Annotated in this window: 208 protein-coding genes, 12 pseudogenes and 1 riboswitch (1 of these 221 cut by a window edge); of the genes and pseudogenes, 106 read left to right on the top strand and 114 right to left on the bottom strand. The window is 68.9% G+C overall.

Translation table 11 applies throughout. The features are described from left to right. The first annotated feature begins 252 nt into the window (after nt 1-252). The 3 genes from M4V62_RS42650 to M4V62_RS42640 all read left to right on the top strand — a co-directional run bounded on the left by M4V62_RS42650 (nt 253) and on the right by M4V62_RS42640 (nt 1,971). Nucleotides 253-633: a hypothetical protein gene (locus M4V62_RS42650; RefSeq protein WP_249592572.1), complete on the top strand. Its 381-nt coding sequence runs from the start codon at nt 253-255 to the stop codon at nt 631-633. A gap of 64 nt (nt 634-697) precedes the next feature. Then, the gene (locus M4V62_RS42645) at nt 698-859 is read left to right on the top strand and encodes a hypothetical protein (protein WP_249592571.1); all 162 of its coding nucleotides are present in this window, start codon (nt 698-700) and stop codon (nt 857-859) included. A 578-nt stretch (nt 860-1,437) separates the two neighbouring features. Then, nucleotides 1,438-1,971: a hypothetical protein gene (locus tag M4V62_RS42640; RefSeq protein ID WP_249592570.1), complete on the top strand. Its 534-nt coding sequence runs from the start codon at nt 1,438-1,440 to the stop codon at nt 1,969-1,971. 251 nt (nt 1,972-2,222) lie between these two features. On the opposite strand, the gene M4V62_RS42630 is transcribed toward M4V62_RS42640, so the two are convergent. Both M4V62_RS42630 and M4V62_RS42625 read right to left on the bottom strand, forming a co-directional pair. Next, nucleotides 2,223-2,672, bottom strand: coding sequence for a DUF6228 family protein (locus M4V62_RS42630; protein ID WP_344646407.1), 450 nt, complete (start codon nt 2,670-2,672; stop codon nt 2,223-2,225). Between the two features lie 109 nt (nt 2,673-2,781). Continuing rightward, nucleotides 2,782-3,732: a LysR family transcriptional regulator gene (locus M4V62_RS42625; protein WP_249592568.1), complete on the bottom strand. Its 951-nt coding sequence runs from the start codon at nt 3,730-3,732 to the stop codon at nt 2,782-2,784. Between the two features lie 93 nt (nt 3,733-3,825). Here M4V62_RS42625 and M4V62_RS42620 point away from each other — a divergent pair, with 93 nt between their 5' ends. The 4 genes from M4V62_RS42620 (at nt 3,826) to uvrA (ending at nt 9,158) form a co-directional block, all read left to right on the top strand. Beyond that, nucleotides 3,826-4,671 carry an alpha/beta hydrolase gene (locus M4V62_RS42620; RefSeq protein ID WP_249592567.1) on the top strand — a complete coding sequence of 282 codons (846 nt, stop codon included), beginning with the start codon at nt 3,826-3,828 and terminating at the stop codon, nt 4,669-4,671. Continuing rightward, on the top strand, nt 4,668-6,116 hold the full coding sequence (locus M4V62_RS42615; protein ID WP_249592566.1) for an MFS transporter: 1,449 nt from the start codon (nt 4,668-4,670) through the stop codon (nt 6,114-6,116). Before M4V62_RS42620 ends, M4V62_RS42615 begins: the two co-directional genes overlap by 4 nt. A 211-nt stretch (nt 6,117-6,327) precedes the next feature. Further along, nucleotides 6,328-6,693: a hypothetical protein gene (locus M4V62_RS42610; protein WP_249592565.1), complete on the top strand. Its 366-nt coding sequence runs from the start codon at nt 6,328-6,330 to the stop codon at nt 6,691-6,693. Next, entirely contained in the window at nt 6,690-9,158 is a 2,469-nt protein-coding gene (gene uvrA / locus M4V62_RS42605) for an excinuclease ABC subunit UvrA (RefSeq protein ID WP_249592564.1), read from the top strand. Before M4V62_RS42610 ends, uvrA begins: the two co-directional genes overlap by 4 nt. Nucleotides 9,159-9,858: 700 nt before the next feature. Here the strand turns inward: uvrA and M4V62_RS42600 are convergent. After that, nucleotides 9,859-9,954: pseudogene (locus M4V62_RS42600) on the bottom strand (SseB family protein); the annotation flags it as partial. A gap of 235 nt (nt 9,955-10,189) precedes the next feature. On the opposite strand from M4V62_RS42600, the gene M4V62_RS42595 reads away from it, so the two are divergent. From M4V62_RS42595 to M4V62_RS42580, 4 genes are all read left to right on the top strand, one after another. Next, entirely contained in the window at nt 10,190-11,524 is a 1,335-nt protein-coding gene (locus M4V62_RS42595) for a uracil-xanthine permease family protein (protein WP_344646403.1), read from the top strand. Beyond that, nucleotides 11,521-12,846 carry an amidohydrolase family protein gene (locus M4V62_RS42590; RefSeq protein WP_249592562.1) on the top strand — a complete coding sequence of 442 codons (1,326 nt, stop codon included), beginning with the start codon at nt 11,521-11,523 and terminating at the stop codon, nt 12,844-12,846. The genes M4V62_RS42595 and M4V62_RS42590 overlap by 4 nt, the downstream gene beginning before the upstream one ends. 214 nt (nt 12,847-13,060) lie before the next feature. Then, entirely contained in the window at nt 13,061-14,047 is a 987-nt protein-coding gene (locus tag M4V62_RS42585) for an isopenicillin N synthase family dioxygenase (RefSeq protein ID WP_249592561.1), read from the top strand. A gap of 18 nt (nt 14,048-14,065) precedes the next feature. Continuing rightward, the gene (locus tag M4V62_RS42580; protein WP_249593229.1) at nt 14,066-15,385 is read left to right on the top strand and encodes a nucleobase:cation symporter-2 family protein; all 1,320 of its coding nucleotides are present in this window, start codon (nt 14,066-14,068) and stop codon (nt 15,383-15,385) included. Between the two features lie 231 nt (nt 15,386-15,616). Here the strand turns inward: M4V62_RS42580 and M4V62_RS42575 are convergent, their stop codons facing one another. The 10 genes and pseudogenes from M4V62_RS42575 to M4V62_RS42535 all read right to left on the bottom strand — a co-directional run bounded on the left by M4V62_RS42575 (nt 15,617) and on the right by M4V62_RS42535 (nt 26,751). Continuing rightward, nucleotides 15,617-16,915, bottom strand: a complete 1,299-nt coding sequence (locus M4V62_RS42575; protein ID WP_249592560.1) for an MDR family MFS transporter — start codon at nt 16,913-16,915, stop codon at nt 15,617-15,619. Next, entirely contained in the window at nt 16,912-18,021 is a 1,110-nt protein-coding gene (locus M4V62_RS42570) for a PLP-dependent cysteine synthase family protein (RefSeq protein WP_249592559.1), read from the bottom strand. The genes M4V62_RS42575 and M4V62_RS42570 overlap by 4 nt, the downstream gene beginning before the upstream one ends. Before the next feature lie 1,648 nt (nt 18,022-19,669). Then, nucleotides 19,670-19,828, bottom strand: coding sequence for a hypothetical protein (locus tag M4V62_RS42565; protein ID WP_249592558.1), 159 nt, complete (start codon nt 19,826-19,828; stop codon nt 19,670-19,672). Nucleotides 19,829-19,831: 3 nt separating this feature from the next. Then, a pseudogene (locus tag M4V62_RS44050) lies at nt 19,832-20,495 on the bottom strand (molybdopterin cofactor-binding domain-containing protein); the annotation flags it as partial. Between the two features lie 22 nt (nt 20,496-20,517). Then, a complete protein-coding gene (locus M4V62_RS42560) occupies nt 20,518-21,717 on the bottom strand; it encodes an RICIN domain-containing protein (protein ID WP_249592557.1) in 1,200 nt (399 codons plus the stop codon). A gap of 309 nt (nt 21,718-22,026) precedes the next feature. Further along, complete coding sequence (locus M4V62_RS42555; protein WP_249592556.1) at nt 22,027-22,431, bottom strand: alpha/beta fold hydrolase; 405 nt, start codon at nt 22,429-22,431, stop codon at nt 22,027-22,029. 267 nt (nt 22,432-22,698) lie between these two features. Further along, nucleotides 22,699-23,397 carry an alpha/beta hydrolase gene (locus M4V62_RS42550; RefSeq protein ID WP_249592555.1) on the bottom strand — a complete coding sequence of 233 codons (699 nt, stop codon included), beginning with the start codon at nt 23,395-23,397 and terminating at the stop codon, nt 22,699-22,701. A 124-nt stretch (nt 23,398-23,521) separates the two neighbouring features. Then, complete coding sequence (locus M4V62_RS42545; protein ID WP_283779144.1) at nt 23,522-25,789, bottom strand: XRE family transcriptional regulator; 2,268 nt, start codon at nt 25,787-25,789, stop codon at nt 23,522-23,524. A 255-nt stretch (nt 25,790-26,044) separates the two neighbouring features. Beyond that, a pseudogene (locus M4V62_RS42540) lies at nt 26,045-26,164 on the bottom strand (IS630 family transposase); the annotation flags it as partial. A 50-nt stretch (nt 26,165-26,214) separates the two neighbouring features. Next, complete coding sequence (locus tag M4V62_RS42535) at nt 26,215-26,751, bottom strand: GNAT family N-acetyltransferase (RefSeq protein WP_249592553.1); 537 nt, start codon at nt 26,749-26,751, stop codon at nt 26,215-26,217. A gap of 332 nt (nt 26,752-27,083) precedes the next feature. On the opposite strand from M4V62_RS42535, the gene M4V62_RS42530 reads away from it, so the two are divergent. Beyond that, nucleotides 27,084-27,338: a hypothetical protein gene (locus M4V62_RS42530; RefSeq protein WP_249592552.1), complete on the top strand. Its 255-nt coding sequence runs from the start codon at nt 27,084-27,086 to the stop codon at nt 27,336-27,338. Here M4V62_RS42530 and M4V62_RS42525 read toward each other — a convergent pair. The 3 genes from M4V62_RS42525 to M4V62_RS42515 are packed head-to-tail and all read right to left on the bottom strand — an operon-like array spanning nt 27,316 to nt 27,960. Then, complete coding sequence (locus M4V62_RS42525; RefSeq protein ID WP_249592551.1) at nt 27,316-27,603, bottom strand: hypothetical protein; 288 nt, start codon at nt 27,601-27,603, stop codon at nt 27,316-27,318. The two genes, M4V62_RS42530 and M4V62_RS42525, sit on opposite strands and share 23 nt — an antisense overlap. Further along, a complete protein-coding gene (locus M4V62_RS42520) occupies nt 27,578-27,736 on the bottom strand; it encodes a hypothetical protein (protein ID WP_249592550.1) in 159 nt (52 codons plus the stop codon). The genes M4V62_RS42525 and M4V62_RS42520 overlap by 26 nt, the downstream gene beginning before the upstream one ends. Before the next feature lie 20 nt (nt 27,737-27,756). Next, entirely contained in the window at nt 27,757-27,960 is a 204-nt protein-coding gene (locus M4V62_RS42515; RefSeq protein WP_249592549.1) for a hypothetical protein, read from the bottom strand. Nucleotides 27,961-28,244: 284 nt separating this feature from the next. On the opposite strand from M4V62_RS42515, the gene M4V62_RS42510 reads away from it, so the two are divergent. From M4V62_RS42510 to M4V62_RS42495, 4 genes are all read left to right on the top strand, one after another. Beyond that, nucleotides 28,245-28,568: a hypothetical protein gene (locus tag M4V62_RS42510; RefSeq protein ID WP_249592548.1), complete on the top strand. Its 324-nt coding sequence runs from the start codon at nt 28,245-28,247 to the stop codon at nt 28,566-28,568. 235 nt (nt 28,569-28,803) lie between these two features. Beyond that, complete coding sequence (locus tag M4V62_RS42505) at nt 28,804-29,019, top strand: hypothetical protein (RefSeq protein WP_249593228.1); 216 nt, start codon at nt 28,804-28,806, stop codon at nt 29,017-29,019. A 137-nt stretch (nt 29,020-29,156) separates the two neighbouring features. Continuing rightward, the gene (locus M4V62_RS42500) at nt 29,157-30,371 is read left to right on the top strand and encodes a hypothetical protein (RefSeq protein WP_249592547.1); all 1,215 of its coding nucleotides are present in this window, start codon (nt 29,157-29,159) and stop codon (nt 30,369-30,371) included. Nucleotides 30,372-30,493: 122 nt separating this feature from the next. After that, on the top strand, nt 30,494-30,892 hold the full coding sequence (locus M4V62_RS42495) for a hypothetical protein (RefSeq protein ID WP_249592546.1): 399 nt from the start codon (nt 30,494-30,496) through the stop codon (nt 30,890-30,892). Between the two features lie 159 nt (nt 30,893-31,051). Here M4V62_RS42495 and M4V62_RS42490 read toward each other — a convergent pair whose 3' ends face one another. After that, on the bottom strand, nt 31,052-32,101 hold the full coding sequence (locus M4V62_RS42490; RefSeq protein ID WP_249592545.1) for a zinc-binding dehydrogenase: 1,050 nt from the start codon (nt 32,099-32,101) through the stop codon (nt 31,052-31,054). Nucleotides 32,102-32,192: 91 nt separating this feature from the next. Here M4V62_RS42490 and M4V62_RS42485 point away from each other — a divergent pair, with 91 nt between their 5' ends. Then, the gene (locus tag M4V62_RS42485; RefSeq protein WP_249592544.1) at nt 32,193-32,750 is read left to right on the top strand and encodes a TetR/AcrR family transcriptional regulator; all 558 of its coding nucleotides are present in this window, start codon (nt 32,193-32,195) and stop codon (nt 32,748-32,750) included. A 238-nt stretch (nt 32,751-32,988) separates the two neighbouring features. Here M4V62_RS42485 and M4V62_RS44045 read toward each other — a convergent pair. Beyond that, nucleotides 32,989-33,120 (bottom strand): annotated as a pseudogene (locus M4V62_RS44045) (zinc finger domain-containing protein); the annotation flags it as partial. 126 nt (nt 33,121-33,246) lie between these two features. After that, on the bottom strand, nt 33,247-34,095 hold the full coding sequence (locus M4V62_RS42480; RefSeq protein WP_249592543.1) for a helix-turn-helix transcriptional regulator: 849 nt from the start codon (nt 34,093-34,095) through the stop codon (nt 33,247-33,249). A gap of 139 nt (nt 34,096-34,234) precedes the next feature. Between M4V62_RS42480 and M4V62_RS42475 the strand changes: the two genes are divergently transcribed. The 4 genes and pseudogenes from M4V62_RS42475 to M4V62_RS42460 all read left to right on the top strand — a co-directional run. Next, nucleotides 34,235-34,501: an Atu4866 domain-containing protein gene (locus tag M4V62_RS42475; RefSeq protein ID WP_249592542.1), complete on the top strand. Its 267-nt coding sequence runs from the start codon at nt 34,235-34,237 to the stop codon at nt 34,499-34,501. 115 nt (nt 34,502-34,616) lie between these two features. Beyond that, nucleotides 34,617-35,375, top strand: coding sequence for an SDR family NAD(P)-dependent oxidoreductase (locus tag M4V62_RS42470; RefSeq protein WP_249592541.1), 759 nt, complete (start codon nt 34,617-34,619; stop codon nt 35,373-35,375). 93 nt (nt 35,376-35,468) lie between these two features. Then, complete coding sequence (locus M4V62_RS42465; RefSeq protein WP_249592540.1) at nt 35,469-36,263, top strand: SDR family NAD(P)-dependent oxidoreductase; 795 nt, start codon at nt 35,469-35,471, stop codon at nt 36,261-36,263. Nucleotides 36,264-36,409: 146 nt separating this feature from the next. Next, nucleotides 36,410-36,622 (top strand): annotated as a pseudogene (locus tag M4V62_RS42460) (helix-turn-helix domain-containing protein); the annotation flags it as partial. 354 nt (nt 36,623-36,976) lie between these two features. Here the strand turns inward: M4V62_RS42460 and M4V62_RS42455 are convergent. Beyond that, nucleotides 36,977-37,180, bottom strand: coding sequence for a hypothetical protein (locus M4V62_RS42455; RefSeq protein ID WP_249592539.1), 204 nt, complete (start codon nt 37,178-37,180; stop codon nt 36,977-36,979). A gap of 338 nt (nt 37,181-37,518) precedes the next feature. Here M4V62_RS42455 and M4V62_RS42450 point away from each other — a divergent pair, with 338 nt between their 5' ends. Beyond that, a complete protein-coding gene (locus tag M4V62_RS42450) occupies nt 37,519-38,124 on the top strand; it encodes a PASTA domain-containing protein (protein WP_249592538.1) in 606 nt (201 codons plus the stop codon). Between the two features lie 138 nt (nt 38,125-38,262). Here M4V62_RS42450 and M4V62_RS42445 read toward each other — a convergent pair whose 3' ends face one another. After that, nucleotides 38,263-38,472 (bottom strand): DUF6243 family protein, encoded by a 210-nt coding sequence (locus tag M4V62_RS42445; RefSeq protein WP_249592537.1) that lies wholly within the window; start codon nt 38,470-38,472, stop codon nt 38,263-38,265. Between the two features lie 642 nt (nt 38,473-39,114). Here M4V62_RS42445 and M4V62_RS42440 point away from each other — a divergent pair. From M4V62_RS42440 to M4V62_RS42430, 3 genes are all read left to right on the top strand, one after another. After that, the gene (locus M4V62_RS42440) at nt 39,115-40,482 is read left to right on the top strand and encodes a cytochrome P450 (protein ID WP_249592536.1); all 1,368 of its coding nucleotides are present in this window, start codon (nt 39,115-39,117) and stop codon (nt 40,480-40,482) included. Between the two features lie 355 nt (nt 40,483-40,837). Further along, the gene (locus M4V62_RS42435; protein WP_249592535.1) at nt 40,838-41,362 is read left to right on the top strand and encodes a 2'-5' RNA ligase family protein; all 525 of its coding nucleotides are present in this window, start codon (nt 40,838-40,840) and stop codon (nt 41,360-41,362) included. A 382-nt stretch (nt 41,363-41,744) separates the two neighbouring features. Next, nucleotides 41,745-43,214: an FG-GAP repeat protein gene (locus M4V62_RS42430; RefSeq protein WP_249592534.1), complete on the top strand. Its 1,470-nt coding sequence runs from the start codon at nt 41,745-41,747 to the stop codon at nt 43,212-43,214. 162 nt (nt 43,215-43,376) lie between these two features. Here the strand turns inward: M4V62_RS42430 and M4V62_RS42425 are convergent, their stop codons facing one another. Further along, nucleotides 43,377-43,649, bottom strand: coding sequence for a hypothetical protein (locus M4V62_RS42425; protein ID WP_249592533.1), 273 nt, complete (start codon nt 43,647-43,649; stop codon nt 43,377-43,379). 41 nt (nt 43,650-43,690) lie between these two features. Then, entirely contained in the window at nt 43,691-44,647 is a 957-nt protein-coding gene (locus M4V62_RS42420) for a hypothetical protein (protein WP_249592532.1), read from the bottom strand. Nucleotides 44,648-45,487: 840 nt separating this feature from the next. On the opposite strand from M4V62_RS42420, the pseudogene M4V62_RS44105 reads away from it, so the two are divergent. Both M4V62_RS44105 and M4V62_RS42400 read left to right on the top strand, forming a co-directional pair. Then, a pseudogene (locus M4V62_RS44105) lies at nt 45,488-46,383 on the top strand (NAD(P)-dependent oxidoreductase). Then, nucleotides 46,376-46,684: an NAD(P)-binding domain-containing protein gene (locus M4V62_RS42400; RefSeq protein WP_249592529.1), complete on the top strand. Its 309-nt coding sequence runs from the start codon at nt 46,376-46,378 to the stop codon at nt 46,682-46,684. Before M4V62_RS44105 ends, M4V62_RS42400 begins: the two are co-directional and overlap by 8 nt. 173 nt (nt 46,685-46,857) lie before the next feature. On the opposite strand, the gene M4V62_RS42395 is transcribed toward M4V62_RS42400, so the two are convergent. Next, nucleotides 46,858-47,595 (bottom strand): winged helix-turn-helix transcriptional regulator, encoded by a 738-nt coding sequence (locus tag M4V62_RS42395; protein ID WP_249592528.1) that lies wholly within the window; start codon nt 47,593-47,595, stop codon nt 46,858-46,860. A 130-nt stretch (nt 47,596-47,725) separates the two neighbouring features. Here M4V62_RS42395 and M4V62_RS42390 point away from each other — a divergent pair, with 130 nt between their 5' ends. Continuing rightward, a complete protein-coding gene (locus tag M4V62_RS42390) occupies nt 47,726-48,298 on the top strand; it encodes a dihydrofolate reductase family protein (protein ID WP_249592527.1) in 573 nt (190 codons plus the stop codon). A gap of 292 nt (nt 48,299-48,590) precedes the next feature. Next, the gene (locus M4V62_RS42385; RefSeq protein WP_249592526.1) at nt 48,591-48,773 is read left to right on the top strand and encodes a hypothetical protein; all 183 of its coding nucleotides are present in this window, start codon (nt 48,591-48,593) and stop codon (nt 48,771-48,773) included. Nucleotides 48,774-48,951: 178 nt separating this feature from the next. Here the strand turns inward: M4V62_RS42385 and M4V62_RS42380 are convergent, their stop codons facing one another. From M4V62_RS42380 to M4V62_RS42370, 3 genes are all read right to left on the bottom strand, one after another. After that, nucleotides 48,952-49,710 carry a class I SAM-dependent methyltransferase gene (locus tag M4V62_RS42380; protein ID WP_249592525.1) on the bottom strand — a complete coding sequence of 253 codons (759 nt, stop codon included), beginning with the start codon at nt 49,708-49,710 and terminating at the stop codon, nt 48,952-48,954. A gap of 878 nt (nt 49,711-50,588) precedes the next feature. Next, nucleotides 50,589-51,017 carry a hypothetical protein gene (locus M4V62_RS42375; RefSeq protein WP_249592524.1) on the bottom strand — a complete coding sequence of 143 codons (429 nt, stop codon included), beginning with the start codon at nt 51,015-51,017 and terminating at the stop codon, nt 50,589-50,591. 165 nt (nt 51,018-51,182) lie between these two features. Continuing rightward, nucleotides 51,183-52,196, bottom strand: a complete 1,014-nt coding sequence (locus M4V62_RS42370) for a saccharopine dehydrogenase family protein (RefSeq protein WP_249592523.1) — start codon at nt 52,194-52,196, stop codon at nt 51,183-51,185. Nucleotides 52,197-52,286: 90 nt separating this feature from the next. On the opposite strand from M4V62_RS42370, the gene M4V62_RS42365 reads away from it, so the two are divergent. Then, nucleotides 52,287-52,877, top strand: a complete 591-nt coding sequence (locus M4V62_RS42365; RefSeq protein WP_249592522.1) for a TetR/AcrR family transcriptional regulator — start codon at nt 52,287-52,289, stop codon at nt 52,875-52,877. Between the two features lie 715 nt (nt 52,878-53,592). Beyond that, on the top strand, nt 53,593-54,465 hold the full coding sequence (locus tag M4V62_RS42360) for an immunity 49 family protein (protein ID WP_249592521.1): 873 nt from the start codon (nt 53,593-53,595) through the stop codon (nt 54,463-54,465). 173 nt (nt 54,466-54,638) lie between these two features. Here the strand turns inward: M4V62_RS42360 and M4V62_RS42355 are convergent, their stop codons facing one another. The 3 genes from M4V62_RS42355 to M4V62_RS42345 form a co-directional block, all read right to left on the bottom strand. Beyond that, complete coding sequence (locus M4V62_RS42355; protein ID WP_249592520.1) at nt 54,639-55,877, bottom strand: pentapeptide repeat-containing protein; 1,239 nt, start codon at nt 55,875-55,877, stop codon at nt 54,639-54,641. Between the two features lie 440 nt (nt 55,878-56,317). Further along, nucleotides 56,318-57,106 (bottom strand): tetratricopeptide repeat protein, encoded by a 789-nt coding sequence (locus M4V62_RS42350; RefSeq protein WP_249593227.1) that lies wholly within the window; start codon nt 57,104-57,106, stop codon nt 56,318-56,320. A 242-nt stretch (nt 57,107-57,348) separates the two neighbouring features. Continuing rightward, nucleotides 57,349-57,657 carry a hypothetical protein gene (locus M4V62_RS42345; RefSeq protein ID WP_249592519.1) on the bottom strand — a complete coding sequence of 103 codons (309 nt, stop codon included), beginning with the start codon at nt 57,655-57,657 and terminating at the stop codon, nt 57,349-57,351. Nucleotides 57,658-58,281: 624 nt separating this feature from the next. On the opposite strand from M4V62_RS42345, the gene M4V62_RS42340 reads away from it, so the two are divergent. Next, complete coding sequence (locus M4V62_RS42340) at nt 58,282-58,776, top strand: hypothetical protein (RefSeq protein ID WP_249592518.1); 495 nt, start codon at nt 58,282-58,284, stop codon at nt 58,774-58,776. Nucleotides 58,777-58,890: 114 nt separating this feature from the next. Here the strand turns inward: M4V62_RS42340 and M4V62_RS42335 are convergent, their stop codons facing one another. Next, nucleotides 58,891-59,688 (bottom strand): SDR family oxidoreductase, encoded by a 798-nt coding sequence (locus M4V62_RS42335; protein WP_249593226.1) that lies wholly within the window; start codon nt 59,686-59,688, stop codon nt 58,891-58,893. A 265-nt stretch (nt 59,689-59,953) separates the two neighbouring features. Here M4V62_RS42335 and M4V62_RS42330 point away from each other — a divergent pair, with 265 nt between their 5' ends. Continuing rightward, a complete protein-coding gene (locus M4V62_RS42330; RefSeq protein WP_249592517.1) occupies nt 59,954-60,994 on the top strand; it encodes a bile acid:sodium symporter family protein in 1,041 nt (346 codons plus the stop codon). A 38-nt stretch (nt 60,995-61,032) separates the two neighbouring features. Here M4V62_RS42330 and M4V62_RS42325 read toward each other — a convergent pair whose 3' ends face one another. Beyond that, on the bottom strand, nt 61,033-62,289 hold the full coding sequence (locus M4V62_RS42325) for an SLC13 family permease (RefSeq protein ID WP_249592516.1): 1,257 nt from the start codon (nt 62,287-62,289) through the stop codon (nt 61,033-61,035). Between the two features lie 84 nt (nt 62,290-62,373). Further along, the gene (locus tag M4V62_RS42320; protein ID WP_249592515.1) at nt 62,374-63,483 is read right to left on the bottom strand and encodes a PrpF domain-containing protein; all 1,110 of its coding nucleotides are present in this window, start codon (nt 63,481-63,483) and stop codon (nt 62,374-62,376) included. Nucleotides 63,484-63,610: 127 nt separating this feature from the next. On the opposite strand from M4V62_RS42320, the gene M4V62_RS42315 reads away from it, so the two are divergent. Together M4V62_RS42315 and M4V62_RS42310 are read left to right on the top strand one after the other, a co-directional pair. Next, nucleotides 63,611-64,576 carry a LysR family transcriptional regulator gene (locus M4V62_RS42315; RefSeq protein ID WP_249592514.1) on the top strand — a complete coding sequence of 322 codons (966 nt, stop codon included), beginning with the start codon at nt 63,611-63,613 and terminating at the stop codon, nt 64,574-64,576. An 89-nt stretch (nt 64,577-64,665) separates the two neighbouring features. Beyond that, entirely contained in the window at nt 64,666-65,454 is a 789-nt protein-coding gene (locus M4V62_RS42310) for a bestrophin-like domain (protein ID WP_249592513.1), read from the top strand. Here M4V62_RS42310 and M4V62_RS42305 read toward each other — a convergent pair. From M4V62_RS42305 to M4V62_RS42295, 3 genes are all read right to left on the bottom strand, one after another. Beyond that, nucleotides 65,439-66,932 (bottom strand): MFS transporter, encoded by a 1,494-nt coding sequence (locus tag M4V62_RS42305; protein ID WP_249592512.1) that lies wholly within the window; start codon nt 66,930-66,932, stop codon nt 65,439-65,441. The two genes, M4V62_RS42310 and M4V62_RS42305, sit on opposite strands and share 16 nt — an antisense overlap. 157 nt (nt 66,933-67,089) lie before the next feature. After that, the gene (locus M4V62_RS42300) at nt 67,090-68,808 is read right to left on the bottom strand and encodes an adenine deaminase C-terminal domain-containing protein (protein WP_249592511.1); all 1,719 of its coding nucleotides are present in this window, start codon (nt 68,806-68,808) and stop codon (nt 67,090-67,092) included. 90 nt (nt 68,809-68,898) lie between these two features. After that, the gene (locus M4V62_RS42295; RefSeq protein ID WP_249592510.1) at nt 68,899-70,263 is read right to left on the bottom strand and encodes an NCS2 family permease; all 1,365 of its coding nucleotides are present in this window, start codon (nt 70,261-70,263) and stop codon (nt 68,899-68,901) included. Between the two features lie 234 nt (nt 70,264-70,497). Between M4V62_RS42295 and M4V62_RS42290 the strand changes: the two genes are divergently transcribed. Further along, nucleotides 70,498-71,475, top strand: a complete 978-nt coding sequence (locus M4V62_RS42290) for a LacI family DNA-binding transcriptional regulator (protein ID WP_249592509.1) — start codon at nt 70,498-70,500, stop codon at nt 71,473-71,475. Between the two features lie 60 nt (nt 71,476-71,535). Here M4V62_RS42290 and map read toward each other — a convergent pair whose 3' ends face one another. Continuing rightward, nucleotides 71,536-72,318, bottom strand: a complete 783-nt coding sequence (map, locus tag M4V62_RS42285) for a type I methionyl aminopeptidase (protein WP_249592508.1) — start codon at nt 72,316-72,318, stop codon at nt 71,536-71,538. A gap of 239 nt (nt 72,319-72,557) precedes the next feature. On the opposite strand from map, the gene M4V62_RS42280 reads away from it, so the two are divergent. The 3 genes from M4V62_RS42280 (at nt 72,558) to M4V62_RS42270 (ending at nt 74,780) form a co-directional block, all read left to right on the top strand. After that, a complete protein-coding gene (locus tag M4V62_RS42280; protein WP_249592507.1) occupies nt 72,558-73,142 on the top strand; it encodes a dihydrofolate reductase family protein in 585 nt (194 codons plus the stop codon). After that, nucleotides 73,139-73,552, top strand: coding sequence for a VOC family protein (locus M4V62_RS42275; protein ID WP_249592506.1), 414 nt, complete (start codon nt 73,139-73,141; stop codon nt 73,550-73,552). Before M4V62_RS42280 ends, M4V62_RS42275 begins: the two co-directional genes overlap by 4 nt. Before the next feature lie 718 nt (nt 73,553-74,270). Beyond that, nucleotides 74,271-74,780, top strand: coding sequence for a mycothiol transferase (locus M4V62_RS42270; protein ID WP_249592505.1), 510 nt, complete (start codon nt 74,271-74,273; stop codon nt 74,778-74,780). Between the two features lie 80 nt (nt 74,781-74,860). On the opposite strand, the gene M4V62_RS44040 is transcribed toward M4V62_RS42270, so the two are convergent. From M4V62_RS44040 to M4V62_RS42250, 4 genes are all read right to left on the bottom strand, one after another. Beyond that, nucleotides 74,861-75,490, bottom strand: coding sequence for a transposase (locus M4V62_RS44040; RefSeq protein ID WP_425575243.1), 630 nt, complete (start codon nt 75,488-75,490; stop codon nt 74,861-74,863). A 132-nt stretch (nt 75,491-75,622) separates the two neighbouring features. Further along, on the bottom strand, nt 75,623-76,489 hold the full coding sequence (locus tag M4V62_RS42260) for a GNAT family N-acetyltransferase (protein WP_249592503.1): 867 nt from the start codon (nt 76,487-76,489) through the stop codon (nt 75,623-75,625). Between the two features lie 210 nt (nt 76,490-76,699). Next, on the bottom strand, nt 76,700-77,506 hold the full coding sequence (locus tag M4V62_RS42255) for a DUF899 family protein (protein ID WP_249592502.1): 807 nt from the start codon (nt 77,504-77,506) through the stop codon (nt 76,700-76,702). A gap of 242 nt (nt 77,507-77,748) precedes the next feature. Next, the gene (locus M4V62_RS42250; RefSeq protein ID WP_249592501.1) at nt 77,749-77,934 is read right to left on the bottom strand and encodes a YjzC family protein; all 186 of its coding nucleotides are present in this window, start codon (nt 77,932-77,934) and stop codon (nt 77,749-77,751) included. Between the two features lie 178 nt (nt 77,935-78,112). On the opposite strand from M4V62_RS42250, the gene M4V62_RS42245 reads away from it, so the two are divergent. Continuing rightward, the gene (locus M4V62_RS42245) at nt 78,113-78,745 is read left to right on the top strand and encodes a DUF2461 family protein (protein ID WP_249592500.1); all 633 of its coding nucleotides are present in this window, start codon (nt 78,113-78,115) and stop codon (nt 78,743-78,745) included. 57 nt (nt 78,746-78,802) lie between these two features. Here the strand turns inward: M4V62_RS42245 and M4V62_RS42240 are convergent, their stop codons facing one another. From M4V62_RS42240 to M4V62_RS42230, 3 genes and pseudogenes are all read right to left on the bottom strand, one after another. Then, nucleotides 78,803-79,177, bottom strand: a complete 375-nt coding sequence (locus tag M4V62_RS42240; RefSeq protein ID WP_249592499.1) for a VOC family protein — start codon at nt 79,175-79,177, stop codon at nt 78,803-78,805. A 150-nt stretch (nt 79,178-79,327) separates the two neighbouring features. After that, on the bottom strand, nt 79,328-79,549 hold the full coding sequence (locus M4V62_RS42235) for a helix-turn-helix domain-containing protein (protein ID WP_249592498.1): 222 nt from the start codon (nt 79,547-79,549) through the stop codon (nt 79,328-79,330). Next, nucleotides 79,549-79,725 (bottom strand): annotated as a pseudogene (locus M4V62_RS42230) (DUF2975 domain-containing protein); the annotation flags it as partial. The gene M4V62_RS42235 and the pseudogene M4V62_RS42230, both read right to left, overlap by 1 nt. 497 nt (nt 79,726-80,222) lie before the next feature. On the opposite strand from M4V62_RS42230, the gene M4V62_RS42225 reads away from it, so the two are divergent. Then, nucleotides 80,223-81,092: an IS5 family transposase gene (locus M4V62_RS42225; protein ID WP_249592497.1), complete on the top strand. Its 870-nt coding sequence runs from the start codon at nt 80,223-80,225 to the stop codon at nt 81,090-81,092. Between the two features lie 184 nt (nt 81,093-81,276). On the opposite strand, the gene M4V62_RS42220 is transcribed toward M4V62_RS42225, so the two are convergent. Next, nucleotides 81,277-84,057, bottom strand: a complete 2,781-nt coding sequence (locus M4V62_RS42220) for a reprolysin-like metallopeptidase (RefSeq protein ID WP_249592496.1) — start codon at nt 84,055-84,057, stop codon at nt 81,277-81,279. Nucleotides 84,058-84,653: 596 nt separating this feature from the next. Further along, nucleotides 84,654-84,973, bottom strand: a pseudogene (locus M4V62_RS42215) (DUF2975 domain-containing protein); the annotation flags it as partial. 202 nt (nt 84,974-85,175) lie between these two features. Here M4V62_RS42215 and M4V62_RS42210 point away from each other — a divergent pair. After that, nucleotides 85,176-85,829, top strand: a complete 654-nt coding sequence (locus M4V62_RS42210; protein ID WP_249592495.1) for a DUF4232 domain-containing protein — start codon at nt 85,176-85,178, stop codon at nt 85,827-85,829. 35 nt (nt 85,830-85,864) lie between these two features. On the opposite strand, the gene M4V62_RS42205 is transcribed toward M4V62_RS42210, so the two are convergent. Both M4V62_RS42205 and M4V62_RS42200 read right to left on the bottom strand, forming a co-directional pair. Then, complete coding sequence (locus tag M4V62_RS42205) at nt 85,865-86,908, bottom strand: sulfotransferase (RefSeq protein WP_249592494.1); 1,044 nt, start codon at nt 86,906-86,908, stop codon at nt 85,865-85,867. Nucleotides 86,909-87,094: 186 nt separating this feature from the next. After that, entirely contained in the window at nt 87,095-88,390 is a 1,296-nt protein-coding gene (locus M4V62_RS42200) for a lipase family protein (protein WP_249592493.1), read from the bottom strand. 193 nt (nt 88,391-88,583) lie between these two features. Here M4V62_RS42200 and M4V62_RS42195 point away from each other — a divergent pair, with 193 nt between their 5' ends. The 3 genes from M4V62_RS42195 (at nt 88,584) to M4V62_RS42185 (ending at nt 90,191) form a co-directional block, all read left to right on the top strand. Next, nucleotides 88,584-88,994, top strand: coding sequence for an SRPBCC family protein (locus tag M4V62_RS42195; RefSeq protein ID WP_249592492.1), 411 nt, complete (start codon nt 88,584-88,586; stop codon nt 88,992-88,994). A 108-nt stretch (nt 88,995-89,102) separates the two neighbouring features. Then, nucleotides 89,103-89,594, top strand: a complete 492-nt coding sequence (locus M4V62_RS42190; protein ID WP_249592491.1) for a nitroreductase family deazaflavin-dependent oxidoreductase — start codon at nt 89,103-89,105, stop codon at nt 89,592-89,594. Between the two features lie 9 nt (nt 89,595-89,603). Next, nucleotides 89,604-90,191, top strand: coding sequence for a hypothetical protein (locus M4V62_RS42185; RefSeq protein ID WP_249592490.1), 588 nt, complete (start codon nt 89,604-89,606; stop codon nt 90,189-90,191). Here M4V62_RS42185 and M4V62_RS42180 read toward each other — a convergent pair. From M4V62_RS42180 to M4V62_RS42170, 3 genes are all read right to left on the bottom strand, one after another. Then, nucleotides 90,110-90,715, bottom strand: a complete 606-nt coding sequence (locus M4V62_RS42180) for an FG-GAP repeat protein (protein WP_249592489.1) — start codon at nt 90,713-90,715, stop codon at nt 90,110-90,112. The genes M4V62_RS42185 and M4V62_RS42180 overlap by 82 nt on opposite strands. A gap of 92 nt (nt 90,716-90,807) precedes the next feature. Then, nucleotides 90,808-92,244, bottom strand: a complete 1,437-nt coding sequence (locus M4V62_RS42175) for an FG-GAP repeat protein (protein ID WP_249592488.1) — start codon at nt 92,242-92,244, stop codon at nt 90,808-90,810. A gap of 173 nt (nt 92,245-92,417) precedes the next feature. Next, nucleotides 92,418-93,620, bottom strand: coding sequence for a PAS domain S-box protein (locus tag M4V62_RS42170; RefSeq protein WP_249592487.1), 1,203 nt, complete (start codon nt 93,618-93,620; stop codon nt 92,418-92,420). A gap of 359 nt (nt 93,621-93,979) precedes the next feature. On the opposite strand from M4V62_RS42170, the gene M4V62_RS42165 reads away from it, so the two are divergent. Genes M4V62_RS42165 through M4V62_RS42155 form a run of 3 tightly spaced genes read left to right on the top strand, consistent with a single transcriptional unit; the run spans nt 93,980 to nt 98,825 of the window. Continuing rightward, nucleotides 93,980-95,353: an ATP-grasp domain-containing protein gene (locus M4V62_RS42165; protein ID WP_249592486.1), complete on the top strand. Its 1,374-nt coding sequence runs from the start codon at nt 93,980-93,982 to the stop codon at nt 95,351-95,353. Continuing rightward, complete coding sequence (locus M4V62_RS42160) at nt 95,350-97,374, top strand: PEP/pyruvate-binding domain-containing protein (RefSeq protein ID WP_249592485.1); 2,025 nt, start codon at nt 95,350-95,352, stop codon at nt 97,372-97,374. The genes M4V62_RS42165 and M4V62_RS42160 overlap by 4 nt, the downstream gene beginning before the upstream one ends. Then, nucleotides 97,371-98,825, top strand: coding sequence for an MFS transporter (locus M4V62_RS42155; RefSeq protein ID WP_425575305.1), 1,455 nt, complete (start codon nt 97,371-97,373; stop codon nt 98,823-98,825). The genes M4V62_RS42160 and M4V62_RS42155 overlap by 4 nt, the downstream gene beginning before the upstream one ends. A gap of 95 nt (nt 98,826-98,920) precedes the next feature. Here M4V62_RS42155 and M4V62_RS42150 read toward each other — a convergent pair whose 3' ends face one another. After that, a complete protein-coding gene (locus M4V62_RS42150) occupies nt 98,921-99,559 on the bottom strand; it encodes an HAD family hydrolase (protein WP_249592484.1) in 639 nt (212 codons plus the stop codon). A gap of 261 nt (nt 99,560-99,820) precedes the next feature. Between M4V62_RS42150 and M4V62_RS42145 the strand changes: the two genes are divergently transcribed. Next, a complete protein-coding gene (locus tag M4V62_RS42145; protein WP_249592483.1) occupies nt 99,821-100,795 on the top strand; it encodes an MBL fold metallo-hydrolase in 975 nt (324 codons plus the stop codon). A gap of 528 nt (nt 100,796-101,323) precedes the next feature. On the opposite strand, the pseudogene M4V62_RS42140 reads toward M4V62_RS42145, so the two are convergent. Next, a pseudogene (locus M4V62_RS42140) lies at nt 101,324-101,806 on the bottom strand (MmyB family transcriptional regulator); the annotation flags it as partial. A 438-nt stretch (nt 101,807-102,244) separates the two neighbouring features. Here M4V62_RS42140 and M4V62_RS44035 point away from each other — a divergent pair. Beyond that, nucleotides 102,245-102,328 (top strand): annotated as a pseudogene (locus M4V62_RS44035) (helix-turn-helix domain-containing protein); the annotation flags it as partial. A 350-nt stretch (nt 102,329-102,678) separates the two neighbouring features. Here the strand turns inward: M4V62_RS44035 and M4V62_RS42135 are convergent. Next, the gene (locus tag M4V62_RS42135; RefSeq protein ID WP_249592482.1) at nt 102,679-102,903 is read right to left on the bottom strand and encodes a hypothetical protein; all 225 of its coding nucleotides are present in this window, start codon (nt 102,901-102,903) and stop codon (nt 102,679-102,681) included. 106 nt (nt 102,904-103,009) lie between these two features. Here M4V62_RS42135 and M4V62_RS42130 point away from each other — a divergent pair. From M4V62_RS42130 to M4V62_RS42105, 6 genes and pseudogenes are all read left to right on the top strand, one after another. Next, nucleotides 103,010-103,087, top strand: a pseudogene (locus tag M4V62_RS42130) (beta-ketoacyl-ACP reductase); the annotation flags it as partial. A gap of 117 nt (nt 103,088-103,204) precedes the next feature. Beyond that, on the top strand, nt 103,205-104,743 hold the full coding sequence (locus tag M4V62_RS42125; RefSeq protein WP_249592481.1) for an alpha/beta fold hydrolase: 1,539 nt from the start codon (nt 103,205-103,207) through the stop codon (nt 104,741-104,743). Between the two features lie 340 nt (nt 104,744-105,083). Beyond that, nucleotides 105,084-106,499 (top strand): YVTN family beta-propeller repeat protein, encoded by a 1,416-nt coding sequence (locus M4V62_RS42120; RefSeq protein WP_249592480.1) that lies wholly within the window; start codon nt 105,084-105,086, stop codon nt 106,497-106,499. A gap of 169 nt (nt 106,500-106,668) precedes the next feature. Next, nucleotides 106,669-106,857 (top strand): hypothetical protein, encoded by a 189-nt coding sequence (locus M4V62_RS42115; protein ID WP_249592479.1) that lies wholly within the window; start codon nt 106,669-106,671, stop codon nt 106,855-106,857. 331 nt (nt 106,858-107,188) lie between these two features. Beyond that, nucleotides 107,189-107,545 (top strand): annotated as a pseudogene (locus M4V62_RS42110) (carbohydrate-binding protein); the annotation flags it as partial. A gap of 5 nt (nt 107,546-107,550) precedes the next feature. Further along, the gene (locus M4V62_RS42105; RefSeq protein ID WP_249593224.1) at nt 107,551-109,314 is read left to right on the top strand and encodes a ThuA domain-containing protein; all 1,764 of its coding nucleotides are present in this window, start codon (nt 107,551-107,553) and stop codon (nt 109,312-109,314) included. A gap of 72 nt (nt 109,315-109,386) precedes the next feature. Here M4V62_RS42105 and M4V62_RS42100 read toward each other — a convergent pair whose 3' ends face one another. The 4 genes from M4V62_RS42100 to M4V62_RS42085 all read right to left on the bottom strand — a co-directional run bounded on the left by M4V62_RS42100 (nt 109,387) and on the right by M4V62_RS42085 (nt 114,554). Then, nucleotides 109,387-110,679: an ATP-binding protein gene (locus M4V62_RS42100; RefSeq protein ID WP_249592478.1), complete on the bottom strand. Its 1,293-nt coding sequence runs from the start codon at nt 110,677-110,679 to the stop codon at nt 109,387-109,389. A 178-nt stretch (nt 110,680-110,857) separates the two neighbouring features. Beyond that, nucleotides 110,858-112,225, bottom strand: coding sequence for a M20/M25/M40 family metallo-hydrolase (locus tag M4V62_RS42095; RefSeq protein ID WP_249592477.1), 1,368 nt, complete (start codon nt 112,223-112,225; stop codon nt 110,858-110,860). Further along, nucleotides 112,222-113,601 carry a cytosine permease gene (locus M4V62_RS42090; protein WP_249592476.1) on the bottom strand — a complete coding sequence of 460 codons (1,380 nt, stop codon included), beginning with the start codon at nt 113,599-113,601 and terminating at the stop codon, nt 112,222-112,224. The genes M4V62_RS42095 and M4V62_RS42090 overlap by 4 nt, the downstream gene beginning before the upstream one ends. Next, nucleotides 113,601-114,554 (bottom strand): DUF1177 domain-containing protein, encoded by a 954-nt coding sequence (locus M4V62_RS42085; protein WP_249592475.1) that lies wholly within the window; start codon nt 114,552-114,554, stop codon nt 113,601-113,603. Before M4V62_RS42085 ends, M4V62_RS42090 begins: the two co-directional genes overlap by 1 nt. Before the next feature lie 198 nt (nt 114,555-114,752). On the opposite strand from M4V62_RS42085, the gene M4V62_RS42080 reads away from it, so the two are divergent. Beyond that, on the top strand, nt 114,753-115,577 hold the full coding sequence (locus tag M4V62_RS42080) for an IclR family transcriptional regulator (protein ID WP_249592474.1): 825 nt from the start codon (nt 114,753-114,755) through the stop codon (nt 115,575-115,577). A gap of 97 nt (nt 115,578-115,674) precedes the next feature. Beyond that, complete coding sequence (pepE, locus tag M4V62_RS42075; RefSeq protein WP_249592473.1) at nt 115,675-116,418, top strand: dipeptidase PepE; 744 nt, start codon at nt 115,675-115,677, stop codon at nt 116,416-116,418. 12 nt (nt 116,419-116,430) lie between these two features. Here pepE and M4V62_RS42070 read toward each other — a convergent pair whose 3' ends face one another. From M4V62_RS42070 to M4V62_RS42060, 3 genes are all read right to left on the bottom strand, one after another. Continuing rightward, nucleotides 116,431-117,324, bottom strand: a complete 894-nt coding sequence (locus tag M4V62_RS42070) for an NAD-dependent protein deacetylase (RefSeq protein WP_249592472.1) — start codon at nt 117,322-117,324, stop codon at nt 116,431-116,433. A gap of 74 nt (nt 117,325-117,398) precedes the next feature. After that, entirely contained in the window at nt 117,399-118,436 is a 1,038-nt protein-coding gene (locus tag M4V62_RS42065; protein WP_249592471.1) for an MASE1 domain-containing protein, read from the bottom strand. An 81-nt stretch (nt 118,437-118,517) separates the two neighbouring features. Further along, nucleotides 118,518-119,342, bottom strand: a complete 825-nt coding sequence (locus M4V62_RS42060; RefSeq protein WP_249592470.1) for a PP2C family protein-serine/threonine phosphatase — start codon at nt 119,340-119,342, stop codon at nt 118,518-118,520. Nucleotides 119,343-119,500: 158 nt separating this feature from the next. Here M4V62_RS42060 and M4V62_RS42055 point away from each other — a divergent pair, with 158 nt between their 5' ends. After that, nucleotides 119,501-119,929, top strand: coding sequence for a hypothetical protein (locus M4V62_RS42055; RefSeq protein ID WP_249592469.1), 429 nt, complete (start codon nt 119,501-119,503; stop codon nt 119,927-119,929). Next, on the top strand, nt 119,926-120,738 hold the full coding sequence (locus M4V62_RS42050; RefSeq protein WP_249592468.1) for an SAM-dependent methyltransferase: 813 nt from the start codon (nt 119,926-119,928) through the stop codon (nt 120,736-120,738). The genes M4V62_RS42055 and M4V62_RS42050 overlap by 4 nt, the downstream gene beginning before the upstream one ends. 21 nt (nt 120,739-120,759) lie before the next feature. Here M4V62_RS42050 and M4V62_RS42045 read toward each other — a convergent pair whose 3' ends face one another. The 3 genes from M4V62_RS42045 to M4V62_RS42035 form a co-directional block, all read right to left on the bottom strand. Then, entirely contained in the window at nt 120,760-121,251 is a 492-nt protein-coding gene (locus tag M4V62_RS42045) for a nucleotidyltransferase domain-containing protein (protein ID WP_249592467.1), read from the bottom strand. Further along, nucleotides 121,238-122,476 (bottom strand): MFS transporter, encoded by a 1,239-nt coding sequence (locus M4V62_RS42040; RefSeq protein WP_249592466.1) that lies wholly within the window; start codon nt 122,474-122,476, stop codon nt 121,238-121,240. The genes M4V62_RS42045 and M4V62_RS42040 overlap by 14 nt, the downstream gene beginning before the upstream one ends. Before the next feature lie 132 nt (nt 122,477-122,608). Further along, nucleotides 122,609-124,084 (bottom strand): FG-GAP and VCBS repeat-containing protein, encoded by a 1,476-nt coding sequence (locus tag M4V62_RS42035; RefSeq protein WP_249592465.1) that lies wholly within the window; start codon nt 124,082-124,084, stop codon nt 122,609-122,611. Nucleotides 124,085-124,317: 233 nt separating this feature from the next. On the opposite strand from M4V62_RS42035, the gene M4V62_RS42030 reads away from it, so the two are divergent. The 3 genes from M4V62_RS42030 to M4V62_RS42020 all read left to right on the top strand — a co-directional run bounded on the left by M4V62_RS42030 (nt 124,318) and on the right by M4V62_RS42020 (nt 126,197). Continuing rightward, nucleotides 124,318-124,827 (top strand): MarR family winged helix-turn-helix transcriptional regulator, encoded by a 510-nt coding sequence (locus tag M4V62_RS42030; RefSeq protein WP_249592464.1) that lies wholly within the window; start codon nt 124,318-124,320, stop codon nt 124,825-124,827. 225 nt (nt 124,828-125,052) lie between these two features. Then, a complete protein-coding gene (locus M4V62_RS42025; RefSeq protein ID WP_249592463.1) occupies nt 125,053-125,562 on the top strand; it encodes a hypothetical protein in 510 nt (169 codons plus the stop codon). 80 nt (nt 125,563-125,642) lie between these two features. Further along, nucleotides 125,643-126,197 carry a DoxX family protein gene (locus M4V62_RS42020; protein ID WP_283779143.1) on the top strand — a complete coding sequence of 185 codons (555 nt, stop codon included), beginning with the start codon at nt 125,643-125,645 and terminating at the stop codon, nt 126,195-126,197. Nucleotides 126,198-126,295: 98 nt separating this feature from the next. Here the strand turns inward: M4V62_RS42020 and M4V62_RS42015 are convergent, their stop codons facing one another. Together M4V62_RS42015 and M4V62_RS42010 are read right to left on the bottom strand one after the other, a co-directional pair. Further along, nucleotides 126,296-127,192, bottom strand: a complete 897-nt coding sequence (locus tag M4V62_RS42015; protein WP_249593223.1) for a ferredoxin family protein — start codon at nt 127,190-127,192, stop codon at nt 126,296-126,298. Between the two features lie 10 nt (nt 127,193-127,202). After that, entirely contained in the window at nt 127,203-128,408 is a 1,206-nt protein-coding gene (locus M4V62_RS42010) for a cupin domain-containing protein (protein ID WP_425575306.1), read from the bottom strand. Between the two features lie 44 nt (nt 128,409-128,452). Between M4V62_RS42010 and M4V62_RS42005 the strand changes: the two genes are divergently transcribed. After that, a complete protein-coding gene (locus tag M4V62_RS42005) occupies nt 128,453-128,680 on the top strand; it encodes a hypothetical protein (protein WP_249592461.1) in 228 nt (75 codons plus the stop codon). A 268-nt stretch (nt 128,681-128,948) separates the two neighbouring features. Here the strand turns inward: M4V62_RS42005 and M4V62_RS42000 are convergent, their stop codons facing one another. The 5 genes from M4V62_RS42000 to M4V62_RS41980 all read right to left on the bottom strand — a co-directional run bounded on the left by M4V62_RS42000 (nt 128,949) and on the right by M4V62_RS41980 (nt 137,656). After that, nucleotides 128,949-129,677: a VOC family protein gene (locus M4V62_RS42000; protein WP_249592460.1), complete on the bottom strand. Its 729-nt coding sequence runs from the start codon at nt 129,675-129,677 to the stop codon at nt 128,949-128,951. A 250-nt stretch (nt 129,678-129,927) separates the two neighbouring features. After that, complete coding sequence (gene glgB, locus M4V62_RS41995; protein ID WP_425575307.1) at nt 129,928-132,336, bottom strand: 1,4-alpha-glucan branching enzyme; 2,409 nt, start codon at nt 132,334-132,336, stop codon at nt 129,928-129,930. Further along, on the bottom strand, nt 132,230-133,570 hold the full coding sequence (locus M4V62_RS41990; protein WP_249592458.1) for a maltokinase N-terminal cap-like domain-containing protein: 1,341 nt from the start codon (nt 133,568-133,570) through the stop codon (nt 132,230-132,232). The genes glgB and M4V62_RS41990 overlap by 107 nt, the downstream gene beginning before the upstream one ends. 13 nt (nt 133,571-133,583) lie before the next feature. Continuing rightward, nucleotides 133,584-135,329: a maltose alpha-D-glucosyltransferase gene (gene treS, locus M4V62_RS41985; RefSeq protein WP_249592457.1), complete on the bottom strand. Its 1,746-nt coding sequence runs from the start codon at nt 135,327-135,329 to the stop codon at nt 133,584-133,586. Further along, complete coding sequence (locus tag M4V62_RS41980; RefSeq protein WP_249592456.1) at nt 135,326-137,656, bottom strand: maltotransferase domain-containing protein; 2,331 nt, start codon at nt 137,654-137,656, stop codon at nt 135,326-135,328. Before M4V62_RS41980 ends, treS begins: the two co-directional genes overlap by 4 nt. 298 nt (nt 137,657-137,954) lie before the next feature. Here M4V62_RS41980 and M4V62_RS41975 point away from each other — a divergent pair, with 298 nt between their 5' ends. Next, nucleotides 137,955-138,512 (top strand): pep a2, encoded by a 558-nt coding sequence (locus M4V62_RS41975; RefSeq protein WP_249592455.1) that lies wholly within the window; start codon nt 137,955-137,957, stop codon nt 138,510-138,512. Between the two features lie 133 nt (nt 138,513-138,645). Next, a complete protein-coding gene (gene glgX, locus M4V62_RS41970) occupies nt 138,646-140,751 on the top strand; it encodes a glycogen debranching protein GlgX (RefSeq protein ID WP_249592454.1) in 2,106 nt (701 codons plus the stop codon). Nucleotides 140,752-140,837: 86 nt separating this feature from the next. Here glgX and M4V62_RS41965 read toward each other — a convergent pair whose 3' ends face one another. Next, a complete protein-coding gene (locus tag M4V62_RS41965; RefSeq protein WP_249592453.1) occupies nt 140,838-141,158 on the bottom strand; it encodes an L-rhamnose mutarotase in 321 nt (106 codons plus the stop codon). Nucleotides 141,159-141,436: 278 nt separating this feature from the next. On the opposite strand from M4V62_RS41965, the gene M4V62_RS41960 reads away from it, so the two are divergent. From M4V62_RS41960 to M4V62_RS41950, 3 genes are all read left to right on the top strand, one after another. Further along, a complete protein-coding gene (locus M4V62_RS41960) occupies nt 141,437-141,946 on the top strand; it encodes a MarR family winged helix-turn-helix transcriptional regulator (RefSeq protein WP_249592452.1) in 510 nt (169 codons plus the stop codon). Nucleotides 141,947-142,145: 199 nt separating this feature from the next. After that, nucleotides 142,146-144,548: an MFS transporter gene (locus tag M4V62_RS41955; RefSeq protein ID WP_249592451.1), complete on the top strand. Its 2,403-nt coding sequence runs from the start codon at nt 142,146-142,148 to the stop codon at nt 144,546-144,548. A 113-nt stretch (nt 144,549-144,661) separates the two neighbouring features. Next, entirely contained in the window at nt 144,662-145,285 is a 624-nt protein-coding gene (locus M4V62_RS41950) for a hypothetical protein (RefSeq protein WP_249592450.1), read from the top strand. A 307-nt stretch (nt 145,286-145,592) separates the two neighbouring features. On the opposite strand, the gene M4V62_RS41945 is transcribed toward M4V62_RS41950, so the two are convergent. From M4V62_RS41945 to M4V62_RS41915, 7 genes are all read right to left on the bottom strand, one after another. Continuing rightward, nucleotides 145,593-146,501, bottom strand: coding sequence for an SGNH/GDSL hydrolase family protein (locus tag M4V62_RS41945; protein WP_249592449.1), 909 nt, complete (start codon nt 146,499-146,501; stop codon nt 145,593-145,595). Beyond that, the gene (locus M4V62_RS41940; RefSeq protein ID WP_249592448.1) at nt 146,498-147,409 is read right to left on the bottom strand and encodes an acyl-ACP desaturase; all 912 of its coding nucleotides are present in this window, start codon (nt 147,407-147,409) and stop codon (nt 146,498-146,500) included. Before M4V62_RS41940 ends, M4V62_RS41945 begins: the two co-directional genes overlap by 4 nt. Before the next feature lie 87 nt (nt 147,410-147,496). Beyond that, the gene (locus M4V62_RS41935) at nt 147,497-148,789 is read right to left on the bottom strand and encodes a beta-ketoacyl-[acyl-carrier-protein] synthase family protein (RefSeq protein ID WP_249592447.1); all 1,293 of its coding nucleotides are present in this window, start codon (nt 148,787-148,789) and stop codon (nt 147,497-147,499) included. Continuing rightward, a complete protein-coding gene (locus M4V62_RS41930; RefSeq protein ID WP_249592446.1) occupies nt 148,776-149,582 on the bottom strand; it encodes a GDSL-type esterase/lipase family protein in 807 nt (268 codons plus the stop codon). Before M4V62_RS41930 ends, M4V62_RS41935 begins: the two co-directional genes overlap by 14 nt. 153 nt (nt 149,583-149,735) lie before the next feature. Next, the gene (locus tag M4V62_RS41925; protein ID WP_249592445.1) at nt 149,736-150,884 is read right to left on the bottom strand and encodes an SDR family oxidoreductase; all 1,149 of its coding nucleotides are present in this window, start codon (nt 150,882-150,884) and stop codon (nt 149,736-149,738) included. 195 nt (nt 150,885-151,079) lie between these two features. Continuing rightward, nucleotides 151,080-152,681, bottom strand: a complete 1,602-nt coding sequence (gene mdlC, locus M4V62_RS41920; protein ID WP_249592444.1) for a benzoylformate decarboxylase — start codon at nt 152,679-152,681, stop codon at nt 151,080-151,082. Between the two features lie 39 nt (nt 152,682-152,720). Continuing rightward, nucleotides 152,721-153,872: a Glu/Leu/Phe/Val family dehydrogenase gene (locus M4V62_RS41915; RefSeq protein WP_249592443.1), complete on the bottom strand. Its 1,152-nt coding sequence runs from the start codon at nt 153,870-153,872 to the stop codon at nt 152,721-152,723. 835 nt (nt 153,873-154,707) lie between these two features. Between M4V62_RS41915 and M4V62_RS41910 the strand changes: the two genes are divergently transcribed. The 11 genes from M4V62_RS41910 (at nt 154,708) to M4V62_RS41860 (ending at nt 168,807) form a co-directional block, all read left to right on the top strand. Beyond that, entirely contained in the window at nt 154,708-155,331 is a 624-nt protein-coding gene (locus M4V62_RS41910) for a SagB family peptide dehydrogenase (RefSeq protein WP_249592442.1), read from the top strand. Nucleotides 155,332-155,365: 34 nt separating this feature from the next. Then, nucleotides 155,366-156,601, top strand: a complete 1,236-nt coding sequence (locus M4V62_RS41905; protein ID WP_249592441.1) for an aspartate aminotransferase family protein — start codon at nt 155,366-155,368, stop codon at nt 156,599-156,601. Continuing rightward, a complete protein-coding gene (locus M4V62_RS41900; protein WP_249592440.1) occupies nt 156,598-159,732 on the top strand; it encodes a non-ribosomal peptide synthetase in 3,135 nt (1,044 codons plus the stop codon). The genes M4V62_RS41905 and M4V62_RS41900 overlap by 4 nt, the downstream gene beginning before the upstream one ends. Continuing rightward, entirely contained in the window at nt 159,729-160,460 is a 732-nt protein-coding gene (locus tag M4V62_RS41895) for a thioesterase II family protein (RefSeq protein ID WP_249592439.1), read from the top strand. The genes M4V62_RS41900 and M4V62_RS41895 overlap by 4 nt, the downstream gene beginning before the upstream one ends. A gap of 441 nt (nt 160,461-160,901) precedes the next feature. After that, nucleotides 160,902-162,272 (top strand): NsdA family TPR-like regulatory protein, encoded by a 1,371-nt coding sequence (locus M4V62_RS41890; protein ID WP_249592438.1) that lies wholly within the window; start codon nt 160,902-160,904, stop codon nt 162,270-162,272. 134 nt (nt 162,273-162,406) lie between these two features. Then, on the top strand, nt 162,407-163,081 hold the full coding sequence (locus tag M4V62_RS41885; RefSeq protein WP_249592437.1) for a DapH/DapD/GlmU-related protein: 675 nt from the start codon (nt 162,407-162,409) through the stop codon (nt 163,079-163,081). Next, nucleotides 163,078-163,815: an SGNH/GDSL hydrolase family protein gene (locus M4V62_RS41880; protein WP_249592436.1), complete on the top strand. Its 738-nt coding sequence runs from the start codon at nt 163,078-163,080 to the stop codon at nt 163,813-163,815. Before M4V62_RS41885 ends, M4V62_RS41880 begins: the two co-directional genes overlap by 4 nt. A 266-nt stretch (nt 163,816-164,081) precedes the next feature. Beyond that, the gene (locus tag M4V62_RS41875; protein WP_249592435.1) at nt 164,082-165,035 is read left to right on the top strand and encodes an ion transporter; all 954 of its coding nucleotides are present in this window, start codon (nt 164,082-164,084) and stop codon (nt 165,033-165,035) included. A gap of 238 nt (nt 165,036-165,273) precedes the next feature. Further along, nucleotides 165,274-166,950, top strand: coding sequence for a glutaminase A (glsA, locus tag M4V62_RS41870; RefSeq protein WP_249592434.1), 1,677 nt, complete (start codon nt 165,274-165,276; stop codon nt 166,948-166,950). An 828-nt stretch (nt 166,951-167,778) separates the two neighbouring features. Next, on the top strand, nt 167,779-168,531 hold the full coding sequence (locus tag M4V62_RS41865; RefSeq protein WP_249592433.1) for a bestrophin-like domain: 753 nt from the start codon (nt 167,779-167,781) through the stop codon (nt 168,529-168,531). A 72-nt stretch (nt 168,532-168,603) separates the two neighbouring features. Then, nucleotides 168,604-168,807, top strand: coding sequence for a cold shock domain-containing protein (locus M4V62_RS41860; RefSeq protein WP_249592432.1), 204 nt, complete (start codon nt 168,604-168,606; stop codon nt 168,805-168,807). A 42-nt stretch (nt 168,808-168,849) separates the two neighbouring features. Here M4V62_RS41860 and M4V62_RS41855 read toward each other — a convergent pair whose 3' ends face one another. Then, complete coding sequence (locus M4V62_RS41855; protein WP_249592431.1) at nt 168,850-170,196, bottom strand: NsdA family TPR-like regulatory protein; 1,347 nt, start codon at nt 170,194-170,196, stop codon at nt 168,850-168,852. A 255-nt stretch (nt 170,197-170,451) separates the two neighbouring features. On the opposite strand from M4V62_RS41855, the gene M4V62_RS41850 reads away from it, so the two are divergent. The 5 genes from M4V62_RS41850 (at nt 170,452) to M4V62_RS41830 (ending at nt 175,080) form a co-directional block, all read left to right on the top strand. Next, the gene (locus M4V62_RS41850; RefSeq protein ID WP_283779180.1) at nt 170,452-171,153 is read left to right on the top strand and encodes an HAD family hydrolase; all 702 of its coding nucleotides are present in this window, start codon (nt 170,452-170,454) and stop codon (nt 171,151-171,153) included. Nucleotides 171,154-171,411: 258 nt separating this feature from the next. Further along, entirely contained in the window at nt 171,412-172,620 is a 1,209-nt protein-coding gene (locus M4V62_RS41845) for an acyl-CoA dehydrogenase family protein (RefSeq protein WP_249592429.1), read from the top strand. Next, entirely contained in the window at nt 172,617-172,886 is a 270-nt protein-coding gene (locus M4V62_RS41840) for a MoaD/ThiS family protein (protein ID WP_249592428.1), read from the top strand. The genes M4V62_RS41845 and M4V62_RS41840 overlap by 4 nt, the downstream gene beginning before the upstream one ends. Nucleotides 172,887-172,888: 2 nt before the next feature. Then, complete coding sequence (locus M4V62_RS41835) at nt 172,889-173,779, top strand: hypothetical protein (RefSeq protein WP_249592427.1); 891 nt, start codon at nt 172,889-172,891, stop codon at nt 173,777-173,779. A 77-nt stretch (nt 173,780-173,856) separates the two neighbouring features. After that, on the top strand, nt 173,857-175,080 hold the full coding sequence (locus M4V62_RS41830) for an FAD-dependent monooxygenase (RefSeq protein WP_344646442.1): 1,224 nt from the start codon (nt 173,857-173,859) through the stop codon (nt 175,078-175,080). Here M4V62_RS41830 and leuA read toward each other — a convergent pair. Next, nucleotides 175,062-176,837, bottom strand: coding sequence for a 2-isopropylmalate synthase (leuA, locus tag M4V62_RS41825; RefSeq protein WP_249592425.1), 1,776 nt, complete (start codon nt 176,835-176,837; stop codon nt 175,062-175,064). The genes M4V62_RS41830 and leuA overlap by 19 nt on opposite strands. A gap of 414 nt (nt 176,838-177,251) precedes the next feature. On the opposite strand from leuA, the gene M4V62_RS41820 reads away from it, so the two are divergent. The 4 genes from M4V62_RS41820 (at nt 177,252) to M4V62_RS41805 (ending at nt 179,977) form a co-directional block, all read left to right on the top strand. Continuing rightward, nucleotides 177,252-177,848, top strand: coding sequence for a polysaccharide deacetylase family protein (locus M4V62_RS41820; protein WP_249592424.1), 597 nt, complete (start codon nt 177,252-177,254; stop codon nt 177,846-177,848). After that, nucleotides 177,848-178,435, top strand: coding sequence for a hypothetical protein (locus tag M4V62_RS41815; protein WP_249592423.1), 588 nt, complete (start codon nt 177,848-177,850; stop codon nt 178,433-178,435). The genes M4V62_RS41820 and M4V62_RS41815 overlap by 1 nt, the downstream gene beginning before the upstream one ends. Continuing rightward, nucleotides 178,401-178,583 carry a hypothetical protein gene (locus tag M4V62_RS41810; protein ID WP_249592422.1) on the top strand — a complete coding sequence of 61 codons (183 nt, stop codon included), beginning with the start codon at nt 178,401-178,403 and terminating at the stop codon, nt 178,581-178,583. The genes M4V62_RS41815 and M4V62_RS41810 overlap by 35 nt, the downstream gene beginning before the upstream one ends. Nucleotides 178,584-178,954: 371 nt before the next feature. Next, nucleotides 178,955-179,977: an acyl-CoA desaturase gene (locus M4V62_RS41805; protein WP_249592421.1), complete on the top strand. Its 1,023-nt coding sequence runs from the start codon at nt 178,955-178,957 to the stop codon at nt 179,975-179,977. Nucleotides 179,978-180,288: 311 nt separating this feature from the next. On the opposite strand, the gene M4V62_RS41800 is transcribed toward M4V62_RS41805, so the two are convergent. Further along, entirely contained in the window at nt 180,289-180,867 is a 579-nt protein-coding gene (locus M4V62_RS41800; protein ID WP_249592420.1) for a DUF5994 family protein, read from the bottom strand. Nucleotides 180,868-181,237: 370 nt separating this feature from the next. Here M4V62_RS41800 and M4V62_RS41795 point away from each other — a divergent pair, with 370 nt between their 5' ends. The 3 genes from M4V62_RS41795 to M4V62_RS41785 all read left to right on the top strand — a co-directional run bounded on the left by M4V62_RS41795 (nt 181,238) and on the right by M4V62_RS41785 (nt 184,704). Next, nucleotides 181,238-181,582 (top strand): STAS domain-containing protein, encoded by a 345-nt coding sequence (locus tag M4V62_RS41795; RefSeq protein ID WP_249592419.1) that lies wholly within the window; start codon nt 181,238-181,240, stop codon nt 181,580-181,582. Between the two features lie 377 nt (nt 181,583-181,959). Beyond that, nucleotides 181,960-183,477 carry a helix-turn-helix domain-containing protein gene (locus M4V62_RS41790; protein WP_249592418.1) on the top strand — a complete coding sequence of 506 codons (1,518 nt, stop codon included), beginning with the start codon at nt 181,960-181,962 and terminating at the stop codon, nt 183,475-183,477. Between the two features lie 261 nt (nt 183,478-183,738). Next, nucleotides 183,739-184,704, top strand: coding sequence for an ArsR/SmtB family transcription factor (locus M4V62_RS41785; RefSeq protein WP_249592417.1), 966 nt, complete (start codon nt 183,739-183,741; stop codon nt 184,702-184,704). A 30-nt stretch (nt 184,705-184,734) separates the two neighbouring features. Here M4V62_RS41785 and M4V62_RS41780 read toward each other — a convergent pair whose 3' ends face one another. Beyond that, a complete protein-coding gene (locus tag M4V62_RS41780) occupies nt 184,735-185,835 on the bottom strand; it encodes a sensor histidine kinase (RefSeq protein ID WP_249592416.1) in 1,101 nt (366 codons plus the stop codon). Continuing rightward, nucleotides 185,828-186,523 carry a response regulator transcription factor gene (locus tag M4V62_RS41775; RefSeq protein WP_249592415.1) on the bottom strand — a complete coding sequence of 232 codons (696 nt, stop codon included), beginning with the start codon at nt 186,521-186,523 and terminating at the stop codon, nt 185,828-185,830. Before M4V62_RS41775 ends, M4V62_RS41780 begins: the two co-directional genes overlap by 8 nt. A 159-nt stretch (nt 186,524-186,682) precedes the next feature. Here M4V62_RS41775 and M4V62_RS41770 point away from each other — a divergent pair, with 159 nt between their 5' ends. The 3 genes from M4V62_RS41770 (at nt 186,683) to M4V62_RS41760 (ending at nt 189,670) form a co-directional block, all read left to right on the top strand. Continuing rightward, entirely contained in the window at nt 186,683-187,267 is a 585-nt protein-coding gene (locus M4V62_RS41770) for a M15 family metallopeptidase (protein ID WP_425575252.1), read from the top strand. Between the two features lie 23 nt (nt 187,268-187,290). Then, complete coding sequence (locus M4V62_RS41765) at nt 187,291-188,439, top strand: endonuclease/exonuclease/phosphatase family protein (protein ID WP_249592413.1); 1,149 nt, start codon at nt 187,291-187,293, stop codon at nt 188,437-188,439. A 208-nt stretch (nt 188,440-188,647) separates the two neighbouring features. Further along, nucleotides 188,648-189,670: a DNA-directed RNA polymerase subunit alpha gene (locus tag M4V62_RS41760; protein ID WP_249592412.1), complete on the top strand. Its 1,023-nt coding sequence runs from the start codon at nt 188,648-188,650 to the stop codon at nt 189,668-189,670. A gap of 65 nt (nt 189,671-189,735) precedes the next feature. On the opposite strand, the gene M4V62_RS41755 is transcribed toward M4V62_RS41760, so the two are convergent. The 3 genes from M4V62_RS41755 to M4V62_RS41745 all read right to left on the bottom strand — a co-directional run bounded on the left by M4V62_RS41755 (nt 189,736) and on the right by M4V62_RS41745 (nt 195,291). Beyond that, nucleotides 189,736-192,168 carry an RICIN domain-containing protein gene (locus M4V62_RS41755; RefSeq protein WP_249592411.1) on the bottom strand — a complete coding sequence of 811 codons (2,433 nt, stop codon included), beginning with the start codon at nt 192,166-192,168 and terminating at the stop codon, nt 189,736-189,738. A 214-nt stretch (nt 192,169-192,382) separates the two neighbouring features. Next, nucleotides 192,383-194,512 (bottom strand): FG-GAP-like repeat-containing protein, encoded by a 2,130-nt coding sequence (locus M4V62_RS41750; protein ID WP_249592410.1) that lies wholly within the window; start codon nt 194,510-194,512, stop codon nt 192,383-192,385. A 209-nt stretch (nt 194,513-194,721) separates the two neighbouring features. Next, on the bottom strand, nt 194,722-195,291 hold the full coding sequence (locus M4V62_RS41745) for a TetR/AcrR family transcriptional regulator (protein WP_249592409.1): 570 nt from the start codon (nt 195,289-195,291) through the stop codon (nt 194,722-194,724). Between the two features lie 207 nt (nt 195,292-195,498). Between M4V62_RS41745 and M4V62_RS41740 the strand changes: the two genes are divergently transcribed. Beyond that, nucleotides 195,499-196,098 carry a DUF4389 domain-containing protein gene (locus M4V62_RS41740; RefSeq protein ID WP_249592408.1) on the top strand — a complete coding sequence of 200 codons (600 nt, stop codon included), beginning with the start codon at nt 195,499-195,501 and terminating at the stop codon, nt 196,096-196,098. A gap of 48 nt (nt 196,099-196,146) precedes the next feature. On the opposite strand, the gene M4V62_RS41735 is transcribed toward M4V62_RS41740, so the two are convergent. The 6 genes from M4V62_RS41735 to M4V62_RS41710 all read right to left on the bottom strand — a co-directional run bounded on the left by M4V62_RS41735 (nt 196,147) and on the right by M4V62_RS41710 (nt 199,316). Beyond that, complete coding sequence (locus tag M4V62_RS41735) at nt 196,147-196,848, bottom strand: 2-phosphosulfolactate phosphatase (protein ID WP_249592407.1); 702 nt, start codon at nt 196,846-196,848, stop codon at nt 196,147-196,149. 144 nt (nt 196,849-196,992) lie between these two features. Then, nucleotides 196,993-197,475, bottom strand: coding sequence for an NUDIX hydrolase (locus M4V62_RS41730; protein ID WP_283779141.1), 483 nt, complete (start codon nt 197,473-197,475; stop codon nt 196,993-196,995). A gap of 89 nt (nt 197,476-197,564) precedes the next feature. Then, a complete protein-coding gene (locus M4V62_RS41725; RefSeq protein ID WP_249592406.1) occupies nt 197,565-197,993 on the bottom strand; it encodes a VOC family protein in 429 nt (142 codons plus the stop codon). Nucleotides 197,994-198,034: 41 nt separating this feature from the next. Further along, complete coding sequence (locus tag M4V62_RS41720; protein WP_249592405.1) at nt 198,035-198,634, bottom strand: HAAS signaling domain-containing protein; 600 nt, start codon at nt 198,632-198,634, stop codon at nt 198,035-198,037. Next, a complete protein-coding gene (locus M4V62_RS41715; RefSeq protein WP_249592404.1) occupies nt 198,631-199,005 on the bottom strand; it encodes a PadR family transcriptional regulator in 375 nt (124 codons plus the stop codon). Before M4V62_RS41715 ends, M4V62_RS41720 begins: the two co-directional genes overlap by 4 nt. Nucleotides 199,006-199,100: 95 nt before the next feature. Further along, complete coding sequence (locus M4V62_RS41710) at nt 199,101-199,316, bottom strand: class I SAM-dependent methyltransferase (protein ID WP_425575251.1); 216 nt, start codon at nt 199,314-199,316, stop codon at nt 199,101-199,103. A 264-nt stretch (nt 199,317-199,580) separates the two neighbouring features. Between M4V62_RS41710 and M4V62_RS41705 the strand changes: the two genes are divergently transcribed. Then, a complete protein-coding gene (locus M4V62_RS41705) occupies nt 199,581-200,270 on the top strand; it encodes a GntR family transcriptional regulator (RefSeq protein WP_249592403.1) in 690 nt (229 codons plus the stop codon). A gap of 10 nt (nt 200,271-200,280) precedes the next feature. Here the strand turns inward: M4V62_RS41705 and M4V62_RS41700 are convergent, their stop codons facing one another. The 5 genes from M4V62_RS41700 to M4V62_RS41680 form a co-directional block, all read right to left on the bottom strand. After that, nucleotides 200,281-200,952: a DUF4232 domain-containing protein gene (locus M4V62_RS41700; RefSeq protein WP_249592402.1), complete on the bottom strand. Its 672-nt coding sequence runs from the start codon at nt 200,950-200,952 to the stop codon at nt 200,281-200,283. Between the two features lie 134 nt (nt 200,953-201,086). Further along, nucleotides 201,087-202,649, bottom strand: coding sequence for a PTS ascorbate transporter subunit IIC (ulaA, locus tag M4V62_RS41695; RefSeq protein WP_249592401.1), 1,563 nt, complete (start codon nt 202,647-202,649; stop codon nt 201,087-201,089). 32 nt (nt 202,650-202,681) lie between these two features. Then, a complete protein-coding gene (locus M4V62_RS41690) occupies nt 202,682-203,464 on the bottom strand; it encodes a PTS sugar transporter subunit IIAB (RefSeq protein WP_249592400.1) in 783 nt (260 codons plus the stop codon). Between the two features lie 226 nt (nt 203,465-203,690). After that, on the bottom strand, nt 203,691-204,614 hold the full coding sequence (locus M4V62_RS41685) for an NADP-dependent oxidoreductase (RefSeq protein WP_344646343.1): 924 nt from the start codon (nt 204,612-204,614) through the stop codon (nt 203,691-203,693). Beyond that, nucleotides 204,604-205,563: a GlxA family transcriptional regulator gene (locus M4V62_RS41680; RefSeq protein ID WP_249592399.1), complete on the bottom strand. Its 960-nt coding sequence runs from the start codon at nt 205,561-205,563 to the stop codon at nt 204,604-204,606. Before M4V62_RS41680 ends, M4V62_RS41685 begins: the two co-directional genes overlap by 11 nt. A gap of 70 nt (nt 205,564-205,633) precedes the next feature. Between M4V62_RS41680 and M4V62_RS41675 the strand changes: the two genes are divergently transcribed. Further along, on the top strand, nt 205,634-206,503 hold the full coding sequence (locus M4V62_RS41675; protein ID WP_249592398.1) for an alpha/beta fold hydrolase: 870 nt from the start codon (nt 205,634-205,636) through the stop codon (nt 206,501-206,503). Here M4V62_RS41675 and M4V62_RS41670 read toward each other — a convergent pair. Then, nucleotides 206,464-207,261: an inositol monophosphatase family protein gene (locus M4V62_RS41670; RefSeq protein ID WP_249592397.1), complete on the bottom strand. Its 798-nt coding sequence runs from the start codon at nt 207,259-207,261 to the stop codon at nt 206,464-206,466. The genes M4V62_RS41675 and M4V62_RS41670 overlap by 40 nt on opposite strands. A 628-nt stretch (nt 207,262-207,889) precedes the next feature. Here M4V62_RS41670 and M4V62_RS41665 point away from each other — a divergent pair. Both M4V62_RS41665 and M4V62_RS41660 read left to right on the top strand, forming a co-directional pair. Next, nucleotides 207,890-208,492, top strand: coding sequence for a hypothetical protein (locus M4V62_RS41665; RefSeq protein WP_249592396.1), 603 nt, complete (start codon nt 207,890-207,892; stop codon nt 208,490-208,492). Between the two features lie 2 nt (nt 208,493-208,494). Further along, nucleotides 208,495-209,226, top strand: coding sequence for a hypothetical protein (locus tag M4V62_RS41660; RefSeq protein ID WP_249592395.1), 732 nt, complete (start codon nt 208,495-208,497; stop codon nt 209,224-209,226). A gap of 38 nt (nt 209,227-209,264) precedes the next feature. Here the strand turns inward: M4V62_RS41660 and manD are convergent, their stop codons facing one another. From manD to M4V62_RS41620, 8 genes are all read right to left on the bottom strand, one after another. Then, nucleotides 209,265-210,479, bottom strand: coding sequence for a D-mannonate dehydratase ManD (manD, locus tag M4V62_RS41655; protein WP_249592394.1), 1,215 nt, complete (start codon nt 210,477-210,479; stop codon nt 209,265-209,267). A gap of 50 nt (nt 210,480-210,529) precedes the next feature. After that, nucleotides 210,530-211,414 carry a carbohydrate ABC transporter permease gene (locus M4V62_RS41650; protein WP_249592393.1) on the bottom strand — a complete coding sequence of 295 codons (885 nt, stop codon included), beginning with the start codon at nt 211,412-211,414 and terminating at the stop codon, nt 210,530-210,532. Next, nucleotides 211,411-212,379: a carbohydrate ABC transporter permease gene (locus M4V62_RS41645; RefSeq protein WP_249592392.1), complete on the bottom strand. Its 969-nt coding sequence runs from the start codon at nt 212,377-212,379 to the stop codon at nt 211,411-211,413. The genes M4V62_RS41650 and M4V62_RS41645 overlap by 4 nt, the downstream gene beginning before the upstream one ends. After that, on the bottom strand, nt 212,379-213,704 hold the full coding sequence (locus M4V62_RS41640) for an ABC transporter substrate-binding protein (protein ID WP_249592391.1): 1,326 nt from the start codon (nt 213,702-213,704) through the stop codon (nt 212,379-212,381). The genes M4V62_RS41645 and M4V62_RS41640 overlap by 1 nt, the downstream gene beginning before the upstream one ends. A 261-nt stretch (nt 213,705-213,965) precedes the next feature. Further along, nucleotides 213,966-214,790 (bottom strand): FadR/GntR family transcriptional regulator, encoded by an 825-nt coding sequence (locus tag M4V62_RS41635; protein WP_249592390.1) that lies wholly within the window; start codon nt 214,788-214,790, stop codon nt 213,966-213,968. A gap of 102 nt (nt 214,791-214,892) precedes the next feature. Next, nucleotides 214,893-215,765, bottom strand: a complete 873-nt coding sequence (locus M4V62_RS41630) for a haloalkane dehalogenase (RefSeq protein WP_249592389.1) — start codon at nt 215,763-215,765, stop codon at nt 214,893-214,895. 127 nt (nt 215,766-215,892) lie between these two features. Continuing rightward, nucleotides 215,893-216,294, bottom strand: coding sequence for a pyridoxamine 5'-phosphate oxidase family protein (locus M4V62_RS41625; protein ID WP_249592388.1), 402 nt, complete (start codon nt 216,292-216,294; stop codon nt 215,893-215,895). Next, nucleotides 216,291-216,983: an NAD(P)-dependent oxidoreductase gene (locus M4V62_RS41620; RefSeq protein ID WP_249592387.1), complete on the bottom strand. Its 693-nt coding sequence runs from the start codon at nt 216,981-216,983 to the stop codon at nt 216,291-216,293. Before M4V62_RS41620 ends, M4V62_RS41625 begins: the two co-directional genes overlap by 4 nt. Before the next feature lie 75 nt (nt 216,984-217,058). Here M4V62_RS41620 and M4V62_RS41615 point away from each other — a divergent pair, with 75 nt between their 5' ends. After that, nucleotides 217,059-217,697, top strand: a complete 639-nt coding sequence (locus M4V62_RS41615) for a TetR/AcrR family transcriptional regulator (RefSeq protein ID WP_249592386.1) — start codon at nt 217,059-217,061, stop codon at nt 217,695-217,697. 181 nt (nt 217,698-217,878) lie between these two features. On the opposite strand, the gene M4V62_RS41610 is transcribed toward M4V62_RS41615, so the two are convergent. After that, nucleotides 217,879-218,049 (bottom strand): DUF5670 family protein, encoded by a 171-nt coding sequence (locus M4V62_RS41610; RefSeq protein WP_249592385.1) that lies wholly within the window; start codon nt 218,047-218,049, stop codon nt 217,879-217,881. Nucleotides 218,050-218,231: 182 nt separating this feature from the next. Here M4V62_RS41610 and M4V62_RS41605 point away from each other — a divergent pair, with 182 nt between their 5' ends. Together M4V62_RS41605 and M4V62_RS41600 are read left to right on the top strand one after the other, a co-directional pair. After that, nucleotides 218,232-218,405: a CsbD family protein gene (locus M4V62_RS41605; RefSeq protein WP_249592384.1), complete on the top strand. Its 174-nt coding sequence runs from the start codon at nt 218,232-218,234 to the stop codon at nt 218,403-218,405. A 492-nt stretch (nt 218,406-218,897) separates the two neighbouring features. Further along, a riboswitch (cyclic di-AMP (ydaO/yuaA leader) is annotated at nt 218,898-219,062 on the top strand. A gap of 3 nt (nt 219,063-219,065) precedes the next feature. Beyond that, nucleotides 219,066-219,806 (top strand): transglycosylase SLT domain-containing protein, encoded by a 741-nt coding sequence (locus M4V62_RS41600; RefSeq protein ID WP_249592383.1) that lies wholly within the window; start codon nt 219,066-219,068, stop codon nt 219,804-219,806. On the opposite strand, the gene M4V62_RS41595 is transcribed toward M4V62_RS41600, so the two are convergent. The 3 genes from M4V62_RS41595 to M4V62_RS41585 form a co-directional block, all read right to left on the bottom strand. Next, the gene (locus M4V62_RS41595) at nt 219,803-220,789 is read right to left on the bottom strand and encodes an ADP-ribosylation family protein (RefSeq protein WP_249592382.1); all 987 of its coding nucleotides are present in this window, start codon (nt 220,787-220,789) and stop codon (nt 219,803-219,805) included. The two genes, M4V62_RS41600 and M4V62_RS41595, sit on opposite strands and share 4 nt — an antisense overlap. A gap of 60 nt (nt 220,790-220,849) precedes the next feature. Further along, a complete protein-coding gene (locus M4V62_RS41590; RefSeq protein WP_249592381.1) occupies nt 220,850-222,535 on the bottom strand; it encodes a ribonuclease J in 1,686 nt (561 codons plus the stop codon). Between the two features lie 110 nt (nt 222,536-222,645). Beyond that, on the bottom strand, nt 222,646-223,674 hold the full coding sequence (locus M4V62_RS41585; protein WP_249592380.1) for a hypothetical protein: 1,029 nt from the start codon (nt 223,672-223,674) through the stop codon (nt 222,646-222,648). A 71-nt stretch (nt 223,675-223,745) separates the two neighbouring features. Between M4V62_RS41585 and M4V62_RS41580 the strand changes: the two genes are divergently transcribed. After that, complete coding sequence (locus M4V62_RS41580) at nt 223,746-224,351, top strand: TetR/AcrR family transcriptional regulator (protein ID WP_249592379.1); 606 nt, start codon at nt 223,746-223,748, stop codon at nt 224,349-224,351. A gap of 54 nt (nt 224,352-224,405) precedes the next feature. Here the strand turns inward: M4V62_RS41580 and M4V62_RS44030 are convergent, their stop codons facing one another. Further along, nucleotides 224,406-224,633, bottom strand: coding sequence for a hypothetical protein (locus M4V62_RS44030; RefSeq protein ID WP_430626893.1), 228 nt, complete (start codon nt 224,631-224,633; stop codon nt 224,406-224,408). Between M4V62_RS44030 and M4V62_RS44025 the strand changes: the two genes are divergently transcribed. Further along, a complete protein-coding gene (locus M4V62_RS44025) occupies nt 224,548-224,808 on the top strand; it encodes an FAD-dependent oxidoreductase (protein ID WP_430626892.1) in 261 nt (86 codons plus the stop codon). The genes M4V62_RS44030 and M4V62_RS44025 overlap by 86 nt on opposite strands. A 9-nt stretch (nt 224,809-224,817) precedes the next feature. Here the strand turns inward: M4V62_RS44025 and M4V62_RS41570 are convergent, their stop codons facing one another. Both M4V62_RS41570 and M4V62_RS41565 read right to left on the bottom strand, forming a co-directional pair. Further along, entirely contained in the window at nt 224,818-225,387 is a 570-nt protein-coding gene (locus M4V62_RS41570) for a hypothetical protein (RefSeq protein ID WP_249592378.1), read from the bottom strand. A gap of 94 nt (nt 225,388-225,481) precedes the next feature. Beyond that, nucleotides 225,482-226,267, bottom strand: a complete 786-nt coding sequence (locus tag M4V62_RS41565; protein WP_249592377.1) for an SAM-dependent methyltransferase — start codon at nt 226,265-226,267, stop codon at nt 225,482-225,484. A 380-nt stretch (nt 226,268-226,647) separates the two neighbouring features. Here M4V62_RS41565 and gdhA point away from each other — a divergent pair, with 380 nt between their 5' ends. Then, nucleotides 226,648-227,955 carry the 5' portion of an NADP-specific glutamate dehydrogenase gene (gdhA, locus tag M4V62_RS41560; RefSeq protein WP_249592376.1) on the top strand. It continues 51 nt past the right edge of the window, so 1,308 of the gene's 1,359 nt are visible here — the first part of the coding sequence; its start codon is at nt 226,648-226,650; its stop codon lies beyond the right edge, outside the window.

Below are 227,955 nucleotides of genomic sequence, written 5' to 3'. Positions count from 1 at the left end.
TCGCCGGGCGCACCTTCGCGCTCGTCGCGGTCGGCGGCAGCGAGTTCCGGTTCTCCGGCTGGAGCGAACAGCGCAGCCTCCAGCCGGACCGCCGACGGCGGCCTGATCCTGCGGGTCCGCCGGGGCCGCGCGCTCGCCGACCGGCACGTGACCGCAGCCCCCTTCTAAGCGCGGTGACCGGCTTCCGGTTGGACCAGCCCTCGGGAGAGCTGGACCGTCAAGGAGCGGTACGCGGAGGAGCTGCACGAGGACGTGGAGGGCCTTGCGGCCACGCTCGCCGGGCTCGGGGTCACCGTGTACCGGCCGTTGCCCCTTCCTCGGGTCGCGGCCCCGATCGCGGGCCTGGGCTGGGAAGACGCCCCGACCCCGGCGCTGAACATCCGCGACAACACCCTGGTCCTCGGCAACCAGATCATCGAGACGCCGCCCGCGATCCGCTCCCGCTATCTGGAGACCCGCCTGCTCGCCCCGGCCTTCACCGCCTACTGCCACACCGACGTCGTAGGGGCTGGGCCGCGGGTCCTCGACGGCCTCAGTCGGGCCGCCCAGGGTGGTCGCGGTGTCCCGCGCGCCGCGTACACCGGGTGCGGCGAATGGCCGACAACCACATCGACAGCACGGTGCTCGCCCTGAAGCCCGGAGTGTTCCTGGCCCGGCACGACGGCATCCGGAACCTGATGCCCGAGCCGCTTCGCTCGTGGCGCTACATCGTGCGTCGGAGCCGGGCGTGTTCCCGGTCTACGACGACTTCGACGTGGTCCCCGTGCGGCACCGGCACAGAAGGTTGTTCGGGGGCCGGTTCCACTGTTTCACCCTGGACACCCGGCGCACCGGCGGTTTCGAGGACTATGTGTCGTGACTCTCCCCGGCGTGTTGCTACTGGACGCGGCTGGTCCTGAGGCGGGTCTCCTCGCCGCGGCGACAGCCGCCCGCGGCCACCAGGTCCACGCCGCGACCACCGCCGCGGCGTATGCAGGCTACGGGCCAGAGCTGAAGGGCCTGCTGGCCGGGTACATCGCCACCGATTCACCCGGCCCGAGAAGGCCCTGGCCGAGACCGCCGCGTACGCCCACCGCACGGGTGTTGGCGCGGTGCTGACTGTCAACGAGTACCTGACCGAGCTCGCCGCGCATCTCTGCGCCGAGCTGGGGGCGCCCGGCAACGAGCCGAGACGAGCGCGAGCGGCCCGGCTGGTGCGGCCGAGGCCGCTGCCGTCGCTCGCGGCGTGGTCGGCGGCATGTACGCAAGCGGCGGCGCCCCGGGCGTCCTGATCCAGTCGTACGCAGCCGGGAAGGAGTACAGCGTCGAGTCCCTCACTCAGGGCGGCACTACAACGCACCTGGCCGTGACCCGGAAGCAGGTGACCGGCGGCGCGAGGAGGGTCGAGACGGGGCACAGCCTGCCCGTCGCCCTCCCCCGGGCCGTTTCAGGCGGCCTGTGTTCCGGGAAGTTGAGGCGGCCGTCATTGCGGCCGGTATCCAGCACGGCGCCTCGCACACCGAGGTCATCGTCAGCGAGGACGGGCAATGCACGGTCATCGAGATCGGCGCCCGCCTCGCCGCAGGACACATCGGGGTCCTGATCCAGCACGCCCTGGGCATCGACGTGTGGGCGGCTCTGCTCGATGTTGCCCTCGGCCGATCGGCCGCGCTCGCGCCAACCACCCGCGGGTACGCGACCGTGCGGTTCGTGACCAGCTCGTGCGACGGGCGGCTGATGTCTGCCTTCGGCTTCCCGAAGACGGGGCCGGGGGTGCCATTTGTCCGCTGGCGGGCCACGATCGGCGGCCTCGTCCACGGGCCGGGCGCCAACAGGCACCGGCTGGGGGCGTTCGTGGTCACCGGTGCAGAGGCCGAAGAGGCCGAGGAGCGGGCCGACACGCTCCTGCGGCGGGTACGTATCCACATCGACCGGACCCCGGAGAACACCAGTCAGGTCAGGCCGGCGAGCACTTCAGCCATCGCGCCATAGCTGTCGCGGACCGCGTCCGTCTTGGCCAGCCGGTACCGCTCGACACGGACCGCTCCCAGGTGCCGGGCCACGTATACCTGCGCCCGCCACACCGCTGGCCTTGCCTGGTCACACGGCTCCCGATGTCTGCGGATCCGTTGGGAACGTCGGGCCGACATTCACGAAGCGTTTCTCAAACTCGCCTGCTACTTGATCACCTACCGACAACTGGCGTGTTGGGCGGCCCGTAGACGGCTGAGAGCTGTCTCCGCCTACTTCAGCGGGTCCGACTTCAGGAAGGTACGCATCTCGATGGCAAGGCGGCGCATGTCTTCTCCAGGAGCATGGAAAGTCGCCATCTCGAAACGCCACTCGTCATCGGGGAGACGGTCATGCAGCCTCCACGTCAACCGGACGTGTGATCCTGCGTGCTCGGCAGCCAGCGTCAAGTCGTCCTCAGGGGAGCGCCAGGTCCTGGTGCCGTTCCAGCCACGAAACTCCTCTGCCAGTTCGGCAAGGAAGACGTCGAGGCCGTCACCGTCCCAGGTCCTCACCATGAACTCGATCCGCGCCGACTCACCTTGAGCTGTCACGAGGAAGTCGCGCATCACGTCGCCACGCTCTTCCGGGTACGAACGTGTCAGCTGGTGGAAGCGCAGGCTGATCGTTCGATACCGGTCACCTCCGACGCGGACAACCGGGTTGGTCTCGTCTTCCTCCATCACGTGTGCAGGCTACGGACACGAGGCTCCCAGTGAATCCCGGTAGCCGCGCAACGCGCGGTCCCGCAAGGACTGCAGGGCGCCCGCAGCCCTGCTTCCGCTGCCGTGATCAGGCGCCGTCGAAGCGGTCTTCCCGCGGGCCAAGCCAGCGATCGAGTGCGGCGCCGACGTCGGGGCAGTTCTTGCGGATGACGTCGAGGAAGGCGTTCAGCACTGGGGGACGATCCCGGGCAGAGAAGGACAGGACCAGGTCGGGCAGCGGCGTGCGCGGGGTCACCTCGCAAAACCACGTCCCACGCCGCGGGGCCGCGAGCATGCGGGACGGTCCGAGCCCCACACCCACATCGCAGGCGGCAAGGCCGACGATCGTGTGGATGTCCCGCGCGACGGTCGCACCGGAGAGCGCCGGGGACTCCTTGCCCAGCAGGGTGCTCAGCCCGGCAAGGACGGTGGGCTCGTCGGCGCCGGGCGCCACGATCAGCGACTGCTGCCGCAACTGGTCCACGCTCACCGACGGTTGGCCCGCGTAGGGGTGCGTGCTGCTCACGACTGCGACCAGGTGGTCGTGTCCGATGGGTACCGACACCAACTGCTCGGCCCCGGCGCCCCGCGGCCGGCCAAGGGTGATCGCCACCTCCAGTTCACCGGCGGCCAGGGCAGCCGTGCTGCGGCTGGTCGCCATTTCATGCAACTCCAGTCGCACGTCGGGCCGTTCACGGCCGAAGCGGCCCAGGACGTCTGGGAGGGGGTCGAGCAGCGCCGAGGCGACGAATCCCAGGCGCAGCCGTCCCGTTTCGCCGCGAGCTGCCCTGGCCGCGTCGACCGAGGCCGCCGTCATCTCCTTGAGCGCGCTGCGCGCCCGGGTGAGGAAGGCCGTGCCCGCCGCCGTCGGGAACACTCCGCGGCGGGTGCGGTCGAACAGCCGGGTGCCCACCTCGCGTTCGAGGTCGGCGATCTGTTTGGACAGCGGAGGCTGGGCGATGCCCAGGGCGTCGGCTGCCCGGCCGAAGTGTTCGTGCTCGGCCAGGGCCAGGGCGTATCGCAGGTGTCGCGCCTCCATGCGTACCTCCTGCGCCATATCTTGTGGGTATCACCGGCCAGCTTGCCAGATCTTTCCCTGGATGACCGGGGCAAGGCCACGTGAGATGCAGTCATGACCAACCTCTCCCCACCTCACACCGTCTTCGTCCTCGTGCACGGGGCCTGGCACAGCTCCGGCCAGTGGGCGCCGACGCAGCGTGCACTGGCCGGACTCGGCGCCGCGAGCGTGGCCGTCGACCTGCCGGGGCACGGCTTCGACGCACCCCTGCCCAGCGGTTACCTCCTGCCCGGCCAGCCGGGCCTGCTGACCGAGAAGTCCCCACTCGCCGACGTGACCATGGACGACTGCGCCCAGACCGTTCTCGACGCGCTGCGCCAGGTCCGCCGCCACCCCCGGATCGTCCTCGTCGCGCACAGCGCGGGCGGCGGGCCCGCGTCGCTCGCCGCAGAGCGGGCGCCCGAACTCGTCGACGCGATCGTCTATCTGTCGGCCTTCGTCCCCGCCGGACGGCCGCGCTTCTTCGACTACCTCGCCTCGCCCGAGAACGCCACGGCACGGGGTGGGAGCCTCAACCTCGGCGACGCCGAGCAGTTGGGCGCCGTGCGGATCAACCCGCTCTCGACGGACCCCGCCTACGTCGAGGAACTACGACAGGCCCACTACCATGACACCCCGCTGGACCGCTTCGACCGCTGGCGCTCGGTCCTGAGCCCCGATCTGCCGCTGGCGATACCCGCCACCCCGGTCGTCGTGACCCCCCAGCGGTGGGGACGGATCCCGCGGATCTTCCTGCGCTGCGCGGACGACAAGGGGCTGCCGGCGACCGTGCAGGATCTGATGATCTCGGAAGCCGACGGGGCCTTTGCGGACAACCCGTTCACCATCCGCACCCTGCCTGGCAGCCATAGCCCCTTCGCCGCCCGGCCCCGCGAGCTCGCCGCGGCGCTGCTCTCGTGAGCAGCGGGCGCCTCATGCTGCCGGTGGTGCTCAGCGCCACGTTCGTGCAGCTCCTCAACGTCACCGTCGCGCAGGTCGCGGCCCCGGCGATCCAGGCCGATCTGGGCGCCGGGGCGGGCACCGTGCAGCTGATCCTCGCCGGGTACACGTTGACGTATGCGTGTCTGCTCATCCCCGCCGCGCGGCTGGGCGACCGATACGGCTATCGGCGGCTGTTCTGGGTGGGCACTGTGGTGTTCACTGCGGGCTCGGTGGGCGCCGCGTGTGCTCCCGGCTCCACATGGCTGATAGTGGCCCGGCTGGTACAGGGCGCGGGCAGCGGTCTGGTCGCCCCGCAAGTCCTCTCGCTCATCCAAGCCGCCACACCCACGGCACGCCGGCCGCGCGCCCTTGGCCTGTACGGCGCGACCATGGCCGTCGCCTCACTGGCAGGGCCACTGCTCGGCGGGCTTGTCCTGCGCGCCGACCTCTTCGGTCTCGGCTGGCGGCCGGTGTTCCTCCTGACGGTGCCGGTGGCTCTCGCCTCGCTGGCCGGGGCGGCCGGGCTGCCCCGCACACGCGGTGCGGACGGGCTGCGTGTCGACAAGCCGGGCGCGGTGCTGGTCACCGTGGGCGCCGGGGCGCTGGTGCTGCCACTGGCGCTGGGACGGGAGGCGGGCTGGCCCTGGTGGACATGGTCCAGTTTCACCGTGGCCGCAGCTGCCCTCGGCTTCTTCGTCCGGGGCCTGCCCCGGCGGCCGGACCCTCTGATCCATCCCGCGGTGCTGCGGGACCGGGCGGCGCGCAGCGGCACCCTGCTGGTCTTCTTGTTCAACACCGGGGTGCCCTCCTTCACCTACCTGCTCTTCCTCCATCTTCAGTCCGCCATCGGCTACTCGGCCCTGGACGCCGCACTGACCTCGGCGCCGTTCGCCGCCGCCGCTGTCGTCGGCAGCAGAGCCGCGCCCGCCCTCACCCGCTGTCACGGCCCGCGCGTGCTCACCGCCGCCGCCCTGGCCTTGGCCGCCATGTCCCTGGCGCTGGCCCCGCTCGTCGGCTCGTCAGCCGGACGCCGAGCGGCTCTGCCCGTGCTGGCCGTCGGCGGCGCCGCGTTCGGTGCGTTCACCGCCGCGGTCTTCGCACTTGTCCTGGCTACACTGCGGGGCCCCGCCGCAGGATCGGTCTCCGGGCTGCTGCCCACGGCCCAGCAGCTCGGCGGCTCCGTCGGCGTGACACTGGCCGGCCTCGCTTACTACGGACCCGCCACCGGTACGGGCGCCGCCTTCAGCCACGCCATGGCCTACCAGGCCACCGTCTTCACCCTCACCGCCGTGGTCAGCCTCCGCCTCAGCGACCGGCAGGGAGCTAAATCTCCGGCCACAGCATCCACACCTCAGCGTCGGCCTTGGGAAGCTGCGCCCACACCTAGTACTGACGGCTGCAGACCACCGCCTCGCGGTCACTGATGTAGCTCGCCGGGGACTGAGCCTCACCCTACGAGACAGACCCAACTAGCAGACGCCAAAGGGCACTTAGTGACATCACACCTGGGATCGGGTAGCCGGAGCACGTCTCCACCCTCGGCCAAGGGCACAACCAACGAAGACGGGATCAGGCCGGCGCCGGCCGTGCAGTGGCGCATGCGCCGCAGGAAGATCCTGAACTGGCTTCGGGACCGTGCCGACTGTCCAGCCGGCGGGCGACATGGTCCTGCACGAACTCGCTGAGCAGTACGACAGCCTGGCCGTACGCGCATCCCTGGAAGCTGGGGCAGTCGACGCGGTGGTCGGCGTCCGGCTCCTGCCCGGAGAGGTAGGGCTCGGTCACCTACCCCTTAGGGGGCGTGGGCTCGCGGTCCCATGCCTGTGTGGCGTGTTGGAGGGGGAGTTCGCGTTCGATGTGGACGTGGAGGCGGTCGTTGTCCAGTGCGGTGGTGACGCGGCGCAGGAGTTCGGTGCTGGGCTTGAGCCAGGTATTGAGAGCGGGGCCAGGTGGGCGCCTGTCGCGCGGTTCCCGGCGCAATCAGGTAATCAGGAACCGTGAACAAGGACGCGAGCGACCCCTTCGTGCATGTCCGGGGCGCCAGTGAGAACAACCTGCGGAACATCGATGTCGACGTTCCGCGGGACGCGATGGTCGCCTTCACCGGCGTCTCCGGTTCGGGCAAGACCTCGCTCGCGTTCGGCACGCTCTACGCGGAGGCCCAGCGGCGCTACTTCGAGTCCGTAGCACCATACGCCCGAAGGCTGCTGCACCAGGTCGCAGCGCCGCACGTGCAGGACATCACCGGATTGCCACCCGCCGTGGCCCTGCAGCAGCGACGCGGGGCGCCCAGTTCGCGCTCGACGGTCGGCACCATCACCACGCTGTCCAATCTGCTGCGCATGCTGTACTCCCGCGCCGGCACCTATCCGCCCCGGGCCGCACGGCTGGAAGCCGAGTCGTTCTCACCCAACACCGCGGCCGGCGCCTGCCCGGAGTGCCACGGACTGGGCGTCGTGCACGACGTCGCCGAGGACCTGCTCGTCCCGGACCCCTCGCTGAGCATCCGCGAGGGGGCGATCGCCGCCTGGCCGGGCGCCTGGCAGGGCGCCAACCTGCGCAGCGTCGTGAGCGGCCTGGGGATCGACATCGACCGACCGTGGCGCAGGCTCAGGAAGAAGGACCGGGACTGGCTGCTGTACACGGACGAACAGCCCTCCGTGTACATCGAGCCGGAGGAGGGCCGCGTCGACTACGGCTACCAAGGCAAGTTCTGGAGCGCCCGCAAGCACGTCATGCACGTCCTCGCCGACTCAAAGAGCGAGAAGATGCGCGAACGGACACTCCGGTTCGTCAGGAGTGTGCCCTGCCCCGAGTGTCACGGCAGCGGACTGCGACCCGAGGGACTCGCCGTGACCTTCGCCGGACATTCCATCGCCGAGATCAACGCGATGCCGCTCACCGAAGTCGCGGCACTGCTGCGGCCCGTCGCGGGGCGGTCCAAGGCCGACGCCACCACGTCGACCGCCCGATCCGGGGAGACGACCGAGGTCGCGGTCCGGATCTGCGGTGACCTGGTCGCACGGGTCGACGTACTGCTCGACCTGGGCCTCGGGTATCTCGGCCTCGGGCGCCGCTCGACAACCCTGTCGCCCGGCGAGGCGCAGCGCCTGCGGATCGCCACCCAGCTGCGCTCGGGGCTGTTCGGCGTCGTCTACGTCCTCGACGAACCCTCCGCAGGCCTGCACCCGGCTGACGCGGAACCGCTGCTGGACGTGCTGGACCGCCTCAAGGCGGCGGGCAACTCGCTGTTCGTCGTGGAGCACGACATGGACGTCGTACGGCGGGCGGACTGGGTGGTCGACATCGGCCCCGGCGCGGGCGAGGGCGGTGGGCGCGTGCTGTACAGCGGCCCGGTCGCCGGTCTTGAGCAGGTGAGGGAGTCGGCCACGAGCCAGCACCTGTTCGGGCGCGCCAAGCCGCTCGATCACCGCCCACGCACACCGCACGGCTGGCTGCACCTGAGCGGCGTCTCCCGCCACAATCTGCACGACGTCTCCGTCGACGTACCGCTCTGCGTACTGACCGCGGTAACAGGCGTGTCCGGCTCCGGAAAATCGACACTGGTGACGCAGGTCCTCGCCGAGGTCGTCCGCAGCCACCTCGGACTCGTACCCGAGGAGCCCGACGAGGCGCAGCTGGAGGTCGACGTCCAGGACGCGTCGGGCATCGAGTCGTTCGACCGGCTGGTCCGGGTCGACCAACGGCCCATCGGCCGAACTCCCCGGTCCAACCTGGCCACGTACACGGGGATGTTCGACGCGGTGCGCAAGCTGTACGCGGCGACGGACGAGGCCAGGGCGCGCGGCTACTCGGCCGGACGGTTCTCCTTCAACGTGCCCCAAGGGCGGTGCGAGACCTGCCAGGGCGAAGGATTCGTCGCGGTGGAACTGCTGTTCCTGCCCGGCACCTACGCGCCGTGCCCGACCTGCCGGGGCGCCCGGTACAACGCCGAAACGCTGGAAGTCACCTACCGCGGCAAGAACATCGCGGAAGTGCTGGCGCTGTCCGTCGACGCCGCCGCCACGTTCCTGTCTGCCGTCCCGGCCGCCTCCCGCAGTCTGGAGACGTTGCGCGAGGTGGGACTGGGGTACCTGCGACTGGGCCAGCCCGCGACGGAACTCAGCGGTGGTGAGGGGCAACGCATCAAGCTGGCCACCGAACTGCAGCGAGCCCGCCGCGGCCACGCGCTCTACCTGCTCGACGAGCCGACGGCGGGGCTGCACCCCTCGGACATCGCGCTGCTGCTGCGACAGCTGCACCGGCTCGTCGACGCGGGCAACACGGTCGTCCTCGTCGAGCACGACCTGGACACGATCGTTACCGCCGACTGGGTCATCGACCTCGGGCCGGGCGGCGGCGACGCGGGCGGGCGGGTGATCGCGGCGGGCCCACCGGCCAAGGTGGCAAGGGCCCGCCGCAGCGCCACCGCGCCCCATCTCGCGGCCAGGCTCGCGGGCTCCTGACGACGGCGCGAGGGACTGAGCACCGGCCACAGGGAGCAGACCCCGTACTGGGAGAGCGAGGAGATCCAGCCGCGCCGCCTGCACCGGCCGACTGGAGCCAGCGTGTCATCGCAGCGCCGACGCCACTCCGGGGGCCATTCTGTGGGCACGAGCGGTCGCGGGGACAGACACCGAGAAGGATCCAGTCATGCAGGCGTCGTCGCAGGGCGGCCCTTCCTGCTCGGCTCGCCGACAAGTCAGGCCAGGGGCAACGGTTCGATGTCGAAGTGGTCAGTGAGCCCTTCACTGCAGGGGCCGAGGACCCGTCCACCTTGATGCCGTGGGTATCGGGGTACTCGTCTGCTACGTGGGCCTGATGGTCATCAACTTTGTGTAGGCGCTGTTCATCCTCAACGATCAAGCGTTCGCTTCCATGACACGAAACCCGTTGAACGCAACGGACTAATGGCGATGGAGTACGGCTCATCCCGCCCGTCTCCTGGCGGCGGTGATGAGACGAGCGTGATGGTGCGTTGGTGACCGGGCTGGCGGAGGGCAGATCGGTTGTTCAGCAGTACATCGGCTCGTTGGCGTTTGCCGGACCTACGGCCACAGGTGTCCGCAGTAGCAGCGTCCTGTCCCAGCACCTGCGGACGTCACCCCGTCCTTGGGCCGCGCGGGAAGCTCTCTCGCACGGCGGCCGGACCAAAATCCGGCCGACGCGAGCCGACAGCGCGCCCAACGGGACCAGGCGCCAGCAGGAGACGTACGGGATCAGCTCGGCCATCTCCAGTTCGGAGGTGAACACCGGCTCCACCCACCGAGCAGCACAAGACCACCCGCGGCCCCACGGGACACCCCGAGGACTTCGGTGCCGTAGGAGGTGAGCAGGGAACGCAGTCCTGCACCCGATCCCTGACGGCAACCTGTGGGAAACACTCCCTCCCTACGGTCTCCTCTACACCGGTCATGGCTGCAACGGCCGGTGTGCGCGGAGGTGCTCACCGGTCTCGGCGCTAACCAGCCGTCTTCCGCCGAGCTTTCAGGGAGGAATGATGGCTGTACCCACGCATGCCGTCGCACCCGAGACGGGACCACACCCCGTTGATGTCCGGCCGCCAATGCGCCGCCTGGTGCCTCTGAGCCTGCAGCATCTGCTCGTCGCCTACGCGGGCATGGCGACGATGCCGTTGCTGGTGGGCAACGCGCTGAACTTGCCCGAGGACCGGATACGGCTGCTCATCAGCGCCAATCTGCTGGTGAGCGGGCTCGCCACACTGCTGCAGTCGCTCGGCGTGAAGCAGGTCGGGGCCCGGTTGCCGATCGTGATGGGGTCGACGTTCACCGCGATCACGCCCGCTGTGCTGATCGGCAAGGAGCATGGGCTCGCCGCCGTGTTCGGGGCGACGATCGTCTCAGGTCTGGTGACCGTGGCCGTCGCACCGTGGTTCGGACGAGGGCTGCATCTGTTTCCGCCGTTGGTGACCGGGACCGTCATCGCTGTGATCGGTTTCTCGCTGGTGCCGTCGGCGGCCGGGCTCATCAGCGGTGGCCACGGTGCCGGCGGTGGGCGCGGGCTTGCTCTGGCCGGGGTAACGGTGTTGCTCGTGGTGCTGGTGGAGTGGCTCGCGCCGCCCTCTCTGGCCCGGTTCTCGGTGCTCGTCGCGATGGCTGCGGGGACCGTGCTCGCCTTGCCGCTCGGCCTGTTCGACGGTTCGGGCATGACGGACGCGCACGCGGTGACGGCGCCGGACCCGACCGCCTTCGGAGCACCCACGTTCGTTGTCCCGGCGATCGCGGCGATGCTCGTCGTGCAGCTCGTGAACATGGTCGAGTCCGTCGGGGACACGCTCGCCGTCGGGCAGATCGTCGAGCGCGGGGACGACGCGCCCACCGTCGTGCGGGCGCTGCGCGCGGACGGCGTGGCGACCGCGGCTTCGGGAGCTCTCGCCTCCTTCCCCATTGTGACGTTCGGGCAGTCGGTGGGCCTGGTCAGCGTGACGCGGGTGCGCAGTCGTCATGTCGTGGCGCTGTCCGGCCTGTTCATGGTGGTGCTGGCGTTCGTTCCGGTGTTCGGGGCGGCCGTCGCAGCCGTTCCGGGGCCGGTCCTCGGCGGAGTCTCACTCGTCATGTTCGGCATGGTCGGCGCCGTCGGCCTGCGCATCCTGGCCCGTGCCGACCTCACCGACTCCCGCAATCTGCTGACCGCGGCGCTCGCCTTCGGTCTCGGGATGATCCCGGTCGGCTCTCCGGACTTCTACGCGCCACTCCCCCCGTACGCACGCACGGTTCTGGACAGCGGCATCGCGGTCACCGGCATCATCGCCTTCGCCCTCAACCTGCTGTTCCACCACGCGCCCCGGCTCCGGAAGGACCACGCCCGATGACGACGCCCGACATCGACACGATCACCGACGTCACCGTCCTGAGCGAGGGCAACTGGCACGCCGGGATGGACGTCCACCTGTCCGACGGGCGGATCAGCGCTGTCGTACCAGCCGGTCAACTCCCCCATGGGCCGCGGGTTCTGGAGGGTCCCGGCGGCCATCTCACCCCCGGCTTGGTGAACACGCACACGCACCTCTTCCAGGCGGGCCTGCGAGGCATCGGCGAGGGCCTGCCGCTGCTCGCGTGGCTCAGTGCCGTCGGCGAGGAAGCCGCGCTGCTCACCCCCGAGCGGGCCTACGCGACCGCGGCCGCAGCCGCAGCCGAGGCGCTGCGCAGCGGCACCACCACACTCGTCGAGCACATGTGGCCGCACCCGTCCTCCGAGGTGCATGACGCGGTGCTGCGGGCGCTGCGCGACAGTGGAGTGCGGGCGTTGCTGTGCCGGGGCGTGGCCGACCGTGCGGACCGTGGCCGCAAGTGGGGCTTCGACCCGCGTCTGATGCAGCCCCTGAAGGAGGCGCTCGCGCACACCGACGAGCTGATCGCAGCGGCGCGCGGCAGCAGGGTCGGAATCGGGGTCGCCGTGCCCAATCCGCGGTGTCTGACCCCGGAGGGGATGGCCACTGTGCGCGACTACGCAGACGAGCGCGGGCTGTCCGTCTCGCTGCATCTCCTGGAGACGACAACGGACGACGCAATGTGCCGCGCACACGCGGGAGTCGGCGCCGTGGACTATCTGGAGCGAGCGGGGTTCCTGTGGGAGCGGCTGCTCGCCGTGCACTGCGTGGAGCTCGACGCCGCGGGCCGCGCGACGCTCGCCCGGACCGGGGTCGGCATCTCGTACAACCCGCTCAGCAACATGCGCCTGGGCAGCGGAATCGCTCCCGTGCCGGACATGCTGGCCGCCGGGCTGCGGGTCGGGCTCGGCGTCGACGGCGCGGCCAGCAACGACACCCAGGACATGCTGGAGGCGCTGCGCATCGGCGCGTACCTGCAGCGGGCCGCGCACCGCAAGGCCGATCTGCTCGGATTCCCCGAGATGTTCGAGCTCGCCACGAACGGCGCGAACCAGGTTCTCGGCCTGGAGGAACGCCCGGACGGCATACAGGTCGGCATGCAGGCAGACCTGGTCCTGCACCGCTTCGAGAAGGACTACGCCTGCCTTCCCGTACGCGATCCAGGGGCCACGCTCCTGACATGTGCGAGCAACCGGACCGTAGCCGTGGTCATGGTCGGCGGCGAGGTCCTGATGCGCGATGGAGAACATGTCCGTCTCCCCTCCGCGGAGTTGGCGGCCGGGCTCGGATTTACTGCCGCGTAACACCATGATCGCCGGTGGAAACACACGCCGGGCAGGCTGAACGCATCGCGTGCGGGGCCTGGGTCACCGGGCCCCGCGCCAGCTCACGGCGCCGGACCCACGAAGGGGTCCGCCACGACCGTGCCCGCGGGCCTCTGAGTGTCCGCGGTGGGGAGCGCAGGGGCGGTGACTGCATCCCGAGAAGCCACCATCGCTTCGAGGAGCGACAGCCGCGATGACTGAAACGACGTACAGCCTGGCCGAGTTGGCCAAGGAGACGCGCATGGGCGGGACCGGCACGGAGACCTCCGCCCGGGAGATCCGCCGGATCGACCTCAGCGACTTCGACGCCCGCAAGGCCGAGATCACCGAGGAGCTGTGGGCCGCCGCCACCGACATCGGCTTCTTCCAGCTCGTGCACCACGGCATCGACCAGGACGCCGTGGACACGGCGTTCGCCGACGCCGAGCGGTTCTTCGCCCTGCCGCAGGAGACCAAAGCGCGGCACGCCCTGAAGAAGGGACTCAACTCGGGCTGGGAGTCCATGACCCAGGTCCGTCCGTCGATCGGGACGCCCGACCAGAAGGAGTCGTACCAGCTGACCCGGCCGCACATGGACGGGCTGTGGCCGGACGACGCACTGCCCGGATTCCAAGTGCGCACGCTCGCGTTCGAGGCACGCTGCCGGGAGCTGGCCATGCGTGTGCTGTCCTGCTTCGCCGACAAGCTGGGTCTGCCCGACGGGTTCTTCGCGCGCGCCCACGACCCGGCCAGTGAGCAGTACCAGTCGACACTGAGGATGCTGCACTACTTCGCGGTACCCGAGGACGTCGAGATCCCGACCGACGTCTGGCGGGCGGGCGCGCACACGGACTTCGACTGTCTGACGCTGCTGTTCCAGCGCGACGGACAGGGCGGGCTCCAGGTGTGCCCGGGCAAGGAGGCCGAGGCGCAGGAGTGGACACCGGTCGAGCCGGCCGACAACGTGATCACCTGCAACATCGGGGACATGCTGATGCGCTGGAGCGACGACCGGCTGCCGTCGAACTTCCACCGGGTCAAGTCACCGGGCCCCGGTGACGACCGGTCGGCCCGCCACAGCATCGCATTCTTCGCGCAGGCCGACCGTGACGTGGTGATCGAGGGGCCGGCGGGCCGTTATCCGCCGATCACGGCCGCGGACTACATCCAGCAGCGCATCGCCGCCAACTTCGCACGCTAGAGGAGGAGTGACGTGACGATGCCCATGAGGAGCGCCGGTTTCGGGCGGCTCGCGGTGCTCGGTCTGCAACACGTGATCGTGATGTACACCGGGTGTGTGACGGTACCGCTGGTGTTCGGTGCGGCGGCCGGCCTCGACGCCGCGACGGTCGCCGTGCTCATCAACGCCGATCTGCTCGTGGCGGGCATCGTCACGATCATCCAGGGGGCCGGGGTCGGCCGGATCCTGGGTGTGCGGATGCCGGTGATGGCGGGGGCGGCGTTCACCGCGGTGACGCCCATGATCCTGATCGCCGGAGAGTACGGCCTGCAGGCGGTGTACGGGTCGATGCTGGCCGCAGGCGTCTTCGGCCTGCTGGTGGCTTACCCGTTCGCGAAAGCGGTGCGCTTCTTCCCGCCGCTGGTGAGCGGTGTGGTGATCACGGTGGTGGGGCTCGCGCTGATCGGGGTCGGGGTGAACCTGGTCGTCGGCAGCGACCCGAAGGCCCCCGACCATGCCGCGCCCTCACGGCTCGCCCTCGCCGCCTTCGTGGTGATCGTGATCCTCCTCGTCGCCCGCTTCGGCCGTGGCTTCCTCGCCCAAACCGGCGTCCTTCTGGGCGTGTTGGCGGGCACGGCGGTCGCGGTGCCGTTCGGTCTGGTCGACGTATCGACCGCGCGGGCGGCGGACTGGGTCGGGGTCAGCGCTCCCTTCCACTTCGGGGCACCGCAGTTCCCCGCGGTCGCGGTGCTTTCGATGTGCGTGGTGATGCTGGTGCTGTTCGCCGAGTCGACGGCGGACCTCCTCGCGGTCGCGGAACTCACCGGAAGGAAGCTGACGACCGCGGACATGGCACGTGGCCTGGCGGCGGACGGCCTCTCGGGTGTCCTCGGCGGCGTCATGAACGCCTTCCTGGACACCGTGTTCGCGCAGAACGTCGGCCTGGTGACCATGACGAAGGTCCGCAGCCGGCATGTCGCGACCGTCGCGGGCTGCATGCTCCTGGTACTCGGCCTGGTCCCCAAACTGGGCGCGCTGGTCGCCGGATTGCCACAGCCCGTGGTCGGTGCGGCAGGCCTGGTGATGTTCGCGACGGTCGCTGCCGTCGGCATCGGCACGCTGCGCACCGTGGACTTCGACGGCACGCACAACCTGCTGATCGTGGCCGTGGCGATCGGCGCCGGTATGGCCCCGGAGGTGGCCCCCGACCTGTACAGCAAGCTCCCGGAGGGGGTGGGGATCGTGCTGGGATCTCCGGTCACGAGTGCGACGTTGGTGGCCTTCGGGTTGAATCTGGCGTTCAACGGAAGGGGACCCAAGCTCGTTCGAGGCGCGGAACCAGTCGACGTACCAGCCTAGGGAGGTTCCGAAAGGGCCGTTGAGAGCCGTCAAGTCGGTGACCTTGCCCGAAGCCCGGCTCGTCCCGGTCCTTCCCACCGCGGTTGCCAACACCGGAGCGGCGAGCCCTCAACCGCCCGCCAGCCCAAGCGCGTCAGCCTGACCACGACCGGCGAACTCGCCGACGCGCCGCTGCGGTGGGGACGGGCGGGTTGGTAACCGCCCGTCCCCACCGGTTGAGTGCGGGGTCGGTCAGGCCGTCGCGGGCTGCGGTTCGGGCGTGGGGCGTGTCAGGCGTCCGGTCCGGTGCAGGCCGTAGAGGGACGCCGAGCAGGCCAGACCGAGCCCGAGCAACGCGAGCCAGGGCAGCGCGGACATTCCGGCGGCCCGGGCAGCGTCGAGGGCTGCGCCGGTGAGCAGGTTGCCGAGCGTGATGCCGATTCCGCAGATGGTGTTGTAGAGGCCGTAGTGGGTGGCGACGAGGCGGTTGCCCGCGAGCCGGACAATGGTGTCCATCTCGAAGGGGTACGCGATCATCGTGCCCAGCGCCAGCATGAGTGCGGCCAGCGTAGGCGGTACGGAGGCGAGCAGCCACAGTCCGATGCCGGTGTCCGGCACCGGGACGGCGGTCGCGGCCAGGAGCGGTATGAATGCGGCTCCCATGATCAGCAGGCCCCAGGCCAGGGCGCGGCCGGGTTCCAAGTGCTCCTTGCACCAAGCAGTCACCCGGGTCTGGCAGAGAATCGTGGTCAGGCCGGAGGCGGCGAACAGCAGTGCCACGGCAACGGTTCCGAACTCGCCGTCGCCACCCAGGCGCCGCACTTCGAGCGGCAGCGCGAGATAGACCTGGAAGGACAGGACGTACGAGCCGATCATCGCGGTTGAAAAGAGCAGGAACGCCCGGTTGGCGATCACGCCGCGCCACTGCGCCAGCACACTCTCCCGCTCACCGGTGCCGCCGCTTGCGCGATCGTCGCCCCTGCGGGCAGGCAGCGCGCGGATCTGCACCACGCTCAACAGAGCGAAAATCGCTGCAGAAACCAGGCAGGTGATACGGAAGTCGACTCCTGTGAGCAGCATCCCGACGAGCGGGCCGAGCAGGATGCCCGCCTGGTAGAAGACGTTGAACAGGGCGAATGCCTCGACCCTGCGCTCCCCCGCGTCCGCCGCGAGGTAGGCCCGCACGGCGGGGTTGAACAGAGCGCCCGCGAAGCCGGTGGCCGCCGAGGCCGCGATCAACGCCACGACCGAGTCGACCAGACCGAGCGTCGCGAAACCGGCTGTGCGCAGAACACATCCGGCGACGATCAGCGGCTTGTAGCCGAACCGGTCGGCGAGGGTGCCGCCGATGAGGAACATGCCCTGCTGGCTGAAGTTCCGCACCCCCAGCACGAGACCGACCAGCCACCCCGCGAGCCCGAGCGATCCCGACAGATGCTGTGCCAGGTAAGGCATCAGCATGTAGAAGCCGAGATTGATGGTGAACTGATTGGCGAACAGGAGCTGCACGCTCCGGTCATAGGAGCGAACCTGCGCGATCGTGGCCTTCACCGGCCCCCTCCTTCGAGCACGCCGGACTCGGTCGGCTGGGAGAGCGGATCTGCGACCTCGGTGCAGCGGGTCCAGCGGGTCACTTCCTTCTCGTCGGAGCGGCCCACCACATCCGGTTCGGGGGCCGGGACCACTCCCAACAGCCCCTTCGCGGCGCAGTACTCGTCGTCGTAGACGGTTTCCAGATAACGCTGAGGCCCGTCGGGGAAGATCGCGACGATGCGCGTGTCCCGAGGCTGCGTACGCGCCAGCCACCCGGCCACGAGCGCGACCGCGCCGACGCTCCAGCCACCCGTGGCGTAGTGCGAGGTCGCCAACTGCCTGCAGGACCAGACGGATTCGGCTGGTGCCACCCAGTGCACCTCGCTGATGTTCTTGTACGCGACGTTGCGCGGGTAGATGCTGGATCCGAGCCCGCGCATGAGCCTGGGCCGGGCGGGCTGCCCGAAGATGGTCGAGCCGACGGTGTCCACCCCCACCAGGCGCATGTCCGGGTAGAGCTGGCGAAGCGCCCTTGAGATGCCCGCGGAGTGGCCCCCGGTACCGACACTGCATACGAGTACGTCGATGTGGCCGATCTGGGAGGCGAGTTCGAGGCCCAGCGGAGTGTAGGCGGAGACGTTGTCGGGATTGCCGTATTGATCGGGGCACCAAGCTCCGGGCTCCCGCGCAAGCAGTTCGACGACCCGGTCCCGGCGGGCCTGCTGCCAGCCTCCGGAGGGGTGCGCTTCGGTCACCGTGTCGACCCTGGCACCGTACACAGCAAGGAGACGGGCCATGGACGGTTCCAGACCCGGGTCGGTGACAAGGGTGACGGGATGCCCGTAGACCATTCCGGCGAGGGCAAGGCCGAGCCCCAAGGTGCCACTGGTCGACTCGACGATCGGGCAGCCCGGCAGCAATTCGCCGCGGGCACGCGCCCGTTCGACCATGTGCAGTGCCGGGCGGTCCTTGATGCCACCCGGGTTGAAGCCCTCCAACTTGGCCCAGAAGCCACGGTCGGAGGGGGTGAACGGCTGGGCCACCCGAAGGACAGGTGTATTGCCGACCAGCCCTGGCAGGCTTGAGCCGGCAGGAGTGAAGTCACTCGTGGTCAGAGAGTGCATCTGATTCGCTCTCATTTCGCTGTAGAAGCTGCGCGGGTGCTCGTCTCGCACGGCACGCCCGTCAGGCGAGCAGCGCGGCGGTCGACCGCGGCCGACCGCGAAGGCGGCTCCTAGATCAGCCACCTGCACAGGACAGCCGGTGTGGCATGGCTGCCACCTGGTATCCGGCTGGGCACAGCTCGGAGGTGCTCAGCGATGAGCGGTGTGACAGGGGCCGTCGGGTTCGCGAGCGCACTCGCGTACGGCAGGCCGCGTACGGACGCAGGAGCGGTTCCGACGGAGCCGGGATCGGAGACGGAACAGCCTGATGGTGACTCAGGTCCGTCGAGCACCTCCGTCGTGGGCCCTCCCTCGGGCGGGGGCAGTGTTCGCGACACGGCACTGACGCGGGCCATCGACTGCTCACCGGCGTGCGCGGTCTGGGCGCCGCACTGCACCAGCGTGAGCAGGAGAACGGCCACCGCGGTCCATACGAGTCGGCGCTTCCACAACGCCTGGGCACACGAAAGGGACCAACGTCCCGAAGGCGAACTCGCCCATGCGGGAGAGGACATCAGTTCAGCAGAGCAGGGCGGCACAGATCCTCCGTGCGGCGGCTTTCCCTGCCGGATCGTCCACGGCAGGGCAGCAATGAGTGGGGGGGCGACGAGCCGTCGAAACCATCCCCGAGCCACCCGCAGGAGGGCACGCAAGGGAAGGTCAGACGCCGGGCACCGGCCGGGACGGGAGGAGGCGCGACGACGGCCTCGGGCCGCGTCGGTAGACCTCAGCGAGGTGTCGGCCGATGGAGAAGGGGGCGCTGACCTAGATGCGTAGAACTGGAGACTCCGCCGCGTGCGGTATCGGAACGACGAAGCCCCGCACGGCTGATGGGCGGACGTGCACGAGCGGCGGCACCAATGTGTCCGCTGACGAATTCATCGAAGTGAGGCATGGCAGCCCGAGCGCGGGGCTCTGTGACGGCTGGCCAAGACCGCATTCGTCGAGGGCGTGCTCCTGCCCGTGGCTGTCGCCGCCATGGTGATTGACCGGCGCCTCGGCCGGGTCGTGCGTGGCAGTGGCAGTGGCAGTGGCAGTGGCAGTGGCAGTGGCAGTGGCATCAGGCTGCTCCGGCCCGAGTTCAGCGTGGCCGGCGATCGCAGTCGAGGCCCCGCTGCCCGACGCGACGTGACCCGCTGTGCTCTCGGGGCTGGCCGCGTGCGTGTACAGAACGCCGAAGAGGAGCAGACCAAGGCCCAGCAGGCGCAGCGGAATCGCAGTTGCGCGAGTCCGCTGTGCACCGGAAGGAGACCAGGCCGTAATCACGTCGTGATCCTAGCCTCTGTCTGTCTGGCTGGCGTAAAGGGCTGTGCGAACAGCGAATGAACAAGCCACCTGGGCCCCTTGCCTACCGCATACGGCGCCCGAGGTCACCCTCAGGTCAGGGTATTCGCGATACGCAATCGACCGCTTGAGCACACGGCACAGGACCGACACCGGTGCACCCGGCTGAGTGGTTCCGCCGGGTGCACCGGTGTCTGGACCTTGTCCGGTTCCCGACGTCAGCTCTTTCCGAGAATCTTGTGCATCTTGTTCATCTGGTCGATCTCGGCGATCTGAGCCTTGATCACCTATCGAAGCCGTCGCACGCCACTTCGGCCTTAGCGCCTCAGGACGGATCGGCCTTCGGGTCCTCGGTGTTGATGAACGCGGCGTCGAGGTCGGGGACATCCGCGTTCACCGGCACAAGAGAGACGGCGAGGCTCGCGTTGACGATGCGGCCGATGGCCTGGCTGTGGGCGAGTTTGGGGCTGATCGCCCTCCCCACGTCGTACGCCGCGAAGCTCCGCCGTACGCGGACAAGGCCCAGGAGGGGGTCGACGGAAACTTCGGCGAAGACGGCTCCGTAGCCGTAGGTGGAGATCTCTGAATCGGCTTCGCCCGGACCCCAGTTGCCGGTGGTTTCGAGGCCGGGCAGACCGACGCGGCGTGTGCGCGGCCGAGCCCACGCTCGCCATGGTGCAGGCCGCCGCGTGCAGGGGCGCGGCGGGGTAGCTGGAGTCGCCCGGCCTGAAGGTGACCGCCGAGGCCGGCAGCCCCAGGGCGTCCGCGGCGACCTGCATAACCGAGGTGGTGGTGCCGGGGCCCATGTCCGCGGTGGCCGCGAAGACTTCGGCGGTGCCGTCGGCGCGGATCCGGGCCCGTGCGCTGGAGTCGCGTCGGTTGTTGTGGTAGCTGGCGGTGGCCATCCCCATGCCGATGGGCAGGTCGCCGTCCGTGCGCGACCTCGGCTTGGCGCGCCTGCGGGATGCGGTGTCCGAGGTACGAGGGGACTCGGTCAAGGCGCTAGGAGGGCAGGGGCGATCACGGGTTCGGCCCGGCTGCACGCACCAGGCCGACTCGTCGATGCGCCCAAGTAGGGAGCAGCTGGGCGGGCTCTGCCGGGAGCACGGGGCTGCTGCCTGCGCCCCCGGGCAGAGGCTGTCGGTGTCCATAGGGCCGGGCTGGGGAGGTGGGTCAGATGGTTGGGTGGAGGTAGAAGGTTTCGTTGGCGACGGGGTACTGGCCGATCTGGTCGGGCCATTGGATGACCCAGGTGCCGTTACCGGTGCGGCCGCCGTTGATGTTGGCGTACAGGCCGGTGGCGTTGTTGCGGAGCATCGTCATGTTGGGCAGCGCGGCGTTGGGGTGCTCCAGGGTGAAGTTCTGGGTGTCGCGCTGGGGGTCGGGAGTGCCGTTGACGTTGTGGCACTCCCAGATGTTGAGGTAGTTGCCGGGCCTGCTGGCCAGGCCGTTCTGGACGTCCAGGCACTTGTTGCTGTCCGAGCTGACGACGCGGTACATGGGCTTGCCGTTGCTGCCGGTACCGACGTGGAAGAGACGCCAGCGTTGGTTCGAGGCGCCGTTGGGGTCGTAGATGATGACGTGGCTGCCGTTGCGGTCCTGGCCCTCATATACGTCAAGCACGCGGGTGTCGGAGTTCTCCGGGTGGATGGTCAGCTCCCGTGGCTCGGCTCCGCCGCGCATCGAACCGAAGTGGACGGGCCAGTGGTCACTGCCCGCGTTCACGCCGACGGTGGCCTGCCAGTTGTCCGTGTCGACGTTCGAGACCAGGTAGTCCAGCTCGCCGCCGCTGCGCTGAGTGGCCTGGCCGGGGTTGTAGATGCGCGTGCCCTGCGGCAGGTACTGGTTGTGCAGCGCGTACGGGTTGCGGTTGAAGTCACCGAGGACGGCCCAGTTCTGGTACGTGGCGGTTGCCGCGTCCCGGGAGACCCGGCCCACCAGCGAGGCGGCGTCGCTGCCTCCGTTGGCGGAGGCGTGGATCGAGGCGAACAGGACGTTGTCGGCGCGGTTGCCGACCGCCAGAGCCGAGCGGTAGACACCCGCCACCTCACGCACATCATCGGGCCACCAGGACGTGACGATCCCGACGTTCTGGGACTGCTGATCGAGGATGTGCAGGTAGCGAACCGGGTGACGGCTGGACTCCCGCCACTCGTAGACGCGTGCGCCGCCGCGCATGCCGATGTACGTGGAGGCGGCGGGCTGGGTGTCGGGGACTTCCTGGAGCGCCACCACGGAGTTCGTCTGCGCCAGGGCGTAGGCGCCGGCCCACCGGTCGCGTCCGTTCTGCATGTTCCAGGTCGCCGTGCGGTGCGTGTCCGGGTTGGCCGCCTGTGCGGTGCCCGCGCCCGTCACCAGGAAGGTGCAGAGCATCAGCGTGGTGGCCAGGACGGCCCCCAGGCGACGTAACAGACCGCCGCGAGCCGTCCGTAGGGCGGCTCTTTGACTCTGCTTCAGAGATGCTGTGCTCGCACCATGGCCGGCTGACCTGGCGGCTGCGAGCATCACGGCTACGGCCAGCGTGATGGCCGTAGCTAGACCGGACAGCGCGCGAGTGTGTTCCTTGCGCCTGGGTTTCATTCGTCCTCCGATTCCTGCGGCGGTTGCCGGCGGGATGGGCCGTTCCCACCACGCCCGGCACAGTGGCCAGATGGTCAGTTGCCGTCGGCTTGCCTGATCAAGTCACCTGGTGGCTTCGGCGGCGTCCTCGATCAGCTTCGCGGTGGTCTTCGGGTGGCTGATCATCACGACGTGGGACGAGGTCGGCACATCGACGACCTTGCGGAATTTCGCACGGCGGTACATCCAGCGTTCGGCCGCGGGCGGGATCGTCTTGTCCCGTCCTGCGACCAGTCCCCACGACGGAATCGTCCGCCACGCGGAGGCCTGAGTCGGGTAGGTGAAGGCGTCCGCGTCGAAGGGCCGCTGAGTGGCCTGCAGGAGTCGACCAGCACGACCGGCCCGCTGATGGAGTCCAGCAGACTCCCGATGTACGGAGCGTCGGTGGGGATACCCCTCAGCGGGTTCGACCCCGCGATCGTGATGTAACCCCTGCTCTGCAGCTCCCGTATGACTCCGTTCCAGCAAGACGAATCGGCGTAGCCGCCGTGGACCAGCACGACGGTCGGCTTGGCACCCGGCGCGGGGCGGCTGCCGGTTGCGGCCGTGGCGCCGCTCGAGGTGAGGATCGCGGCCGACGCCGCAGCGGCCGCGCCGGTGGCGATGGCTCTGCGACGGGTGAACCTAGGGCGGACGGACACGCGGATACTCCTGAGGTGGTGGACAGAGCAGGCGGGTAAGAGGCGTCTGGTCCGGGCGGAAATGCCGCCCGGACCAGACGCGGGCGCGCGACTGCTAGGACCGACCGCCCAGGCTCTCGGCGGCTTGCGCGATGACGGCGGCCACGACGGCCGGGCGGGAGACGTAGACGGCGTGACTGCCCGGGGTTTCGGTGACGATCGCGCGGGCCCGTTCGGACATGCCCCGCTGCGCCGCCGGAGGGATCATGCGGTCGTCGGTGGCGACGAGGTACCAGGACGGCTTGGACTGCCAGGCCGGTTCGGAGACCGCTCCACCGAGCGCCTCGACGCCCCACGGGACCTGGGAGTCGGCCATGAACGCGGCCTGCTTCTCGGGTACGTCGGCGGCGAACGATGCCGCGAACTTGTCCCGGTCCAGGAGCAGGAACCCGTTCTGGGGCGGCAGGATCGGCGGGACGGCTGCGCCGGGTGGCGGGTCGGCGATCAGCGTGCTGACCGACTCGCCCTTGTCCGGGGCGAACGCGGCGATGTAGGCGAGGGCGGCGACGTTCGGGTGGTTGCCGGCCTCGGTGATGACGGCGCCCCCGTAGGAGTGGCCGACCAGGACGGCCGGGCCGTCGAGGGTGTCGAGGACGTGGTGGGTGGCGGCGACGTCGCCGGCCAGGGACTCGGTCGGGTTCTGTACGACGGACACCCGGTAGCCGTCGGCGGTGAGGTGGTCGTAGACGCCCTGCCAGCCGGATCCGTCCACGAAGCCGCCGTGGACGAGCACGATGTTCCTGAGGGTTGCCATGGCCCGTGTCCCTTCTGGCCGGACAGGCCCGGTGCCTGTCCGAGGGCTCCCATACAAGTCGTGTGCGCACCGGGTGAACACGCAGAGCAGCACGCAGAGTTGCGCACTGCCCGGCTTCCGCGCCTCAGTCGCCGACCGTGGCCAGGGCGTGGCAGCGGTCGCGGGCTTCGGAGTCACCTGCCGCCGCGTACACCTGCGCCGCCCGCGTGTAGAGGTGCCGGCTCTGGTCGGTGCGGCCGTCTTCTGCGTGCAGGGCGGCCACGTCTTCCAGGGCCTGGGCCAGCCAGAAGTTCGAGACATGGAGGTCGTCCAGGAGGCCGATCGCCGTGTTGAGGGTGGCGAGGGCTTCGGGCCGTCGCCCCAGCAGGGCCAGTATCTGGCCTATGCGGATGATCACCACCGGGCGGCCGAGGGCGGCGATGTGGGGAGTCATGCCGGATTTCTCGTCCTCGACCAGGGAGCGCGCGAGACGGTACTGCTCCAGGGCTTCGTCGTAACGTTCTTGGTCACGCAGGCAGTTGCCGATCCCGACGAGGCCCTGGACGTGGGAGTCGATGTCGCCGAGCACTTTGAAAGCCTCCGCCGCGCGTGAGGCTGCGTCGAGGGCCTCGTCGTGACGGCCGAGCGTGCTGAGGGCCTTCTGGCTGTAATGGTGTGCCCAGGCGATTTGCACCTCCGCCCCGCTGCGTGTGGCCAGTTCCAGCGCCTGCGCGGTGTATCGCAGCACGGTGTGCGGGTCGCTGGGTGGTACGGACTGCACCCACGCCAGGTAGTTGAGTTGAGTTGCCTGTGCCGGGAGGTCGTCGAGGGCGGCTGCGGCTTGTGCTCCCCGGGTGAAGACTTCGCCCCAGTGAGGACCGTGCAGCCAGCGGTCGGAGAACCAGTGCATGGACTCCGCGCAGTCCAGGACGAGAGTGTGCCGGCCGTCGTCGGCCGCGGTGCGCATCGCGGCCATCCAGTTGCCCACGTTGGCGCGTAACCATTGCTCGGCCTCGTCTGCCGTGGACAGGGCGGCGAGGTCTGCGGGCCTGTCGGGGCGTCCGTAGCCTGGTTCGAACCATCGCCCGGCCGTGGTGGCGGTATGTAACAGCCACGAGGTCACCGTCGGGGTGATGGTCTCCCGGCCTGGCGAGGGTTCGTCGTGGCGGAAACGGTCGCGGGCGAACAGCCGGACCAGGTCGTGGAAGCGGTAGCGGCCCGCGGTGCCGTCGTGCAGCAGGCCGAGGTCGACGAGGTCGTCCAGCGCCTGCCAGGCGTCCTCGATCGGCATCCCCCCGGCCACCGCCGCCAGCGCGGCGTCGAAGTCCCGGCCCGGGATCACCGCCAGGCGCCGGAACAACCTCCGGGCACGCTCCGCGAGTTGCTCGTACGACATGCCGAACGCGTTGGCGATCTTGAGGTCGCCGGCCGTGAACTGGTCGAGGCGGCTCTCCTCCCTGGCCAGCCGCCGGGCGAGTTCGTCCGCGTCCCAAGCGGGTCGGCTGGCGAGCCGGTTTCCGATGATGCGCAGGGCCAGCGGCAGGCCGCCGCACAGATCGGCGATCCGGGACAGGGCCGCTTCGTCGTCGGACGCGGCACGCTCCCCCAGGATTCCGGTGAGCAGCTGCATGGACCGGGACAGCGGGAGAGGGCCGAGTACGAGTCGGCGTACGCCCTCCAGTCCGGCCAGCAGCCGCCGAGTGGTGATCAATACTCGGCCGACGCCGCTACCGGGCAGCAGCGGGCGCACCTGTTCCTCGGACGCGGCGTCGTCGAGGACGACCAGGATCCGATTCTCGCGCAGCAGCGACCGATACAGGGCGGCCCGTTCCGGCAGGTCGCCGGGGATCTGCTGGTCGGCGACGCCGAACGCGCGCAGCAGCATCCGCAGGGCGTCGCCCGCACCGACCGGGTGCGGGGACATGCCGAAGAGGTTGACGAAGAACACCCCGCCGGGGAAACTCGGCCGCTCGGCGTGCGCGGCCCGCACCGCGAAGGAGGTCTTGCCCAGGCCCGCCGCACCGGTGATGAGTCCCACCACCCCGACCCCCGGGGTGCTTTCGGCGTAGACCAGCTCACTCAGCCAGATCAGCTCCGTACCGCGGCCGGTGAAGTCATCGACCATCCGCGGCAGTTCACACAGACCGCCCGGACGTGACCAGTGATCCCGAAGCCGGCCGCTGCGCGCCAGCTCGACCAGCTGCCGACGGGCCCCTTCGCCCAACGCGAGCGCATCCGCCAACGCCGTCACGGTGCGATGCTGAGGCCCCTTGCTGTGTCCGCGCTCCAAGTCCGACAATGTCCGGGCGCTCACCCCGGACATCCCGGCCAACTGTTCCAACGTCAAACGTCCCGCGCGCCGGTGAGCGCGCAACGCTTCCCCGAAACCAGGCTGTCCGGTCAACAGTCCCACCCCTCCCCTCCCAGCAGACAACGAACTGACCGCGCCGCACGCCTCCTCGCCCGCTCGGGCCACCCCCCGGCTGTGTACGTAATATGCCGCCCGCACACCGGCAGGGACATACCTGAGGCCGTCGTTGCCCGCCGTGGGTCAAGGACGCCCACCCCCGCCCCGCGCTCGCGGTATGCATGCGCAGGCACTGTCGGACAATCGTCACTACGACGAGAGCGCCGAGCAGCGGCTCGGCCAGATATCCACCGCCCAGAACGCCTCGCGGCCGATCCGGATCAAACGGCCCTGTACGCGGCGCAGGTAGGCGGCGAGTTTACGGAGTGACCAGCGGGTAAAAGGCTGCCCGAGCTTGGTCGGGCGGATGGTGGCCCTCTGGACGACGACTTCGCGATCACCGGCGCCCGGCCGTACTGGGTGACTCTCCATCACATGGGGAGCGAGAACAGGCGCACTGGCCCTGAGGGCCAGCGGGCGTCGTCGCGCAGGGGCGTCACCATAGTCCGCAGTGGCATGGTCACCAGGCGGCCTTCGGGTTGTTCGACCAGTACGACGTTGTCGAGCGGGTGCCATCCGAGGCGCCTGTAGAGCGACACGAGGGGAGGGCGGCAGAACAGGAGTGCGTGCTGAGGACCCATTGTGCGGGCGTGCTCCAGGGCAGCTGTGACGACGAGCCGAGCCAGGCCATGGCCTTGCATGCTGGGTGCGACGGCCACCCCGCCGACGCCCACCACCTCTGTCGCGGCGCCACCAATCGCGACAGGCAGTCGCAGCAGGCCGGCATGTGCCACGAGCCGGTCCTCGTGTCTGATGCCGAAGTGTTCTTCTTTCGGCAGCCAGGTCAGACCGGTCGAGGCGACACCGAAGGGATCACCGCTGTCGCCAAGAATCTCTTCCTGGTTCGCCTTGGTGTATTGAGGGAGCCGCATCACAGTCGGTGTCACGGAGGGTCGGTTCTCAGACATGGCCCCATGATGATCTCTCCGCCGAGCACAGGCCAAGCAATTCTCCACCGCCCTTGGGGACCCGACGTCCCTACTTCTCCAACTTCTCCACCGATCCGCTCATTGAACTGACCCCGGCGCACCGGTCCGTCAGGACGCACTTCACCAACAGTGACTACGACAACGGGTGCGACACCTTCGGCGGCGGATTCGACCGGCTGCCTCCATGGCGGTCGGTAGTATCGGCGTCGTCGGCGAGTGTCAGCTCGCCATTTACGTGAACGAGCACCTGCGGTACCACGCTGGACGGGCGCGAGGAGACCGCGCGCAAGCCACGTGCCACTCTTCTCGAGATGTCGAGCGTGGACTCGTGGAAGTACCTCGAGCTGACGCCGATCCGGCTCCGCGTCAGCTGGTCGGACGGCTACTTCTCCGCCACCGCCGGCTACTTGAGCGAGGCCAGCTTCGGCAGAAGCATGACTGAGGCGATCAATGGCGCGGGAGAGATGATCTGCCAGCTCTTTGGAGCTCCGGTGCAGGCCGCCAAGGAACTGGGCTTCTCCGCAGAGCTCGACAAGTCCGCGATTATCCGTATCCGAGCCGCCTGACCTCGCGGACCGCTCCCCCTCCACGCGTCTGGTCGTAGCCGTCGCGAACCAACTCGGCCATCTGCTCAACGAACTGGTGCAGAAGCAGAAACAGTAAGGTGCGCCGCTGGTGGCCGCGCTCGGGGTCGAACATCGATGGAACACGGGGAAGTCGGGTGAAGTCGACCACCGTGAGCTCGAAGCCCTGCTGCGGTTTGGGTGTCCTGCCGTCCTGCGGCGGACAGTCGCACAGGCGGGCTTCAGCGGCCGCCGCACCGGTCAGCATCCGCAGGCATCGGCTTGGTGTCCGCCGCCAGGCAGGAGGAGTACACCCGCGGCGGCGTGGGCCGCAGCTCCGATTCTGACGTGGCGCCGGCGACGATGACCAGCCCGGCACCGACCACGGTCAGCCCTGCCATCGCGACGAGCCAGCCCCGGCTCACCGATCGCCGCCGAAGTGGTTGCGGAACTCGTCACGGCAATCGTCCTCGCTGCCGACCCGGACTCGCGAGAAGCCCAGCACCCCGTCTTCCTCACCCTCCTGCTCAGCCTTGGCCAACTGCCTCTCCATGTCTGCGATGTACTCGGCGCACTCGGGGCTGCCGGCAGCGCACAGCCGGTCAGCGAACACCGCCTGCGCCACGAGCGGCAAGACCTTACACCCGGCTATGGCCGGCGACCACGACCTGGCCTCTGTCGCACTTTCTGATCTCGCCTACCGGGCCACCTGGCTCTCCCGACCCGACGATGCGATCCGCGTCATGGAACCGCACACCGGCCGCCCGCTCCCTGCTCGACGTACGCCGCGCACGCGCCTGCGCAGTGCTCCAAGACCGCTCAGGAACCCAAGAAGCCCTGGCATCAGCGGGGAAGGAACTCGAACGCGCACACCCCAAGGACACACCCCCGGTGGTCTCCTGAATGTCGATGGCAGACGTCAACGCCGACGCCGGGCGGTGCTGGCTCGACCTCGGCAACCCACACCGTGCCGCCGCCGCGATCGGCGCCGGACTCGGCGAACTCGACCCCCGCCGCTCCCGCACCAAGACGGTGTTCCTGACCTACCGCGCCCAAGGCTCGCTCCGCAGCCACGACGTCTCGGCTGCCGCCACTGATGACCGAACCGCGCTCGACTCAGGAGCCAGACGCTGTGTCGACCTCGTCTCCACATTCATCCGCCGTCTGGAGGACCGAAGCGAGCGGCCCATGGCCGAGCTGCACGCGTACGCCCGAGAACGCCTCGCTGGATGACGCGGAAGTTGGGGCGCTCGCTCCGCAGCCCCGCTCCGGTCTGGAGGCGAGGGCGCCCTTTCGCGATCTTGCCAGAGGCTCGGCTCTCGCGAGGCCCTCCCCTGCTCGTCTCACGCCATCAGAGTTCGTCGCCGCTGAACAGTGCGGTGCAGTCGCTGTCCGAGCCCTCTTGGCATCATCTCGACATGCCCCGCCCCTCCCCCGCACCGTCCGAGCCGTCGACACCGATCAGCTCCTGGACCTGGCCCTCGTGCAGCGGCTGACGCACCGCACCGAGGTGCCGCGGCAGTGGAGGTCCCAGAAGTTGATGACCGTCAGCACCGGCGAACAGATCTGGGGTCTCCTCGACATCCTTCCCGGCACCTTCGACAAGATCCCGGAGACCCTGGACACGGCGTCCGAGAAGGACATTGTCAGCCGCATCGAACGAGCAGTGACCGTGCGCGAGTAGGTGAAACGGATGGCCGATGCAGGCGAGTGACGTCCCCCTACAGCGATGCCGACGACGGCGCTCAGGCGCACCCCCTCTACGCTCGATGATCGACGCGGTGGCCGCCGCGGCCGGGCGTGGCGGGGGGAGAGAACGTGATGGGTGCGGGCTGGCGCAGGCTGTGGCTGACGATGGCCGTGGGCGGGATCGGGCTGAGCTTGTACGCGCTCTGGCTGACCGTCGATGAGTTCCGCGACCGGGCTTCCAGCGAACGGGACATCGCCGCTGCCTGCGACCACTTGGTGACGGGGGCACAGGTGATGGATCTGCAGGGCGGAATGGTCCGCGCGCAGTCCGACGACGATGACGACTACCGGCTCGATGCACGGCATCTGCCCAGTGCCTGCACCATCTACAAGGTGAGTGGCTCGCGCAAGACCGATCTGTTCCGGCTGATCGTCGAGAGCAGCGACGATGCCGAGCCGGTGAACATGATCAGCGACGGCTCCCCCTTCTTCACCCGCGAGGGCTCCTACCCGAAGGATGACGTCACCGCGGCCGCCGACCGCGAGCCTGAAGCGTGGCCGCTGGGCGACGGCACGCTGGGCTCCTACACGAACATCCGCACTACCATCCGTGCCGAGTGCGGCCCCGGCAGTGGCAAAGCGGTGCCGGGGCTGCTGCACGTGACCGCCGTGGGCCGGTACCCGGAAGTCTCCGCAGAGGACCGCCAGCGCCTGGCCCGCCTCGCCCGCTCGGCCACGCAGCAGCTCACCCAACGGATCGGCTGCCGGACCCAAATACCTTCCCTGCCCGATCAGATGACCACGGTCCCCTTGAAGCTGCGCCCGGCTGCCTCGGCCACCGGCTCCTGCCGCTGGGCCGGCCAACTGGGCAAGGAACAGGGGGCAGGCCGGCTGCCCGACCGCGCTCTGACGATCCCCGCCCGTGAGGCGAACCCCGTCGAAGGCTGCCTGCTGGCGGTCGGCCCCGCCCGGGTCCGAGCCATTGCCGGCGGCCTGGACGGCGATCAGCGCGACTACGCCGAGGGTGCCCTCAGGTACTCGCCCTGGTGGCTGCGCACGGTGTCCTACTTCGGCGCCGACGCCAACTCCGTGGGCTACGACGCGACGGGCGACGACCAGAGGCTCAAACCGGGAACGGCGGGAGGCGGTGACGGCATCTGGTGGGCGTCCTCGATCTGCAACGGCAAACCGGCCCTGCACGCCCTCACCGCCGACCGCCTCTACAGCGACGTCCTCGGTCACAAGGCGCGCCGCTCGATGTTCCGCGCCTACGTCGACGACATCACCACCCGACGCGGCTGCACCCACGTCACCTACCCCACCGCCAAGGACTTCCACGACCTGTAAACGCCCCAGCTCCGTGCGCTGTGCCCAGGGCCGGTCATCGGGCCGGGAGGCCGCCGCCCTGCCCACCGGCGCCGACGAACTGGGCCTCGCCGACGCCCACGTCCTACGAACGGGGAGGACACATGCACAGCGGAATCAAGGCCACGATCATGGCGGTGGTCGGAGCGTCACTGGCACTGGGGCTGAGCGCTGCACCAGCGTCGGGCTACAGCGACGGACGACAAACGCAGGACCAGAAAGCCCTGGCGTGCAACGTCATGGGCGCCAGCGACAAGGACGGCCAGAGCTACATCCAGAACCCCCTCCCGTCCGGCTCAAAGATCTACGGAAACCCGAACAGCGCCTGCACCCACAGCTACATCGGCCCGGACCACACGGCCGACTACCACTGCTCGAGGAAAGGAGGCGACGGCCGTCGCTACACCTACACCAGGTTCTTCAACGGCAGCGACGTCCGGCACGGCTGGGTTCGCAACAGCACCTTCCACGATGGCGGATCCGAGGTGGATTGCGCGTCTTGAGACCCGCCCCATGAGTGAACGGACGAAAAACGTCTCCTGGAGCGACGGAATGCCTAGGGGCTGATGACCCTGCGCAGCGTAGCTGTCGTACGTCGGCCTTCCGACCTGCAGCTGGCCGCCGAGTTCCACGACTGCTGTCGGGAGATGTGCACCGTCGACTCAGGGACGCATGACGATCTTTCCCACGTGCCCCCTGCGGGAGAGTTCTTCCTGCGCCTGAGCGGCCTCGTCCAGCGAAAAAGTCGCGGCGATGACGGGGTGGACCTCTGCCCGCCGGGCCAGGTCCATGAGCAGGTCGAAGTGGGTGGGCGTGTGCATCGCGGAACCGATGACCTGGGCGTTGTGGAGGTAGAGACGGCGCACATCAAGGGTCACGGCGTATCCACCGAGCGCGCCGGCGATGACCCAGCGGCCCCCTTCGCGCAGCAACGGCAGTCCCTCGCTGACCAGTTCGCCGGCCACGACGTCGAGTGCGATGTCGATGCCCTCCGATGCGGCGGCACGGATTTGCTCGGCGATGTCTCCTGAGCGGTCGATGACTTCGTGCGCGCCCGCTTCGCGGACGGCGTCGATCTTGGGTCCACTGCTGATGGCGAGCACCCTTGCGCCGCGTGCACGGGCGATCTGCACCAGCGCGATGCCGACGCCGCCGGACGCTCCCGAGACCAGGGCGGTTTCCCCCTTGCGCAGGCGGCCTCGCTCGATCATGCCCAGTGCCGTGCCGTAGGCGGTCGGCAACGTCGCGAGCTGCTCGTCCGTGAGCGGAGATTCCGTCACGTCGTGCACACGCTTCACCGGCGCCGTCACGTACTCGGCGTATCCGCCATCGCGTTCGCTGCCCATCAGGCCCACGGGGTTGGCGTCCGGCCCTTCGGTGTCGTAGATCGCGGGGTCGACGACCACTCGGCGTCCTACGAGGTCCTCCGGTACGCCGGTCCCGACGGCCACGACCCGTCCGGCCACGTCGGCGCCCTGGATGCGCGGGAAGTCGATCGGGCCTCGCCATCCCGACAGTGCCTTCGGGTCGTCCGGACGGCCATAGGCGCCCTCCCGGGTCCACAGGTCGGTGTTGTTCAGCGCTACCGCGCCGACGCGGACCAGCACCTCCCCCGCCTGAGGGGCGGGGACGGCGACCTCCGTCAGCTCAAGGACCTCCGGTCCACCGTGCCTGGAGATGCGCACCGCTCGCATGGAATCGGACACACCCATCGTTTGAACCTCCTCGGGTATACTGATCTGTAAACATCATCCACCGTACACCGCTCTGTGAAGGGGGTCCGTCGTGCAGGAGGCGCGGCCTATGACGCCGGCCGGCCGCCGTATCGTGGCGGCCGCCGAGGAGTTGTTCTACAACCGCGGCATCACAGCGGTCGGTGTGGATCTGATCGCCGAGCACTCGGGCGTGACCAAGCGGACCCTGTACAACCAGTTCGGTTCGAAGGACCACCTCGTGGCGGCCTGTCTCACGGAACGCGACCAGCGCTGGCGGTCACTCGTCGGTGCCGCCGTTGACGCCGCCGACACTCCGGCCGAGGCAGTCACCGCCCCCTTCGAGGCCCTGCGGGCCTGGAGCGGGACCAACACCCGCGGATGCGCCTTCATCAACGCGCTGGCCGAACTCCCGGACCCCTCACATCCCGCACACCGCATCGCCGCGAACCAGAAGCTCTGGCTGCTGACCCTGTTCAAGGAACTCGCCGCCGCAGCGGGCTGCTCGCACCCGGCCACCCTCGCCACTCAACTCCTCGTGCTGCACGAGGGCGCTGTCGCCACGCAGCCCCTCTCGCTCGACACCCTTCAGGAGAGCACTGACCTGGCACGAGTCCTGGTGCAACGTGGCACGTCACCCCGCCGGTAGAGCGTTTCCGGCGACGTGCTGTCGTTCGGCCGCGCGGCGAACACGTCCACAAGCACAAGCGGCTCGGGGCGCCGTCATTCTGGAGCTGTACGTCGAGGGACTGCCGGGTGGTCGATACGCGGGCATAGCCAAGGCGGACGTGCCCGACCGGTTCGGCGCCGGTACTCACCGGCCGCGGCAGTTCGGCCCCCACCGACCCCGGCTTGCGCACGGCAGGGGTCGACACGTTGAGAACCTTGGCGAGTTGGGGCACGAGGCGGAAGCCGGCGGCGTGGTACGGGGTGGCCCTCTTGCTCCTCCCGGTGCGGCAGGACGAGCCCGCCGGGGCAGCGCAGGTGGACATCGGGCAGGCGTGCGATTCCACGCGCATAAAGTCGTCACACCCCGCCGCCCGGCGGTCCACCCACGGCGATCCGGTTCATGAGTCGCCAATGAAACACGTGGAGGAAGAACGACCGGGCACTATCGCCGCCGATCTCCATGCTCTGTCGGCTGATTAGCGGTGGGACCGAGGGGCGGGCCAGCGGCGGGTGGCGTGGATGGAACCGAGCAGATCGAGGGAGTGGGCGCTGGGGCTGCCTGGTTCGGCGTGGTAGATGACGAGCTGCTGGCCGGGGGCGTCGCGTACGTCGAAAGTCTGGTAGGTGAGGGTGAGGGGGCCGACGTCCGGGTGGAGAAGGTGTTTCGCGTCCTGGGTCTTGCCGCGCACGGTGTGGGAGTTCCAGAGGCGGGTGAAGTCCGCGTTGTCCTCGGTGAGGGTGCGGACGAGTTCGCGCAGCCGTGGGTTGTCCGGGTCGAATCCGGTTGCCTCGCGGAGGTTGGCGACGGTGGCCTGTGCTGCCCGGTCCCAGTCGGTGTAGAAGGTGCGGCCTGCGGGGTCGAGGAAGGTCATGCGGGCCAGGTTGTCCGCCGGTTCGAACGGGGCGTAGAGGGCATCGGCCAGGGTGTTGGATGCGAGGAGGTCCAGGGTCCGGTTCATGACGAACGCTGGAGTGTTCGGGTAGCCGTCCATCAGCTGTCGCAGCGCCGGGCTCACCTGCTCGGTGGCATGGGCGGAGGGCCTGTCGTTCGGCGTGGCCCCGGCCAGCCGGTACAAGTGCGCGCGGGCCTCCGTATCGAGGTGCAATGCGCGGCTGAGTGCGTCGATCACCTGGGGTGAGGGGTTGCGCTCACGGCCTTGTTCCAGGCGGGTGTAGTAGTCGGCGTTGACTCCGGCCAGGACGGCGACCTCCTCGCGGCGCAGTCCGGCGACTCTGCGGGGCCCGTAACTCGCCATGCCGACGGCCTCCGGCCGCAGGCCGGCGCGGCGTGCGCGCAGGAAGCCCCCCAAGTGGTTGTCGTCCATGTGTTCAGGCTAGGCGAGGGCTCGGTGTGCTGCCTGGGTGTGCCATGCCCAGCCAGCACGCGTCCTGGTTGATGGCCGGTGGCCTGCCCAGACTCGGTGGAGCCGGAAGGACCACATCGTGCGAGGAGAGGAGTCCGCCATGACCGGGACCGTTGAAGGCGACCAGGTCGACGTGGTCGGGATGTGGGTGACCGCGGATGGTCACATCCGGCAGGAGCTGCTGCCGGACGGCCGGTACGACGAAGCCCGCGGCGAGCGGGCCAGCGCGTACACCGGCCGGTACACGGTGATCGACAGCCACCTGGACTACGTCGACGACACCGGCTTTACCGCCACGGGCGACATCCGGGACGGAGTGCTCTATCACGAGCACCTCGTGCTCTACCGGGAGCAGAAGCAGGCGTAGAGAAGGCCGGGCCCGTGACCGCCGCCCTGGTAGCGGGGGCCGACTCCGCCGTCGGCGGACCAGGAAGTTCCGACACAACGGCAGTCAACATCAACGAGGATCAAGGACCACATCCATGACAGGACAACGACTTGACGGCAAGGTCGCGCTGATCACGGGCGCGACCGGCGGCCTCGGCGCGGCGACCGCCGAGCTCTTCGCCGACGAAGGCGCCCGGCTGGTGATCACCGACGTCGCCGAAGGCCCGCTGCGGGAGCTGTCCCGCCGGATCGAGGCACGCGGTGCGGAGGTCGTCGCTGCCCGCCTCGATGTCTCCTCCGCGCGGGAGTGGGACGAAGTGATCACCGTCGTACGCGACCGGTTCGGAACGCTGGACGTGCTCGTGAACCTCGCCGGCATCGTGGACTGGCCAGGTATCGAGGACACACGGGAAGAGGCGTGGGACCGCGTCATTGACGTGAACCAAAAAGGCACCTGGCTCGGCATGAAGGCGGCGATGCCGCTCCTGCGTGCGAGCGGCAACGCGTCGGTGATCAATACGTCGTCCGTACTCGGCCTGGTGGGAAGCGGTGCGGCTGCGGCCTACCAGGCGTCCAAGGGGGCTGTGCGCCTGTTGAGCAAGACCGCCGCGGTCGAGTACGCCCGGCAGGGAGTACGGATCAACTCGGTGCATCCTGGGGTGATCGCCACGCCGATGATCCAGGACCTCCTGGACGACCAAGGCGACCAGCAGCCGGACATCCAACGCACCCCCATGCGCCGGGCAGGCCGCGCCGACGAGGTCGCACCCGCGATCCTCTTCCTGGCCTGCGACGACTCCTCGTTCGTCACCGGCACGGAGCTGGTGGTCGACGGCGGCCTCACCGCGCACTGAACCACCCAGCCCTACGAGGTCCACGTGGGCCTGCCGTGAATGCGTCAACGGCGCCCGCACTCACACTCACCTTCTCCACTCCAGGACCGCACCATGACACCTGCAACCGCATCCGCATCCGCATCCGCATCCGCAGCAACATCCGAATCCACTGAGTTCGCTGGGAAGATCGCCCTCGTCACTGGAGCCGCGCGAGGGGTGGGCCGGGAGACCGTGGCGCTCCTCCACGCCCGCGGCGCCCAGGTCGTCGCCCTCGACCTCCGCCCCGACGTCACGAACCTGGCGGAGCAGTTTCCCGGCGTCATCACAACAAACGGTGACATCACCCAGGAGGAGACCGCCCACCGCGCGGTGGCAATGGCCCTGGACGCCTTCGGCGGCCTGGACATCCTCGTGAACAATGCCGGGCGCACCCAGAACAAGCCCGTCACCGAAACCACGGCCGAGGACTGGGACACCGTGATGGCGGTCAACGCCCGCGGCTCCTTCTTCTGCGCCCGCGAGGCATTCCGGGCCATGAAGAGCCGCGCCGGCGGCGCCATCGTGAGCACCGGCTCGTACGCCTCCACCGTCGCCCTGCCCGAAGGCGTCGCCTACAGCGCGTCGAAGGGCGCTCTGGCCCAACTGACCAAGGTACTCGCCGTCGAGGGCGGACCACTGGGCATCCGCGCCAACCTCGTGGCCGCGGGCGTCATCGAGACGGACTTCCTCGACACGATCCGCCCCGACAGCCGCGCCTACCTGGCATCCTTCGCCGCCGCGCAACCACTGGGCCGAGTCGCGCAGCCCCAGGAAATCGCCGAGGTCCTGTGCTTCCTCATCTCGCCCCGCTCCAGTTTCGTCACGGGAGCCGTGGTCGCCGCCGACGGAGGTTTCACCGCGATCTAACGACGCATCAGGCAGCACATATCTGGCGACCACGGCCCGCAGCCGTGGTCGTCGGCACCTGTCACCGGATGATGTAACCGGGCGGTGCTCGAGTCGCGGTGTTGCGGGCTGAGGTGTTGTGGGTGGAGACGTTCACTGAGCTGCAGATGGCTACCCTTCAGCGGCTGCTGAGGGTGGTGCGTGAGCGGGGCGGCAACGGGACGATGATGGGGCGGCCGTGGTGTCTGGCGCTGGCCGAGCGCGTGGTGCTGGTGACGGTGTACTACCGCACGAACCTCACGATGCGGCAGCTGGCGCCGCTGTTCGGGGTCTCGTCAGCGACGGCCTGTCGAGTGATCCAGAAATTGAGCCCGCCCCTTTACGTGGCCTGTTCATCCGGATCTGGTCGGCCGCGGTGAAGACGTACGTCTTGGCGGTCATCAACTGCTGGGTGAGGTCAACGAATTCCCCGAAGGGGGCGTCGAGGCCCTGTCCGGAGGCGTGCATGTAGGCGACGGTGGTCGCGCAGGCGAAGCGGACGTTGTAGGGCGGCAGGGGCCTCAGAGGGCGAGGGCCTCCTCGCCAGGAGCACGGTCTACTCCGGGGAGAGACTGGCCGTCAGATCGGCCATCACGTCTGTCTTTCCATCATGGTGCGGCCGGGCAGAGCCAGTCTGCGCGGGCTACGACGGCGGCAGCGGCGCGAGGCCGTGGCACCGCTGCTGGGTGCCCTGCTTACGGTGTTCGCTGGACCAGACCGGTGGTGAACCACCGCACGTGGGTGGCAGCCAGGTGCACCGCCATCTCGGCCCCGCGCTGATTCTCAAGCCTCGTCGGGCTCTGGGATCCGTGCCGGGCGGTCTGGCCCTGCCACAGGCGCCGCATCATGTCGACCACCAGTGCGATGTCGTCCCAACCCCCACCTGCTGGGATCGCCATGGAGAACCGCCGCGGCGAAATCCGAATCACGCCCAGCATCGTTCCGAGCGTCGCCTTGGCGTCGTTTCGGTTCGATGAGGGACTGGGATGCCGACTCCACGCCCTTGATCGCTTCGCTGTACGACTCGGAGGGATCGGGATCCCGCCCGAAGGCACGCTTCCAGGCGGTTGCCAGGTTGTCGGCGGCTAATCCGCTCTGCGAGGTGCGAGCTGTTGCCCACGGGCGCCTGGCCCATAACCGACGAATTGCATCCTGCCCGCTACAGGGTTACGTTTTCAGTTAGGCCACTTTGAGCCCTCGGGGCGCTTCAACGTCAGCTTCTTTCAAGGGAGCCATAATGACGTTCCCCGAGCTTGTTTTCGCGGCTCTCGCCGTCGACCCTACCCCCAGTCCTTCAGATCCTGGAACGCCCAAGAACCTTAACGACAACGGCACTGGCGGTGTTATCTGGGTTCTCATCTTCCTGCTTGTTTTCGCGGTAGTCGCCGTGCTCATCGCGAAGTGGTACCAGATGGTTGCCCGCAGAGACAATCCAACTGTCAGAAGGTCGATCGACGGGGGGATAGTCCGTGCCGCCATGGCACTGATCTCAATCAGCGCCCTGGTCATCCTGACGGTTCTCTCCCTGTACACGGGAGCAGTCGGCGACAACGAATTGAAGACGGCGCTCATCACCATAACAGCGGCGATCACGGCCTTCTACTTCTCCTCGAAGAGTTCCGACTCGGCACGGCAAGACATCATCCAGGCCATCAAGGACTACCCATCAGCGCCCGACGTCACGGGCATCACCATTGCGCAAGCGCGGAAAGTTCTTGACGGCATGAATTTGCGACTCGATTTCCCTAAAGAAGCCGCGGACACCGCGGAGATCGAAAGTCAGGAGCCTAAACCGGGGAACCCCGTGAGGGAGGGAAATATTCGGGTTCAGATCAAGGCCTGACGACTGCTACCTGCGCTGCGCAGTACGGAATGTCCCCGGGGGAACGGCAGCAGACCCCGGTACGGCAGCAGGGGCCCGGACCGCGTGTCGCGGTCCGGGCCCCTGCCCCGTGCGGTGCCGCCCGGCGGCGGCGCCGCGTCAGCTCTGTGCGCTGTCGTCGCCCGTCTGTCCGGCGGCCTCGGCTGCGCCTGTCTTCTCGCGCATCTTGCGCACCAGCTCCGCCTTCTGCTCGGCGGCACCCTGGCGGTCGAGGTTGCGGTGCGGGCCGTTGTTCTGCCGTTCGGTGCGGGACAGCTTCTTGCGCTTGCCGCCGCCCATGCCCACGGGGTTGTTGATGTTCTTGCTCACGGGTTCTCCCGAAATGATGTGAAGTGCTCTACGGATTCATCGGCGGGGTGACGGGCGCGGCGACGTCGAAGGACGTCAGCAGGGGCCCATCACGCTCTCACTCGTAAATCAGCGTCTGGAAGAACATGCCCATGACGTTACCCGGTTCCCTCGGCCCCGCACACCAAGTTTCCGCCTCCCGACATCAGGCCGGGTCTTCGGAGAGCGCCAGCGGCCGGGCCGGCTCGGCTGGGGATGGAGTGAGTGTACTTGGCCACAGGGGCGGGCGGACCCGTCCTGTGGGTTGTCCCCGTCCCGGCGTGACCTGCCGGCCCGGGCAGTTTGCCTGCCGTGCCGCTGTGCTGAAGCTGAAGCTGAGGTTGAGGTTGAGACTTCTACGGTGAGGCCACTCGATGTGACCATCCCCCACCACTCCTTGGCCCGACAGAACAAGGCCATCTGGCGGCACTGGCGCGGCAGCCACCGCAGGTCTCCCGACTACGGCTGCTGGCTGCTGGCTGCTGGCTGCTGGCTGCGGCGGGCTCAACGCCCAGGACCCGAAGCACACCAAAGAGCCACCCGCTCCAACAGCCACCAGTTCAGACACCGGCCTTACGCATCTAGGCTTCGTCCGTGAGCATCCGTCACCGAGGAGGTACGGCCATGCGTATTCCCGGTCCTGAGCCCCGCGCGGACGGCGGGGTCGGCGCCGTCTCGGCAGCAGGGGGACTGCACAACTACCAGTTACGCCTGCACGCCGAGTACGGGCCCGTCGTACGGTTCCAACTGCCGGGCGCCGAAACAGCCGTATCAGTGGCCGACCCCGTACTGCTGGAGGCCACGGCTCATATCAACAAGCGCCCGGAGCAGCTCTTCGAGTTTCTGGCCCCGCTGTGCGAGGCGGACAACCTGCAGGTGCTCGACGCCGAGCAGCACGCCCCGTGGCGGCGCGTGCTGCTGTCGGTGCTGGCCGGACGCCCTTCCCACGAGCGGCACTTCGCGCAGTTCACGGCAATGGCCACGGCTCTCGCCGACCAATGGGCCCAGCAGGCAGTGCGGGAGACCTCAGAGCGCAAGAGGCCCGGCAAGCCGGTCGCGTTGCAGAAGGACCTCACCGCGCTGGCGCTCCGTATGATCTGCCAGTTCTCGCTGGGCGGCGCCGCCCCGGACCCTGACCGCGTCATCGCCGCGTTCGAAGACGTGCTGACCGAATATCTCGGACGCCTCTACCATGTGCCCGTCCCCGGCACCCAAGAGGAGCGGGCCAGGCAGGCCGACGAGGCCCTCACCTATCTGCGTGCGACGGTCGACGAGGTGATCGCCGCGCACGGTTCGGGCGGCCGTGCGGACAAGAGCGATCTGATCGGGGCGCTCGTCGAGGCCGGTGAGAGCCCCGTGCGCATCCGCGACACCGTCATGGTGACGATGCTGGCAGCGCACCACACCACCGGGGTCGCCGTCTCCTGGACGCTGCATCTGCTGGGCCGCCACCCGGAGATCGCCGATCGGGTCGCGGACGAGCTGGACCGCGTGCTCGGCGATCGCCCGGCGCCCGACTACGCCGACCTGCGCGAACTCACCCTTCTCGACATGACGCTCAAGGAGTCAATGCGGCTCTACCCGCCCGGCCCGTACGGCGCGCGGGAGACGACCGAGGAACTCGTCCTGGGCGACTATCACGTCCCGGCGGGGGCCACGGTCTTCTATCCCTTCTGGGCCGTCCACATGAACCCCGACTACTGGCCCGAACCCGAGAAGTTCACGCCCGAGAGGTTCACCCCGGACGAGGTGGCCAAGCGGCCGAGGCTGGCCTACATCCCCTTCGGGCTCGGCCCCCGTAGCTGCGAGGGTGCGGCCCTGGCCATGGTCGAGGCAGAACTCGTCCTGGCCGTACTGCTCAAACGCTTCCGCTTCAGGCCCGTGCCAGGTCACGAGGTGACGCCCATCGAACGGTTCGTCCTCTGGGCGGAGGACGACATCCACATGACACTCCACCCACGCACCCCGGGCCAGCCGTGTCCGGAGCCATAAGGAAGGGCCATCGCTCAGCCGACCAGCGTGCGCAATGGGCACGCTACCGACCGGTGGCCGTGCAGCCGACGTTGCGCCGCCAGGCCGCCGTGGTGGGCCCGCACCGTCCCGACGACGGGGCGAAGGCCTCGGACGGTCGGTTCACTCGCAACGGCTGGGGTGGGAGCGATGGGCATGCGCTGGTGACACAGATGCGCGCTGTCGGTGACACTTCTCCTCAGCGACCGGTGCCGAAGATCGCTTCGAGCACGCGAAGCGCCCGGTCACGAACGTCGTCACGCCTGAAGGGACGCGGGGCTCTCCGTCTCAGGCTGGTGCGGCGCAACTCGATGCGAGAGACGGGGTGAGGGCGACGATGCCTGCGCCGGGAACGACGGCTGTCCTGGCACTGCTGCCGGACGCCGAACCGCTGCTGGAGCTGGCCTCCCAGGTGGACACGCGGGTGGTTCGGCCGGGTGTGCCCGCACATGCGACGCTGCTCTACCCGTGGCTGCCCGCCGAGGAGGTCGACGCGAGGGAGCTGGAGCGGTTGCGGGCCGTACTGGTGCGGGCCGCGCCGGAAGCCGGCCGGATTCCCCTGCGGCTGGCCGAGGTCGAGCAGGCCGGCGCGTTCATCGGCATCCCGGTGCCCGAACTGCGCTCCCTGGCCACCGCCGTTCGCACCGCGTTCCCCGAACAGGTCCCCTACGGCGGCCGGTTCGGACAGGACCCGCAGGTGCACGTCACCGTATCGCTGGACGCAACTGCCCGCACGGCAGCCGACATCGCGCGCCGAGTCACCGGCCGTCTGCCCATCCGCACTGAGGTGTCCGCTGTGCACGTGGTCGCTCTCACGCCCGACGGTTGGCAGGTTCTCGCGGAGTTCCCACTCACCACTTGACCGGGCGGAGTTTGCGATCGGTCTTCAGCCGGTCTGCCAGAAGCTGAGCGTTGCGGGGGTTGCGCCCCGCATCGCACCCTCCGTCGTGGCTTGCACGAGCGCGTCACCGGGCTTCCGCGCCCTCACCCTGCGCGCCCTCGCCGGAAGACTGCTCACCGTTGCCGACAGACTGCGTTCGCGGGCCACGCCCAGCTGACGCATCAGATGTCCCGCAAGTGGCGGAACATCCCCCGTGCTTCTGCGGAGGCGCCCGTAACACCGGAGGTCTCGCTCGCCCATCTTGAACCCGGCACCAACCAGCGGTGAAGTCCATACAACCAGCTCCGCCCTTCGGCGGTCACACCAGGCAGACCCGCGCCCCGTCGACCGAGTGAGAGCCGCCATGCCACACAGCCGCCGCATCCTGACATACGCCATCGCAACCGCCGCTGCGGTCACCGCCGGGCTCGTGCTCCCGTCCGGTGCCACCGCCGCCGCACCCACGGCCACCACGAGCGACTTCAACGGCGACGGCTACGCGGACCTCGCCGTCGGCGTACCGGACGGGACCGTCGACGGCCAGGCCAAGGCCGGGTACGTGAACGTCGTCTGGGGCGGTCCGAAGGGCGTCGGCGCCCACGGAAGCATCCGTGTCACCCAGGCCACTCCCGAGGTTCCCGGCGCCCCGGAGGCGGGCGACCGCTTCGGCGCGTCCGTGACCCTGACGGACCTCAACGGCGACGACATCGCGGAACTGCTCGTCGGTGTCCCCGGCGAGGACGTCACCGACCGCGGTGCGGACGCGGGCATGGTCATCGCTGTGGGCGGCTCGAAGGACGGGCCGGGGCCGGCGTCGACGGTCCTGACCGGGCCTGCGCCGGCAGCTGCGTACGGCAAATCGGTCGCGGCAGCCGACCTGACCGGCGGCGACAACAAGGTGATCGTGATCGGCGGCACGGACAAGGTCGTCGCTCGTGTCATCCAGGGTGAAGACAGCATGATCACCACCGTCGTCACCGCCCCCATGGGAGGCCGCGCCCCCATCCTGACCACCGGCGACTTCGACAGCGACGGCCGCGACGACCTGGCCGTGGCGTACTGGACCGCGGGCGACCCCAACACGCAGTCCCACGTGCGCCTGTGGAAGTGGGACGCCGACCGGGCCGAGATGGCCAACTTCTGGAACACGGACAGCGCCGGCGTGACCGCGCTGGCCGCCGGCGACTTCGACGGTGACGGTCACGACGACCTGGCGCTCGGCGAATGCCGTGAGATCGCCGACGAGAACATCGACGACCCGTGCGGCCCCGAAAAGCTCGCCAAGGGGGGAGGCATCCACCTCCACTACGGAAGTCCCGAGGCCGGCTCGTTCGGCAGCCGCGCCCAGACCCTCAACCAGGACACGGCGGGCGTCCCCGGGGTGGCCGAAGACGGCGACCGCTTCGGCGCCGCCCTCGCCGTCGCCGACGTCAACCGCGACGGCCGCGACGACCTGATCGCGGGCGCTCCCGGTGAGGCCATCTCGAGCAAGGCGGGGGCGGGCGCCGCCTGGTTGCTCCACGGAGGCGCGCAGGGCCTGCTCGACGCAGGCGGCGCAGCCAGGTCCGTCGCCTGGAACCAGGACACGTCCGGCGTCCCGGGCGTCGCCGAGACGGGCGACACCTTCGGCGCGGCGGCCGCCACGGGCGACTACAACGCCGACGGCGTACCGGATGTCACGGTCGGCTCCCCTGGCGAGAACGCCTCCCTGGGCGCCGTTTGGGTCCTCCCCCGCGGCTCGGCCCGCGACTCGGCGGCCTTCTCGCCTCGCACGCTCGGCCTCCCGTACCTCTCCACGGCTCAGAATTACGGCAAGCCGCTGAACAGCCACTGACCGCGCCCTACGGAAGCTGCGCCCTCACTGACAGTGCCCTCACTCAGCGAACTGGCCCGCGAGCGCTGAGTGTCGGCTTCGCACAGGGTGAGGCCCGGAGACAGTCGAATTACCTCCGGGCTTCATCTTGCTCGGCAGTCGAGCCGCAGGAAACTTCTGATGTCAGGACAGGACGGCGCCGATGATCGCGACCACGACGATGAGCAGGAACATCGTCCTGACGAACCAGGGGCGGTCGCCGATGCCCTTCCAGTCGGCAGCGAATGTCAGGCCGGCCACTGCCACAACAGGCCATATCAACCAGTGCAGGCTGATCGGGTGGTCGATAAAGTAGGCCAGAGGCATGTAGAAGACGGCGTAGCCGAAGGCGAGCATCGCCGCCCCGCGCCAGGGGACGGTCCGTCGGCCCGCGGCGTCAGTGTTCTGGGTGTTCACAGCAATCCCTCAGGGGAAGAAAACAGGGGAAGAGATGACGTCTACTTCAGGCCGTCATAGCAGGCCTTCTTGATGGATTTGATGCCGAACAGCGTAGATCCGCCGGATCCGAGTGCGGCCATGGCGCCCTTCTTGGTGTCCACGCTGGCGAGGGTGGCAAGTACCTTCTTGACGCCACCGGCGTTCTTGATCACCTTGAAGGCGGCCTTTCCCGGGGCGAATGCCGCGGCGAGGGCGGCACCGCACTTCATGGAATTCCAGGTGTCGCTGACCATCCCGCCTGCGATCTCCTTGGTCTTGTCCCACCACTTGGGGTCGGCGACGACGGGGCAGGCGGTGGACTTGTCCGTCTGGATGGTCTGGATGAGGGTGTCCCCCTTGTCCCCCTCAAGCCGGTAAGTGGTGGGCACCGGCTTGCCGTTGGCGTCCTTGGCCCAGGGGGTTTCGAAGAGACCGACCACCTCGCCGGCGCTGTCGCCCACCACTACGCCTCCCTCTTCCAGGAGCGCGGCGTGGGCGCCACTGGGCAGGTCCAGCGGGAAGCGGTACTCGGTGGGCGCCGACGCGTTCTTCAGCGTGATCAGAGCACTCGCGCTGCCGTCCCGGCTGACCTGAGCGGCAATGTCGACGGGTCCGTCGGGCTGGGTGTACATCACGGTGCCGTTGGCCGTGGCGCTTGCCGATGCGGCAGCCGAGCCCGGCAGGCCAATGGCCACCCGAGTCCCTTCAGGATCAGTCACGGCGATCTTGCCGGAGCTGGTGGCAGGCATCTCCACGCGCGTTCCCGCCACGTCCGCGATCAGGTTGCCCCCACCTGTCCGCGGGGTGGTCAGGTGGGTGGTGCCAGTGGCGCTTTCCACGACGGACGCCGCGACGTCCGCACCGGGCGCGGGCATGCCCGTGCCGGCGAACGCCGGAACCGTGGTGACCAGCATGGCGGAGGCGGCCACCGCCGCCATACCGGCCAGCGCCGATGCTTTGTCAACGGAAAGCTTCATCATGTCCCCCCATGGGATGTTCAGCCGTCACTGCGATCGAGAGGTGACGGTAGGTCATAAATGATCATTCCATGGATATAAGCCGCATTGAGCATGCCATCGAGGGGTAAGGATCACTGGAACCAAGCAAACGAAGATCACATTCGCGTTCCTCGACGCGTCCCCACACCGGACCGGACGCTCAACTCCCGCGCCCGACCACCGGTCCTTCGTCCCAGGAAGCGTCCCGACCCCCCTCTTCGGGCCAGCGAACCAGCTTCGCCTGACCCTCGCGCTGACCGTCCCTCAGCCCTCGCTACTCGTCGCCCCGCCATGGCGTCCTAGGTCGGTCTCCTCATCAATGCCGGCAGAGAACTCAGCAGCGAACATGTCTGTGCCCAGCGCCGCGAGGGTCTTGGCGGTGATGCGTTCGACATCGCCGCGCTCGGCCTCCGGGAGTGGAGCGCCGGCTGACTCACGGGCCCGGTAGCTGTGCCCAGGAAGCGGGCGGCCTGCGCGGGTTGACCCGCGAGGGCGTAGGCCCCGGCGAGGCCCTCGTGGGCGAGAGCCAGGGACCGGGGGTCTCCGCTGTCACGGGCGACGGAGAGGCCCTGGTAGTGCAGGGACAGGGCCTCGGACGCGTCACCGCGTTGTTCAGCGAGGAAGCCGAGTTCGGCGAGGAGGAGTGCGGGGCCGGGGCCGAAGTCGACTTCGCGGTGCCAAGTGAGGGTTCTGCGGAGGTGCTTCTCAGCGCGGTGCGCACCGACAGAGTTCCGCCAGCGCCGGTCGACACACTGAGGACACACCGAACGAACTGTCCGGTGCGGTCAGCCGAAGTAGCAAAGAACCAGGAGTCATTGCATGTCGGAGTACGAGAACAACCAGCAGTCCACGGTGTCGGTGATCGGCCTGGGGCAGATGGGGACCCGGCTCGCCCAGGCATTCCTCACCACCGGCCATGCCACCACCGTATGGAACCGCTCCGCCGCGAAGGCCGACGCACTCGTCACCCAGGGCGCCGTCCGTGCGGCGACCGTTGAAGAGGCGGTCGCCGCGAGTCCCCTGGTCGTGGTCTGCCTGCCGGACTACGCGACCGTGAGCGATCTGCTCGGCCGGTGGCGACGCGCCCGCGCGGGCGGACCCTGGTGAACCTGACCTCCGGCACCCCCGGAAGATGCGGCCCAGATGGCCGGCTGGGCGGGCGGGCACGGCGCCGCCTACCTCGACGGTGCTGCCATGAGCGGCACACGGCTTGTCGGGCGGCCAGAGGCGCTGTTCGTCTTCAGTGGTTCCCTGCATGCTTTCGCCACCCACCGGACGGTGTTGGCCCGCTTGGGTAACTCCGTCCACCTAGGAGCCGATCCGGCGCTGGCCCCGGTGTACGACACCGCGCTGTTCGGCATGGCCTGGGGTGCGCTGGCGGGCTTTACCACGCCGTCGCGCTGGTGGGCGCGGCAGGCGTCGACCCGTCGGCCTTCGCGACGGTGGCGACGGAACACATGCCGTTCGTCACCTCGCTGATGGCCGACCACGCCCGCCAGATCAAGGACGGCCGCTTCCCGGACGACGACGGCACCGTGGAGGTGCACGCGGCAGCGATGGAGCACCTCCTGGACACCAGCCGGGCCCGCGGCCTCGGCACTGACGTTCCAGAGCTGATCGGGAGCCTGCTGGATCGCGCGGCGGCCACCGGCCACGGCTCCAGCGGCATCGCCAGCGTCATCGAGACGATCACGAAGGGCGAGCGGAATGCCTGACCAGGCGAAGCCCCACGTCCTGGGCCTTGGCCGCATGGGCGCCCCGATTGCCTCCGCGTTCCTCAACACCGGCTACCCGGTCACTGTTTGGAACCGCACCGCGGCCAAGGCCGACGCGCTCGTGGCACAAGGCGCCACCGGCGCGAGGACGACCGCCGATGCGGTCGCGGCCGGCTCACTGGTGATCGCCTCGCTCCTCGACCACGTCGCGGTCCGGCAGGCCCTCGCCCCCAACGCCTCCGCGTTGCGCGGCCGCACCCTGGTCAACCTCGCCAACAGCACCCCCCGACCACGCCCGTGAGCTGGCCGCCTGGGCCGCCGGGCACGGCGCCGACTACCCGACGGCGCCATGCTGGCCCTCCCCGAGACCGTCGCCACCCCAGAGGGCTTCTTCCTCTACAGCGGTTCCCGGCGCGGTTCCCGGCATGCCTTCACCACCTACCGGCGCGAGCTTGAAGTGATGGCGCCGACCCACTACTTCGGCACCGACCCCGGCTCCGCGTCGATCCACGACCTGGCCCTGCTGGGCACCGGATACGCGGTTCTCACGGCGGGGTCGACGGGTGTGGGCAGGCTGAACGCGCCCAGGATTCGCCCGGCGGCGGCGAGGTCGCCCTCTGCCTGGATGTGCCCCGCGGCGACTGTCGCGCCGAGGTCGTGTCCGCCGTAGACCACACCGGCGAGGATCTCGGGCGGTCCGGTGAGCACGGCGTCCGGAGCCTCCTGCGGGCCCCTCTCGACCAGGAGCTTCCCGTCCTCCAGGACCGCGCGGGCGACCTCCGCACCCACGCGCAGCTCGACCCTTGCGCGCACGCCTTCGGCGCGGGCAGGATCGAAGTTCGTGCGCAGGGAGAGCAGGAACGAGGTCGCGCTAAGGTACGCCGCGGCGTCGTGGTCGGGGGAACGGACGGCCCAGCGGCCGAGCGCGCGCAACACGGGCTCCAACTCGTAGGCCCACTCGGTGAGTTCGTAGACCGTCGCGCTCGTGGGCGGCGGGAGACGGCGCTTGCGCAGAAGACGGGATGCCTCCAGCTCACTCAGGCGCTGGGCGAGCACGTTCGTCCCGATCCCGGGCAGGTCCGCGCGCAGTTGACCGTATCTCTTGGGCCCAAGGAGCAGCTCACGCACCACGAGCAGCGCCCAGCGTTCACCGACCAGATCGAGCCCGTGGGCGATCCCGCAGGCGTCTTGATAGCTCCGCTTCGTTGCCATGGCACCACTCTAACCCACGCTACTTCTTCTTCGAAATTTAATGCTTGCAAAACAGAAGTAGCACCTCTAGGTTGATCCACGCAGGCCGGGGGTCCGGCCCGCAGACACCAGAAAACTCAGGAGACTTGAGATGCGCACCCTGATCAGCTCCGCCTTCGTCTCACTCGACGGCGTCATGGAGGCCCCCGGCGGCGAGCCCGGCTACCGCAACTCCGGTTGGACCTTCAAGGAGGTCGAGTTCGTGGAGGAGGCGTACGAACTCAAGGGGCATGAGCAGGAGGAGGCCACGGCGATGCTGTTCGGCCGCACCAGCTACGAGGCGTTCAGCCCCGTGTGGCCGGACATGGCGGAGTTCGCCGGCTACAGACCGCTGCCCAAGTACGTCGTCTCCACCACTCTCACGGAGAACGACCTGGTCGACAACTGGGCCGAGACCACCATCCTCCGCTCACTGGATGAGGTCGCGGCGCTCAAGGAGAGCGAGGGCGGCCCGATCATCATGCACGGCAGCGCCACCCTCAACCGCAACCTCTCCGACGCGGGCCTGATCGACCGCTACCACCTGCTCGTGTTCCCTCTCCTCCTCGGCGCGGGCAAGCGACTCTTCTCCACCACCGACAAGGACACCCAGAAGCTCAAGCTCGTCGAGCACAAGACGTACGCCAACGGCATGCAGAAGCAGATCTTCGACGTCGTCCACTAAACGGGCCGGCGTGCGAACTGCCGCTGCCCCGGCACGGGCCTCTCCCCCAAGGGTGAGAGCGACGGGATCGGGAGCTGCTGGAGGAAGCTCGCTCGAACTGCGCCCCGACGGCATCGCGCTCCGCGTGCCGGATCCCCCGTCCTGGGACGAAGCCGTCGTGGACGGGCCGGACCATCCCGGCGCCCGCCGATAAGGGCGCGGGCGAACAAGTGGAACTTGATGGTGACGCACGGCTCCTGGTCAGGTTCGCGAAACCCCTACCGGCTTCTGCCGTGCCCGACAGGATGTGCGTATGCCATCCAGAATCAAGTTCAGCGGCGCCGAGAAGGACATCACTCTCGACGAGCTTGAGGACGCCATCCATCACGCGCGCAACGCCGGGGCCAAGGGAACCAGCTATGTGTACGCGGTCCTGAGCACCAGCGGGAAGATCAAAGAAGTAGGCGTGGACATCGGCGACGATACCGACTACTAGGTCCGCTGACGTCAAGGCCCCGGCCGCTGGCAGCGACCGGGGCCTTCGCCATGCAGGAGCGTCTGTCCGCCGGTGCTTGAGAGACACTCGTTACCGACGGTGCCGGCAGGCGAAACGCTCCAGGAGGGCTTCTCCCCGGCCGGCGAGGAGATGCCTTCACGTCTCGGCGCGGCGGAACTTAGGGTTTGTGGGTTACCCAGAGCAGTTCCGCCGGCCAGCGGTGTGCCCAGTCGGGTGGGTCGGTTTCGTTGTAGCCGTTGGGTGTTTCGAGTTCGGGCCGCGGCTCGATGAGGTCGTCGATGATGAGGCCCGCGCCGCGCAGGACCTTGACCCAGTCGCCGTAGGTGAGCTGATAGCTGCTCGCGCCGTCGTCTTCGGCGATGGTGTTCAGCCCGAAGTAGTCCTGCCGCAGCGTCGTGGTCACGCGGCTGGCAGCTTCGTCGTAGCAAGCTTCGAACCATGGGCTGGCGACGTTGAACACCAGCCGCCCACCTCGGCCCAGGACCCGTGCGGCCTGCGGGACGGCCAGATGCGCGGGCGCCCAGCTGAGCCCACCGAAATCGCAGAACACCAGGTCGAAGCTCCCGGCGGCGAACGGGAGTTGCTCGGCGGCGCCTTGCACCAGCGCGTAGCGGGACGCCCCCATCGCGCGGCCCGCTCCCATCGCGCGGCCCGCTGCCGCGAGTTGGGCTTCGGACAGGTCGAGCCCGACCACGTCCGCGCCCTCGGCGGCCAGCGCCCTTGACCACTGGCCGGCGCCGCAGCCGAGCTCAAGGACGCGCTTGCCCGTGACGTCACCCAGCGCGTGCAGGTGCGCGTCGGGGACGGAGTACATGCCCCACAGCCGGGGCATGGCACCGATCTGCGGATCGTGCTCGTGCTGGTAGGCGCTGCTGATCTGGTTCCAGAGCCGCCGGTTGGCGGGGATGCTGTCCACGCGCCGACTCCAGCACTGCCTGCCAGGAGCGGTCAACACGATTAGGGCACCGGCCGGTCCTCACCTCGGTCCGGCCCTGGATCGGCCCTGGATCGGCCCATGACCCGCCGGACGAGCCCTGAGGCAGCCGCCCACTTGACCGTGTGCGCTCCCAGAGCCCACCATTGAACCTCTACTGATCGCGTAAGGCAGCCTGCACCGCGCTTCGCTTGGGCGCGAGTAGCTACTTTGTTGCCCGTCCCGGTCCCGAAGTGGGAGCCGACCGCTTCCGGCGCGGGCGGGTGTCGTGCTCGGCACCGCGGTCGTGGAAGACACACCTCACCACCCGGGCCGACATCCCCTGCGCCCCGGCCGTACGCAGCCGCGGACATAGCAGAGGCGCCGATGTCAGTCGGAGTGCGGCTCCTCTGCTGGAGGGGGCGCGAGGGGGCGCGCCCGCCGACCCTGGTCTTGCGCGCCCCCGTGGGCGTCCCCTTCCAGCGTTGCATCCGTGCTTCGTTTCACCTGCTCAGCGAGGGACAGTGCGTCCCAGCTTGCCATTCTGCCCGCCTACTGTGGTGGCTGGGACTGGCCAGCTCGCAGGCTCAAGTCGTCCAACACACGCAGCCGTTGACGGGTGAGCACCGGGGAAAGATCCCGGCCTGCCGTCGACCGCTCGAGCGCCGACAGCTCAGAGAGTCGCCTCACGACCCGTTCCACCATCAGCTCGCGCCGCCGCATGGCCGGGGTGGCCACTGCCGCCTTACTGTCCCTGAGCCTGCTGACCGCGTGCGGCTTCGAGCCCCTCGGCGGAGTCTCCGCACCGCAGGTGGAGTCGACACCCCCAGACCGCGTTCCACTCAAGACGGAATCGAGCGGGCCGTGAGGCCGCCAGGGCGTCACACCCTCTGCATGTAGACCGCCCAGCCGGTGGCTGTCCAATGGGTTGAGTCGCCGGGCTTCTTGGAGAAGTCGTCCTTGTCGCCCTTGGGGCATGCCTCGGGCGAGTAGTCGGTGTCCTTCTTCCCGTTGGTCCCGTACCACTCGATGACCACCTGGGCGCAGTAGCCGTCGGCTGTCAGGTCCTTGACCCATCCACCCGCGTACGTGCTGTAGATGTTGCCCTCCGACTCGCCCCAGCTCGTGGCCTTGCTCCAGGTGCCCTGGGCGGTGAAGTCACCGCTGGAGGCCACGAGGACCCGTTCCTTCTCCAAAGACGCCTGAGCAGCCTGTGAGTCGGCGACGGCGGGTGCGGCCGCCCCCGCTGCCAGGCCGCCACCGACGAGCATGACGGCAGTGGCTCCCAGCGATGCCAGCTTGAGCTTCATACGATTCCCCCTTGGACAGGTCGTTCACGGACGGCCACGGTCGGACCGCGGAATCTCGCCGCCGTGCTTGGCGGGTTCCACTGTTGTCCGGCGGCGCCGTGCCCAGCCAGGCTTTTGCGGCTGACCGCAAAAGCCGAGCCGGGTGCGGATCCTCTGAAGGGAAGGTCAGCTGTCGCCGGGTGCATCGATGAAGACGGCGCCGGTCTCGGCCATCCGCTCGACCGCATAGGCCGGGTCGATGAGTGCCTCAGGAGTGTGGATGCCCGGCGTGACGGCGTCGCCGCGCAGCGCGAGCAATCGCTCGATGCCGAGTGCGATGCCGACTGCGGTCAAGGGGCGCTGCCCTGTCGGGTGGACCAGGTAGCTGCTCGTACTGATCGGTGCACCGCCTCGGTGCGCTCCTTCGAGGTCGAGCCGGACCTCGAAGGAAGCGGGCTCGCCGCGGCGCCGGCCCGCGGATTCGCCGACGGCGAAGTCGAAGCGGACGTTCGGCGCGTCCGTCGCGAGGGCGAGACTTGGTACGTCGAGGATGGCGATGCTCTGGCCGGGCAGGACCGTGCCGTCGGTACTGCGTACATCCGTCTGTGCGTCGGGGCCGTTGATCCAGGTGAAGACGCCGTCTCGGCGCACCAGTCCCGCCGAGGTGGCGGTGGACCATCTCTGCAGATCCGCTCTTCCCGCCGGTCCGCCGGTGTCCAGTTCGTCCAGGACGGCACCGATCCGGATGGTGTCGATCCGGTCGAACTGCCGGGCCGAGTGCAGTGCCGCGAGGACGACGGTACCGGCGCAGTAGTGGCTGGCCACCAGGATCGGTGCGGCGCCTGCCCGTTGGGCGCCCGCGACGACCTCCGGCGCGATGTCTGTCAGACCACTGGAGATGCTGAGGTAGGGCAGCCCGCGATGCTGCGCGTACCGCAGCCCGTGCAAGTGGTCGTCCCATAGCGCGGCGACCACCGCGGAGTAGTGGTGATCGGCAGGGAGGCCGAGATCGGCGCGCAGCAGATCGGTGGTCACGGCCGTTGCGGCGCCCAGTTCGTCGGCCACCCGCTGCGCACGCTCGAGGTCACGGCCCGCGATCGTCAGCGGCAATGCCGGGTGCCATTGGCGCAGGAAGGCAGCGGCCCCCGCGCCCGCCTGTCCCGTACCGCCCAATATCAGTACCGATTCCGACTGTCCCACTGTGGGTTCCCCTCACATCACATCCGTGAAGCTACATTTTGTAACCTACGTTTTGTAGCTTAGATTCGGACGCGAACGCAAGGGAGGACCATGGCCACCACACCGACCCGCCTGTCCAAGCAGGCCAGGCGGGAGCAACTGCTCGACACCGCGGTGGCGATCGTGCGTACCCACGGGACGGACGGTCTGACGCTGGTCACCCTCGCGGAAGCAGCCGGGGTGAGCAGACCGATCACATACGGCCACTTCGCCACCCGCCCGGGCCTGCTGCTCGCGCTCTACCGACGGCTGGACGAACACCACCGGGCCGCGATCACACAGGCGTTGCAGGATGCCGCACCCAACATCGGCGAGGTCGCACGCGTCATCAGCGCCGCCTACTTCGCCTGCGCCACTGACATGCCGGAGCTCAGCGCCATTTCCGCCGCGCTCAAAGGGAACCCGGAAATGGAGGCGGTCCAGCACGAGTTGACGGACAGCTACACGGACTTGATGGCCACAGCGCTGCTGCCGTACTCCGGCCTCCCGCCCCAAGCCCTCCGGCTGCGCTGCGTCGGCATACTGGGCGCGGCCGAGGCGATTGCCGCCGAGCTGAACCGAGAACGGGCAACCGACGGCGAAGCGGTCACCGCGCTGACCGACCTCATCCTGGGCAGCCTCGACGCCAAGGCCGACCGTTAGGGCCTCAATGGAACTGCACTCAGGCCAGAGGCGCTTTGGCTTCCGTTCTAGTGGCCGTCACAACACCCCAGTTCAGGGGACGCTATGAACTTCAAGATCCGGGAGATCTGGACAGTGGCTCAGGGCCGAAGGACAACGGCTCCGCCGTCGGAACCCTGGTCGACGCTCTTGCTCGAACGAGAACACCAACGGCCCGCTACCACACCGGGATGGGCAACCCCTGCCGAGCGGCTGCACGAGCTGACAGCCCCAGCAGGTGACCTTTGTCTGCTTGGGATCGTCGGTGTCCCAGGGCTGGGCGAAGAGGTCGACCCACACGCCCCATGCCTTGAGCACCGTCATCAGCTCCGACGCGTTCGCGGCGTCAGCGGATCCGATGAGGGCCGCGCCCATGTCGTAGTCGAAGCCATCGATACGTTCGCGGTCGTACTCCCAGTGCGGCCGTGGTGATCAGCGAGACGAGCCAGACAGGCACACGCTGCACGGTTACATGCAGCCCGCCGCAGCGCAGTTCGACTCCAGAGGGGTTCGGTGTGACTGTCCGCTCTGCGACTCATGTTGGCGTCCCCTTGCTGGGCTTCGCTGTGCTTGGCCTTCATAACCACTGGCTCCTGTCACGCGCCGATGCGTGACATAAATGAAGGAAGCGACACGACGCCACGACGCGGCGTCCCCGGTCGCATCAACACTTCGATATCAGCAAGGGAACCCTTCCGTGAGCGAACACATGGCCCGGCATGACCTGTCGGCAGGACCTGACGCCGGGCAGTTGGCGGAGCGCCTCAGCGCACACTTGGTGAACGGCATCGATCACCTTGCGGACTCCGCTGGTTCCGCGAGCTTGATCGACTCACATTTCGACACCGGGCTGCTGGTGTTGGGCGCTCGCTGTGTCGTCGATCCCCGAGCGGCGGCGTTGGAGACATGGGAGGCCACCGTTAACGCGATGCAACTGGGATCAGCCTTGTTCGCCGTGACCGCGACGGGCGAGGGCTCCGTCGAGTGCCGCATCAACCGGAAGATGCGGACGCTTCCAGCCGTGGGCCTGATGTCAACTGCCGATGCGGGAAAATGGCTGACGGCGTTCTGGCTGGCCGTCATCTGCCGTGATCAGGCGCGGATGACGCAGCTGTGCGAGATCCCCTTGGAGCGACTGCGTGCACCCGAGGGACAGTATGACGAGTACATCTATCACTGGATAGACACCCTGCAGACGTACTGGCTGCGCCGGGCCGGGTTGGTGGAGAAACTCACCGCTACGTTCCAGGCGTCGGATCCTGCCGTCGCGCGAATCGCCCCGCGCGACCTCCTGGATGGTCTGCTGTACCCACCGATCAGCCTCTTCTACCACTTCGTACGCAAGAATGAGGAGGGGTTCAGTCCCGCCCTATGGGAAGCCTTGAAGCTGCACAAGACCTACTGGACGCTGAACGAGGTTCGGGAAGCGGACATTGATGGAAGCATCGCCTTGGGGCCGCTGGCTATCGCTTGCCTTGCCTACGACGGGGGAATTCCGATTGACGTCGAGTCGGAGTACCTGCCGAAGCATCTGCTGCAGCGCAGCTGGTTGGGCGAGTTCCCCACGTGACGCCGGGTGACCGTCAGCGTCCGCCTCATGGAATCCCCGTCGGCAGAGCCGCAGTTGGGTCCTGGTATGGAGAGACTGTGTTTCCCCGCGGTGGAGGACCACTTCGAGGCCGACGAGGGCCGGGAGGCGAACGCGACGGGTGTTGGAGTCCGGGACGGGAGGCGGGCGCGGACTCAGGGCTCCGGCGTCAGCCACCGCTCGGGCAGGCGCAGCCCCGGTGGCAGCGGCTGTCCGGTAGAGGGCACCAGTCCAATCGGTGCGGGGCCGACCACCCCGTCGGGGAAGCCGACGTCGCCCCCGGAGAGCTCCGCGTGGGTGAAATCGACCATGCTGCCGGAGAACACCGCACCGACGAAGTCGACCTCGCCCCCGGAGATCACCACCCTGCGGAAGCTGACCGCGCCGTCGGAGAACAGCGCCCTGCGGAAGCTGACCGCGCCCCCGGAGAACACCGCAGCCACGAAGTCGACCTCGCCGCCGGCGAACTCCGACTCGCTGAAGCCAACCGTGCCGCCGGAGAACCGCGCGCGGCGGAAGCTGACCGTGCCGCCGGAGAACCGCGCGCCGAGGAAGGAAACCCTGCCGCCGGAGAACTCCGCCAAGGTGAAGTCGACCGTGCCACCGACGAACCGCGCGCCGTCGAACGAGACCGTGCCACCGGAGAACCACGTGCGGTCGAAGGAGACCGCACCGCCGGAGAACACAGCATCACGGAAGGAGACCGTGCCACCGGTGGAGAACACGGCACCGGACAAGTCGCCGCCGTCGAAGACGACCCCGGTGAAGTCGAAGTCGTGCCCCTGCCAGGAGAGGTGCGTTTCCTCGGGGCCGACCGACATGCGGTCCCGGATGACGCGGATGATGGTGTGGCGCACCTCCCGCATCGCCAGGTAGATACGCCGGGCCGCGGCGTCATCCGGCGGGAGATCGGACTCGGCAATGTAGGGCAGGCGCAGATACGCGCACAGCACGTCGATGCACGTCTGACGCAGGAGGTCGGTGGGCGCATCGTCGGCGAGCCCGGCCAGCGCGTGCACCCCGCCCAGCCGGACCGGCGTCTGGTCATCGCCGAGCTGGGAGACGGCGGTGGTGAAACGCTCGGTGTGCAGCCGGGTCGCCTCGCGCAGCGCGCCTTCCTCATCCACCCGCTGGCGCCGGTAGGCCACCACCAGGGCGACCAGCGCACCGGCCCCGGCCACCACCCCGAAGGCCAGCTTCACCAGGTCGAACAGCGTCGAGGCGTCCAGGCGGCGCTGCGTCTTCAGCCCGCGGGCGCCGAGCAGGTCCCACCCGGCGAAGAACACCCCGGCCGCGATCGCGATCGCGGTGACAAAGGTCAGGGCAAGGACGACGCCGACGTTCCACAGACGCAGGCCGCGCCGCTCCCGGCGGCGTATCAGATTTCGGATCACACCCCGCAGGATCTACGAGAAACTCAGCCGGGCGCAGCCCTCCGCCCCATCTCATCTACGCCGAGGGCGCGGCAACGGCCCGGGGCCATCCACACGGAGGCGACCTCGCGTCCGGAACGGACGTGCAGTGGTGTCGTCCATCGAGAGGTTCGCCGGACGGCGGGTCAGGCGGAAGCCGGTGCCTGTGAGGCAGCCGTCGATGGTTTCGGATGGCGCTGGATCCGGCGCAGACCGCGACGCAGGACGCGTTCGAGATGTTCGTCGTCGGTGTGTTGTCGCCGTGCCACAAGCGTGTGCCTGAGCGCTGTAGTTGGCTCGATTGGCCAACTGATGCGCACAGCACGTCACAACAGCGGTCCCGGGGCTTGGCCCAGGCCGTCGTGGATTCTGGATGAGTGCCCACGGTGTGTCTGTGGCTCGTTCGGACTGACTCGTTGCGCTTACGGTCGAGCGCCGTCGATGCGGTCGAGCAAGCCTTGGGCTTCGACCGTGCGGTAGTGGCCTGGACCGAAGGAGGCCAGACAGGCGTTGTGAGCAGCTGCGGCCTGGAGGCGGGCTTCGGAATCACGGCGCAGCCCCAACAGGGCCGTGCCAAAGGCCAGTTCGACGGCGCCTGCATCTGGATGGCGCTGGTCCTCGGACAGGCCGTGGTACAGCTCGTCGGCGACCTGCGCCTCGGCCAGGGACTCTTCGTGGCGGGCTTGTCCGTTCAGGCTGCGTGCCAGGCCGAGCCGCAGGACCAAGGACGCCCGGTCGGGAGCGCGATGGACGGCCAAGGCCTCGCGGGCGAGCGCCTCGGCTTCCTCGTGGCGCCCCTGCGCGTTGAGGGCGAAGACCAGTCCATTGCGTGCGGCCGTCGCCAGAAGTGACATCTCCGGGCCGGTACCGCGGTTCGCGGCCTCGGCGACGGCCGCACACTCCGCCTCGCACTCGGCGTACCTGCCGAGCGAGGTCATCTGCTGAGCACGGTCCGAGCGCAGCTTCAGGGTGAGCCAGTGACCGGCTCCGAATATCCTGCTGAACGCTGGCAGCGCTTCGTCGTACGTGGCGAGCGCCTCGGCGTGGCGTCCCTGAGCGCCAGTCGCGATCGCGGCGATGTTCAGCGCCACCGCTGCGTACTCGTCGTTGCGTGGCCGCGACCGGGCCACGGCACGCGCCTCGGCCTCCGCCTCGGCGTAACGCTTGGCTTCGTAGAGCGCTTTGGCCTGAGCCACAGGCGTTCCCGTCATCCGCCTGGCATCGCTACGGCCGCGCGGCCGGAAGAATCTCATGGCAGGGATCATACGGATGCGGCGCACGCTGCCCGCCAAGGGATCGGAGCTGGTCGGTAGCCCTGTGAGCTGGGGACAGGCAGGCGTGGGAACTCCTATCGCCGAGGGGGAGCGCCTACCAAGATGCGCTACGAATGCCTTACGTGAATTGAGAACCCACAGCGGCCACGGCCATGCCGCTGCCCCGCTCGATTACATCTCTACAGCTCACTGTCAATGCCGGTGACTGCCGGTGGGCCGAGTGGGGCATCAGCTTCGTTGATTCCCGCTTCCTTCAACGCAGCCACGACAAGCCTGGTGGCCTGCAGTTCAGCCTCGTAGCGGTCGGCAGCTTCCACTTCGAGGCGAACCGAGAAAGTACCGCCTTCGTTCAACGTCAGCAGGTCAACGCCTTCACTCTCGCTGACGTCAGTGTGCCGAGAAGCCAGCTCCCGCTCGAGAGCCATGCATGCCGAGTCATTGATGTCGCTGAGGAAAGTGCCAGGGACAGTGATGACGAACGTGGTCATGTCGGCTCCTCGCTTGGACGATGTCATGTGTCACTTCCCCTGCCCACGTACATTGCAGTGAATCCGACACCGGACCGTTGCATGACACGCACCAGGTGTACGGCGGTCACCCAATGCTTCATTTCAGAGGAGCGGACCGATCACCCTCCCGGTCCGGAGCGACGAGCCCTGTTCTACGTGCCCGCGTGCGGAGTTGACGTCGTGGTGGGTGGGCATGCCGTCCATCTGGTGTGGCGCAGCCAGTTCTTGAAGGTCATCAGGCAGTGCTGGGGGCCCGTGACCTGGGCGAAGGTCGAGAGCGACGAGCGGGTAGTGGGCGGCGCCGAGGGGCAATGTGAAGGTCGGGCCGCCCCGGCCGCCCGGTCGGGAGGGGCGAGCCGGTCCCGCAGGTTCTCGAAATACGGCGCTGTGGTCAGCACCGAGACGTGGTCCGCTCACCAGCCGTCGGTCTCCTTGCAGAGCATGTCCTGCGACCGCATCAGGCCGACGACGGGCACGTTGACCGTAGATTTTCCTGGACCGCGGGACTGAACCGTCTCCTCTCCGCCTCCGTCTCTCTCGTGGGCGACACACGTTCGCCCGGTCGGCGTGGAAGCGAGCGGCCCCTACCGGGCCTGGATGGGTATGCAGAAGAAAACTCTGATCATCAGCGCAGCCTGCGTAGTAGGTCTCTGGGCCGTCGGCTCGGCCGTGACGCCCCTGCTGAAGGAACACAACGACGGCTTCCCGGACGTGTTCAACGACCATGTGCTCCACGAACGCGTCAAGACCTTCCCCACTGAGCACGAGGCCCGAAAGTCCGCCGACGGTGAACTCATCTTCCGGCTCCCCAAGTGGGTGCCCAGGGACGCCACGGACATCACGATCAAGGCGCAGACCACCGGCAACGCCAAGCTCATGCGCTTCACCCTCGCCGACACCCCGCTGAAGCTGACCGGAGAGAAGAGCTGCTTGGAAGGCGCCTTCACCGACGGGCCCACGCTGGCAGCGAGCTGGTGGCCACAAGACGTGGGGGCCGATGACGGACAGCCCGACTGTTCCGGGCAGTACCAGCTGCGGGTGGCAGTCAAGGGAGACAAGGTCTACGCCTGGAGCAACGGCGACATGGTCGAGAGCTAAGAGGTCGCTTCCTCTGCAGGGCGAGGCTATTTGGGCCGTGCTGCCACGATGCCGGACACACGCCTGGGCACACCCCCCACTCGGCGGTTTCTCCAGGTCACCGGTTCAAGGGGTCTATGCAAGGCCGCCGTTACTCATCAGCAGCTGACCGTTGATCCACTCGCCTTCCCTGGAGCACAGGAAGTCGACGAGGTGCGCGGTGTCCTGCGGAGTACCCAACCGACCGAGCGGGGCGCTGCGGATGCAGTGCTCCCGGACTTCCTCGGGCATCCAGCCGGTGTCAACCGGTCCGGGATTGATCGCGTTGGCGGTGACGCCGAGGTGGGCGAGTTCGTGGGCGGCGGCCAGGGTGATGCGGTCCAGGGCTCCCTTGCTCGCTCCGTAGGGCAGGTTGCCAACGGTGTGATCGCTGGTGAGGCTGACGATCCGTCCGGTTCCCCGCTCTGCGGCGAACCGGCGTCCGAACTCGCGGATGAGCAGCCAGGGGGCGCGCGCGTTGACGGCGAAGTGCCGGTCGAAACTCTCCAACGTGGTGTCGAGGAGCCCAGAGTCGACAGACTCGCAGTGGCTCATCACCAGTGCGGTGACACTGCCCATCCGTTGTTCGACCTCGTCGAAGACGCGTGCCGGGGTATCTGGGTCGGCGAGATCCGCCTCGATTGCGGCGGTGGACGCACCCTGTTCGGCCAGGGTCTGGCTGATCACTTCGGTCGCGCCGGGCTCGCTCCCCCAGCTCATACGGTCGTCGTAGGGCGTCCAGTAGGTGAAGGCGATGTCCCAGCCCGATGCGGCTAGCCGCCGGGCAATGCCCGCGCCGATACCAACGGTGCGGCCCACCCCGGTAATCAGGGCGAGTGGACGGTTGGCCGGAGGGCTTTGTTCGTGGGCAGGCTGTTCACGAGCGGTGTTCATCGTCACGGTCCGGAATGGTTCACGAAGGGCTCCGCAGCGTCAATCAAATTCCCGCGACGGCGCGGCAGATGACAGGCGTAGGCGGCACCGCGAGGGCGAGCTTGGAGATCCTCACCAGCGTCGCTCACGCGCAGGCCATCGACTTCGCTGAGCCAGCCAGCCAGCCAGCCACGCTGCGCTGCGACGCCTCGTGCGACCCACCTGCTACTTGCCCAGGGCCTCCGACTCGGCGCCATCCGTCTTCACACTGCGGGAGCCGTTCTGCATGGCCGTGGACTTTTCGACCAGCCTCCCGGAGGCTGTTCCCGTGGACTCGCCGCTGACCACCTATCTGCTGCCTGCCGTTCTCGCCGTGATCATGTTCGGTCTCGGACTCGGCCTGTCCGTGGCCGACTTCCGCAGGATCGCGGCGTATCCGCGGCCTGTGGCCGTCGCGCTCGTCTGCCAGCTGGTGCTGCTGCCCGCTGTCTGTCTGGGCCTGGTGCTGGCCTTCGACCTGAGTCCCACGCTGGCCGTCGGCATGATGCTGCTCGCGGCCTCTCCCGGCGGCACGATGGCCAATATCTTCAGCCATCTCTTCGGCGGCGACGTCGCCCTCAACATCTCGCTGACCGCCATCAATTCGGTCATCGCGGTCGTCACGCTGCCGATCGTCGTGAACCTCTCCCTCGACCACTTCATGACCGGCACGGACGAGGCGCTGGGACTGCGCTTCGACAAGACACTGCAGGTCTTCCTCGTCGTGCTGGTGCCGGTCGCGGCGGGGATGCTGGCCCGACACCGCCGCCCGGACTTCGCCGAGCGCTCCACGGGGATCGTCAAGGTGACGGCGATTGCCGCGCTCGTCGGCATCATCATCGCCGCGCTTGCCGCCGAGCGGGAGAACGTGCTCGGCTATCTCGCCGACGTCGGCCTCGTCGTCTTCCTCTTCGGCGCGATCTCCCTCACCATCGGCTACGGCGCGACCCGGCTGGCCCGCGGCGACCACCGACAGTCCGTCGCCACCTGCTTCGAGATCGGCATGCACAACACCACCCTGTCGATGGCGATCGCCCTCAGCCCCTCGCTCCTGGACAGCACCAGGATGGCCATTCCCTCGGCGGTGTATGCGGTGGGGATGTTCGTCATGGCCCTGACCGCTGGATTCCTGCTGCGCCGCGTCGCCCCGGCCGAGACTGCAGCGGTCGGCGCCGGAGCGCCTGCGGCGTCCATCCCTGAGAAACAGGCACCGCGCAAGCAGCTGGGTCCCCGGTGGTTTCCGTGGCCTGCCCGGAAGCGGGCCGCACCCGGCCGGGAGAGGTTGTGACCCCAGGGGGCAGACGCCGCCGGTCGCGACGTCCGGTTTCAGGACCAGGGCAGGACGAGAGCGCCCCAGGCCACAACGGGCCCCGCTGCGACGATGCCGCAGGTGTAGCCGAGGACCTGGCGGTAGAAGCCGCGTCGTTCCACTCCCCGTGCGTTGCTCAGCACTAGCGCGCCATTCGTCGAGAACGGAGAGACGTCGACGATCGTCGTGGAGACGGCGAGAGCGGCTATCAGGCCCGTCGAGCTGAGGTGGCTGGTCAGCAGCAGCGGAACGGCGATCGGGATGATCGCGGTGAGGATCGCGGTCGATGAGGCGAAGGCGGAGGTGACGGCGACCGTGAAACACAGGAGGAGGGCTACGACGAGCGGGGCCCCGAAGTCGGCCGCGTGCTGGGAGATCTTCTCGATGATCCCGGCGTGCTCCAGCATCGCGATGTAGGTCATCATGCCGCCGACCAGCAGGAGGGTGTGCCAGCTGATGCCGTCCACCGCCTTCTCCTGGCGCTTCATGTCCAGCAGGGCAAGCAGCGCTCCGGCGGCCAGGGCGAGGACACCGATCTGCATCTGGAAGCCGAGAGCACACACCACCATGGCAGCGAGGGCGGCGAGCGTGGCCCACTGGTGCCCGGTTGCCCGCTGTGCTTCCGTGTCGCCGTTCGTCGCCTCCTGTTCGGGCGGCGTGGTCGGGTCCGTCGTCATCGTGCGGCGCCGCAGGGCGGCGAAGGTCAGCACGGACAGCAGGAGATTGACGGCGAAGCTGGCGAAGAAGAGCGTCGCAGGGGCGACGGACAGCTCGGTGTCGTCGACCATGCCGAGCACCAGCGCCCCGGAGACGGCCATGGGCGAGAAGGCTCCGGCGTGGGCTCCGCTGATCACCATCATTCCGGTCATCAGCGGGTTGATGTCGTAGCGGAAGGCGAAGTTCATCGCGATGGGTACGAGGATCGCCACGGCGGCAGGGGTGAAGGTGCCCAGCGACGTCAGCACACCGGCAAGAAGGAACAGCACCCAGGGGATCAGGGACGTACGACCCCTCACCAGGCGGACTCCGGCGGCGACCAGCAGATCGACCGTGCCGTTGCGGCGGGCCACGGCGAACAGATAGGTGACGCCGACGATGGTGAGGAAGAGCTCCACGGGGAAGCCCTCAAATATCTGATCCTCCGTCATGTTCAGTGCGGTCGTACCGATCGCGAACGACGCGACGAAGGCCAGGATGCCGATGTTGATCGGCAGGACGGTGCCGACGACGAACATGACGAGCAGCGCGCCGACGGATACCAGCTCAGGAGACATCATTGTCCTCTTTGTCCTGCGGAAGGGGGCGGGGCGAGCGAGAGGGCCCGGTGGCTGCGGCTCACCGGGGAGGGGCGGCAGGGGTCAGGCGGCGGCCGGCAGTGCGGGATCGCGTACGAGGATGCGGGCCTGGCACAGCACACGCGCGGCCCGGGCGACGGTGACCCGGTCAGGTCCGCTGCCCGAGGCTTCCACGGCCAGCACCCCTGCGGGGGTGCCGATGCGCAGGACACCGCGGCCGGCGGCGGTGGACGCCTCGGCGACCACGGTGCCCTCGGTGAGGTTGGCCGCGGCCACGGCGACCGCGGAGGTGAGGCCGATGGCCGGGTGCGGGGAGTTCATCGACAGCATCCGCACGGACACGTCGTACTCGTGCGCGGCCACGTGTTCGCCGAGGGTGGTGGTGTAGGCGGCGGGAGGGCCGACGAGGCCGACCTTGGGCACCGCGTCACCGGGCGCCGCCCCGGGTTCGGCCAGGCCCATGCGGACCGCGGACGCATGCCGGGCCGCGCGCAGCCAGGGCACCTCCGTGCGCATCTGCTCCAGCGTCTCGGCTCCGGTCCGATCGGCGCGCAGTGCGTCCACCAGGACCACCGGGGCACCGGCGTCCACCATGCTCACGGCCAACGACCGCTCGCCGACCTGGAGTACGTCGGCGGGGCGGCCGGTCGGCAGGAGGCGGCCTGTCGCGGCGCCCGATGGGTGACGGAAGGCGAGACCTACCGGCACGCCTCCGGCCAACGTGCCCGGAACCGTACGGTCCCCGAACTCCTGGACTCGGCCGCCCGGAGTGTCGACCTCGGCTTCGAGGACGGCGCCCGTGTTGGTGTTGCGCATGACCACGGGGGTGCGGTCGTGCCTCAGCGGTACCAGTCCCTCGGCCACGGCGTAAAGGGCAATGGCTGTGGCGCAGTTGCCGCAGTTACTGCCCCACTCGACCGTGCCGGTCCCGATGCCGACCTGCGCGAAGAGGTAGTCGATGTCGACGCCGTCATGGGCGCTGGCGCCGACCACGGCCGCCTTGGACGTGGTGGGGGTGGCGCCGCCGATGCCGTCGAGCTGAACGGGGTCCGCCGCGCCGTAGGCGTCGACCAGGATGCGTTCGATCCGGTCGCGGTCGGCGGGCATGTGTACTTGGGGGAAAAGCCAGCATTTGCTGGTCCCACCGCGTACGAGAGTTGCGGGAACGTGCATGTCAGAGCGTCTTTCTCTTAGCGCATCGGGTGCGGGACCGCTGCGTTGCGCAGACTCTCGCAGAGCCTTTGGCTTGAGCACAATGTCTCGTTTCTTGAGGCAGGTTTAGCTGGGCTAAAGTCACTGCATGCTCAATGTCCGCCGACTGCTGCTGCTCGCCGAGGTCGCCGAGCGCGGCTCGCTCACCGCCGCCGGCGAGGCCCTGTCCATGACCACGTCCGCCGCCTCCCAGCAGATGTCCCTGCTCGAGCGCGAGGCCGGGCAGCCGCTGATCGAGCGGCTGCCCCGCGGCGTGCGCACCACCGCGGCCGGCGCGGCGCTCGCTGAACGGGGGCGCGTCATCCGCCGTGAACTCCAGGCAGCGGAGGCCGACTTGGAGGCGTTCGGGCATCTGGACCGTGGCGTCGTGACCCTCGGCTCCTTCCCGACGGCCAGCGCCTCACTGCTGCCGTTGGCCCTGACCCGCTTCCGCCGCGCCCACCCGCAGGTACGCACGGTCGTGCGGGCCGGGGTCCTGGCCCAGCTGCGGGAGATGCTGCACACCGGTGAGGTGGAGCTGTCGCTGCTGTGGGACTACGACTGGAACCGCGTCGACGACGACCAGTTGATCCTCACACCGCTCCTCGAAGACCCCACGGTCCTTGTCGTACCGGCCAGTTCACCGCTGGTCGCCTCCGACCGTGTCCGACTGTCCGAGCTCGCCGCCCAGGAGTGGATCATCCGCGCCGAGAACCACCCGGTCGCGGACGTGCTCCGGCGCGCCTGTCATCAGGCGGGCTTCGAACCGCGCATCGCCTACACCTCCCACGACTACCAGGAAGCGCAGGCGATGGTCGCCGCCGGCCTCGGCCTGGCTCTTGCGCCCCGACTGGCCCTGACCAACCGGCGCAGTGACGTACGCCTTCTCCCCCTGTCCCACGACCAGTCCCCCGACGCCGTCCCACCGGTCCGCCGCATCCTCCTGGCCGGGTCCGCCCAGCGCGCCGCCACGCCCGCGGCCCAGGCGATGGCCCGCGTCCTGCACGCCGTCGCGCGAGGGTTCACCGACCCCGGCCTTGACCGGCCTCAGCTCGGTGCGGTGCGAAAGCGCTGACCATCCGGCAGCGGGCTCGCGTCGGCGGTCGCCATCTGACTCGTCCCAGCCGAGGGGTAACCCGAACGGGGGCCCGGCGTTATGAGGCCGTGGGTATCTGGCTGCTGAACAATTTCACCACTGTCGCGCTTGCCGGGCTGCTCGGTGGCGGCGCCGTACTGGCTGCCGTGGCCGGCACGCTCGTACTGAGACGCAGTTTTCCTCACCACGCGAACGGCACGCACAACGAGATGATCGGCGTTGTGCTCGGCATGTACGCCGCGATCTACGGCATCATCCTGGCCTTCGTCGTCGTGGCCGAGTGGGAGGGCCTCAACGAGGCGAGGACAAACGTCGCGCTCGAGGCCAGCCAGACCGCCGAGGTACTGCGTGATGCCTCTGCGTTCCCGGCCGACCAGGAGCGCCGGGTGACCAACGCCGTCGGGGCGTACGTGCGTGTCGTCGTCGACGAGCAATGGCCGCTGATGCGCGCGGGAGAGCCCGACCCCGAGATCACCAATCCCGAAGTGACCGCGCTGTACGAGGTGTTCCAGGAGTACGAGCCGCAGACCGAGGCCGAGAAGACCTACTACGCACAGTCCGTCTCGACGCTCGGCGAGATCGCGGGCGCACGCCGTACTCGGCTCGCCGACTCGGAGCAGTCCCTGCCGTCGCTCCTCAACGTCCTCGTCTACGGCGGCGCACTCGTCATGCTTCCCCTGACCTTGCTCTACGGCATCAGGAGCGTGCGTGCGAATTTGATGTTCGTCGTGTCGGTCGCCGCACTGATCGGCGTGAGTCTGCTGCTGTGCTTGACGTTGGACCATCCGTTCGCGGGCGAGCTCGCCGTTTCGCCTGCGCCCTTCAAGGAGGGCGTACTCGCTCAGTTCTGGCACTGACCGGCCGCGAGCCGGGCTGAAGAGCTCCGTTCCTCTGCGTCCGCGTCGAAGCCGACCGGTTCCCAGCGCTTGGCCAGGAGTGCGATCAGACCCAGTACGGGGGCGGCGAGGATGACCCAGTAGACGTCGGTGCCCAGGCCGCTGCTGAGGATGGGGAAGAAGAACAGGGTCAGCGTCGAACCGAGGCGTAGGACCGCCTGGTTGAAGCCGATGCTGACGCCGCGCATCGATGTGGGGAAGCCCAGCGAGGCGTAGCTCATGATGTGCGCGCCGGGGCCGAAGCCCTGGGCGAACATGAACGCGCCGAGCATCAGGATCCCCGCCGTGACGGCGGCCGTCCCGGAGGGGGCTGCGATGAGGCCGAGCACCGTGATGGCGACGAACTGGATCGCGAAGCCCAGCGTCATCATCGGCCAGGCGCCGCGGGTCGATGCCCAGCGGATGCCGAGCAGTCCGCCGGTCAGGGCGAAGAGGAGGTTCAGGGCGAAGGAGGAGGCGATCGTGGTCAGCGGGCCCTGGGTCATCAGGGTGGCGATGATGATCGGCAGCCCGAACGCGACCGCGTTGTAGCCGAAGGTCTCCGCCAGACCGACCGTCACCGACTGGATGGTGCGCGTGCGGTACGGAGGGGTGAAGAGCCGTGCGTACGCGGCGAGGCCGGGCCTGGGCGGGCGGGGCGCCTGCGCGGGCACATCGTCGGCGACGCGCGCGTCGACGCCGTAGGACTGGCGAAGGATGCGCGCCGCGCCTTCCAGGTCGCCCTGGTCGGCGGCCCAGGTCGGGGACTCGTTCATGTAGCGCCGGCGCAGCAGCAGTACCAGCAGCGCGGGTATGGCGCCGAAGCCGACGGTGAAGCGCCACAGCCAGCCCAGTTGGGCGTCGGGCAGGACGAAGTAGAGGAGCATGATCACCAGGTAGCAGCCGCTGGTCGCGGTGTACCAGGCGGGCGACCAGGCAGCCGTGCGTGAGCCCTTGCTGCCCTTGCCGCGCAGCCGGGAGAATTCGGCGAGGAACGCGATGGCGACGGGGATGTCCATGCCGACGCCGACGCCCATCACGAAGCGCGCCGCGATCAGGGTCCACACGTCCTGCGCCAGCGCGCACACGAGCGCGGTGACGACGAAGAAGAGCATGTTCGCCATGAAGACCCGGTAGCGGCCGATCCGGTCCACCAGCCAGCCGCCGACGAGAGCGCCGACGAGGGATCCCACGCTGATCGAGGCGGTGACCGTGCCGGCCATGGCGGAGCTGAGGCCGAACTGTTCCGTGATGTCGGGAAGCCCGTAGGCGAGGGAACTCAGGTCGTAGGCGTCGAGGAAGATGCCGCCGAGCGCGATGATCACGATCATTTTGGCGTGCTGGCCGCGCGCCGTGCCCGAGTTGACCAGGTCGGAGATGTCCGCTGCGGAGCGGATCAGTACCGTGCCCGGCGCGGTCGCCAGGGTCGTGCTGCCGGACGAGGGGGAGGTGGAGCTCACGAGCGCCTTCCGGGGTGGTGCGGACGTACCGGCGAATCGTCGCACCGGCCGGAAATCGTCCGTACGCATGTCCGCATAATGGTCACCGTCGTCTGCGTCATGGACGTCAGCACGATCAGCGGGCGGTCACACCCTCGGGAGCCGTCGCCGTAGCTGGTCAGTCCCCCACCGTCGCCGCCACCGGTTCGCGGCGTGCCACGTCCACCAGCGAGCGGTCGGTGATTTTGAGGGCGGGTGAGACGGCGAGCGTCAGGGTCGACACGCTCATGAACGGGTTGAGGTGGTTCCAGCCCCAGGTCTCCAGAGCCGTTCGCACCGCGGCCGCCTGGGCGGCGACGTCGTGGGCCGGGCGGGCGGAAAGGACGCCGCCCACGGGCAGCGGCATGCGCGCCGCCACGGTCTCGCCCGCGGCACCCCTGACGACGGCCACCCCTCCCCCGTCGGCGACGACTGTCGCGGCGGCTGCGGCCATCGCCGCGCGTGAGGTACCGATCGTCAGGAGGTTGTGGCTGTCGTGGGCGTACGTCGACGCCACGGCGCCCGCACCCAGATCCCGGCCCACCAGCGGGGCGAAGACCATGCCGGGGCGTCCGTAGCGGTTGCGTACGCGGACCAGTGTGGTCCGGCCCTCCCAGTGCACCTCGCCGCCGGAGACCGGGAGTTCGACCTCGGTCGCTTCAGTGTAGGTGTCGCGCGGGTTGACGCTCATCGCCCGGAAGCGGTGCGTGCCGTCCGGCAGGTCCACGCGCCAGCGGTATCCGTCCTCCTCCTGGGCTTCTACGTCCACGCGGCTGTCCAGGGGTGGCACGGCAAGGGTCTCCGAGGCGGGTGCCGCCTGTTCGGGCACGCCGTCGCGGCCCACGATGCGGCCACCCGCCAGCACCAACGCGGGCTCGAACGCGGCGAGTTCGCCCCGCAGCAGGACCAGGTCGGCGCGCTTGCCCGGGGAGACCACGCCTCGGTCGTGGAGCCGCAGGCGCTGGGCCGGCGTCCAGGTCAGGGCCTTGAGGACGGCGTGGGGCGGGAACCCGGCGGCCACGGCGACCCGCGCGATGTGGTCCAGGTGGCCTCGCTCGACGATGTGGTCGGCCGCGAGGTCGTCCGTGACCAGGCACAGCGGCGGGAGTTGGGGCAAGGACAGCAAGGCTGTCGCCACGTCCGCGGTGAGGCACTTCTCCTGGAGCATCATCGTCATGCCCAGGCGTGCCTTCTCCAGGACCACCTCGGTGCGGTTCTTGGTGTGGTCGGAGTCCACGCCGGTGGCCAGGTACGCGCTCAGTTCCGCGCCGGTCAGGTTCGGGCAGTGGCCGTCGAGGATCGCGTCGTGCGCGCGGGCCACCGCGGTGATCTCGTGCATGCGGCGGTCACCGGCGACGACTGCGCGGTAGTCCATGACCTCGCCGAGCGCGACGACACCCGGCCACCCCAGCATGTCCGCGATGTCGTCGGCGGAGAGGGCCGCTCCGGCGTGCTCCAGGCCCTCAAGGGCGGGCACGCACGAGGGAACGCCCCACAGCTGGGTCTGGGCGGTCTCGCGGCCCGCGTCGATCATCCAGCGCATGGCGTCCCGGCCGGCGACGTTGACGATCTCGTGCGGGTCGGCGAGGACCGTCGTCGTGCCGCGGGCCAGCGTCACGGCGGCGAACTCCTGAGGCGTCAGGAACGCGCTCTCGATGTGCATGTGGGCGTCCACGAAGCCGGGGACGATCAGCATGCCGGTCGCGTCGACCTCCTCCCCTGCCGTGGCCGGGGTGCCGGGCGGGAGCACCGCGGTGATGCGGTCGCCCCGTACCAGTATGTCCGCGGCGAACTCCTCACCGGTGAAGGTGGACATCACGCGCCCGCCGCTGATCCGGAGGTCGTGCTGCTCACTCATGTGGTCGTGCTCCTTGCGAAGGGTGTCGTCACGCGTGGGCGGGCGCGGCCCGCCCTGGAGAAGGGTTGTCGGCTCGGGCTGACGGGGCGGTCAGGGGACGAGTGTGTAGAAGTAGTAGCCCAGCGGGATCATGACGATCCACAGCGGCCAGGGCACCTCGCGGATCCGGCCGCTGACGGTCTTCACCAGGACGTGGGCAGCGAGGCCGGTCGCGATGCCGGTGCCGAAGTTGCCGAAGAACAGCGTGGTGGCGACGGTCAGGGCGGCCGGGATGGCGTTCGTGGGGTCCTTGAAGTCGACGTTCTTGAGCGCGCCGAGCATGTTCAGACCGATGAACATCAGCGCGGATGCGGTGGCCGCGGAGGGGATCAGGGTGGCGAACGGCGTGACGAGCAGCAGCAGTGCGAAGCCACACGCGGCCCATACCGATGCCAGGCCGGTCTTGCCGCCGGCGTCGGCGGCGGCCGACGACTCCAGGTAGGCGGTCATCGAGGGCGCGCCCACGGCTGAACCACCCATCACGGAGACCGAGTCGACAAGGAAGGGGCGGCGGGAGCCGGGGATGTTGCCGTCCTTGTCGAGGAGACCGGCGCGTCCGGAGACGGCAAGGAGGGTGCCGGTCATGGAGAAGAACTCGGACACGAAGAACGCGAAGATGTAGGGGAAGTATTCGGGCTTGAGTGCGCCGAGGATGTCGATGTTGAAGAGGAGGGGGCCGGGTGAGTCGGGGGCCGAGAGGAGGCTGTCGGGGACATCGGTCACGCCCAGCGGCACGCCGACGACCGTGACGGCTGCGATGGTGATGAGGAAGGCGCCCGGTACTTTGCGTGCGGCGAGGGCTGTGAGCAGCAGCAGGCCGGCCAGGGCGAGGAGCGCGGTGGGCTCGGACAGGTCGCCGACCGCGAGGGCCGCCTTGTCGGCGTTGCCGACGACGAGGTCGGCGTCGCGGAATCCGATGAGGGCGATGTAGAGGCCAAGGCCGCCGCTGATGGCGTACTTGAGGTTCATCGGCATGAGCCGCGTGACGAGGTCGCGGATGCCGAAGAGGGTGAGGAGCAGGAAGGCGACGCCGGACCAGAAGACCATGCCGAGTGCCGTGTCCCAGGGGACATGGTCCTGTCCGACGATGGTGAACGCGATCAGGGCCACGCCGCCGAGGCCCGGGGCGACGACGAACGGCAGGTTGGCGATCAGGCCCATGGCCAGCGTCGCGAGGGCGATGGCGATGATGACGGCGGTCGTCGCGGCGCCGTGCGGCACACCGGCGGAGGCCAGCTGGCCGGGCACCACGACGACGGCGTAGGCGGCGGCCATGAACATCGAGGCGCCCGCCACGAGTTCCGTGCGGTGGCTGCTGCCGCGGTCACGGACGCCGAAGAGCCGCTCGACGGGCGAGGCGGGCGGCGGGGTGGCGGCGTCGGTCTGCTCGCCGGGCGGCGGAGCGGTGGTGGGCATGGGGACCTCGGGCGGGGTGAAGGGCGGGCACGCGGTTGTCGGCGTGTCAGAGTGCGGGCGCGCGGGGAACCGGTTTGGCACGGTCTCTGCAACTTGGCACGGTCTCTGCAACCGGTCTATGAAACCGGTTGCAGAGACCGGTTGCGGGTATCATGGCACGGCGTCAGGCGAAAGTGAACACTGGCCTCGGACGGATCTTCGATCCGTGCCGGGCCCATGAGGCAGGGGACGGCATTGGCGACGCTCTTGGACGTGGCGCGTGCGGCGGGGGTGTCCAAGGCCACCGCCTCGCGGGCACTGCAGCGCCCCGAACTGGTCGCCGAGAGCACGCGACTTCGCGTCCGGGAGGCGGCCGACCGGCTCGGTTTCCAGCCCAACGCCGCAGCCCGCGCGCTGACCACGGGCCGTACGGGCTTGATCGGCCTGATCGTGCCGACGCTCTCGAACCCGTTCTTCGCGCCGCTGGTGATGGGCGCACAACAGGCGGCGGAGGAGACCGAGAGCCATCTTCTGATCGCGGTCTCGGAGTATGACGCGCAGCGTGAGGCCGCCCTCGCCGACCGGCTCTCCGAGCAGGCCGACGGCCTGATCATGGTGACGCCGGTCGGCACGGACGCCGCGCTGCGGGAGCGGTTCCGACGGCGCCCGCTGGTACTCGTCGACCGCCAGGTGGGCCGACTGCCCGCAGTGGTGGCCGACACCGCCACGGGCCTGGCCGAACTCCTTGACCACCTGCTGACACAGGGTCACCGCGACATCGCCTACGTCTCCGGGCCCGCGGATTCCTGGGCAGACGAACAGCGACGGACCGCTCTCACCGCACGGGCGTCGGCGGCAGGCGCCCGCGTCCACGTCCTCGGACCCCTGCCGCCCACGTTCGACGCCGGGATCGAGGCCTCACGCGCGCTGCCCGCCGACGCCACGGCCGTCCTCGCCTACAACAGCTACCTGACGCTCGGACTGCTGCACGGCCTCGGCGTGGCCGGACGACGCGTACCCGAGGACGTGAGTCTGGCCGCGGCCGACGACCTCAGTACGCTCAGCGCCACCACTCCCCCGGTGACCGCGCTCGACGTGCCGCTCCGAGAAGCCGGGGCACTTGCCGTCACCCGCCTCCACGAGCTGCTCGACGGCCACCGGCGCACGGTCACCTCTCGCCTTCCGGCTGCCCCCGTATTGCGCGCGTCGACGGCTCCGCCGCGCGGCCTGTAGCCGGTACGTGCTTGCCCCGTGGCCCATTCTGCGCAGCAGAGGAACACGGGGGTTGCAGCCTTACGGCTTCGATGACTTCGGCAACGTGAGGATTTCGGCTCCGTCCTCGGTGATGGCGATCGTGTGCTCGCTGTGTGCCGTCCGGCAGCCCGTCGCGCTGCGGAGCGTCCACCCGTCGGCGTCGGTGACGAGTTTGGCGGTGTCCGCCATGACCCACGGCTCCAGTGCCAGCAACAGCCCGGGGCGCAGTTTGTATCCACGGCCAGGCCGTCCGATGTTCGCAACGTGCGGGTCCTGGTGCATCGTCGACCCGATGCCGTGCCCTCCGAATTCGGTGTTGATCTCGTATCCGGCCTGGTGAAGGACTGTGCCGATGGCGTGGGAGATGTCGCCGACACGAGCTCCGGGTCCGGCGGCGGCGATCCCTGCGGCCAGCGCGCGTTCGGTTGTCCTGATCATCGCGACGCTCTGTGGGGGCTGCGCATTGCCCACGACGAAGCTGATGGCGGCATCAGCGGCGACTCCGTTCTTGGAGACGGCAAGGTCAAGTGTGAGCAGATCGCCGTCGGCGAGCGTGTAGTCGTGGGGCCGCCCGTGGAGCACGGCATCGTTGACGGCCGTGCAGATGTAGTGGCCGAAGGGGCCGCGTCCGAAGGATGGTGCGTAGTCGACGTAGCAGGACAGCGCTCCCGCCTCGGCGATCATGGTCTTGGCCCACCGGTCGATGTCCAGGAGGTTCGTGCCGATCGCGCTCCGGCCCTTCAGTGTCTGCAGGATGTCTGCGACCAGGGCGCCTGTGTCTCGTGCCCGGGCCAGCAGGGTGGGGTTCAGGATCTCGATCATGTGCCACTTTCCTCGCGGAACCAACAACTATACCGGTCAAACTATACCGGTATTAGAATGGGGTCACGTTCGACTGCCCCTCACTCCAGCAGAGGAGATCCCCTCCCGCCCGGGGGGGGCTCCGCCCCGCCGAGGCGATGAGTTTGTCTCTTGCCCGAGGTCTTCCACTTTGACGGTCCCGCCCCGATGGGGCGCGAAGCGGAACATCCCGATGCCATGGAGAAGAGATGGAGGCCGGAATGAGCAATCCGATTCGGCTGTACATGTCGATGTCGCTCGACGGCTACATCGCCGGCCCGGACGACCGACGGGGCCAGGAACTCGGACGCGCCGGTGGACGTCTTTTCAACTGGCTCGACGACCGGGAGTCCGACGGTCCCAGTGGACAGGTCTACCGCGAGGCGCTGGCGACCGGCGCGGTGATCTCCGGCCGTCGGACCTTCGAACTCGCCGGGCGCTGGCAGGGCGACCACCACGACGGCGTGCCGATCTTCGTCCTCACCCACCACGTGGATGACGGGGACGTGCCACCCGGCCACGCGCGATTCGTCACCGACGTCGAGGACTGCGCCCGTCAGGCTCGCGCGGCCGCCGGGGACCGGCCGGTCATGGTCCATGGGGCGGGCGCGGCCCAAGCGCTCCTCCGGGCCGGGCAGATCGACGAGATGGAGATTCACCTGGTTCAGGTCCTCCTCGGGGACGGCCGCCGCCTCTTCGACCACCTCGGTGGCGATCACATCGAACTCGACCTCGTCCGACGACTCGAGGACCGAGACGTCACGCACCTTCGCTACCGGGTCCGCCGCCCCGAGGAGACCGCATGAAGACGCTCTTCGTCTCCTACCGCGTCACCGATCTGGACCGCTCGCTCGGCTTCTACACCGCCCTGGGCTACGCCGAGCTGGGCAGGGTCGACGGTGGCGACGGGAGCCGCCTCGTGATCCTCAAGTTCCCCGGCGAACCGGCGGCCTCGCTCGAACTGGTCCACCGTCCCCTCGACGGACGCGTCGACGTGGGCAGCGGTGTCGACCACCTCGCAATCCAGGTGGACACACTGGCCGCCGCCCTGGAGCGGCTGACCGACGCCGGTCTGGAGCCGGGTCCTGTCCAGTACCCAGGCGGCCCTCACGGCCCGAAGACGTCGTGGCTCACCGACCCGGACGGCTACCGGATCGAGCTGGTGGAGTGGCCGCCCGGACACCCCGACGGCCTCACCCCCGCGGACTTCTCCTGAGCGGCCCAGTGAGCGTTGCTCGCCACCGGCACTCCCCTTGAGACTCGGTAGCCAGGCGCACCCCCAGACCGACCAACAGCACTCCGGAGACCTGTTCCATCCGGCGCCGAACAGACTGCCGCTGAAGCACTCCTCCGACATGCCCGGCCAGCCAGCCAGCCAGCCCAACGGGGTACCAGATCAAGTCGACACGGCCCAGATCACCGAGAAGGCGAGCAGCGTCGGAAAACAGGGGCTCCGTGCGGCACGAACTGCGGCAGGAATGACACCGCGGCTGTCTCCGCTCGTCCCTGATCCGGCTGTCCGGCTCGCCTCGCCTCGCCTGCGGGCACGGTGGTCACCGGAGGCGTGCGCGGCCTGGCGGCCTGGTTGGCCGGACGTACGCCTGTTGTGTCACCCGTGGCAGCGGAGGAGCTGCCTCCTCTCGGGCCCTGGCCGCCTCACCCTCCGCAGTGCCTGGACCGCCTGTGACCTCGTGACCGGGCAGGGCGCGGGGTGCGCCGGTCTCGGCCCGAGCGGCGGAAGGAATTGCCTACTGCGCCCCGCCCTGTAGCTGCGTGCCCGTGGCGAGCAGAACTCATCTGTCTGCACACGGTCTCCGACGCCTGCATGACGCCCTCGCGAAGCCGGCCAGTCCTCCGACGAACTGAGAGCCGGCGACAGGCCGTCGCCGCCTTCCATTCCGGCACGTTCCCGTCGCGGAGGTGACTATGGATGGATGAACACTGCAGAGCTCTTGGCGGACGCGTTCGATCGTGTCCAGGAGGAAGTGCATGCTGCCGTCGACGGTCTTTCGCCCGAGGAGCTCGCTTTCCGTCCTGACGACAAGGCCAATTCGATCGTCTGGCTGGTGTGGCACCTCACCCGCGTCCAGGACGATCATGTCACTGACGCGGCGGGCCTGGACCAGGTGTGGACCGCCCAGGGCTGGTACGACCGCTTCCAACTACCGCTCGGCGAGGAGGAGACGGGGTACGGGCACACGGCCAAGCAGGTGGCGTCGCTCGATGGCGTCTCCGCCGACCAGTTGCGCGGCTACTACGACGCCGTCCACGAGCAGACCCTCTCCTTCGTGCGCGCACTCGACGACACGGCGCTCGACCGCGTCGTCGACGAGCGGTGGACGCCGCACGTCACCCTCGGCGTCCGGCTGATCAGCGTCATCTCCGACGACCTGCAACACACCGGCCAGGCCGCGTACGTCCGGGGCCTTCTGCGGCGCCGTTGACGTACGCTCACTCCGGCCCGGTCGGCGGCATGATGCGCCGGCTCGTGGGGGCACCTTCGCCGCTGTTGCCTTGAAGGGGCTCATTGCCTCAGCGGGCGCCTAGGGAGTGTCCTGTCGTTCAGCGGAGCCAGATCATGATGGCGGCGATGACGACTTCGGCTCGGTAGATCGCGGCGCGCTTGGCGTATCGGGTGGCCAGGCCGCGCCATTGCTTGAGCCGGTTGCAGCAGCGCTCGTACGTTCCGGTCGTGGTAAAGGTCGCGGTCGCAGTCGCGGTCGAAGCAAGGTGGTCGGCCGCGGCGCCGGGATTTCTGATCAGCACGCTCGGGGGTGGTGGTGGCGATCCGGCGCCGGCGTAGCTCGGCGCGGGTGGACGGATGCGAGTATGCCTTGTCGGCGATGACCCGATCCGGCCGCGACCGGGGACGCCCCGGCCCCGGCCGGGGCACCCGGATCGCCTCCAGTAGCGGCACCAACTGCGGGTTGTCACCGGCCTGTCCGGGCGTCAGCAGGATCGACAGTGGACGGCCTCGCCCATCCAGAGCCAGGTGCACTTTGGTGCTCAACCCGCCGCGGGTCGTCCCAGTGCCTCGCCGCCGACCGGCGCAACCGGCCACGTGCCGCAGCCCCCTTTCGTCCGGGCCCTTGCCGCATGCTGATGGCCCGGGCGATGGTGGAGTCGACCGGCACGATCCGCGCCCAGGCCGCATCGGTCAATTCACCACGACGAATCATCCGACCATCATCGAGCCCCCGACCTACCCCATGTCCTCAAAGGGCGTTCGGGTCAGCCAGGGTCAGCGAGGCGACGCGGCCTGTCCGATACCGCCGCCTGATCATTTTCAGGCTGCTCGGCTGACGTCCAACCGTTCGGACGACGGCTCGTATCCAGCTGCCCGGTAGGCGGCGACGGCGGCAGAGTTCGAGGTCGGGGTGGTGACGAGTGCGCTTGATGCACCCAGTTCACGCAGCGCCGCCGCACCGGCGACGCTGATCGCCGTCCCGTAGCCGCGACCGCGATGGTCGGCGTGCACGCCCACCGGCTCCAGCAGGCCGGGCTTGCCCGGCCCGGCCGACCAGACCGTAGCCGCGGCCACCGCGTTGTCCTGGTCGTCGTAGCCGATCAGGCAGCGGGCGTCGGCATACACCGGCCCGGCCGCGAGGACGTGCCAGATCTCCTCGGTGAACGCCGGGCTGCCGAACGCCGAGCGATGCACTGCGGTGCGCACCCCCGCCGTCTCCGGACCGGCTACCTCGATCCGCAGGCCGGACTCCTTCACCGGCTCGGCTAGGTCGCGGCGCAGCGGCGTCCACGGCTCGTCCAGATTCCAGCCCGCCTCCAAGAGGACCTCGCGGAGCAGGGCGCCGTTGGGGATTTCGAGGCCGACCTTCCCGGGCGGCAGGACGCCGCGCTCCGGATCATCGAGGTCCGCCAGCAGCTGGCGCGCCAGCTCACCGTCCTGTCGCAGATCCGGCGCGGTCGTCAGGCGCAGCACATCAGGGTCGTCCAGGTATCCGACGGCAATGATCCGTCCGTCCACGCTCCAGGTGCGGACGGCCGCGGCCAGCCTCTCCGCGCCCAGCGCCCAGGCCCAGCCGAGGTCTCCCGGATGGAGTTGCAGCGGCGTGCGGTCGTCCTGCCATGCGCGGAGGGCATCCACGACCCCGGTCAGCCCATGGACGCCGGGCTCGTTCAGAACGATCGTCATGTCCCGCATCTCACACCATCGCGACGACCGGCCGCACATGGTTTTACTCAGCCAGTCAGATCGATAGGACACGCCTGGTCGAAAGGTCCCGCCACCTGCCATGGGGCCCTTCGCCGTACACCGCGTCGGCCGCAGGAGCGGCGGCCATCTCAAAGACGTGGCGACCTCCCGGCGGGATGGGCGGGTACGGTCGGCTCTTTCCACTGACGATCAGGGTCCGACGGCCAGGTCGTCGGAGTTTCCGGCGTCCAGTCGCGGCCACTGGGCGATGGGGCGTCCACCCGACTCCCCCGGCACCGGCGGCCAGTCGGGTGTACCGCTGTCCGTCCTCATGGAGCAGTCTTGTGGCCAGCCGGAGGGTGAGTCCTCCCACGACTCCTGGCGTCCGTAGACGGCGAGGTCCATGAGCGCGTAGCTGTAGTCCATCGCCTCCACGCCTCGGCGGTTCGTCCAGTAGGTCTCGAAGACGCGGTCGCCGTCCCGGACGTAGCACACGAGGTGGAACAACCCGATCTCACGACCGACGAGGAGCTCGTCGAGGGAGGGCTGCGCCGAGTACCACGGCAGGCTCCAGCCCATGAAGTCTCGGTAGCGGAGGCTCTCCTCGTAGGACACCTGTGCGTCGGCGGGGCCGAACGCGGTGTTGCGGCCCTGGCTGAAGACCGCGTAGGTGATGTCACGGGAGTGCAGGTAGGAAAGCTCGCTGACCTGGCTGAGGAACAACGTGCAGCCTTCGCACTGATCGGGCGCGGGCCGGGCGGGCCACCACATGCAGTAGTAGGCGACGAGCTGCCGACGGCCTTCGAACGCATCGCGCAGGGTGAGGGGTCCGTTCGGCCCGATCAACTCGAGGTCGGGGTCGACCTCGACCATGGGAAGGCGCCGACGGGCCGCGGCGATCGCGTCGCCTTCCCGTGTGTGTGCCTTCTCGCGGGTGCGCAGGTTGTCGAGTTCGGCCTGGAAGGTGGCCCGGTCGACGACCGCCGGCTTGCCGAGGGATGCTGCTTCGTCCTTCATGGCTGCTTTCTCTCCATGTTCCGGTGGCGTTGGCTGAAGCTTCCTGTCATCTCCCGCCGAAGGCGGGTGCCTCGCCGGCGGTCAAGGTCCTGGCGTAGACGCTGAGCTCTCAGGACTCCTATCGAGTACCGGTATCTGTCGGCGGTATCTGTCGGCGTGTACCGCTGAGTCCCCTGCGAAATCGACGATGGTCGCTGGCCGAACGCATGGGTGCTGCTTGCGTGCGGACGGCGCCGGTTTCCTCAGGAATCGTGCGCGGCGATCACGAGTTTCCAGCCGCTGCCGGTGCAGGCCGCGCTCAGCGGCGGAAAGCGGTGGCCGCGCACGTCGGCGCTGTAGCGGTGGTGCTCTCCGCACTCACACTCATAGATCCCCGACTCGGGGACGATCTCGCCGGGACGATGAACCTGCTCTTCGTTCTCGCTCATACATCCGGTCTAAGGGGCCGCGCGCCCTTGCGCGACCCGGGGCACCCGATACGGCGTGCCAACCACCCTCCAGGCGCTCAGGGTCGCTCCAGCCCGGCGTCGGTGACGGTGACGGTGACCGTGACCGTGACGATGGTGTCCTTACTTGCCTGGAACCCCTGTGAGCTAACCTGCCCCCATGCGCGCACAGTTCACCGGCTGGCCGGAGCAGGCCATGGACGTGTTGTGGCAGCTCCAGGGCGAACCGACCCACGCGACCCGCGAGCGCTGCCGCGCGGACCGCGAACGCCTGGTCCGGCAGCCGATGATCGCCCTGCTCAACGAGGTCGCGGACACCGATCCCCGATACGAGGACTTCTCCGTCTGGCACTACCGCACCGGCTCTTGGTGGTGGCAGCACCAGAGCGCGGTGATCCGGCTCGGCCGCCAGGTCGAGATCGGTCTCCGGTTCTCCCTGGACGGCCTGCGGATCCAGGGCGCCTGGTGGTACCCCGATCCCGGCCAGGTGGACATGTTCCGCAAAGCCGTGGCCTCGGAGGGGAGCGGCCGCGAACTGTCCGCCATCGTCGAGGACGTGCGGAAGAAGGGCTACGACATCTCCGGGGACGTCATGAAACGCCCCCCGCGCGGCTATCCGACGGACCACTCCCGTTCGAACCTGCTGCGCCACCGATCGCTGATCGCCGCCCGTCCCCTCGGCTGCGAGGAGTGGCTGCACACCGCCGAGGCGCTCGACCGGGTCCTCTCGGCCGCCGCCGACCTGGACGCCCTGCTGGTGTGGCTGGTCCGCCACGTGAAGCGCACCGCCTGACATCACGAGAGCGCCTGCCGAATACTCCGCATTCTCGTCGAACCGCGACGGCGTCCATCACTCTCTGACCAGGCAGAAGGGATGTCCAACAGGATCGACGAGGACTCGCGCCCTGGCCTCGTCATGCGGCTGATGATCCGGCTTGCTCGCGCCAAGCTGCAGCAACCGGGCCTCGGCCTCCTCCAGCTCTTCGTCGACCTTGAAGCAGATATGAAGCTGCTGGGGAACGGTCTGATCGGGCCAGCTCGGAGCCCGGTAGTCGTCGACGCGCTGGAAGCCGATCAAGAGTCCGTCCCCCCAGTTGAGACCGGCGAAGCCAGCATCGGATTTCGGATGGAGTTCTAGGCCAGTGGCTTGCTGATAGAACGCCACCAGGGCCAGCGGATCAGGGCAGTCGAGTGTTATCGCGCTCAACTTCATCTGCGGGGACATCGCACCTCCGGGTCGATTATTGAACTTCGCGGTGCACACCTTAGAAGCCGCCACCCGCCCGCTCCGCGACCATCCCTTCAGAGGAGCTGCACCCATCTGATTTCGCCCTAGGTCATGCGGTATCGGCCATGACGCGTCAGCAGACGCGGTTCATCCGCCCGCGGTGTCGTCGGCCTCCCAGCGAAGCAGGTCGCCCGGCTGGCACTTGAGCACCTCGCAGAGCGCGGCGAGCGTCGCGAAACGCACCGCCTTGGCGCGGCCGTTCTTGAGTACCGCCAGGTTGGCGGGCGTGATCCCTACGCGGTCTGCGAGTTCGCCCACGGACATCTTCCGCCTGGCCAGCATCACGTCGATGTCGACGGCGATCGGCATCAGATCACCTCGTCCAACTCGGCCTGCATCCGCGCCGCTTCGACGTCGCGGGCGACGGCCTGCGCGAGCGGCATCCGCAGCACGAGCACGACTAGCGCGACTCCCAGGATGGCCACGCCGATCCCGCCCATGATGAGGGTGACGCCCGGGTCGTCCCGCTGGCCGGGCTCATTCAGAGGTCGTTTTCAGCTGGTTTGCGCCGCCTCATGTATCTCTTCACTCGTCTTGTGCCTCACACGTGTCGATTTCCGGCACGCCTCCGATAGACGGAGGGGGCATCGGTGCACGTCTTGGGATGAGACAGGCTTCGCAGGATGAGACCGGCAAGACGGGCCTCACATTCGGCCCATGGAGCGCCTTCGCCCTTGTTGTCCCTCCAGTCATGCCCTGTCACAGGTACATGTTGGAATCAAACAGGCTTCACAGGTGAAAACGACCTCTCAGAGGTCGTATTCATCGCTAGCGCCCCTGTATTTAGTGGTTTGAGGTGCGATGGCGAGTGGTGCTGAGGTGCTGTGTAGGTAGGTCGGGGCGTGGGAGTCGGGTGATGTGTCTTCTGGGGAGGGAGTCGGCCAGCGCCTGTCTCATTCCAGGACGCCCGGTTCGTGATGGCGCTCCCACGGTCACAGAAGCATGCCTGGGCGCACTCGCTTCGGGGCGGTATGCCCAGGTCATGAGCGAACGCCTGCCGTATCCCAGTGATCTGTCCGATGCCCGCTGGGAGTTGATCGAGCCGGTCCTGGTGGCCTGGCGGTATGAACGCCACGGCCGGGCCCTGGGCTTCGGCCGACCGGCCGAGTTAGACCTGCGCGAGATCATGAACGCGATTCTGTACGTGGACCGCACCGGGGTGCAGTGGCGCTACCTGCCACACGACTTCCCGCACTGGAACTCCGTCTACGGCTACTTCGCCCGCTGGCAGAAGGAAGGCTTCTTCGCCCAGCTCAACGGTCTGCTGCGGGAGTTGGTACGTGAGCAGGAGGGCCGGAGTGCCGAGCCGTCTGCCTGCGTGATCGACGCGCAGAGCGTGAAGACATCCACCAGCGTGCCTGCCGCGAGCCAGGGCACGGACGCGGGGAAGAAGATCGTGGGCCGCAAACGAAGCATCGTCACCGACACGCTCGGACTCCTACTTGCCGTGCTGGTCACCGCAGCCAGCGTCCAGGACTCCGTCGCCGGCACCGACCTGCTCGACCAGGTCGCCGCCGACCACCCCACGCTCCGCAAGACCTGGGTGGACGGCGGCTACCGCAAGCACTTCGTCGAGCACGCCGCCACCCTCGGCATCAACATGGAGATCAACGCCCGCAAGCCCGGGACCAGGGGTTTCACTCCAATCCCTAAACGTTGGGCACTCGAGCGAACCTACGGCTGGCTGATGCTCCACCGCCGCCTGGCCCGCGACTACGAAACCCACCCGCACCGCTCCGAAGCCATGATCCACCTCGCCATGACCGACCTCATGGCCCGCCGCCTCACCGGCGAAGCAACCATCTCCTGGCACGACCCGACACCAGCACACCAAACCCGCATAACGGGATGAAACAACAGGATGAAGCGACCTTTGAGAGGTCCTATACGAGGTCACCCAAGCGAGCTCGAGAAGGCTTGAACCTGATGGTGACCGCTGGCGGGGCGGGAGCGTTGCCCTCCGCTGGCGGGGCCCGGCCCCGTACGGCGGTGTCTGTCGTTCGGACTCAGCCCCGAACGACAGACACCTTATGGGGCTACTTCTTCTTGCGGGAGGCTGTCTTGGGCTTGCTGTGGTGGATGGTGGCGCGGGTCTCCTCGGCTTGGGCCTGGATGGTCTTTTGCACGGCGGCGGGCAGGTGCTTGCCGCGGAAGGTGGTGACCATCTTGTTCAGGACGGCGTCGGCTTCGGTGAGGTTGCCGTCCTTGGCGTGCACGGTGGCGAGGCGGCGCATCGTCTTGTTGAGGGTGATGTTGTCCAGGCCCTCGTCGCCGGTGGAGGCGTTGATGGCGGCGCTGAGCTGCTGGACGCTCTCCTTGATGTCGGGTTCGCGGACGGTGAGGCGGCCGTCTGCGATGTGCTGGAAGTGGCGGCCGGCGTTGGCGCCGCGGGACAGGCGGGCGTGTACGGCGAGAGGATGGTCACCGTAACGTTCGATGACTTCCTGCAGGGCGTCGTTGCCGCCCTGCAGCTGGGGCGCGTCGGAGCCGAGGAACGTGAGCAGCTGGCCCTGGTCATCACCCATGAGCAGTTCGCCGATGTGCTGGTCTGCGGCACCCACGGGCTGGCGGACCCGCACCGTGCGCGGGGCGGAGACCACGCGGGAGCCGTCGGGGGCCTGATAGGCGGCGCTCACCTTGTACAGGCCGGGTTCACCGAAGTAGAGCCCGTCGGCGCCGTAGCCGAGGTAGGTGCTGGCGTAGAGGGCCGGTGCCGCCTGGGTGAGAGTGGTGGTGCCCGCTGCGACGTCGTGGCCGGCGCATACGCGGGTGAGAGGCCGGAAGGTGCGGGAGCGCCCGGAGGGATCGGTGACGGCGACGATCATGTGCCCTGCCGACGGCTGCAGGTCGGACGTGACGAGGATGTCGCCGCGACTGCCGGTGCGGCTCAGCTTGAACTGGGCGACGACGGGTTCTCCGTACTCGAAGGTCTCCTTGCCCTCGATCTCCAGCGCGAGGCCGGATTCGTCGGTCAGCGGCAGGGTGGACGCCTGCGCCGCCGAGAGGTCCATCGCAGAGTTGGTGTTCCAGTTGGTGCCGCCCATGATCACGTTCCGGTAGAAGCCGTGACGCAGGTGCCGGATCTCGTCCTCGCTGAACCGGAACGGGAATGCACCCCAGAACGCCGCGATGCCGTTGGCGGTCTCCCCCTGGTAGAAGTGCGGGTAGTTCATCCACGACAGGTCGCCGTAGCCGTTCCTGGGGCCGAGCGGCGCGGGCGGCGTGGTGTTGCCCTTTTCCCACGCGTGCACCAGGTTGAAGGCGTGGCCGATTTCATGGACGTAGGTGTGCATGTCCCAGGCGACGCCGCCCAGACCGTGTTCCCTCAGGGTCTGCGCGAACACGGCCGCGCCCTGCCGCTGCAGGCCGGACAGGTAGTCGAACATGATCCCGGCTGTGCTCGCCCCGCCGGCGTACTTGCCCGCGACCAGGGTCCACAGCTTCCACTGCGGCACGTCGCGATACGCGCTGAAGTTCGCCACCATCGCGGCGTGCAGTTCGGCGTCGGACCACAGCAGGTCCGCATCGGCCCCGGTGGTGTCGAGGACATTGCGGGTCCCGGCGACCCGCATCTCGATGCCCGCCTCGGCGAACGCGGACGGCACGGTGATGATCCGGTCGGCGTACCCGGGCGGAGTAGTTGCCTTGGCCGTGTCGTAACTGGCGAACTCGGTCTCGCCTACCACCGTGTCGACCTCGTAGTCGACGGTGCGGAAGTACGCGGACACCCTGGGCAGGCCGTACCAGAGAGCGTGATGGGAGGTCTCCCCGTTCTCCAGGATCAGCCAGTGAGCTGCCGGCGGTGACTGGCCGGCCGGGGCGAGGGCGAGCAGGATCCGGAGCTGGGTGAGATCGGGGTTGGGAGTGGCCCACGCGAGGTCCTTGACCGTGGCCATCACGTAGCTGTCGGACCATTGTGCCCGCACGCCGGTCGACCGGAAGGAGTTGGTGTAGGTGGTGGTCTCGCCCGACACCGTGAAGAGGTCGCCGCTGATGGTGGAGAGCGTGCCGGCGCCGTCGACGTCGACCCGTATTTCGACGGTCTGACCGGCGTCGGTGGCCCGGTAGGTACCTGACACCGGAAGATACGGTGTCACATAGGGTGCCGGAAGCGTCTCGGGGCCGGTGGCCAGCGAGGTGAGCGCGCCCGACTTCTCCACGCCGGTACGCCAGTTGAGGATGAGGCCCTTGGCCCCCTTGACCAGCAGCGAGCGGCGTACATCGCCGGTGGCGGGCGGCAGCGCGACGACGTGGTCGAGGTCGGAGCGGAAGTCGGAGGGGAGTTTGGCCCAGCCCGACGAGTCCGCGTCCGGTCCCTCGGTGATCAGAGCGTTCCGCTCGACGGGCGACCAGACGGTGGACCAGTTGTAGGTGATGACGCGGTTGCCCTTGAACAGGTACGTGCGCAGCTCGTTGGCCGCCGAGTTGGGTGCCTGCAGCAGGGCGTCGACGTTGTTCTTCCAGTCGGCCGGCAGCCACGTCAGCATCTCGAGCGGGTTGTGCCAGACGGCGCCGCTTCCCACGCGGTAGGTCAGGCTGTCCGTGCCCGTGATGAACAGGTACTGCGCGGACCCGTCCGTGTGAGCAGGCAATTGCAGCACGGCATCCGGATACAGCGCGAAGTCCTGGTACTCATACTTCGACAGGTCGGCGAACTGCCCCCCGTACGCCGCGGAGGTCGCCCCGTCGAACAGCAGGGCCCTTTCGCTGACGCCTGCGGCTTTGGAGGGCCGCAGAAACATCGCGGCCCACCCCTGCGAGTTCGGACATGCCACCGCGCAGCGGAATCCGGTGGACTTGGGCCTGAGGAACGCCATCAGCGTCCCCTTCCTGAAAGTGGTCGCGGCTTCAAGCACGCGAACGCTGGGCCTTCACCTCAGCACCGAGGCGCATGTTCCGCTGAGCCGCTACCGGCCGATGCGCTGCGATCTGGGCACCGGTGAGGGGACGTTTGCCCCAGGCGGCCCGCGCCCCGGAAAGCCGTATGACGACCATGCGTCCCCACAGCACCACGCACCCTTTGAACTTAACCGTATCTGCCCGGAGTTGACAGAGCCGCAGAACCCAGGCCCCCTCCTGAACCACCCGTGAGAACGGGGGGCTTCCGGCGTCCGGAACCCGGACAGCCGCTCTGGCCGAAATCACCAAAGAGGCCACCGTGTCCATCATCAGCACTGGCTCGCACGGGTCCATGCAGCAGTCGCGTGCCTCATTCCCACCACCGCGTCCGGCTCCAGGCCGGGACGCCGGACCCTGCCGCCGGGCGACTGCCCCGTCATCGGGTGCGGCCAGGAGGCCGTGAGTCGCAGCGTGCAGCACCGCGACTCGACCAGCTCACACAGCACCTCGGCACCACTCACCACCGCACACCGAACTAGCAGATATAGAGGTGCTAACGATGAAAACGACCTCTCAGGGCCGTGACCGCGAACCACACGAGAGCAGCCGCAACGATCGCGCCGATGATGCCGTCCACCTACCGGAAGGCGGGGTGGGAGAACACGGTTCCGCGTCGCACCATCGTTACCAGTCGCCATACACAGACCAGGGCGACCTGGACCGCTCCGATGCCCAGGATCGTGACCACCCGCAACGGGGTCAGTGCGAGCGGCCCGTCCTCCGGGTCGCTCCCACTGACCCACACCCACACCATCGATACCTGAACGAACACGGTGCCGACGGGCACCACCACGCGAGCACGGCACGCCGCGCGCGCACTGTCAGCTTTCCCATGCCCCATCCTCCCAGCGCGGCTCCCGGGTGATCGGGCGATGGGCGATGGGCGATTGACGCTGCACAAGGTTCCTTGGTGGTGGACCGTGTTCAGGGCGGTACGGCTGTGACAGAACGAAGACGTGGCGGGGGACTGGCTGTAACTCGGTGCGCGATACAAATACTTCAGACCGCACGCACCGCGCTACCCCTGGGGAACATCGTGAAGAACACCCGCCTCACCGCCCTGGCTGCCATCGGCGTCGCCGCCACCCTCTCCCTCACCGCCTGCGGCGGCAGCGACTCCGGCAAGGACTCCTCCTCCAAGGGCTCCTCGTCTTCCTCATCCTCGGACGACGGCTCGAAGTCCTCGGACGGCGGCTCGGAGGCCGGCAACGCACCGTCCGACTCCGGCCAGGACACCAAGACCGACGCCGGCGCCGCGAACGGCGCGGCGAAGACCGGCAGCAAGGTCACCTTCTGCAAGACCAAGGACCTGGCCATCAACGCCCAGGACGCCGCGCCCGACGAGACCGCCGGCCGGATCAACATCACCATGATCAACCGCGGCTCGGCCACCTGCTCCGCAACCGGCTTCGCAGGCGTCGACATCAAGGACGCCGACAACACCTCCAACCCCATCGAACGCGGCCAGGCCCAGCCCCGCATCACCACCCTCAAGCCCGGCGACGCCGCCGTCTTCAACCTCGCCTACGACATCGACAACACCGGCAACAGCCTCACGCACCCCACCCACATCCAGGTCACACCCCCCAACGAGACCCACACCGTCGACCTCGAATGGCCCGCAAGCGCAGGCGACATCAAGGGCGCCTACACCGACGTCCAGGTCTACCCCACCCACACCACCAAGTAGACCCAAGCCCGCCGCCACCCTGCGGCGACGCGGCATCAGTCGCGGGAGGCGCTCTTGGTCGACTTCCCCTCCAGGGCCCGCGTGCCCGCAGCGCAGCTGTCCCTCAGGTCCTGCAGTTCGGCGGCCGACAGCTGTTTGAGGGCGGAGCCGCGGCGGCTGTCGTCGAGCTGGGCACACGCGCTGTCCAGCCACTGCGGGGACGGTTCGACCCCGACGAACGCGGCGAGGCGGGCGAGTTCCTCCCGAGGTGCGTCGAGCAGGTCCTCGTAGGCGAGTGTCATGCGCTGACCGGCAGGCAGGCCGTCGATGAACTGTGTGCCCTGGACGACCAGTTCGGACCACAGGTCGCCGAACCGTCGTAGGGGAAATTCCCGGTCATACACGAGGGCGGCATCGAAGGTGTCGCCGAGCAGGGGTGCCAAGTCCGGTGGAAGAGAGCGCACCTGCTCCTCCGTCAGTTCGCCGAAGCTGTCGACACCCGTCCGTTCCCTGATCTCACGCATCAAGGTGATGGTGCGGTACCCAGGGTGGCGGCTCATGGACAGCGCGCAGTCCGGTCCGTTCCGGAAGAGGTGCACGAACTTCGCGTAGGGGAAGGCGGACAGCAGCCCCGGTGCCCAGCCCGTCGAGTATCCGGAGCGCTCCACGACGGCGGTGCGGCCGAACCGTTCGCCGAGCAACTCGAAGAGCGCCTCGTGATGGGCAGCAGCGGCACGCTCCGGCCAGTCGACGACCGCCGCACGGATGTCGTCGAGCAGGCCGTCGGGGTCGTCGGTGAGGTGGGGCAGCACCATCAGGGAGAGGGCGGGGATGCCGTCGGTCTCCGCCCGGTACCGCCCCGGACGGCGCGTGTAGAGAAACTCCGGCATCAGCACCCCGCTGCGGATCATGCTCGCGAAGTAGGGGGTGGGCCGGAACAGGGTCTCCCAGAACTCCGAGCCCGACACGTGGCCTTCCGGGAAAGCCACGTCACCGACCGAGGCCAGGTACTCGTTGAGGCTGAGCACCTCGGGATGGGAGTTGAGGATGCGGGACAGGGCGGTGGAGCCGCTGCGGCCCGTACCGATGACAAAGGTCAAGCTGCGCAAAGTCGCTCTCCGAGGGCACAGGGCGGCTGTTCCAGGGCTTTCACCACCTCAGCACACCTGAGCCCAGGGCACCAGGTGACAGCGACGGCGCCCCTCCGCCGCCATCCGTGGACAGCGACGGCGCCCCCTCCGCCGCCATCCGTGGACGGCGGCGGAGGGGCGAGTGAGGCCGCGCCCTCACGTCCCGCAGTTGCCCGACGTGGGCTCGCCGGCGAAGCGCCGGCCGAGCCACTCAAGTGCCGGGCCGTTGCCTTGGATTGCCGTCCCCACATGCGACTGACCGGGGAAGGACTTCCACTCCACGGCGTTGCCCTTCGCGCACCAGTCGGCCCGCAGCTGCTGCCCGACCGCGTAGGGGATCGTCTCGTCCGCGTCCCCGTGGTACACGAACGTCGGTGCCGAGGTCCGCTTCGTGCCGATCAACTGCTTGGCGATGGCCTTCCGCCAGTTCGGCCGCTCCAGCGGGTTGGACGTGGTGACGTCCTCGATCTTCTTGCCGCGCCCAGCCTCCAGGACCGTACCGACACACTCGCTGCGCACGACCTTGGCCAGCTTGCGGCCCTCCTTGTTGAGGTACTTGTTGAGCGCCAGGGACGGCTGGGCGGCGTTCTGGCCGACGGCGGACATCAGCAGATAGCCGGCGCTGTCGCCACCCTCCAACGACTCGGCGACCTTGGTGAGATCGGCGGGAACACCTCCGCTCGCTGTCCCCTTGACCTTCAGCTCGGGGGTGTAGGCCGCGGCCATCTCGGCGGCCTTCGCGCTGGCTCCGCCGCCCTGGGAGTAGCCCATGATGCCGACGGGCGCGCTCGCGGAGACGCCGTACTTTGCCGCCTCCGGGTGCCGCTGGGCCGCACGTGCCGCATCGAGGACGGCGCTGCCCTGAGCCTTGGCGACCATGTAGGTGTGGTCGCCGGGGGTGCCGAGGCCTTCGTAGTCGGTGACGGCGACGGCGTAGCCCCGGACCAGCGCGGCGTTGACGAGCGGCGCCTCGGCGGTCGTACCGCCCGGGAATCCGGCGGACGGTGCGCACTTGTCGCCGAGACCGACCGTGCCTACGGCGTAGGTGATCAGCGGACGAGGGGTGACCTTTCCGTCGTCGGGGACGATCACGGTGCCGGAGACCTTGTTGTGCCGCCCGTCGGCGGAGGTCGACCGGTAGACGATCTTCCACGCCTTGGTGGGGGTCGGAACGCCCGGGGTGTACTGGAACGAGGACGGCTCCGAGCTGATGATCTCGCCATGCCTACCCGGGCGCTTCATCGCCTGGCCCGGGTGGCGCTTGTCCTTCTCGTGCTTCGCGGCGTTGGAGGCCTTGCCGGCGGTCGGCGCCGGTGAATGGGTCGAGGGGGTCGCGTCTGGGGCACCGCCCGCGTGGGTGCTCTGCGCGGCGGCGGACCCCGGGAGCCCGAGCACCGCCACCGCGAGGACGGCACCCGCGGCAACCGGCCGTCTGCGTAAGACTGACATCATGCAGCTCTCCCAACTCTCCTGTGTACAAGGGGGGTTGACCAGCACCGTACTGACCCGTCAGTAATACGGCCATAGATGTGCAAGGTCCGAGGCGGGGCCAAATATCAGGCGTCTGTCCTGTTGGATCAAGTTGGATCAAGCAAGTCCGATTCGTTCAAGAAGGCAGCGGCATCGGCTCACTATCCTCACGACCATGAACAGCACCGACAAAGAATCCCGCCACCTCAGCGTCTACATCGACCGCACGGTCGACGAGGTCTACGCCTTTGCGTCGGACCCGGTGAACCTGCCCGCGTGGGCCCGTGGCCTGGGAGGCTCCATCGAGCGGATCGACGGTCAATGGGTTGCGGAATCCTCCCCCATGGGAAGGGTCGCGGTCACCTTCGTGCCGCGCAACGAGCTGGGTGTACTCGACCACGACGTCACGCTGCCCTCCGGGGAAACCGTCTACAACCCGGTCCGTGTGATCCGCGACGGCAACGGGAGCGAAGTCGTGTTCACCCTGCGCCGGCAGCCACAGACGAGCGACGCCGATTTCGACCGTGACGCCGCCACGGTGGCCGGTGACCTGAACCGGCTCCGAGAGCTGATGGAGCTCGCATAGAGGCGAGCCGGGCAAGACATGTTGCCCGGCAGTCTCGCGAGGATGAATCCGCGCGTGCTTGTGTGGAACTGCGCAATACGATCCGCACGCGACGATGGGACGAACGCGATGCCGCTTGAGGGCGAGTACGGTCCGCATCCGGTGCAGTGGGTGCGCGAACAGGTCGAGTTGTACGAGCGTTCGGGCGGCACGCAAGGGGGGACGCTGTGGGACACGGGCCTGCCCGTCGTCATCGTCACGATGCGCGGCGCGAAGAGCGGCAAGATCCGCAAGATCCCGCTGATGCGCGTGGAGCACGCGGGGCGGTACGCGGCCGTGGCCTCGAACGGCGGCTTCCCGCGGCACCCGGTCTGGTACTTCAACCTCAAGACCGATCCGCACGTGGAGCTCCAGGACGGTTCCGTACGCCGGGACATGACGGCCCGTGAGATCAGCGGGGACGAGAAGGCCGAGTGGTGGGAGCGCGCGGTCGCCGCGTATCCGCCGTACGACGAGTACCAGGAGAAGGCCGACCGTGTGATCCCCGTCTTCGTGCTGGAGCCCACGTCCGCGACCGGGCCGGCGGATGCCCCACCGTCGGTCGCCGAGGGCGACGGCTAACGTGTGGGCATGGCGATGACGGGGAAGCGGCGAGTCCTGTACCGGCAAGGCAGCGGGTTCTGGCGGATGACAGCGAAGTGGGTCCTGGTCTTCGGGGTCCTGTATCTGCTGGACGGCGGACTGCTCCGGTCGTGGGGCGACGCTCTGGTCTGGCCGATGATCGGGATCCTGCTGTGGGTGCCGTTCGGGATCGGCGTCGTCTGGTACCCGAAGAAGGACCAGCTCGTCGCGTTGACGACGCGTGAACTGCGGGTGCGGCGCAAGCGGCTGCCGATGGAGATGGTGAATCTCCTGCACGTGGCGCGGCTGTGGCTGGAAGGGCGGTCGACGGCCGACGACCAGCCGGTGCTGGAATGGACACGGTTCGACCGGGTGGTGTGGGTGCCGCTGCGGGACGGCCGGGCGTTCAGCGTGGAGTTCCGCGACCCGGCCGCGTTCGCCGAGGTATTCGGCGCCTTCGCGGTCGCGGCGTGCGGCGGGCCGGACATCGTCCGTGCCAGGGCCGCCGTGGAGTCCTACCCGGATCCGCTCCCGATGCGGCGGCCCCGCCCCACCGACGACGGCTCCCCTCTGGACCTCTTGGACATCTTCAGCTGAGAGCCGCAGACGCGCGGGAAGGGGCAGCTGTCCGGCAGGAACGCGGGTAAGGCTCGCAGTCTCAGCGCCCGAGTACCTGCCCGTAGTACAGCGCCCCCCGCAGCCCGAACAGCCGGGCCGTCACCGTCGTGGTCCCCGAGGGCCAGCGCCGAGCCGAACTCGTCGTTGACCTCCGGCGCCCCGGGGACCCCGGCCGAGTCCTGGTGCCAGGCCGCCGACCTGGCGGTGCCCGAGGCGTCGAGCAGACCGTCCGGGCCCGAGGTCAGCACCGTGACCGAACCGGCGCGGTCCAGTGTCCCGATGGCCTCGCTGGGCGTGCCCGCCACAAGGTCGTCCCGGCCGTCTTCGTCGAGATCGCCCGCGGCCGGCTTGATGCCGAAGTTGTCCGCGTCCTCCACCGTGCCCGCGACGCCCGGAGTGTCCTGGCTGACAGAGGTGGTGAACGTGCCCGCCTCGGCCGCGCTGCTCGTCGCCGTCGCCGTCCTCGCGTCGGTGGGGCTCGCCCCTCCAGCGACGCCGACCACGGTGTCCGCGTACCAGGATCTCTTACGGCGCAGAGGTACTCCACATCGCAGGGCTGGGAGGTCAGTTCACGTGCTGGAGGGCAGACGGATGTCTAGAACCCGAGCACTTCGCCGTAGTTGATGGCTCCGTTGGGCAGCGCGAAGCCGAACGGGGTCAGCGACTTGCCCAGCGGGTACGTCTCCTCGGTGCTGCTCGGAGCGAACCAGACGCCACCCGACCTGGGCTCACCGGCGTTCTCCCCGGGCGCGCTCACCGCGCTGTCCGGCAGCCCGTCGCGGTTGTAGTCGCCGACGGCCACCTGGGCGCCGAAGCGGTCGCCGGCCTCGGCCGTGCCGGGCATGTTCGGGGTGCTCTGGCTGCGGGCCAGACCGCCGTGGAGGCCGTGCTCCGTGTTGTTGAGAGTGACGTATCCGCCCGCGTCCTTCACGGTGCCCACGTCCTCGCCGGGCACGCCGACCACCAGTTCCGGACGGTCGTCGCCGGTCAGGTCGCCCGCGCTCAGCGCGGCGCCGAAGTCGTCGCCCTCCTCGGCGGTGCCGCCGACCTCCGGGTTCGACTGGGTGAAGCACTCGCTCTCGGTGCCGAATTCCGCCGTCTTCGAGCCCTTGAGCAGGAGCACCGCACCGCCGAGCCGGTCGCTGCAATGCGTGGTCTCCGACTCGGGGTTGGGCTGTACGAGGCCGACCGCGAGGTCGTCCGTGCCGTCCCGGTCGAAGTCGGCGGCGGCCAGCGAGCTGCCGCGGTCGGCGTCGGCGTACCACTGGGCGGGCTTGGCCTGGTCGTCCCAGCGCGTGATGAAGGTGCTGGAGTCCTCCATGCCCTTCCAGGTGGCGGCGAGGTCGTCCCGGCCGTCGCCGTCGAAGTCGCCGGTGGCCAGGTCGGTGGTGGCGCCGCCCATGCCGTACTGGCGCACAGTGGTGGGGGTCACCGGGTCGGCGGTCAGCGGGCCCGGGCGGAACCGCAGCGAGCCGCGCTCCTCGCCGCTCTCGCCGTACGCGAGGTCGGTGTCGCCGTCGCCGTCGTAGTCGCCCGTGGCGATGGTGTTGCCGATCTTGCTGAACTCGCCCGAGCCCCTGGCCACCGTGGTGCCCTTGACGTTCCACCCCGAGCCGTCCAGGACGGTGATGGTGCCCTCGTCCTGGAACTGCTCGGAGGTGAGCGACTCTCCGCTCGCGCCGACGACGAGCTCGTAGACGCCGTCGCCGTTCACGTCGACGGGTGCCACGGAGGAGCCGAAGCGGTCGCCCGCCTCGGGCGTGCCGGGTATGCCGGCCTCGGCCTGGCTGATGACGCCGGTGGACCCGCTCGGGCTCTGCGGGCCGCCATAGATCACGCTGACGTAGCCGGCCTTGGCCTTGCCGTCCACCGTGGCGTTGGGCATGCCGACCGCGATGTCCTCGTATCCGTCGCCGTTGAAGTCGAACCGCGGGGTCGTGGCAGCCGCGGCGCTCCCGGCGAGCGGCAGGGTCAGACCGGCGGCGGTGAGTGCCACTACGGCTGCGGTGGCGGTCAGGGTACGTACGCGCACTGTGGAACTCCGGTACTCGAAGGGGGAAATCAGAGGGAAAGGCTTCCGGGGGTGTGACTCGTGAGGCGTACGAAGGGTTGTGCGAAGGTGGCGACCCGGTGAACGCGGCTTGCTTCAGAGTGAGTTCCGCCCCCGGGCCCGCATCGCGAAACCGACTTGGAGAACCCCGACGGTCAGACGGTGCTGAGCGGGTGGGCCGCCGTGGCGGAGCGCGGGGGCCAGGCTCGGGGGGCGAGGATGCCCAGGACGTAGGCGCGGGCGACCAAGGCGGGGCGGGTCGCGGCGCCCAGGGATTGCCGCAGGCGGCTGAGGTGGTAGTCGACCGTCTGCCGGGACAGCTTCAGCGAGGTGGCGATGTCGCTGTTGCTGCTGCCCTCCGCAAGGAGGGACAGGATGCGGACCTGCGCGGCGGTGAGCGACGGATGGGCCTCGTGGGCGAGGCTCTGGTGCGTGACGACGGCCCAGACATGCCGGGCACGGGCAGCGGAATGGCCGACCGTCGTCAGGTGGAGCTGCGCGCGGCGTTGCCGCCCCTGGCTGTCGACGAGCACGGCCGATGTCTCCACTCGTCTGGTGCGGCGCGCTATCAGACCATTCCATCTGCGGTGCAGCCCGTCTAGTTCAGGGGTGGGGGCGAGCAGAGTGCGGGCGCGGCGGCCCACCAGGTCGGGCAGACCGAGGTGGAACAGGTCGGCGGCCGCCGCGCTCGCCTCGATCACGCGTCCGTCGGCCGAGAGCAGTGCGCAGGGCAGGCCGCTGTGGTCGCGCAGCGCCTGTAGGTTCTCCTCCGCCTCCTGCCGTTGGACCTTGGCACGGAGGTGGTCCGTGATGTCCACGTAGATTCCGGCGACGCAGGTCTGCGTGTTCTCCCGTACGGGAAAGCGGTGGCCGACCGCCTGACCTGGGCTGCCGTCCGGGCGGCGGTAGCCGAGGGTGTGGCGCACCTGCGTGCCCCGGTTGAGGATCTCCTGGTCCAGGGCGCGGAACCGGACGGCCTCGGCGGGGGCGTCGAAGTCCTCGATGCACTTGCCGGCGAGTTCTTCCGCAGTGGTGCCGTAGAGGTGCGCGTAGGCATGGTTGGCCCACAGGTAGCGTCCGTCCCGGTCCCGGATGAAGGCCGCGGCCGGGGCGCGGTCGATGAGGTCGGCGAAAGCCGCGTACCGGCGCGGGACTTCGGGGTGGGCCTGTCGGCGGCCTTCCTCGGGCGGGTGCCCCGGGGCCGAGCGTTCTTGCTGCATCCGTTCCAGGAAGCGCTGTGCCCTACCGGTGTCGGCGCAGGCACCGCCTCCGCCCTCCAGTGCCTGCCACGGCTCGTCGACCTCCCACCAGAAGACGGGAAGGTGCTCGAGGAATGCCTTGAGTCTGGAATCGTCCACAGCGGTTTCTCCGTCCGTATACGGCTAGTTGACGCACAGTCATCACGCGAGGCGTATCCCGTCCCGGTCTCGCGCATGCTCGCTTCTCGGCCGAAGTGGTGGCTGCCCGCGAGGTGCCGCGGCCGGCCTGCGATCCCTCGCGGAGCACGAGGTGGCCCAACACGGCCTGCGACTCAGGCATTTGCCTGAGGCGCAGGCGCCTCCGGTGGCGTTCGCGGGTGCCTGCCGACTGGTCCCCTTGAGTGTGCGGGTGAACACGCCCTGCAACGTACGCCCGATGATCCCTCGTGTTCTACGCGCGTCACCGATCTGTACGACACCACGACACGTACCAACCGGATGTATGGAGACGAACCTCGATGAGCAAGGTGCTGTTAGTGCACGCCAAGGGTGGTCCGCCGCTCGGTCACGTCCTGTCCCGGGCGGCCGCGCGGGCGGAAGTGCATCTTCTGACGCTCAGCGCTCTTCCTCCCACGGCGGCGGACGCCGCCCGGACACTGTGCGCCTCGGTGGTGACACCCACCGACGCGCAGCGCTCCGACCTGGTGTCCCTGATCGTCTCGCGGGCCAAGGCCGTGGGCGCGGACGCGGTGTTCACCTTCTCCGAGTACGCGGTCGTGGCCGTCGCCGAGGCCTGCGAGGCGCTCGGCCTCGCCGGAGCGGGCAGCGCCGCCGCGCTCGCCCGTGACAAGCGCCTGATGCGGCGCACCTGGCAGGAACACGGCCTGCCGCAGCCCGAGTTCCGACCGGTCGCCACGGAGGCGGACCTGCACGAGGCGGCCGTCCACCTGCCCTTCCCGCTGCTCCTCAAGGCGGCCTGGAGCGCGGGGTCCACCGCGCACCAGATCATCCGCTCCCGGCGCGAGGTGTCCGCCGCCTGGCGTCGATCGCGTGAAGTAATGGCCGAATCAGCCCTGTTGGGGTACGCGGAGCTCCATGTCGCCGAGGCCGAGGCGGACTTCGTGGTCGAACAGATCGTGACCGGTACCGCTGCGGACTGGTTCGACGAGTCCGGCTGGGGGGACTACGTCAGCGTCGAGGGGGTCGTGGCGGACGGTGTGTTCCGTCCGGTCTGCCTCAGCGGCCGGATGCCCACGGTCGAGCCGTTCACCGAGCGTGCGGGCATCACTCCCGCCCTGCTGTCCCAGGACGCCCAGGACCGGATCGTGGCCCTCGCCCGGGAGTCCGTCGACGCCCTCGGCCTGCGCGACTGTGGAACCCACACCGAGATCAAGCTCGGTGCGGACGGCAGCATGTGGCTGATCGAGACGGCCGCCCGGTTCGGCGGCGCGATGACGGTGCCGCAGGTCGAGGAGGTGTTCGGCCTCGACCTGATCGGCATGCTCGTCGACCATCTCCTCGGCCGCCCGGTCGAGTGGCCCGAGCACGCTCTGACGCCGGCGCAGGCGCACGGTGCGGCGGGCTCCCTCGTCGTCCTCGCGGTCGACGGCAAGGGCGAAGCCTGGCAGGACCGCAAGGTCTGGGACTTCTCTGCGGTGGCGGCGGACGTGCCGCTCGGACGGGGCAGCGAGCTGTCGGTGGTCGCGGAGAGTTCACTGGCCGACGGCAGCGTCGTGCCGGTCTACGACCCGGCCGCGGGCGCCAACACCATGGCGGCCCTGTGCCTGCTGTCCGCCACCGACGCGCGGACGGTGCTCCGCGACTTCGAGACCCTGGTGGACGCCCTGCCCCGGGTCCTGCCCGCCGCGCAGCCCGAGGAGGTTTCCCGATGACCGCCCAACTGTTCACCGGCTCCGCCGAGCCGGCCACGGACCGCACGGTCGTCGGCGAGAACCTCTCCCTTCCGCTCTTCCGTACCCTCTCGGGTGTCCTGGCCGGTCATCCGTACCTCAAGGTCGTCGTCGACCGCGTGGAGAACAGCTGGCACCTGCTCGACACGGCCGCGCACCCCTTTCACGTCAACTACATCGCCACGCGCGTACTGGGCATGGAGCTCGCCGCGCTGGACGCGGACCTCGACGCGTTCAACGCTTCCGTCTACATGGACCCCGGGCGCCGCTTCCTGCTCGGTGTGCTGTCCCTGCACACCGAGCAGGACACGGAGGGCCGCGAACGCGCCTTCCTCGTCCTGGAGACGACCGAGGCCGACACCATGCACGGTGAACTGCTCGCCCTCTTCTACGAGTTCGTACGATCACGCGTCGACGACCGGCTGCCCGTGCTCCTCAAACCCGCCAATCACGGACAGGAGGAGGAGCTGGCGGCGATCAGCGAACTGCTCGTGCCACGCGTCCTGAGCCACGAGCTCTTCGGCTCCAGGACCCGGACGCCGCTGAATCCCGGCGAGGCAACCGGGCGGTTGCGGTACTTCCGTACGCACGAGGAGTACACGGCGGCGGAGGCCGGGCTCGGCTGGGCGGACATCGTGGCCATGCCGTGCCTGCCGGACGACGTGCCCCGGGTGGCTGGATTCCTCAACACCAGGCCGATCACACCGCTTTCGCACACCAACGTCCTCGCTTCAGGCTGGGGCATACCCAACGCGATCGTGCGCGACCTGGAACAGCTCGTCGAGAAGGACCGACTGAACGGCGCGTGGGTGCGCTACCGGGTGCGCGAGGACGAGATCTCCCTGGAACGGCTGGACCACGAGCCGGACCTGCGGGCCCCGGCCTGGCACCAGCAACGCATCCGCCTCGAACCGCCCCTGCTGGAGGACACCCCCGTACTGGCCCTGCACCGGCTGCGCAGCACCGACCGGGACCGGTACGGCACCAAGGCGGCCAACCTCGGCGAGCTGCACCACGTGCTCGACAGCCGTACGGCCGACCTGACCGCCTTCTACGGTCGGCCCCGCCCGCCGCGCGAGGACCTCTACGGGCACCTCGCGGCGCGGCTCGGCCTGAACGAACCGTCCTCGGCCGAACTACGCGCCGGTGCGGCCGACTTCGTGGCCACCACGGTCGGCGCCCCGGAAGGTGTCGCACTCCCCTTCGCGCTCCAGCAGCACTTCCTCGCCTCCTCCCCCGCCCTCCAACAGGGCATCGGCAAGCTCAAGATGGCACTGGAACTCGACGCCATCGACGTGCTGGACTCCCTCTGCCTGCAACTCCAGCACCTGATCCGGCACGCTCCCGTCCCCGAGTCCGTCACCCGGCAGATCAACCAGGCGCTCCCCGCCGCCGCGGATGCGCGGCGGCGTCTGGTGGTGCGCTCCTCGTCCAACGCCGAGGACCTTCCGGGCTTCTCCGCGGCGGGCGTCTACGACTCCGTCACCACCGTCCACGGCACCGGCGAACTCCTGGAAGCCGTACGCCAGGTGTGGGCCTCTCTGCTGTCGCCCCGCAGCGTGCGACTGCGCCACCAGGTCGGCATCTCCCTGGACGACACCTACATGGGTGTGATCGTCCAGGAGTACGTGCCCGCCTCTCTGGGCGGTGTCCTGGTCACCTGCAACCCGACCCGCCGCGAGGACTTCCGCAACGTCTACCTCAACTGCTCCCCCGGCTCCCCGGAGCAGGTGGTCGACGGCACGGTCCTGCCTCAGCAGTACCTGTACAACACGGTGGAGGGCGGCGGCCGCACTGTCGCCCTGGGCTCCTGGGGCGAGGCCCTGTCCGCCGAGACTCGCGCCCGGCTCGCCGACCTGTCCCTGACCGGGCGGCTCCTCCAGTCCCATTTCAGCGGGGCGCGCTTCGGTGGTGCCGAGGTGGACAAGCCGCTGGACATCGAGTGGCTGATGACCGAGCGGGGCGACTTCCGTCTGGTCCAGATCCGCCCGTACGCGCTGTGAGCGCGCGACGTGGGCGTCCGCGCCCCGGCAGAGAGGGGCGTCATGGCCTGACGGACACCGCCCGTCGGGTCATCCGGCTCAACTACGGCTTCCAGCTGCTGTTCAACTTGCTGTGGTGGATGCCGGTCTTCTACGCCTACCAGAAGGCAGCCGGGCTCTCGGACGGGCAGATCTTCGGCATCCAGAGCATCTACTACGTGGCCTTCTGCCTGTTCGAGATCCCGACCGGGCTGATCGCCGACCGGATCGGTACCCGCAACTGCCTGCGGGCCGGGGCGGTGGTCATGACGGCGGCCAATCTGGCTCCGGTGGTCAGCGCCTCGTACACCGGCTTCCTCGTCCACTTCCTCGCCATCGCCGCGGGCCGTTCGCTCACCTCGGGTGCGGCGAGCGCCTATCTGTACGACGGGCTGCAGGCCGAGAAATGCGGCGAGCACTATCTGAAGGCGGAGGGCACCGCGCGGGCCCTGGGGCTGGCGGCCAAGGTCGTGTGCTGGCCGCTGATCGGACCCCTGATGTCCGTCGCCCACGCGGCTCCATACGTCCTCAGTGCCCTCAGCGCGGCGGGCTCCCTCGCCTGTGCCGTCGCGCTGCCCCGACTTGCCGGAGCGGACGAGGGCACGGGGAAAGCGACCGAGCGGACGAGCGGAGGACGCAGAGGCGGCGACTTCCTGCGGGACGCGGGCTCCGCACTGCGCTGCGTCGCCTCCTCACGGTGGCTGGCCCTAGTGATGGTGCAAGGCGTCGGGGTCTTCACGCTGTCCCGGATCTGCCAGGTCAATCTCTTCCAGCCGATCCTGCTTGACCACGGCATCGCGGAGGCCTCGCACGGCGGAGTCCTTGCCGCGATGACGGTTGCGGAGGCGGTGGCCTCGGCCCGCCCCCAGTGGCTGAGCAGTCGCCTCACACCGGTCGCCTGGGTCTCGATCCTCAGCCTCGCGCTCGCGGGCACCCTCGCGGCCATGACGCTCGGCGGGCCCTGGGCCGTGGTCACGCTGCTCTGCCTGTTCGCCGCCGCGACCGGTTTCGCGTACCCGGTTCAGCGCAAGCTGGTGAACGACGCGGTGCCCGCGCACGCCCCGCGCGCCACGCTTCTCTCGGTCGAGAGCATCGTGGACCGTGCGGTGTGCGCACTGGCCGCGGTCGCCGCGGGCGCTTATCTCTCCGCCGGGCACCTGGACGCCCTGCTGTGGCACAGCGCGCTCGCGACGGCGGTGCTGCTCGGAGCCTTCCAACTGTTCCTGCGCAGCGGGATGGTGAAACGGGGCCCGATGGTCGCCGCCCCGGGAGGGCTCCCGGCCGGGGCCGAGGGTCCGGACACGACGGACGCGGACAGGCAAGCCCCGACCGACCGCGCTGCCCTGGGGACGGACCCCGGCAGGGAGTCCCTGCACGACGCAGGCGACGCAGACCGGCTGACCGAAGGTGGACGCCGCAGGCCGCGGGGCTGACACGCAGCCGCACAGACGGGCCACCGCCTGCCCCGCTGACGTACGCACCCTTGAAGGGTACGTACGTCAGCGGGCCCGATGCTCGCCGACTCCGGTCAGCGGGAACGACCGCCGAGGACCTCAATCAGCCGGACCGGGAGGAACGCGGGCCGGTGGGGCCGGGCGACCTGGTACGCCACATAGCCGAGCGACGCCGCGGCATGGACCTCCTCGGCCGTCTCCGCCTGGTAGACGACTCGGCAGCGGCCCGATTCGGCCTTCGCGCGCTGCCAGAGGGCGGGAGCCGGTTTGCGTTCCGCTTCCGTTCGGGGAGTGAAGATCCGGTCGCCGAAGTCCTTCCAGACGAAGGGCTCGGAGCCCCGCCACGTGGCATCGACCTCCTTCTTCAGCCTGGCGGCACGCTCGGCGTCGGTCGCGCCCCAGGAGGAAGGGACGTTGGTGATCAGGCCGATTCTGATGTGGCGTTCGCGCAGGGCTCGCAGGTAGGAGGCCGCGCCGGCCTGATAGCTGGTGCCGCCGTCCTCGGCGGTGTGCACAAGGGTCTCGCCCAGGTCGAAGTACACGACGGGGCAGGCACGTTCGGCGCTCACGCGCGCGACGGAGGGCGTCGCCGTGACGCCGCCCGCGTCCCCGGGCACAGCCACACTCGCCGTGGCGCACAGCACGGTCGACGCCAGGGCGGCACCGAGCGTGATGCTCGTCCGGACCGAGCCCGTGAAGGCGGATCTGTTCATGGCGTCGTCGCCCTTCTCCTGGCGCACCACGAGGGTGCGCGAATGTCCAGTCCATGACAGTCAGCCGCCGCATCCCACGCGGCAGCTGACTGTCCAGAAGTTCTCTCATCGCTTCGCCGGTCCACCCCGCTCTACCCGTGAACACCGGGTGACACTCGGGTCCCGCATCACCGCCCTTGGATCCCCACGTGAAGGCCACCTCGCGGCGTGATGTGTTCGAGTCCACAGGATGTGACCGTCGTCGTCCGCGACAATGTCTGAATGGACCTCCCTAGTCAGCTCGTTCCGATCCCGAACACTTCCGGCCTGCACGTGTGGATGCCTTACCGCAGCGGCGGTTGGGGGTACGCGAACTGCCTGTGGATCATTTCCGGCGATGAGGCCGCGCTCATCGACACCCCGTATGACGGGCCGCTCACGGATGCGATGATCCAGGCCGCCCGTCCGGTCCTGGGCGGGCGCCAGGTGTCGACGGTGGTCAACACGCACGCCAATGGCGACCACAGTTGGGGCAACCACAGGTTCCCCGGCGCGAGTGTCATCTCCACGCAGTCCGGTTCCGAGCACCAGCACGAGGAGCCGACTCCGCAGGACATGCACCGCCTGCTGCACGAGACGTCGCCCGAGGATCCGTTGGGCTGGTATTTCCGCCGTCACTTCGGCGTGTTCGACTTTCTCTCAGCCCGCGAGCCCATCGCCACGAAGACGTTCAGCGGCCACCACACCTTCACGGTCGGGGAGTTGGAGGTCGAGCTCTTCGAGGTCGGGCCCGCGCATCACACGGGTGACCTGATCGTCCGTGTCGGCGATGTCATCTGCGCAGGCGACGTCTTCTTCCCCGACGACCACCCTCCGCATTGGTCGGGTCCGATACAGAACGTCATCGACGCCAACGAAACGATCCTGGGCCTGTCACCCAGCATCATCATCCCCGGCCATGGCGGGCTCAGGGGTCCCGGTGACGTGCGCGAGCACATCGACTATCTGCGCGCCGCGCAGCGCGAGATTCGACTGCGCTTCGAAGACGGTCTGACGGTTGAAGAAGCCATGGAGGACATCTTCCGGCGCGGCTTCTATCCGCAGCTCGGCCTTCCCGAGCGCCTCATGATTGTGATCGCGATGGAGTACCGCCATCTGCGGGGCGAGGTCCTGGGTCACAGTGTCATGGAGTTGGCGCATGGAGCCGCCCGGTGGGCCTTCAACCGTCGCACCGACCCGGGGCTTCCCGTCGCCTGATCGGCATGCCCCAGCAGCCCGAGTAAGTGGAGTGGGGTGCCGCCTGCCGCGTCGGGCGGCACCCCGACCGAACATGGGATGGCCGGAGGCGACCGGTTCGGCGTCCTGGGCACACACACCCGCCGGGGTTCGGCGTCCAGGAGTGACCATCCAACTCAGCGACTTGACCAGGCGCAACCTATGGACCGCCAGACGCGGCGCCCGTTTCAACCACCGAAACGCACGGCCTGTGGTTCCGCTCTGCGGAAGGCCGCCAACGGGTCGCTCACCCCTTGATCGCACCGCGAGGGGGGCGGGGTTGAACACGAGCATGGTGAATCTCGCCCCGGGCGAACCGAGCGGCATGGCGGTGCACATGGTGACATCACCTACCCGGGAGGGAGCGTGATGGATACAGCACTGGTCCAAGTGCGCCTCTTCGTCCGGGCCCCCGTATGCGTGATACCGCATCTTCCGTGTGTCGCCGTTGGGGTGGACGTGTGCCACATGCCGGTCCCTGTAGAGGGGGCGGACCACCGGGTCCGCGTCGACCTCCTGGTCCAACTGTTGCAGATCGGCGTTCTCCGGGTGCGCGGCCACAGCGGTCCGCAGCTGGGCGGTGAGCGGTATCGCCCACTGGGTCTCCCAGTTGACCATCTGATGCTCCCTGACGTCCTCCCGCAGCAGCATGTAGCGCCTGAGGTTCTTCTCGGGGAGTACCGGCTCGGCTCCGTGAGGGCGGGGGAACATGCGAAGGAAGTCTTCGTTGCAGGCAAGGACGTTCCAGGCGACGTCGTTGACGTAGCACGGTTGGCCCGCCATGGCTTCCACCGCCACCTTCCAGGCCGGGTGGACGTTCGTGCCGGCCAGCGGATCCTGCGGGTGGGGCGGCTCGTGACCGACGGAATAGACGTAGAGCGCGATCCTCTCCCGCTCCTTCAGCTGCAGGACGTTGGAGACCCGGTCGAGGAACTCAGGTGTGGGCGACGGCATTTCGCCGCGTTCGAGCTGCGCGTAGGTCCGCTCGGACACGTAGAGGAGCTGTCCGACCTGAGCCTGCGAGAGACTTGGGGAACGGCGGCCACGACCGGTGCGGGGAGGCCAGCCCAGGCTTGAGGGATCCACCTGTTTCCGCTTCCACTGCAGCAGTTGCCGCAGCGCTGCCTTGTTGTCCACCGTTCACCCTCTCCTGCGCTGAGCGCCGCCCACGCCCGACCCATATACCGGAAGAACGCTTTCCTGAAATTCGCTGACAGGAAAAAGCTGGTCCTGGTGGTGTCCATGGGGCGGTAGCGACAATGGGCGTTCGGATCTGCTCGTGCAGCGGGATACGCGGCGATCCTCAACTGCCAGGGGGAATGCGCGTTGTTGCAGACGACTGCCGTCAGACCGTCGGAGGGCAATGGCGTTTCCGTGGCGCGCACCCTCGCGGTGCTGCGTGCGCTGTAGCAACTCGGTGACGGCGCCCATCCGCTGTCCTCCATCGCCGCCCGGGCGGGTTTGCCGGCCCCCACCGCCTATCGCTACGTCCAAGCGCTGGTCGGCGAGGGAGCCCTGGAGCGGCGAGGGCCGCGCGGCCACTACTCCCTTGCAGAGGCACCCCATTTGTTCTCCGGCTCCTTCTCCGATTCGTCCGGTCCACCGATGAGCACGGGTTCGGCTACGGTTCGCGCCGAGCTGATCACACTACAGTCACGCACTGGCCAAATCGCCCTGGCCTACGCACCGCTGTTGATCGGGAAGCCGATGCGTATTCGCGCAGAGCAGGCTCTCGGCGCACGCGCGCAGCAGCTTCAGGCAACCCCACAAGCGTCACTTCAGGCCTTGTGGCGTGCTCCGCTCGATACAGACCCTCCGGGGTGGGCCATCCTGGCCTGCCTCGGGGACGTCACCGCGGCACGGCCTCAGCTCGCCCGCATCCGCCAGGACGGATACGCCGTCGGCCCGTCTCCCCTGCACGGCAAGGACGCGATCGCGGCACCGGTCTGGCGGGGCTCGACCGTGGCCGGTGCGGTCAGCCTTCTCGCCGCACACAGCCAGATGCGCAGTCCCACGGTCCGAAACCGCTTGGCGGGGGCCGTGCTGGATTCGGCAGCGATCATCAGCAGGCAGCTGACGTGCGCCGGCATGCCCGGATCTACCCTTTGACCTGCATCAACTCACCATCTCTGCGGCGCTTTCAGAACGGGATCCCCCATGTCCCGCTCCGTCCTGTTCGCCATCCTGGGCTTCGCCTTTCTCGCGTCCCCCGATGCCAGTTACATCACCGGAGCTGTCGTACCCGTGGACGGTGGCGGAGGCATGGGGCACTGACGGAATCCGCGGGGCCGAGGCTCCCCGTGCCACCACCCCGCGGTAGGGCTATCCCTAGGCACGAATCGGGGGGTGCCCGCAGCGATACCGGGCGACGACGCGCCTAGCGTGCGGTACATGCAGATGACCAGAAGTGGACAAGCAGCCGTTGCCGGTGTCGTGATGCTGGCCGCCGTGGCAGCGGGAACGTCACCCGTCACGGCCTCAGTTGCAGCCAAGGAGCCGTCGGGGCTCGCGCAATACCTCGACCAGGACGTCGACTGGCACGACTGCACCCTGGGCCCCGACGACACCACCGGAAACAAGTTAGACGCCGCGGGCGCCCAGTGCGCCGACCTCACCGTGCCGCTCGACTACACCGACCCCGGCGGCCGAACCCTCACCGTCGCCATCTCCCGGCTACGCGCCACCGATCCGGCGCACCGGGTCGGCCCACTCCTGCTCAACAACGGAGGCCCTGGCGGGCCAAGCCTCGACATGCCGCTCACGGTCGGCGCGGCCATGGGGAAGGTGGCGAAGAAGTACGACCTCATCGGCGTGGACCCGCGTTTCGTCGGCCGCTCCACGCCGCTGGACTGCGGCTGGGACGTCGGTTCCACGGTCTTCTCGGCCGGTGAAGGACGGGCCGGGTTCAAGCACTCCGTCGCCCGTCAGCGCGACCTGGCCGAGCGGTGCCGAGAGACGAACGCAGATGTGCTGCCCCATGTCAGCACACGCAACACCGCCCGGGACATGGACGTCGTCCGAGCCGCGCTGGGCGCACAGCGGATCTCCTACCTCGGCTACTCGTACGGCACCTACCTCGGTCAGGTCTACACCGAGCTGTTCCCCGGCCGCACCGACCGCATGGTGCTGGACGGTGTCATCGACCCCGCCCGGTACACCCAGACGCTGCTCGCCGACTCCACGGGAGCCAACGAACGCGCGCTGCACGCCTGGGCAGCCTGGACCGCAGCCCGGCACGACACCTACGCCCTGGGCCGCACCGCCGACGCCGTGCTGACCACCGTGCGCGGCATCCAGCGGGCCGCGGCCGCAAAGCCTCTACGGGTCGGTGACTTCCGGGTCGACGAACACTTCGTTCCCCTCGTCTACTTCAGCGGCCTGGGCAGCGATCTGGACAAGCCTCGGGCCGAGCTGGCCACCGCGACCCGAACCCTCGCGCGCGCCGCCGACGGTCAACACGTCGAGCCCGGAGCGGGGTTGTCCGCGCTTCTGGCGGCCATGACCACCAAGGCCGGTTCTCAGCAGGGCAGCGCGCAGGCCGCCATCCTGTGCGGAGATGTCGCGACGCAGCGCGGGACCGAGACCTACTGGCGTGACATCCAGGCCGGCCGCAAGAAGCACCCCTTCGCCGCCCCGCTCTCGTACAACATCACAGCGTGCGAATTCTGGGACGGTCCGGCGGAGGCGCCGACGGTGGTCGACAACGACGTGCCGGCCCTGTTGGTCAATGCCACGGGCGACACCCGTACCACCTACTCCGGCGCGCGCCAGGTGCGCGACCGGTGGTCCCGTTCTCGCCTGGTGACCCTGTTCGGGGCCAACCAGCACGGGGTCTACGGCGAGTACGGCAACAGGTGCGCGGACGCGCAGGTCAACGCCTATCTGGCAGACGGCCGACTGCCCGTGCGCGACGTGTCCTGCCCGGCCTAGGCGCTGTTTCCCCGGGGGGTTCCACGCCGACGACGTGGCGTCAAGACGCCGGGCGGTCAGCTTTTGACTGAATGCGGACGACTGTGAGGTTCCGCTCCGAGGCCGGTGAGGGAGCGGGATGATTCTCATGACTTCGCCGGCCGCCGACTCTGCCGGTGTGCGCGCGGGGTAAGGCTGTCGTGGCCCTGTTCTTGCCACGGTGGTGCGCGATGTACGGGGCCCGGGCGCTCGGTGGTTGAGTGGACCGCCGGTGGTGGGGCCTGCGCCACCGCACCGCTGCCGGTTCCCGGGGTCCTTCGGATCTGCCGTCAGGGTGCGGAACCGATAAGGGGGAAGTCCCTTGATTTCTGCACTCTCCAGACCCCGCCGCACCCAGTCCCGCCGACGCCGCCTGACCTCGCTTGCTGCCGCCGGCACGCTGGCACTGACGGGCGTGGCGGCGCTCACCGAGCCCGCTCACGCCGATGTCGGCCCGAAGGCGTATGTCTCCAACTTTGGTGGTGACGACGTCTCGGTGATCGATACGAGCACCAACACCATCACCGGCAGCATCAGTGTCGGCAGCAATCCCACCGGCGTGGCGGTCAACCCGGCTGACACGCAGGCGTACGTCACCAACTTCGACGACGGCACCGTCTCGGCGTTCGACACCGGGACCGACGCGGTCACCGCGACCATCCCCGTCGGCAGCAACCCCCTCACCGTGGCGTTCACCCCGTCCGGGAACCGCGCGTATGTCACGAACCTCTCCGACTCCACCGTCTCGGTCATCAACACCGCGACCAACACGGTCAGCGCCACCGTCCCGGTCGGAGCCGGGCCGAACGGGACAGCGGTGAACCCGTCGGGCACCACCGCCTACGTGACGAACAACGGAGACGACACGGTCTCGGTCATCAACACAGCGGCCAATACCGTCAGCGCCACCGTCCCGGTCGGGGACGGGCCCTCCGGAGTGGCGGTCAGCCCGTCAGGGACCACCGCGTACGTCACCAACAACGACGGGACCACGGTCTCGGTCATCGACACCGCGACCAACACGGTCAGCGCCACCGTCCCGGTCGGAGCCGGACCGAACGGCGTCGCGTTCAGCCCCTCCGGCACGCGGGCCTACGTCACCAGCACCGGCAGCGACGACGTGAAGGTGATCAACACGGCGACCAGTACCGTGACGGCGACCGTCCCGGTCGGCGACAGCCCGGCCAAGGTCGAGGTGAACCCGTCCGGCACGGCCGTCTACGCCACCAACCGGGCTGACGACACCGTCTCGGTGATCGACACCGCGACCAACGCCGTCACTGCCACCATCAGCGGGTTCAACAGCCCTTACGGCATCGCCTTCGTTCCCGCGCCGCCAACGGCGCAGGAGGCGGACATCGACGTGAACTTCACCGCCAAGCCGAACCTTGGCCTCCTGGTGCCTTACCTGAGTTACACCCTCACCGCGCACAACACCGGCCCCGACGCCGTCACTTCCGCGACCCTGACCGCCGCGCTCCCGCCGGGTGCCTCCGCCACGAACCTCTCCGCCGGATGCACCGTCGCCGCCTCCACGGTGACCTGCGCCTACGGAGCCATCGCCGACGACGCGAGCGTGAACAAGACCTTCCGTGTCCCGCTGCACCTGCTGACCCTCGGCAAGGTCAAGGTCACCGGCCTGCGCACCGCCTCCGCTCCCACCGACACCCACCCCGCCAACGACAGCGCGGCCGTCACCTGCACCGCTGTCTCCGTCATCCTCGTCACCTGCCCCTGATGCCGCACCTGCGGTGATCCCACGGAGGGCAGCGGCACGGCGACCACCTCGCGGGACCGCAAGACGCAACCCGTGCAGGCGTGATCAGTGATGAGCGGGGCACTCGTCGACGATCGGCGCAGCCACCGGAACCGCCGGTGGCGCGCCGTTCATCGGCAGGAGAAGACAGATGCTGGCATTCGCGGCGGCCGTGCTGTTCGTCATCGCCTTCATCATCCACGCGACCGAGACGTCGACCGAAGCCGTCTTCAGCCCGACGAGTCTCATGCTGGTCGGCCTTGCCCTGCTCGCTCTGCACTCGGGCGGCATGGGGTCGGGGTGGTCCGCACGCGGACGGGGACGCGGGCGCCGGCGCTGAGTGTCGTCGGGGAGTGCATTTTGACAGGGCCTTAACATATTGGGGAGCGGTCGCCAGGATGCAAAGCGCTCGCACTTCTGCGTAATTTCCTGTGCCGAACGCGCAATTCATGCATGCATCGGCCCGTCAGTTCGTGCTTCGATCCGCACGTCAGTCCGCGCTCACCAGCTTTCGACCACCGCAGCAAGCGCGGCCGGCGCGCGCCCTGCCTGACACACCCCCAAGCGTCAGGAGGATGCCCCATGTCCCCACGCCCTCGTCCAGGGCTCACGTTGCTCGCCGCGCTCGCACTCATACTCTCCGGGCTCACCGCCACCGCCGCCTCCCCCGCGGGCGCGGGGAAGGCGCCAACACCGTCGGCTTCACCGACGACGGCGACTTGATCTCCTTCAAGCCCTACGCCCTCGCCGACGCGAAGTCGTTCACCGCCCGCATCGCCTCGGGCGGCGCCCGGGGCACGATCGAGATCCGCGCCGATTCACCGACCGGGACGCGGCTCGGCTCGGTGGCCGTGCCCGTGACGGGCGGCTGGGAGAACTACCAGGACGTGACGGCGAACCTGTCCGGAGCGCCGTCGGGAACCACGGAACTCGTGCTGGTCTTCAAGAGGCCGAGCGGTCAGGGCAACCTCTTCGACGTCGACGCGTTCACCCTCGCCACCGCCGCGTTGAAGGGACGTCAGCCATGAGCAGCATGAGCAGAGCGCTGAGGCGGCTGCGCCACGCACCCGCCGCTCTCGCCCTCGCACTGGCCGCCGTCCTCACCGTGCCGATCACGGCAACCGGGTCCGCGAAGGCCGCGTCCTTTGACGTCCTGGTCTTCTCCAAGACGGCGGGCTTCCGCCACGACTCGATCCCGGCCGGTATCGAAGCCCTGCGCGGCCTCGGCCAGGAACAGGGCTTCACCGTCACGGCCACCGAGGACGCCACGGCCTTCAGCCCGGACAACCTCTCCGGCTACGAGGCCGTGGTCTTCCTCAGTACCACGGGCGATGTCCTCGACAGCGCCCAGCAGGACGCCCTGCAAACGTACGTCGACTCCGGCGGAGGCTATGTCGGGGTGCACGCGGCGGCCGACACCGAGTACGACTGGCCGTACTACGGACAGCTCGTCGGGGCCTGGTTCAAGAGCCATCCCGCCATTCAGCAGGCCACCGTGGTCAATGAGGACCGCACCCACCCGGCGACCTCTCACCTCAGGGCCACCTGGACCCGCACCGACGAGTGGTACAACTACCGCACCAACCCCCGCTCCGACGTGCACGTCCTGCAGAGCCTGGACGAATCGACCTACAGAGGCGGGGAGATGGCGGGCGACCACCCCATCACCTGGTGCCACGCGCAGGGCCAGGGCCGTTCCTTCTACACCGGCCTCGGCCACACCGCCGAGTCGTACGCCGACCCCGACTTCCGCACCCTGCTGCTCGGCGCGGTCCGCTACGCCGCGGGGCAGGCGCCAGGCGACTGCGCGCCTGATGCTGGAGGCGGCACGGCGGAGGGATCGCAGAACGTCCACCTCTTCTACTACCCGTGGTACGGAAACCCTGCCGTGAACGGGAGTTGGCGCCACTGGCCCCAGGGCGGTCACACCCCGCCCGACGACGTCGGCACCGACTTCTACCCGGCGCTCGGCCCGTACGACTCCGGGGACATGGAGGGTGCCGTCGCCCAGCACATGAAGTGGGTGAAGGAATCCGGCACCGGGGTCATCGTCTACAGCTGGTGGGGCCGTGACGGTTACGAGGACCGGCTCGCCAAGGGCGTCCTGGACGCGGCGGCCGACGAAGGCATCAAGGTGGCCTGGCACCTGGAGCCGTACGCGGGGCGTACCGCGGCCTCCACGGTTTCCGACATCCAGTACATCAACGACACCTACGGCAGCCACCCCGCCTTCTACCGGTCCGCCGAGCACGGCGACAGACCGGCGTTCTATGTCTTCGAGAGCCTGCGCATCACCGACTGGGCCGCGCTCGACGAGGTGACGGACAGCAGCATCGTGCTCGCCCAGACGACCGACACCACGAAGATCGCCCACTTTTCGGGGATGTACACGTACGACGGGATCGCGGGCGCCACCGCCCCCGGCTGGAAGCAGGCCGGCGACTACGCCCGTGCCCACGACTTGATCTGGGCCCCTTCGGTCGCTCCCGGCTACATCGACGACCGGGCGGTCCCGGGCAACACGACTCCCACGCTCGACCGCGCGGACGGCGCGGCGTACGACAAGCAGTGGAACAACGCCCTGGACCCGGCCGTCGGCGGCTCGCCCGCCTGGGTGTCGGTGACGTCCTTCAACGAGTGGCACGAGGGGAGTTCCATCGAGCCGGCCGACAGTTCACCGCCCGCCGGTCACGGCTATCTGACCTTCGAAGGAGCGTACGGAAAGACAGGCGAGGCGGCGGAGACCGCCTACCTGGACCGGACGGCGTACTGGGTGAACCGCTTCGCACGCCGGTAGCCGGTCAGGTCTCCCGCCACACTCGCGCCGAACTCAGTTGGTTTCTGACCGGATGCGGCGCGCGCGGCCCGGTCAGAAACGGGCGTGTGTGGTGATGTCCGACTCGAACTGGTTGATCATCTGAGGCGTCACCGTAGGACGGCACTGGCCGATGGCCTCCAGGTAGTCCGCCGTGCTCGCGCCCGGCATCGGCTCCTGGGCGGCCGTCGGCCCGCCGGCCGGGACCAGATCGCGCTCGAAGGAGTTCTGGGCGGCGATCCGGGCGGCATGCTCGATGTCGGCGGGCGTGAACAGGTCGCTCGCCGCGACCAGTTCGTCGACGTTCACCTCCGGCCGGCCGTCGGTGTAACGGGTCCAGATCGCCGCCCGGGCCGCCTTGTCCGGCGTACCGATCGGAATCAGGTAGTCGAAGCGGCCGGGGCGCAGGAAGGCCGGATCCAGGGAGCGGATCGAGTTCGTCGCGCAGACCAGGAGCCGCTCGTCGCGCTCCCGGAATCCGGGGATGAGCTTGAGCAGTTCGTTGGTCACCCCGTGCATCCCGCCGGGCTGTGCCGGTTCCCGGCGGACCGGGGCGATCTCCTCGACCTCGTCGATGAAGACCAGCACCCGTTCCAGCTCGGCGATCGCTGCGAACGCGGAGCGCAGCGCCGCCGCCAGATTGCCTCCGTCGGCCAGCCGGGAGGGCAGGATCTCCACGAACGGCCAGCCGAGCCGCGAGGCGATGGCGCGCGCGAAGGTCGTCTTGCCGGTGCCCGGCGGGCCGAACAGACCCACCGCCCGTGGCGGGCGCACACCATGTCGTGCCGCACGCTCCGGCTCGGCAAGCGGAAGCACGATCCGCCGTTCGATCAGGTCCTTCTCACGCTCCATGCCGACGACCTTGTCCCACAGGTCGGCGGGCAGCAGCCGGCCGCCGAGGTCGTCGAGAAGGCTGGCGGCGGGCCCGTGCACCGGCTCCACCTTCTCGAAATAGGCCACAGCAGGACGGCGGGTGTAGCCCGCGTTGAGGAGTCCGTCGCCGAACAATTCCTCCTCCGGCAGGACATAAGCGATCCGGCCGACCCGCGCGGCGACCAGGCGGCGCTCGAGCTCGACCAGGAGCGCGCTGGCCAGGCCACGCCCGCGCCAGGCCGGGGCAATCGCGATCCGCATCACCCAGGCCCGCTCTCCCGCCACACATGCGAGCGCCGTCCCGATGGGTACGCCCTGGTGGACGGCGACGACGCCCGGCTGCCGGGATGTCAGGGCACTGATGCACTCCGCCACGGAGAAGACGGATTCCTGGCCGAGCTCGGCCGTGGTGTCCATCAGGTGGACCACCGCGGCGAGATCACTCTCGCGATAGTCGTGGATCAGCCAGTTCACAGGCCCGCCCCTCGCTCGTTCTCGTTGTCGCACCGCTGCGGCGAGGCTAGAGGCGCGGGAGATCACGGGTCGTGCGCCGCATTGCACAAGGCGCGAGGGGAACTGCTACGAACCGTCACTGGGCATACGGCACCGATCGTGCCCGGCGTCGGCGTGGCAGCGGCCCGGCTCGGGAGGGTCAGCAGCTCTGCCAGAGGCGGGTCATCACCCGCACCCCGAACCGCAGTCCTTCGAGCGGCACCCGCTCGTCGACGCCGTGGAAGAGACGGCCGTAGTCCAGATCGTGCGGCAGTTTCAGGCCCTTGAAGCCGAAGCACCGGATGTCCAGCTTGGTGAAGGCCTTCGCGTCGGTGCCGCCCGGGTTGCAGTACGGCACCGGGTGCCCGTCCGGGTCCTCGGCGCGCACGGCCGCGCACATGGCGTCGACGAGCGGGCCGTCGAAGGAGGTTTCCATGGCGATGTCGTGATTGACCCACTGGCGGGAGACGGAGGGCAGCAGCAGCGCGTCGATGGTGTCGATGAGTTCCTGCTCGTGACCGGGCAGGAAGCGGCCGTCCACGCGGGCCGTCGCCTTCCCGGGGATGACGTTCGTCTGATAGCCGGCCGAGAACATGGTGGGGTTCGCCGAGTTGCGGAGCACCACCTGCATGAAGTCGGCGACATGACCGAGCTTGGCCAGTTCCTTGTCGACGGCCTCCTGGTCCAGGGTGCCGAGCACCTCGAAGTCGATCTCCACACCCAGGAGTTCGGCTGCCTTGGCGAGCAGGGCGCGCACCGGCTCGATCAGCCGCACCGGGTGGCTGTGCCGGCCGATGCGGGTCAGCGACTCGGCGAGGTCGGTGACCGCGTTCTCGTCGTTGGGCGAGGATCCGTGCCCGGCACGGCCGTTCGCCGTGAGCTCCATCCAGGCCATGCCGCGCTGGGCGTTCTCGATCGGGTAGAGGCGCCGCGTGTCGTCGAGGGCGTAGCTGAAGCCGCCGCCCTCGCCGATCGCCTCGGTGACGCCCGCGAACAGCTCGGGCCGGTGCTCGACCAGCCAGTGCGCGCCGAACTTGCCGCCCGCCTCCTCGTCGGCGAGGAAGGCGAGCACGATCTCGCGGGCCGGCCGGGTTCCGGTGCGCGCGAAGTGCCGCGCGGTGGCCAGCATCACGGCCACCGTGTCCTTCATGTCGATCGCGCCGCGGCCCCACAGGTACCCGTCGTGGATTTCACCGGAGAAGGGCGGCACCTGCCATTCGGTCGCATCGGCCGGTACGACGTCGAGGTGGCCGTGGACGAGGAGGGCGCCCCTGGTGGGATCCGTGCCGGGGATGCGGGCGATTACGTTGGCCCGTCCCGGTGCGCTCTCGACGAGCGTCGATTCGATGCCCGCCTCGGACAGGCGCGCCACGACCCAGTCGGCGCAGGCCCGTTCGTCGCTGGTGGGGTTGGAGGTGTCGAAGCGGATCAGCTCGGCGCAGAGATCGACGACCTCTGTCTGCGCCTCGTCGGAGGCCGGGGTGGTGCTCAAGGCCGCGCCGGGAACAGGGGTGTCGGGGTTGCTCATGCCGCTCCTACGGTGTCGGGCGTGCGGTCGGCGGGGGCGGGTGTGGCCTCGTCGTCCAGGGTCGTGGTGCCGTACGTCCTGATCCAGCCGAGCAGACCGAGCACGGAGTAGAGGATGAACGCGGTGGCGAGCGAGTTCAGGGCGGGGATGCCGCCGTCGTAGAACTTGCCGACGCAGAAGGCCAGTGCCCAGATCACCAGTGACATCGGCACCCAGGTCGGCGAGGTGGTGGGCAGGGTCTGGGCCGCGCGGGTGTCGTCGAGGGGCTTGCACATCCGCCGCACCACCCAGTACTCCGCGACGATGATGCCGCCGATGGGCGGGATGGCCACGCCGAGCACCGACAGGAACTCGGTGAAGTGGGTCATGATGCCGACCGCCGACAGCAGCGTGCCGGCCAGGCCGAGCATGATGGTGACGACTCCGCGGTGCAGACGCTTGCCGAAGACGACCTGGAAGAAGTTGACGACGCCGAGGGAAGAGCCGTACAGGTTCCAGTCGTTGATCTTCGCCGTCGACATGAGGACGACCAGGACACCGAAGGCGCCCGAGGTGGAGAGCACGATGTGCGAGACCTCGCTGCTCTTGACCATGTGGCCGAGCAGCACGCCTGTCATGCCGACGATGTACTCGGAGAGGATCATCGACGAGGCGCTCTGCAGAAAGACGTGCGAGCCCTTCTTGTTGTAGCGGGTCATCTCGGGGGCGACGATCGCACCGGTCATGAAGCCGCCCGCGATGGCCGTGGCGGCGACGGCGAGCGGGATGGTCTCACCGGGCGGGGGCGCGCTGACGAGGTCGGCGACGGAGTGGTCCATGAGGGCGTCGGTCACCGACCAGGCGACCATGGCGAAGAACAGCGGTGTCACGATCTTGGCGAAGATCGCCATGTACTTGAAGCCGAAGATGACCAGGGCGGTGATGGCCACGCCGGCGACGACGCACCACAGCCACGAGGCTCCGCCCACCAGGGCCGACACACTGTTCCCGAAGATCGAGTTCTGCACGCCGAACCAGCCGACGAGGCTGACCGCGATCACGAAGCTGACCAGCGCGGATCCGTTGCGCCCGAAGCCCACCCAGCGGGTCAGGAGCGGAGTGGCAAGGCCCTCGCGCATCCCCGCGAGGCCGATCGCGAAGATCACGACCTCGAGCACGACCGCACCGAGTGTGAAGGCGAGGAACGCGTCCCCGAAGGTCATGCCGACGCCGATGGTGGCGCCCAGCGTGAACTGGGAGATCGAGCCGGACTGGGCGAGCCACTGGAGCAGCATCGTCCAGAAGCCGAGGCGCTTGTCGCGCGGGACGCGGGACAGCGCGTAGTCGTCGCTGCCGATCTGCTTGCCGCCCGTTTCGGCGGCGGAGGGGGCTGCCATCACGACTCCCTGGATGCGTGGCCGAAGGTCTGCAGGTGCGCCAGCGAGCCGTACCGGTTGACGAGGTTGTCGAACTCCGCCACATCGTGGAAGTCGAGTCGGCCGCCGCCGAAGGCCTTCGCGGTCTCGACGGCGAACCGGGCTGCGGCCGCGATGTCGGTCTCGTGACTCGCGCCCGTCTGGCAGCCGGGGACCGCCGCGGCCGAGGTGACCGCGAGGCCCACCACCGGGGCTGAGGTCGCGGTGGCCGGCTGCAGGATCGAATTGATGTGGTGTACACCGTTACCGTAGGGCGTGATGTCCTGGTTCGTCACGGGATATGTGACCAACGGCTCACCGGTCACCACAGCGAGCAGCTCGCCGAGCTGCTCACTGACCCGCAGCACCCAGCCCTCCTTGACGGTGGGCGAGAGGGCCAGGCCCTTGTGGTTGATGATCCGGTTGCCCTTGGTGGTGTCGATGGAGAGCACGGCCTCCATCTCGTCCGTCACCTCGTGCCGGTTCATGGTGGCGATGTCGACCGGCGAGTCCATGAACGGGACCGGGGCGTGCGGCGCGGTGGGGGCGTCGGGGCAGATGTGGGTGGCGATCACGACGTCGCCCTCCAGCACGTCGCCGCGGCGGCGCATGTCGAGCAGCTTGGCCGCGGCCGACAGGGCGGCCACGGCACCGTCCGCGTCGGAGACCAGGCCCGCGATCTCCGGCCGGGCGCCTACGCCGCCGAGCCTGCCGACGACGCCGAGCGTGCGGGCCGGGCCGCCTGCCGCACGGCCCGAGCGCCCCGGGATCCGGACGCGCACGAAGTCCGTGGAGCCGCGCTCGCCGGTGACCGTGGTGACCTCGACGCCCGACCCCCCTGGACCCGCGGCCGAGTCGAGGTACGCGACGGCACGCTTGCCGTCGGCGTCCGGATCATCCAGCAGATCCATGATGGCCAGGACGTACTTCAACATGGGCGACCTCTCCTGATCGTGCACGCCGGGCGGGTGGCCCCGCACCGGTACGGAGACCAGAGTCGGGATGCGTTAGCGTTGTGGGCAATGCTTTCCCGTTATCTGCAATAAGGGTCTGCATGGTGAGATGCCCGACCCCGCACACACCCGTACCGGGCCCGCATGCCCCCCTCCGCCGCCCACCAGGAGCGACCGCCGATGCCCCAGGACATCCCGCTCGACCGGAAGACCCCGGCCGGCGCCCTGCAGACCGTCGACCGCGCCCTGCTCGTGCTGCTCGCCTTCGAGCGGACCCGGCCGGACTGGGGCGTGACCGAGGTCGCCGCCGAGTTCGGCTGGGACACCTCCGTCGCCCAGCGGCTGCTCTCCACCCTCGCCGGCCGCGGCTTCCTGGTCTCCGACCCGGTCACCCGCCGCTACCGGATCGGCCCCGCCGTACTGCGCCTCGGCCGCCTCTGGGAACGCTCCGGGTCCCTGGAACTCCTCGCCGGGCCCGTCCTGGACGAGCTGCGCGCCGCCACCGGCGACACCGTCCTGTTCTGCCTGCCCGACAGCTTCCACATGCGCTGCGTCGCCGCCGTCGAGGGCGAGGAGGGGCCGCTGCGCTACTACCCGCTGGTCGGCGAGCTGTATCCGGCGCACGCCGGTGCCACCAGCAAGTCGTACTACGCCTTCCTGCCCGACGAGCAGCGCAACCGACTCTTCCGCGGGCGCCCCATGGCCCGCTTCACCGACCGCACGGTCACCGACCCGGACGTCCTGGAGCGCGAGTTCCTGCGGATCCGCGCGCAGGGGTACGCCTGGACCGTCGGCGAGTACGACGCCGGGATCGGCACCGTCGCCGTACCGGTCTTCCTGGGCCGCGAACCGTACGGAAGCCTCAGCCTCGGCGCAGCCAAGGAGCGCTTCCCCGAAGGCCCCGACGGTCGCCTCGATGCCCTCCGCCGGGCCGCCCAGCTCCTGGAGAAGCGCCTCACCCACCCGCCGCAACGCACCCGGCGCCCGCGCGGCGACACCGCCTGAGCGAGACGCCGCACGACGGCCACCCGCCGCCGCCACCACCCACGTCACGCGAGCAACCCACCACCCCAATGCCGAAATACCCCGCAAGGAGCCTGAGTTGACCCGGACGAACCTGCTGCTGCTCTCCAACTCCACCCAGCACGGCCGCGGCTACCTCGCCCACGCCCTCGACACCGTCACCGGATTCCTCCCCGAGCGCGCCCGCCTCGCCTTCGTCCCCTACGCCCTCGCCGACCACGACGCCTACACGGCCAAGGTCCGCGACGCGCTCGCCCCGTGCGGCATCGACGTCCGCGGCGTGCACGAGGACGGCGCCCCGCTGTCCTCACTCGCACAGGCCGACGCGGTCTTCGTCGGCGGCGGCAACTCCTTCCGCCTGCTGAGCGCGCTGTACCGGACCGGACTGCGCGACGCCCTGCGTGATGCCGTACGTGCCGGGCTGCCCTACATGGGCGCCAGCGCCGGCACGAACATGGCCGCTCCCACCCTGCGCACCACCAACGACATGCCCATCGTGCAGCCCCCGTCCTTCGCGTGCCTTGGCCTCGTCCCCTTCCAGATCAACCCGCATTTCCTCGACCCGGACCCGGCCTCCACTCACAAGGGAGAGACGCGCGAGGAGCGTCTCACCGAGTTCCTCGAGGAGAACGACGTCCCCGTGCTCGGCCTGCGGGAGGGATCCTGGCTTCGCGTGCAGGAGGACCGCGCCACGCTCGGCGGCGAGAACCCGGCCCGCCTCTTCACCCGCGGCACACGCCCGCGCGAACTCCCCACCGGCTCCGATGCGTCCGAACTCCTCACCGCACAGGCCCACTTCGACACCGTGGCCACCCATGCCTGAGCCCTCTCGGCCTCAGGGACACACCTGGGCCACCAGGGCGGGCAGCGCCTCTCCGAGGGGCAGTGCGACGCGCTGCGTGGCCCAACGGTCACCTCGGGTCGGCCCCTGATTGACGATCAGGACCGGCGTGCCGGACTGTGCCGCCTGACGCACGAAGCGCAGCCCGGACATGACGGTGAGGGAGGAGCCGAGCACGAGCAGAACGGCGGCTTCCTCGACGAGGTCCCGGCACGCCGCAACGCGCTCGGGAGGCACGTTCTCTCCGAAGAACACGACATCGGGCTTGAGAACCCCGTTGCCACAGGCCGAACACGCCACCACCCGGAACTCACGGACCGCCTCGTCGGGCAGTTCCACGTCACCGTCCGGATTGACCCGCGCCGCTCGGTGCCGCTCGGCGTCATCCTCGAACCGCGGATTGGCCTCACGCAGTCGGTGGTCGAGTTCTGAACGGGAGCTGCTCTGCCCGCAGGCCAGGCACACGACCCTGCTCAGGCTCCCATGGAGCTCGATGACGTCCCGGGCCCCGGCGGACTGCTGCAGCCCGTCGACGTTCTGTGTGATCACGCCGGTGAGCAGGCCTGCGTCGAGCAAGGCGGTCACAGCACGATGACCGGCATTCGGGCGGGCCCGCGTCATGGCCCTCCACCCCAGCTGGCTGCGGGCCCAGTACCGTTGCCGGGCCTGCTCGGCGCCGACGAACTCCTGGTACGTCATGGGGGTGTGCCGACGCAGGGAACCGTTCTCCCCTCGGTAGTCCGGGATACCTGACTCGGTGGAGAGCCCGGCCCCGCTCAGCACGGCGACTCCTCCCCCGCGCACCGCCTCGACGACAGGCGCGAGGTCGGTCACGGCCGGGAGCAGGCCGCCAGTGGGCTCCCAGGTCAGTGTGGGGCGCATCCGCATAGCTGCCAGCGTACGTGGCGGGCGCCCGCGCACCCCGGCCATGCCGGCAGCGGATGCCTCAGGAGCGGACCCGGCTACTTTTCTTGGTCGCGGCGGGTCCCCGACGCCCTGTCGGCCGTGCGGGCGCCGGTGGCTTCCTTGGCGGACAGTTCGGGTGGGGATTCCCCCGCGGCGAGGTGCTCCAGTACCTCGGCGAGTTCCCGGCAGGCGCTCTGCACCGATCGTCGGGTGGCGCGCTGTTCGGCGACCATGGCGGACAGCAAGAGCGCCGTCAGCGCGGCGGCACCGTTGAATGCCTGGAGTTTGGTCATGACCTCGATGGCCGACAGGTGGAGGAAGGCGCCTTGCTGCGTATTCGCCTCGAACGTGGTGAGCACGGACGCGAACAGCGCGCACAGCATGCTCCCGGCCAGCTGGAAGCGCAGCGCCGCCCAGATGAGCAGCGGAAAGACGAGGAAAAGCAGGCTCAATTCGCCGAGCACGGCCACGGGCACGACGATCACGGCCACGAGGCCGAGGCACACCATTTCCTTCCAGCGCCTCAGTTTCAGTGGTCCGGCGGCTCCCGCCAGGACGAGCAGGAGCGGTGTGATGAGCAGGACGCCCATCGCATCACCCACCCACCAGGCCAGCCATACGGACCAGAACTTCCCCGTCGCCAGTCCACCGGTCACCACCTGCGGCCCGACCCCCGCCGTGGCACTGATCAGCATGGCGCCGAGCCCTCCGAGGAAGACCAGGGCGAGGCCGTCCCGCACACGCGAGATCCCGAGCCGGAAACCGACCGCTCGCAGCATCAGATAGGCGCAGAGCGGGGCGATGGTGTTGCCCGCGACGGTGATGAATGTGGCGGGCTGCGGGGTGGCGAGCGACGCGATGACGAGGAACGACCCGATGGCGATCCCGGGCCAGACCGACACGCCGTAGACAAGCAGTGCGGCAACGGCGAGGCCCGTGGGCGGCCAGATGGGGGTGACGATCACTCCCTCGACGGTGAGTCGACCGAGCAGGCCCAGCCGCCCGGCCACGTAGTAGCAGGCGGCAACAGCCAGTGTCTTGAGGACTACCTCCAAGGACAGCCGGAACCGCCGGGTCACCAACACAGCAGCCATCAGACACCGCGCGGACCATTTCGGCCATGCGAGCGCCCGCGTCAGTGTCCGGGCGCGTCCGCAATGGTGCGGTGGGCACGTCTACGGGGCGCCGTCGTCGTGGCCGATGATGAGGACGGCGGCGTCGTCCTCATGCCCCACCGTGTCCGCCAGCCGCATGACACCGCCTGCGAGAGTGTTGATGCCCAGTCCGGCAGCGGCCGTGACCTCGGCGAGCCGCGTCACCCGGCGCAGGCCTTCATCGAGGCTCAGTGTCGGCCCCTCCACCACACCGTCGGTCAGCAGTACGACGACGCCACCCGTGGTGAGCCGGTGGCACACCACGGGGTACTCGGCCCCTTCGAGTACGCCGAGCGGGGGGCCGCATTCTCCTTCGTCGACACCGGATCGGCCGTCCGCCGTGGCCCAGATGTGGGGGATGTGGCCGGCCCGAGCGCACTCCAGGACGCCGGTGGCCGGATCGAGCCGGAGAAAGGTGCACGTGGCGAAGAGGTCCTCGCCCAGAGAAACCAGGAGATCGTTGGTACGCGCGAGCAGCTCCCCGGGGTCGCCCGTGACCGAGGCAAGCGCACGCAGTCCCACACGGACCTGCCCCATGAACGCGGCGGCCTTGATGTTGTGCCCCTGCACGTCTCCGATGGACAGGCCGATACGGCCGTCGGCCATGGTGAAGGCGTCATACCAGTCTCCCCCGACGTTGAGCCCGTGGTTTGCGGGCATGTAGCCCACGGCCAGCCGGATGCCCGGAGGCTGCGGAAGGTCGTGGGGCAGCATGCCTCGCTGCAGGGCCACTGCCAGCTCGACCCGGGAGCGCTGCATCTCCGCGAGCTCCCGGGCCCGGGCAGTCAGCGCCCCGAGCCTGGCAAGCAGCTCGTCGCCGTCGTCGGCCGCCTGCGTACGGAACATTGATCGCCCCGGTTCCGCGAGAGCACCTCGCGTCAGTTCAGCTTTCTTCCACCATGTGCACATTTGGCATTACCGTCGCGCTCAACTCTGCCCGGAGATGACGGGCATCGCACCCTGTCACCCTCCGCGGCGGCTGGTATGCCACGGCGGAGAACGGCGTGACGGTCGGGGATGTCCGTGAGGACATCGCACGCCAGGAGTGGGAGATGGCGCTCGGCGTTCTCATCGAGATCGGTGATCTTTGCCCCGTGCCCGTGGCGTTCTGGGAGTTTCTGGCCGAGGCCGCTCGGCAGATAACGCTGAGCCTGATGGGACCTGAGGAGGGTGGACGCCGGAGCGCCTTTGCCGGGGACGGCCGGCTCCGGCCGTTGTGGGACATCGGGGGCGGCACCGCTGACGGGCACGGCCCTGATCGTCGAGGTCCTGCCGCCCCCAACCTGAGTCCACCACGCGACCTGAGCCTCGGGAACGCCGAATCCCCGGACGCCGTGATCTACGTGCATCACAATGGCACCACGTTCCGTTGCCGCCGCGGCGTTGCTCGCCGTGAACACCTCGCGGGTGGGCGAGAGAAGGGGAAGACGTGAGTGAGAGACAGCACCCGTCGGATGTGTCGGGCAGGCTGAACACCGGGGTCGCGCACAACGCACGCGTGTGGAACTACTGGATCGGCGGCAAGGACAACTACGAGATCGACCAGCAAGTCGGTGACCAGGTCGCCACGATGTTCCCGGTGATCCGGGACGTGGCCCGCGCCGACCGCCACTTCCTCGGCCGCTCGGTCCGATTCCTGACCGCCGACTGCGGAGTGCGGCAGTTCCTGGACATCGGCACCGGACTGCCGACCCTGGACAACACCCACGAGATCGCCCAACGGATCGCACCCGAGTCGCGCATCGTCTACGTCGACAACGACCCCATCGTGCTGGTCCACGCCCGCAGTCTGCTGACCGGTACTCGGCAGGGAGCAACTGCCTACATCGACGCCGATGTCCACCACCCCGACGGCATCGTGGAGGGCGCATCGGCAGCCCTCGACCTCGACCGGCCCGTCGCGGTCATGATGCTGGGCATCCTCAACTTCGTTCTCGATACGGACGAGGCACAGCACATCGTGCGCCGGATCATGGATTCCGTCCCCTCAGGCAGCTATCTCGCCCTGACTCACCCCACCACCGACACCGATCTCGGTGGTGAGGGCAACGTCGAGGCCATGAAGTTCTGGAACGAGAACGCCACCCCGCCGATCACCGCCCGCAGCCGTGCGGAGATCAGCTCCTTCTTCGACGGCCTGAACCTCGTCACCCCCGGCCTCGTGTCGTGCTCGCAATGGCGCGCTGAGTCCAACTCCGCCGCCGTACTGCCGCAGTTCGGCGCGGTGGCGCTGAAACCCTGACCAGAGATCGTCGAGGCCGCGTCAGAAGTGCGTGGCGATCCCGAATACGCGGCGCAGCTGCGCCATGTCGTGCCGGTCGTGCTCCGACGGTTCGTATCCCTGGTGGAAGTAGACCTGCTGCTCGGCGGACAGGCAGGGGACGGGCGTCCCGTGGACGGCGCCCGTCACGAAGCACGCCGAGGGGTAGACGAAAGGGCTCCGCGGATCGGGTGATGCCTGCACTGCTGAGCCGTCGTCGGAGAAGACCAGCGGGTGAAGGTCGATCTCTCGCCCGTCCGGAGCCGTCATGACGAATCGGATGGGCCTGAAGTCCAGGCTCTCGACGAAGCCTTCCGCCGAGAGCGCCGCCAACACGGCGGCTTCCTGGTCCTGCCGGTGCATCAGGTCCAGGTCCCGGTGGTCCCGGGTCTGCTCGCCGAGCAGTGCATCGATCCCCCATCCTCCACCGATCCAGACATCCACCTTCGCTCGCCGCAACAGGGCCAGGACGAGCAACACATCATCGGCTGTCATCACCCGATGCAGGGTAGAGGCGACCGCCTCCGGCCGCTGGGCTCGATCCGGCAACTTCAGCTTCCTGTCGAGAACGCGTTCGCGTGCCCCAGCGTTCAATCGATGGGCCAACAGCGCCCAGAGCGGCGAAGAACGCGCCGAGGAGCAGCCAGCCCGCCGTGCCAAGGCCAAGCACGACGGTGGTGAGGATGGCGGGAGCGAGCGCCTGGCCTGCGCTGAAGCCGAGCCCCAGAAGCCCTTGGTACTGGCCTTGGGCATGGTCCGGTGCCAGGCCGAAGCCAAGGGCGAAGCCGGCCGAGGACTCCCATATCTCGCCGAGGCTGTGGACGAAGATCGCCGCGACCACGAGGCCGGCGGCCGCCCACACGGGAGTGTGCGCGGTCAGGGCCATCATCGGACAGCTGAGGAGGAAGAGCAGGCCTGCCGTGCGGAACGCTCTGCCGCCGTCGCGAGGGGTTTCGATGCGGGATCCGATTCTGGTCTGCAGGAGGACGCAGACCCCAGCATTGATCGCGGACACCGCGGCCACGGTCCAGCGCGGTGCGTCCGTGTGCGACGAGATCCAGATCGGCAGAAGCAGGGACACGACCGGGTACTGCAGCCCCATCGCACCGTAGAGGGCGGTGAAGGCCACGAACGGCCGGTCGGTGAGAGCGATCCAGCGGCGCTGCTGCGGCGGTGACGCCAAGGCTCTGTAGTTGGGGAGCAGGAACAGGAACAGGGCGCACAGGGCGAAGCTGGCCGCGTTGCCGAGAATCAGCACGCTGTAGGCGGTACGCGTATTCGCTGTCACCGCAAAGCCGGCGCCCACGGTTCCCAGGACGACGCCCAGATTGACGTAAGTACGGAGCTTTGCCCTGAACAACGCCGGCCGGTCGGTACCGACCCGGACCACGAGGGCTCCCCAGGCCGCGCCGGCAGCGGCTGCGGCAAGCTGGTCGACGGTGGCGATGACGGTGAGGGCAGCCCAGCTGTCGACAAGCACGAGAGCGGACATCGCCACTGCTTGAACCGCCAGGGCGAGCATCATGATCGTGCGCGGCCCACGTCGATCGGCCAGGTGACCTCCCGGTATCCCCGCGAGCAGGCCGATCAGTCCGGCAACAGTGAGGGCGGCACCCACCTGCACCGCCGGTAGATCCACGACCAACGTGAAGTAGAGCGCCGCCGCCGTGTTGAAGAGGCCATTGCCGACTCGGTTCACGAAGCTGGCCAGGATCAGCACACGCTCTGACCTGTTGGCCCCCGCCATGTGAGCTATTCGGCCGCGCGATCTCCCCTTGATCATGGGCGCAGGCTAACAGCGGTCCCACGCACCACCGAGGACCCGGTCGTGACCGTGATCGTGCTGCGCGCGCTAGGGGATCAGCGTGCCGGGGCCGTTGTCGCCGCTCAGGTTCGCGCCGAACAACGCCTTCGCCGCCGGTGCCCCGAGGTCCTGCGGGTTCTGCGCGACCGACTTCGAGGCCGTCAGGCCGGAGGCCGCGCCGCGCAGCAGCCACACCGCGCCGCCGTTCACGACGGCATCCAGGTTCTCGCCGGGCGCACCCGCGGCCAGGTCCGCCTTGCCGTCGCCCGTCACGTCGAGCAGACGCGCCGACCCGCCGAACACGTCGCCGGACTCCGCGACACCCGGCACGTCCGCCGTGTCCTGGTGGAACGCCTGCGCACTCGTGCCGGTGAGCCCGCCCTTGGCGCCCTTGAGCAGCACCACCGCGCCGGCTTTCGCCTTCGAGCCGATCGCCTCGCCGGGGACGCCGACGGCCAGGTCGGGGTATCCGTCGCCGTTCGCATCGCCCGCGCTCAGCCGCCCGCCGAACTGGTCACCCTTCTCGCTCGCCCCGGGCACGCCCGCCGTGCTCTGCGTGATCGTCTGCGTACGGGTCTGGCTGGGGCCGGAGGGCGAACCGTAGTAGATCTTGACGGTGCCGGGGTCCTCCTCGGTGCCCTCGGTGTCGCCGTTCGGGAAGATGCGGGTGGCGAGATCGGCGTAGCCGTCCTGGTCGAAGTCGGCCACGGCCGTGCTGGACGAGGAGTTCAGGCGCTGGGGGACGGTGGACAGGCCGTCCTTGGTACCGAGCCAGAGCTTGCCGCCCTCGGCGTGGTTCTCGTAGACGTAGAAGGTCGCGAGATCCTCGATGCCGTCGCCGTTGAAGTCGCCCGCGGCGGTCGAGTTGATGGTGTTGTCGGTGCTGTACACCTGCACCTGCCGCTCGCGGGCGGGGACGCCGTCACGGCTGAAGGGGCCGTACAGCACGTCGTGGTAGTCGTAGTCCTCGCCGTTGCGCATGAACAGGTCCGTGTGCCCGTCGCTGTCGAAGTCGCCCGCGGTGAGGTCGTCGCCGACCTGGGCATTGGCCGGTGCGTCGATGCGGACCGCGCCCTCGCCGGAGATGCCGGTCTTCCGGCCCCACAGGACGATCACCGATCCGTTGACGTTGTTCTCCGGCCGGTGATCGCGGGCGACCACCGCCAGGTCGGTCAGGCCGTCACCGTCCAGGTCGCGGGAGATCATCGCGGAGCCGAAGACCTGGTTGTCGCCGGAGGCGCCGGGCACATCGGGGGTGTCCTGGGTGATGACCGTGGTGCGCGCGGAGTCGACGCCGTTGGCCGATCCGTAACTGATCGTGATGTAGCCGGCCCAGGCGTGGCCGCCGATCTTCGCGCCGGGGGCGGAGACGGCGACGTCCTGATAGCCGTCGCCGTCGAAGTCCTCGCGCACGGTGGCGGCACCGTCCTCCGCGGATGCGGTGCCCGCGACGATCGGCACGCCGAACGACCCGATGAGGGCGGCGGCCACGGCGGTCGATATGGCGGGTCTGCGGATGCCCACGGTTCCTCCTTGGAGCGCGAGCGATGTCGAGACGCGTGCGCGCAGATGTGATTCATCTGCGAGACACGCGGAAACGGCTGATGGTTGTGCGCTGAACGACACTTGGATGGGCGCGGACCGGCTCATGACCTGGCGCATACGCACCAGAAGGGACGGATCCGGCTCCGGGCGCCGGGTCGGGGCCGGTGGCCCCGCCGCTAGGATGAGGGCCGTTTGCCCGCAGGGAGTTGAAAATGCCGAGCCGCCACTCGGAGGGGACCACCTCCGACAAGCCTTGGAACCAGACGTTCAGCCACTCGATGTGGCGGGCGAACAACTCCGTACACCGCGCCCTCAACGAGCAACTGCGCTCCCTCAACGTCACGATGACACAGCTCGGCATCGTCATGACCCTCGACCAGCACGGGCCACTGTCCGGGGCAGACCTCGCCCGCGGCCAGAACATCACCCCACAGAGCGTGACCACGGCACTGGCACACCTGCAGCAGATCGGATGGATCGAGCGACACCCGCACCCCGTACACAAACGAGTCGTACTGGTCGAACCGACCAAGGCAGGACTGCTGGGCATGACCAAGGGGCGACAGCTCGTCGAAACGGTCGTCGAACGGCTCTGCGAAGCAGTCGGCGGCCCCGAGGAGCTGGAACGCCTCACACTCGGCATGCGCCGCATCGCCGTAGCCCTCGACGGCCCCGACTCCCCCGTAGCCCGCATGTGGCCCGACCCACCCAAGACCGACTGACAACCAAGCCCTACACAGCCAAGCCCGAGCCCGACGGAGCGGCACACTTGCCTGCCCGCGAACGTGGGCGGCGTCGGCGACGCATGGGCCGCATCGGCGGACCCGCGACCATTCGTTCCGCTTTGCCCTCTGGCCATGGCGCGCGCATCCGGGCACCATCTCCTTGCTCCACCTGCACCACAGCCGTCTCACTGTCAGCACGGTTATCAGCAGGAAGGAATCCGCATGCGCGTCCACTCCGCGCTCACCGCGCTCGCGCTCACCGCCGGCGCCCTGATCGCACCCGGCTTCGGCGTACTCACCACGGCCACCGACGCCTTCGCCGCCACCAAGATCAGTCACGCCACGGCAACCTCCATGTTCCGCGCGGCTGGCGTCACATGGTCGTCTTCCGGCAGCTGCTCGGACCGCAACAGGCCGACGTGCACGTCTTTCGATCAACTCAATCTCGCCTCCGCACAAGGGGCTCAGACCCTCAAGCAAGCCAGCGGCTGTGCCCTCAACGTCACGGGCGGCACGGAAACCGGCCACGCGAGCGGTACGTACTCGCACTGGAACGGATACAAGCTCGACTACGGCAAGAACTCCTGCATCACCAGCTACGTCAAGAACACCTTCACTTACATCGGCCCGCGTGGTGACGGTGCCCCGCAGTACAAGTCCGGCTCCGGCAACATCTACGCCGACGAGGGCAATCACTGGGACGTCCTCTATTACAACTGCGGTGGCTGCTGACCCGAGTGGCCCCGGCACAACCAACGGATCGCTCCGGCCGAACGCCGTTTGAGATCGCAGATTCTGGGAGACCGGTAGACATGGCTGTTCTCAGAAAATGCGCACGCCCTTTGCTCGCTTCCGTCTTCCTCACGGGAGGAGTGAGCACCCTTCGGGAGCCCAAACGCGTGGCCTCGGCGGCCGAGCCGGTAGCGATCCCTCTGGCCTCCCGGATCCCGTGGCTCACGGAGGATCCTGAGCGCCTGGTCCGCGTCAACGGCGCGGTCCAGGTCGGGGCCGGCTTGATGCTGGCGACCGGACGGCTTCCGCGCCTCGCCGCGCTCGCTCTGGCCGGATCGCTGGTGCCGACGACGTTGGCGGGGCATGCCTGGTGGAAGGAGGAAGACAAGGAGCGGCGGGCGGCTCAGCGCACGCAGTTCGTCAAGAACCTCTCCCTGTTCGGCGGGCTTCTGATCGCGGCGGCTGACACGCACGGCAAGCCGTCCGTCGCCTACCGCGGCCGAACCGCCGCGGTGGCCGGCCGCCGCAGTGCACGGCATGTCCGTCGCGAGGCCGCGGGCGCGCTGAGTGATGCGGCCGGGTCCGTGCGCTCGATGTCCGAGAGCGCACAACAGTCGGTCGCGCGGCGCTTCTGAGGCTCGCTCACCACCAGTGTGGGAGGCAGCGAGGTACGGGAGGCCGCACGTGTGCGTGGCACTCCCGTACCTCGGTCGCCGGAGTGGACAGGACAAGCTCAACCGATGCCGATCGACGCGACCTCGTAGACGGCGGTGGAGCTCATTGACAGCCCTCGGCAGGTCAGTTGGCAGGGCGGTGTGCGGTGGGAGTGCACCTCGACGTCGAATGACGTCGTACGAGGCAGGCGGCCGGTGATGCGGATTCGCCAGCGGCTGTCTTCCCGGGAAGTCCCGATCACCGCGTATTCATGCCGGCCGGCCGGGCCGAAGCGTCTGAGCACGGCCGCGACGGCAGCCTGCTGCGGCGGGAAGAGATCCGTGTACCCGCGCAGGTGGTCCGCGTGAATCCGGTCGGCCAGGTGCTCTTCGACCACTGCCACCGACGACGCGGCATCGAGACCGCCGTAGTAGACCCCGTCGGGTGCGACTACGACGTTGGCGGCGAACCTGTCACCACCGACGTGGGTGCATTCCCACACCAGGTCCGGCCAGCGCTCGCTGAGGGCGCGTCCCACCGGCCGACCGCGCACGGCGCAGCAGGTGTCGTGCTGACCGTGGGTGCAGACGAGGACGACGGGCGGCCGGCCGAGTTCCCCAGGGGCATCGAGGGCAGCGGCGATCGCCACCAAGTCCTGATCACGGCTCCATGTGCCCCAATGCTGGCGGTAGACACCGGAGTTCTCATGGCGCAGCACTGCCCAGCGCCTGGAGCCTTCGGGGCTGCGGCGTCCGTGCCGCCTCACCAGAAGCACGCGCGCCCGCACCGCCTGGGCGGCGGCGAACACGAGTCCCTTGGTGTGGGGCTCGAGGTTGAGGCCGTCGAAGCCGTTGGGCGGCCAGCCGCCTCGGTATTCGATGAGTACCCAGACAGAGCCGTGCGGAGCCGTGCCCGCGAGTGAGTCGCCGCGTGTACGCGCGGCGTCAGCGCAGAAGAAGCGTCCTGCCGCCGTCACCGTGGCCACGTCACTGTTCTGCGGGCACCAGTACGCCCGCGCGCAGCAGTCTCTCGGCGAGTTCGACGCCGAGTTCACCGGCGGTACGGACCCCGCCGTCGAGCATGCGGGTCACCAGCGGCACATCAGTCTCCGGAAAGTCGAACCAGCCCACGCGCGTGACCAGACGCGGGCCCTCCAGGCGTGCTTCCAGCTGCCCACGGAGTCGTACGCGTGAGTGAGGGCCGAGGCCGTCGACGGCCTCGAGCTGGGCCAGCGGGCCCAGGGGCGCGGGGCGTGCCTGGGCCCGCCGGGTGCGGTGGAACAGCGGAGCGGAATCGGCCTTGGTGACAGCGGCGACGAGGCGTTCGCGGACGGCGTCGATCTCGCCGCCCGGCCCGTCCACCCCCAGCGGCAAGGTGCCGCGCATCTGGGGATCGTCGCGCAGCAACGCGAGGGCGGACTGGGCGAGTTGTTCGGCCAGGGCGTAGCGCGTCCATGTGTGGATTCCGAGCGTCAGGTGGATCGAGACCTCACCCTGCGCCTGGGCGGCGTGCAGCCAGCCCCGCGGCAGGTAGAGGACGTCACCGGGCTCGAGAACGGTGTCGATGTGGGCCTGCCCCTTCGCGGCCTCGGCGACCGCGCTGCGGCGGTCGGTCCAGGGCTGATCGCGCAGTGGGTCGGGATGGACGGGCTCGCGGACGAGCCAGCGCTTGGCGCCTGCGATCTGAAGAACGAACACATCATGGACGTCGTAGTGGTCGTCGAACCCGCGGTTCTGCGGTGGAGTGACGTAGGCATTGGCCTGCACCGGATGCCCCAGTTCGGTGCTCAGCCGGGCGCTGAAGTCCGCGACCGGCCCCCACGTGCGCTGCAGGGCTTGCAGGACGAGGGTGGCGCCGTCGGCGAACATGCACCACAGAGCGGTGTCGTCCAGCTGATCACCGATGGTGGCACCGACACCGGCGGACGAGGTGAACGACGCATCCGGAATGGTGACGCCGTCCTTGGCCACGCGCAGGAAGGGCGTGCGCAGCCCTCGGCGCGAGGTCAGTTCATCCACGGCTTCGGCGGAGAACAGGTCGGAGAAGTCGCTCGCGCGTCGCGTGAGCAGCGCTGTGCGCGCCCAGACGTCGCGGGCGAACTCCTCCTGGCTCAGGCCGGTCAGCCGTGCCTTCAGCACGCCGACGCCTGCTGTGGCGTCGGCGTGCTGAAGCGCGGTCGGGGGGATACTCAAGAGCCGCCGGCGGAATCGTCGGCTCCGCCGTCGGCACCACCGTCATGGACACCGGGCGTACCCGCCGCACCGCCGTCCGCGGGGCCCTCTGCCCCACCATCCGCACCACCGTCATGAACACCCGGCGTACCCGCCGCACCGCCGTCCGCGGGGCCCTCTGCCCCACCATCCGCACCACCGTCATGAACACCCGGCGTACCCGCCGCACCACCGTCCGCGGGGCCCTCGTGCTGGTTCGGATCCTGCTCGGGGTTGGTCATGGTTCCTCCTGAGAATCGAACGGCTCGGATGGGGCACACCCCCAAAGTCCTCCCTGCTTTCACCAAGCTCACTCACGCAAATCTGGTCGGCAAAAGCTGATGGGCCGTTTCGGGGTCGAGGACGGCAGCCCTCCGCCCCGGGATGCGAGGAGTGATCCGCCGGGGTGCCATGGGGAGACGAAAGAGGTTCGACAGACATGGCACGTCCAGTGTCCGGCCTGGAGAGCCTCGACTCGGGCGAGAGACCGACGAGGGCGCGGTCAAGATCTCCTGCGACGACTCACTCGGCAGTCTGAGAATTCACCACGAACCGCGCCCCGTCCGGATCGCTCAGCACTGCCTCTCCCACGTCACGCGCCTCCTGCACGAGGCTGCCACCGTGGTCCCTCGCGGCCTCGATACACGCCGCTACGTCGGCCACGGAGAAGTGGATCTGCCAGTGGGGCCGCATCGCGGGGTCACGCGCGGAATCGACCGCACCCGAATGGATGTGGGCCACCACAGTGTCGGCCCGGCTGCGCAGCACGACCCTTTCGTTCTCGTAGTGGACTTCGCAGCATCCTTCCGCCTTGGACGCCCAGCCCAGGACCTCCGCGTAGAAGATGGCCGCGTCGAAGGCGTCTCGCGTGTGGAGCTCCACGAAGACCGGGGCCACACGGCGCCATTCCTCCCAGTCGGCCACCAGTTCCCCCTCCCAGACGCCGAAGACCGCTCCGTCACGATCGGCCAGCAGAGCGGCCCGGCCGGGCGGGAACGAGATGGGTCCCACAGCGGTCGTCCCACCGCGTTCCTGGCTCCGGGCCGCCGTCTCGTCCGCGTTGGACACCGCGAAGAAGGGAGTCCACGCGAAAGCCTGCTGCGCCATGGCCTCCACGGCGGATACGCCCGCCACCGGAACGCCGCCCACACTGGCGAATCTGTACTGCTCCCCCAGTTTGCCGCTGCGCCAGTCCCACCCCAGGACGGCGGAGTAGAACTTCTCCGTAGTCGACAGATCACGCGTGGTCAAGCTGACCCAGCAAGGTGCACCGAACACCGAGCGGCTGTCCACAACCCCGCTGCTGTCCGCCGTGTCGCTGTTCATCTTCGTACCGTTCTGAGGTCGGTGGTCTTCCCACGAGCCTTCTGCCGTACTTTCCTGGCCCATGGCAGCCGGATACGGCCAGAGGACCGCAATCCCCTTCCATCATCCTCCCGACCGGCAGTTGGCGCGGGAAAGCCTCGACCGGGCAGTCGGCCGCTCTTCTGCCTGAATCGAGTCACTCCGGGCGCAGCCACACTGTCGCCAGGGGCGGAAGGGTCACGCGCAGGGAGGCCGGGTGGCCGTGTGCCGCTTCGGGGTCGGGTTTCAGCGGGCCGCGATTGCCGGCATCACCTCCGCCGTAGCACGCCAGGTCGGTGTTGAGGATCTCCCGCCAGACAGTGACGGAGTCCGGGACCCCGAGCGGGTAGTCGCGGCGGACCACGGGCGAGAAGTTGCACGCGGCCAGGAGCGGAGTGCCGTCGGCGGCGAAGCGCAGGAACGCCAGGACGTTGTCCTCGGCCGCGTCCGCCGTGATCCAGGAGAATCCGGCGGGCTCGGTATCGCGCTCCCATAGGGCGGGAGTGGCACGGTACTCATCATTGAGGTCGCGCACGAGGTCCAGTACGCCCCTGTGGTCCGGTTCCGCCGGATAAGCCGGGTCCAGGAGGCCCCAGTCCAGGCCGCGTTCCTGCGACCACTCGGCGCCCTGCGCGAACTCCTGCCCCATGAAGAGGAGTTGCTTGCCGGGGTGGGCCCACATGAAGCCCAGGTAGGCGCGGTGGTTGGCGCGCCGCTGCCACCAGTCCCCCGGCACCTTGGAGACCAACGCCTGCTTGCCGTGGACGACTTCGTCGTGCGAGACGGGCAGGACGTAGTTCTCGCTGTACGCGTACACCATCGAGAACGTCATCTCGCCGTGGTGGTACACGCGGTGCACCGGGTCACGCTTGATGTACTCCAGGGAATCGTGCGACCAGCCCATGTTCCACTTCATGCCGAAGCCCAGGCCTCCGAGGCCCCCCGGACCGGTGTCATGGGTGGCCCGCGTCACGCCGTCCCACGCCGTCGACTCCTCGGCGATCGTGACCACTCCAGGGCAGCGCCGGTAGAGCGTCGCGTTCATTTCCTGCAGGAAAGCCACCGCGTCGAGATTCTCCCGGCCGCCCGACTCGTTGGGTGACCACTGCCCCTCTTCACGTGAGTAGTCGAGGTAGAGCATCGAGGCGACGGCGTCGACGCGCAGGCCGTCGACGTGGAACTCCTCGCACCAGTACGTGGCGTTGGCGACAAGGAAGTTGCGGACCTCTTTACGGCCGTAGTCGAAGGTCAGGGTGCCCCAGTCGGGGTGTTCGGCACGTCGGGGGTCCGCCGGTTCGTACAGGTGCTCCCCGTCGAAGGTCGCCAGGGCCCAGTCGTCCTTGGGGAAATGCGCGGGAACCCAGTCGAGGATCACTCCGATGCCCGCCTGGTGCAGGGTGTCGACGAGGTACTTGAAGTCGTCGGGCGTGCCGAGGCGTGACGTCGGCGCGTAGAAGCCGGTGACCTGATAGCCCCAGGACCCGCTGAAGGGATACTCCGCGACGGGGAGCAGTTCCACGTGGGTGAATCCCGCATCCGTGACGTAGTCCGTGAGCTGGTCGGCGAGTTGGCGGTAGGAGAGGCCGGGCCTCCAGGACTCCAGATGGACCTCGTAGACGGAGAAGGGTGCCTGATGGACGGGGCGGTCCGCACGGTGCGCCATCCACTCCGCGTCCTCCCACACATGGGCCGAGCGGGTCACGACGGAGGCGGTCGCCGGTGGCACCTCCGCACGGCGGGCCATCGGGTCCGCGCGCACGGTATGAGTGCCGTCAGGGCGGGTGATGTCGAACTTGTAGAGGGCCCCCTCGCCGATGCCGGGAACGAACAGCTCCCACACGCCGGTCGAGCCCAGTGAGCGCATGGGGTACGCGGCTCCGTCCCAGTGGCAGAAATCCCCGCAGACCCTGACCCCACTCGCATGGGGCGCCCACACCGTGAACCGGGTGCCCAGCACGCCCTGATGAGTCATCGGGTGTGCTCCCAGCGCCTTCCACAGCTCCTCGTGCCGGCCCTCGCCGATGAGGTGCAGATCGAATTCCGCCAGTGCAGGAAGGAAGCGGTAGGGGTCCTCGTGCTCGCCGTCGCGGCCGTCGTAGGTCGCGCGCAGCCGGTACGCCGGCGTCGCGTCCAGCGGCAGAACAACGGAGAAGAAGCCGTCGCCCATGTCGTGCAGGGCCACGCTTCGCCCACCGGTGAGGAGTGTCACCGCTTGGGCATACGGGCGCAGGACCACAAAGGCCACGCCTCCGGGCACCGGGTGTGCGCCGAGCACGGCATGCGGGTCGTGATGAGTGCCCGACAGGAGGCGCTGCCTGTCCTGTGCGTCGAGTGGGACCTCGGGAACGCGGGCGTGGCCTGCGGCGACGGTCGGAGCAGCGGCGTGGGAAGTGGGGGCAGGAGAGGTGCGCAGGACAGTCAAGGGGCGAGCAGCGGACGTCTCGGTGGTGTCCACGGTCTCAACTCTCCTCTGCGAGGCGGGCGATGGCCGCCATCGGGACGGGCAGCCAGTCGGGACGGTGCCGGGTCTCGTACAGCGCTTCGTACACCGCCCGGTCCGTCTCATACGCACGCAGGAGTTCGGCGTCCGCACGCGGATCCCACGGGGATTCCGCCGCGTAGCCGGCGCAGTAGGCCTCCCGGCATCGCTCCACCCATTGGGCGCGCCGAGGCCGCCGGGTGTAGGCCGCGTAGTCGAAGGAGCGCAGCATGCCCGCCACATCGCGAACGGGGGCCTGCGGGTGCCGACGCTCGGCCAGCGGCCGGGCCGGTTCGCCCTCGAAGTCGATGACGAACCAGCGGTCGTTGGCCCGGAGCACCTGGCCGAGGTGCAGGTCGCCGTGGATCCGCTGGGCCTGGCGGCCCGTACCGCGTGCGGCGACCGCTCCGTAGGCCGACTTCAGACGAGACACGTACGGAACGAGATCCGCCACCTGATCGGCGGCGCTCTCCAGACGGCTCGTCATGGCGGCGGCAAGCCGTACGCCGCCGTGCGGGTCCAGCGGCTCCACCCCGAACGCCCGGGTCAGCGCCAGGTGCACTTCGGCGGTGGCTCTGCCCAGTTCGTACGCCTCGTCGCTGAAGTCCTCGCCCGCGGCGAGGGATTGGAGTGCGAGCGTCCAGCCGTCCGTCGCCTCACGCAGGAAGGGCTGGAGCACTCCGAGAGTCATCTTGCGTGGCTCGGTGGTCCAGAACCAGGCCACGGCCGCGGGCACTCGGGCACAGCCGCCACGAGCCAGCGCCCGCGGCACTTCCAGGTCCGGGTTGATGCCCTGATGGACACGGCGGAACAGCTTCAGGATGTAGGAATCCCCGTACACCAGGGAGGTGTTGGACTGCTCTCCTTCGAGCAGCCTGGGCTCGAGCCCCTCCGGCACCACGGTCTGCGCGTCCCGTTCGAAGCGCAGGGGTCCCATGGCGCCGGGCGTCCTCAGGCGTTCCAGGAGCAGCGTCGCCGACCGCGGGTCCAGCAGGGCGTCATACACAGTGAGTCCGGCCAGCGGTCCCGCGTCCGGTCGGCCGATGAACGCGTGCTGGAGCCGGAGCGGCAGGTTCTCCCGGACTCCGAGGATCAGTTGGTAGCAGTCATCGGGCTGCCCGGAGTGGCCCGTGCGGATCAGCAGATGCAGGCACCCCGGGTGCAGTGCTGTCGTCGACAGCACTTCCAGGTCCGTCACCGGCCTGCCCTTGCCCGCGAACCACCTCTGCTTCGGCAGCCACTCGCGAAGGAGCGCGGCCAGCGAGGTGAGCACCTGGGGAGGGCTGAGGCTGCTCGGCGACTGCGATGCCGTCTTCAGCATGAGACACGTCCCTTCAGAGGTGCACCATGGGTGCGGCCGGGGGCTGTGGCTGGTTCGTCAGGCGGAACCAGTAGAAGCCATGTCCTGCCAGAGTCAGCAGATAGGGCAGCTCGCCGATGGCCGGGAAGCGCACACCACCGATCAGCTCCACCGGGTGGCGGCCGTTGAAGGTCTGCAGATCCAGTTCGGTGGGCTGCGCGAACCTGGAGAAGTTGTGCACGCACAGCACGAGGTCGTCCCCTCCTTCCTCCGATGGAGGGGCCTCGCGCAGGAAGGCGATCACCGCCGGGTTCGACGACGGCAGTTCCGTGTACGAGCCGAGTCCGAACGCCGGGTTCTGCTTGCGGATCTCGATCATCCGGCGGGTCCAGTGCAGCAGCGATGACGGTGAGGACATGGACGCCTCGACGTTGGTGACCTGGTATCCGTAGACCGGATCCATGATCGTGGGGAGGTAGAGCCGTCCCGGGTCGCAGGAGGAGAAGCCCGCGTTGCGATCGGGCGTCCACTGCATCGGGGTGCGCACCGCGTCGCGGTCACCGAGCCAGATGTTGTCGCCCATGCCGATCTCGTCGCCGTAGTACAGGATCGGCGATCCGGGCAGCGACAGGAGCAGGGCGGTGAACAGCTCGATCTGGTTGCGGTCGTTGTCCAGGAGGGTGGCCAGGCGCCGCCGGATGCCGATGTTGGCGCGCATCCGCGGGTCCTTGGCGTATTCCGCGTACATGTAGTCGCGCTCTTCGTCGGTGACCATTTCGAGGGTGAGCTCGTCGTGGTTGCGCAGGAAGATGCCCCACTGGCAGCCGGAGGGGATGGCCGGGGTCTTGGCGAGGATCTCGGAGACCGGATAGCGCGACTCGCGGCGCACGGCCATGAAGATGCGCGGCATGACGGGGAAGTGGAAGGCCATGTGGCATTCGTCGCCGCCGTCCTTGAAGTCGCCGAAGTAGTCGACGACGTCCTCGGGCCACTGGTTGGCCTCGGCCAGCAGCACGGTGTCGGGGTAGTGGGCGTCGATCTCGGCCCGGACGCGCTTGAGCAGGCCGTGCGAGCGGGGCAGGTTCTCGCAGTTGGTGCCCTCCTCGGCGAAGAGGTAGGGCACGGCGTCCAGGCGGAAGCCGTCGATGCCCAGGTCGAGCCAGAACCGCAGGGCCGAGATGATCTCCTCCTGGACGGCCGGGTTCTCGTAGTTGAGGTCGGGCTGGTGGGAGAAGAAGCGGTGCCAGAAGTACTGCTTGCGCACCGGATCGAAGGTCCAGTTGGAGGCCTCGGTGTCGACGAAGATGATGCGGGCGTCCTGGTACTGCTTGTCGTCGTCCGCCCAGACGTAGTAGTCGCCGTAGGGCCCCTGGGGGTCGCTGCGGGACTCCTTGAACCACGGGTGCTGATCGCTGGTGTGGTTCATCACGAAGTCGATGATCACGCGCATGCCGCGCTGGTGGGCGGAGTCCACGAACTCCACGAAGTCGGCGAGGTCGCCGAACTCGGGCAGGACCGCGGTGTAGTCCGACACGTCGTAACCGCCGTCGCGCAGCGGTGACTTGAAGAACGGCGGCAGCCACAGGCAGTCCACGCCCAGCCACTGCAGATAGTCCAGCTTGGCGGTGATGCCCTTGAGGTCGCCGATGCCGTCGCCGTTGCTGTCCTGGAAGGACCGCACCAGGACTTCGTAGAACACGGCACGCTTGAACCACTCGGGGTCGCGGTCCTTGGCGGGCGTGTCCTCGAATGTGTCCTGGACGGGCTCGTTGATGATCATGGTGTGGGTGACCCTCCGATCAACGGTGCTTCGTCCAGGCCTTCGGGTCCGCCCAGCCCGCCCGAGGAACGGCCGCCGGGCACCGCCGCGACCAGCACGTGCGCACCGCCCGGCTCAAGGCGTACGTAATTGGCCTTGCCCCAGTGGTAGGTGTCGCCGGTGAGCTCGTCACGTACCGGCACGGTCTCGTGCCAGTGGAGGCCGAGTTCCGGCATGTCCAACGAGACCGTGCCCTCCTGGGCGTGATCAGGGTCGAGGTTGGCGACCACCACAACCCAGTCCCGGCCATCGCGCTTGCTGTAGGCGATGAGAGCGTCGTTGTCGACCCGATGGAAGCGGAGATTCCTGAGTGACTGCAGTGCGCGGTGGCGCCGCCGCACTCCGTTGAGCGTGGTGACCAGGGGCGCGATGGAGCGGCCGTCATGCTCGGCTGACTCCCAGTCACGCGGGCGCAGTTCGTACTTCTCGGAGTGCAGGTACTCCTCGCTGCCCGCGTCGACCGCCTCGTTCTCGCACAGCTCGTACCCCGCGTAGATGCCCCAGCTCGGCGAGAGGGTGGCGGCAAGGATCGCCCGCACCTCGAACGCCGGGCGGCCGCCCTCCTGAAGGTATGCGGGCAGGATGTCCGGCGTGTTCGCGAACAGGTTGGGGCGCAGGTACGCGGCGCTCTCCACACTGAGATCGGTCAGGCACTCGGTCAGTTCCTGCTTGGAGTTCCGCCAGGTGAAGTACGTGTACGACTGCTGGAAGCCTGCCTGGGCCAGGGCCCGCATGACCGCGGGGCGCGTAAAGGCCTCCGCGAGGAAGATGACGTCCGGGTCGGATGCGTTGATCCGGGCGATCACCTGCTCCCAGAACACGACGGGCTTGGTGTGGGGATTGTCGACGCGGAAGATGCGTACTCCGTGGCCCATCCAGAACCGCAGCAGCCGCACCGCCTCCTCGACCAGCCCTGAAAGATCCGCGTCGAAGACGATCGGATAGATGTCCTGGTACTTCTTCGGCGGGTTCTCGGCATACGCGATGGTGCCGTCCGCCCGGTGGCGGAACCACTCCGGGTGCTTGTCCACCCACGGGTGGTCCGGCGAGCACTGGAGCGCGAAGTCCAGGGCGACTTCCAGGTCCAGGGCGGCGGCGCGGCGCACGAAGGCGTCGAAGTCCTCCAGCGTGCCGAGGTCCGGGTGCACTGCGTCGTGGCCGCCCTCGGGGGAGCCGATCGCCCAGGGCACCCCGACGTCCTGTGGGCCGGAGGACAGGGAGTTGTTCGGACCCTTGCGGAACGTGCTCCCGATCGGATGGATCGGCGGCAGATAGACGACGTCGAAGCCCATCGCGGCGACGGCAGGCAGCCGCTCGGCGGCGGTGCGAAACGTGCCCGAGACCGGCGCGGCGCCCTCGCGGACGACGGCGCCCTCCGAACGCGGGAAGAACTCGTACCAGGACCCGAACAGGGCGCGGCTCCGCTCCACCAGCAGCGGCAAGGCCTGCGAGCGGGTGACGCGCTCACGCAGGGGGTGACGCGAGAGAACCTCCTCCACCCGAGGAGCGAACGCGGCCTCCAGGCGGGCAGCCGGCGACTGCAGCTCGTCCCGCAGGGTCTCCGCGGCGTCGAGCAGGGCCTGGCGCTCCGCGGTGCCCGGCACTGCGTCCGCGGCCCGCTCGTACAACAACGCACCCTCTTCGAGGGTCACTTGAGTGTCGATACCGGCCGGGACCTTGATCTCGGCGGAACGACGCCATCCGGCCACCGGGTCGGCCCAGGCTTCCACGGCGTACGTCCAGCGCCCCTCGGCGTCCGGTGTCACGTCCGCACCCCAGCGATCAGTGCCCGGGGCCAACTCGCGCATGGGCGCACGCGACCGGGCCCGGCCGTCGGGACCCAGCAGCACGACGACTGCACGGACCGGCTGGTCGCCTTCACCGAATACGGTGGCCGTCACTTGGAAGGTCTCCCCCGGCACCGCCTTCGCGGGACGACGGCCACAGTCGACGATCGGGCCGACGTCCAGAACGGGCACGGTGAACGAGACCGGGGCGTCTTTCGGGTCCGGGTTGCTCGACGGAACAGGAGGGATCGAACAGGCCGGGCTCGTCCTGGGACTCCGGGTCATCGCTCTCTCCTTTGCCCCGCTCCGGCCCAGGTAGCGCTCGGCGGTGTCAGCGGCGAGCCGCGCCGTGCGCTCTCCCACCAGGACGCACAGCGTGTAACCCGCGTTGTCGAACTGCTCGCGCACACCCAGGTCGGCGGGATCGGCCAGCAACAGCCGCTCCCAGGCCCGGTAGTGCTCCAGGTGCCTCGCGACCTCGGCTTTGGCAGGCAGCAGCATCACCCTGTCACCATCTCGTTCTCCCCGAATGCCCGCAGAGCACCTGGCTGGTGCCGGAGAGCGGGTCGACGAACCGATGTGAGTGCCGGACGCACTACATGACCCATAGTGCACACACGCGCACGTAGCGTCCTGTTGGATCTTCCATCGGGGGTGCGACCTGCTCGTGTTGCACGAATGGAGCAGCGCTCCCACCCTGAAAGTGACGCAGAAGCGATCAGCTCTCACGCTTCGTGTTCGGGGTGGCGGCTCGCAGAGCCGACCAGTTCGGAAGCCTCGCTGAGAGGAACCAAGAACGATGAAGACTGCATTTCCCTGCTACTACCACCTCGAGGTGGAGATCGGCCCGCAGAGGGTCGCGCAGGTTCGGCGCATTCTGGCCGCGCATCTGCGGCACTGGGGTCTGGGTGTTCTCGTCGAACCCGTGAGCCACTGTGCCGGCGTACTGCTCGACGCGATCGAGGCGCATGCGACGGACAAGCGCGCGAGCGTCGAGATGTGGTGGAACGGCCAGCACCTCATCACGGCCGTGTCCGACAACGAACGCGACCTTCCGCATCCGCACCACGGGCTGGAAGGTCGCCTGGCGCAGATCGCCGCGCTGAGCGACGGCTGGGGCAACTGTCCGGCGGCCAACGGAAAGATCATCTGGTTCTCGCACCGTGCCCGGTCCGCCGACGGCGCCCCCCTGGCCCCCATGCCGCCCGCGCCCAGTCTGCGCCCGGGTCGCCGGGAACCGCGCGAACTGCCCGTGGCCGCGGACGCGGCTCCCTTGGAGGCGAAGCCCTCGGCCCCCGCGTCGGCGGAGCCCGTCCCCGTGGGTGCCTCCTCGAACTCGCACGCCGAGCAGCCGTAGGAGACATGCCCCAGGATGGGGAAACGAGCGCACCACGGCCGCGGCATCCGCGGGTGAAGCCTCGCGCCCGGCGCCCATGAGCGCCGGGCGCGCGAACATCCAAGACCCCGCTCATCCGTACGGAGGCAACAGCTTGCGCAGCTGGATCGGGCACCCGTTCCCCCTCGGCGCGACCTACGACGGCGAAGGAACCAACTTCGCTCTGTTCAGCGAGGTCGCCGACCGCGTCGACATCATCCTCATCCATGAGAACGGCTCGCATGACAGCGTCCCTCTCACCGAGGTCGATGGCTTCGTCTGGCACTGCTACCTGCCCGGTGTCGGCCCCGGCCAGCGCTACGGATACCGGGTGCACGGCCCCTGGGACCCGGCCGCGGGTCATCGGTGCAACCCCGCCAAGCTGCTCCTCGACCCCTACGCCAGGGCGTTCGAAGGGCAGGTGGACAACGCCCCCGCGCTCTTCGAGCACGCCCCGCAGGGCCCCGAACCGGCCGACAGCGCCGCACACACCATGCTCTCCGTGGTCACCGATCCCTCCTTCCCCTGGGAAGGTGACGTGCTGCCGAAGCGTCCCTATGCCGAGACTGTGATCTACGAGGCCCATGTGCGGGGTCTGACCCGCAGCCACCCCGGGGTCCCCGAGGAACTGCGGGGGACCTACGGAGGCCTGGCGTCCGAGCCGGTGATCGACCACCTCCTCTCGCTGGGTGTGACCGCCGTCGAACTGATGCCGGTGCACCAGTACGTGCAAGACGGCTTTCTGCGCGACCAGGGCCTGTCCAACTACTGGGGGTACACCTCCATCGGCTTCTTCGCCCCCCACAACGCCTACGCGGCGCACGGCGCGCGCGGCCGGCAGGTCACCGAATTCAAGTCGATGGTCAAGAAACTGCACACGGCCGGGCTCGAAGTGATTCTGGACGTGGTCTACAACCACACAGCGGAGGGCAATGAGAACGGCCCGACGCTCGCCTTCCGCGGCATCGACAACGCCTCGTACTACCGTCTGGCGGAGGACGATCCGGCGCGGTACTTCGACACCACGGGCACGGGCAACAGTCTGCTGATGCGACACCCCAATGTGCTGCAACTGGTCATGGACTCGCTGCGCTACTGGGTCACCGAGATGCACGTGGACGGGTTCCGATTCGATCTGGCCGCCACGCTGGCCCGGCAATTCCACGACGTGGACAGGCTGTCGGCCTTCTTCGACCTGGTCCAGCAGGACCCCGTGGTCGGCCGCGTCAAACTCATCGCCGAGCCCTGGGACGTCGGCGAGGGTGGCTACCAGGTCGGCAACTTCCCGCCCCTCTGGTCGGAGTGGAACGGCAAGTACCGTGACGCGGTACGGAGCTTCTGGCGCGGTGACGACAACTCACTCGCCGAGTTCGCCTCTCGGCTCGCAGGGTCGTCCGACCTCTATCAGCACGACCGTCGCCGTCCGCGGGCGAGCGTCAACTTCGTCACCGCACATGACGGCTTCACGCTGCGCGACCTGGTCTCGTACAACGACAAACACAACCAGGACAACGGCGAGAACAACCGCGACGGCGAGAGTGCCAACCGGTCCTGGAACTGCGGTGTCGAGGGACCGACCACCGATGAAGGCGTCCTGGAACTGCGTGCGCGCCAGCAGCGCAACTTCCTCGCCACGCTCCTGCTGTCGCAGGGGATTCCGATGATCGCCCACGGCGATGAGATGGGCCGTACCCAGCTGGGCAACAACAACGCCTACTGCCAGGACAGCGAGATCTCCTGGGTCGACTGGGATCTCGATGAGGACCAGCACGATCTGCTCGACTTCACACAGCGGGCGATCACACTGCGCGCCGCGCACCCGGTGCTGCGAAGACGCCGCTTCTTCCGCGGCGGCACGGTCACTCACGGAACACGGTCTCTGCCGGACCTGGTGTGGTTGAGGCCGGACGCACAGGAGATGACGCAGCAGGACTGGCAGCGGCCCGACGCCCACGCCGTCGGTGTCTTCCTCAACGGCGACGCGATCACAGAGCCCGACACGTACGGCAGGCCTGTGCTGGACACCTCCTTCCTTCTCCTGCTGAACAGCTACCGGGAGCCGATCGTCTTCCAGCTGCCGAACCTCACGTACGGCGAACGCTGGGCCACCCGGATCGACACCTCTGAGGCGCGAGGCCTCTCGGACGAGACCGAGCACAAGGCGGACAGTGAAATCGCCGTAGCCGCGCACAGCTTGCTCCTGCTCTCCCGGTCCTCTTGACCCGGGCGGCACGATCATGTCGGCGGCCAGGCGCTCAGGCTGTCCCGATACCCGACTCCACCATGGTTGCGGCGAGCGGGAGTCGGTCAGGCCAGGTGGAAGAGTTCGGAGAGCGGCACCATCGCGGCGTCAGGATCGCGCCCGTCCAGCGATTCGAAGTACGGCGCCATCTCCCGCTGCCAGCGGGCGTTGACGTCGGTGGACGCCATCGCGGCTTGCGCGGCCGCGAAGTCCTCGGTCTCCAGGTATCCGACCACGAGCCCGTCCTCCCGGGCGAACAGCGAGTAGTTGTGCCAGCCCGTCACCGACAGGGCCTCGAGCATTTCCGGCCACACGGCGGCATGCCTTTCGCGATACTCGTCGAGCCGGTCCTGACGGACCTTGAGCACAAAACAGACCCGATGCATGAATGCGTTCCCGTCGCGCAGTTGAGCTTTTGAAAGGTTTCATCCCTGGCCCCGGACGATAGGTTGAGCTGTACTCAGGCGTCAACGCGTGGGGGGGGTAAGGCCCCACACCCTGCGCTCTGTTGCGGGGCGCAGCCCGGTGCGCGGACGCTGACCACCAGGAAGGCGACCGCGCAGGCTGCGAGCATGATCAGGGCCGCCCAGCCGGTGGCGACGGTGAAGCCGTGGACCACACCCCGCCGCTAGGATGAGGGCTGTTTGCCCGCAGGGAGTTGAAAATGCCGAGCCGCCCCGCGGAGGGGACCGCCTCCGACAAGCCTTGGAACCAGACGTTCAGCCACTCGATGTGGCGGGCGAACAACTCCGTACACCGCGCCCTCAACGAGCAACTGCGCTCCCTGAACGTCACGATGACACAGCTCGGCATCGTCATGACCCTCGACCAGCACGGGCCACTGTCCGGGGCGGACCTGGCCCGCGGCCAGAACATCACCCCACAGAGCGTGACCACGGCGCTGGCACACCTGCAGCAGATCGGATGGATCGAGCGACACCCGCACCCCGTACACAAACGAGTAGTACTGGTCGAGCCGACCAAGGCAGGGCTGCTGGGCATGGCCAAGGGGCGACAGCTCGTCGAAACGGTCATCGAGCAGCTCTGCGAAGCAGTCGGCGGGCCCAAGGAGCTGGAACGCCTCACGCTCGGCATGCGCCGCATCGCCGTAGCCCTCGACGGCCCCGACTCCCCCGTAGCCCGCATGTGGCCCGACCCACCCAAGACCGACTGACAACCAAGCCCTACACAGCCAGGCCCCTCACAGCCAGGCCGGCCAAGGCCACTTTCGCGATCACCGGCGACCCCGGCGCCTGAACCGTGCGCCCCCTCCGTACCGAGGAGAGCTCTCCGCCTCCGGTCTCAGCCATTTGGGACATTGACAGGCAACTGATAACTTGACCGGCGAGTTCGATCAGGAGGGCCGTCTCACCATGTCCGCGATATCCACCCCCCACCACCGCGCCGTCGCGCGCCCGGCGCTGACCACCGTGCTGGCGTGTCTCGGTATGTTCGCCGCCTACGTGCCCATCGGCAGCGTCTCGGTGTCCCTGTCGCGTATCCAGCAAGGGCTCGGCGCCTCCACGTCCGACCTGCAGTGGGTCTCCGACGCGTTCATCCTGCCGATGGCCGCGCTGATCCTCACCTTCGGCCTGATCGGCGACCTGTACGGCCGCAAGAAGGCCTACCTCGCGGGCATGCTCCTGTTCGCCGCCGGTTCCGTGACGTCCCTGACCGCGCACAGCGTCGAGCAGGTCTGGGCCGGCCAGGCCATCGCCGGCGCGGGTGCCGCGGCTCTCGCCTCCTCCACCCTTGCCCTGATCAGCCACGCCTACCCGGACTTCCGGGCCCGCGCCAAGGCCATCGCCGCCTGGGCCGCGTCCCTGAGCATCGGCATGGCCCTGGGCCCACTGATCAGCGGCGTCATCCTGGAGCACGCCACCTGGCGCTGGATCTTCCTGCCGGCCGCCGTCATCACCGCCGTCACCGGCCTGGTGGCCGTGCGGATGCTGGAAGACTCCCGCTCCGCGCACGGCCGCGCCATCGACGTACCCGGCCAGATCGCCGCGATCGTCTTCATCATCGGCCTGATCTACGGCGTGATCGAGGGCGGCGGGGTCCACGGCTGGGGCCAGACCAAGGTCGTCGTCGCGTTCGCCGTCGCCGCGCTCGGCCTGATCGCCTTCATCGTCGCCGAACTGCGCTCCCCCTCGCCGATGCTCTCCCTGAAGCTGTTCGCAGTGCGTCCCTTCACCGGCGCCGGTGTCGTCAACGCCATCGTCATGTTCGGGATGATCGGCTCGGTCTTCACCCTCAGCCTCTTCTTCGGCAGCGTCCAGCAGCTCTCCGTCCTCGACATCGCCTGGCGGATGCTGGTCTTCAACGGCGTCTCCATCGTGACCGGACCGCTCGTCGGCCGTCTGATGGGCAAGGTCGCACCCGGCGTACTCCTGTGCGTCGGCCTGCTCGGCACCGGCGGCGCCATGCTGTGGCTGACCGGCCTGCAGACCGACTCCGGGTTCGGCGCGATGGCCGGCCCGCTCGCCCTGTTCGGCCTCGGCATGGGTTTCGTGATGACGCCGATCAGCGCGGTCGCCGTCGGCAGCGTCCCGCACCACCTGGCGGGTATGGCGGGCGCGGGCAACAACACCCTGCGCCAGCTCGGCGGCGCCCTCGGCCCCGCCGTCCTCGGCGCGGTTCTCACCAGCCGGCTCACCTCCGCCCTGCCCGGGCACCTCGCGGACTCCGGACTGCCCGCCGCCGACCAGCAGCGGGTGGGCGAGGCCCTCGCGCAGGGCGGTGTGGGTGCCGCGGGGCACCTCGGGCTGTCCCCCGAGGCAACCGGTCCCGCTCTCGGCGCGATCGGCGCGAGTTTCACCGACGCTGTCCACGTCTGCATGACCATCGGCGCGGTCGGCATGCTGGTGGCCCTGATCGCCACGGCCACCCTGATCGGCTTCCGCCGCCCTCAGCAGGCCCCGTCGGCGACTGCGGCCTCCGCCCAGGAAACGCCGCAGGCCGGCGCTCCGGCAGAGGCCCAGGAAGCGCCCTCTGCTCAGGCCCAGGAGGCGCCCGCCCAGGCCGGCCCCACCCTCCACGGACGCATCCGCACCTCCGCCGACACCTCCCGCTCCACAGTCACCCTGATCTCCCTGACGGGACGTCAACTGGGCCGGACCATGGCCCGCTCCGACGGAGGCTACGAGCTCGCCGCACCCGGCGCCGGTACCTACGTACTGATCGCCGCCGCCGACGGGCACCAGCCGCACGCGGCCACCGTCACCATCGGCGGCCAGCCGCTCGCGTACGACATGCTGCTCTCCGGCCCGCAGGGCCTGAGCGGGGGCGTCAGCGGCGCCGACGGGCTGCCGGTCGGCGCCGCCACGGTGATCGTGACCGATGTGCGCGGCGAGGTGCGCGGCACCGGACAGACCGGCCAGGATGGGGAGTTCGCCTTCGAGGAGCTGCCCGCCGGCGAGTTCACCGTCGCCGTGACAGCGGAGGGGCACCGGCCTGCCGCCGTTCCCGCCACGGTCAGCGACGGCGGAACCGGTCGAGTGGAGATCGCTCTCATCCCGGGCGCCCGGCTCCAGGGCGCGGTGCGCTCCGCCGATCTGCGTCTGGTGCCGGATGCCCGCGTCACGCTGGTCGACGCGGCGGGCAACGTCGCCGCGACGGCCACCACCGGCACGGACGGCGCCTACGCCTTCACGGACCTGGACGCAGGCGAGTACTCCGTCATCGCCAGCGGCTACCCGCCCGTCGCCACCCCGCTCCGCGTGACGGGCCCCGGCACCGACGCCCTCGACATCGAGCTGTCCCACCCGGCGCACTGAGCCGTTCTCGCTCCGCTGTCCGCAACCAAGATCGGGACCATTCCCGCGGGCTCTCCCGTCACCTGACGGGACGACCTCTCTTCAGGACGGGGGCATGCTCCGATCCTTGTCCTATGGACGATGGCGTGAAGTGGCTCGTGCTGAGCACGAGCGGGCTCCTGGTGCTGCTGAACGCGGGTATCGGCATCCTCGCCCTGTGGAGTCACCGTGCCGGGCTGCAGGTGACGGAGCGTCTGATCACCTCGGGCGAGCTGGACGCCTACCACCCGGCATGGCTGACCCGCTGCGGATACCGCAGCACCGGGACATCGGTCTGGTACCGCCGGCTCGTCGCCTCGGAGGTGGCCCTACGGAGCCTGAGCCGGCCCGACACCCCGGAGCGGACCGAGCCGACGCCGCCGGAGCACCCGCTCACTCTGGAGGCGTGGCACTACATTCGCGACGCGCGGGCCGCCGCGATGTCGGTGACGGAGAAGGCGCTCGCCGTACAGCCCGCGCTCAAGACGGCCCGCGCCATCCACGCGCAGCGGCTGACGGGCTACTTGCCACCCCGCCGCACCCGACGCGACGACCACGCCGACCGCGCGCTGTGGGCCGCCGGGCTGATCGCCGCGGGATGGGGCACGCTCAGCACTGCCTCCTGTTGGGACAGAGCATCTCACTACGCGCTCACTGCGAGGTCCTGGCCCGGCAGGAATCTCACAGCTGAGGGGCGGGGTCCGTGTCGCCGTACCTGATCCGCGGCGGCCGGCGGCCGAACCGCGCAAGGGCGGGCCGATCTGGCTCGGTGGATGCGGCGGCCTCTCCTCCTCGGACGACTTCGGCAAGACCTTGACGAAGGTGACCGGCGACGGGGTCTCCGCGCTCGGATTCGACGGCTCCCGGCTGATCGTCGGCGGCCCCCGCCGCGTCGGCCCTCCGGCGGCGTACGCGGGGACCACCGGCCGCTCATCGACAGGCTCGCCGGATCGTCCACTCGCTCCTGCGCCGTGCCCGGTTCACCGCGTTCCGACATCACCACCTCGAGCCAGAGGGGACGCGTCTTCAGCTCGCGCAGTCATTCAGATTCGTCCCTGCGGGCAGGGGATGACGGTCGAGATCCACCACGGCCAGACCGCGCCTGCTGCCCGGCGCGCAGTGCAGTCCCGGCACCATGACCGCAGCCCGGATCGCCTCGTCGAGGAGCACTTCCCGGGCCCCGGAACTAGGCCGAATGTCGGATGCGGCCAACAGCGCGGGCAGTAGCCGCTCCAGATGAACGGCATATCCCTGCGCGGAAGGGTGGAAGGAATCCGTGCACAGCAACGTGTCTTCGTTCTCCACGAGCAGCTGGCTGTCGTACAGGGACACAACCCGTGCCCCGGCCCGCAGCGCCTCGCGGGTCTGGAGCATGGCGAGCCTGCGGCTGCGGTGCCCGGCGAAGCGACGGGTCCAAGGGCGCAGGGACGGCTGATGACGGATCTGCGGGCAGCTGGCCAGCACGACGGACCAGCCCATGTCCCGCAGCCTGACCAACTGCTGAGCCAGCTGCCCGGCCGACGTGGTCATCCGTGTCGGGACCAGCACGTCGTTGCCCCCCACGATCACCACGGCAGTGCCGGGAGCCCCGTCAACGCGGCCGAGCCGCTCGACCTGTTGGCTCAAGTGGGTTGCGGTGGTGCCGAATCGGGCCAGCACGGCCAGGTCGACGGGTCGGTCGGCCGTGGCGGCGAGTTCGGCAGCCATCACACCGCCCACCGCGCGAGAGGGATGCCCCGCGCCGACGGAGAGCGCGAGCGAGTCACCCAGGAGCGCCAGCCTCAGAGGCTCGCCTGAGGGCGGACCGTAGCGCCCTGAGCACTGAGGGATGTCAGCGCGGTCGGGGCGGACCGGAGCGGAGAGGACTGCCTCGGAGTACAACCGGAGCAAGGGCCTCTTCACGCGCCGGACGATGCTGTTGCGCAACCTCCTCATCGCTGGGCCGCCTTCGCGAAGAGATCGGCCTGGCGTTCCGCATCGGCCTGCAACTGCGAGATGAAGAGGGCAAGTTCGTCCCGGAGCGCTTCGGCTGACGTGTCGAGTCCGGTCAGCTCGAAGATGCGCCAGTGCCGGAGCAACGGACCAAGAATCTCGTTCCAGTGCACGCCGAGGTTGTAGATGTCGGCGCGGGCGATGGCGATGGCCTTGCGGCGGAAGCCGGGGATCTGGGCTCCGGGCATCTGAAAGGCCATGGCCTCCCGGCAGATCGCCCGCACCATGGCCGACGGATCGATGGCGAGTGCCGCGTCCACCAGGGAACGGTAGAAGACCATGTGCAGGTTCTCATCAGCTGCGACCCTGGCCAAGAGGCGGTCGGCCACAGGATCGCCGGTGCGGCGACCGGTGTTGCGGTGGGCGACCCGCGTCGCGAGTTCCTGCAGGGCTACGTAGGCAATCGCTTCGTGAAGGGTGCGGTCACCACCGTCGTAGCCTGACTCCATGACAGCCATGCGCTGCCGTTCCAGCTCGTCGGCGTCCACGCTGCGGGTCACCACGAGGTAGTCCCGAATCGCCATGGCGTGACGGCCTTCCTCCGCCGTCCAGCGATGCACCCAGGTGCCCCAGGCGCCTTCCCGGCCGAAGCGCGCGGCGATTTCGTGGTGGTAGCTCGGCAGGTTGTCCTCGGTGAGCAGGTTCACCTCCAGCGCGGCCCGCACCTCGGGAGAGAGCGGCGCCGTGTCCGGATTCCACGCTTCGAGCTCCGCCTCCTCGGTGTCCGCGAAATCCTGGCCACACCCCCAGGGCACATAGCGGTGCGGCATCCATTCCTTGGCCATGCTCAGATGCCGGTTGAGATTCTCCTCGACGATGGGTTCGAGCTCCACCAGCAGGTCGATCGGCATGCAGACTTCTTCCTTGAGTGAGTGAGGGAGGGAGGGGCGAGCGCAGGTGCCTTGCGGGGCGACGACACGTCGCGCCGAGCGGACGCGTCATACCGACCGGAAGGCCAGTGCGACGTTGTGCCCGCCGAAACCCAGCGACGTACTCAGCGCCGCAATGGGCCTGTCGGGCAGGCGGCGGGGCTCGTCGCGTACGACGTCCAGTTCGATGTCCGAGTCCTGGTCGTCCAGGTTGATGCTCGGCGGAGCTGTCCTGTGGTGCAGTGCGAGAGCCGTGAACACAGCCTCGACGGCACCGGCTGCCGCGATCAGGTGTCCGGTCATCGACTTCGTCGCGGAAACCGCGGCATGGTCCAGGGCTGTACCCAGGCCCCTTCTGAGCGCCCGGGACTCAGCGAGGTCACCCGTCGGGGTCGAGGTGGCGTGAGCGTTGATGTGCACCACATCCGCAGGGGACAGGCCTGACCTCTCCACCGAGAGGTCGATCGCCTGGGCCAACTCACCGCCTTCCGGGTGCGGTTGGGCGATGTGATGGCTGTCGGCCGTGGTCGCGGAGCCGGCGATCTCGCAGTAGACGCGGGCGCCACGGGCTCGGGCGTGCTCGGTGGATTCGAGGACGAGAGCTGCTGCCCCCTCCCCCATCACGAAGCCGTCCCTGTTCTTGTCGAAGGGACGTGAGGCCCGCTTCGGGTCGTCGTTCCTGGTCGACAGGGCGCGCATCGCGGCGAAGCCGGCGATGGCCAGGGGCCTGACGATCGCCTCGCTTCCTCCTGCGAGTACGACATCGGCATGGCCGAGGCGGATCAGCTCGGTGGCGCGGGCCACCGACTCGGCACCGGACGCGCAGGCACTGACAACCGCGTGAACTCCGGCCCTTGCTCCTGTCTCCAGGCCCAGGACGGCAGCCGGGCCGTTGGGCATCAGCATGGTTACGGAGAAGGGGCTGATGGAGCGCGCGCCCTTCGCACTCATGGCTTCGTACTGGTCGAGTGTGGTGCCGAGGCCGCCCATGCCACAGCCGAACACCGTGGCAACACGCCGTGGATCGAGGCCGCAGCCGCCGCCGGCCGCGCCCTTGTACCCGGCGTCCTCCCAGGCCTCACGCCCAGCGATCAGCGCCAACTGCCCGCTGCGATCAAGATGGCGGCACTCGGGGCGGGAGAGCATCTGGCCGGTGTCGGCACGTACGCGTGCGGCGATGCGTACCGGCAGTTCATCGGCCCAGCTCTCGTCGATCTCGCCGACCCCGCTGATGCCACCAAGCGCAGCGGCCCACGTCTTGGCGACGCCGCTTCCGATCGGGGTGAGCGCGCCCAAGCCAGTGACCGCGACGTCTGATGCCGCGCGGGCCGAACATTGCCGTACAGAATCAGATCTGAGCATCAGGCAGCATCCTCATCGATCGTCGGAGCCTCAGAGCGACCCGGCCGTCTCCCAAAGGGGCGAAGTGGGCGTTGAGCGTGTTCGCGTGCTCGGCTGTGTCGGAGGCCGGAAAGTTCAGTTCCCCCGGCCCCGGGCTCTCCCGTTCCGGTGCTGTGCCCCCCGCCGCGGCCAGGACGGCGGGCAGCAAGCGGGCCGCGGCCCTTGCGTAGGCATCCGGCGACGGGTGGAATCCGTCTGCCGCATGCGCCGCGGACGGATCCTCGTGACACAGCGGTTCCGAGAGCGAAGCGACCCGGGCGCCTTCGGCGAGCGCGACCGTTGTCTGCAGTCGGGCAAGGCGTCGGGCCCTTCGGCGCACCAGGGAGCGAACCGGGCGGTGCAGTCCGTTCCCCCACCCCAGGTCGGGGCAGGCCGCCACCACAACGGAGCAATGCTCGGTCCGCATCAAGCGGATCTGACAAGCGAGGCGCCGGGCACGGCGGTGGAGTCGAACCGGGAGCAGCACGTCGTTGGCACACGCCATGACCACCACGACGTCCGGTTCAGCCCAGACGGCCGTTTCCGCTTGGCTCTGCATGGAGGTGGCGGTGGCTCCGCGCTCCGCCTCGACCCGTACGTCGACCGGTCTGCCGAGTTCGTCGGCGAGGGCGGCGGCCAACAGCGCGGCGGGGACCTGGTCAGGTCGGTCGGCGCCACAACCCAAGCTGGTCGAGTCGCCGATCAGCATGAGGCTGACGGGTGTTCCCCGCCCCTCGCCATACCGGCCGCAGACCGTGAACTCGGGGAGATTCACGCTCCGGTACTGGGCTCGCCCCAGACAGGCCGAGTAGCAACGAGCCATGAGCCTGCGAGTTCTCGCGATCGGGGCCAACTGGGCTGCTGGGGTGGACGACTTGTGCATGTGTTCCTCCTCAGGCCGGCGAGACAGCTGTCCAGAATGCCGATGTCATACAGAGGCGGAAAGCACACCCACATGCGGCCCGCCCTCAGGCACCGCGGATTGCATGGCGGCCCCCTTCATGCCGCGCACCAAGTACTCAGTGGTGACCCGAGGGGCCCGTACACGCACTCCGAGTGAGTCGAGGGCACCGGTGTCGAAGGACAGGCGTTGCCTCAGGTAGGGCAGGACCGCGTCCAATCCTTGCGGAATGCCCCGCACGTCCACAGGGAGATGAGCACTCCCGGTCGGCCGGAGCAACAACCGCAGGGGGAAGAGGTGCTCGAACGCCGCGGTGATGCGGCTGATCGGCGTATCCCGGGGATGCACGACGTGCATCAGCTGCGGCCCCGGTTCGTGCGCCCGCTCCGTCACCTGCGCCATGGTTCGCGCGGCGGCCACGACCGGCAGAAGGTTCAACCGCGCCTCGGGGTCGCCCGGCACGCCCAGCGAGAGGGAGAGGCGCTCGCCCCCTTCCGCCGTCGAGAGCAGCCGACCGGCCACCGCAGCGATCTGAGCGAGCCCGTGGCGAGGGAGTTCAGGCTGGTCGGCCATGTCGGTGACGAGCAGGCCCGTTCGATGCACTACGGCACGAGCGCCGGTGTCGGCCGCGTAACTGTGTACATACCGATCGGCGTCGGCGTGGGCCCTCTCGTGCCGATTGCGGCAGTTCCCCGACGTGCGTGCGGCTCCGGATTCCCGGACCGTGCCCGGGGGCTGTGCTCCGTGTGCGAACACGGTGCTCACCTGATGGAACACAGTGGGGCGCTCCCCCGACGCCGCGAGCGGAAGCAGCGCGTGAGCCCCCTTCGCAGGAACTCCACCCGCGAAGTCGCACCCCTGATGGAAGTCCGGGCTGGCCGGGCAGTGCCACACCACGTCGAACCGATCCGCGAGCGCTTCGTAGGCTCCGCGCCCCATCCCGAGGTGAGGTGCTTGCGGATCGACGTACACCGCATCCAGCTGGTCACTCATGTCCAGAACGGACTGCGGCGGATAGCCGAGAAGCGCCAGCCTGCCGAGAAGGCGCCTACGCACCACAGCGGGGTCGCGGGTGGCGAGCAGCGTGAGCCGGTGTCCCCTGCTCAGGAGCTCCGAGGCAAGCCGGGGTCCAAGAAAGCTGGCCCCGCCGGCGAGTGCGATCTCCATGTTCGTCATCCCTCTCTCCCTCGCACAAAGGCTCTTCAGTCCGACCGTCGGTCTCGACTGCTCTGTCTCCCTTTCTATCGATTACTTCAGGCACGAGGACGACACCGAATCAGCCTTTGGCCTGTTGAAATTGTTGAATGCACGAACTCCATCCGGAGTTCTCACGCTCTGTCGCGGCCGACCGGGATGTGTGCCGGATTCCCCCTAAGAAGCAAGAGGGATGTGAATGAGGTTCGGCTCGGGTGCGGCGATGGACTCGGTCAGGAGTGTCTTCAACTGGTCAGCGGACCGCGCCTGCCGGGCTTTCACGCCGTAGGCACTGGCCAGTCCCATGATGTCGACACCGGGGAGATCCAGACCCGGCAGAGGCCCTGTCCCGAGGGTGCGTCCCCAGTTCTTGAGAATGCCGTACTCGCTGTTGTCCAGTACGAGGACCGTCAAGGGGACTCGGTACTGTGCCGCCGTCCAGAGAGCCTGCAGCGTGTATTGAATGGACCCGTCGCCGATCACGGCGACCACCGGGCGCCCCGGCTTGGCCAGTTGAATGCCAACACCGCCGGCCAGGCCGAAGCCCAGACCTCCCGCTCCCGTGAAGTAGTAGCTGCCCGGCCGCGAGAACGCTGCCGACTGCCAGTAGGCGGGCAGCTGTTGAGCCGCCTCATTGACCACGATCCCCTCATCGGGCAGCACCTTGGCGAGTTCGGTGAAGATCTCGACGTCCCGCAGGGTCCCGTCAGTCGCGGGGGCAGCCTCTTCGTCCGTCCGAACCGACGGCATCCGAGGTGCGAGACGGTCCCGCCGGCGGACCTTGCTTCCCGCCAGCGACCGGCAGAGTGCCTCGGCGGCGGCGACCGGTGAGCCGAGCCAAGAGGTCCCGGTGACAGCACGGGCGGCTTCCTCGGGATCTGATGTGACGTGCACCACCCTTGTTCCCGGCGCAGCGGCGGGCCCTCCCGTCCACTGGTAGTACGTGAAGACGGGAGCTCCCAGCGCCAGCACCAAGTCATGGCCCTCCAGAGCCTCCGCGACGCCGTCCGCCGATGACGGCAGCGGTCCGCGGGCCGCGATGTGCGCGCTGGGGAAACCCGCCCGTGGTCCGAAGGCGGGCAGCCACACCGGAGCGTCCAGCCGCTCGGCCAGAGCCACTGTCGCGGCATAGCCCGCCTCGGTGTCCAGTTCCGGACCGGCGATCAGAGCGGGCGCACGGGCCTGCGTGAGCTGCGCGGCCAGCACGTCGAGCGCTCCGGGGGCAGGCACGGAGTCGCTTGTGCGCGACCTGTGGGAGGTTCCCCCCGCCGGTGCATCGACATGCTGCTCCCAGTCGTCCATGGGCACCGAGACGCACACGGGCCCGGCCGGCGCCTGGCCGGCGCGCAGGATGGCCTGGCCGAGCACCGCCGGAGTGTCCTCTGCGCGGGCCGGCTCCGCCGTGTGCTTGGCCGCCCCCTGTGCCAGAGCCATCGGGTGACGGTTGACGAGCAGGGACGGTGTGGGCAGAGCAGCCCTGACCTGCTGCCCGGCGAGGGCCACCACAGGACTACGGGCACCGGCAGCATTGACCAGGGATCCCATCGCATTACCGAGACCAGTGGACGTGTGCAGGTTCACCACGGTGGGCTTTCCCGTCGCCTGGGCGTATCCGTCGGCCATGGCCGTGGCTGTCGCCTCGTTCAGGGCCAGTACGTAGGTGAAGTCCTCCGGCAGCTCTGCGAGGAAAGGCAATTCGGTGCTTCCGGGATTGCCGAAGATGACGCGCATGTCGTGATGCCTCAGAAGTTCCTGAGTGCGCTGCCTGACCGTGCTCATGGTTACCTTCTTCACTGGGGAGTTGTGCGGGAACGGGGGTCAGCCGTGCAGCGCGGACGCCATGCGCTGTTCGGCCATCTCGTCGGCCACGGCGCTGGGGGCGGTGCCAGTTGACTCGGCGGTGGCGAGGATCGATATCGTGGTGTCGTAGATCCCCTTCGCCCGTTCGCGCGCAGATCCGGCGGAGAACGCGGCGGAGGGCCTTTGGCCCTCCTGTGCCACGTGGATGACTCCGCCCGCATTCACCACGTAGTCCGGCGCGTAGAGAATGCCCCGCTGGCGCAGCCGCTCCTCGGCCCCCTCGTAACCGAGTTGGTTGTTGGCGGCTCCGCAGACGATGGCGGCCCTGAGCCTGTTCACGGTGACCTGGTCAAGTACTCCGCCCAGCGCGCAGGGAGCGAAGACGTCCAGTTCGGCGTCGAGAAGCGCCTGTGGGGAGACGGTGTGAACCTGGGGGTGCCTGGCACGGATGTGGATGAGCGCGCTGGGCCGTGTGTCGGCGGCCAGGACGGACGCTCCTTCCTGGATCAGCAGGTCCACCAGGTGTTGCCCCACCTTCCCCACGCCGCACACCCCTACGCGCCGTCCGCGCAGCTCGGGATCGCCCCAGCGGACAGCAGCGCTGGCCCGCATGCCCTGCAGCACGCCGTAGGCCGTGAGCGCAGACGGGTCGCCCCTGCCCCCGCAGTCAGGAGAGCGCCCGACGACGTGTCGCGTCTTCTCGCCGACCACGTCCATGTCCGCTGATTCCGTGCCGACGTCGCAGGCGGTGACGTAGCTGCCTCGCAATGATTCGACGAAACGCCCGTAGGCGAGCAGGAGCCCTCGGGACTTGCGCCGCGACGGGTCGCCGATGATGACCGCTTTGCCGCCCCCGTAGGGCAATCCGGCGAGAGCGTTCTTGTAGGACATGGCGCGGGAGAGGTTCAAGGAGTCCATGACAGCGTCGGCGGCGCTGCCGTAGGCCTTGAAGCGTGTGCCGCCGAGTGCAGGGCCGAGCGCCGTGGAGTGAATGGAGACGATGGCCTTGAGTCCGGTGGCACGGTCCTGGCACAGCAGGACCTGTTCATGAGTGCCTTCACCCGCTCCGCCTGCTCCCTTGGCGAAGACCCCTCCTGCGAGGTCGAGCACCTGGGACTGCGGGGGTACTCCTGACTCACTCGCGGGTGATTCGGCGATGGAACGACGCATGTCGGATTTCCCCTTCTTCTGGGATCTTGGAATTGGCAGGCCGCCTCTTGAAGTGCAGCCCGGATGGAACGCGCACTGACAATTCGCATGACGTGTCGCGTGCGCCGTCCTTCAACAGTTCCCGCAACCGGCGCTCCAACTGCCGTCCATCACCGACGGGTTGTTGAGCACGTTGAACCGGACAACGCACCAGTTGCCCCTCGGCGTGACCCGCCCCACGCGACGGCACCGCGACTGCGTTCTTGGTCCGACTATCCGTTTAGTGTTGAATTCCGCGTGAATCAGTTCCGCTCGGCGCACTCTGGGAATTCGCTGGGAATGAACGATCAGCACGCATACCGCCGCAATCCAAACCTGCTTCTGGAATGGGGAGGTGACGCCCGGAGCGACGAATGGGCCCCGGCCCTCCTCGATGCCCGCCGTGGCCTCACACACTCCTGGCCGTGTCCCCCGGACGGCGTGAACCTCCGGTTGCAGGTGCTGGCCCGGCTCGGCCGCCCCGGCACCGCCGAGACGCTCCGCGCACACTGGCCGGAGGCGCCCCCGCTCTCGTATCTACGAGACGTGCTGGCCGAGTTGGCGGATGCGGGGACCATCGAACCGTGTGTCGATCCGTGTCCCCCGCAGGATCTACCGCGAAGCGGCCTCGGCTCCTGCTCCCCGCACCAGCTGGCGGCCCATCACGAGGCGTGCATGGTCCCACCGGACATCGGCGCCCTGCCCGGCCCGTCGCCCCCTGCGAGGCTCTGCCATGCCGAGGCCACCGCGGTCACGGCCCTGCCCCCTGGGACCTGCAAGTGAGCAGCTGTCAGCGGTAGTGGAGAAGCGCCGCAGTGTGCGGTCCTTCCACGAGCGCCCGGTTCCCTTGCTGCTGCTCGCGGCACTGCTCGGCCGGGCTGCCCGAGTGCGCGGATTCCTGCCCCCGCTCGAGCATCAGCAGACCCAGCGCCCGTCCCCCTCCGGCGGCGGACGGCACAGCCTGGAGATCTACGTGCTGGCGAGAGCCGTCGACGGGCTGCCCGCCGGGGCACACCACTACGACCCCTTTGACCACGCCTTGGAACATCTCGCCCCCTGGGACGCGCGTCTCGATGAACTGACGGACCGGCTGATCACCCGCCCCGGGCGGATGGACCGGACTGCGCCCGTCAGCTTCTACCTCACCTCGTACACAGCTCGTACATCGTGGAAGTACGGCCGCATGGCGCTCAGTCTCATTTACCGGGACGCGGGATGCCTGATGCAGACGCTGTGCCTGACCGCGACGGATCTCGGCCTCGCCGCCTGCCCCATCGGGGCCATCGACGCGCCCGTGACCGCTCCCTTCCTGCGGGACACCGACGAGGAGCTGATGCATGTGGGCGGGTTCGCGCTGGGACTGCCGGCCGGGGGCCGACCGCCCGCCGATCTCCTGACACCCGCCCGAGGAGGAAGCCATCAGCACACGCAGCCTCATTGACCGGCACCGGACATCCCTGCCGCCGTGGTCCCCGTTGTCCTACCGCGAACCCCTGGAGATCGTCTCCGGGCACGGGCGCACCGTACGCGGCGGAGACGGGCGCGACTATCTGGACTTCTACTCCGGGGTGGCCGCGAACCTGCTCGGGTACGACGTTCCACAGGTGCGCGAGGCCGTGGAACGGCAGTTGAGCACGGGTGTCCTGCACACATCGACCTTCTACCTCATCCGTTCCCAGGTGGAGCTGGCCGAGCGCATCGCTGATGTCTCAGGGATCGACGACCCCGTGGCGTTCTTCACCTGCTCGGGCACCGAAGCCGTGGAGACCGCGCTCCTGCTGGCCACGGAGTACCAGCGCAGCCGGCACGTCATCGCCCTGCGGCACAGCTACCACGGCCGTTCGTTCGGTGCGGTGGCGGTGAGCGGCGACAAGCGGTGGCAGGGGACAGGACTCTCCCCCGTGTGCGTGGACCACGTACCTGCCGGGCCGGAACAAGGAGACGGCGGTCACGGCCAGGTCGACGGGTACGCGCTGGAGCTGGAGGATCTGATCGACGCGGCGCCCGGGCGCCGGATCGCCGCTCTGATCGCGGAGCCCGTCCAGGGAGTGGCCGGTGCCGTACCGCTCGCCGACGGGCAACTGGCCGCATACGCGCGAGTGGTGCACGACCGGGACTCGCTCCTGATCTGCGACGAGGTGCAGACCGGCTGGGGGCGCACCGGTCGATTCTGGGGCCACCAGTGGGACGAGGACGTCCGTCCGGATCTGCTGGTCTTCGCCAAGGGCGTCGCGGGCGGACTGCCCCTGGGTGGTGTCGTCGGGCGGCGCGCGGTGATGTCGTGCCTGCCCATGCCGTCGATCTCCACGTTCGGCGGCAATCCCCTGTCCACGGCCGCCGCCGTCGCGACCCTCGACTTCATCGTCGAGCGTGACCTTCCGCGACGGGCCGGCCAGGCGGGGCGCGCGTTGGGCGCGCTCCTGGAAGAAGGGCTCGCCGGGCTCGCGAGCGTGCGACGGGTGCAGGGGCGCGGCCTGCTGCTCGGAGTGGCGTTCCAGGACCCGGCTTCCGGTGCGCCCTGCGCCGAGGTGGCCACCGCCGTCCACGAGGAGTGCCGGGCCCGGGGACTCCTGGTGGGGCTCGGCGGAAGCGCCGGGCATTGCGTGCGCGTCATGCCGCCACTGACCTTGACCGATGAGGAAGTACGCCGGGGCGCCGCCCTGCTCGTGGACGCGGCCCGCGGCGTGGACCGATGCTGGAGCGACTCATGACCGAGATGAACACATCAAACCCCTTTCCCCTCACCGATGTTCAGCGCGCCTACCTGATGGGGCGCCAGGCCGGACAGCCCCTCGGGGGAACCGGATGCCATATGACGTTCGAGTTCGACCACGGCCGCGCGCCCGACCCGGAACGTCTCGACGAGGCCTTCCGTCGGCTCCAGATGCGCCATGTCTCACTGCGGACCTCCTTCGCCGGACTAGACCACGGGGTGCCGCTCGACCAGCCGCCGGGGCGCCTCGCCGTCCATGACCTGAGGCAGGTGCGCTCCGGTGCCGTGGACGCCGAACTCGGCCGCATCCGCGAGGAGATGGCAGGACAGCTCCTCGACGTGGCGGCCGGCCGATTGATGGATCTGCGGCTCACCCTGCTCCCCGGCGGAGGGGCGCGCCTGCACGTGGACATCGACCTGCTGGCCGCCGACCCGCCCGCCATCAGGGTCGTGCTGGATGACCTGGTGGCCTTGTACGACGGTGACCTCCATTCCCCGGCAGGCGACTTCGCGCAGTACCAGCGCGAGCAGAAAGCCCGTGCCCCACTCAGTGGACAGGGCGGTCATGCCGATCGTCATGAGTCGTCCACGGCTCCCCGGCTGCCCTACGCCGTGGAGCCGGACGAGCTGCCGGTGGTCCCCCGCTTCGCCCGGCGCGAAGTGGTGGTACGGGGTCCGGCATGGCAGCGGATCAAGGACAGGGCACGTGCGGCCGGCGTGCGGGCCGATTCGGTACCCTTCGCCGCATTCGTCGCCACCTTGCAGCGGTGGAGCGAGGAGCAGGACTCCGATTTCGTACTGAATCTGCCGGTGTTCGGCCGGCCGGGTGATGCCCCTCACCACACGTGCACCGTCGGCGACTTCAGCAAGCTGCTGGCCGTGACGGCGCCCGCCGCGCGGTCAGGACACCTGGGCGATCTGGCTCGCTGGGCCGACGGGGCGCGTCGCACGGACGCGCCCACCGTGACCCGGTTGCGGGAGGCGGCGCGAAGCCGGGGGGAGACAGCCCCTGCGCTCGGCGTCGTGTACACCGCGCTCGCGCGCAGTTGGGTCTCCTCACGTTTCACGGACAGGTTCGGCGCCCCCGCCTGGATGCTGTCCCACACTCCGCAGGTGTGGCTCGACTGCCTCACGTACCCGGCCTCGGATGCCGCCGACGACGGCATCGTGATGGCCTGGGACGCCGTCGAGGAGGTATTCCTGCCCGGGACGCTCGACGGCATGACCGAGTACTGCGGCACCGTGCTCGACGCCTTCGCGGACGCGGACTGGGACGTCTCGGTACCGGAACAGCTGCCCGCCCGTCAGGTGGCCACCCGCCGCCGGGTCAACGACACCCGGGGGCCGGAGAGCGGGCTGCTCCTGCACGAGCGCTTCTTCCAGCTGGCCGCGGAGCGACCCGAGCGGGCGGCCCTGCACCACGGAGACAACACGCTCACCCGCGGTGAACTGGCCGAGCGGGCACTCCGGTTGGCTTCGCACCTGCGTCAGCTCGGGCTGCGCGACGGCGAGCCGGTCGGGATCAGCCTGACGTCCGGCGAGGCCCAGGTCGTGTCGGTGCTCGGCGTTCTCGCGGCGGGCGGAGCCTATGTGCCGGTGGGCCCTGACCAGCCCGAGGAACGCCGGGAGCAGGTCCTGCGGGTGGCCGACGCGCGATTCGTGATCGGTGAGGAGCGGCAAGCCGGCGCCGCCGACGCCCGACCGGCCGGCGCTCCCGCTCAAGTCCCCTTCGACGTGGCCCTGGACCCTGGCCTCGCTCCCTTGGCCCGGCCCGTACGGACTGCGCCCGGGGCGCCCGCGTACGTGATCTTCACGTCCGGCTCCACCGGTACGCCCAAGGGCGTGGAGGTCAGCCACCGGTCCGCCGTCAACTCCCTGGAGGACCTCAACCGCCGCTGGGGCGTGGGCCCCGACGACTGTTGTCTGTCGGTCTCGGCCCTCGACTTCGATCTCTCCGTCTACGAGATCTTCGGCCCGTTGATGGCAGGCGGCCGCGTCGTCATGCCGCGCGGCGACCAGCGCCGCGACCCCGAAGCGTGGCTCCGTCTGATGCGCGAGCACCACGTGACCGTCTGGGACTCGGTGCCGGTCCTCCTCGACATGCTGGTGACCGCCGGGGAGCTCGGCGGCGCCCCCAGCACCCTGCGTGTCGCGTTCACCGGTGGTGACTGGATCGGCACCGATCTGCCCGGCCGCCTGCATCGCCTGGTGCCGGAATGCCGGTTCGTCGCCTGCGGCGGAGCCACCGAAGGAGCCGTGTACTCGAACTTCCACGAGGTGACGGAAGTGGACCCCGACTGGCCGTCGGTGCCCTACGGCACCCCCCTGCGCAACCAGTGCTACCGCGCGGTGGACGCGCACGGCCGCGACTGCCCCGACTGGGTGTCCGGTGAACTGTGGATCGGCGGCACCGGTGTCGCGCTGGGATACCGCGGCGACCCGGACCGCACGGCCGAGCGTTTCGTCGAGTACGACGGGATGCGCTGGTACCGAACGGGGGATCTTGGCCGGTACCGTCCCGATGGAGTCCTGGAGTTCCTGGGCCGCTCGGACCACCAGATCAAGCTCAATGGATATCGCATCGAGCTGGGTGAGATCGAGGGCGTCCTGGGCAGCCACCCAGATGTCGCCAGGGCGGTGGCGGTGCTGGTCGGGGAGGGGTCCGGGCGCCGGATCGTCTCCTATCTGATGCCCAGCGGAGACAGTCTGGACCTCGCCGCCGTACGCGATCACGCCGGACGCCGGCTGCCTGGGTACGCCCAGCCCGACACGTGCCTGCTGGTACCCGAACTGCCCCTGAGCGGCAACGGAAAGATCGACCGCAAGCAGCTCATCGGCTGGGCGGCGCCGCTGCGTGAGCCCACACCACAGGAACCTCCGCTGCCCGGTACGGAGAGGGCGCTGGCCCACGAGTGGGCCGCACTGCTCGGTCGCGCCCCCGCGTCCCGCCACGACAACTTCTTCGACCTCGGCGCGGACAGCCTGCTGGCCATGCGGCTGTCCCTCGCGGTGACCGAACGGTTCGGCACGAAGGTGCCGCTGCGCCGTCTCCAGTCCGCGGCCACCCTGGTCGGCATGGCCCGCGCGATCGACGACGCACCGGACACCGGACTCAAGGAGACGTCGTGACAGGGCCTGTGTCCCCCGCACGCCGCTGGCTGCGCCCCTTGAACTCCCCTGCCCATGCGGAAGTCCGGCTGATCTGCTTCCCGCATGCGGGGGCGGGTGCCAGCGTCTACCGCCGGTGGCTGCCCCATGTACCTCGCGACCATGAACTGTGGGCCGTGCAGTATCCCGGGCGCGAGGACCGGGTGGCCGAGCCCTCGCCGCCCGATCTGTCGAGCCTGGCCCGGCACGTGGCTTTCGCGCTCCAATGGACGGCCGACAAGCCCTATGTGCTCTTCGGCCACAGCATGGGAGCCGTCCTCGCCCATGAGACCTGCCGGCACGTCGCCCTGCTCGGACTGCCCGCCCCTCGCCGCCTTGTGGTCTCGGGCAGTGCACCGCCTGCCTCGGCGGGTGCGGCCTGCCGCGCCGAGGCGGGCACGCCTCCCGAGTGGCTCGACGAACGTGCGGCGCCCGGCGCCGAGACGACGACACTTGCCACCCAGGCGCTGGATGCGGACATCGATCTCCTGAGCCGCCATCGCCCCACCGAGGCACCCGCGTTGGACGTGCCCCTCGTGACGCTGCGGGGCGCCGACGACCCCAGCGTCCCGCCGGATGCCGCGGACGGCTGGCAGGCGCTCACCACCGGGAAGGCCGAGAGCGTGCTTCTTGAGGGCGGCCACTTCACCTGCTTCACCCACCCCGGGGCGACCGTGCGGCACGTGGTGCAGGCGGTCGAGGACCTGTGACGACTCCCTGTCGTCCTTGCGTACCACCGCCCAACGGAGTGATTCGGTGGTGGGACATCGCTGATGTGACCACCCACAGGGCAGGCATATGCCGCATGAATGATCCATTCGCTCACTCCCCGTTGTACGGCACCCGCCCCTGTACGCGCACCCCTGACCCCCCGTCCCACACGCGACAGGGCACGGCACACAATCCGACGACGACGGTCCCGACCGCACCTGAAGAAGGCCCTCTAATTCCCTTGGAAATCCGCCTTATTGACATACACCACGCCCACATTGTCGAGCGTGTTGAATGAACAGAAACGACACATCTCTGAGTTATTCCGCCCTTCGCAGGGGGAGGAGAAAAGCAGAGCCGTGGCAGTGCCGCGAAGGAAATTCACCCAGAAGACCGGTGACAGCGGCCTGCGTCGGCAACGGCAAGAGTTCAGGAGCGTGATGACGGACAGGAAAGGCCACAATGAACGACTGCGTGCCCTCCTCGCCGAGGCGGAGTGGACGTCGGCCGCCCTCGCCCGCGCGGTCAACATCGCCGGTGCCGAGGTCGGGCTGGGGCTCTCCTACGACCGGACCTCGGTCTCCCACTGGCTCTCCGGCACACAGCCTCGACGCCGGATTCCCCAGCTGGTGGCCGAGGCGTTCTCCCGCCGCCTCGGGCGTGCCATCACGCCTTCCGCCGCGGGATTCACGGCGCCCGACACGGAAACGGCCGGAGCGGATCCCGGAGCGCCGAGGGACGCCGACGCCGTCCACCAACTCACGGCTCTGGTCTGCTCCGACACCGATCCCCTGCACCGCGTGTCCTTGCAGCGCTCTCCGTACGAGGTGGAGCTGCCCCTGGCACCGTGGCAGCCGGTGAAGCCCTCGGCAGCAGGCCCCACCGACAGGACGCCCGGCATACGCGGGACCCGCACGTCGAGAGTCGGCAAGACCGAAGTGGCCACTGTGCGTGGCGCCGTGGAGTCTTTCGCATCCGGCCTCGACCGCCACGGAGGAGGGCATGCACGCTCCGCCCTGTGCGCGTATCTCGCCGACGATGTGGTGCCTTGGCTCCATCATTCGGCGAACACCCAGGCGGGCCGGCAACTGCGCAAGGAATCGGCGCACCTGGTGTTCGTCCTGGCCCGGCAGTACGAGGACTGCGGCATGCAGGGACTTGCCCAGCGCTACTTCGCCGGTGCGATGCGCCTGGCGAACGAGGCCGAGGACCGCGTCACTTGGGCCATGGCCCTTCGCGCGCTGAGCAGTCAGGCCGCGACACTGAACCACCGCCGTATCGCCCTGAACCATGGCGAGGGGGCACTGGCGTCGCTTCCTCCGGAGGCGCCCCCGGCCGTACGCTCCTTCGTCACCGCCCAACTGGCGGTGGTTCGGGCGATGACCAACGACCAGAGCGGGGCGTTGGCGGCACTCGCCGATGCCGAACGAGCGACCGACCAGGCGGACTCGGAGCCTTCTCCCTTCACCGCGTATCCCCGGGCGGCCCTGGAATTCCAGCGAGCGCAGACGCTGCGAAGCCTCGGTGACATCGGGGGCGCCTCGAAGGCATTGACGGCCTCCCTGGCACACCGCAGCCCCGACGACCGTCGAGGCCATGCCCTGACCTGTGCCGTTCGCGTGCACCTGCTGCTGCGCGCCGGTCATGTCGAGGAAGCCGGTGCGAACTGGCTGGCCTTCAACCGGGCCGGTACCGGGCTGCAGTCCGCCAGGGTCAACCGCGCGGGGCGATCGCTTCAGCGGGCGTTCCTCCCCTACCGCTCACAGCCGACGGTGAAGGCTCTGCTCAACACCTCGGGTTCGCTCTCCTGACAGCTGCGGACCCCTCAATGGAACATCCGTTCTCACCATGGTCTTTCATTCGAATTGACCGGCTGTTCATCCCTCGTCCGGGGCGTTTGCAGGGCACGACTGCATGTTCCCCAGGGAACGGGCAGTAGAAGTATATGTCACAGTATTTCCGTAAAAAAATCACGGAGTGGCTGTACCGGTCTGCCTGTGGTGCCGTTCAGTACCTGTGGGCGAAGGCCGGGGAGTTGGGCCGCGTCACCCCCTCCCGGCCCGCGCGGTTCCGGTTCGCACATCTGGGGGACGGGGCGTGCCTCGCCTTCCCGCCAGGGGCGATCTTCGGTGAGCAGTGCATCGTGATCGGCGATCACACCTTGGTGGGCGTCGCGGTCAGCATCTCGGCCGGGTTCGTGCCCGGCCAGGATCTGGGGCCCGACCCCGTCGTCGAGATCGGCCGACGGTGCTCCATCGGTCGCGGCTCCCACATCGTGGGCCACCGCTCCGTGTGGATCGGAGACGACGTGTACATCGCCCCGTACGCGTACATCACCGATCAGAACCACACCTTCGACGACCCCGGCAGACCGATCGGCATTCAGCAACCGGCCAACAACCCCGTGGCCATCGGTGACGGCTGCTGGCTGGGCACCGGCTCGATCGTCCTGCCTGGCACCCGGCTGGGGCGCAACGTCGTGGTCGCGGGTGGCGCGGTCGTCCGTGGCACCTTCCCCGACCACTGCGTCGTCGCCGGCGTGCCGGCTCGGGTGATCCGCCAATACATCCCCGGGCACGGCTGGCAGCCAGTGCCCGCGCCCCGAAAGGAAACAACATGAAGAAGCCGCCGGAGGGCGACCTCCCCATCATGATCGTCGGCGATTCCATCAGCCACGGCAGCAGCGGCGACTGGACCTGGCGCTACTTCTTCTGGAAGCACCTGAAGAACCACGACGTCAGCGTGGACCTCGTCGGCCCCAAGGCCACTCTCGACAACATCCGCACGACTGAGGTCGGGGATGACGACGACACCTATGCCGACCCCGAGTTCGACCGGGATCACGACGCCCAGTGGGGGCGGCCCTACGTCACAGAGAAGGAAGAGATCCACGCCAAGGTCGCCGAGTACGAGCCCGCGTACCTGCTCACGCTGCTCGGCATCAACGACCTCTTCTGGTACGGCGTCCGGCCGGCCCAGTTCGCCGACAACCTAAGGGAGTTCATCGTGAACGCCCGACGTGCGGCACCTCAGATCCGCATCGTCGTCGGCACTGTCCTCGAGACCCAGAAGGCCGTGGACGAGCCGGAGTTCGCCGCGCTGGTCGACGCCACCAACGAACAGATCCGAACGGTGGCGTCCGAAGAGGGCATCCACGTCGCCGACACCGCGGCCGAATTCCGCGCCGCCGAGCACACCTGGGACGGCACTCACCCCAACCCCAACGGAGAGGTGCGCATCGCCGCGGCGTTCGCGGACCGGATCGCCCAGTCCTACGGACTCGGAGCCCGCTATCCCCGGCCCTACCCAGTCCTCGACGTCGTCGACAGCCGGGCCAAACGGGCCACTGACTGACCCGGCCAGGCCTAAAAGCGATCCCTGAGGGCTATCGGCTCCTTCGCCGTCCCGCTCGCCAATCCGCTCATCGCCAACGGGCTTGTACGACCATGCGCCTGTGTGCGAGCGGCATGAGTTCACCCGGCGCACTTCGGCGCACAAAAAAACATCCATGACACCCGCCCGCACGGCGAGATGAATGGACATGCGGGTGTGGATCGATGCATCTCGGACACATGTACATAGGATCTCCGCTTTCGACTGGGTGTTAGACGGGTGGACCGATGAATCCCAACTTTGGAATGAGCGCGACACGGCGACAGGCGATCGCCCGACGCTCCCGCAGCATTACCGAGTCAAGTCTCTTCTCCACCGCGGCGATGTCAGCCATTCTCGCGAATGCCGGGCTCCTCGGCATGGAGACATATGCCGGACTCACCGAGCGATGGCATACTCAACTCCGCCTGGCGGAACTCGTCTTCCTCGCCGTCTTCACGGCCGAGATCACTCTGCGGGCGCTCTCCCACCTCGACTGCCCCAAGCAGTTCTTCCGGGAGCCGTGGAACATCTTCGACGCCGCGGTGATCCTGTGCGCATTCCTGCCGGGACTGGGCGACAACACCACTCTGTTGCGCATGCTCCGGTTGCTCAGGATCCTGCGGGCGGCGCGCTTCATGCCTCAAATGCGCATCATCATGACCGCGTTGGTGAAGAGCGCGGGCGGGGCCGCCAGCTTCCTCGCCGTCGGGCTTCTGGTGCTCTACGTGTACGCGATGGTGGGCTGGATGTGGTTCGCCGACGACGACCCGACGCACTACGGATCGATCGGGCGGGCGGCCCTCACTCTGTTCATCCTCATGACGCTCGACGGCCTCGGAGAGGCGGTCCGCGCGGGGCTGGAAATCTCTCCCTGGTCCTTCGCGTACTACGCCTCCTACGTCCTGCTCAGCTCCTTCATGCTGGTGAACTTGCTGATCGGCGTGGTCATCAACTCGCTGGAGCAGGCGCGCGGCGCGGAGGCCGACGCGTCATCCTCCCGGTCGGACGACGCGAGAGACGGTGGCGCCGGCGCAGGCCCACAGGAAGCTCATCGGTACGCGAAGCATCCCGCGACCGAGGTGGATCCGGTCAGTGTCCGGGAACGGTTCACGAAGGCCCGGCGCGCGCTGGACGACGCCGAACGTCTCGCCCTGAGCACACTGCCGCACCAATCGACTGACCCTCGCCGCAGGAACTGACCCATTCACGGTTCCCCAAAGAATGCAGCCGACCTCCGCCATCGGGCACAGGTTTGTTGAGACTGTTGAATCGGGTTATTTCGAGCCGTAAAAAGCGCCGCCGTACGCCCCCAAGAGGATTCTCTCCTCAGTGCGCGTCACCCACATGGCGGCAGCAATGCGCATGCTTCGGGTAATTGAGGTCAGCCGAACAGTGAAGGGTCGACCACCCGACTGATCCAAGGAAAGGGAAAACAGCATGCAGGCGAGCACCCACGAAGAACAGGCCTCCGAGAACAGCAAGGGAAAATCCACCGATGAGGATGCGTACACCTCGGCCTACCGGGCCATTTTTGACGCGTTCGACGACGACAAGAGCGGGACTCTCTCGCGGAACGAACTGCTCACCCATCTCGCGGTGATGGGAATCCGGGAGGACGACCCCCGGCTCGAGGGAATCCTGGCGGCGACCGAAGACGGCGAGAACGAACGGGAGATGGGATTCGACGAATTCGTCTCCCTCGTCAAGGAGCACAGCGGGCTCATCCAGCGCGCGATGCGCGGATCCCTCGCGGTCCCGGATTTCGAAGGCCTCAGCGCCGACCTCGACCGGATGCACCGGGAGATCCTGCCGACCCGCTCCGGCGAGGTCGCCGGCTACATCCCGCAGCTGGCGCGGGTGGATCCCGAACAGTTCGCCATCTCCGTGTGCACGGTGGACGGTCAGCGCCATTCGATCGGTGACAGCGCAGTCCCGTTCTGCGTGCAGTCGGTCTCCAAGACCATCAGCTACTGCCTGGCCCTCGAAGAGCACGGAGTCGAGCCCACGCACCAGCATGTGGGGCGCGAACCGAGCGGCCAGAGCTTCAACGAACTGACCCTGAACCGGACCGGGCGTCCGCACAACCCGATGATCAACGCGGGCGCCATCATGAGCTGCGCGCTGATCCGTCCCGAAGAGTCGCTGGCCGATCGGTTCGACCATGTCGCACAGACCTGGCAGCGGCTCTCCGGCGGTCGTCGCCCCGGCTTCAACAACGCGGTCTACCTCTCCGAACGCGCCACCGCGGACCGCAACTTCGCGCTGGGTTACTCGATGCGCGAGAGCAAGGCGTTTCCCGAAAGCACCGACCTCAAGGAGACACTCGAGTTCTACTTCCAGTGCTGTTCCATCGAGCTCGACGCCCAGATGCTGGGCATCGTCGCGGGCACGCTCGCGAACGGCGGAGTCTGCCCGCTCACCGGCGACCGTGTGTTCAGCGAGCAGACGGTCCAGCACTGTCTCTCCCTGATGACGTCCTGCGGCATGTACGACTTCTCCGGCGAGTTCGCCTTCACCATCGGCCTGCCCGCCAAGAGCGGCGTGTCCGGCGCACTGATGGTCGTGGTCCCGCAGCTCATGGGGATCTGTGTCTGGTCGCCCCGGCTCGATGAGCTGGGCAACACGGTCCGCGGCATCGAGCTCTGCCGCAAACTCGTCGAGACGTACCAGGTGCACCCGCATGCCGCGGTGGAGACCCAGGCCACGCGCAAGGACCCGCGCAAGCGCCGCAACCAGAGTTCGGTGGAGAGCGTCGTCGCACTGTGCTGGGCGGCGGGCCAGGGAGATCTGGACGAGGTACGCCGACTCGCCGCTTCCGGCACCGACCTCGGAGCAGCCGACTACGACGGCCGAACGGCACTGCACCTGGCGGCCTCCGAAGGGCGGACCGAAGCGGCTCGGCTGCTTCTGACGCACGAGGTCGACCCCGCGCCCGTCGACCGATGGGGCGGCACTCCGCAGCAGGACGCGGAACGCGAGGGCCACAGCGAGATCGCGGAACTCCTTCAGCAGGTGACCGAGACGGTTCCGCGGCAGAAGTCGACCCGCTCGGGCAACGGGTCCGACAAGACCGGCAGGACATCCGGGGCGGCGCAAGCACAGCCGCGCGCCTGAGGGACCCGGATCCGGAACGCAATCACCCGCGCCGAGGGGACGGCCTCGCCGTACCGGCCGCAGTTCGTGCCGTCCCCTCGCCGCGCGAGGCGTCCGAGACAGTCGGCACAGGCTCACGGAGTTCGTGACCGGCTGATGATCAAGGAGAACGCATGAATGGGCCATTCGCGCTGCCCGGAACCGGAACGCACCGAGGAGAAGCCGGTCGCGAGCCCCCGCTCTCCGTCGATGTGCGACCCAAGCACCTCATGCGCACACGATCCGCTCTCGCGGCTCTGATCTGTACCGCTGTGTGCTGGATCGCCGTGCAGGCACCCGTGGCGCAGGCTCGGCCGAGCACCGACGCCTGTGCCCGCGCCGGGACCGACCTGGACCTTGAAGGGCTGGGCCAAGTCGCCCGCGACCACGACGTGGGTGAAGCGGTACGCCGAGCCTGCAGGTCGACCGCCCCGACTCCCCCGCCGGCCACCCCCGCACCGCCCCCTCCGCCGAAACCCGCACCGCCGAAGCCGCCGGTCAGGCCTTCACCCGAACCTCCCGCGCCGGCCCCGGCGCCACCGCCACAACGCGACACCCCGGCGGCCAAGCCGCCGCCCCCTGCCTCCCCCTCCCCCAAGCCCTCTCCCAAGCCCTCCGTCCCGCGCGCCTACGACGGCGTGCGGGGGGAGAAGAAGACCGGCGGTCCGCCTCTCACCGCGACGGCACTGCTGCTCGTGGTGCCCGCGGTCCTCGCCGCTGCCGCACTCGCACGAGGCTCCGGCCGCGGCCGCAGCTGACCCGACGTTCCCCGTTACCGCACAGAGTTACCGCACAGAGTTGGAGACAGACATGCCGTACTGGCTCAGGCTGGTCATCGCCATGGCCGCCGCCGGCGCAGTCATCTACGTCATCACCGGGCTCGTCCAGCGGCGGGTGAGAGCCGATGACGACCCCTCACAGACGCCGGATGTCATCGAGTACATGACGATGATGATCGGGGTGGTGTACGCCATCGTTCTCGGCCTGGCCATCGCGGGGGCCTGGGAGGCGCGCGGGGAAGCCCAGACCGTCGTACAGAACGAGGTTCAGGCCCTGCACGAGGTCACCGAGCGAGCCCAGGTGTTCCCCGCCGCCAGGCAGGAGGCAATTCAGCGGAGCCTCGACTCCTACGCCACGTATGTCGTGCACAAGGAGTGGCCGCAGATGTCGGCCAAGGGGCAGCTCAGCGACCGGGGAGACCAACTCTTCGGCCAGGTGCGCACCGCGGTCCTCAGGAGCGAACCACGCGACGAGCTGCAGGGCCAGGCGTATGCGCCCATGGCTGATCAGATCGCGCTCGCCGATGAGGCCCGCACCAACCGGGGTGGAGCCGCGGAGCCCACCATGCCGTCAGTGGTCTGGTTCGGCCTGATCGTGGGTGCCTTGGTATCGATCGGCATGATCTTCGCCCTCCAGATCAGGCGCACGCCACGCGAGTTGACCGTGGCCGTGCTGTACTGCGCGCTCTTCGCCTTCCTGCTCTTTCTCATCTGGGACATGGACGCGCCCTTCAGCCGCGGCATGGCGATCACCGCCGATGACTTCCTCACCTTGCGGGGGTGATCCCGGGCGAGCGGTCATCAGTGGGCACGACAACCCTTCAGTTCAATTCCTCACCACAGAAATGGATGCGTGATGAACAGGTGCAAAGGACTGGTGCAGTACTTCAACCGTGAGGGTGGCTACGGCTTCATCGTCCCGGTCGGCCAGCGAGAGCCCGTCTTCGTCAAACGTGAGGACTTCGACGGCGACCTGAGGGTCCTCTCGGAGGGACAGCAGGTCACCTTCGAGCTGGAACTGGGCTGCGGGCGGTTCGAGGCCCGGCATGTCCAGCCGTGATGCCCGACGAGGGCGGCAGTCATCCGGGCTCCCGACCCGCCACTAGTTCCTGCGCTGCTTGGCCAGCAGCGCACCGACGGTGGCGTACGAGCGATAGGGAAGGAACTCCCGCCGCAGTGCGGCCCCTGCACGGTCCGTGCTCGTCGACTGCAGTCCCGACCCGGTTTCCAGGAACGCCCGCCAGCTTCCGCAGGCTTCCTCCACGTGGCCGGACCGCAGCAACAGCTTGGTTCGGGCCGCATGGGTGAGCGCGTGACCGCGACGGTCGTCGGGCCTACGGTGCTCGGAGGAGACGGAAAGCGCCTCGATCGCGCCTCTGACGTCGCCCAGCCCGCGCAGCGTCTGCGCACGCTGGAACTCCAGCGCGGCCCGCGGATACGCACCGAACGGCCCGGCGGCCGAACCGTTCTCCTCCCAGCTCCTGCCCGCTTCCTCCAGCGCGGACAGCGCATCGCGGCGCCTGCCCGCGACTGCGCGCGCGACGGCAAGCTGAGCCGCAACGAACGACCGGGACGCGGGTGACGTCTTCGCCGGCAGCGCGGCGTAGGCGTTCTCGGCGTGGGACAGTGCGGCCCGGAGATGCTTGAGGGCCAGGGACTGACTACTCATCCCTCTCAGGATCACTGCCCATGTGCTGCGGTCTCCGGCCTCGTTGGCAAGCCGGAGGGCCGCGGCATAGAAGAGCTGTGCCGCGCCGTGGAATCCGCTGTCGCTGTAGAGGCGGGCCCGTACGAAGGCCAGACGGGCAGCCTCTGTGAGCAGTTGCTGATGAACCTGGGCATTGGCCGGTCTGTTCAGCCAGGGAACTACGTCATCGGCGAGGAAAGCCGAGAGAGCCGAGCGGGCATGACCGCCGCCGTGACGGTCCAGCCCCTTCGCGAATGTCTGCACCGCCGCTTTCAGCGTGGCGACTTCCGTCTGCCCCGCCCTGGGCCCGGCCGGGCGGGTACCAGCCCCCGCCATCCGCGACACTTCGCGCCAGCGGGGCACGGCTTTCGGAGCCGCCAGGTAGGGGGACTGCTGCAGGGGCCGCGAGTGCACGGCGTCGGCGTCCGTGCTGGTGAGCTCGGCCAGATTGGCGATGGCACCCGCCCGGCTGTGCGGAGCGGCCTGCCCGGCCCGTTCCCCACCGTCATGGGGAAAGCCCGCCACGACAGCGGTGATGGTCCGTCCGAGCCTTCGGGAGAGGACCTCGGCCACCAGTTGGGGCACCGGGCGACGTGGACGCGACCCCGCAAGCCAGTGTGCGACCGACGTCCGGTCGTACGACAGTGCCAGGCCGATCTCCCGACCGGCTCTGTTGACGGCGCGCGCAAAACTCGCAGAAGTCCATTCCGCCTCGGCCAACAAGGCCCGCAACCGATCGTTGGGAATGCGTTTGCTCGCCAATGGTCTCCTCAAGCCCTGCCGCCGGACGGCAGGACCGGCCTGGAACGCCGCCCCTGGCGTTTTCAGGAAGAATATTCCCCTGTCCCATCCAGACATACGGACGCGTGCGGGGCGCACGGGAGCGTCCACGTCCGATGCCGATCGGATACGCAACAGGTTCAACACCCTCAACTCCCCACCGGCCCATGCCGTGTATTCGCCCGGGAAACCGAACTCCTGACATCGACACCACGATTCGGGAGTGTTTCCTTGACGGTGAAACTGGCAGTTCTGGACATGGACGGCACGCTCTTCAACGGATTTCTCGCCGCGGACATGGCCAAGGCTCTGGCCAGAACGGCGGAGTGCGACACCGCTTCTGCCGAAGTCGCGCTCGACGCGATCCATCGATACCAGGCAGGTGTGATCAGCCACGACGAGTGCGCGAGCGATTTCTACGAAGCGTATGGGCAAGCGGTCACCGGCCTGCGCGCCGTGACGCTGGACGAGCTAGCTCACCGGGTGTGGAAGAAGTCCCGCCTCCACGTCTTCGGCCATGCGAAGCCCTTGGTCACCTGGCTGCAGGCCCAACAGATGACCGTATGCCTTCTGTCGGGCAGTCCCGACAACGTACTGCGACCGGCCGCACGGCAGTTGGGCATCAAGCGCTACTGGGGCATGACCTTGGCGCAGGCCGGCGGTCATCTGACGGGACGCGTGGAACGTGCTCCCGCTCTGCGCGGCGCCAAGTCCAAGATCCTGGAACACATCACCCGGACGACCTCCGTCGACTGGGCGAGCTCATTCGCCATGGGAGATTCGTCCTCGGACATCGACGTACTGGACAAGGTGGGCCGGGCGGTCGCCTTCGAACCCGACGGCGAGCTGCGACAGACCGCCGAGAAGCGGGGCTGGACCGTGGCCGACCGGCACGACGTGCTCCATCGTTGCCGACTTCAGTGGCAGTCCCGGGTGTAGCACGCGGCGGGCGGAACCGACGCAGTGCGGACGCGTTCAACACGTTCACCACCTCCGCATCGGATTGTCCGTTCTGCATCGCGTAGTTCGGGGATTCGCCTGGAGACAGAAACCCGCGTACGGCGGAAGGTGGTAATGAACGTGCTCGGAGAGGTTCCGGCAGAGACACAGCACGATGTGGGCGAGCTTCGGGAGCTGCCTCCGTCAGAACGACTCAGGCACAACTCAGGCCCGTCGACACCTGGAACGGTGTGAGCGATGACTGAGGGCCTGTGGTCGATCACCCCTGCCGAACAGAAGGCCGCCCGGGAGGTCGACGCCCGCTGGGGCCCTCTCCTGGCCGACATGAGCCGCGGTGCCGACGCCCGTGACGCCGCGGGGGAGCCCGTGCCGCAGCACTACTTCACCGAGGCGGCCGCCCTGGGACTGCAGGCCCTCTCCCTCCCCCGCGCGGTCGGCGGTGAAGCCATGGACCCGCTGACCTCGGCACTCACCATGGAACGGATCGGATACCTGTGCCGTGAGAACGGATTCCCACTGATCCTGGGCACCCGCACGATCATCGCCGAGTCGCTGCTCGCCTCGGGCCGAAGGGACCTGACCGACCGCTATGTCATCCCCGTCGCGCGCGGCGAGCTGGGCATCGCCCTGGCCTACAGCGAGGACGCTGACGCGTTCTCCATGCGCACGACCCTGCGCCGCTCTCAGAGCGGGTACCTGCTCTCCGGGCACAAGGCGTTCACGACCGGCGGCCTCCTTGCCGATGTCTTCCTCGTCTACGCGAACGACGGGGCCGGGGACATCGCCGCCTGCCTGGTCCACCGCGAAGACCCCGGCGTCACCGTCAACGCCCTGGACCCCGTCGGCAACCGCACCTCAGGGCCCGCGTCGCTCGACCTGAGGGACGTGCCCCTGAGCCAAGACCGGATCGTGACGGACGGCGATGGCATCAGCCACGCCCAGCGCCTGCTCAACGCCCGCAGGCTGACGGTCTGCTGCGCTTCCCTCGGCCAGGCACGTGCTCTGGTCGAACTCAGCGCGGCCCGGCTCGGCACGACCGTCCGACACGGCCAGCCGCTCAGCGATCTCCCCAACGTCCAAGCCGCCCTCGGCCGCATGTACATCGCAGTGGAGACCGCCCGGGCGATGCTCTACCGGGCCGCGCGCCGAGCCACCGACGACGAGGCCGACCTCTTCTTCGACCCGCTGGTGTCCGCGGCCAAACACCGCATGACCGACTGTGTCCGCTCCGTGGTGGAGGAGTCGCTCCAGGTCCTGGGCGGCCACTTCTACTACGGCGACCCCTACTTCGGAATCTGCCTGCGCGACTTCACCGGACTGGTGGCTGCCGCAGGCACCCAGAACCTCCTCGAGGTCAACCTGGGTGCTCTCGCCGCCACCTCCCTGCCCGACCCCGACGGCCCCGGCCACGTCGGAGCACCCCGAAAGGACAACACCCCCGCATGACGACACTCCGCTTCTCCGGCCTGCTTCTCCGCTTCGTCGACTACGAGCGCACCATCATCAGCCACGCCCCCGTCCTGGGTGACGCCATCGCCGAGGTCGAAGACCGGTTTCCCCGCCTGCGCCCCATCCTGCGCGACGGCGAAGGCCGGATGAGGGCCACCCACAGGGTCTTCATCAACGGCGAGCTGTCCCGCGGCGCCGGCCTGACCACTCCCCTGCACGAGGACGACGACATCGAATTCCTCACCGCCATCGCGGGAGGCTGACCGTGCCGATGCCGACGGCCACGCCCCGTGAGATCACCTTCGAAGTCCCCACCAACCCGACCCAGTTCGGTCCTGACCAGCTCCGGCCCCGGTTTCTGCTCGGCCTGTCGATGAGCGCACTCTCCCAGTGGTTCGCCGCGTACCTGGTGCCCCACTCCCGGATGCTGCACGATCATCTCACCGGGTGCGTCATCGGCATGGTCCGCCTCGACTCCCACCTGCCGGACCTGCGCTTCTGCGATGCCGACTGGCTGGCAGTCAGCGCCCGTGTAGAGGCCAGCGACTCGGCGACGTACCTGCGTTTGAGCGTCGACATCCACGCACGTCTCCAGGCGGGCACCGACCCCGCACTGCAGGTCGCCACCATCCGGACCGACCTGCGCCTGCTGACCGTCGTGGACAGCCAGTCGCTCACTGGAGTCCCCGGCACTCTGCCCGAGAGCCTGTTCGCCCTCTTCCGGCCGGAGGAGATCTACCGGCCGGATCGCAAAGCCCAGGTCCTGGCCGCCAAGCCGCCCGAGGGCAAGGAGCTCCTTGAGCCCGTCAGTTGGAAGACTCCCTTGTGCCGCAGCCACTGCGAGGTCGCCGATCAGTGGCTGTACAGCGAGCTCGTGGAACTCCTGACCCAGTCCAGGGAACGGCTTTTCCTCCGGGACACCACTCCGCCGGAGGTGGCGCGAATCGCTGTCGGCCGCCCCGTGCGCAGCGTCACCGCGGTCTTCCGTCGCGCGATGTACGCCTTCGAAACGTGCCGCATCACCACCCGCGTCCTGACCGGCACAAACGGAGGCGCAGGCGAGGGCGAGCCGGTGATCTTCCAGCACTCGGTCGACGATCCAGCCCGGCCCGGTGCGTGTGTCACCGCGTGGGAGACCGTGGGGGCCACGACCTAGCGTCTCTCAGCGAGGAGGCGAGACCGGAGAGAGTGCAAGACCGGATGCGTGGAGTACGTGGAATCAGAATCGCCGTCGTGGGCGGCAGCATCGCGGGGTGCGCCGCGGCGCTCGCCGCCCATCGTGGGGGCGTCGGCGAGATCGTCGTGTACGAACGCGCCGTCGACCGCCCGACGGACCGCGGCGTCGGGCTGGTCATGCACAATTCCCGCCACGGGGAACTCAGTTCGCAGGGATACCTGGGTACGGATACACCCTGGGTCCAGCTGACCCGGCGCCGCTGGTACGTACGCGACGGGCTCTCGTCGCTGGGCCGCGAGGTTGCTGTCACCCCCTTCCCCTTCCGTACGTACACCTGGGGGCCGCTCTGGCACGAACTGCGCCGTCGCGTTCCTGACTCGGCGCAGTTTCGCCCCGGAACCACGGTCACCGGCATCGACATCACCCCAGAGGGCGCGGAGTTGACCGCCGGATCCGAAGGCCGGGCCGAGCACTTCGATCTCGTCATCGGCGCGGACGGCTATCGTTCGGTGGTTCGTAGAGCCGTCTGCCCCGACCTCCGTCCGGAGTACGCCGGTTACCTCGCCTGGAGAGGCGCCTTTCCGGCCGACCGACTCACCGATCCCGCCGCGTGGGCCGACGAGGACTGCGTCTTCGCTGTCTTCCCAGGCGGCCAGCTCACCGCCTTCCGCATCCCGGACGGCGCGGGCGGCCACCGGGTGAACTGGGTTCTCTTCACCACCCCGCCCACGCGTCTCGACCTGGCCCTGAACGACCCCACCAGCCTCCCGCCCGGCACCGTCACCGAGGCCCTGCACACGCACCTGACCGAGATCGCCGACACCCATCTGCCGCCCTACTGGGGTGAGTTGGTGGGTCTGACGGCACCCGACGAACTCTTCATCCAGCCGCTGTACGACTTCACCGCACCGCAGTACACCACCGACCGGCTCCTCCTGATGGGCGACGCGGCCACGGTCGCCCGCCCTCACACCGGCGCCGGCACCGTCAAGGCGCTCCAAGACGCCACAGCCTTGGAGTCCGCCCTCACCACGCACCCAGGATCTCTGGCTGACGCTTTGAGAACGTACGACGCCGACCGCAGCGCCGCCGGTCGCACCATGGTCGACCTTGGCCGCAGTCTGGGACAGGCACTGGTACAGGAAGCCCCGGACTGGGGAGCGATGGATCAGTCCGCCCTCGACACATGGTGTCAACAGGCGGACGGTGGCGGCGCACTCGGCGGGCTCAAGCTGCCCCGGACGGTGAGTGAGCGAAGAGCTCAGTCGGAAACGCCTTGACGTGCGCCCCGGTTGACCGCTGAGACGACCGCTTTCAGCGAGGCGCGTGTCGTATTCGCGTCGATACCCACGCCCCACAGCACCTGGCCGTCGATGGAGCACTCGATGTACGAGGCCGCCTGCGCCCGCGCGCCTTCGCTCATCGTGTGCTCCTGGTAGTCCAGCAGCCTCGCATCGACACCGGTCACGGCCAGCGCTTCGAAGAAGGCCGAGATCGGGCCGTTGCCGGTGCCGGTCAGGACAGTCTCGATGCCGTCCACGACCGCGTCGACCGTCAGCGTGTCCAGGCCGTCCCTGTCGGTCGCGGTCTGCCCGGACCGCAGCTGGAAACGGCCCCACCGGGCGTCCTCCTGGCCGTCCGGATTCGGCAGGTACTCGTCCTGGAAGGCCGACCAGATCGCCTTCGGCGTGACCTCGCCGCCCTCGCTGTCGGTCTTCGTCTGGATGATCTTGGAGAACTCGACCTGCATGCGGCGCGGCAGGTCCAGCTTGTGGTCGTTCTGCAGGACGTAGGCGATGCCGCCCTTGCCGGACTGCGAGTTGACGCGGATCACGGCCTCGTACGAACGGCCGACGTCCTTGGGGTCGATGGGCAGGTACGGGACGGCCCACTCGATGTCGTCGACCGTCTTGCCCTGCTGCTCGGCCCGGACGCCCATCGCCTCGAAGCCCTTCTTGATGGCGTCCTGGTGGGAGCCGGAGAAGGCGGTGTAGACGAGGTCGCCCGCGTACGGGTGGCGCGGGTGGACCTCCATCTGGTTGCAGTACTCGGCGGTGCGGCGGATCTCGTCGATGTCGGAGAAGTCGATCTGCGGGTCCACGCCCTGCGAGAAGAGGTTCATGCCCAGCGTGACCAGGTCGACGTTGCCGGTGCGCTCGCCCTGACCGAACAGGCAGCCCTCGATGCGGTCGGCGCCGGCCATGATGGCCAGTTCGGCGGCGGCGACGGCGGTGCCGCGGTCGTTGTGCGGGTGGACGGACAGGCAGACGTGCTCGCGGCGGGTCAGGTTGCGGGACATCCACTCGAAGCGGTCCGCGTGGGTGGAGGGCGTCGAACGCTCCACCGTGGCGGGCAGGTTGAGGATGATCTCGCGGCCCTCTTCGGGCTGCCACACGTCACAGACGGCCTCGCAGACCTCCAGGGCGAAGTCCAGCTCGGTGTCCGTGAAGATCTCGGGGCTGTACTGGTAGCCGAAGACCGTCTCGGGGCCCAGCAGTTTCTCGGCGTACTCCATGACCAGGCGCGTGCCGTCGACGGCGATCTGCTTGACCGCGTCCTTCGAGCCACGGAAGACGACCTCGCGCCAGACGGGCGCGGTCGCGTTGTACAGGTGGACGGTGGCGCGCTTGGCGCCGACCAGCGACTCGACGGTGCGGGCGATCAGCTCTTCGCGGGCCTGCGTCAGGACGGAGATCGTGACGTCGTCCGGGATCGCGCCGTCCTCGATGATCGACCGTACGAAGTCGAAGTCGGTCTGGCCCGAGGAGGGGAAGCCGACCTCGATCTCCTTGTAGCCCATGCGGACCAGCAGGTCGAACATCTCGCGCTTGCGCGCCGGGGACATCGGGTCGATCAGCGCCTGGTTGCCGTCACGCAGGTCCGTGGAGAGCCAGCGGGGAGCGACCGTGATCCGGTTGTCGGGCCACGTGCGGTCGGGGATGTCGACCTGCTCGTACTGCCCGTACTTGTGGATCGGCATCCCCGAGGGTTTCTGAGGTTCACTCACCGCGCCGGTGGCCTGATTCATGCGGCTCATGATCCTTGGTCCCCCGTCGTTGTCAGCCACTCGCCCGGCCTGCTTCGTCTCGACCGGGCATGACCTTGCCGTGTCCGTATGTGTCATGCCTCATCGAGTGCCCCCGGCCGCCGGAGGATCCGTGCTGTTCACCGGCGAGGCTGTTGAACGTGTTGAGCAGCGTTCCTCTGGACGTGTCTCGCCCTCGAGCCTGCGAAAGCGGGCGACACTGCGGTGATGACCATGGATCACTCAGCCACGACACGACGACGCTTTCTGGCCGTTGGCAGCGCTGCTGTGCTGCCCCTGTGCTACCCACGGAGTGCGGTCGCCCAGAGCGCGGATCCCTGCCACGAGCAGCCTGCCCGGCCATCAGCGGCTGACGGGCGCCCCGGGCCCCGGCCGGTTCCGGAATCCGAGATCGCCGCCGGCCCCATGACTCTGGCCCTCACCTTCGATGACGGACCGAGCCCGCTGTACACCCCTCGGGTCCTGGCGGTCCTGCGCCGCCACGGGGTGCGGGCGACGTTCTTCGTGCTTGGCGTCAATGTGGAGAAGTACCCCGATGTCGTACGCCAGATCGTTGCGGACGGTCACACGCTCGGCAACCACACCTGGTCCCACCCCAAACTCGAGAAGCTGTCCACGACAGCAGTCCGTCGCCAGATCACCCGTACCAACGAGGCTGTCGCCCGCGTCCACGGCGGCCGTAGCCCTTCTCTCTTTCGCGCTCCCTACGGACACTTCACCCCTGCCGCACTCACGATCTGCGCGGATCTCGCAATGCGGCCCTTCTGCTGGTCGATCGATCCGCGCGACTGGTCCAACCCAGGCGCGGCGCACATCTCTGCAACTGTCCTGGACCAGGCCAGAACAGGGGCCGTCGTCCTTCACCACGACGGCGTCCTGAGCCGGCACACGTACCCCGAGTACGAGGGCCGCGCCAACCGCACCCAAACCATCGAAGCCCTCAAGGCCTACCTGCCCCGTCTCCTCGACCGGGGATTCCGCTTCACCACCCTCGCCGCCTAATGGCAGCTCGACCGCTGGACGTCGTGTTCGACGAACTCGTGCAGAACCAGGGCAGGGGGGCGGCTCTGCGCCTGAAGTTCGTGGCCCACAAGGACCGCACCTGGTTCCTGGCCATCGTCCTGCACAGCTTCGCGAAGCACGCCGAAGGCACCAAACTGACCGACCTGGAACAGGCCATCGTGTCGGCCTTCCGCAAGAACGGCTACACCGACCAGGAGATCAAAGCGCACGGGAAGCTCGACAGGAAACTCCCGCAGTCACTGCGCAGCGAGATGTTCTCGAGCAGGTTCGCGCAGCTAGACGTCAAGCAGAACTACACCATGGCCGAGCTGAAGCGCGACGTCCCCGAGATCATCAAGTCGGCCCACGCGATCCCGTCGGCCACCGCGCCCGAAGGTGGCGTGCAACAGGCGGGCGCGGAGCAAGGCGGCTCCCCCTCCACCTCGGCGGCCTCTGCGCGGTTCACCATCAAGGCCTCCAAGTTCACCGGCCGTTCTCGGCGCCACCGTCGTGGCGGCCTGGGTAGCGGCCGTGGTGGCGGGAGTCGGCGCCATGATCCAGTGGCTCATCGGCTTCATGGAGGATGACCACGTCGCGGACAACGTCCTCGTCTTCACCAGCCAAGCGGTGGCGAAGCAACTGCCGACCGCCGGAAAATCGTACGACGTCGTCCGACGCTTCACCGATGGCAAGGGTGACTACAACCTCACGGTGAAGGTGGCACGCACCACCTGACCTGCCCCTGGTCAGGCCGGACTCGACTCAGTCCTGACCGTGCGAGACCTGGCCCCACGCCGTGCCCGCCTCCCCCACACCGGAGGCGGGCACGGTCGCACAGGCGCAGCGCGGCCTCACTCGGGCACCCAGGAGTACGCTGGGTGCAGCGGGGGCCTCTCGTACGCCGGTGCTCAGGCCGGGCCAGGCCCCGCGGTTCCATGGCGCTCGCTCCCAGCCCTTCCGTCCCCGGATCAGGATCAGCCGGCGGCCGAAGCGTCGTACGCATCCGAACAACACGCCCTGAACGTCCCTTCGCCGCACGCCAACAGCCGCGCAGGAGCAGCCCGTGACCCCGGCCGCGCCATCGCACCGAGGTCAAGGAGTTCCCCATGCCGGCCAGTTCCACCACGTCCGCGGCCCATGCCGGTCCAACGAGCGCACCGTCGGACGCCGTCCAGCCCTCTCAGGAACAGGAATACGACGGAGCGGGGCCCTTCTCCGCGGAAGAGCCGACCGCCCCGCGCAGCAGGGGCGAGCGGCTGTACGTGATCGTGACGACGGTGATCGTCGTTGCTCCCTTCCTGGCGCTGGGCCTGGCCGTCTGGCTGCTGTGGGGCAGCCTCATCCATCCCGCTGACGTCCTGCTCGCCCTCGTCCTCTACATGGTCACGGGCTTCGGCGTCACGGTCGGCTTCCATCGCGGCCTGACCCACGGCGGATACCGTGCCGTCCGGCCGGTACGCATCGCGCTCGCGGTGGCCGGGTCGATGAGCTTCCAGGGGGACGTCATCGGCTGGGTCGCGACCCACCGCCGCCACCACGCCTTCACGGACCGGCCGGGAGATCCGCACTCCCCCTACCGCTACGGCACGCACCTGCGCGGCCAACTGCGCGGTCTGCTGCACGCGCACATCGGCTGGCTGTTCCGCAACGACGCCACGCCCGCCGAACATTACGCCCCTGACCTGCTCGCGGATCGCGACATCCGCGCTGTCTCGCGCGCCTTTCCCGCCCTGTGCATCCTCACCCTGGCACTGCCGTTCGCGGTGGGCTGGGCCATCGGCGGCACCTTGGTCCACGCCCTGACCGCCTTGCTGTGGGCGGGACTTGTGCGCATCGCGCTGCTCCACCACGTCACCTGGAGCGTGAACTCCCTGTGCCACGTGATCGGGGACCGGCCGTTCCGCACCCGGCGCCATGACCGGGCCACCAATCTGTGGCCGCTGGCCCTGCTCTCCTTCGGCGAGAGCTGGCACAACCTCCACCATGCCGACCCCACCAGCGCGCGCCACGGCGTCGACCGCGGCCAGCTCGACCCCTCGGCCGCCGTCATCCGTCTCCTCGAGCGCCTCGGCTGGGTGCACGACGTGCGCTGGCCGACCCCCGATCGCGTCGCCTCCCGTCGGCTGTGAATCCACCCGCCCCTCCGCACAGCAGTCCGCAAGAGCTCTCATGGCCACCGCACTGCAGCCCTCACTCCCCCGAAGCGCGCGGGGAGTCGGCGTCCGTCCGCTGCCGGATCAGTGGCGACGACGATGCGTGTTCCGGCGCCAGGGGCGCGAACGCCCCCGGCCGCCGTCACGCTTGCGCGCCACGGCCGGACCGCGGCGGGCTCCGTGGAGGGGGCGGTGGGTGGGTGGCTGCCCTGCGGCCTGCCCGGCCCGTGTCGCGGCAACGATCAGGATCAGCAGGACGCTGAAGGCCAAGCCTGTGAGCACGGCGCTCACATCTCCCTGGTCAGATGGCTCGGCAGAGCCACAGCGACCAGTGCCAACGGGGTGCCGCCACCGCCGTACTCCCAGTCCTCTTTGGCATCCGGCTCCCGGCCGGCCTCTGAGCTGCCGTGGAGGACCTGTTCCGCTGCCATGAGCGTACTCGCGGTCACAGGAGGCCCGGCGCTCTCGCTCGCGGCGGCCATCAGGCGGGCTGCTGCCGGGGCGCTGGACTCGGGCGGTATCACCAGCAGGTCCCATCGGCCCGCGGTGTAGGACAGGAGCATGATCTTGTGGGGGTCCAACTCCGTCGTGAACCAACCCACCTTCACCACATGGCCGTTGACGGGCACTTCCCGCGGGATGACCGGCCAGTACATAGGGTTGACGGCGATGCGAGTGATCCGCCCCCACAAGGGATCCAGCACGTCGGCCAGAGTGGAGAGCTCCTGCGCCAAGTCCCGGGAGCGAGGCCACCAGGCGCCGTCCAGAAGCCCTCGGGCGGGGCTCACGGGTTTCAGCGCGAGGCGGGCGGTCGGAACCCTGAAGGGCACGATCCGCAGGGTGGGTCGGTCGGTGGTCGCGGGCATTGCGCGAACCTGTCTCCGGACCGCTGGCCCGTGGGCCCGGCTCGGTGTCGTCACTCGCCGAGAACGACACCGACGTGGAAGCCGGTGCGCGAAAGACTCTCGATACTTTGAGGCTACTCCCCTGGAGGCGGTAACGGACTTCGTCGACGCGGGACTTACGAACGTGGCTCTGCGCGCCCGCACCGAACGTGCACCTTGCTTGCCGGCCTTCCTACCCCCTCGCGCCCCACCCAGCACTCCTCTAACCCGACAGGAGTCGATTACCTCATCGGCCAGTATGCAGAAATCTATCCTGGCCGGATTAGACATTGAGCATTGGTGGTAGCAACAATGAGCGCGTGTCCAGACCCCGCATGTCAGGAGTAGCCCCATGCCCGAGGGCCTCAGCCGCCCCAAGTGCGTCGTGGAGCAGTACACGAGGGAGGGCAGTTGGGTCGTCGTCGTCCGAGGGGACCTCGACATGGACTCCATGCCCCCGGTGCGCGAAGCCATGGAGAGGGCGGCCGCCGCACTCCCGGTGCTCATCCTGGACACCGGCGCAGTGAGCTTCGCGGACTCCTCCGCATTGAACCTGCTGCTCCTCATCCATCAGGCCACCACGCTGCGCATCGCCGCTCCGCCGCCCCAACTGCTGCGCATGCTCCGGATCACCGGCGCCGACCAGATCCTCAACCTCTACCCGTCCACGGAACAGGCCTGCGCGGCGGCAGGATGAAGCCGGCCGCGGGGCAGCGTCGGCGTGAGGCATCCCCAAGCGTGGGGATGCGGTGCTCCCCACCACCGCATCCCCACAAGGGCCCTCCCGGAGTTGGGGGATGCGGGATGTACCCCCACACGCCGGGCGGGCGGAGGCTGGAGCCGTGTTGTCGGTGATACGGCTCCAGCCGGGCCTCTGTGTTGTTCCGGCTCGGGGGCTGGGAGCCTGATGGAAGCACGCGGTCAGCGACAGCACGTGAATCCTTCGCCTGAGAGAAGGATATGGCTCCACGCGCAGCCGCGACAGAGGGCGGCTGGGTAGTTGGCTGCCAGGCACGGCGAATTCGGGCAGGCTGGTGCGGGGAGAATCTGGCTGTCGGCAGGGGGCGCAGAGCCGTGCGGGACAACGGGGAGCAGTTGCTGGAAGCCCAGTTGGGTGGGCTTCTGCGTGAGGTGCGGCGTCAGGCATCCTGCGAGGCCGGGCCGGACGTCTGCAGGATGCTCGACTGGTTGCACCGGCAGACCGGCGTCCACGCCGCGGTGGTCGCGCAGGACGCGGGCACGGTGGAGGCGTCCACGGCAGCCTTTCCTCAGGAGGTGCTGTCCGAGCTCGCCGGGCTGCTCGCGCGCCTGTGCGGAGGGCAGTTGGCCGCGGCTGCGACCCAGACTCAAGGGCTGCACGTGCGCTGCGAAGCGCTTGGACCGCACGGACCGCGCCCGGTGCTGGTGGTGGCCGCCGGGTCGCAGCCGACCGCCCAGACCGTCGCGCTGACCTCGCACACCGGCAGCGTGCTGGCCCTGCTGCGCCGCGCCGAGGCCGGACAGGAAACGCGGCGGGTCTACGACGACAAGGCACGCCAATTGCGATTCGCCGTGCTGCACGGGCTGTTGGCCGGAGGTCCGCTGCTCGCCCGGCGGATGACGACCGGTGTCGTTCCCCCGCTCCTGGACGCCGATCGGCTGCGGATTCACCTGCTGCGCTGCCCGTCGGCCGACCGTGACCGGATCGCACAGGCCCATCAGGATCCTTCCGGCTATCACGGGTCGGCGCTGATAGTGCACTGCCCCGTATTCAAAGAGCATCTGATCTGTCTCATCGCCGAGGACGACGAGACCAACCGCGCTCGTGACGGCGTCAGCCACGGCCCGGCGCCCGGGCTGGCTGAGACGCTGCGTCGTCTGGTGCGCGACAATCCGCGCTATGCGCTGGGCATCAGTGGCGTACAGCCCCTGCACGCCACGGCGGAGGCCTACAGCCAGGCCGCCCATGCGCTGGCCGGTGCCCGCACCACGGCCGGCCGTGTCGCCTTCCATCAGGGCCAGACGTCGTTGGCAGGCCTCCTCCCCGTTCAGCCCGCCCTCGCCTGGGCCCGGGCGTTTCTGCGGCCGCTGGACGCCGCCCCCAAGACCAGTGCCGACATCACCCGGCTTGCGACGAGCATGCCCCGCTCCGGCGTGGCCCGTCTGCTGGGCCTCAGCCGCAACACCGTCACCGCCCACCTCAGGCGTGCACAACAAGCCCTCGGTCAGGACCTCGCCGACGTCCGCTGCCGCGCTGCCGTCCACCTGGCCCTCGCGCTCGTCGGCTCTGGCTCCGGTCCCGAACCCGATGGCCACCACGTGCCCCCTGCCCTGGAGGAGTTGCTGAGCACCGAGCCCGCCGCCGCCTGGGCCCAGACGGTGCTGCGCCCCCTGCAACCCCGCCACCGCCGCACGCTCCAGGCCTGGATCGACGCCAATGCGGATGCGCAGCAGACCGCCCACCGCATGGGCATCAGCCGCAACACGGTCCGGGCGCACCTGCGCACCGCAGAGGCCGCTCTGGGCCTGGATCTCCTGACCACCGGCACCGGCACCCACCACGTCGTCCACGCGCTGCACATCGCCGCGGGCCGGGCCACCCAGGCCATCTGAGCACCGTGCACAACCCGAGCCCGGAGTTGAGCACCGTGCACGTTGGTCCCCGGGTCCGATGACTTCTAGCCTGTAGACAACTGCCCGTGCACCAGGCGATTCCGGCGCCCTGACCAGCGCCGGAAGACCCGAGCGCCTGGGCAGCGCCTGCCTGCCCCGGCGTTTCGGGCCGTCCCGTGAGAGGTCGGCCACCGAGAAACGCGAAGACCTGTGCAGGCAGGACAACGCCGTAGCGGACCATCGGGGGAAACCGTGCTGCGTATGCACTTCACCAGGGGCGATCTGTCCCGGACCCGGGTCGCCGAGAGGCCCGACCCACTGTGGGAAATCGTCCTGAGCATGCACCAACTCCAGGAAGGCAGAAGGAACGCCCGCGCGATCCTCGGCGGACGGACGCCGTCCCACCCGCAGCAGCAGATACTGCGCGCGCTGACCCCGCTGATGCCCGCCCGCGGATACTTTCCGGACTTCCTCACCCCCGCGGCGGCGTTGGACGGGCTCGACAGCGGCATCGACGCCGTCCTGTCCACACCCCGGCGCCGCATGCGCGAGGAACTCTCCCTGCTGGCGCAGCACCACGCGCTGCCCGCCTGGACCCGGTCCCTCGCCGACGGCGAAGTGGACACCCTGCACTGGCTGGGCAGAGCCCTGCACCGGTACAACAGGTGCGTCCTTCAGCCCCTGTGGTCCGGGGTCGCCGGCCGTGTGGAGGCCGACCGGCAGCACCGCACCGGAGTGCAGTGCCGCGGCGGGACGGAAGCGATGCTGCACACCTTCGCGCCCATGCTGCGCTGGGACTCCTCGGTGCTGGCCGCCGACTACCCGGTGGACAGGGACGTGCACTTGGGCGGGCGCGGACTGCTGCTCGTCCCGTCGTACTTCTGTCGCCGTACGCCGGTCGCCCTCCTGGACGAGCAGTTGCTGCCCGTGCTGGTCTACCCCGCCTGCTCCCCCGTTCCGGAGCAGGCGGCCACGGCGGACTCCAGGCTGGCGCCCCTGCTGGGGCACACCCGTGCCGCAGTGCTGCAGACGCTCCACCAACCCCGCACCACCACCGAGCTGGCTCGCCACGCCGGCGTATCGCTGTCATCGGCCAGCGAACACGCGGCGGTGCTGCGCCAGGCCGGACTGATCGCCAGCATGCGGGAGCGTCAACGGGTGCGGCACATCCTCACCCCCTTGGGCGCCGATCTGCTCAACGGCGGCGCGATGCCCTTGCTGCCCTAGACGACCACGCTCGCCTCTCGGCCTAGGGGCCTACGGGGCTGTCGCGGGGAGTTCCACGGTGACGCGGATCCCGCCGGCGGTGCGCGGGGTGAGGGTGAGTCTTCCGTCGTGCGCATGGGTGATCGTCTTGACGATCGCCAGGCCGAGACCGACGCCTGCGTGGTCGGCGTGCACGCGTTCGGTGCCGCGCTGGAACGGGTCGGTGAGTGTCGAGGCAAGCTCCGGGGTGAGCTTCTCGCCGGTGTTCTCGACCGTGAGGAGCACCGTCTTGGGGCGAAGGCTCGTAGTGACCCGGACACTGCCCTGGTCAGGCAGGTTGTGGACGATCGCGTTGTGCACGAGGTTCGTGGTCAGCTGCAGCAGGAGCGCCTGCGATCCGATGGTGGGGGTGATGTCGCCGCCGGTCTCGATGGTGACGCCGTGCTTCTCCGCGAGAGGGAGGAGCGTTTCGGTGGCTTCTTCCGCCAGGAGGGACAGGTCGACCGGCTCTCGGGTGAAGGACCGCTGGTTGGCACGGCTGAACAGGAGCAGTGCCTCGGTGAGGTCGATCGCTCGGGTGTTGACGGCGTGGAGGCGGTCGACGAGCTGGTCGGTGTCGCGGTGAGGATCGTTGCGGGCCGCCTCGAGGAGTGTCTTCGTGATCGCCAGCGGGGTGCGCAGTTCGTGAGAGGCGTTGGCCGCGAATCTCTGCTGTTCGGCGACGTGCGCTTCGAGCCGTACGAGCATGGTGTCGAAGGCGTCTGCGAGTTCGCGGAACTCGTCCTTGCGGCCCGGCAGTTGGATCCGGTGGGACAGTGAGCCGTTCGTGGCCATGCGGGTCGCGTCCGTGATGCGGATCAGGGGAGCCAGCATGCGGCCGGCGAGGATCCACCCTCCCACGAGGCCGAACACCAGCAGGAATGCCAATACCACTGCTGCCCTCGGAGCGAAGACACCCAGGAGGACGGACCGGACGGGAAAGACGCCACCCATGTCGTTGTCATCGGCGTTCTTGAGCATCGCACGGTCGGGGACGTAGCGGAGGAGGAACACCCACACCGCCCCGAGCAGCAGTCCGCCGGCCAGCATGAGGAAGCCGGCGTAGCTGAGGGTGAGTTTGAGGCGGACGCTCAGCCCGGGTGACCTATCCACGCCCGCCTCCCCCATGTCCGGACGCCGGCTGGGCGTCGATGCGGTAGCCGACGCCTGGCACGGTGGCGATGATCCAGGGTTCGCCGAGCCGTTTGCGCAGTGCCGAGACGGTGATGCGCACGGCGTTGGTGAACGGGTCGGCGTTCTCGTCCCACGCGCGTTCCAGGAGATCTTCCGCGCTGACGACACCGCCTTCGGCAGCGACGAGGACTTCGAGCACGGCGAACTGCTTCCTGGTCAGCGCGACGTAGCGGCCGTCGCGATAGACCTCTCTGCGGAACGGGTCAAGGCGCAGACCTGCGATCTCTCGCACGGGAGGCCTGTTGTGGGCGCGCCTGCGGTCAAGTGCTCTGAGCCGGAGCACGAGTTCTTGGAGTTCGAACGGCTTCGTGAGGTAGTCGTCGGCGCCGAGTTCGAACCCGGAGGCCTTGTCGTCGAGACGGTCGGCCGCGGTGAGCATGAGGATCGGCATGCCGTTGCCGGAGGCGACGATGCGTTTGGCGATCTCGTCACCGGACGGTCCTGGGATGTCGCGGTCGAGGACGGCGATGTCGTACGTGTTGACGCTCAGCAGTTCGAGAGCGGTGTCGCCGTCACCCGCGATGTCAGCCGCGATCGCCTCCAGGCGCAGGCCGTCGCGGATGGCCTCTGCCAGATAGGGCTCGTCCTCGACGATCAGCACACGCATGCCCTTGATGCTACGAGTCGGCACATATCGTCGGCGTATCGAAAACCGGATACGTGCCGGCAACGTCGCGCTGCCTTGACTGGCGGTATGACTCGCATCCCAGCACGAACAACGAGCCGCCGGATTCGATGGCTCATTGTCGTCGGCCTGACAGTCGCCATAGGAGTGATCACCGCAGCCCTCGGGCACTGGCTGCCGAAGCCCTCGCTCTCCTCCTCCCCCTCGGCCTCCCTGCCCGCTCCGGCCGCTTCACCGGCGGATTCCCACCGCGGTGAGCCCCGCGGCACGGTAGGTCAGGCCGACGGTGTCGTCCCCGACGGCGTGACGGTCTTCGACGACGCGATGCCGGCCGTGGCCAAGCTCGATCCAGGTCTGCTCAAGGCCCTCCGACAGGCCGCGACGCCCGCTGCGGACGACGGAGTCGAGTTCAACGTCAACAGCGGCTGGCGTTCCCCGGCATACCAGAATCAGCTGCTTCGCAAGGCGGTCGCCGAGTACGGGTCCGAACACGAGGCCGCCCGGTGGGTGGCCACCGCGGCGACGTCTCCGCACGTGTCGGGGAAGGCGGTCGACATCGGCCCATCCGATGCCACGGCGTGGCTCTCCGAACACGGCGCCGATTACGGGCTCTGCCGGATCTACAAGAACGAACCCTGGCACTACGAACTGCGCACCGAGGCGATCGCTCATGGCTGCCCGCGCATGTATGCCGACCCCACCGAGGACCCGAGGACGCAGCAGTGACCGGCAGTGAGCGAGGACAGACGATGGCAGAGGCGGAGACGGAGCACGTGGACACGGCGCGGGTGGACACGGAGCAGACGGGACGGAGCGGCTCCGGCCGCCGGGATACCGGCTCCGGTGACCGGAGCGCGCACATCCGCCCGGATCCCGCTCCCGGTGCCGGGCACACGCGCATCCACAGGGCGATCCGCAGCGCCTCCCGGCCTGGGCCCTGGAAACGTGGCCTGGTGCTCGCGGCCCTTGCGCTGCTGCTCGGCCTGGTCATGCTGCTGCACGCGAGGATCCCGAACCGGATCGGGAATCTCGGCAGCCTGACGGAGACCGTCCTGCCGTGGTTCGGCCTGTTCATCCCGATGCTGCTGGCCGGGGCTCTGTGGCGCCGCTCCGCTTCCGCGGTGGCCGCGCTGCTGCTGCCGGTCATCGTATGGCTGAACCTCTTCGGAGGGCTGCTCGCCGACAAGTCCCACCCGGGCGGCGATCTCACCGTGGTCAGCCACAACGTCGGCGCCGACAACTCCGACCCGGCCGGCACCGCCCGCGACCTGGCCGCATCCCGCGCGGACGTACTGGCCCTGGAGGAGATCACTCCGCAGGCGAAGCCGCAGTACGAGAAGGAACTGGCCGAGGCGTACCCCCACCACACGGTCCAGGGCACGGTCGGCCTGTGGAGCAAGCTGCCGCTGTCGAACACCCGGCCGGTTGACATCAAGCAGGACGTCGGGCCGCTGGGGGACGCCAAACCGGCCGAGGTCAAGCTGGCGTACAACCGGGCGCTGCGCACGACGGTGGCCACGGACCAGGGTCCGCTGGCGGTGTACGTGGCCCACCTGGGGTCCGCACGGGTGAATCCCAGCGCGGGCTTCTGGACGGACTCGCGGGACCGCGGCGCGCAGGCGCTCGGCACGGCCGTCGCCGCCGAGCGGAACGAGCGGGTGGTGCTGCTCGGCGACCTGAACGGCTCGACGGACGACCGCGCGTTCGCCGGCATCACCTCGCAGCTGCGCTCGGCCCAGGAGGTGGCCGGGAGTGGCTTCGGCTTCAGCTGGCCGGCGAAGTTCCCGGTGGTGCGCATCGACCAGATCCTGGTCCGCGGTGTGCAGCCGGAGAGCGCGTGGGTACTGCCGGACACCGGCAGCGACCACTTGCCGGTGGCGGCCGGAATCAGCTGGTGAGCGCCGCTGCGACGGTCCTGCCGGGCACCCGAATTGCACCATGTGGACGCGCCTTCCGGCCGCTCGCTGCGGCCCTCAATGTCGCAGATCAGCGGTTCTGACACGCAGCTTCTGAACCCCGATCACCAGGAGAGGTCCTCTGGACCGTTACGCTTCGCAGTGTCTACGGCGTCAAATAGCGGGCGCTAACCACTGGAGGAAGTACTTCATGCTGATCGCTCAGCGTCCCTCGTTGACCGAAGAGGTCGTCGACGAATTCCGCTCCCGGTTCGTGATCGAGCCGCTGGAGCCGGGCTTCGGTTACACCCTCGGCAACTCCATGCGGCGGACTCTGCTCTCCTCGATCCCGGGTGCGGCCGTCACGTCCATCCGCATCGACGGTGTCCTGCACGAGTTCACCACCGTGCCGGGCGTCAAGGAGGACGTCACCGACCTCATCCTCAACATCAAGCAGCTGGTCGTCTCCAGCGAGCACGATGAGCCCGTCGTGATGTACCTGCGCAAGCAGGGTCCCGGTCTGGTCACCGCCGCGGACATCGCGCCGCCGGCCGGTGTCGAGGTGCACAACCCCGACCTGGTTCTCGCCACGCTCAACGGCAAGGGCAAGCTGGAGATGGAGCTGACCGTCGAGCGCGGTCGCGGCTACGTCTCGGCCGTCCAGAACAAGCAGGTGGGCCAGGAGATCGGCCGTATTCCGGTCGACTCCATCTACTCGCCGGTGCTCAAGGTCACGTACAAGGTCGAGGCCACGCGTGTCGAGCAGCGCACCGACTTCGACAAGCTGATCGTCGACGTCGAGACCAAGCAGGCCATGCGGCCGCGTGACGCCATGGCGTCCGCGGGCAAGACCCTGGTCGAGCTGTTCGGTCTGGCGCGCGAGCTCAACATCGACGCCGAGGGCATCGACATGGGCCCCTCGCCGACGGACGCGGCCCTGGCCGCCGACCTGGTGCTGCCGATCGAGGACCTGGACCTCACCGTCCGGTCGTACAACTGCCTCAAGCGCGAGGGCATCCACTCCGTGGGTGAGCTCGTGGCCCGCTCCGAGGCGGACCTGCTCGACATCCGCAACTTCGGTGCGAAGTCGATCGACGAGATCAAGATGAAGCTCCACGGGATGGGCCTCGCGCTCAGGGACAGCCCGCCCGGCTTCGACCCGGTCGCCGCCGTCGACACCCTCGCCGCCGACGACGACGCGGACGCCGGTTTCGTCGAGACCCAGCAGTACTGATTGCTCCGTCGGGGCGCGCGGTCCGGGGATTCCCGGACCGCGCGCCCCGACGTCATGGACGGGGGTCAGGCCAGCCGCCACAGATGGTCGGCCGTTCCGTTGTCCTCGAACTGCACGACCTGCGCGCTGTTGGCCGTCGACATGCCGTCGACGCCGAGGACCTTCCCGCTGTGCCGGTTGCGGAGCAGGAACCAGCCGTCGCCCTTGTCGACCTTTTCCCAGCGCAGGTGCGCGGCTCCGCTGTCGGTGAACTGGACCGACCGGGCCGAGTCGGCCGTTGACGCTCCTTCGATGCCGAGCACCTTGCCGCTGTACCCGTTGCGCAGTGTGTACCGGCCCTCGCCCCGGTCGATGAGCTGCCACGCGTGGTCGCCGGTACCGGAGTTGTCGAACTGCACCACGCGGCCGCCGTCGTCCAGGGACATGCCGTCGACAGCGAGGACCTTGCCGCTGTGCCGGTTCTCGATCCGGCGGTAGGGCGGCTCGGGCGTCCAGGGGCGGCCGTCGGGGGTCGCCGTGGGGAACGCGGTGACGCGCAGTCGTGCCGCGCCCATCGGGATCAGGGTCACTTCTTCTTGCGCGCCCGTGGCACGGGCGGGGCCCTGCTGGAGGGGCGCCACCACGTGCTCGTCGTCCGCGACCCATTCCTCCAGGCGCCGGGCGCGGGCACGGATGCGGACCGGGACGCCCTCGTGCGTGAACGGGTCGCCCGTCAGGGGTCCGGGGTCGGCGGTGAAGGAGAGGTCGTCGCCCGGGTCGGGGGCGAGCGCGTAGTTCCACGGGGTGGTCGCGTGCACGGCCTGGTGCGGGAAGGCGTCCGTGCCCGCATACCGCTCGTACGACTCCCCGATCCGCAGGGAGTACGTCAGGGGGCCGCGGTCGACGCTCACCGCTCCGCTCCTCCAGGTGCGCACGGTGGTGGTCTGCGGCAGCCGCAACGTGACGCGATCCCCCTTGCGCCAGGTCCGCTCGACCTCGGCGAAAGCCGGTCCGTCCGGGGCGCGCAGCCGACGGCCGTTGACGGAGAGCTCGGGCCTTTCGCACCAGCCGGGTATGCGCAGGCGGAGCGGGAAGCGCACCGGCTTGTCCACGTCCAGAGTGAGGGTGATGGTCTCCTTGAAGGGGTAGTCGGTGGCTTCGGTGATCGTGACGGAGGTGCCGTCGCCGACCTTGGCCGTGACCCGGCACGGCGCGTACATCGCCGCCGCCAGGCCGCGGTCCGGAGTCGCGAGCCACAGCTCCTCGGTGAAGTAAGGCCAGCCCATGCCGTAGTTGTGGGGGCAGCAGCGGTACTGGTCGACGCCGGGCTGGAAGGCCTGCATCGCGAATCCGTTCTGGAACTGCCCTTGCGTCTTGCGGGTGTTGTCCAGGTCGACGCTGTTGGCGCTGGTGACGTAGTGGATGCCCGATCCGGCGGGGTCGGTGGCTGCGGGCAGCATGTTGAAGGCCAGCTCTTCGCACAGGTCGGCCCAGACCGCGTCGCCGGTGATGCGGGTGAGCAGTTCGTGACTGGCCATGAACTCGACGGTCCCGCAGGTCTCGAAGCCCTGGCGGGGGTCGCCGAAGCCGGGGCGGGCGTTCTCGTCGCCCGCGAAGCCGCCTCCGGGGAACTGTCCGTACGTCCCGATCGCGGTCGCGTAGTTGCGGTAGGTCGCCCGGGTGTGGGCCGCTTTGCCGGAGCGCAGCGCGTACTGGGCGGGCTCGCGGAAGCCCTGCGCCACATTGACGTTGTGCCAGTCGGCCACGCCGTCGGCCCAGTTCACGCCGTGGGTGTGCATCTTGTCGGCGAGTTCGAGCAGGAAGCCCTCTTGGGTGCGGTTGTAGAGCCAGAAGGCGACGTCGAGACCGTCGCCCCATCGCTTGGAGACCCAGCTGGAGTCGAAGGCGCCGGGCCCCTGGGCGTTCATGAAGCGCATGAAGCGCAGCAGGAACGGGACGATCCGCTTGTCCCCGGTGAACTCCTCGTGCGAGCGCAGCGCCTGAAGGAGCGGCAGGTAGGGCCAGAAGTCCGGGCCGCCGTTCAGCTGGGTGCGCAGCCTTCTCGGGCCGAAGAACCCGTCCCCTTCCTGGGTGGCGACGATCGCGTCGATCCACCGGCGGCTCTCCGCCAGGGCGGTGCGGTCTCCGGTGAGGGCGGCGAGGTCGACGTATCCGCGCAGCCAGTACGTCACTTCCTCCCACCCTTCCTTGTCCGGGTGCACCCAGCCGGAGTCGTCGAACGCGAGGAAGTGCGAGATCTCCGCGTACCGCCCGAACAGACCGCCGAGAAGGAGGTCGAGCTGTCCGCGCAGCCAGCCGCGCGCCGTGACACTGCCGACGGGAAGTCTCTGGAACGCGGTGGGGGCCAGGGGCGCGGCGTTGGGGCCGTACAGACCGCCGCGCGCCGGGGTCGCCGCCTGCGCGGCGGCCCGGCCGGTGACGACGGACGTCCCGCCGGCTGCACCGAGGGTGATCGCGCCGGAGCGCAGGAGGAAGCGGCGTCGGCCGAACTGCGTCATGAATACCGTCCCGTCGTTGTCCGTGTTGGCCGGTGGCCGGTGGCTAGTGGCTGCCGTGCGTGGCGCTTTGCAACGTTGGAAATCTGTGGTGTGCGAGATCTCTGGAGCGTGGGACACAGGGGCAGTTGGCATCCCAGCACCGAGTGACGGCGTTGTCCAGAGGGAGGGATGGGATCAGAAATCCGGCACTAGGGCGCCGAAGCGGTAGGGACGGTCAAGCGCGGGCCACGAACACGCCGTCGTTACCGAAGCCGACGAAGTCCGCCTTCCCATCGCCGGTGGTGTCCGCCATGAGGCGGGGGTGCTTCGGGACACGCCAGCCTCCGGCGCTGTATCCGAACTGCGGCCTGACCAGACCCATCGTGTCGAACTCACCGCCGCCGCGTGACCGGGCCACCCATACGCCCTCGTCGCCGAACCCCACGACGTCGGCCTGGCCGTCGCCGGTGATGTCGGCCAGGAAACGTGGGTGCTTCTCCACCCGCCAGCCGGTCTCGTAGCCGAACTCGTTGATCACAAACTTGGGGCTCTGGAAGCTCCCGTCGCCGTTGGAGATCGCCGTCCACACTCCGTGTTCGCCAAAGCCGACAATGTCCGCCTTGGAGTCACGGGTGAGGTCCGCCAGGAAGCGCGGGTGCCTTTCGACCCGCCAGCCGGACATGAAGCCGAGGTCGGCGAGCACGAACTTCGCCTCCTGGAACGTCCCGTCACCGTTGGAGAGTGCGGTCCATACCCCTTGGTCACCGAAGCCGACGAGGTCCGCGCGGCCGTCGCCGGTGATGTCGGCCAGGAAGCGAGGGTGCTTCTCCACCCGCCAGCCGGTCTCGTAGCCCAGCTCGGCGAGCACGAACTTCGCCTCCTGGAACGTCCCGTCGCCGTTGGAACGCGCGGTCCATACCCCTTGATCGCCGAAGCCGACGAGGTCCGCGCAGCCGTCACCGGTGATGTCGCCCAGGAAGCGAGGGTGCTTCTCCACCCGCCAGCCGGACCCGTAACCCAGCTCGGCGAGCACGAACTTCGCCTCCTGGAACGTCCCGTCACCGTTGGACAGTGCCACCCAGACGCCCTGGTCGCCGAAGCCGACGACGTCCTCGCCGTCCCTGTTGGTGACGTCGGCCAGGAGGCGGACGTGCTTCTCCACCCGCCACCCCGATCCGTAGCCGAAGTCGGTCACGACGCGTCGAGGCGTCTCGAACCTGCCGCCGGGCTGGCCCGGTGACAGATACACGCCGTCCTCGGCGAAGCCGACGATGTCGAGCCGCCTGTCACTCGTGGCGCGCGCCAGGAATCGCAGGTGCCGTTCGGTCCGGTAACTCCCGGCGTTGTAGCCGTAGTTGCGCAGCAACAGGCTCGGGGCCCAGCCGAAGTGGCCGGGGGTGTACTGGCACAGGGCGAACGTGTTGGACTTCATGAGGCATGCGATGCCACCGTCGGCCGCGCAGGTCTCGCAGTTGCCGTTGACGAGGCCGTACCGCCCGTGGGAGCCACCGCAGTCGCAGGGGCCCGCCGCGTACTCGTCGGGGCAGCCGAAGACATGCCCGGTCTCGTGGGCGAAGACGGTGTCGGTGTTGTCCGGTCCGTAGCCGATGCTGGGGTTCATCACCACGTGCGTGCGGGCGACGGCGGCGTACGCGATTTTGATGATCGGGTACTTGACGAAGAATCCGCAGTACGTCCAGCGGGTGCTGAAGCGTTCGCGAAGGCCCTCGATGTAGGTGCGAACCCCGCCCGCACCGGCCTTGTGGCCGATCGCCTTCATGGTCGGATCCCGCCAGAGGGCCTCGAGGTCTTCGGCCGCCGGATCCGCGGGGACGGTCAGTGCCACGTTCTGGACGTCGTAGGCGAAGCTGATGCCCGCGACCGGGTTGGCCGTGACGGCGAAGAAGCCCAGGCCTTCCTGTACCTCGGCCACGATCTTGACCACTTCGTCGTCGGTGAACTGCAGGTCGGCCGTCGGCCCCTGCACGATGACGATGCCGACCGCGACGCTCCCCTCCAGGTACTCACTGTTCGTCGAGTGAGGCTGGACACCCTCGGTCACGCCACGGGAGCTCGACAGCGCACCCTCCGAGGTGGCGCAGCCCGGCATGTCCCAGGTCTCGCCCGCGCGTGGCCGCCGCTCCTTGGCCGTGCGGTAGGTGTCCGACTCCCGCAGCCGCAACGCCGCGAGGCCCAGCGCCTCTGCCTCGGTGAGACCGTCCTTCTCGTCAGGCTCGGGGCCCGGCTGACCGACCGCGGAGTCGTCCTCGGGCACGGCGACGACGTGGAGCCGCCCGTACCGGTGCAGCGTGTGTCCCGCCCCGTCCAGTACGGCACGCTCGGTGACTTGGAGAACTCCGGCCATCTCGTGCCTCCGTTCCACGCCGACGCCGAAGACGCCAGAACAGGACGTCCCCGTGCGTGGTCTGAGCGTCACGCTTCTCCTGCACCCGCGAACGGTCAATACGCACCACCTGCCACCCGCTCCGGGCAACCTGGCGTACCTCGCCCGACCGTGCCGGGTGCCGCCGTGATCAGGCGGCATGGCACGGCCTTACCCGGCATGGGGCGGGATCAGGCTCCGTGGCGGGACCGCTCGAGGCCGTCGAGGATCAGGTCGAGCCCGAACAGGAACTCGTTGCCGCGGTCGTAGCCCGGCTGAAGGAGGTGCTCGGCAGTCGCCTCCTGGAGCGAGAACCCGTAGATGTAGCTGTCCAGGACGGACACCACGTGGGCGGTCAGCTCGGTCGAGAAGCCCGCCCCTCGGAGCGTTCCGATCACGCCGTCGTGGTGGCGCAAGGTGGCGGGCCCGGGGGTGGCCCGCGACTCCATGAGGCCCGTCGCCCAGGGGTGGCGGGACATGACCGTGCGGGCCGAGATGGCCCGGCGGCGCATCGCCGTCCGCCAGTCCGCCTCGTCGGCCGGAAGGTCGATCTCGGCGAAAACGGCGTCGATCATGCCGTCGAGCAGGTCGACCTTGTTCGCCACGTGGCGGTACAACGACATTGCCTCGACGCCGAGTTCCACGCCGAGCTTGCGCATGGTGAGCGAATCGATCCCGCTCGCGTCGGCGAGGGCGATGGCGGTCCGCAGTACCCGATCCCGGGTCAGCGGGGGCCGGGGGGCAGGCTCCGGGTGGGTCATCCGCGTCCTTCCCGTCCTGTGCCTTGACATGCTTACGGCGTAAGCGTACGACTTACGAGGTAAGCTTACGTTGTAAGGGGCCGATCATGGTGTCCGAGCGGCGCAGACCGAAGGGCCCGTCCCGGGCGGCAGGTCGCCTGCGGGTCACGCATGCGGCGGCGCGCAGTCGCCGCGCTCATCCATGCAGTGCCGTCCAAGGAGGGCACCATGACACTGGCCACTCCGTATCCCACTCAACTCGGCCTCAAGGGCACACGTCACATAGCTCGCTGGCGGCCACTCGTGCAGTGGCTTCTCGCGGTTCCGCAACTGCTGATCGCCTACGTGCTCAGCCTGTTGCGCGGGGTGCTGACCTTCATCGCCTTCTTCACCGTGCTGTTCACACGGCGCATCCCGCGTCCGCTCTTCGACGCGATCGCCATGACCTTCCGCTACGAGTGGCGCGTGGCGAGCTACGCGCTGTTCCTGCGTGAGGACTATCCGCCCTTCGACTTCCAGTCCGCCTCCGGCGACGACGGTCTCGATCCACACACCGTCGTCACCTTCACCTACCCGGAGCGGATGTCGCGGTGGCAGCCCCTGATCAAGTGGCTGCTCGCCGTCCCGCACTATCTGGTGCTGTTCCTGCTGAGCATCGCAGCCATGGCTTCCGTGATCGTGGGCTTCTTCGCCGTGCTCATCACCGGCGAATATCCGCTGGGGATACGCGACTTCGTCGTAGGCGTCTACCGCTACAACCTGCGGGTGCAGGCCTACGTCGGTCTGCTCACCGACAGCTATCCGCCCTTCAGCCTGCAGGCGGGCTGACCGCTGGCCGACTGCCCGGCTGACACGGCGGCCGCGAGGCACCAGGGATCAGATCCCGGCACCGTCGGTCGACGAAGGCACGGCGCACGGGCGGAGGACCATGAGTGAGTCCTCCAAGGTCGCCACCATGGCAAAGGGGAAGCGGTCGAGCTCAAGACAGAGTTCGACGTCATCAGGATGGACGCCTTGACGCACACCCTCTGCCAACTCGGCGGCGGCGCGCGACTCGGCAGCCCGGCGGACGAACTCGGCAGCATCCGTTTCGGCCTCCGTGGCCCTCCGAGCGATGTACTGAGCGCACGCCAGGTCCTCATCGGCTCGCCCGTCCTCGCCGGTGACCACGAACGTGACGCTGTCGCTCTTGCGCGTCCGCAGGAGCCGAGCCGTTGCCTCCGCCACCACGAAGCTCGCGCACAGCACCAGCGCCGCGTCCTTGACCGCGAGGGCGCCGACCGTGCCTGCCGTGGTCTTCTGCACAACGGTCCGTCCGGCAAGGTCAACAGACCTCAGCAGGCCCGGCGAGTTGACGGCGTCGAACCCGGGCGCGGGCGGACCGTCCTTGAGCGTCACCCAATCCGGGTGGCGGGCCTTGAGCACGAGGGCTTCGTCCAGCGACTCAGCAAGGACGATCTTCTCCGCTCCCTGGGCAAAGGCCCAGGCCGCCACGGTGAAGGCACGCATGACGTCGACCACGACCGCCACGGACGGGGCTTCGGCCAGCTCAGTGATGCCAAGGAAACGAGAGTCCATTCGGATCATGATCGCGCATACCCGGCGCGAAGCACCCGGTGAGTGGTCCACATCACCAGGGGCAGTACGGAGGTCGGGGCTCCCGGCATCGCCAGAAGGCCGCCGTCCAACTCGCCCTCGTACGACAGGCGCTGTGCCCGCCCGTCATGCACGATCACGATCACGATCGCGCCACGGGCCGTCTGGCAGCAGGGCGCCGAGCACCGCCAGCAACTGTGGCGGCTCGACCGGGTCTGACAGCGAGCCCAGGTCAGACCACGCGATCCAGACGTGCGTGTCGAGGCTGGCCTGCTCGTCGGGGAGCAGGCCGGTCCGCACGAGCGATGGTTGCTCGTCGGTGAACCGCGCGACGAAGAAGTGCTCCGTCCCGATGTAACGCCGACCGTTCCACTGCACATCACGGTCGACGGCCACATACCGATCGAGCACCGCGCCCGGGTCGAGTCCGGTTTCCTCGACCAGTTCGCGCCGCGCTGCCACCAGCGGCGTCTCGCCCGGCTCGATCCCGCCACCGGGTGGCTCCCAGAGGAATGCCCCGTCGAACGGATCACGCCAGTGCATAAGAAGCACGCGATGGGCAGCGTCCAGACAGATGACCCGAGAGGCGGACCGTTGCGTGGTTTCCACCGCACTGACGCTATGCGGTGCTCGAAACGTCGATCAAGACCTGGAGCGCGTCGATCGGCATCGGGCTCGGATGGGATCTCAGCTGGGCGTCAGTCGATACAGAACTCGTTCCCCTCGATGTCCTGCATCGGGATGCACGAATCGTCGCCGTCATACAGCGTTTGCACGTGTACCGCCCCGAGCGGGACCAGGCGTGCGCACTCGGCCTCAAGTGCGGCCAGGCGCTCTTCACCCACGAGGCCGGTGCCGACGCGCACGTCAAGATGCAGCCGGTTCTTGGCGGCCTTCCCCTCGGGGACGCGCTGAAAGTACAGTCGCGGGCCCACGCCTGACGGGTCGACGCACGCAAACCACGCGTCCTGCTGGTCAAGTGGCTGCGAGCTCTTGAAGTCGTCCCAAGTAGCGAACCCCTCCGGTGGCGGCGGCACGACGTACCCCAACACCTCGCACCAGAAACGAGCGAGGCGCTCCGGTTCGGCGCAGTCGAAGGTGACTTGGAACTTCTTGATCGACATCATCAGGTCACCGTAGGGGCGCGCGCTGCTCAGCGAAACCCTGCTCAGGCGCGGCGGACCCGCCAGAGCCATACTGCCGTGCCGACCATCAGGGCGAGCATCGTCAGATTGGCCAGGAGGGCCGGGGTACCGGCATCCGGGCCGCCGCTGGACAGGTTCCAGGTCGCGATGATGGCACTCGGCAGAACGGCGGCAAGCAGCACGCCGCTGGTCTTCTGTACGGCGGTCCAGTGCACCGAGGTACAGAGGAGCACCGCGCCGATGATGCGGAACAGGACACCGATCAGCGGCCCGGGGTTGTCGGGGAAGACCATCAGGAAGGCCATCGAGAGGGTGAGCATCAGGAGCGGGACCAGGGGGTGCACCTTGCCTTGCCGGGCGGGTGCACCGGCATCACCCCGGGCCGGAGCCCCGGCAGTGAACCCGTTCCCCGCCTCGGTCAGCGCCGTCGCCGCGATCGTACGAGGGTCCCCCAGCGCCGCCAGGACCTCGCCGATCGGGGCATCGGGGCGTTCGGCGCGCGTCACCTCTATGTGTTCGGCGAGGTCGGCGAGGAGTTCCTGGCGACGGTCGGCGGGGAGTGCGGAGGCCTCGCGCTCGACGGCGGAGAGATAGTCGCGAACGGGGTCGGCAGAGGTCTTCATGCGGGGTCTCCGGTGGGGGGTTGCGGGGTGGTCAGGAAGGCGTCGACGGCGTTGCGGAAGCCGGGCCAGACGCGGGTGAACTCGTCGAGTGCGGCCCGGCCGCTGCCGGTGAGCGCGTAGTAGCGACGGGGTGGGCCGGAGGCGGACTCCTGCCAGGTGGTGGTGACCAGGTCGTCGCGGCGCAGCCGGGAGAGCAGCGGGTAGACCGTGCCCTGGCTGGTGGCCAGGGCGCCGGAGTCCTCGAGGGCGTGGAGGAGTTCCACGCCGTAGCGGGGGCGGTCCCGCATCAGGGCGAGTACGCAGTACTCCAGGACGCCCTTGCGCAGCTGGGCGGCTGCCCGGGCCTGCTTGGTCGAATCACCTGGTTCCATGCGATGCAAGATACCTGGTGGGGCAAGTGAACGGGAAGGGGGGTGGGGCTGAACAACCCGGCGATGAGGCGTGGTCAGGCCGGAAATCCCCAGGGTCAGCGCGCGGCGAGAGCTGCCGGGACCTTCATCGGGTGCCCGCCGTACCCCGCGGTCTTCAACTGAGACTCGTCGCCGACGTGGAAGCTGAGCAGCAGCGGCCCGCCCGGCCGAAGCACTCGGCGGAAGTGCGCAAGAACCGAGCTGATCTCGTCGTCGGGAATGTGGATCAGTGAGTACCAGGCGACCAGTCCGGACACCGAGGCGTCGGCCAAGGCGAGCTCCAGCGCTTTCCGGGAGGGGCGCGCGTGGCGCGGCTCTCCGCCCGTCGCGCGAACGCACGGATCGGCCCCGGATCTGCCCTGAACATCAGAGCGACGGGCACGAATGACGCAGGTCACTGAGGCGTGGTCCGCATGAAGCGGACGCACGTGCAGCGCTGACGCAAACGCCCTCAGATCGAAATTCCTGACTTTCGGCGGGTATCCCCATGACTTTCGGCATGCTTTCGGACCCGGGAAAACAACGAAGCTCGAAATATGGACGAACGGAAGTCCCGCACCACGCCGCGGTACCTCGAAATAGCCGACCGAATCACGAACCTGATCACCGAGGCGCAGGGCCCCGCCGACATCAGGCTCCCCTCCGAGCGGGAACTCAGCGAGATGTACGGCGCCCATCGCGACACCGTGCGGCGTGCCCTGCGCAGGCTGCGGGAGCAGCGGCGCATCTACACCGGCAAACGCGGCACGTTCGCCTACTCACTGCGCGCCGCCCCCGAGAGCGGCGCCGGTCAGAAGCCCGATGTGGCCACGACGGCCCGGCTCACCTATGAGCGGGTCCCGCCGGACGTCGCCAAGGTGCTCGCGCTCGGCGAGGGCCTTCAGACCTTGGTACTGCGTCATCGCGCCTACCGCGGCACGTCCGTCCTGGTCCGCACCTCGACGTCGTACTTCTCGTCGGCGCTGTTGACCTCCGTGCCGCAGCTGAGGGACCGCGCGCGGCCCGGCCGTCCACCAGAGCCGACCACGCTGCGCGACGTCCACGCCTGGCTGCTCGACGCCCAGGTGCGTCCCGCCCGTCCGACAGCCGTCCGGTCCTCGGCACGGGAGACTCGTGCCGAGGTAACGGACCAGGACAGCGACTGGGCGTGGCAGCGCACCCTGGTGCACGACCAGCACGGCCGACTGATGGCGGTCACTGATCTGGGGCACCGGCGCGGGCTGTGACTGCTTGGGTCTACTTGGTGGTGTGGGTGGGGTAGACCTGGACGTCGGTGTAGGCGCCCTTGATGTCGCCTGCGCTTGCGGGCCATTCGAGGTCGACGGTGTGGGTCTCGTTGGGGGGTGTGACCTGGATGTGGGTGGGGTGAGTGAGGCTGTTGCCGGTGTTGTCGATGTCGTAGGCGAGGTTGAAGACGGCGGCGTCGCCGGGCTTGAGGGTGGTGATGCGGGGCTGGGCCTGGCCGCGTTCGATGGGGTTGGAGGTGTTGTCGGCGTCCTTGATGTCGACGCCTGCGAAGCCGGTTGCGGAGCAGGTGGCCGAGCCGCGGTTGATCATGGTGATGTTGATCCGGCCGGCGGTCTCGTCAGGCGCGGCGTCCTGGGCGTTGATGGCCAGGTCCTCGGTCTTGCAGAAGGTGACCTTGCTGCCGGTCTTCGCCGCGCCGTTCGCGGCGCCGGTGTCGGTCTTGGTGTCCTGGCCGGAGTCGGACTGCGCGTTGCCGGCCTCCGAGCCGCCGTCCGAGGACTTCGAGCCGTCCTCCGAGGACGTCGAGCCGCCGTCGGATGACGAAGAGGACGAGCCCTTGGAGGACGAGTTCTTGCCGGAGTCGCTGCCGCCGCAGGCGGTGAGGGAGAGGGTGGCGGCGACGCCGATGGCGGCCAGGGCGGTGAGGCGGGTGTTCTTCACGGTGTTCCCCAGGGGTAGCGCGGTGCGTGCGGTCTGAAGTATTTGTATCGCGCACCGAGTTACAGCCAGTCCCCCGCCACGTCTTCGTTCTGTCACAGCCGTACCGCCCTGAACAGGGGGCACATGGCGGGTTCTCAGTCGGTCGGAGGGGGCGGCGGTGTCGGCGCGCCGGACGGGACCGGGATCTTGGCATAGGTGCGCCCGGCTGCGGGAGATGACGTCTCGTCATCGTCGCCGCCGGTGCGGGCCTGTGCCGGCAGGAACACGTCGCGGGCAGCGCCCGGGTCCCACCCCGTGTCCACCACCTTCTTCTGCCAGGTGATGGCCGCGACCAGAACGAACGCGCCGAGCAGCAGGATGAGGATGATTCCGCCCACCGATCCGGCCTTGGCCGCGTTGCCCATCAGCAGGCCGAACCAGCCGAAGTCCGAGTCGCCGAACGTGGTGTTGGCCGAGCCGAAGGACCCCAGGACGCCGAGCAGGAGCGCGGGCAGGAACGTGATGAGGACGCCGTTGAGGAAGGCTCCGAGCGCGGCTCCGCGGCGTCCGCCGGTGGCGTTGCCGAAGACCCCCGCGGCGCCTCCGGTGAAGAAGTGCGGGACCAGACCGGGCAGGACCAGGGCGGTGCCGAACGCCGGGTTGAACACCCCGGCGAGCAGGCCGAGGCTGACAAGGCCGCCTGCGAACGAGCAGATGAAGCCGACCAGGACCGCGTTCTGCGCGTAGGGGAAGACGATTGGCGCGTCCAGGGCCGGAATGGCTCCGGGGACGACCTTCTTGGCGATGCCCTGGAAAGCGGGGACGAGTTCGCCCAGGATCGTCCGGACGCCGAACAGGATCACCGCGACCGCGATGCCGAACTGCAGGCCCTGACTGAGGGAGGACATCAGATAGTTGCCGACCCCGGTCGCCCCCGTACCGCCGAAGGCCTTGAACGCCTCTTCCTTGCCCACCTTGGCCAGGAAGACGAGGGCCATCACCACATAGATCAGGCCCATGGACAGGGCCGTGGCCACCATGGAGTCACGCAGGAACCGCAGCCCCTCGGGGAGTTTCATCTCCTCCGTGGAGCGGCTCTTCTTGCCGACGGCCTGGCCGGTCACCGCGGCGACGATGTAGCCGGCAGTGCCGAAGTGGCCGACGGCGACGGTGTTGTTGCCGGTGACGCGTTTCGTCCAGGGGTGGGCGAAGGCAGGCATGGCAACCAGCAGGATGCCGAGCAGGACGCCGCCGACGACCACCACGATCCACGAGGTGACTCCCGCCGTGGCGAGGACCATGGTCAGCATGGTCGCCATGAAGAGCATGTGGTGCCCCGTCAGGAACACGTACGACAACGGCGTGAAGCGGGCCAGCAGCAGGCTCACGAAGAAGCCGAGGATCATCAGCCACGCGACGCGCGAGCCGTACTCGGTCTGCGCGATGCCGACGATGGCCTCGTTGGTGGGAATGACGCCGTGCGACCCGGTCGCACCAGTGATCATTTTGCCCAAGGGGGCGAGCGCCGCGCTCACGAGCGACGCACCTGCTCCGATCAGCAGGAAGCCGAGTGTCGCCTTGATGGCGCCTCCGACGATCTGTCCGACCGACTTCTTGAGGGCGATGAGGCCCACGGCCGTGATGATGCCGATGAGGTAGGCAGGGACGCTGAGGATTTCGTTGACGACGAACTTGGCTATGTCGACGAGTACGTTCATGAGTGCTTCCAGGGACAGTCAGCGGGCGTCGGTCAGATGTCGTAGAGATCGCGGAGTATCGCGTCGACCTCTCTCGCACTCGTGAAGTCCTCGACGACGCGCACCGGGACGCCCAGGTCGCCGAGCGTCCTGGCTATCTCCCGCGAGGTGAGGATGGCAACCGCCTCGGAGGCCTTGCCCTTGGCGGAGATGGTGTCGGTGGCCTCCGTCGTCACATGACGCGACCACTTCCACCGATCGAGAACGTTGTCGAGAGTGGACTTCAGGAACAGGCTGGTCCCCACGCCGTTGCCGCACACGGTGAGGATCTTCTGCGCCCCCGCGGCGCCCCGGCCTCCGCCGCTCGGGGCCGACTGCTCCTGCCCCTCGGCCTTCATGAGGATCTGCCGTACCGACTCGGGGGAAGTCGCCCGGTCGAGGGCCTGGACCGTCTCAGGGTCGGCCAACAGCCGCGCGAGGGCGCCCATCGCCTCGGTGTGCGCCGTCGCGTCGGTGGCGGCGAGCGCGACCACCAGACCGACGGGGTCGTTGCTCTCGTGGTGGAAGGGCACCGGCCCGGCAAGGCGCACCCATGACATGCCGGTGCGCCGTACAGCAGGTGACGGGCGGGCATGTGCGAACGCGAAACCCGGCGCGACGACGATGTACGGCCCGTTCTCCTCTACCGTACGAAGCATCTCCTGGGTGTACGCATCGGTACTGACGCCGTTCGCGACCAACAGGTCACCGGCCGCCCGCATCGCCCCCTGCCAGTCAGGAGCCGAGACATCGAGCCGGATCGCCTCTACGGGAAGGAATTCGCTGAGCTGCACCATACCGACAAACCTAGATCACGACGGTGGGTCGACGTGGTCGCGAAGGTAACCGCGATACGGGACAAAAGACCTGAGTCGTACGGACCGACGCCGCCCCGTCGGATCTCACCAGCCACAGCACACTGGACATTGAAGGTCTTGCACTTGCACTTGCACTTGGCAGAGGGGGAATTCGGCCGCGAGCGAGTAGACGGAGACAACCTGCGGCAAGGAGCAGCGAGCCGCATCAGCCGACCAGCAGCACCAGCTTCCCGCGCACGTGACCGGCCTCGCCGACGCGGTGGGCCTCCGCGATCTCGGCGAGCGGGAAGCCCCGCGCGACCGGGAGCGAGAAGTGCCCGGACTCGATCAACTCCCCGATCTCGCCGAGCACGTGGACCGCACGCCCGGAATCCCCGCGGCTGAACGTCACCTCATGCTCTTGCGCGCCGCCGAAGTCGGCGATCGTGACGACGTGCTCCGGGCTGCCCGCGAGCTCGATGAGCTCGGGCAGCACCCCGCTCCCGGCGACATCGAGCGCCATGTCGACGCCATCGGGCGCGAGCGCGCGGACGCGGCCGATGAGGCCCTCGCCGTAGGCGACGGGCTCGGCGCCCAGCGAGCGCAGGTGATCGTGGTTTGCCGGACTGCCGGTGCCGATCACGCGCGCACCGCGCACCACGGCCAGCTGAACAGCGGCGCTGCCGACGGCTCCTGAGGCGCCGTGGATGAGCAGAGTGTTGCCGCTTCCGACGCCGCGCTGGTCAAGCGCACGTGTGGCCGTCTCGATGGCGGCAGGCAGCACGGCGGCGCCGCGGAAGTCGAGCGACGGCGGGATCGGCGCATAGTAGGACAGCACCGCCAACTCGGCCTGGGCCGCCCCCTCGACGGAGAAGCCGAACACGCGATCACCAACAGCTACGTCCGCCACACCCTCACCGAGCTCGTCGACGACGCCCGACGCCTCGTGGCCCATGGTCTGCGGGAGCTCACTGTCCATCAGGCCCTCGCGCTTCTTCCAGTCGCTCGGGTTGATGCCGGCCGCGCGCACAGCGATCCGGACCTGTCCGGGACCCGGATGCGGGTCGGGACCCGGATGCGGGTCGGGGAGATCCACGATCTCCAGTACCTCCGGGCCCCCGACTCGTCCGCCACCACCCTCACGTTTCACTGAACGTACGCCGGTAGGCACCAGGCGTGGTGCCGAGATGCGACCGGAAACGGCGGCGCAGATTGACCGCCGAGGCCAGTCCGACCCGGGTGGCGATGGTCTCGACCGGCAGGTCGGTCTGCTCCAGCAGAACCCGTGCCGCGTCGAGGCGCCTGCCGAGCAGCCACTGTCCCGGACTGATGCCGAGCTGGTCGGTGAACCGTCGGGCGAGGGTCCGGCTGGAGAGCCCGGCGCGTTCGGCGAGGCGATCTAGGGTCAGGTGGGCGTCGAGCCGGGCGGTGGCCCACTCCAGCAGGGGCGCCAACGATTCGTCCGCCCTGGCCGGTGCGGGCTGTGCGGCGTACTGGAGCTGGCTGCCCTCCCGGTGGGGCGGCAGGACCATGTTCCGGGCGATCTGAGCTGCGTATGCCGCGCCGTGGTCGGCACGCACCAGATGCAGGCACAGGTCGATGCCCGCACCGGTTCCGGCGCTGGTCGCCACGTCGCCGTGGTCCACGAAGAGCACGTCCGGGTCCACCTGCACCTCGGGGAAGGCGGCGGCGAGCTGGGCGGTGCTGCGCCAGTGCGTGGTGGCGCGGCGGCCGTCGAGCAGCCCGGCCTGAGCGAGGACGAACGCCCCCGTACAGATGGCGACGATCCTCGCCCCTCGCCGGTGGGCGGCCCGCAGCGCCTCGGTGACGGCCGGCGGCACCGGCGCGCCGGGCGGCTGCCAGCCCGGGACGACCACGGTGTCCGCCTCCTGCAAGGCCTCCAGCCCCCCGTCGACGAGCATCGCGAAGCCGACGGTGGTCCGCAGGGGGCCGGGGCGCCCGGCGCAGATCCGAAAGCTGTAGCGGGCCGGGACGTCCTGCGGGGCGCCGCCGAAGACCTCGGCGGCGCAGGCGAGTTCGAAGGGCGACTGGGGCGGGTTGAGCAGGGCCGCCACCCGATGAAGCCGATGGAGGGTCATGGCAGGAATGTACCCATGAGTGTCTTTCTGGACTCTCGGCCGGGAGGCAGGCCCGGGTCACAGTGGTCCCATGAGTGGATCCACCGGAACGAAAGTGCTGAGGACCGACGTCCAGGTCGACGGCGAGGCTGCCAGCTATCTGACCGTGGAGCAGGACGGCCCGGTCGTCCTGCTGCTGCACGGCACGTACTGGAGCCGGGTCTGGCTCCCCGTCCTTGACCGCCTCGCCGAGGCCGGGCTGCGGCCCGTCGCGGTCGATCTCCCCGGCCTGGGGCGCTCGGGAGGCGAGCTCACCCTGGAAACGGCCACGGTCCCTGCCCTGGCGGACTGGGTCGCGCGATTCGTGTCCGCGCTGAAGATCTCCGGGCCGATCGCCGTCGCGGGGCACGACATCGGCGGCGCCATCGCGCAGCGTCTCCTCGTCCAGGACGGGCTGGAGGTGTCCGGGTTGGCCTTGGTCAACTCGGTCACCTACGACTCCTGGCCCGCGCCCCACGTGGCCAGGTTCCGGGGTACGGGGATCACCGCGGGGACCACCTCCGACGACGTTCTCGCCGCCCGACGACAGGCGGTGACGGCGGCGCTGGCCGGTGCCGCCACCGAGCAGCGGATCGCGGACTATCTGGATCCGTGGACCGACCCGCGGGTCCGCCGCTCCTGGATGGCCCTGGCCGGCGCGGCCGACAGCCGCTACACCCTTGATCTCGTTCCCGCGCTGAAGCGGTCGACGACGCCGAAACTGCTGATCTGGGGCGAGGACGACGCCTTCGAGAAGGTGGAGTACGCCGAGCGGTTCGCCTCGGAGATCCCGCGGACCACGCTCGTGCGCATCCCGGACGCGGATCACATTCCCACGGAGAACGCGCCCGGACAGATCGCCCGTGCGCTCATCCGCTTCTGTCATCCTCGACCGCGGATCATCGACAACAGCAGCCCGTGAGTCTCGGCGTCCGCGGCCACCAGGAGCCCACGGCCCGCGTGCTCGACCGGTGCCCCGTCGACTCCGGTGACGACGCAGCCGGCGGCCCGGCACAGGGTGATGCCGGCGGCGAAGTGCACGCTCTCGGCCAGGTCACCGCCGTCGGTGACATACGCGGCGCGCTTGCCGGCCGCGACCCATGCCAGGGCCAGCGTCGTGGACACGACCCGTGGCCGGAACCGCTCGACGAACCCGGGGTGGGCGAGCAGGTCCACAGCCCGAAACCCGGGCGCGCTCGGAAAGGGCGGGTCCAGGTTCACGTCCACCAACTGGGTGGCAGCCGTCGGCGCCAGCCGCGTGTCGCTCCCGTCGCGCCGAACCCAGGCGGTCGCACCGTCGGTCCAGAAGACCTCGCCGCTGAACGGGTCGGCCACCGCGGCCGGACCGTCGCGCAGGGCCACGTTGACGGCGACCAGCATGTTGCCGACGGCGTAGTTGAGCGTGCCGCACAGAGGGTCCACGAACCACTGGCGCACCGCGTCGGCCGCCCCCTGCTGCCCTCCCTCCTCGCCGTGCACCGCATCGTCGGGCCGCGCGGCACGGATGACGCCAAGGATCGCCTCTTCAGCCGCCACATCGGCATCGGTGGCGAAGTCCCCGGCGCCCTTGTCGATACGGGTGAGCCGCTGCCCGTACCTGGCGTGCACGGCCTCAGCGCCGGCCCGCGCCGCAGCTGTCGCCACATCAGCATCGTCAAGGCCCGCAATTGAGTTGATCACGGCATGCAGAGTAGCGGGACGACGTACTCCCCCCGCTCCCCCACCCTCAGCATTCGACGCATCCCGACGAACGACACAGCTGTGTAAGGACGTTGAGGCAACTCAGGTGCGGTGCGGGTGACAGGTACGAAGCGGCTCGCAGGGTCCGCTGACAGCGCCGACCGCCGTCGGCAGACCCTGGGCGTCCCGGAATCGGTCCCGGGCCTCGGGGAGTTGCCGGGCCGGCTCCTCGTCCGGACCGCCGCGGCCGTCGCCCGCGCACCGAACCGCCAGAACCAGCCCAGGTCCCCCGCCTGCAATGCTGATGGCTGGCCCAGACCCGTGCTCGCGCAAGGTTCCTGGCAGTGGTTCGCCACGTACATCGGGGTAACCCTCCTTACCGTGACCCTTTCCTACTACCGGCTGCCGACGTGTGCTCCCGGCCTCCGATCCGCGTACGTGGGCAATTTGGCGGCGTATTCACTGGTCGTCGGCCTGTGTCTGGCGATCGCGCTGGGGGCCTCGGCTCATTGATCGGGGTCGGGCTCGGGCTCGGCGGTGGACGTACCGGGGTAGTGTGCTGCGCTGTCGGATTGCGCGGCTGCTTGGATCCGCGTCGACAGGCGCGCACGGGGGCGGGAGTTCATGGGTGACGGGGATGATTGTGTTCGGCTTTGTGCTGGCTGCGGTATTGGTCGGCATGGCGTGCGTCACGAAGGCCCGCGTACGCGCGGTGCGGCAGGCCCTGAATCCGTCGGCGCCCGAACTCCCCGACGCCGCCTTCACCGTCGGCCGCGTCGTGCTCCTCGGCATGGCAGGGCTGGGAGTGTTCACCACCGTCCAGTTGATGGGCGCCTCGGACAGCGTCGAGTGGAGCGATGACGAACTGACCGGTGCGGCAGGCCAGGCCGTGACGGCATTGGACGGCAGTTCCCGCTTCGGCGACATCTTCGGTGACGACAGCGGATTCGACGACGAGTACGCGACGATGATCGAGGACGAGGTCGTCGAGCACGGCGGCGGCGACGCCCCGCAGCACGGGGTGGACGCCGCCCCGGCAGCCGCCAATGAGGCATCCGACGCCCTCTACACAGTCGCTGCTTCCGGAGCGAAGGCGACCGTGTGCGTGCACGTTGAGCGCACCAGGTCGAAGGGCGACGACTACGAGCCCCCAGGCGTGGCGGGCGGCTCCGGGACGGTGACCGTACCGAGCTACGAGTTCACGGTGACCAGTCGCGCGGGAGACTGCTGAACATGAACGACGACGTGCGCAACATCCTTCTGGGCATAGCGGCTTCCGGGATCAGCGCAGGCCTCGGGTGGTTCACCCGCACCTACCTGTGGCGCCGCGCCCGCGTGCGCAAACAGCGGTTCTTCGGCCTCGCTCCGGACTCCGAGTGCCTTCTGGTCGTCAACGGCAAGGCTGGGGACGCTCGTTGGGCCGTCGCCCGGCACGATGTGTTCGCGCTCCTCGAACTGTCCATGCTCATCAAGGAGTGCAGGGCGAACGTCCAGATCGTCGCGCACGACACGGCGGGGCGGGGCTTGGGCGAGACGACCGAGTTCTGTGTGGGTGGCCCTGTGTCGAACAGCCGGATGGAGGCACACCTGCGGAACCTGCTGCCGGGCTTCACGATGGACACGGTTGCCTCGTCGGGGCCGGACTGCGGAGCCTTCGCCATCGGCGGTGATGTCTACCGGATGGAGCGGGGCAGGGCCGAACACGTGCTCCTGGCACGGGTGGTGGATCGCACCGAGGGGCAGGAGGCCCGGCCGATCTTCCTCATCTGTGGCCAGCACTCCAACGCCAACCACGCCGCGGCACGCTATCTCGCGCGTCACCACGCGCGGCTGGCGAGCACGTACAAGGGTGCCTCCTTCTGCCAGCTCCTCCGGGTCGTCGACTCGCAGGCCTACGGGCCGGAGGTCGTCGAGCTGATAGGCGATGTCACCCAGGCCACCACCACTCCCCCCGTGCCCGCCTGACCACGCCGTCCCTCCGTGTGGCCGCCCCGCGCCTCGGCTCACCAGTCGTGGACGGTTCCGTCCTGGAGTCGGTTGACCGGCAGATACGCCGCTTCGTAGGGGTGGGCCGCAGCCAGGTCTTCGTCCAGTTCCACGCCGATGCCCGGGGCCTCCCCCGGATGCAGGTGACCGTCCCTGAACGTGTAGGCGTGCCGGAACACCTCGTGGGTGAGCGACGTGTGGCCCGAGTACTCCTGAATTCCGAAGTTGTGCACCGCGAGGTCCAGGTGCAGGGCCGCCGCCATGCCCACCGGGGAGATGTCCTCGGGGCCGTGCACCGCGCTCTTGATCTGGTACTGCGCGGCGAAGTCGAAGAGCTTGCGCAGCGGGGTCACGCCTCCGAAGTGGGTCACCGCGGAGCGTACGTAGTCGATCAACTGCTCGGTGATCAGGGCCTGGTAGTCGTGGACGGTGTTGAAGACCTCCCCGATGGCCAGTGGGGTCGAGGTGTGGCTGCGCACCAGGCGCAGTGCCTCCTGGTTCTCGGCCGGGGTGCAGTCCTCCAGCCAGAACGGCCGGTACGGTTCCAGGTCCTTGCCGAGCCGGGCGGCCTGGATCGGGGTGAGGCGGTGGTGTGCGTCGTGGAGCAGCGGGAGCTGGGTGCCGAACTCCGCGCGGACCGCCTCGAAGACCGTGGGTGTGTGGCGCAGGTAGGCGTCGGTGTCCCAGTCCTCCACGAGGGGGCGGGCCTGCTGGTGCAGGACGGGTGAGCCGTCGTCCTCGGTGCTGTGCACGCCGTACACGGCCTTCAGGCCGGGGATGCCCGACTGGATGCGCACCGCGGGGTAGCCCTCGGCGATCCTGGCCCGTACCGATTCGAGGAGTTCGGGGATGTCACGGCCGTTCGCGTGCCCGTAGGTACGGATGCGTTCGCGGCTCGCGCCGCCGAGGAGTTGGTAGAGCGGCAGGCCCGCGGCCTTGGCCTTGATGTCCCACAGGGCGACGTCAACTGCGGCGATCGCGGCCATGGTGACGGGGCCGCGCCGCCAGTAGGCGCCTCGGTACAGGTACTGCCAGGTGTCCTCGATGCGGTGCGGGTCACGGCCGGTGAGCAGCGGTACGACGTGGTCGGTGAGGTAGCTGACGACGGAGAGTTCCCGGCCGTTGAGGGTGGCGTCGCCCAGGCCGGTGAGGCCGTCGTCGGTCGTCAGCTTCAGGGTGACGAAGTTGCGGCCGGGGCTGGTGACGACGACCTTCGCGTCGACGATCTTCATGCTGTGCTCTTTCCGGTGCGGTGTGGGGCGGTGCTGGCGGTGGGGCTTGCTCAGCCCTTGGTGGCGCCCGAAGTCAGGCCGGCCACCAGGTACTTCTGTCCGACGACAGCGGCGATGACGACGGGGACGGTGATGAGGGTGGCGGCGGCCATGAGGCCGCCCCAGTCGGTGCTCGCGTACGAGATGAAGTTGAAGAGGGTCACCGGCACCGTCTGTGTGCGGTCGTCGGCGAAGACCAGCGCGAACATGAAGTTGTTCCAGCTGAAGACGAACGCCAGGAGCGAGGCGGTCGCGGTGCCGGGTGCGGCGAGCGGCAGCGAGACGCGCCAGAAGGCGCCGAACGCGCTCAAGCCGTCGGTGCGTGCCGCCTCTTCGAGTTCGACCGGCAGCCCGGCGAAGAAGCTGATCATGATCCACATGATCAGCGGCACGGAGACGAACATGTGGCTGAGCACGAGGACGGTGTAGGAGCCGACGAGCCCCATCTGCGCGAACAGGTAGTACCAGGGCACGAGCAGCGAGATCGCGGGAACGATGCGTGCGACCAGGATGAGGGAGCCGGTGCGGTGCATGGCGAACCGGCCGACGGCCCACGCCGCGGGCACGGCGATGACGGCGGAGAGCACCGTGGAAACCACCCCCACCAGCAGGGAGTTGCCCATGGAGCGGACGATCTGTCCGGCCTCCACGATGCTGCGGAAGTTGTCGAGGGTCGGCTTGAACCACAGGCCCACGCCGGGGTCGGTCACCTGCACGTTGGTCTTGAACGCGGCGGCGAACATCCACACGAGCGGCAGCGCGAAGACCAGCGTGACGAGCGTGATGGCTATCCCGCGCAGCCACGTCCACTTCCGGCGACCGCGGGGCTGCGTCGTGCGGCCGCGGGGCTGCCGTGCGACGGGGGGCCGGGGCGCGGGGGTGGCGGTGGTACTCATGCGTTCTTCCCTCCTCCGCGGCGGCGCAGCACGACCACGACACCGATGATGAACAGCGTGAACAGGACCAGGACGGCCGCGGCCAGGCCGTACTCCTGGTAGTCGAAGGTGAGGCCGTAGGCGTAGACGTTGAGCGTCTCCACCTCGAAGTCGGAGCCGCCGCCCGCACCCTTGGTCGCGTAGAGGATGTCGAAGGTCTTGAGCGCGTCGACGGCGCGCAGGACCAAGGCCGTGGCGAGCGTGGGGCCCAGCATCGGCAGGACGACGTAGCGGAAGCGCTGCCAGGCGTTGGCACCGTCGACGAGTGCCGCTTCCTCGGGCTCCTCGGGGAGCGTGCTCAGGCCCGCGAGCAGGAGCAGCGTCATCATCGGCGTCCACTGCCATACGTCGATGAGCATCAGCATCGGCAGTGACTGGCTCACCGAGCCGAGGAACTCCTGGCGGGGCAGCCCGAGGCCTTCGAGGAGGTGGTTCGCGATGCCGTTGGTGGGGTCGAGGATCAGCAGCCACAGGATGCCGATCGCGACGGGGGTGGCGAGCAGCGGAATGATCAGGACGGTGCGGACCAGGCGCATGCCGCGGAACGGTTTGCGCATGAGCATCGCGAGCGCGAGTCCCAGAACCGTCTCCAGGATCACGGCACCGACCGTGAAGACCAGGGTGCGGCGTGCGGCGGGCCAGAACCGGCGCGTGTCGCCCAGTGCGTCGGTGAAGTTCCGCAGGCCGATGTGGCGCTTGTCGGCGTTCACCGCGCCGAACGCGTCGGTCAGGCTGAGGTCGAGCGTGAAGGCCAGCGGGAAGACGATCATCAGGCCGACGAAGAGCAGCGCCGGGGCGAGCATCGCCCACTTCAGCCGCCGGTTGGCCTGTTCGAAGGTGCGGGGGGTGCGGGTACGGCGCGCGCCCGGACGGGGCGTCGACGATCGCGTGCCGGCCTGGGGCGCGGAGACCTCGGTGGCGGCCATCAGGACTCCTTGTGGCGGTTGTCGCGGACGAGGAACTCGGCGAACTCCGCGTCGGCGTCACGTACGACGGGCCGTACGGACTCGCCGAGGATGGCTGCGACCAGCGGCCGGCCGACGATGTCCCTGGCCCGGCCGACCTGGAGGACCCGCGGCCGGTCATAGCCCAGACCGCGTTCGGCGTTGAGCCGCATCGCCTCGGCGAGGTCCGGCGGGAAGGCGGCGAGGGTCCGGCGGTCGGACCACACGGAGCGGCGGGCGCCAGGGATGCCGTCCGACTGGAGGGCGGCGGACATCTTCGGCCCCGCGGCCCACCTGATGAACTCCCAGGCGTCGTCGCGCAGGAGGGAGAACTTGTTGATGCCCAGGCTCCAGGACGGGATGTTGTGCGGCTTGGCTCCGGCCGGGCCCGCGGGGAAGGGCGCGAAACCGACGGACTCGCGCACGGCCGGGGTCGCGATCTTCGGGTCGAGGAAGTTGCTGTAGATGGCGTCGGCGTCTATGTAGAACGCGGCTTTGCCCTGCGCGAAGATCGGCATGGCCTGTTCGAGGCTCATGTTGGTCGCGCCCGGCGGTCCCGCTGTGCCGAGGAGCTTGCCGTAGTAATCGTAGGCGGCCAGCGCCTGACGGCTCCCGATGGCGGACTTGCCGTCGACGAGGAAGTCGCCGCCGTGCGAGTACAGGAAACTCGACCACTGGGACACGGCGCCGCTGCGCTGCCCGCGGCCAACGTATCCGTAGAACCCCTTCTTCTTCTCGGTGAGTTCGAGTGCGGCCGACATCAGCGCGTCCAGGGTGCGTGGCGGGCCGCCGAGCCCCTCGACGAGATCCTTGCGGTAGTACAGCGTGGGGCGTTCGGTCACCACGGGGACGCTCAGGATCTTGCCCGCCGCCAGGGACGCATCGCGCGGCGCCTTCTGGAAGTCCGCCCAGGCGAACTCCTTGTCGCCCTCGACCAGGTCGGTCAGGTCGGTCAGCCAGTCGTTGTGCGCGAAGACCAGTTGCTCCTGGAGCGCGCGCACCATCATGACGTCCACGTCGGTACCCGATGCGTTGAGCTTGACGTTGTAGCTGCTCGACAGCTGGTCGGAGGTGAGCAGGGTCATCGAGACCCGGCGCCCGATCCGCTCCTCGAACTCCTTGGTCCGGCGCTTGATCGCCTGCGACCACACATGGTTGATCGCCATGATCCGCAGCGGGCTGCGGGCCGAGGGCCTGGTGCCCTGTGGTGCACAGGCGCCCGATGCGCCCATGCCGATGGCGCCCGCCGCGCCTGCGGCCAACCTGCCGAAAGAGCGCCGACTCAAGGGCTGGCTGCTCGTGGACATCGTTGTCCTCGTCTCTGTCCTGGGAGTGTTCCCGGACCCGTGGTTCCAGCAGTGGTTCCCACCGCGGTCCAGGAGTGGTCCAAGGGTGGTCCAACTGGTAGGACCAGTTGGAATCTGACGGGACCGTAGCAGGATGCGGAGGCTCGCCAACAGCCCCTGAGAGAAAGATCCACACAACGAAGCGGTCACGCCCACCGCCACGAGCCTCGCCTCGCGCAGCCCTCAACTGCAGGTCAGGGCCTACCCGATGGCACTTGGCGGCTACTCCCCCGCCCTGCCGCCCGCCCGTCGGACCTCCGCCTGCCCCAGGAGCGTCTCGATGTGGTTGCGCGCCATGATGTCCACCTGCACATCGAGATCAGCGCCGTAAGTGCGCAGTCCGAGCATGAGGTGCTCCCGCATGCGCGAAGCCGCGAGCTCCTCGTCACGCGCCTCGATCGCCTCGAAGATCTCCGGGTGATGCGGCACTCCGGGCTCGCCGATCGAGGGGTCCGAGTTCGAGCGGAGCATCATCTCGAACATCATCCCGCTGATCGACGACAGCATGATCCGCAGTACGGGATTCTTGCTCGCCACCGCGATCGCGTCATGGAACTCCATGTCCGCCTGCGCCTTGACGACGACGTCGGTGGCCGACTCCAGGGCATCGCACGCGCCCCGCATCACCGCGATGTCCTCGTCCGTGGCCAGCCGGGTCGCCAGCCGCACCATCTCGACCTCCAGCGGAAGCCGCGCCTCGATGAGCTGACGGACCGTGGGCCGGCCCGCACGATACAGCGCGTCGTACCCCCGGGCCTGGCCCGAGGTCTGCTCACGCACGAAGGAACCGCGCCCCGGAGCGACCTCGATGAGGTGCTGCGCTTCCAGCCTCCGCAGCACCTCCCGCACGACATTGCGGCTTGAGCCGAACTGCGTGGCCAGCTCACGCTCGGAGGGCAGCTTGGCCCCGACCTCGATCTCACCGGAGCGGATCTCATGTTCCAGCTGGCGCGCGATCCGCTCGGTCAGCAGGCCGCGCTCAGCCGTTTCGGGGAGACGGCCCGGCTGCGTGGAACCCGGTGACGAGGAGGATGCGGACGGCTGCATGGTCGCAGCGTACAGCGGGGCCTTGCTCCCATCCCAGGTAGTGGTGATCTTGCCGAGGGGGGTGATCAGGCGGTTGAGCTGGGGTGGCGTGCCGGCGTGTCCCTATGTGCGCTCCAGGCCGTGGCGGGCGGCCCAGCCGTTGATCGCCGAGGCCAGCTCTTCGGGGCGGTCCTCCGGGGAGTGGTGGCCGGCGAGGCCGTGGCGGGAGACCTCCAGGCCCGCGATGTGTCCCTCGCACCAGGCGACGGCTCCCTGGTCGGTCATCGCGCCCGGTCCCGGTTCGAATGCGGCCAGCAGCTTGGGGACTTCGGGGCTGGCGGCCAGCCAGGCGTCGTAGCGTTCGATGCGGGCCACGACGTCGGCGGGTTCGGCGTCCAGCGGCATCATGCGGGTCCACGCCAGTACCGGGCGGCGGCTGTGCGGGGTCGGGAAGGGGCGGCGGTAGACATCCAGGTCCGCGGGGTCGAGCGGGGTGGCGAGCGTGTCCGGCAAGCCCTCGATGAACAGCGAATTCTCCAGGATCATCTCCTCGCCCACGCCGGGGGTGCGCAGAAGCGTGAACAACTCCCTTCCGGCCGAAGGGAATTCGTCACCGACCAGCGGTTTGACGATCGTCTCGGTGAACGCGATGCCACGGACGCGACCCGGGAGGCGTGCGGCGCGGTCGAAGGCGAGCGCGCCGCCCCAGTCGTGGCCGACGAGGACGGCCTCGGCAAGGCCGAGGGCGTCGAACCAGGCGTCGAGATGGCGGGCGTGGTCGTCGAAGGAGTAGGCGAGGTCGGGCTTACCGGATTCGCCCATGCCGATGAGGTCGGGAGCCAGGAGGCGGCGGCCGGGCGCGGCCACACCTGGCAGGACGTTCCGCCACAGGTGGGAGGAGGTGGGGTTGCCGTGGAGGAAGACGAACGGCAGCCCGTCGGGGTCGCCGGACTCCCGGTAGTGGAGGGTGGATCCAAGGACGGGGAGGGTGGGCATCGCGGGGTCACTTCGCTTTCAGGGCAGGGGTCGGAGGGAGGGGGTCAGACACGGGGAGTCAGGCGCAGGGAGTCCGGCGCGGGGAGTCAGGCGCAGGGAGTCCGGCGCAGGGAGTCCGGCGCAGGAGTCAGAGGTTGAGGCTCAGGGCGCGTTCGACGGTGATCTCGATGACGGCCAGGTCCGGCGGGGCGGGCGGGGCCGCGCGGTAGCGGACGGTGTAGCGGCGAACCGCTTCGGCCAGGCACACGGGATCGTCGGTCACGGCGGCCCGGCCTTCGAGGGTGAGCCACCGGAAACCGTCCGCCTGGCAGAGCGCGACACGGGCCATCGGGCCACCCGCCGTCACGTTGCGGGCCTTGCGGGCCCCCGCCCGCGTGGTCACCCGGGCCAGGCCTGCGGCAGCGTCGAAGGTGAAGCGAACGGGGGTGACGTGCGGTGTGCCGTCGGGGCGCAGGGTGGTGAGGGTGGCCGCGTGGGGGCGAGCGAGGAACGCCCGTGCGGTGGCCGGGAGTTCGGCTGCCCGGCTCACTTCTTCTTCACGCCTTCGTTCCAGATCAGCTTGGCGATGTTCGGCTTCACGGCCGTGGTGATCACACCCATGGCCCGGTGGACGTACTCCCGCTCCTCCAGCTCGCGCAGCATGCTCGCCGCGAGGTCGGTGCGTGCGGTGAAGACGCCGTCCGCGCTGGTGTCGGCCGTGTGGTAATCCGTGACGACGGAGTGCTCGAAGAGGCCCGACGGCCGGACGAGGGTCCAGTCGAGGTCGGTCTCCCGGATCACGGCTTCCATGCGGCGCATGTCCTCGTGGAGGGTGCGGCCGAGCCGTCGGTTCACCAGTGGGTCGAGCACGTGGTTGAAGAAGTGCGCGCCGGCGGGGCGCCAGTTCGGGTCGGCGATGCTGGAGCTGACGGCGAGCAGGCGCTTGATGCCGTGGCCCGCCATGGCCTCGGTGATGGCCTTGGCGCTCGCCGAGTACGTGGTGACGGCCTCCTTGCTGAATCGTGCGCCCAGCGCGGAGAGGACGGCATCCGTCCCGCCGATCGCGGCGTCGACGGCTGCCGGGTCGGTGGCGTCGGCGACGGCCACGGTGAGGGCGGGTCGCGGGGTGAGTGAGCCGGGGCGGCGGGTCACGGCGACGACCTCGTGGCCGGCGGCGATGGCTTGGTCGGTGAGGTGGCGGCCGGTCGGTCCGTTGGCGCCGACGACTGCGATGCGCATGGTGTCGGGACATCCCTTCGTGGGTTCCTGGAATGCCCTTGACTGTCCCGATCCGTGTGCGCAGGCTCAACGCTGATGAATAACGAAGCCTCTGCTCCAGCCCGCACGCGAGGCCGTCCCCGCGGCAATCCGCCGACCCGTGAGTCGATCGTCTCGGCCGCCCGTGCGCTGTTCTTGGAGCGCGGCTACCGGCGCACCACTCTGCGCGCGGTGGCAGGAGCCGCCGGAGTCGATCCGGCGCTGATCTCCTACCACTTCGGCTCGAAGAAGGGGCTGTTCGCGGATGTGATGCAGTTCCAGTGCGCCAACGCGCTGACGGTGGACCATGTCCTCGGCGGCGACCCGACCACCCTTCCCGAGCGTCTGATCGACGCGGTGACGGGGCTGTGGGAGGACGCCGATTTCCTGACGCTCACCGCCCAGGGCGACGAGGCCGCCGAGGTGATCCGTGAATACCTGGAACGCGAGTTGCTGGCCCGGCTTGTTGAATTTCTCGGCGGCCAGGACGCGACCGCCCGCGCCACCGCCGTGACGACGATCCTCGGCGGCCTGATCTACACCCGCTACCTCAACCCGCTCCCCACTCCCGCCAGCCTCACCCCGTCCGAGGCCCGCCATGTCCTCGCCCCGGCGCTGCGCGCGGCCCTGACCCCCAGGCCACGCACCGCGTCGCCCCGGGCCAACGGACGGCTGGGAGCACGGTCTTCGGCGTAGCGAGGGAGCGTGCCGGAAAACGGCGAAGGGGTGGGCCCGGCCGTCCCAGGCCGGGCCCACCCTCAGGCACGCACGCCACCGCCCGTGGCGCCGCGCCGCTCTGGGTTGGCGCACTCAGATGCGCGTCACCGCGTTGTCGCACTCAGGTGCGCGTCACCGTGTTGTCGCATTCAGGTGCGCGTCACCATCTGTACCAGCGGCCCTTGCGGCCGCCGCTTGCAGCGGGCCTGATCACGAAGCCGAGCAGCCACACCACCAGCAGGATGACCGCGACCCACCACAACGCCTTCAGCGCGAATCCCGCACCGAAGAGGAGCAGGGCCAGAAGAAGTACCACGATAAGGGGAACCATTGTTATCAACCTCCAGACGACCGTGTGCTCCCATCCCCGCCACGCAAACACACAAGATGCCTGTTTCCCGCATTGGTTGAAGGGATCCGATCCCGATCGCGGTCACGATGTTTGGCGGACAGCTGAGCGGCCAGACGTACCGACAGCACATGACGTCGATGCCAAGGGAGCGTGAGCGGACCATGACCGCCAACGAGAAGGCCAAGGCGAAGACCGAACAGGCCGGCGGCGCAGCCGCGCAGGCCATCGGACGCGCGGTGGGCAATGAAAGCCTCACCGCCAAGGGTCACGCCCTGCAGATGAAGGGCGACGCGCGCGAGGCCAAGGAAAAGACCAAGGACATCGGCAAGCATTAACACCTGTGCCACTGCACGCCGTTGGGGCGGCCCCTCCTTGGGGCCGCCCCAACGGCGTTTGGCCAAACGGAAATAGACCACGGAAGCGACGGCCGATCACCACCCGCCCATGAACCGCCGTCGGCCCCCACCTGGGGCGATCAGGATGTCATTGATGGCGATACGCCCGCTTTTGGCACGAAGAGCAGCATCCGCAATATGTCCATCTTTGAGTTAGAAAGCCACTCCTTTATGCCATTGACGGAGTATATGCAGGTGTCCCCAATTCAGTGAAACGGGTCACACCGGCGGCCGCGCCAGCGGGAGCCGGTGAGCACATTTCCGTTCCACGCAAAGAAAGTTGGGGTTTTCGATCAAAGAGGGCAACAGGCTCCGGTCACCGGCGGCCGGAGCCTCGCACATTTCTATTTGAATTCTGGCCTTGTTCTGTCCGGTCTTTCTCGCCTAACGTCACCGTCAATCCGGATGGAACGCCGAATCCTGCCGCTGTCCGGAAACCCTCCACCCACTCACATACGCCCGGCAGGAGCGGGGGACCCAGGTAAGCCGCCGATCCGGATTCCGGAACGGCTCGGGGTGAAGTCGCCTTTGCAGTGCGACCGGACACCTCCCGTCCGAACCCGACAGCTCACCTCGTAGGCGACGGAGAGGAAATTCGTCATGCCTGCAAAGGGAAAGCACCGCCGTCCCAAGTCCAGCTCGCTCACCCGGGGTATCGCCGCCGCAGGGACGGGCGGGGCCGTGCTCGTTCTCCCGGTGCTCGGCGCGACCACCGCCGGCGCGGCGGAGGCGGCCGCGGCCGCCAAGCCCGCCGCGGCCCCGAAGACCTACGTCGTCGTCGCGGGCGACACCCTCTCCAAGATCGCCCGAGAGCACTCCGTGAGCGGCAGCTGGAAGAAGCTGTACGAGGACAACCGCAGCGCCCTCGGCGACGACCCGAAGCTGATTCGCCCCGGTGTCCGGCTCACCCTCGACAAGGAGGACTCGGGCAAGCCCTCCAAGGCATCCGGCGAGCGGGCGGACCGCTCCGAGCGCAAGGACGCGGTCGAGCCCGCAGCCGCCCCGGCGAAGAAGTCCTACGCCAACAACCTCGACGGCTGGATCAAGGAGTCGCTCGACATCATGGCCGAGCGCGGCATCCCCGGCTCCTACGAGGGCATCCACCGCAACGTCATGCGCGAGTCCTCCGGCAACCCGCTGGCCATCAACAACTGGGACTCCAACGCCACCGCCGGAACTCCCTCCAAGGGGCTCCTGCAGGTCATCGCCCCCACGTTCTCCGCGTACCACGTGCCCGGGACGTCGCTGGACAGCTTCGACCCGGTCGCCAACATCACCGCCGCCTGCAACTACGCGGCCGACCGGTACGGCTCGATCGACAACGTGAACGGCCCGTACTAGACCTGATCCCTGTTCGTCTCCAGGACGTCCACCTGCGGCAGAGAACGGTGCCGATGGTGGGCGTCCGCCGTCTGCGCGAGCCCGGGGCGGCCCAGCGCGCGATAGGCCGTGACGAGGAGTTCGTTCGCCAGCGCCTCGCGCTCCGGGTCGCCCGCGGAGGCCCAGTGCAGGTCGCGGCCCAGCAGAAGGGCCTCCGTCGGGTCGCCCGCCGAGCAGCGGCGGCGGGCTTCGTCCAGGGACTCCCCCAGAGCCTCGGCGTCGTCGAACATGCCGTACATGTACGTCGCGAACTTGTACTCGTCGGCCCCGTTGTGGGCAGGGCGGCCCAGCGCGGAATCGCCCGACGCGAGTGCGCCCGCGCCGTCGAGCGTGGTGATCCGGTCGGGGTCCACGGGCGGGACGGCCGTGTCGTACGCCCTGGAGTAGGCGAGGCCCGTCTCGGTGCGCTCACCCGTCTCGACGGCGGTCAGCGCATCGCGCAGCAGGCCCAGGCGCGAGCGCCGGGCCGACACCTCGTCGTCGTCCTGCACGTCGTCGTCGAGGTCGCGCCAGCAGCGTTCGAGGATCGCCCGCACCGCTTCGAGCGGGGTCTTGGCACGCGTGTCGATGCCGCCGCCGTCGTTGTTGTAGTAGGAGGCGACACCACTGCAGGTGCGGCCGTCGTCGAACCACAGGCCGTGGTGCAGACCGTCGGAGCCGCCGTGCAGGAAGGTCACGAACTCCGGCGGATCGCGGTAGTAGCGACCGTGCACCCGGACGTCGATGCCGTCCCTCGGCCGCAGACCCGGGTCCGCGAACAGGTCCAGGATGCCGACCGGGCTCACGTCCAGGTCCTGGAGCGCCCGCTCCCCGTCCGGGCCGAGAGATCCCAGGAACTCCCAGAACTGGAAGATCGATTCCGGCAGTTCGAGCCCCCAGTCCTGCCGGAACCGCTCTTCCACGGCGGCCCGGCCCGTGAGACCCCCGCCCTTCTCCCCGCTCATTGAACTCCCCCGCTCATGACGCTCGTACGGCCGACGACGACGGCCAAGAGTATGGCTCGCTCAGGCGTCGATGATGACCGGGATGATCAGGGGCCTGCGGCGGTGTGTGCGGTACGCCCAGTTCGCCACGGCCCGAGCGATGAGCTGCTCCAGCTGGTGGGCGTCGCCGACCCCTTCCTCGGCGGCGGTTGCCAGAGTCTTCTCGATCACCGGGATGACGGACTCGAAGGTGGTCTCGTCGTGGACGAAGCCGCGGGCCAGGAAATCGGGGGCCTCGGCGAGCGCGCCCGTGTCGGCATCGACGATGGCGACCACGGTGACGACGCCCTCCTCGGCCAGCGTGAGCCGGTCCTTCAGCGAGGCTTCGTTGACACCGCCGACGGTCATCCCGTCCACGTAGACGTAGCCCGCGGGCACCTTGCCGGTGATGGAGGCGCGGCCGTCGACGAGGTCGACGACGACGCCGTCCTCGGCGATGACGACACGGTCGGGGTCGACGCCGGTACGGATGGCGAGGTCGGCGTTGGCCTTCAGGTGCTTCCACTCGCCATGGACGGGCATGACGTTGCGGGGCTTGACGATGTTGTAGCAGTAGACGAGCTCACCCGCGCTGGCGTGCCCCGAGACGTGCACCTTGGCGTTGCCCTTGTGGACGACGTTCGCGCCCCAACGGGTCAGCCCGTTGATCACTCGGTAGATCGCCGTCTCGTTGCCGGGAATCAGGGAGCTTGCGAGGAGAACGGTGTCTCCCTTTCCGATGCGGATCACATGGTCGCGATTGGCCATCCGCGACAGCGCGGCCATCGGCTCGCCCTGGGATCCGGTGCACACCAGGGTGATCCGGTGGTCGGGGAGCTTCTCCAACTCCTTCATGCTGACGACCAGGCCCGAGGGAACGTTCAGATAGCCCAGGTCGCGGGCGATGCCCATGTTGCGGACCATCGAGCGGCCCACGAAGGCGACCTTGCGGCCGTGCTGGTGGGCGGCGTCGAGCACCTGCTGGATACGGTGCACATGGCTGGCGAAGCTGGAGACGATGACCCGCCGCGGCGCGGTGCGCAGGACCTGCTCGATCGCGGGGTTGAGCTCGCGCTCGGATGTGGTGAAGCCCGGCACCTCGGCATTGGTGGAGTCGGTGAGGAAGAGGTCTACGCCCTCCTCGCCGAGCCGCGCGAAGGCGCGCAGGTCGGTGATGCGGTCGTCGAGCGGGAACTGGTCCATCTTGAAGTCACCGGTGTGGAGCACCATCCCGGCACCCGTGCGGATGGCGACGGCGAGCCCGTCGGGGATGGAGTGGTTGACCGCCACGAATTCGCAGTCGAAGGGCCCGAATCCGCGCCGGTCCCCCTCCCGCACCCGCACCGTGCGCGGCCGGATGTTGTGTTCCTTGAGCTTGGCCTCAAGGAAGGCAAGTGTCAGCTTCGACCCGACGACGGGGATGTCGGACCGTTCGCGCAGCAGGTAGGGCACGCCGCCGATGTGGTCTTCGTGGCCGTGTGTGAGGACCACGGCCACGACGTCGTCAAGGCGGTCCCGGATCGAGGTGAAGTCGGGAAGAATGACGTCGACGCCGGGCTGGTTCTCCTCGGGGAACAGCACGCCGCAGTCGACGATGAGCAGCTTGCCGGCGTGCTCGAAGACGGTCATGTTGCGGCCGATCTCGCCCAGGCCGCCCAGGGCGACAACCCGCAGGCCTCCCTTGGGCAGCGGCGGGGCAGGCTTCAGCTCGGGGTGCGGATGGCTCATGGGGTGACGCTACCGGAGAGTTGAAAGAGCTGTTCAACAGGATGCCCGCGGGCCGCGCGACATGCGCACAGCACATCCCCCGGACGGCTGGTCCGACTCGTCCTTCGAGCTCAGACGCGGAAGATGTGCACCACGTGCCGGGCGTCGGCCAGGGTGTGCGGGGCCAGGGCGTGGTACGCCCACACGTGGACCCAGGCATTGCCGGTGCGCAGGGTGAGCACCGCCTTCATCATGCCGGGGGCGAAGTAGGTCAGGAGCAGGAAGGCCGCCGACAGCACTGCGTCGCCGGGTGAGCCGAACCGTGTCCAGGCATCCCAGAGGTGGAAGACGGCATAGGCCAGGCCGCACAGGATCACGGTCGCCGGGGTCGAGCCGGTGAGACGGAGTATGCGGGGCAGCAGGATCGCGTAGATGAAGATCATGGCCGGGAGCACCGCCCCCACGAGGTAGAGCGTGAAGGTCAGCGGCACGCCCAGGAGGAGTTGGCGGCCGCCGAGGTCGAGGATCTCGGGTTTGAGCACCAGGAACTGCACCGCCGACTCGACCAGGAGGACGGTGGTGATCAGGACGGCGTCGGCCGCGCGGTCACAGGAGCGCAGACAGAGCCGTTCGGCCGTGTAGCGGCGGAAGTACAGCAGGGGCAGGAGGGCGTACACGACCACGTTGTAGAGCGCCCAGGTGACAGCCTCCGCCGCGGTGACCTGCTCGTGGGTTCCGTAGAGCGTGCCCGCGAGGTGGAAACCGAAGGGGTGCCAGCCGAGTGAGCGGGCGAGGATGTGTCCGAGGGCGAGCCCGGCGGCTCCGTAGGCCAGCAGCAGGAGAGTCTCGCGCAGGGCCTGGGTGCGCTCGGGGGCTCGGGCGGCGATGTCCGGGCGCCGGCGGTGGCGGGTGAGCAGCCGGACGAGGGCCATCAGAAGCAGAACCTCGACGAGTCCGATGTTGGCTTCCAGTAAATGGTCGGTGGTTGTTCGCCCGGTGCTCGACGGCCAGTTGAAGGGCAGCCGGTCCCCGGCGGCGGCGAGGACCAGCGCGTTGAGGGCCGACCAGCCGAGGACAGCGGCCCATACGGCTCGTGAGCGTGGCAAGGGGATACGGCGGGCGCGGCGCGACTTCGGGTCGGTGGAGCGGGTGAGCTGCATGGGAGCCTCCGCGATCTATGTAGCACGACCGTGCCACATAGAAAGTAACACAGGCGTGCTATAAAAGACTCATGCCCAAAGTGGTCGACCCTCAGCTCCGCCGAAGAGAGCTGGCCGAGGCCGTATGGCGCGTTGTCCGGCGCGACGGCCTGGACCACGCCTCGGTTCGCAACGTGGCCCGGGAGGCGGGCCTTTCGATGGGGTCGTTGCGGCACTACTTCGTGAGCCAGTCCGAACTGATGGCCTTCGCCCTGCGCATGGTCATCGACCGGATCGAGCAGCGGATCGCGGCGCTGCCTCCGGACGACGATCCCCTGCGGCACGCCGCACGCACCCTCGCCGAACTGCTGCCGCTGGACGACCAGCGGCGGGCGGAGAACGAGGTGTGGCTTGCTTTCACGGCTCGCGCCATGACCGACCCCGAGCTGCGAACGCTGCGCGACGAGGGGTACGAAGCGCTCCGCGCGGGCTGCCGCGGTCTCGTGGCGGGCCTCGTCAGCCCCGGCCGCGACCCGGAACAGGAGACCGCCCGGCTGCACGCCCTGGTGGACGGGCTCGCCGTGCACGCGGCGATGCGGCCGGACGTCGAGACCCCCGAGTCCATGTACGCCGTCGTCGTCGACCACTTGGCGGAACTGCGGACCCCGCGGGCCGCTCGCCCTCCGGCCGAACCCTGACGGGGCCCGGCCGGGTCGGCGCGGGAATCTGCGTGCCATGAGACCCGCCGTGGATCACCGAGGGACGGAAGCGCCGCTCTCGCCCGCCCTGCGGTCCTGGACCTTGGTGCGATACAGCCACAGGACGACAGAGAGACCGAGGACGGCCAGGGCGACGACCAGGACCCACCGGCTCACCCAGGACACCCGCTGCGACCTGGCCGTCGCCGGAGGCGGCTCCACGGGACTGCGGACCTCGCTCCTCGCCAAGCACCGCCGTCCCGACCTCGATGTGCTGGTCATCGAGCAGGCCACCTGCGCTCACGCGGCCAGCGGCCGCAACGGCGGCTTCTGCTCCCCCAGCCTCACCCCGACGAACCCGACAGCCACTGACCGACCCACGGCGGGAGCACTTCAGTTGGCGGTGAGCGTCGCCGTTGCGCCAACCCGGTGCTCAATGGCGAGTTTCGGCTGGTGAGGGCAGAAATCAGGGGTTGCCGACTCCTGTGTCACTCGACGGGTGCCACTGCGGAGGCCAGGGAACGTCGCGGGTGATCTGGCCACCGCTGACGCCAAGGTCGCGGCGCGCAGCCCGCAGGAAATCCTCACGCGTCTTCCGGAACTCAAGGTACGCCTCGGGCCACGTGGCGGTGCCGGCAGTCGGTCTGCCGCGAGCCAACCACTCGAGATGCCAGAGCGCGCGGTTCAGTTGGACGGCAGCGGTATTGCTGTCCACGTCACCGAGCAGCCAGAGGGCTTCCGCGAGCGCCGACCGATGGGCCTCGGCCGCTGCGAGTTCCTCAAGCGTGGCAGCCGTCGGCTCCAGCGGCGTCGACCCCGTGGTGAGTCCACGGGCTATGGCCAGCCCCCTGTACCGGTTGCTGAGTTCCTTGACGGTGTGGGCGTACTCCGCGTAGGCGTTGAGGCGCCGTTCGTCCCATCGGACGGACTGCTGGCGTCGCCACTGCGTGCGTTCGTTCACGGCAGAGACAACAAGGGACAGCACCGCTCCCGTAGCAACGCCGACAAGCGGCAGTACTTGACTGGCGAGGCTCATGCATCTCCCTCGTGAGTGAACGGACAGCCTCCCTGGTTCATATCCCTGGTGGGCGTTGGCACTCGGGCCGAGGCCCCCGAAATGCGCAGGGAGATCAAGGCACCCGTGCCACCACCGCGTACATCCCGCTCGGTTCGGGCTGCGGCGCGGGCTCCTCGCGGAACCACTCGGGGGCCGTCACCAGGCCGGGCTCGACGGGCTCCAGACCCTCGATGAAGCGGACTGTCTCCTCGCGGGAGCGGAGCGCGAGCGTCATGCCGCTCCTCGCGTACTGCTCGGTCACCTGCTCCGCCACCTCAGGGAAGATGTCGTTGGAGGCGTGGGAGAGCACCAGGTGGCTGCCGGACGGCAGGGCCGAGACCAGCCTGGCGACGATGCCGTACGGGTCCTGCTCGTCCGCGACGAAGTGCATCAGCGCGATCAGCGACAGACCGATCGGACGGCCGAAGTCCAGGACGGTACGGGCGTGTTCGAGGATCACCTCCGGCTCGCGCACATCGGCCTGGATGTAGTCGGTGGCGCCTTGCGGGCTGCTGACCAGCAGGGCCTCCGCGTGACGCAGCACGATGGGGTCGTTGTCGGTGTAGACGACCTTCGCGGACGGCGCGATGCGCTGCACGATCTGGTGCAGATTCGGAGCGGTGGGAATCCCGGCGCCTATGTCGAGGAACTGGTCGACGCCCAGTCCCGCGAGATGGGCGGCGGCCCGCTTCATGAACGCGCGGTTGTGCAGGGCGCCGATGCGCACCTCGGGCGGCAGCTTCTCGCCCACTGCCTCGTCGACGGGGTAGTTGTCCTTGCCCCCGAGCAGCCAGTCGTAGACCCGTGCGGGGTGTGCCTGTCCGGTCTCGATGCGGGGGCGGGGGGAGGGTGCCGTCATGAGCGGACTCCATCGTCACAGGGAGGCGGGCGGGTGGCTGGCGGGTGGCTGGCGCTCAGCAGTTTGCCATGCCAACTGGCCTTTACAGCAGGTGCGTTGACGGTCCGAGCACGGTCGGCGCGGGCATTCCGGTACAGGGCTGCCACCGCCGTTCGCATGTGCCTTGGCTCACATGGGTCCTCCGTCCTGCGGACACGGCGCAAGTTCGGTCTCGCATGGTGGTCGCGCTCTGGACCTGGGCACTGGGCAGCATGTTTCCATGCACATAAGACGTGATCGTCCCGCGCACGGCAATGGCGCCGTACGCCCCGACCGGCTGTACCGGAGCGCGCCGCGCGCCGTGCCGGACCCCGGTGTCAGCCGTTCCAGAAAGGGCTCCTTTGACCACGCGTTCCGAGACGAAGACCACGCTCGCGCAGTTGCTCACCGCGATCGAGCACCGCAACCCGGCCCAGCCGGAGTTCCACCAGGCCGCCCAGGAGGTCCTGGAGACTCTGGCGCCAGTCATCGAGGCTCGCCCCGAGTATGCCGAACCCGGACTGATCGAGCGGCTCTGCGAGCCGGAGCGGCAGGTCATCTTCCGAGTGCCGTGGCAGGACGACCGGGGTCGCGTCCACGTCAATCGCGGGTTCCGGGTGGAGTTCAACAGCGCTCTCGGCCCGTACAAGGGCGGCCTGCGCTTCCACCCGTCGGTGAACCTCGGCGTCATCAAGTTCCTGGGCTTCGAGCAGATCTTCAAGAACGCGCTGACCGGTCTCGGCATCGGCGGCGGCAAGGGTGGCAGCGACTTCGACCCGCGCGGCCGCAGCGACGCGGAGGTCATGCGCTTCTGCCAGTCGTTCATGACGGAGCTGTACCGGCACATCGGTGAGCACACGGACGTGCCCGCGGGTGACATCGGCGTCGGCGGGCGCGAGATCGGCTACTTGTTCGGCCAGTACCGGCGCATCACCAACCGCTGGGAGGCCGGTGTCCTCACCGGCAAGGGGCCGGGCTGGGGTGGCTCACTGATCCGTCCGGAGGCCACCGGGTACGGCAACGTCCTCTTCGCGGCGGCGATGCTGCGCGAGCGCGGCGAGGACCTCGAGGGCCGCACGGCGGTCGTCTCCGGCTCCGGCAACGTCGCCATCCACACCATCCAGAAGCTGGCCGCCCTCGGCGCCAACGCCGTGACCTGCTCGGATTCGTCCGGTTACGTGGTCGACGAGAAGGGCATCGACCTTGACCTGCTCAAGCAGGTCAAGGAAGTGGAGCGCGGCCGGGTCGACACCTACGCCCAACGCCGGGGCGCATCGGCCCACTTCGTGCCGGGCGGGCGAGTCTGGGAGGTCCCGGCCGACATCGCGTTGCCGTCGGCCACACAGAACGAGCTCGACGGCGACGATGCCGCCGCTCTGATCCGCAACGGCGTGAAGGCCGTTTCGGAGGGCGCCAATATGCCGACGACCCCCGAGGCCGTGCATCTGTTCCAGCAGGCGGGTGTCGCGTTCGGGCCCGGCAAGGCGGCCAACGCAGGCGGTGTGGCGGTCAGCGCCCTGGAGATGGCCCAGAACCACGCCCGTACGTCGTGGTCGGCAGCACGGGTCGAGGAGGAACTGACGCACATCATGAACGACATCCACGCCACCTGCCACGAGAGGGCCGAACGCTACGGTGCCCCCGGAAACTACGTGACGGGGGCGAACATC

Source organism: Streptomyces durmitorensis (genome assembly GCF_023498005.1).
In the GTDB taxonomy this organism is placed as follows: Bacteria; Actinomycetota; Actinomycetes; order Streptomycetales; family Streptomycetaceae; genus Streptomyces; species Streptomyces durmitorensis.
The sequence above is the reverse complement of the archived record's forward strand: the minus strand, read 5'-3'. Positions and strand labels throughout refer to the sequence as shown.

Coding starts and splice junctions, on each gene's coding strand:
- M4V62_RS42630 (WP_344646407.1), bottom strand. CDS start 2,672: ATGGAGGAAGACGAGACCAACCCGGTTGTCCGCGTCGGAGGTGACCGG.
- M4V62_RS42625 (WP_249592568.1), bottom strand. CDS start 3,732: ATGGAGGCGCGACACCTGCGATACGCCCTGGCCCTGGCCGAGCACGAA.
- M4V62_RS42620 (WP_249592567.1), top strand. CDS start 3,826: ATGACCAACCTCTCCCCACCTCACACCGTCTTCGTCCTCGTGCACGGG.
- M4V62_RS42595 (WP_344646403.1), top strand. CDS start 10,190: ATGATGGCTGTACCCACGCATGCCGTCGCACCCGAGACGGGACCACAC.
- M4V62_RS42590 (WP_249592562.1), top strand. CDS start 11,521: ATGACGACGCCCGACATCGACACGATCACCGACGTCACCGTCCTGAGC.
- M4V62_RS42585 (WP_249592561.1), top strand. CDS start 13,061: ATGACTGAAACGACGTACAGCCTGGCCGAGTTGGCCAAGGAGACGCGC.
- M4V62_RS42580 (WP_249593229.1), top strand. CDS start 14,066: ATGCCCATGAGGAGCGCCGGTTTCGGGCGGCTCGCGGTGCTCGGTCTG.
- M4V62_RS42570 (WP_249592559.1), bottom strand. CDS start 18,021: ATGCACTCTCTGACCACGAGTGACTTCACTCCTGCCGGCTCAAGCCTG.
- M4V62_RS42560 (WP_249592557.1), bottom strand. CDS start 21,717: ATGCTCTGCACCTTCCTGGTGACGGGCGCGGGCACCGCACAGGCGGCC.
- M4V62_RS42550 (WP_249592555.1), bottom strand. CDS start 23,397: ATGGCAACCCTCAGGAACATCGTGCTCGTCCACGGCGGCTTCGTGGAC.
- M4V62_RS42535 (WP_249592553.1), bottom strand. CDS start 26,751: ATGTCTGAGAACCGACCCTCCGTGACACCGACTGTGATGCGGCTCCCT.
- M4V62_RS42530 (WP_249592552.1), top strand. CDS start 27,084: ATGTCGAGCGTGGACTCGTGGAAGTACCTCGAGCTGACGCCGATCCGG.
- M4V62_RS42525 (WP_249592551.1), bottom strand. CDS start 27,603: ATGCTGACCGGTGCGGCGGCCGCTGAAGCCCGCCTGTGCGACTGTCCG.
- M4V62_RS42520 (WP_249592550.1), bottom strand. CDS start 27,736: ATGGCAGGGCTGACCGTGGTCGGTGCCGGGCTGGTCATCGTCGCCGGC.
- M4V62_RS42510 (WP_249592548.1), top strand. CDS start 28,245: ATGGCAGACGTCAACGCCGACGCCGGGCGGTGCTGGCTCGACCTCGGC.
- M4V62_RS42500 (WP_249592547.1), top strand. CDS start 29,157: ATGGGTGCGGGCTGGCGCAGGCTGTGGCTGACGATGGCCGTGGGCGGG.
- M4V62_RS42495 (WP_249592546.1), top strand. CDS start 30,494: ATGCACAGCGGAATCAAGGCCACGATCATGGCGGTGGTCGGAGCGTCA.
- M4V62_RS42490 (WP_249592545.1), bottom strand. CDS start 32,101: ATGGGTGTGTCCGATTCCATGCGAGCGGTGCGCATCTCCAGGCACGGT.
- M4V62_RS42485 (WP_249592544.1), top strand. CDS start 32,193: ATGACGCCGGCCGGCCGCCGTATCGTGGCGGCCGCCGAGGAGTTGTTC.
- M4V62_RS42480 (WP_249592543.1), bottom strand. CDS start 34,095: ATGGACGACAACCACTTGGGGGGCTTCCTGCGCGCACGCCGCGCCGGC.
- M4V62_RS42475 (WP_249592542.1), top strand. CDS start 34,235: ATGACCGGGACCGTTGAAGGCGACCAGGTCGACGTGGTCGGGATGTGG.
- M4V62_RS42470 (WP_249592541.1), top strand. CDS start 34,617: ATGACAGGACAACGACTTGACGGCAAGGTCGCGCTGATCACGGGCGCG.
- M4V62_RS42465 (WP_249592540.1), top strand. CDS start 35,469: ATGACACCTGCAACCGCATCCGCATCCGCATCCGCATCCGCAGCAACA.
- M4V62_RS42455 (WP_249592539.1), bottom strand. CDS start 37,180: ATGGCGATCCCAGCAGGTGGGGGTTGGGACGACATCGCACTGGTGGTC.
- M4V62_RS42450 (WP_249592538.1), top strand. CDS start 37,519: ATGACGTTCCCCGAGCTTGTTTTCGCGGCTCTCGCCGTCGACCCTACC.
- M4V62_RS42440 (WP_249592536.1), top strand. CDS start 39,115: ATGCGTATTCCCGGTCCTGAGCCCCGCGCGGACGGCGGGGTCGGCGCC.
- M4V62_RS42435 (WP_249592535.1), top strand. CDS start 40,838: ATGCCTGCGCCGGGAACGACGGCTGTCCTGGCACTGCTGCCGGACGCC.
- M4V62_RS42430 (WP_249592534.1), top strand. CDS start 41,745: ATGCCACACAGCCGCCGCATCCTGACATACGCCATCGCAACCGCCGCT.
- M4V62_RS42420 (WP_249592532.1), bottom strand. CDS start 44,647: ATGAAGCTTTCCGTTGACAAAGCATCGGCGCTGGCCGGTATGGCGGCG.
- M4V62_RS42400 (WP_249592529.1), top strand. CDS start 46,376: ATGCCTGACCAGGCGAAGCCCCACGTCCTGGGCCTTGGCCGCATGGGC.
- M4V62_RS42395 (WP_249592528.1), bottom strand. CDS start 47,595: ATGGCAACGAAGCGGAGCTATCAAGACGCCTGCGGGATCGCCCACGGG.
- M4V62_RS42390 (WP_249592527.1), top strand. CDS start 47,726: ATGCGCACCCTGATCAGCTCCGCCTTCGTCTCACTCGACGGCGTCATG.
- M4V62_RS42385 (WP_249592526.1), top strand. CDS start 48,591: ATGCCATCCAGAATCAAGTTCAGCGGCGCCGAGAAGGACATCACTCTC.
- M4V62_RS42375 (WP_249592524.1), bottom strand. CDS start 51,017: ATGAAGCTCAAGCTGGCATCGCTGGGAGCCACTGCCGTCATGCTCGTC.
- M4V62_RS42365 (WP_249592522.1), top strand. CDS start 52,287: ATGGCCACCACACCGACCCGCCTGTCCAAGCAGGCCAGGCGGGAGCAA.
- M4V62_RS42350 (WP_249593227.1), bottom strand. CDS start 57,106: ATGACGGGAACGCCTGTGGCTCAGGCCAAAGCGCTCTACGAAGCCAAG.
- M4V62_RS42345 (WP_249592519.1), bottom strand. CDS start 57,657: ATGACCACGTTCGTCATCACTGTCCCTGGCACTTTCCTCAGCGACATC.
- M4V62_RS42340 (WP_249592518.1), top strand. CDS start 58,282: ATGCAGAAGAAAACTCTGATCATCAGCGCAGCCTGCGTAGTAGGTCTC.
- M4V62_RS42335 (WP_249593226.1), bottom strand. CDS start 59,688: ATGAACACCGCTCGTGAACAGCCTGCCCACGAACAAAGCCCTCCGGCC.
- M4V62_RS42330 (WP_249592517.1), top strand. CDS start 59,954: ATGGCCGTGGACTTTTCGACCAGCCTCCCGGAGGCTGTTCCCGTGGAC.
- M4V62_RS42325 (WP_249592516.1), bottom strand. CDS start 62,289: ATGTCTCCTGAGCTGGTATCCGTCGGCGCGCTGCTCGTCATGTTCGTC.
- M4V62_RS42320 (WP_249592515.1), bottom strand. CDS start 63,483: ATGCACGTTCCCGCAACTCTCGTACGCGGTGGGACCAGCAAATGCTGG.
- M4V62_RS42315 (WP_249592514.1), top strand. CDS start 63,611: ATGCTCAATGTCCGCCGACTGCTGCTGCTCGCCGAGGTCGCCGAGCGC.
- M4V62_RS42300 (WP_249592511.1), bottom strand. CDS start 68,808: ATGAGTGAGCAGCACGACCTCCGGATCAGCGGCGGGCGCGTGATGTCC.
- M4V62_RS42295 (WP_249592510.1), bottom strand. CDS start 70,263: ATGCCCACCACCGCTCCGCCGCCCGGCGAGCAGACCGACGCCGCCACC.
- map (WP_249592508.1), bottom strand. CDS start 72,318: ATGATCGAGATCCTGAACCCCACCCTGCTGGCCCGGGCACGAGACACA.
- M4V62_RS42280 (WP_249592507.1), top strand. CDS start 72,558: ATGAGCAATCCGATTCGGCTGTACATGTCGATGTCGCTCGACGGCTAC.
- M4V62_RS42275 (WP_249592506.1), top strand. CDS start 73,139: ATGAAGACGCTCTTCGTCTCCTACCGCGTCACCGATCTGGACCGCTCG.
- M4V62_RS42270 (WP_249592505.1), top strand. CDS start 74,271: ATGAACACTGCAGAGCTCTTGGCGGACGCGTTCGATCGTGTCCAGGAG.
- M4V62_RS44040 (WP_425575243.1), bottom strand. CDS start 75,490: ATGCGGCCTGGGCGCGGATCGTGCCGGTCGACTCCACCATCGCCCGGG.
- M4V62_RS42260 (WP_249592503.1), bottom strand. CDS start 76,489: ATGACGATCGTTCTGAACGAGCCCGGCGTCCATGGGCTGACCGGGGTC.
- M4V62_RS42255 (WP_249592502.1), bottom strand. CDS start 77,506: ATGAAGGACGAAGCAGCATCCCTCGGCAAGCCGGCGGTCGTCGACCGG.
- M4V62_RS42250 (WP_249592501.1), bottom strand. CDS start 77,934: ATGAGCGAGAACGAAGAGCAGGTTCATCGTCCCGGCGAGATCGTCCCC.
- M4V62_RS42245 (WP_249592500.1), top strand. CDS start 78,113: ATGCGCGCACAGTTCACCGGCTGGCCGGAGCAGGCCATGGACGTGTTG.
- M4V62_RS42240 (WP_249592499.1), bottom strand. CDS start 79,177: ATGTCCCCGCAGATGAAGTTGAGCGCGATAACACTCGACTGCCCTGAT.
- M4V62_RS42235 (WP_249592498.1), bottom strand. CDS start 79,549: ATGCCGATCGCCGTCGACATCGACGTGATGCTGGCCAGGCGGAAGATG.
- M4V62_RS42225 (WP_249592497.1), top strand. CDS start 80,223: ATGAGCGAACGCCTGCCGTATCCCAGTGATCTGTCCGATGCCCGCTGG.
- M4V62_RS42220 (WP_249592496.1), bottom strand. CDS start 84,057: ATGGCGTTCCTCAGGCCCAAGTCCACCGGATTCCGCTGCGCGGTGGCA.
- M4V62_RS42200 (WP_249592493.1), bottom strand. CDS start 88,390: ATGATGTCAGTCTTACGCAGACGGCCGGTTGCCGCGGGTGCCGTCCTC.
- M4V62_RS42195 (WP_249592492.1), top strand. CDS start 88,584: ATGAACAGCACCGACAAAGAATCCCGCCACCTCAGCGTCTACATCGAC.
- M4V62_RS42190 (WP_249592491.1), top strand. CDS start 89,103: ATGCCGCTTGAGGGCGAGTACGGTCCGCATCCGGTGCAGTGGGTGCGC.
- M4V62_RS42185 (WP_249592490.1), top strand. CDS start 89,604: ATGGCGATGACGGGGAAGCGGCGAGTCCTGTACCGGCAAGGCAGCGGG.
- M4V62_RS42165 (WP_249592486.1), top strand. CDS start 93,980: ATGAGCAAGGTGCTGTTAGTGCACGCCAAGGGTGGTCCGCCGCTCGGT.
- M4V62_RS42160 (WP_249592485.1), top strand. CDS start 95,350: ATGACCGCCCAACTGTTCACCGGCTCCGCCGAGCCGGCCACGGACCGC.
- M4V62_RS42150 (WP_249592484.1), bottom strand. CDS start 99,559: ATGAACAGATCCGCCTTCACGGGCTCGGTCCGGACGAGCATCACGCTC.
- M4V62_RS42145 (WP_249592483.1), top strand. CDS start 99,821: ATGGACCTCCCTAGTCAGCTCGTTCCGATCCCGAACACTTCCGGCCTG.
- M4V62_RS42135 (WP_249592482.1), bottom strand. CDS start 102,903: ATGCCGGCGCACGTCAGCTGCCTGCTGATGATCGCTGCCGAATCCAGC.
- M4V62_RS42125 (WP_249592481.1), top strand. CDS start 103,205: ATGCAGATGACCAGAAGTGGACAAGCAGCCGTTGCCGGTGTCGTGATG.
- M4V62_RS42115 (WP_249592479.1), top strand. CDS start 106,669: ATGCTGGCATTCGCGGCGGCCGTGCTGTTCGTCATCGCCTTCATCATC.
- M4V62_RS42105 (WP_249593224.1), top strand. CDS start 107,551: ATGAGCAGAGCGCTGAGGCGGCTGCGCCACGCACCCGCCGCTCTCGCC.
- M4V62_RS42095 (WP_249592477.1), bottom strand. CDS start 112,225: ATGAGCAACCCCGACACCCCTGTTCCCGGCGCGGCCTTGAGCACCACC.
- M4V62_RS42090 (WP_249592476.1), bottom strand. CDS start 113,601: ATGGCAGCCCCCTCCGCCGCCGAAACGGGCGGCAAGCAGATCGGCAGC.
- M4V62_RS42085 (WP_249592475.1), bottom strand. CDS start 114,554: ATGTTGAAGTACGTCCTGGCCATCATGGATCTGCTGGATGATCCGGAC.
- M4V62_RS42080 (WP_249592474.1), top strand. CDS start 114,753: ATGCCCCAGGACATCCCGCTCGACCGGAAGACCCCGGCCGGCGCCCTG.
- M4V62_RS42070 (WP_249592472.1), bottom strand. CDS start 117,324: ATGCGGATGCGCCCCACACTGACCTGGGAGCCCACTGGCGGCCTGCTC.
- M4V62_RS42065 (WP_249592471.1), bottom strand. CDS start 118,436: ATGGCTGCTGTGTTGGTGACCCGGCGGTTCCGGCTGTCCTTGGAGGTA.
- M4V62_RS42060 (WP_249592470.1), bottom strand. CDS start 119,342: ATGTTCCGTACGCAGGCGGCCGACGACGGCGACGAGCTGCTTGCCAGG.
- M4V62_RS42045 (WP_249592467.1), bottom strand. CDS start 121,251: ATGACAGCCGATGATGTGTTGCTCGTCCTGGCCCTGTTGCGGCGAGCG.
- M4V62_RS42030 (WP_249592464.1), top strand. CDS start 124,318: ATGCCGAGCCGCCACTCGGAGGGGACCACCTCCGACAAGCCTTGGAAC.
- M4V62_RS42025 (WP_249592463.1), top strand. CDS start 125,053: ATGCGCGTCCACTCCGCGCTCACCGCGCTCGCGCTCACCGCCGGCGCC.
- M4V62_RS42020 (WP_283779143.1), top strand. CDS start 125,643: ATGGCTGTTCTCAGAAAATGCGCACGCCCTTTGCTCGCTTCCGTCTTC.
- M4V62_RS42005 (WP_249592461.1), top strand. CDS start 128,453: ATGGACACCGGGCGTACCCGCCGCACCGCCGTCCGCGGGGCCCTCTGC.
- glgB (WP_425575307.1), bottom strand. CDS start 132,336: ATGAGACGGACCGGGCGGTGTACGAAGCGCTGTACGAGACCCGGCACC.
- M4V62_RS41990 (WP_249592458.1), bottom strand. CDS start 133,570: ATGCTGAAGACGGCATCGCAGTCGCCGAGCAGCCTCAGCCCTCCCCAG.
- treS (WP_249592457.1), bottom strand. CDS start 135,329: ATGATCATCAACGAGCCCGTCCAGGACACATTCGAGGACACGCCCGCC.
- M4V62_RS41980 (WP_249592456.1), bottom strand. CDS start 137,656: ATGCTGCTGCCTGCCAAAGCCGAGGTCGCGAGGCACCTGGAGCACTAC.
- M4V62_RS41975 (WP_249592455.1), top strand. CDS start 137,955: ATGAAGACTGCATTTCCCTGCTACTACCACCTCGAGGTGGAGATCGGC.
- M4V62_RS41965 (WP_249592453.1), bottom strand. CDS start 141,158: ATGCATCGGGTCTGTTTTGTGCTCAAGGTCCGTCAGGACCGGCTCGAC.
- M4V62_RS41960 (WP_249592452.1), top strand. CDS start 141,437: ATGCCGAGCCGCCCCGCGGAGGGGACCGCCTCCGACAAGCCTTGGAAC.
- M4V62_RS41955 (WP_249592451.1), top strand. CDS start 142,146: ATGTCCGCGATATCCACCCCCCACCACCGCGCCGTCGCGCGCCCGGCG.
- M4V62_RS41950 (WP_249592450.1), top strand. CDS start 144,662: ATGGACGATGGCGTGAAGTGGCTCGTGCTGAGCACGAGCGGGCTCCTG.
- M4V62_RS41945 (WP_249592449.1), bottom strand. CDS start 146,501: ATGAGGAGGTTGCGCAACAGCATCGTCCGGCGCGTGAAGAGGCCCTTG.
- M4V62_RS41940 (WP_249592448.1), bottom strand. CDS start 147,409: ATGCCGATCGACCTGCTGGTGGAGCTCGAACCCATCGTCGAGGAGAAT.
- M4V62_RS41935 (WP_249592447.1), bottom strand. CDS start 148,789: ATGCTCAGATCTGATTCTGTACGGCAATGTTCGGCCCGCGCGGCATCA.
- M4V62_RS41925 (WP_249592445.1), bottom strand. CDS start 150,884: ATGACGAACATGGAGATCGCACTCGCCGGCGGGGCCAGCTTTCTTGGA.
- mdlC (WP_249592444.1), bottom strand. CDS start 152,681: ATGAGCACGGTCAGGCAGCGCACTCAGGAACTTCTGAGGCATCACGAC.
- M4V62_RS41915 (WP_249592443.1), bottom strand. CDS start 153,872: ATGCGTCGTTCCATCGCCGAATCACCCGCGAGTGAGTCAGGAGTACCC.
- M4V62_RS41900 (WP_249592440.1), top strand. CDS start 156,598: ATGACCGAGATGAACACATCAAACCCCTTTCCCCTCACCGATGTTCAG.
- M4V62_RS41890 (WP_249592438.1), top strand. CDS start 160,902: ATGACGGACAGGAAAGGCCACAATGAACGACTGCGTGCCCTCCTCGCC.
- M4V62_RS41885 (WP_249592437.1), top strand. CDS start 162,407: ATGTCACAGTATTTCCGTAAAAAAATCACGGAGTGGCTGTACCGGTCT.
- M4V62_RS41880 (WP_249592436.1), top strand. CDS start 163,078: ATGAAGAAGCCGCCGGAGGGCGACCTCCCCATCATGATCGTCGGCGAT.
- M4V62_RS41875 (WP_249592435.1), top strand. CDS start 164,082: ATGAATCCCAACTTTGGAATGAGCGCGACACGGCGACAGGCGATCGCC.
- glsA (WP_249592434.1), top strand. CDS start 165,274: ATGCAGGCGAGCACCCACGAAGAACAGGCCTCCGAGAACAGCAAGGGA.
- M4V62_RS41865 (WP_249592433.1), top strand. CDS start 167,779: ATGCCGTACTGGCTCAGGCTGGTCATCGCCATGGCCGCCGCCGGCGCA.
- M4V62_RS41860 (WP_249592432.1), top strand. CDS start 168,604: ATGAACAGGTGCAAAGGACTGGTGCAGTACTTCAACCGTGAGGGTGGC.
- M4V62_RS41845 (WP_249592429.1), top strand. CDS start 171,412: ATGACTGAGGGCCTGTGGTCGATCACCCCTGCCGAACAGAAGGCCGCC.
- M4V62_RS41840 (WP_249592428.1), top strand. CDS start 172,617: ATGACGACACTCCGCTTCTCCGGCCTGCTTCTCCGCTTCGTCGACTAC.
- leuA (WP_249592425.1), bottom strand. CDS start 176,837: ATGAGCCGCATGAATCAGGCCACCGGCGCGGTGAGTGAACCTCAGAAA.
- M4V62_RS41820 (WP_249592424.1), top strand. CDS start 177,252: ATGACTCTGGCCCTCACCTTCGATGACGGACCGAGCCCGCTGTACACC.
- M4V62_RS41815 (WP_249592423.1), top strand. CDS start 177,848: ATGGCAGCTCGACCGCTGGACGTCGTGTTCGACGAACTCGTGCAGAAC.
- M4V62_RS41810 (WP_249592422.1), top strand. CDS start 178,401: ATGATCCAGTGGCTCATCGGCTTCATGGAGGATGACCACGTCGCGGAC.
- M4V62_RS41805 (WP_249592421.1), top strand. CDS start 178,955: ATGCCGGCCAGTTCCACCACGTCCGCGGCCCATGCCGGTCCAACGAGC.
- M4V62_RS41800 (WP_249592420.1), bottom strand. CDS start 180,867: ATGCCCGCGACCACCGACCGACCCACCCTGCGGATCGTGCCCTTCAGG.
- M4V62_RS41795 (WP_249592419.1), top strand. CDS start 181,238: ATGCCCGAGGGCCTCAGCCGCCCCAAGTGCGTCGTGGAGCAGTACACG.
- M4V62_RS41785 (WP_249592417.1), top strand. CDS start 183,739: ATGCACTTCACCAGGGGCGATCTGTCCCGGACCCGGGTCGCCGAGAGG.
- M4V62_RS41775 (WP_249592415.1), bottom strand. CDS start 186,523: ATGCGTGTGCTGATCGTCGAGGACGAGCCCTATCTGGCAGAGGCCATC.
- M4V62_RS41765 (WP_249592413.1), top strand. CDS start 187,291: ATGGCAGAGGCGGAGACGGAGCACGTGGACACGGCGCGGGTGGACACG.
- M4V62_RS41760 (WP_249592412.1), top strand. CDS start 188,648: ATGCTGATCGCTCAGCGTCCCTCGTTGACCGAAGAGGTCGTCGACGAA.
- M4V62_RS41755 (WP_249592411.1), bottom strand. CDS start 192,168: ATGACGCAGTTCGGCCGACGCCGCTTCCTCCTGCGCTCCGGCGCGATC.
- M4V62_RS41750 (WP_249592410.1), bottom strand. CDS start 194,512: ATGGCCGGAGTTCTCCAAGTCACCGAGCGTGCCGTACTGGACGGGGCG.
- M4V62_RS41745 (WP_249592409.1), bottom strand. CDS start 195,291: ATGACCCACCCGGAGCCTGCCCCCCGGCCCCCGCTGACCCGGGATCGG.
- M4V62_RS41740 (WP_249592408.1), top strand. CDS start 195,499: ATGACACTGGCCACTCCGTATCCCACTCAACTCGGCCTCAAGGGCACA.
- M4V62_RS41735 (WP_249592407.1), bottom strand. CDS start 196,848: ATGGACTCTCGTTTCCTTGGCATCACTGAGCTGGCCGAAGCCCCGTCC.
- M4V62_RS41725 (WP_249592406.1), bottom strand. CDS start 197,993: ATGATGTCGATCAAGAAGTTCCAAGTCACCTTCGACTGCGCCGAACCG.
- M4V62_RS41720 (WP_249592405.1), bottom strand. CDS start 198,634: ATGAAGACCTCTGCCGACCCCGTTCGCGACTATCTCTCCGCCGTCGAG.
- M4V62_RS41715 (WP_249592404.1), bottom strand. CDS start 199,005: ATGGAACCAGGTGATTCGACCAAGCAGGCCCGGGCAGCCGCCCAGCTG.
- M4V62_RS41705 (WP_249592403.1), top strand. CDS start 199,581: ATGGACGAACGGAAGTCCCGCACCACGCCGCGGTACCTCGAAATAGCC.
- ulaA (WP_249592401.1), bottom strand. CDS start 202,649: ATGAACGTACTCGTCGACATAGCCAAGTTCGTCGTCAACGAAATCCTC.
- M4V62_RS41690 (WP_249592400.1), bottom strand. CDS start 203,464: ATGGTGCAGCTCAGCGAATTCCTTCCCGTAGAGGCGATCCGGCTCGAT.
- M4V62_RS41680 (WP_249592399.1), bottom strand. CDS start 205,563: ATGACCCTCCATCGGCTTCATCGGGTGGCGGCCCTGCTCAACCCGCCC.
- M4V62_RS41675 (WP_249592398.1), top strand. CDS start 205,634: ATGAGTGGATCCACCGGAACGAAAGTGCTGAGGACCGACGTCCAGGTC.
- M4V62_RS41660 (WP_249592395.1), top strand. CDS start 208,495: ATGAACGACGACGTGCGCAACATCCTTCTGGGCATAGCGGCTTCCGGG.
- manD (WP_249592394.1), bottom strand. CDS start 210,479: ATGAAGATCGTCGACGCGAAGGTCGTCGTCACCAGCCCCGGCCGCAAC.
- M4V62_RS41650 (WP_249592393.1), bottom strand. CDS start 211,414: ATGAGTACCACCGCCACCCCCGCGCCCCGGCCCCCCGTCGCACGGCAG.
- M4V62_RS41645 (WP_249592392.1), bottom strand. CDS start 212,379: ATGGCCGCCACCGAGGTCTCCGCGCCCCAGGCCGGCACGCGATCGTCG.
- M4V62_RS41640 (WP_249592391.1), bottom strand. CDS start 213,704: ATGTCCACGAGCAGCCAGCCCTTGAGTCGGCGCTCTTTCGGCAGGTTG.
- M4V62_RS41635 (WP_249592390.1), bottom strand. CDS start 214,790: ATGCAGCCGTCCGCATCCTCCTCGTCACCGGGTTCCACGCAGCCGGGC.
- M4V62_RS41630 (WP_249592389.1), bottom strand. CDS start 215,765: ATGCCCACCCTCCCCGTCCTTGGATCCACCCTCCACTACCGGGAGTCC.
- M4V62_RS41620 (WP_249592387.1), bottom strand. CDS start 216,983: ATGCGCATCGCAGTCGTCGGCGCCAACGGACCGACCGGCCGCCACCTC.
- M4V62_RS41615 (WP_249592386.1), top strand. CDS start 217,059: ATGAATAACGAAGCCTCTGCTCCAGCCCGCACGCGAGGCCGTCCCCGC.
- M4V62_RS41610 (WP_249592385.1), bottom strand. CDS start 218,049: ATGGTTCCCCTTATCGTGGTACTTCTTCTGGCCCTGCTCCTCTTCGGT.
- M4V62_RS41605 (WP_249592384.1), top strand. CDS start 218,232: ATGACCGCCAACGAGAAGGCCAAGGCGAAGACCGAACAGGCCGGCGGC.
- M4V62_RS41600 (WP_249592383.1), top strand. CDS start 219,066: ATGCCTGCAAAGGGAAAGCACCGCCGTCCCAAGTCCAGCTCGCTCACC.
- M4V62_RS41595 (WP_249592382.1), bottom strand. CDS start 220,789: ATGAGCGGGGAGAAGGGCGGGGGTCTCACGGGCCGGGCCGCCGTGGAA.
- M4V62_RS41590 (WP_249592381.1), bottom strand. CDS start 222,535: ATGAGCCATCCGCACCCCGAGCTGAAGCCTGCCCCGCCGCTGCCCAAG.
- M4V62_RS41585 (WP_249592380.1), bottom strand. CDS start 223,674: ATGCAGCTCACCCGCTCCACCGACCCGAAGTCGCGCCGCGCCCGCCGT.
- M4V62_RS41580 (WP_249592379.1), top strand. CDS start 223,746: ATGCCCAAAGTGGTCGACCCTCAGCTCCGCCGAAGAGAGCTGGCCGAG.
- M4V62_RS44030 (WP_430626893.1), bottom strand. CDS start 224,633: ATGACCAGCACATCGAGGTCGGGACGGCGGTGCTTGGCGAGGAGCGAG.
- M4V62_RS41570 (WP_249592378.1), bottom strand. CDS start 225,387: ATGAGCCTCGCCAGTCAAGTACTGCCGCTTGTCGGCGTTGCTACGGGA.
- M4V62_RS41565 (WP_249592377.1), bottom strand. CDS start 226,267: ATGACGGCACCCTCCCCCCGCCCCCGCATCGAGACCGGACAGGCACAC.